Below are 225,142 nucleotides of genomic sequence, written 5' to 3'. Positions count from 1 at the left end.
CGACGACGTCGCGTACTTCCCGCGTGATCGCGTCGGCGTCGCGCACGTCGGTCCCCACTGCATCGTGGGCTGCGCTGCGATTGTCGGCGCCGACGACCCAGGCACCGCGTCCGTGCGAGGTGTGATCGAGGCTCGCCAGCTGGGTGGCGAGGAAGAACGGCTCGGTGGTGAGCGTGTGGACCGTCGGCCCCAGTCCGATCGTCGACGTCGTGGACGAGACGAACGCGGCACGAGTGCCTGCGTCGATGCGGTATTCCTCGTCGGCTTCGGGAACGAGCGCATCCCCGAACGTCACGAGGGTGAACCCGGCGCGTTCGGCGGCCGTCACCGCTTCCTTCAGTGCCCTGGGCGATTCGTTGCGGCCGTCCAGTTCGACAGCCAGAAGTAGTCCGTTTCCTGTGCTCACTGCGTGTGCACCGTCGGGACGCCGTGCTCTTTCAGTGCAGGAAACCCACCGTCCACGTGCGAGACGTTGGTGTAGCCGAGCCCCTTCAGTTCGTCGACGACGGGGCCCGAGCCCTTGACGGATCCGCAGAACACGACGATCGGCTCGTCACGATCACGGTCGGCGGCGCCGAACTCGGCCTCGACGGCAGCCTTGTCGACGACGACGGCTCCGGCGACGGTGCCGAACTCGATTCGCGACTTCTCACTTCGGACGTCGATCAATGTCGCAGTGGCGGAAGCTGCCTCGGCGGGAGAGATCAGTGATGCGTCGTTCGAGCTCATGGTCCTTCTTTCACGAAAAGGTGGCGTTACTTGCCTGAATCAACCAACTATCTTTCCCCACGGACCGGGTAGGAAAAAGGATTGGGATCAGCCTGAGTCGAATGGACACCTCAGGCCGGAGTGCGTACCAACGTCAGTTCCGAACGCTGGCGCAGCTCGAATCCGATGGACAGGTACAACCGAATGGCGTTCTCGTTCGACGCCGACGCGTGCAGAAACGGCTTCTCGCCGCGTTCCCGGATACCGTGCCCGACGGCACGCACGAGTTCGGTGGCCAGGCCACGACCGCGGTAGGCCGGATCGGTGCACACCGCGCTGATCTCGGTCCACCCCTGCGGGTGCATCCGCTCCCCCGCCATCGCGACCAGCGCACCCCCGGCGTCGGCGTCGCGGATCCCGAGGTAGGTTCCGAGCTCGAACGTCCTCGGCAGGAACGGTCCCGGCTTGGTGCGGTCGACGAGATCCAGCATCTCCGGAACGTCGGGTGCGCCGAGTACGACGGCATCCGCGTACGGCCGGGTCTCGAGATGAGTCCCGACGAGTTGGACGAGGCCGAATTGGTCGATCAGCTCCCAGCCGTCGGGAATCACGTGCCCGGTGCCGCGCAGCGACACGATCTCACCGTGTCCGAACAGTTCGACGATGTCGTTCCAATCGGACTGCTCGAGCACGGGCGGGTGGCCGAGAAACGGCGCGACCTCCGGGTCGAAGCGAAAACTGCGGCCCACCGTGCGCGCGAACCTGGCGTGCGCCCCCAGCAGTGAACTGCGAATCGGATCGTCGAGCGGGTGACCCGCCTGCTCGTCGAGGAAGTTGATGCTCACCGTGTGCCTTTCGAGAACTCTCTGACCGGATTCACATCGATCCAACGCAGCACCTGCTCCACCGATTCCTCCACCGACTGGCCTGCGGTGTCGAGGACGTGATGCGGGGATGTCCACGGCTCGTAGTCGCGGTCCTGGATGTCGGCCCACGTCGGCACCGCCAGCCCAGGAATGCCGACGTCGCGCGTCCGAACGCGTCGGCGATGCTCGTCGACGTCGGAGCAGGCCACCTCGATCAGGACGATCTCGGCTCCGGTTTCCGACGCCACCTTCCGCCATGCGTCGCGCGACGCGGCCACCGGCGACACGCTGTCGACCACAACGGGCACCCCCACGGCGAGCTGATCGGCCGCCAGCGCGTACAGCACCGAGTACCCCACCGTCCCCGGGACGATTCCCGCGGTGGTGATGCGGTGCTCGATCGTGTCGAGTCGCAGGTACGGCCACTGAAGACGGGACGCGACTTCCCGCGCCACCGTCGTCTTCCCGGTGGCCGGAAGTCCGGCGAGGACGACGAGTGTGCTCACCCCCGGTCGAGCACGGCCAGGACCTGGGCCACGAGGTCGTCGATGTCGGCGCCGGTGGTGTCGATGGTCAGGTCGGGCGACGACGGCGGCTCGTAGGGCGCGTCGATGCCGGTGAGTCCCTTGAGTTCGCCGGCGCGGGCACGCTTGTACAGACCCTTGGGGTCGCGGCGCTCGCATTCTTCGAGCGGCGTGCTGACGGCGACCTCGACGAAGGTGAGTCCTGCAGCGTCGTTGAGGGCGCGCGCGATGGCACGGTCGGATTCGAGAGGCGAGACGAGGGATGCGATGGCCACGACGCCTGCGTCGGCGAGCAGCCTCGTCAGATGCCCGACGCGTCGGATGTTCTCGGCTCGGTCGCCCGGGGTGAATCCGAGGTCGTCGGACAGTCCGTGCCGGACGTTGTCGCCGTCGAGAAGATATGCAGCGCGGCCCGATTCGACGAGCGCGCGCTCCAGTGCGACGGCGACGGTCGATTTGCCCGACGCCGGCAACCCGGTGAACCACACCGTCGCTCCGTGTTGACCGGTGGACGACCATCGGTGGGCGCGGTCGAGAGCCGACGGGTGCCATTTGATGTCGTTGCGGGTCTGTTCGCCGGGTTTGACCTCGCGGGCCTCGGAGATCGTGCCTGCGCCGACGGTGTCGTTCGACGTCTCGTCGATGAGGATGAAGGCACCGGCGTCGCGGTTGTCCGTGTACGGGTCGGCGAGGATCACCGAGGACGTTCGCAGTGTCACGGTGCCGATGTCGTTGAGCGTCAGTTCGACCGGTTGATCCTGCTCGTCGAGGGTTTCTGGATCGAGCCGGGAGTGCAGTGCCTGCACGGTCGCACGCACGGTCGACGCCGTGTGCTTGAGCGCGACGCGATCACCGGCGCGCAGCGGGGTGTCGCCGAACCAGCAGACGGTTGCCTCGATCTCGCGGGCGAGGACCGGAACGTGTGCGGCCTCGGCGCCGCTGACGACGACGTCGCCGCGACCGATGTCGATGTCGTCGGCGAGGGAGATGGACACCGAAAGCGGTGCCACCGCGGTGGAGCGGTTGTCGTCGAGTGTGTCGAGCGCGGTGACGGTACTGCGCGCTCCCGACGGCAGTGCCACCACGGCGTCACCGACCTGCAGCGTTCCGGCGGACAGGCGACCGGTGTAGCGTCGCCGCTCGTTCGCCGTGGGTCGCGACGCCCACTGGATGGGAAGGCGCAGTTCCTCCGGACGTGTTGCAGGAGCGACGAGTTCGACGGATTCGAGGTACTCGAGCAAGGTGGGGCCGGTGTACCACGGGGTGTTGGTCGATCGGTGGACGACGTTGTCGCCGTCCTTGGCCGCGAGTGGGATCACCGTCAGATCGGTGGCGCCGAGACGGCCGGCGAGCGTGTGCAGCTCGGCTTCGACGTCACGGAACTTGTCTTCCGCATAGTCGATCAGATCGATCTTGTTGACGGCGGCGACCAGGTGCCGGACGCCGAGCAGCGACGAGATCCGTGCGTGCCGTCTGGTCTGCCGCAGTACGCCTGCCCGGGCGTCGACGAGGAGAACGGCGACGTGTGCGGTCGATGCGCCGGTGAACATGTTGCGGGTGTACCGCTCGTGACCCGGTGTGTCGGCGAGGATGTAGCTGCGGTTCTCGGTGGAGAAGAACCGGTAGGCGACGTCGATGGTGATGCCTTGTTCCTGTTCGGCGCGCAATCCGTCGGACAGGGCCGCGAGGTCGGGGACACCGTCGTCGCGCGTCACTGCTTCGAGGTGATCGAGGGGCAGGCTGTCGGTGTCGAACATGAGCCGTCCGATGAGCGTGCTCTTGCCGTCGTCGACCGAGCCCGCGGTTGCCAGTCGCAGTAGTTGCCGTGTCATCAGAAGTACCCCTCGCGCTTGCGATCTTCCATCGCGGCCACCGAAGTCCGGTCGTCGGCGCGCGTCTCTCCCCGTTCGGATACCGTCGCGGCCGAGATCTCCCCGATCACTCCGGCGATGTCGGTTGCATGGCTACGGACGGCGCCGGTGATGGTGAGATCACCGACAGTGCGGTATCGAACCCATTCCGTCGCGGCCTGTTCGGTCTCGGCCGGAGATGTGAATTCCGATGTGGCGAGCAGAATTCCGTCTCGGGCGAACACCTCGCGCTCGTGCGCGAAGTAGATCGACGGGAGCTCGAGGCCTTCGAGTTCGATGTACCGCCAGATGTCGAGTTCGGTCCAGTTGCTGAGCGGGAACACGCGCACCTGCTCGCCGCGTCTGATTCGGCCGTTGTACAGCGACCACGGCTCGGGCCGCTGCGCACGAGGATCCCACTGCCCGAATGCATCTCGGAAACTCAGTACGCGCTCTTTGGCACGTGCCCGTTCCTCGTCGCGTCGCGCACCGCCGAAGGCAGCATCGAACCGGCCCGCCTCGAGGGCGTCGAGCAGCGTTCTGGTCTGCAGTCGGTTCCGCGAGCCGTTGGGGCCACCGATCTCGCTCGCACGCCCGGAGTCGATGGATTCCTGCACGGAGGCGACGATCAGTCTGTGTCCCGCCGTTTCGAGCCTGCGATCACGGAACTCGATGACCTCGGGGAAGTTGTGCCCGGTGTCCACGTGCATCACCGGGAACGGAAGCGGTGACGGACGAAACGCTTTCTCCGCCAAACGAAGGAGAACGATCGAGTCCTTGCCCGCGGAGAAGAGGAGAACAGGACGTTCGAGTTCGGCCACCACCTCGCGGATGATGTGCACGGCCTCGGCTTCGAGAACGCGGAGCTCGTCCACGTGAGTGACGTCGGGGGTCACCTCGTCGGTGGTCGTCATACTGAAATCCTTTCTGCGCGGTAACGCTCGATCCAGTCGTTCGACCTGTCGTTGCCCTGCCGCTGCAGGGCGGGCGGCGGCGCCAACTCCGGATCGAGCCCCAAGGCGACCAGCACCCTGGCGACCTGTCCGGTCGTGTCCGATGCCAGCTCGTGGTAGTCGATGTCGAGGGGTTCGACACCGGCCTCGCCGAACCATCGCGCCCACTGCCGCTCCTGATCCTCCAGAATGGCGTGGAGATGAGCGATGCCGTCGGCGTTGTACTCGGCGCGAGCGTCCACCTCCGGGTCGGCACGGCCGCGCCACACCTGGGTCTGCACGGCGCGCCACATCGACACCGCCTGCGCCACAGTGTCTTTTCGCGCGACATGCACCAGCAGAACGTCCGGGCCCAGTACGTCCTCTATGCCGGTCTTCAGGTCGCCGGCGTCCGGATCGTCGGCCTGCCGGCCTGCCAATCCGTCGGCCCATGCGGTGAGCAGCGGCGTCTGGTTCCACATGAGCTTGCCACCCCACACTCCGTTCGGGGTGCGCCCGGCATCGAGGATTCGGGCGCGCCACTCCTGCGGCGTCTCCGTGGACGGTGTTCCGGGCTTCCACGGCGCGAGCAATCTCAGGATGTTCTCGTCGTCGACGCCGGCGAACCACTCACGCGGCTGAGGCGCCAGCGACGTGCTCGGGAGGTACTGGAAGAACTCCTGTGGCTCGCCAGCCTGCCCGGTTGCACGAAGCGATTCGACGAGCAGGGTGCTTCCGCTTCGCTGTGACGCGAGGACGAGGTACGAACGCGGCTGATCGCTCATGCCGGGAATACTAGACACACGCGAAACACTTTGCACAACAGGATTTTCGATCCTGTTGCGTCAAACCATTGCCAAACCGAACTCAGTGTGCAGCGGGACCGTCCTGCGTGCCCTCCGCTATCCCGCGCTCGGACGACAGCGGAGACCGCGACGGCAGTTTCAGGCCTTTCGTGACGAGGTAGTCGTGGGTGTAGCGGTCGGAAATGCGCGACCCGACGAAGTCCGACGGAATCACGTCACGCGTGGATTCACGCCACGTGTGCAACCTCAGAGCCAGGTCCTCGGCAATGGCACGGTACTCCGAATCCTCGTGCAGATTCACTGTCTCGCCCGGGTCGCTGCGCAGATCGTAGAGCTCGTTTCGTGCACGCGGTGAGCGCACCGATTCGGCCACGGCCTGGCCCGACGGGCTCTCCTCGATGTCCCACGGCAGGTCGAGTACGGGACGTTCGGCGTAGTTCTCGATGTAGCTGAAATCCTTCGTCCGCACGGCGCGGATGGGGTCGAAGGAATCGTGGTAGGTCTTCGAGGTGAACACCTCGTCGCGCACCGGCGCGCGTCCCGACGCGAGGTTGGCTGCGTGCGAGAGCCCTTCCACCTCGTCGGGTACGGGTGCACCCAGGAGGTCGAGCAGGGTGGGCACCAGGTCGACGCCGCTGAAGAGCTCGTCGTAGACCCGGGGCGCAAGACCGCGATCGGTCGGTGGTCTGACGATCAACGCAATCCCCGTCCCTGCCTCGTACAAGGTCGACTTCGCTCGGGGAAACGCCGGACCGTGGTCGGTCATGAACACGACCCACGTCGAACGGTCGAGCCCGGTCTCGGCGAGGGTGTCGAGCAGCTCGCCCACGGCAGCGTCGGCGACGGTGATCGATCCGTGGAACTCGGCGAGGTCCTCGCGGACCTCCGGCGTGTCCGGCAGGTAGTCGGGAAGCTCCACGGCATCGGCGTCGTCCGGGGTGTACCGCTCGGCGGGGTACGGACGGTGCGTCTCGAAGAATCCCGCGGTCAGGAAGAACGGCTCGGTGCGATCCTCGCGCAACCAGGCGTCGGCCTTCTCCACGACGTACTCGCAGTACGAGTTGGAGACGTCGTAGGAATCGAAACCCAGCCGGGACGGAAACGAGGACTCGTGTTGCATGCCGAGCAGGGCCGTCTGCCAACCGGATTCACCGAGCAGCGCGGGCAAGGTCTGCACACCGGGGCGGTACTCCCACCCGTGGTGAGCCAATCCGACCAACCCGTTGCTGTGCGGATAGCGGCCGGTGAAGAGCGACCCTCGCGACGGTGAGCACAACGGCGCCGTCGCGTGCGCGTGCGTGAAGAGAAAGCCCTCCGCGGCAAGTGCGTCGACCCGCGGGCTCGATACCGAGCGGTGCCCGTATGCGCCGAGATGCCGCCCCAGATCGTGCCAGTGGATCAGCAGGACGTTCTCTTTCGTCATTCCTATTGCCTAGCACATGTCCGGCCCTCGCTCAGGGGGACAGGTGGCAGCATGGGGGTATGAGCGGTGGATGCTGTGCGCCCGATCGCGACGAGTCCAGTAGGCGTCGGGACCTTCCCGAGCGCGGCGCCGAGCCTGGCGTGCTGATCGAGGTGCCGGGTGGGACGTTCCTGATGGGATCGGAGGATCCCCTGGCGTATCCGGCCGATCTGGAGGGGCCGGTCCGCCGCGTCGAAGTCGAGGCGTTCTCGATCGCGCCGACGACGGTCACCGTTGCCGAGTTCGATGCGTTCGTCGCCGCGACCGGATACGTCACCGACGCCGAACAGTTCGGTGATTCCCTCGTCTTCGCCGGATCGCTCCCCGCCGAGGACTCGTCGCCCGCGGTCACCGCGACCCCGTGGTTCCGCGTCGTCTCCGGGGCGTCGTGGCGGCGGCCGTCGGGCCCGACGTCGTCGATCCGCCCGGTGGCCGATCACCCCGTCACCCACGTGTCCCGGCGTGACGCCGACGCGTACTGCGCGTGGGTCGGGTCGTCGTTGCCCAGCGAGGAGCAATGGGAGTACGCGGCGCGCGGCGGGTTGGAGCAGCAGCCGTTCCCCTGGGGGGCGGACGAATCGCTCGACCGGATGAACACGTGGCGCGGTGAGTTCCCCGGCGAGCACGTCGACACGGTGTTCACTGCACCCGTCCGGTCGTTCGAGCCGAACGGCTACGGCCTCTACAACATCACCGGCAACGTCTGGGAATGGACCACCGGGACGTTCGACGCCGCCCGCCGTGACATCCGGGCCGTCATCCGCGGCGGGTCGCACCTGTGCCACGCGAGCTACTGCCGGCGATACCGCACCTCGGCCCGTTCGGGCGTCACCGAGGACACCTCCAGCAGCCACATCGGGTTCAGGCTCAGCCGGTGAAGACTTTCTCGAAGGTGTTCGAGAACGGCATGGCCTCGTAGGGCGGGAAGATCGGGATGCGCGTGTAGCCGCTCTTCTCGTACAGGCGCACGGCGTCGGGCTGGCGGTCGCCGGTCTGCAGGATCAGCCGCGGCAGTCCGAGTTCGCGGGCCGCGTCCTCCGACGCGGTGAGCAACGCCCTGGACACCCCGGTTCCGCGGTGGTCCGGGTGCACGAACATGCGCTTGAGTTCCAGGTCACCGGCGTTCCATCGGACCGCTGCGTGTCCGACGGGTGTTTCTCCGGCGTAGACGACGATGGTGCGGTGCACGGTGTCCGGGTCGACGGCGTTCGCCTGCGTGCGGGCCATGTCCGCGGCCCGATCGGCGTACCGCGGCCCGACTTCTACGGCCATCGCCGCCCGCAAGGCTTCGGCATCGGCGTGGTCCCACGGGACCTCCTCCGTCCGCAGGGCCACTGTCACCAGGTCGTTCTCGACATTCACGCCGAAAAGTCCATCACCGCGGGCCGGCGCACGTCAACGGTTTCGATCACGCAGATCCTCTCGTTTTCGATCAACTCGAGCGAATATCTTCCCAAGTGCGCGTCGACGAGATTCCATGGACCGACGTCGGGACTCACCCGTCGCGCCGAAGATTTCGGGGGGGGAGAGAATGACTGTCGAAGACACCGTGGTGCTGCACATCTCCGACACGGGTACGCCCTCCCTGGAGGGCCTGTCCAGGGCGCAACTGCACGCGCTCGCGGATGCGCTGCGCCGAACCACCGAAACGTTCGCCCCGAACGCACGCATCCTGACGAGATTCGACGTGCGGTTCAACGACCGCAACTCGCCACTGGTGATCGATCTGCCTGCGCGTGACGTCGTCGTCGGCGGACAGAGTGTGTCGTTCAGTCACACCGAGTTCGAGATCTTCTCCCACCTCGTGCGCAACCCGCGGGTCGTCGTCGGACGTGACGAGCTGACCCGCAGCGGCGGCGGTCGCAGCGTGGACGTACATCTGTCGAGAGTGCGCACCAAATTGGGATCGTTCGGTCGGCTCGTGACCACGGTGCGCGGCACCGGATACCGATTCGATCCGGAACCAGGCATCCGCGTGGTGACCGAACCGGTATCCCTCCGCAGCGCGTGAACACGAGTGTCGGAGTGCGATCCACGTGCTTGGCGATGTGTTCTGGGGCGACGGTGTTCCTGGTTGCACACAAATCGGCTCGGCAGGGCACATCCGGCCCTCGCGAAGCGATCTGTGTGCACCCAGGAACATGCACGAGGGTCGAGTAACCGGGGTTCGACAAAGTCAGGAGGCCAGTTCGACCGGGCGAACGCGCCGATGGAACGCGCGTACGGCCTCGGCTACCGCCGGCCGTTCGCTCGAGGCCTGTCGGTACGTCACGCCGAGCCGTCGGGCACCGTCGATGATCGGCTGGGTGACACCGGGTTGCGATACGAGGTGCCTGAAATCGTCGGGCACGGACATCTGCGGCACGATGGTCGCACCGAATCCGTGCCCGACCATCACGGCCATCATCGCGAAACTGTTGCTGCGGTGCTGGATCCGCGGAGTGAACCCTGCTTGCCTGCAGCTGAACACCACCGACTGTACGGAGGGCGCACCGTCGGCTGCTGCGATCCAGTCGGTTTCGGCGAGCGCCGCGAGACCCATCTCCGAAATTCGCTCGTGCCACGCGGTAGGCGCCAGCACGACGAGTGGGTCGTCGAACAGGTATTCCGTCGTCATGCCGGTGGGCAGGTCGGTGGCCCCGAACGAGTAGGTGTACGTGATTGCCAGATCCACTTCTTGATTGCGTACCGCCGGAACGGAATCGACCGGCATCGACTCGATCAACCGGATACGCAGTCCCGGGTGCGCGCTCTCCAGGTCCGCGGCCACCGGCAGCGCGAGTTGCGCCATCGCTGTCTGGAAGCATGCAACGGTGAGGACGCCCGTGATGACGTCGCCGGTCGCCGCCACCGCACTCTCGGCTTCTTCCAGTGCGGCGAGAACGCGTGCTGTGTGATCCACCAGCACCCTGCCTGCGCCGGTGAGCCGCAACGTCCTACCGTCGCGCCGCGTCAGGACGGCACCGACTTCGTCTTCGAGTGTACGAAGCTGTTGCGACACAGCCGAGGTGGTGATGCCGTGCAGCTCGGCGACGGCGGACATCGTCGCGTACTCCGCGAGATCTCGCAGCAGTATCAGCCTCTTGACGTCGTACACCTCAGACCGCCGCTGCGGTGCCCGGTCCGGCTTCGTCGTCGGAGGCTGGATCTGCAACGGACATCGGAATTCTGGACAAGGACAAGCGCCGAAGCGTCATTGCGGAGATACTCCTCGAGAAGGACGACAGGGACAGCACCGGCGCTCGATGGGTCGACATGCTCGAATGAAAGGCGCTGCAGGTTCGGAGAACTCGTCCGGTCTTCGCTTTTCACTTCATGCCGATGCCCGAGTGTGGTCCGTCGCCGGACGGGAAACCACCCTTCGAATCACGATGATTTTTCCGCGCGTGGCCTCGACCAGCGCCTACAGCAGACGATTTCACCGTTCTGTTTCGAAATCGGCATTGCAGGAGAAGTATCAGCAGTCGGAAAGTTCACCAGACTGCAGAGGAGCGAAAGAACCCATGAGCGACAACATCTACCGCGTCACCGAAATCGTCGGAACCTCCACCGAAAGCACCGACGACGCCATCCGAAAGGCGATCGCGCGCGCGAACACCACCCTCAACAACCTCGACTGGTTCGAGGTACTCGAAACCCGCGGCCACATCGAAGATGGATCGATCGCTCACTTCCAGGTGACGATCAAGGTCGGGTTCAAACTGGAGTGAGATGGAGCGTCCTCACCACCCGCGCCGGGCATGCTCGGCGTGGGTGTGAAGGTACGCCCCCGGGGCGAAGTGAGTGTCGTAGAAGTCCAGGTCGATGTTCTGGGCCTGCAGATACATCAGCACGTGGACGGTGGGCACGGTTCCCGGCAGTTTGCCGAATGCGTCGTAGATGTACGACGCCTCCGCGGTCACGAGTTCCTGCACTGCGTCCGCGGGCAGGGCGGCTGCACGGACCTTGGGCGTCTCCGACCATGCCCCGGGTGTGTCCGGGTGGAACGGCCCACCCGGCCCGTACTTGCGGTCGATGTACTTGGCGACACCGTCGGCGACGGTGTTCACATGCGGCGGAGTCAATGTCTCGAACACGCCGTCCAAGCCGGTTGCATTGGGGAACGGCCAGCTCGGGTCGTTGTCGGACCGGAAGCCCAGACCTGGAGCGCGCGGATCACCGGATCCGCCCAGCACGGACAGTCGGTCGAGTCCGTCGAACATCCACCCGCCGAGACCGAGTGCCTGCAGAACCAATACGCCGTTGTGGGTTGCCGTCGCAAGCTCCGCGCTTGCCTCGGTCAGGGTGTATTGCTCGACGAACGACAGCGGAACCGGATCGTCGAAGTGAGCCAGAGCCGAGAACTTGTCGATTCCCGGAATCGGGCGGTCGTGCACGTCGTCGAAGACGACGTAGCCGTTGGCGGCGAAGAAGGACAGGTTGGCGATCAGGTGCTCGGAGAGGTCGGCAACGGGAAACGCGAGCAAGCTTCCCGGATGGTTGGCTATCCAGGTGTTGTGACCTTCCATGTAGGGCTCTTCGCGCGGAATTTCCAGTCGCGTGTCACCGAGCCGAACATACTGATCCGCAGTGTGATTCAGCCACTCCTCGATATCGAACTCGCCGGGCGACGGTGGGGTGTCACGTGTCGGGAGCAGGTACGTTCCCGAATCGTCGGTGAAGAACAGCTGACTGGTGTGAAATCCGGCGGCCGACGGAAAGGCTCTTCCCACAGCACTCCCCGAGTAGTTGGGGAACTTCGGCGCGTACCCACCGTGGCGGGTGATGCCGTAGTGCCACCCGGTGACTCCGCCGACGACCGACAGCAGAAGAGCCCGTTCGACCTCGCTGATCGGCGTGACCGGGTGAGTGCTCTCGTACGCCAGCGGACCGTCGGGGATCTTCCCACCGAGAGGGAAACGGCGTGACCGTCGACCGGCTATCGCGTCGAGCAGCGGGAATGCGGCCGCATCGGCGAGGGCGGCCCGTTGCGCGTCGGTGATCGTCAGCCTCGCCACGACGGCTCCTCCTCGTAGACGACAAGTGATGCAGCATCGGCACGTTCGAGAACGAAATCGGCGACGACGGCAGCGGTTCGACGATGCCCGGTCTCGTTCAGCACGTCGTGCCTGGCGCCGGCGATCTCACGTAGTTCGAGTTCACGAACTCGTCCCGCCCAGGTCCGGACGTTCTCGATCGGCGACACCGTGTCCGCGTCGCCGTGCACCGCGAGCGTCGGCACCCGCAGTGCGGCCAGGTCGGCGTCGAACCTGTCCCACGCCGTCCGCAGCTCGGCACCGAGCAGTCGACCCGAATCCGCACTGACGAATGCGAGCGGGTCGTTGATCAATGCGTCGAGGTAGAACGGGTCGGCCGACAGTTCACTCGGATCGAGATCGAATCGAGCGTTGTCGGGGTCCAACCACGGGATGGGTGCCAGCGTCGCACCGGAGATCACGGCGGCGACGTAGCGATCCGGCTCGTCGAGGACCGACAGCGTCGCGACGACCGAACCGAGCGAGTGCCCGATGACGACGGTAGGAACGTCGGGCACACCCACCCTGGCCAGCGAGGTGAGGGCGCCCGCGTCCGCTTGCAGGTCACGCAACGACCCGAAGTCCCCGCGGTCCCCCGACGACAGCCCGTGGCCGATCAGATCCAACGCCCACACGTCGATACCGTCGGCGCTCAGAGAATCCGCGAATCGGTGATAGAGACCGGAATGTTCCCCGTAACCGTGGAGGAACACTACGTTCGCGCGCGGAACCTCTGCGGCCCAGTGCCGGTAGTAGATCGGTCCCCGCGCCCCGTCGAAGAATGGCATCCTCGAAGTCCACCACCAGCACAGAACCTCGTCAATGGTTCGAATCGGGCAGGTTCGTAATTCCGGTGTGTCAGTGCGCGCCGAGGTGGTACTCGCCATACGTGGTGAGGCCGGCGAAAATGGTCGATCCGAACCAGATCAGGGCTGATCTGGCGATCGAGGCCAGGTCAGACAGCGACTTCGCGCTCCGCATTGGTCTTCGCCTCCTCCGAGATCTTGTCCGCCGATTCGTTCTCGCGGTCCTGCAGGTACGCCTTCAGTGAGAACACGAAGCACCCCACCCAGGCCACGACGATGGTGACGTACGCAGTGGCCTGGACGGCGCCGCTGAGCTCGAACCAACCACTCCGGAACAGGCTCCGCGTGTTGGTGAGCACGATGATGCCGCCCACCGAAGCCCCCAGCAACCGAGGCGGAACGTGACGGACCAACCAGGCCGCGAGAGGAGCCGCGACGACGCCACCGGCAAGGATCGCCAGCACCCAGCTGATGTTGATTCCTTGCGAGCCGAGGCTGAACAGGAAGCCCAGGCTCGCGGCCAGCGCGATCACGAACTCACTCGTGTCGATCGAGCCGATGACCTTCCGAGGCTCGAGCCGTCCACTGGCGAGAATGGCCGGGGTTCCCACGGGGCCCCACCCGCCTCCACCGGTGGCGTCGACGAAGCCCGCGAGCAAACCGAGCGGCGCCAGGAACCGCTTGCGCAGCGGCTTTCCGAGATTCCCCCGAGGAATCCCCTGGACGGTGAACCTGATGAGGATGTACAACCCGAGGCCCAGAAGGATCAAGGCCATGACGGGAGCTGCGGCTTCGGTGGACAGGTTGGACAGAACCGTCGCTCCGACGAACGCACCCACCGCACCGGGTAGGGCGATCCGCCGAACGACCTTCCAATCGACGTTGCCGAACTTCCAGTGCGACAGCCCGGAAATGAACGTGGTGCCGATCTCCGCCAAGTGCACGGTGGCCGACGCGGCCGCGGGATTGGTGCCGATGGCGAGCAGAAGCGTCGTCGTCGTGACGCCGTACGCCATGCCGAGTGCGCCGTCGACGAGTTGGGCCGCAAGCCCCACGATGCCGATAAGAATAATTGTTTTCACTGCGTGTGCTCCATGAGTCGAGTGAAGAATGGTCGGTGCGGGTCAGATCGACCCGCAACACCTCGGCGACAGTGCGTTCGGCATCCGCCCATGCAACCCATCGATGCGTGTTACGTCAAGGGTTGAAATCACCCCAAATCAAAGCGAATTCGTTCGGCAAACGAAGCAGCATTGGCGAAGTCGACTCGGTGCGATCCGGGCTCGTCCTTCACCGCGTTCTCGTCGAGTCCGCCATGATCGTCGACATGCCTCTTCGGCACCACCAGGTGATGCCCGAGCAACACGTCACCGCTCGGTTGCTCGGGTAGATGAAAGGCCACTGACGTCGGAGTCTCGTACACCCCACCTGGCAGCGGGATCTTCCCTTCGATCTCGAAGCAGAGCAGACAGTCCGCGTTCATGCACCCTCCGGCTTCGGGCGTTAGAGTAGGTTCCACGCACGACTGGCGAGGGTGGTTCACCACCGGGAAGTGCTGATCTTCCTGAAGCGTCGTCCGCCTGGGTGCTTCACACTACAACGGTGTGAAGGAGCAGATGTTGACTGCGCGTATTCTGGACGGCCGCCGCTCGGCCGAAGCTCTGCTGAACGAAGTACGTTCGAGCGTCTCCGCTTTGGACGTCACGCCATGTCTGGCAACCATCCTCGTCGGCGATGATCCTGCGTCCCACACCTACGTCCGAATGAAGGCGCGGCGTGCAACAGACGTGGGCATCGAATCCCGACGAATCGAGTTGCCCACCAGTACCACCACCGAAGAACTACTCGACGCTATCGACTCGTTGAACAGCGACACCGACGTACACGGCATCCTCCTTCAGCATCCAGTCCCCGCCCACATCGACGAACGGCAAGCGTTCGACGCCATCGCGCCGGGAAAGGATGTGGACGGTGTCACCTCCGCATCGTTTTCAGCTATGGCATTGCATGGAAATGGTTTTCGTTCGTGTACTCCCGGCGGGATCATCCGGTTGCTGCAGGACAACGCAATCGAACTGCGTGGAAAACACGCCGTCGTCGTCGGACGCAGCGCAATTCTCGGCTTGCCGGTCGGTATGTTGCTCCTCGCCGAGAATGCGACAGTGACGTACTGCCATTCCCATACCGAGGACCTTGCCGATCGAATCGCGGAAGCCGACATCGTCGTCGCCGCCGTCGGACGCGCGGAACTTATCCGCGGAGACTGGATCGAACCGGGCACAGTCGTCGTCGACGCCGGCTACAACGCAGGCAACGTCGGCGACGTCGAATTCGATCGCGCCTCCGAGCGAGCAGGGTGGATCACCCCCGTCCCAGGCGGAGTGGGCCCGATGACGATAGCCGTATTGCTGGCTCAAACCGTCGAGGCAGCTGCTGCACAATCGATCCTGCATCTTTCCAACAGCCAGAGCCCCGACGCGAATCGATGAGCTCGGCATTCAACCGGATATCTGCTCGTTTGCGTTGTCCTGAGCTACTTTCAGCGCCTCCTGGATGTCCCCCGCGCGCCCGGAGAAGATTTCCTTGAACGCGGAATCGAGATCGGCCGATGCTGCCTGAGCCCCCGGTACCGGATCGTTCTTCAAGACCCCGTTTTGCACTCCCGCCGGGAACAACGTGGCGTCGACGCCTTTGCTTGCCCAGAAATCGAAGTACGACTGCTGAGCTCCGGTTACTGCCGGAATCAGAGCCCCGTTGGCGCCGAGAGGTTCACTGCCTTCCTCGCTCCCGATCCAGTCGAGAACCTTCTGCGTCGCCTCCGAATTCTCCGACGCCGAGTTGCCGGCAGCGATGATGCTGTTGGTCACCGGGATCCGACCGGAAGGTCCCGCCGGGATCGGGGTTATTCCCCACTCGAAGTCGGCGCCTTCGGAGATGTTGGCGAGGTTGTATGCGCCGGACTCGAACACTGCCAGTTTTCCCTGTAAGAACTGATCTCGCGAGAAGTCGAGATTGTCGTTCGTGTCCGCGGACGACGGTGCAACATGGTCGTCATTAATGAGGTCAACGGCATACTCGATTGCGTCGACGGACGCTGGATCGTCGGCGAATACGTACTTCCCGCTGTCCTGATAGAGCCCACCGTTCGACGCGATGAAGTTTCCGACGATCGCATCGAAATCCCAAGCAGCGTTGAAGCCGTACTGCGTGACCGCACCCGGGTCGAAACCGGGCTGGTCAGCAGTCCGCCCTGCTGAGTCGACTGTGAGCTTCTTCAACGCCTGCAGGAACGTGTCTGCCTGTTCGTTACTTGGATCCCAAGTGAGATCGGCCAGGTCGACCTCCGCGTCGGAAACAAGCTTCTTGTTGTAGTACAAAACCTTTCCACCGTCGATGAGCTGTGGAACACCCCACAGGGATCCGTCACGGTTGTACTTCTCGACGGCCGAAGGCTCCCAATCCGACACCGCGTCGGGTAACAACTCGGAAATGTTCACGAGATTGCCGTTGTCGGCGTAGCTCGCGTAGTTGGGCGCGTTGACCCAGAAGATGTCGTCGCCGCCTCCTCCGGAGAGATCGGCACGAAGTTTGTCCCAGTAATTCGCCCAGGGAACCTGATTGAGCTGAACCGTGATGTCCGGGTTCTGTGCGGTGAACTCGGCGAAGGACTGCTCGTACGCAGCAGCGACCGCGTCGTCGCTCCAGATACGGAAAGTCACCGTGTTGTCGCCCCCGCCGTCTCCTGTGCCGCTGCACGCAGCCAGGCCGAGGGTGAGGCCGACCGTAACCAGCGTGCTGATGCTTCTTTTCATGGACGTCTCTTTCGGTGTCGAGGAATCTGTTTCAGTTAAAGCCCTTGATGGTCAAGGAGGACACGATGGTCTTGTGAAACGCGACGAACAATGCGAGCAGAGGGACGATCGCGATCGTCGTCGCCGTCATGACGAGCGTCCAGTTACCGTTGAACTGCGTCTGCAGATTGGCCGTCGCCACGGTGATGACCTGCCACCGACCTCCACTGGTGATGATCAGCGGCCACAGAAAGCTGTTCCAATGCGTCACCGCGGTGATGACTGCCAGCGTCGATACAACTGGCTTGCTCAGTGGCACCACCACATGCCACAGAATCCTGAGGTGTCCGGCGCCATCCAGTCGCGCCGCGCTGATCAGATCCGTCGGGAGACTCAGGAAGTGCTGCCGTAGAAGAAATATCGCGTAGGGAGATCCGAAGACGAACGGAAGTACCAGAGCCCAGAACGTATTTCGGAGGCCGGATTCACTGAGCAGTAGGTACAGCGGAATCATTGTCACAACGCCCGGAACCATCAGGGTCGACAAGTAGGCCCAGAAGAGGAAGTCACGTCCAGGAAACTCCAGGCGTGCGAAGGCGTAAGCAGCAAACACGGAGAACACCGTCTGCCCGACGACGATCACCAGGCTCACGACGGCCGTGACCAGGATCGATCTACCGAATCCGTAGTTCCCCTGGATCAAGCCCACGTAGGAGTCCGCGGTGAGAGGCGAGGGGAAGGAAGTCGCGGGTTCCGCTGCGAACTGTTTGCTCGATTTCAGAGACGTCATCGTGCTGAGAAGAAACGGCCCGAGAACCAGCAGCGACGACACCACCAGCACCGCGTACGTGATGACGTCCAGGACCAGGGTTCGTCGGCGCGGACGGATTTCCTGATCAGCACCAACGCCTGTCTTCTCGAGAGTGGCGACCATTCAGGCGACCTCGTAGGTGGTGCGGGACCTGAAGTACCGCTGCTGAAGGAAGGTGAAGACCACGAGAATCACGAAGAGTACGAGCGCCATCACCGCTGCGCGCCCGAACTGAAACGATTGGAAGGCCTCGTAATAGATTCGCCCGGTCACTACGTCGCCGGCGCGCTCCGGCCCACCATTCGGAGCGAGCGCGTACGCGGTGTCGAATACCTGAAAGGAACTGATCAGACCGGTGACCAGAACGAAGAACATCGTCGGACGCAGGAGCGGGAGGCTGATGTACCGGAAACGATGCCACCGCCCCGCGCCGTCGAGTCTGCTGGCATCGACAACGTCACTGGGTATTGCACGGAGGCCGGCTGCGAAGAACAGCGACACGTATCCGATGTTGGTCCATACGCTGACCACCACGATCGCCGGAAGAACCAACGAGGGTGTTGCGAGCCATTCGATACGTTGTCCGACAATTGCATTGAGCAATCCGTCGGTCGGGGCGAAAATCCACTTCCACACAATGCCGAGCGCGAGAGGTGCGGCCACCCACGGCAACAACAGCACCACCCGGAACACAGCCGATCCTGGTACGCGCCGTTCGAGGAACATGCCGAGTCCGAGACCCAACACGGTCTGCAGAGGCAGCGCAGCGGCCACGAAGAGTGTCGTGACGATCAGTGAATGCAGAAAACGGCCGTCCGTCAGCACAGCTCGGAAGTTGTCCAATCCGATGAACTCGGCCGGACCTATGAGATCCCACTTCTGAAAGCTCAGCCATACGACTGTCACGATGGGCACCGCAAGGAAGACCGAGATGCCGATCAGACTGGGTAGAAGAAATGCGTACGCGGACAGAATCTCTCGACGACGACGCGTCGACCGAACTACCCCAGGCAACGTGATTCCCCCGTCGAGTCGCGAACGTATGACTGCTGAAGGCTACCGGCGTGTCCGCCGAGCCGGAATCGATGGAATCAGCGAGAAATCATCGGTTGACAATCGAACCGCGATCTACAGTGACACCATGACTCCAGTAGTACGACGGCCGGGTCGAGACGAGGCCGAGGCGATCGCTCGGATGCATACCGAGGCCTGGCGCACTACCTACGGAGGATCGGTTCCGGACACCTATCTCGACGAGGGTTCGATCACACGGCGAACTCAGCACTGGCGGACAGTACTCGACCCGAACCAACAAGGCCAGAATGTTGCTGTTGCAGTGGTGGATTCCAACATCATCGGGATTGCACACTGCGGACTCGAGGACGGCCGACGAAAACTGTTTGCACTCTACGTTCTGGAAGCGTTCCACGGCACCGGCGTTGGGCAACTGCTGCTCGACACTGTCCTGACCGACGAACCGACCGAACTCTGGGTCGCCCAGACGAACCGACGTGCCATGAAGTTCTATCGACGCAACGGCTTCGAGCCCGACGGTTCAGCCCAGGACCTCCTTGGGATCGACGGTTACGTCACTATCCGAATGGTGCGCTGATCACCACAGTGTCGGTGGCGTGTGGTAGCACACAACCATCGAAAACCGTTGCACAGCAACAGCAAGACTGTTGCCAGATCACGAGCGGAGCGGTATATTCGAACATACGTTCCCATGAACCGGGGGGTTCACCATATGCCACGCACCGCACCACGCAGCACATTCGCCCGATGCGCAGGACCACAACCACAACCCGCCATCGATCCCGTACTACTGACCCAACTCGCCGACGCAGCACGCGAGGAAAACCGAGCCTGCGCCCGCAAAATCGCACTCGCCGCGCAAATCTGGGAATCCTGCGTGAACCAGACCGTCCAGATCGGCGACTTCATCACCGATGCCGGAAACTACGCCGCCTCGGAAACCGCCGCCACCCTCGGCTGCTCCAAAACCGTCGCAGACACCCTTGCCGAAGTCGGCATGGACCTACGTCTGCGCCTACCCGCCGTCGCCGCCGCATTCGCCGACGGCGACATCGACTTCGCACGCATCCGCGCCATCTACCGCACCACCGCCAGCCTCAGCGCAGACGCCGCCCACCGCATCGAAACCGAAACCCTCACCGCAGCCCGACGCCTCTCCCCCGGCCCCCTCGCCACCGAAATAAACGCCATCATCACTCGAACCGCACCCGACGAAGCCGCAACCAACCGTAAAGACGTCACCGACAAACTCACCTCACTGCGCTACCGAGACAAAGGCGTCATCGCCACCCTGGAAGCCAACCTCCCCGCAGCCCAAGCCGCCGACTGCTGGCAACTGATCACCGAAACGGCCGCCACCCTCTGCCCCCGCGACCCACGCACCCGCAGCCAACGCCTCGCCGCAGCATTAGTCGCACTCATCCACCGCGACGGCCACCTCACCTGCACCTGCACACCCGACGACGACAAACCCTGCACCGCCAACCCCCAACTTCCCGACCGCCGTACCCCACTGACCAGTATCTCTATCGACATCGACACACTCCTCGGACTCCACGACCTCCCCGCCTACCTCGCAGGCCACGGCATCATCGACCCCGAATACGCCCGAGAACTGGCCGCCAACAGCCACTTCAACGTCATCCTCACCGACGCCACCAACCTCGCCGACCACACAGGCATCACCACTGCCCCGGCACAACCGCGACCGACGCACATCAGTTTCAACCCACTCGGCCGCGGACGACGTCGCAGCGGACTCACACTCCCCACCCCACCCACTCTTCCGAACACAGCGACCGGACGTTCTACCGAAAACTACAGCGGCACCTATCAACTCATCGATGCACTCGAAACCGCCATCGAAACCAACCCCGCACTGGCAGTCCCGCTCTACCCCGACGGCCACGGCGGACTCACCACCCCACCACCCGGCGCACTGACCTACCGACCCGGCGCCTCGCTCGCAGACCTCGTCCGACACCGCGACCGCACCTGCCGCCACCCCGGATGCGACGTCCCCGCAGCCGGCTGCGAGATCGACCACGTCATCGCCTTCGACCACCACAACCCCACCCGCGGCGGCTGGACCATCCTCACCAACCTCCACTGCCTCTGCAGATACCACCACTCCCTCAAAAGCATCGGCGCCTGGACACCCACCATGCTCGCCGGAGCCGTCGAATACTGGAAGTCGAACTCCGGCACCACGGCAGTCACCCTCCCCGGAAACACCACCGGCCGAACCGACCTGGCCCCGAGCTCACTCCTACCCCACATACCGAAGAAACGACGACAACCCCACCACCGCACCGACAAACCCGAATCCGATCTCGACGACACCACTGCTCCGCCGACCTACGCAGAGGACACCGATGACCCCGCACCGTTCTGACAGGCGCAGCACAGTCGTCGAGAAAGAGACCGGTGCCGAGTACTGCGCTGTGGTGGAATGGTGGCGTGACCCGTCCGGATTCCTCGGTGTCGATTCCGCCTGTGGTGCGGCGCCACGCTGGCAGCTCCGAGATAGAGCCTGTCTGGCTGAACGAGTTGGGTGGACTGACCTTCCGTGCCGGACAGGTGTTCGTGAAATGGTGTCCGCTGGACGTGCAGATCGACCTTGCTGTCGAGGCCGACAAGTTGCGCTGGGTTTCGGCCTACACTCGGGTTCCGGAGGTTGTCGACGCCGGTTCCGACTCCGACGCGCAGTGGCTGGTAACCGTAGCGCTACCGGGGACAAACGCAGTCGACGATGCCTGGACGGCGAATCCCACCGTCGCTGCTCGCTCCATCGGCACCGGTCTACGCGCGTTTCACGACGCAGTGCCTCGCGCCACGTGCCCCTACGACTGGTCGATCGAATCCCGAGTCGAGTCCGCCGAAAAGCTGGGGTCGAATCCGTCCGTCGGTACAGCACCTCCAATAGACCCGGTGGTGTGTCACGGCGACGCGTGCGCTCCGAACACGCTGCTGGACAACGACGGCAACTGGTTCGCCCACGTCGACCTGGGTTCTCTGGGCGTCGCCGACCGATGGGCTGATCTGGCGCCTGCAATCATGAGCACGGAGTGGAACTACGGCCGTCGGTTCACGTCCGAAGTTCTCGACGGCTACGGCATCGAACTGGACCGCCGGAAACTCGACTTCTACTGCCGACTCTGGGACGAGACCTGAACGTGGAACCCCCAGAGAACGAGGGCCCCGATCAGACTGGTCGAGACTCAGCCGTGAACGGACAGATCCACCGCAGCCCGGGCACAGCCGACTCCGCATGCGGTGTGACTGTCGAACCATCGCAGGTCGAACAAGCGCCTCAGCCATGACATGTACAGCAACCTAGACCCATCGACACCGCAGCGGGACCCTTCGAATCAGCCTGATTCTTAACCTGCCCGCCGGAACTATCCGATCCAGGTGTCGAAGAACTGCAATCTGGCGGATGCTTCGAATTCCAGATCATGTACGCGTGGCCCTGCACCGATGGCCTGGGAGAGCTCGATGGTCGGGATCAACAGCCCGTTGCTCGACACCAGTTGCTGCGCGTCGGCGAGGATTTCCTTTCGCTCGGCGGGATCGGTCGTGCTCAACTGCCGCGCCAGCACATCGTCCAGTTCTGGGATGGGGCCGCGACGGTTGTTGTTGCGACCGTCGAGTGCATACGAGGTGCGCAGGATGTCGCCGTCGGCTCGAGTGCTGTTTCCGTAGGTGGAGTCGAAGTCACCGCTCGCCTGCCGCGCCAGAGCTTCCGGCGTCGAGACCAGGTCGAGGACGAGCTCGACGCCCACGTCCGCGAGTTGCTGCTGCACCAGCTCCAGAATGGCCTGGTTACCGGCGAACACCGCGCTGAACGTGACGGAGAACGACAGCCGTCGGCCGTCCTTCTCTCTGATTCCGTCGGCGCCCGGGACCCATCCGGCGGCGTCGAGGATGTCGCGTGAACGATCAGGGTCGTAGGTGACGTCGTCGAGCTTCACGTACTGCGGGGTCTTGCTCGCAAGCGTCCCGGTGGCAGGCAGGAAGTCCGGCCCGAGCACCGTGTCCACCAGTTCCTGACGGTTCAGGGCCGGGATCAACGCACGGCGTACCTCGACGTCGCCGAGAACGGGACGAGTGATGTTGGGTGTGAAGCCGAACGGAGTGCCGGGATTGGATGTCGTGAGCACACGGCCACCCGACGCCTCGATCTGCGGCGCATCCTGCGGCAGCGCGTCGCTGATTGCGTCGAGCTGGTCCGAAGCCAGGCTGCCGGTCCGCACCCCGGACTCGGGCACGATCGTGAACTCGATCGCGTCGAGGTATGCCTCCCCGTCGTGGGAGAACACGTCCGAACCCCAGGCGTAGCCGGAGCGCTTCTTCAGCGTGATCGCCTTGTCCTGCTGATAGGACTCGTAGACGAACGGGCCACTGCCGATGTTGTCGCCGAGGCACCGTTCCTCGGCAGGCTTGTCCGTGGTCGCCTTGGCCAGCAGTCCGAGCTGAGGTGTCGACGTGGCCTGCAGGAACTGCGCGTTCGGGGCGTCGAACTGCACTCGGGCCGTCAACGGATCCACGACGGTGGTGCCCGCGTAACCGGAGAGGTAACTGGCACCGAGCTGCGCTTTGGGGGCGCCGAGAACGTTCACGACCGAATCGAAGGTGGCTTTGACCGCTTCCGCGTCGACAGGAGTTCCGTCGCTGAACGTGACGCCGTCCTTCAGAACGAAGGTGAACTGCGTTGCGTCACTGCTGACTTCCCAACTCTCGGCCAACCATGGCGTGATCTCACCGGTCTCGGGGTCCTGGTCGGTCAGGGAATCGACGATCTGACGGGACACGTAGATGGTCTGGTTGGTGCCACCCTGCGCAGGATCCGAGCACGTCGGGGCCTGCGACAGCGCGTACCGGAGCGTGCCACCGGCTTGCGGCTCCCCGTCCTGCGACGTCGATTCCGCCGATCCGCCGCATGCGGCGACGAGCGTCGTCGCCGACACCGCGAGCACAACCGAAGCCGACCGTTTCATGCTTCCCCCTGGAATCGAGCGAGTGGAGGGAGTTCGAGATTCTCCCTGAATGTTTCTCCGCGATAATCGTTTCCGACGATTCCGCGGCGCCGAAGCTCCGGCAGCAATCCGTTCTCGACGAAATCGCGTGTGCGTGGATCACCGAGACCGCCGAGACTGATCACGTCGAGGACCCCGGCGTCGTACCGTTGCGCGATCGCGTCGGCCAGCTGCTCGGGTGTCCCGGACTCGGCCCAATGTCCGGTGTCCTTCGAGGCGATGATCAACTCGCGCAGCGTCTTTCCCTCCGCGGCGAGCTTGCCGAATATCTCCACTCGTCCACGACGGCGGTTGACTGTCTTCGGGTCGGGCAGCAACTCCACCGGGATCGGCTTGTCCAACGACAGCTCCGACAGGTCGATTCCGCCTCCGAGCATGTCCTCCAACCGTGCGCGTCCGGCGACGAAGTCCAGAGTGCCGATCGACTCCTCGACCCGCTGTCGGGCCTCGGCTTCCGTCGCACCGTACGTTGCGTGGAACGAACTGAAGATCAACGGAAGTTCGTCACCGCGCCCCAACTCGGCAGCGCGGGCTCGGATGGTCTTGGTGTAGGTGATGGCATCCTCGAGGGTCGCCAGCGACGTGAACACGACTTCGGCGAAACGCGCTCCGAGTTCGATTCCTCCGGCAGACTGTCCGGCCTGAAATTGAACGGGCCTGCCCTGAGGCAGCGACGGAATGTTCAGCGGCCCTTGGACGGTGTAGTACGTGCCGCGATACTCGATGGGTCGCACCAACGACGCATCCAACACCGCGCCGTCGGAACCCGGCACCAGCGCGCCCGGCTTCCAGCTGTCGAAGAGTGCGTTCACCACTTCGAGCGACTCGGTGGCACGTGCGTACCGTTCTTCGGGACTCGGCAGGTCCTGATCTCCGTAGTTCTCCTCACCCAGCGAGGACGTCACCGCGTTCCAGGCGGCGCGTCCGTTACTGACGTGATCCAGCGTCCCGAACAGTCGGGCCAGGTTGTACGGGTGATGGAACGTCGTGGTCACGGTCGCGATCAACCCGATGTCCGTGGTCACACCCGCCAGCGCCGCAAGGTAGATCAGTGGCTCCTGGGCCCCGATCGCCCCCTGTGCACCGAAACTCAACAGGTCCGCGGCGAACAACGCGTCGATCTTGTTGTTTTCGGCGATCTTCGCGATCTCGATCGACGACGCGAGGGTGGACCGCGTCGGGTCGACCGCGGCGTCGTACACGTCGAGGCCGCCGCTGACCCCGGTGACCGTCTTGAGTGTTCGACGTCTGCTCATCGGGTAAACACCATGGACAACTGCACCTCACCAACGAACGAGAACGAACAGGAAAGCCGCCGTGGACACAGCACACGCGGCAGAGCAACACACAAGTTTAAGGAGCTCCGACGGCCCTGAACAGAAATAGAATCAGCGTGATTCTGCGTTGACTCTTCAATGCGACTCCCGCAACAATCAGGCGGTACTACGAGGGTCGACGGAGGCACCAGAACTATGAGCACCACCCCCGCGCACCGTATTGCGATCGTCGGTGCGGGACCGCGCGGTACCGGTGTCCTCGAGCGACTGCTCGCCCATCTCGACGCGACGCCGGAGCGCCGCGTCACCGTTGACGTCTTCGATCCGTTTCCTGCCGGCGCCGGCAGGATCTGGCGAGGCTCGCAACCGCCGCTGCTGTGGATGAACTCGGTCGCCGCCGACGTCACCATGTTCACCGACGACACCACCGTGGTCGCCGGGCCGGTCTCGACCGGCCCGACTCTCGCCGAATGGGTCGAGAGCAACCTCGAATCCCTCCGCGACGACCCGGCGCTCACCGCCGAGCTTGCCGATTTCACACCCAGGTCGTTCGCTTCGCGGACACTGCAGAGCCGCTACCTGGAGTGGGTCTTCGCACGAGCCGTGACAAACGCTCCCGTGGATGTCACGGTGCATCGCAACACCGTCGTCGACATCGTCGACATCGTCGACATCGTCGACGACGAGCCCGTGCAGCGCCTGATTCTCGACGACGGTTCGGCGGTCGGGGTCGATGTCGTGCTGTTGTCCCAGGGCCATCCGGACGCCCTGCCGTCGTCCGCCGAGAAGTATCTGCACACGTTCGCCGGTACCCACGGACTGACGTACGTCGGGCCCGGATACACGGCCGACCTGGATCCGGACGTCGTCCCGGAGTCGGAACCCATCCTGGTGGCAGGCCTGGGGCTCGCGTTCGTCGACTGGATGGTGTTGCTCGCCGAAAGCCGCGGTGGAACGTTCTCGCGGCTACCGGACGGAACTTTGACCTACCGGCCGTCGGGCCGTGAGCCGACAATCTATGCAGGCTCGCGCCGCGGCGTGCCGTACCACTCGAAGATCGGCTACGACATCGCCGCCGCCCGGCCACCGCTCCCGAAGTACTTCACCGCCGACGGCTTCCCCGGGGACGGGTTTCTCGACTTCCGGCGCGACGTGTGGCCGACCGCAGCGAAAGAGCTTGCCGGCGCTCACTATCACGAGCTGTTCGCCTCGCACGCCGACCGCACCACCGGCACGTGGCAGGATTTCGAGATCGAGTTCGACGCTGTCGCCTGGGGTTCCAAGGAGTCGGCAGCCCTGGTCGAGCGGTTCGTACCCAAAGACGACGACCGTATCGATCTCGCTCTGATCGATCGCCCTCTCACCGGTGAGACGTACGACAGCGTCGACGACGCCACCGCGCGCATCATCGGATACATCGAATCGGACCTGGCCCGACGCGCCGATCATCACTACAGTAGCGACGCAGCGGTGTTCAATGCACTGCTGTCGGTGTACATGACCACGGGAGAATTGTTGAGACGCGGTCGAATTCCTGCCGAGTCGGTAGCGCAGGACATCGAGGGGTGGCTGCACTCGTTCTTCAGTTTCATCGCCAGCGGCCCTCCTCCACAACGTCTCGAACAGCTGCGCGCGCTCGCGTCGAGCGGGATCGTTCGGTTCCTCGGCCCCGACACCACGTTCAGTGCCGATATCAACGCCGGGGTGTTCACGGCTCGGAGCGCGTCACACGACGACACCGTCACCGCGCGAACGCTCGTCGACGCCAGACTTCCCGTCGCGTCCATCCGATCCAGCGGGGACGCACTGCTTCGCTCCCTGCACGAACGTGGGCAGATGGTGGAGGTGCGCGCCAACGAACGCAGTGCCGCCAAGATCTCCGTCGACGGACGGTCCCGAATCCTGCACTCCGACGGCAGCGTTCACCCCGCTCGATTCGCGGTCGGTCCGTGGGTCGCGGGTCACACCTGGTCCTCTGCCTTCCCGCGACCTCGAACCAACGCCGGATTCTTCCGCCACAACGATGCTCTCGCCGTCGAGCTCCTCACGTCCGGCGCCAACGAATCACGCTGATCGAAAGGGTTTTACGGCCTGCCCGACTGATACAGGCTGGGTGACATGAGGCGCAACCATGTCCTGTCGGCGTCAGCTCTCGCCGTCGCCGCCGGTCTGTTGCTGTCCGCCTGCGCGGGCGGCAGCAACACCACGAGTACGTTCGACGAGAACGCCGAGCCCGTCAGCGGCGGCACCTTCACCTTCGGTCTCAACTCGGACCTCGATTGTGTCGATCCACAGCAGACCGGCAGTTCCGTTGCCGCACTGGTGTCACGCAACGTTCTCGATTCGCTTGTGGGACATACCGAGAACAACGAGTTCACGCCGTGGCTGGCGGAGAGCTGGGAAGTGTCCGACGACGCGACGAGCTACACGTTCTCACTACGCGACGGCGTCACGTTCTCGGACGGAACGCCACTCGACGCCGACGCCGTGAAGTTCAATCTGGATCGGATATTCGATCCGGCCACCAAGTCCAACTACGCACGCTCGTTGCTGGGCCCATTGCGTGAGGTCACCGCAGTCGATCCGACCACGGTCCGCGTCGACTTCACCGCGCCCTATCCGTCGTTCCTGCAGGGCGCATCGCTACCGTTCCTGGGTATCGAATCTCCGACTCACCTGCGTGGCACCGACAATGCCGAGTGCACCACCGTCGTCGGCTCCGGTCCCTTCGTCCTCGACAGCTACACCAAGGGCGTCGGTTTCGAACTCTCCAAGCGTGACGACTACAACTGGGGACCCGGGTACGCCGATCACACCGGCGCCGCGTACCTCGACCGACTGAACTTCCGCATTCTGCCGGAGAACTCCACCCGCCTCGGGTCGCTCGAGAACGGCGAGGTCGACGCCATCGCGGCGGTGCCGTCGGCCAATGCGCCCGTGGTGGACGAGGATCCGAATCTGCAACTGATCAAGTACGAGAATCCAGGTGTCAACTACGGCATCTTCCTCAACACACAGGCGGAACCGTTCACGGACTTCAGAGTTCGGAAGGCTTTCCAGAGCGCGCTCAACTCGCCTGAGCTCGTGCAATCGGTGTTCTTCGGACAGCTCGCGGCGGCGGACAACGTTCTCGGCCCGAAGACGCCGTACTACGATTCCTCGATCGCGCAGACGTGGGGATTCGACGCCGACCAGGCCAATTCGCTTCTGGACGAGGCGGGGTGGACCGGACGCGACGCCGACGGGTACCGCACCAAGGACGGTCAGCGCCTCACCGTACGTTTCCCGTACGACTCCTCCAGCTACTTCGCCGAGAACGCGCCTCTGCTCGAAGCGTTCCAGGACCAGATCAAGCGCGACGTCGGCTTCGACCTCGTCGTCGAGCCCATCGACACCGGTACGTGGACGGACCGAGCTGCGCGGGGTGACTACGAGGCTGCGGCCATCTTCTTCGTGCGACCGGAGCCGGACATTCTCCGTACCGTCTTTCTCTCCACCAACACCCCGCCGAACGGTGGCGCCTATGCACGGAACACCGATCCCGCACTCGACGAACTCCTGACCAGGGGCGCGGCTACGGCCAACGGACCGGATCGTGAGCAGATCTACGCCGACGTGCAGCGCGAGGTCATCGACGAGGCGTACTACGTACCGGTCTACGTTCAGGCCTATCGGCTCGGGGCGTCCAACGGCGTACACGGAATCAAGTTCGCCACCAACGCATCACCACTGTTCTACGATGCCTTCCTCACAGACTGACGCCTCACGGCCGGTCGAGACAGCGCCGTTGGTCGAGACAGCGCCGGTCGACACAGCGCCGCCGTCCACCGCACACCGCCTGGCCCGTGCAGTGGGCGGTAAGGCGCTCGCCGCGGTTCTCGTGGTGTGGGGTGCGGGAACGGCGACGTTCCTGGCTCTGCACGCAATCAAAGGCGATCCGGTGGACATCATCCTGGGTAGCGACTCCGTGGTGCAGCCCGCCGAGAGGGATGCGATACGCAGCTCGTACGGGCTCGATCAGCCAGTGCTGCTCCAGTACCTGAGCTATCTGAAGCGAGTCTTCACCGGTGATCTCGGCCGGTCCTACCAGTTGCAGCGACCGGTTGCCGACGTCATCGGGGCCGAGCTGTGGCCGACGGTGTCGCTGGCGGTTCCGGCTGTCGTTCTCGCCGTCGTCATTGCGTGCGTCCTGGCGCTGACCACCGCAGGCCGTCCCAGATCACGGTCCTGGGCGTCGAGTTTCGAGCTGCTGTCCGTGTCGATCCCCACCTTCTGGATCGGAATCCTGCTGCTGTGGGTGTTCGCGTTCACCCTCGGATGGTTCCCTGCGTCGTCCTCGAAGACCGATGCTTCCCTGGTTCTTCCGGTCGTCACTCTTGCACTTCCTGTCGCAGGGCTGCTGTCGCAGGTCCTTCGAGACGGTGTCGAGGACGCCCTGGCTCAACCGTTCGTCCTCACCGCCCAGGCACGAGGTGCATCGAGGGCACGCGTCCTTCTCGTGCACGCCTTTCGGCACGCACTCCTGCCTGCCACGACACTGACGGCGTACTTCGTCGGCGCGACCCTGGGCGGGGCAGTCCTCACCGAAACCGTCTTCGCCAGGCCCGGACTCGGTCGCGTGACGCTCGCCGCCATCGGATCCAAGGACATGCCCGTCGTACTCGGCATAGTCCTGCTGTCCGCGCTGGTGTTCATCGTCGTCAACACCGTGCTCGACGCCTTGTACGTGGTCATCGACCCCCGGCTCCGCACGACCTCTCGCCGACGCCCGGGCACGGCGAAGGAGGTTCCCGCGTGACCGATGTACTCACCGCGCGGCGATCGGTTCCGCGGACCACCCGCCCCGGCCTCGCCCTGGCCGCGGTATTCGTCGTGATCGCAGCGCTCGCGGCCGCCTTTCCGACGCTGCTGGCGTCGGCCGATCCGAACCTCACCGATCCCAGCTCACCGTTCGCCGAACCCGGTGTCGACCACCTGTTCGGGACCGACAACCTGGGTCGCGACGTGTTCGCTCGGGTCGTGCACGGGGCACGGTTCTCGTTGCTGATCGGCGTGGGGGCAACTGTTCTCGCGGTCGTGATCGGCACTGCACTCGGCATCGCGGCCGCGCTCGGTCCCCGTGTCGTGCGCGCGACACTGCTACGCGGCATCGACATCGCCATGGCATTTCCCGACCTGCTGCTGACGTTGCTCGTGATCGCCGTGCTCGGACCCGGGCCGCTCAACACGCTGATCGCCGTCGCTCTTGGAATGGTTCCCCGGTTCGCCAGGGTGGTACGTGCGCAGGCGCTCCCCGTCGCCGGCGCGGGGTACGTGACGTCCGCCGTCGCACTCGGAACGCCGCGACTGCGAATAGTTCGTCTCCACATCCTCCCCAACACGGTGCGCCCGCTGCTCGCGGTGGCGACCGTGGGTGTCGGGACCGCCATAATCTCCGTCGCTGCACTGAGCTTTCTCGGCCTGGGAGTGAAGCCTCCGGACGCCGAATGGGGCGTGATGCTTGCTCAGGGCCGCGAGTTCCTGAGATTGGCGTGGTGGATCTCGATCTTTCCCGGCCTGGCCGTCGCCGCGACCGTCGTCTCCATCACCGTGCTCGGGCGGGCACTGCAGCGCAGAAACTCGGAGGTCTGACCCATGCCGGTACGACAACGCTTGGTGGACATCGAGAACCTGTCCGTGTCCTTCCCGGCGGCCGGTCGACGATCGGCGCCGGTGCGCGCCGTGCAGGACGTGTCACTGCACGTCTCCTCCGGCGAGTGCCTCGCCCTCGTCGGCGAATCGGGTTCGGGCAAGTCCGTCACAGCACGTGCCGTCATCGGCCTGGCCGGGCGACGGGCGGACGTGCGCATGTCGCGGTTCCACATCGACGGCGTCGACGCATCGTCGTTCGGCGAGAAGCAGTTCCGGCAAGTGCGTGGCACGACGGTCGGACTGGTGTTACAGGACGCTCTGGTGTCGCTGGATCCGCTGCGTACCATCGGCCGCGAGGTCGTCGAGCCCATGGCGATACACAACACCGTCCCGCGTCACGCGCGTTCACGTGCTGCCGTGGAGTTGCTCCGCTCGGTCGGTATCGACGACCCCGAGGTCAGAGCTACGCAGATCTCGCACGAGTTGTCCGGCGGCCTTCGTCAACGTGCTTTGATCGCATCGGGTCTCGCTGCAGGCCCCTCACTGTTGATCGCGGACGAGCCGACCACGGCGCTCGACGTCACGGTTCAAGCACGCATTCTCGCTCTGCTCGGTGACCTCCGAGACGACGGCACCGGTCTGCTGCTCATCAGCCACGATCTGGCCGTCGTCGCCGCACTCGCCGATCGAATAGCAGTGATGAAGGACGGTCGGATAGTCGAACAGGGTGCAGCCCAGGATATTCTGCGGGATCCGCAGCACGAGTACACACGAGCCCTGTTGAGCGCAGCCCCGAGCGGAGCGACACGAGGAACGACTCTGGTGGGCCGGACACCGATCGCTGTCCCGTCCGCCCACTCAGGCGATCCTGTGCTCGTCGTCGACGCGGTGAGCAAGTCCTTCGATCGGCGTGACGGCTCACGGCACCGGGCGGTCGATTCGGTCTCGCTCACGCTCCGTCAGGGTGAGATCCACGGTCTCGTCGGCGAATCCGGTTCGGGGAAGTCCACTCTCGCGTCGATAGCCCTCGGACTCGTCGAACCGGATACCGGGACGGTGCGTCTGACCCCACCCGGTGGGCCGAGCCTGAACTGGAACTCACCCAGCGGCCCGGGAGAACGGGGCAGGCGTGCGCACCGGTCGCGGATACAACCGATCTGGCAGGATCCACTGAGCTCGTTCGACCCCAGATTCACGGTCGCCAACGTAATCGATCGTGCACTGGTCGAGACCGGAACACTCGATGCCGACGCGCGCAAGGCTCGGACGATCGAACTGCTCCACCAGGTGGGCCTGGACCCTGATCACCTCGCTCGCACACCGCGCCGGCTGTCCGGTGGCCAGCGTCAGCGCGTGGCGATCGCCCGGGCACTGGCAACCGAGCCGGACATCCTGATCTGCGACGAGCCGGTCTCGGCACTCGACGTGTCCATCCAGGCCCAGGTACTCGATCTGTTGCTCGACCTCCGGGCACGAACCGGTGTGTCGATGATCTTCATCTCCCACGACCTGGGTGTGATCAGCCATGTCAGCGACACCGTGTCGGTCATGAAGGACGGGGCGATCGTCGAACGAGGCAGAGCCGAGCAGATTTTCGAGGACCCACAGCACAGCTACACCGTCGAGCTCCTCGATTCGGTCCCGTCGCTTCCGTATCCGGTACCCGTCGACGGCTGAGAAGTCGGGGCGCTCGGACCGACCTGCACATACTTATATTCACGGAAACGTAAACTGTTGTCGGCGCTTCGCTGCCGATGTTGGCTGTGCGGATGCGAACATTCCTGGCAAGCCGAAGATCGACGCGGCGGACAGCAATTGCCCTCACCTCACTTGTCCTCGCGGTCGGAATGGCCGCCGGCTGCGCCGGCAGCGACACTCCGGAGAACGCACTTGCGTCGGATGCGGCACTTCCGACCGAGATCCCGGCCGGCACCACGCTTGTCATCGCCGACCAGTCCGAGTTCCAGCAATCCGTCCTCCGCGCCTCGGGTGAGCTGGACAAGCTGCCGTTCGAGTACGAGTTCGCGAACTTCGTCGGTGGCCCGGCCATTCTCGAAGCGTTCCGGGCAGGCGCAGCCGATACCGCGAGAGTGGGCGACACCCCACCGATCCAAGCGCTCATCGCCGGCCAGGACGTCCCGATCATCCACGCCACTCAATCCGAGCCGAACAACACTCGGTTGGCCGTAGCTGCGGATCGGGACATCACGACACTGGCCGATCTGAAGGGCAAGAAGATCGCCTACGCCGAGGGCACCGCGCAGCAGGCCATCGTATTGCGCGCACTCGCCAAGGCCGATCTGAGCACCGACGACGTCGAACTGGTCCGTCTGCAACTCTCGGAGTTTCCCGACGCCATCAGAACCGGACAGGTGGACGTCGCTCCGTTGAACGAGCCGAACCTGACTCGTTTTCTGAACAATCCGGGGACCACACTGATCGACACGTCGGAGTCCGGGGGCACGTCCACGGGCCTGTCCTACCTCTACGCCCGTCGTGAGGCCATTCAGGATCCCGCCAAAGCCGCTGCGCTGCAGGCATACATCGCCAGCTTCACGCGTGCCGTCCAGTGGGCCAACGAGCATCCCGACGAGTGGCTGCAGAAGTACTACGTCGAGGGGCAGGGGTTGACGCCCGAGGACGGCCGGCGCATCGTCGACTCGCTCGGCGCGTACGCATTTCCCAAGTTGGACAGTCTCGTGGAGCAGCAGCAGTCGACCATCGACGTCATCGACGACGCCGGTGAGCTACCCAAGTCCGTTCAGGCCTCGGACGGATTCGACCTCCGGTTCGGCGACGTCGGCGCCCGCACCGTCGAAGAAGTCGGCGGATCGTTCACCAGGAGTGAGAGCTGATGGCAATCGCAACCCCGGTAGGAGACAAGAGAAAATCCAGGACCACCAGTACCTCGAAGAACACGGCGTCGTCGACGGTTCTACGACCCCGGAAGATCGCGCGTCGCAGGCTGGGGCCTGGTAAGGCCATTCCGTACGGTCTCGCGATCGGTCCGCTCATCCTGGTCGTGGCATGGATAGCCTCCTCGGCGGCAGGGATACTCGATCCTCAGACCCTGCCCGCACCGCTGACCATCGTCGAGGCCGCGCGAGACCTGATCGACGACGGTCGACTCCAGAGCAACCTGCTCACGTCGCTGCAGCGGGCAGTGATCTCGCTCGTTCTCGGTGTGGCGATCGGTGTCGTACTCGCACTCGTGTCGGGTCTGTCGAGGCTCGGAGAATCGATCATCGACGGCCCGGTCCAGATCAAACGAGCGATCCCGACGCTTGCGCTCATTCCTCTGTTCATCGTGTGGTTCGGCATCGGCGAGTCGATGAAGATCATCGTCATCACCACCAGCGTGCTGATCCCGGTCTACATCAACACCCATGCACAGTTGCGCAGTGTCGACAATCGTTACGTCGAGCTCGCCGAGACGGTCGGTCTGTCCAGGTGGCAGTTCGTCCGGCGAATCGCCCTCCCGGGCGCGTTGCCCGGCTTCTTCACCGGACTTCGCATGGCCGTGACCATTTCGTGGCTCGCCCTCGTCGTCGTCGAGCAGGTCAACGCCACCAGCGGCATCGGTTACCTGATGACCCAGGCGCGAACGTACGGACAGATCGACATCATCGTCGTCGGCCTGGTCGTCTACGCCATCTTCGGACTCGTGGGCGACTTCCTGGTCAGGCGAGTGGAAAGGAGAGCATTGTCATGGCGCCAGACACTGGGCGGGTAGGAACGGGCGGGGATCAGGCCGGCCGGGTGGTGAGTGCGAGGTCGTTGAGCCGGGGGTTCGGTGATCGGGTGGTGCTCGATGCCATCGATCTCGATATCGCACGGGGTGAGTTCGTGGCGCTGCTGGGACGCAGTGGGTCCGGCAAGAGCACGTTGCTGCGTGCGCTGGCGGAGTTGGACTACGACGTACTCGGTTCGGGTGAACTCCAGGTGCCGGCGAATCGGTCCGTGGTGTTCCAGGATTCACGCCTGCTTCCGTGGTCCCGAGTGCTGGACAACGTGATCCTCGGTCTTCCCGGCCGCGATGCGGCGGAGCGAGGCCAGGCTGCATTGGCCGAAGTCGGGTTGGCCGGCCGCGAGAAGGCCTGGCCCAAAGAGCTTTCCGGTGGCGAGCAGCAGCGCGTTGCACTGGCACGTTCGTTGGTGCGTGAGCCCGAACTCCTGTTGGCGGACGAGCCGTTCGGTGCCCTCGATGCACTCACTCGAATCCGCATGCACGCTCTGTTGCGCGAGTTGTGCGCCAAGCACACGCCTGCAGTTCTGTTCATCACCCACGACGTCGACGAGGCTCTTCTGCTCGCAGATCGTGTACTCGTCCTTCAGGACGGTCGCATCGTCTCCGATCGGACAGTCGAACTCGACACGCCCCGTACACACAGTGATCCGAAGTTCGCCGCTCAGCGTGAAGATCTGCTGACCGCGCTCGGCGCTTTCGAGAAAGTGACGGCATGACAAGGCAATTGCACTTCAACGCTTTTCTGATGACGACCGGGCATCACGAGTCGTCCTGGCGTCTACCTCAGTCCGACCCGCTCGCCGGTGTCGACATCAAGCATTACCAGCGGCTCGCGCAGATCGCGGAACGGGGGAAGTTCGATTCGATCTTCTTCGCCGACAGCCCCCAGCTCGTCGCCGACGTCGGTCGTCGGCCGTCGGGATATCTCGAACCTCTTCAGATCCTGACCGCGGTGTCGACGGTCACCGAGCGAATCGGCCTCGTAGCCACGGCGACGACGAGCTACAACGAGCCGTACAACCTGGCCCGAGCGTTCGCGTCGCTCGATCACATCTCCGGTGGCCGCGCGGGATGGAACATCGTCACCACAGCGGGGCTCGATGCGGCCCAGAACTTCAATCTCGACGCGTTACCTGCGCACGGCGATCGGTATGCCCGAGCGGCCGAGTTCGTCGACGTCGCCCAGAAACTCTGGGACAGTTGGGACGACGACGCCGTCCTCGCGGACAAGGATTCCGGAGTGTGGGGTGACAACGACCGGGTTCGCACCGTCGACCATCGAGGTGACTACTTCACCGTGCGCGGCCCGTTGAACGTTCCGCGTCCGGTACAGGGGTATCCGCTTCTGGTTCAGGCGGGTTCGTCCGACGACGGCAAGGTCCTCGCGTCGAAGTACGCCGAGGCGGTGTTCACCGCGCAGCAGACCATCGAGGACGCGAGGGCGTTCTACTCGGACCTCAAAGCGCGCACCATCGCCGTCGGCCGGGACCCGGACCACATCAAGATTCTGCCCGGCATCGTTCCGGTGATCGGTTCCACCGAGGCCGAGGCTCGGGCTCTCGACGCCGAGCTGGACCGCCTCATCGTTCCGGAATACGCACTGCTGCAGCTCGCGAAGACATTGAAGGTGGACCCGTCGGCGCTGTCGCTCGACGAGCAGCTACCGGAGAATCTGTTGGCGGAAGACGACATCGAGGAAGCCAAGAGTCGCTACACGCTGATCGTCGAGCTTGCGCGACGGGAGTCGCTCACCGTGCGCGAACTCATCGGCAGACTCGGCGGCGGCCGCGGACACCACACGTTCACCGGCACGCCCGAGCAAGTCGCCGACGCCATCGAAGAATGGTTCCTCGGCGGTGCAGCCGACGGCTTCAACATCATGCCGCCGGCGTTGCCGTCGGGACTCGAGATCTTCGTCGACGAAGTGGTGCCCATTCTGCGGGCCCGTGGGCTGTTCCGCAGCGAGTACACCGGGACCACGCTGCGCGAGCACTACGGTCTTCCGCGTCCGGCCAACCGGTTCACAGCGGTACCCGTGTAGCGCTACGCACCGATCTCGATCAGCAGAACGCCGCCGATGATCAGGGCGATACCTGCGCCCATGACCCAGGTCAACGGTTCTCGGAACAGGTAGCGGCCGGCGATGGCCGTCAAGGCCACGCCGCTCGCTGCCCACACGCCGTACGCGACACCGACAGCCATCCCGGCCGAGAGTGTCAGGGCCAGCAGAGTGAACGCGGCTCCGTAGCCTGCGACGACGGGGACGAGCCACCACTTCTTGCGTCCTCCCTCGGATGCGCGCAAGGACAGCGTGGCCATGACCTCGGTGACGATTGCTCCGGCAAGTAACCACCACATCAGGCGTGCGCCCTGCCCGCGCCGAATTCCACCAACACCACTCCCCCGATGACCAGCACGATGCCGGCCAGCATCGTCGGCGTCAGCGGTTCACCGAACACCGCGGTACCCAGTACGGCGGTCAACGCGATTCCCGACGCAGCCCAGATCCCGTAGGTCTTCCCGATGGGCGAGCCCATCCGCAGGATCAGCGACAGCAGTACGAACGATGCGCCGTACCCGGCCACCACGACGCCGTACCAGGCCGGCGTGTTCAGCGCAGCTTTCAACGACAGCGATGCCGCTACTTCCGACACGATGGCCGACGCCAGCAGCGCCCAGTATCTGTTGCTCACCGTTCGACGAACCATCGGCGATCGAGATTGATTCCACACCTCGCACAGGAGTTACGGGATCAACACGAACTTCCCGCGCGGGTGTTCGGCTTTCAGTTCCTCGTGTGCCGTGGCCGCCTCCGCGAGAGGGAACGTCTTGGCGACTGTCACGATGAAATCGCCTGCACCGGCCGAGTTCACCAGGTCGAGTCGAGCTGCCTTGCGGCGCTTCGCACTCTCCGGGTTGCCACCGCCCACGGAAGGGAACCCTTCCTCGGCCGCGCGTCCGAATGCGGCGATCGTGACGATGCGATCCTTGTCCGAGACGAGAGCAAGCGAGACGTCCACGGCCTCGTCGGTACCGACCGTGTCGATCGCGACATCTATTCCGTCGGGAGCGAGTTCCTGCACGCGCTCCAGCAATCCGTCACCGTACTCGACGGGCTCGGCGCCCAGTTCACGCAGTGCGTCGTGGTTGACGGGCCGAGCGGTGCCGATGACCCGCGCGCCTCGTGCCTTGGCCTGTTGAACGACGATCGACCCGACGCCTCCCGCTGCGCCGTGTACCAGCACCGTGTCGCCCTCGGCGACGTTCGTGACCTCGAGGGCGTCGTACGACGTCCCGGCGACGACGAGCAGTCCTGCTGCGGCCTCCCAGCCGAGCGACGCAGGCTTGGGAAGCACAGCATCCGCCGGAACCAGCAGCTTCTCCGCGTACGCTCCCTTCGCCCCGGAGACGATGACCTCGTCGCCGACAGAGATCTGCCCGCCCGGACCACTGGTCGAATTGCCAACGGCGACAACGACACCGCTGGCCTCACTTCCGAGATGAAGCGGGAGAGTGGAGGGGTCCGAGCCGAACGCTCCGCTGTAGAGCTTGTAGTCGATCGGGTTCACGCCGATGGCCTTGACCTCGATCGAGACCTGGCCGGCCGCCGGGGCGGCCAAGGCCTCGTCGACGATGCGCACCACCTCGGGTCCACCGAATGCCGTTGCTACCGCTACTCGTGTCATGGAACTTTTCAACTCCTCGCTGTCACGGATTGTTCCTGCAGCAGATTACGCCGCGTCATCTCTGCCACTATCGCACTTCCGACGGCTCCCACCGCGGCCAGAACCACGAAAGGCAGTGCACGCCAGCTTGGTTCTGTGATGTCGAGGGCTCGGCCAACGACGGAACCGACAACGAGCGATGCCACGGCCGACACCAGGTAGAACCATCCGTAGTAGGTACCGGACAGCCGATCTTCGCCCACCACTCCCAGCAGTTCCATGATGTAGGGATTCGCCAACGCGATTCCGATGCTGAACACCGCCGTCGTGAGAATCACCGGCCACAACAGGGTGAGCCATCCTGCGATCGGCCTCGACTCAGCAGCCGTGTCGAGAATCGGCGCACTGACCGCGAGCGGGACGAACGCGGCACCCATCAGTCCCACGCCGAGACCCGCCGCGCTGCCCGGTCGCAGCAGCCGTCGTGCCACCGCCGTGACGGGCATCTGCAACCCGATCCCGAGCACCGTGGACACCACGAACACAACGCTGACCGACTGCGGGTTGCCCGTCACGCGTTCGGCTTCGATCGGCAATGCCAGATACAGCTGGTTGAACAGCGCGAAATACGCGCACCCTCCGAGCGTGAAGATCAGAAACCGCCTGTTGCGCAATACCAGTCCCCAGCTGCCGACGACGCTGTCATGGTGCTCGATCCGTGGCTGACGCGGCAACGCGATCAATTGCGCAGCGGTCAACACCGCGAACACCGCGGCGGCGATCGCGGCGATCAACCGAAAGTCCACACTCAACAGAGCGGCACCCAGCAGCGGGCCCACCAAGGCACCGGCGTTGCCGAACACGTTGTACACCGAGAACACTTCGGCACGATCGGTGTCCGACTCACGCATCAGGTAGGTACGGACCGCCGGGCTGAATATTGCACCAGCAACGCCGATCGCCACCGTCGCCGTCACAACTCCGACCGCACTGTCGGTGGTCGCGTAGAGCCCGAACGCCACGATCCTGAGGGCACATCCGGTGATGATCGTCGCTCGCGGTCCCCATCGGTCCGCCAGGGTACCTCCGACGAGGAACAGACCTTGCTGACTGAACGTCCTCAGTCCCAGCACGATCCCGACGAAGGCGACGCTGAAACCCAGGTCACCTCGCAGATAGGTCGCCAGAAACGGCAGCACCATGTAGAAACCGAGACTGATACCGAAGTTGTTGATCATCAACAGCTTCGACGCTGTCGGCAGCACAGCGTACGACGATCGCAGCGAACCTACACGCGCAGCCGTGGCAGTCCCCATTCCTTCCCGAGCAGTTCGAAGGACCGCAGCCGGTCTCCGTGTCCGTGCGTCGCGGTGGTCACGACGAGTTCGTTGGCTCCCGTGGCTCGTTGCAGACCGTCGAGCTTCTCCGCCACCGTGACGGCGGAACCGACGAACTGAGTGGCGACTCGGTCCGACACCAACTCCGCCTGCTCCGCGGTCAGCGGCGCCGCCGTCTTGGGATCCGGATACGCGATGGCACCGTGCCCACTACGGATGCTGTGGACCCACTGGCCGAACGACGACGCCAGGTACTGCGCGTCCGCATCCGTGTCTGCTACGACGACGTCCGCCGACACGACGACGTACGGCTCCTTCACGGTGTCCGAGGGCACGAACGCCGCACGGTAGGCCTCGACGGCGTCGAGCGTCGTACCGGGACTGACATGGTAGTTGGCGACGAAGGGCAATCCTCGTGCTCCGGCGACCTGTGCGCTCTGGCCACCGCTGCTACCGAAGAGCCAGACTTCGACCTGCGCACCGAGTCCGGGTGTGGCCGTCAGTTCCACACCACCGGACGTGGAGAATCGCCCACCGAGGAAGTCGAGGACGTCCTGCAGTTGGGTGTCGAAATCCGGGGCGACTGCATGTGGTTGCTGCAGCACCTCACCCGATGCGAGCACCCGCTCGGAGAGAACGAGCTTGCCGGAACGGAACGGCTTCGGGAACAGAATGCCGTCGACGACCCGTTCCTCGTGCTCGGGCTCCGGAACGTCCTTACCCGCCAGCGCTTCCTGCCTGCGCTGACCCGATCGTCCGATACCCAGGTCGATACGACCGGGATACACGGCGTCGACGGTGCCGAACGATTCCACGACCGACGCAGCCGTGTGATGACCGATCTGTACGGCCGCCGACCCGACGCGAATCCTGTTGGTGGCGGCCGCGATCAACCCGACGAGCACGGCCGGGGACGAACTGGCGGCCGCGACGAAGTGATGCTCGGCGACCCAGTAGCGCTCGTACCCCCATTCCTCTGCCTGACGCGCCAGGTCGAGAGTGTTGCGCAATGCCTCGGCGGCGGTGGAACCTTCGCTGATCGGCGACAGATCCAGTACCGACAGCGGAACCCTGCTCACGACGCGCTGCCGAACGGACGCGGATTCTTCTCGCCCGCCTCGACCGCAACGGCGAGCTTGTTCTCCGCCGGCGCCACGGGGCACGTCGCGTAATCGGTGAACGAGCACGGCAGGTTCGACGCACGGTTGAAGTCCAGGATCACCTCGCCGCTGTCGGTCGAATCGGTCACCACGAGCGTCCTCGCGGCCGGGTACGTCGTCACACCCGACGTCGCATCGGTGAACATCACCCGCAGCCCACCGTCCTTGCCGCCGAAAGCTACGAACTGCTGCTTGTCTCCGCCCAGTTCGAAGTCGATGACACCGACCGCGGTGTAGTGGTGCTCCAGTCCCTCGACGACGGCACCGGTGGTGACGATCTTCGCCTCGGGGTACGGCGTGAACGTCCCGGCGACGGACCATTTCTCGTCGGGATCGTAGGTCGGAATTCCGGAGAACTCCTGAAGGTGAGGTGATGCGGGGTCGTGCACTCGCAGCGCCACCGAACCGGTACGACGGATGACCTCGATGCGTCGGTCACCGTCCTCGACCAGAATGCCCGGTGCGCCCTCGACCGGTTCGAGCGTGGTGACCGACAATCCGTCGACATGAACGACATCCTCGTCGGCGCGCCAGCGGCCGGGAAGATCTCCGACGGTCTCGAATTCGTCCGTCAGCCAGTACAGCCCGGTGAGCGACACCCATCCGAGTGGGTCGCTGTAGTAGCTCTCACGCTCGCTGTGCCACTGGTTCCACGATGCTTCGAACGTCTCGTTCACGGTGGCGGTCATGATGCTCGCACTCCTTCTCGCTCGGTGTCCGGATGGTTCAGCGCGGCGGAATCGGATCCGAAGAGGTGGCTGCGCAGCGTCGTACCGGAGTATTCGGTACGGAAGCTGCCGCGGTCCTGCAGAATCGGAACCACCTTGTCCACGAACTCGTCCAGCCCCGCCGGGGTGATGTGCGGGACGAGGATGAACCCGTCGCTCGCGTCGTTCTGTACGTAACTGTCGATCTCCTCGGCCACCTGTGCAGGCGTGCCGACGAACTGCTGACGCGTGGTGACCTCGATGATCAGTTCGCGGATGCTCAGACCCTTCGACTCGGCCCGCTCACGCCAGTCGCGCGCAACCTGCACCGGATCGGCGTGGCGGACCCGGCCTCGGGTGATGTTGACGTCGTCCGTCGGGTCTTCGTCGGGAAGAGGACCGTCGGGATCGTATTCCGACAGGTCACGCCCCCACACCTGCTCCAGGAACGAAATCGCTGTCTGCGGCCCGACCTGCTGGTGGCGGATGGCGTCGGCTCGCTCCTCCGCGTCCTCGGCGGTGTCGCCGAGGACGAACGTCGCGGCGGGAAGGACCTTCAGATCGTCACGCTCCCGGCCGTACTTCGCCAGCCTGCCCTTGACGTCGGAGTAGAACGCCTGCCCCGCCTCGAGCGTGCCGTGGACGGTGAAGATGGCGTCGGCCTTCGCGGCACCGAACTCGCGTCCCTCGTCGGAATCGCCCGCCTGCAGAAGCACCGGGTGACCCTGCGGGCTACGTGGCACCGTGAACGCCGCATCGATGTCGAACTGCGGTCCGGTGTGGCGGACCTGTGCGATGTGCTCGCGACGTGCGAACACCCCGTTCTCTCGATCGACGACGAGCGCGTCGGGTGACCAGCTGTCCCAGAGCTCTCGGGCCGTGTCGATGATCTCGCGAGCACGGACGTACCGATCCGCTCGGTCCAGATATCCACCGCGGCGGAAGTTCTCGCCGGTGAACGCATCCGACGAGGTCACCATGTTCCACGCCGCGCGGCCACCGGACAGGTGATCGAGCGTCGCGAACTGCTTCGCCAGCTCGAACGGCTCGTTGAACGTCGTGTTGATGGTGCCGGCCAGCCCGAGATGCGTGGTGACGGAGGCCAACGCGTTGAGCACGATCAACGTGTCGGGACGACCGACGACGTCCAGGTCGTGGATACGGCCTCGGTGCTCGCGCAGCCGCAACCCTTCGGCCAGGAAGAAGAAGTCGAACAACCCGCGCTCCGCGGTCTCCGCGAGGTGGACGAACGAGTCGAACTCGATCTGGCTCTTCGATTCCGGGTCCTGCCACACCGTCGTGTTGTTGACACCCGGGAAGTGCGCTCCCAGATGGATTTGCTTCTTGATCGCGCTCATTTCGACGCTCCCTGTGCTGCCTGACGGCGTACTGCGTATCGGTTCTCCGGTCGTGCAAGGCCGAGCCTGCTGCGCAGCAGCGGACCGGGGCGCAGACGGGGCGTTGCACCATCGTGCCAGGCCAAGCCGGGTACGACATCGGTCGTGATGGCCTCGACCGACTGGGCGAGCGCCAACGGTCGCAGGGTCACGCCGTCGACGACGCCGGATGCGGCGAGGCCGTCGAGCAACTCCTGCAGTTCCGCGGCGTTCCCCCGGAAGCTCACCGAGTCCGGCACGTACGGCGACCAGCTGTTCAGCTGATCGACGTCGGCCGCCGCGGTATCCGAGACGTGCACTTCGAGATCGAGCACCACGTGAACCTCGGCAGGGTCACGTCCCTCGGCCACGACGGCACGACGCAGCCGCGCGGCCACGACGGCTGCGTCGTCGATCGTCGGCGCGGAGATTCGCACGATGTCCGCGCGCTTGGCGGCAACGGCCGTGGACGGGTCGTCCTCGGCCCGGACGACGACGATCGGCTGCCCCTGCGGCGGGCGCGGCGTGATGGACGGGCCCTTCACCGAGAAGAAGTCACCCTCGAAGTCGATGTAGTGCAGTTTGTCTCGGTCGATGAAGCGTCCGGTGGACGCGTCGCGAATCTCCGCGTCGTCCTCCCAGCTGTCCCACAACCGGGTGACGACCTCCGCGGCGTCGTCGGCCTCATTCCAGAGTTCGTCGACGGTCTGCGGGCCCTTGCGCCCGAACAGCGTCGCTTCGTCGGCGTTCTGCGAGACAGCGACTTCCCAGCCTGCGCGACCCGACGATGCGTAGTCGATGCTCGCGATCTGCTTCGACACGTGGAACGGCTCGGTGTGCGTGACGGTCACCGTCGGGACGAGGCCGATCGAACGGGTGCCCGCGGCAGCCCGTGCGGCGATCGCCGCCGCCTCGATCCTGCCCAGTTCGACGCCGTCACCGCTCTGAAGCGCGAAGGCGTCGGGGAGGAACGCGATGTCGATCCCTGCGCGGTCGGCCGCCTCGATGTGATCGGTCCAGTACTGCGCGGTGAACAGTTCCTCGGCGCGAGAATCCTCCCGCCGCCAGGCATGCGGGTGAATTCCGGCTCCGCGCAGTTCGACGGCGATCAAGAACTTATCGGGCACCTGCGGTCTCCTTGTCGTGACTTCTCGGGCGCGAGTTGCCGGGAATGGCCGCCAGCAACTCACGGGTGTACTCACGCTGTGGCGAATCGAATATCTGTGCCGTCGGCCCGTATTCGACGATCGTCCCGGATTGCATCACCGCGACGGTGTCGCTGATCTGCCGCACGACGGCGAGGTCGTGCGAGATGAACAGGTAGCTCAGGTCCAGTCCGGTCTGCAACTCGTCGAGAAGGTCCAGAATCTGAGCCTGCACCGAGACGTCGAGTGCGGACACCGGTTCGTCCAGAACCACCAGGTCCGGCCTGAGTGCCAGCGCTCGCGCGATCGCAACGCGCTGGCGTTGCCCGCCGGACAGTTCCGCGGGTTTGCGCCGGGAGTAGTCGGCAGGCAACGCGACTCGATTCAACAGCTCCGCGGTCCGCGCCGAACGCTCGGCACTCGTCCCGACCTTGAACGCGTCGAGTGGTTCCTCGATGATCTGCTCGACGGTCAGTTTCGGGTTGAGCGAGGCGTAGGGGTTCTGGTACACGATCTGAACGCGTCGGCGAAGATCACGAAGCCGCGAGCCACGCAAGCCCGTCACCTCGGTCCCGTCGAACTCGACGCGCCCGGACGTCGGCTTCTCCAACCCGATGGTGATGCGCGCCAACGTCGACTTGCCGGATCCGGACTCCCCCACGAGCGACAGTGTCCGCCCACGTTCGACCGTCAACGACGCAGCCTTCACCGCATCGAGGTGCACACCGCCTTTCGGGTCGTTCCGCAGGCTCCACTCCTGCCGTCCGATTCGGAACGTCTTGGACACCTCGGTGGCCGTCAGAATCGGTGTCGTCGACGGCCTGGCCGGCCGTAGTGCCGTCCCCAGGCTGGGTGCGGCTGCCAGCAGCGACCTCGTGTACTCGTGCTTCGGGTTCGCGAGAACTTCGGAGGTACGGCCGGTCTCGACGATGTCACCCTTGCTCATGACGACGAGCCGGTCGGCGCGGTCGGCAGCGACCCCGAGGTCGTGCGTGATGAGCAGAACGGCCGTCCCCGTCTCGGCGATACGGGCGTCCAGGTGGTCGAGGATGCGGCGCTGCACGGTGACGTCGAGCGCGGACGTGGGCTCGTCGGCGATCACGAGCTCGGGCGTGCATGCCAGTGCGATGCCGATGAGAACGCGTTGACGCTGACCGCCCGAGAGATCCTGCGGGTACTGCTGGGCCCGCACCTCGGGGTTGTCGATCCCGGCCTCGGTGAGGATCCTGATCGCTTCGAGCTTCGCCGACCGCTTGGTGGCCAGCCCGTGCACGCGGAGCACCTCGGCCACCTGCTCACCGACTCGGATGACCGGGTTGAGCGACGTCGTCGGGTCCTGGGGAACCAGACCGATGTGAGCCCCGCGCAGGCGGTCCAGCACCTTCTCGGAGGCATCGTCGATCCGCTTGCCGTCGAAGCGGACTTCGCCGGACGTGATGCGACCCGCGCCGGGAAGCAGACCGATGATCGCGTGTGCCGTCGTCGATTTGCCCGATCCGGACTCACCCACCACCGCCACCACTTCGCCGCGCTCGACTGTCAGCGACACTCCTCGGACCGCGGCACCGTTGCCGTAGTCCACCTGGAGGTTCTCGACTTCCAGAATGGGGCTCATCGTGTGCCTCCCTCGATTGCGTGGCCGACGCGGTGGGCCGACAGGACGACGGCCACGATCACCAGGCCGGGCAGTGTGGTCATCCACCATGCGGTGGCCAGGAAACTCCGGCCCTCGGAGATCAACGATCCCCACTCGGGTGTCGGTGGAACAGCGCCGAATCCGAGGAAACTGAGGGCGGACACCGCCAGCACCGCCTGGCCGAATTCCACTGCGGCGAGGGCGATGACCGGTCCGTAGGAGTTGCGGAGGATGTGGCGCCCGAACACGTCGTACCACCGGACGCCGGAGGCGTAGGCGGCTTCGACGTACAGCGACTGCCGCACCCGCAGCACTTCGGAGCGCATGACGCGCGCGAAGTTCGCGACGAGGGAGACACCGACAGCGATGGCGACGTTGCGTGTACCGAACCCGAGCGCCGTGACCAGCGCCAGCGAGAGCAGAAGTGCGGGAATCGACAGCAGCACGTCGACGATGCGCATCAGGATCGCGTCGACGACGCCGCCGACGGCGCCTGCGAGCAGACCGATCAGCGATCCGGCCACGAGTGCAATCGCGACCGCGAACAACGTTGCGGTGAGCGACAACCCGGCACCGTGGACGACGCGGGTGTAGAGGTCACGTCCGATGTTGTCGGTTCCGAACCAGTGCGCCGCGCTCGGCCCTTGCAATTTGTCCGCAGGCGTTCCCTTCAGAGGGTCCCCACTGGCGAAGAGCGAGGGAAACAATGCGAAGCCGACGGCGAGAACCAGTACGACGACCGACAGCGCCAGCCAGATGTTCTTCACCAGTGACCGCACACGCGGTCTACGACGAACAGGGTTTGGCTTCGGGACGACGGGTTCAGCGGTGGCGACCGTCTCGACGCGGGTCAGGATGTCAGACATGTGCCTTCTCCTTCGCGGGAGCGGACTGCTTGTACTCGGACACGATCCGAGGGTCTATCAACGGATAGAACAGGTCGACCAGCAGGTTGACCAGAACGAACACCAGCGACGTCAGAACGACGATGCCCTGCACCACGGGAATGTCCTGCGCCAGAACGGACGTCTGAGTCAACCTGCCGACACCGGCCCTGGAGAAGACCGTCTCCACGACGACCGATCCGGCGAGCAGGTTGCCGACGAGTACACCGGCGATGGTGAAGGCCGGAATCGAGGACAGCCGCACGACGTGCTTGGTCTGTACTCGCAGACGTGACACTCCCTTGGCACGGGCAGATTCGACGAACGGTTGCTTCCACGTCGTGGTCATCGACGTGGCGAGAACCTGAGCGATCACGGCACCCGTCGGCAACGCGAGCGTGATCGCAGGCAGCACGAGCGACGACGCTCCCTGGTCACCGAACGCGGGGAAGATCCTGAGTTGGAACGAGAACACCTGCAGCAGAAGCAGCCCGACCCAGAAGGTCGGCACCGCGACGCCCAACGGCGGGATGGAGAACAGAAGGGTACGCAGCCACTGGACACGCGTGTAGGTGGCCAGGAAGGCAACCGATCCGCCGAAGATCAGCGACAGCACCAGCGCGGTCGTCGCCAACGCCAGGGTGCTCGGCAGTGCGTCGAGGATGGCCGTCGTGACCTTCTGACCGGTGGCGATGGAAAACCCGAAGTCACCTCGCACTGCACCGCTCAGAGAGTTCCAGTACTGCACCCACACCGGCTGATCCAGTCCGTATCGCGCCTGCAACTCGGCGATGGCCGCCGCGTCGACGGGCGTACCGGACCCCGCCGAGTCGGCGGCGATGCTGACGGGGTCCGACGGCAGAAGGAACAGCACGATGAACGAGATCGTGAACGCCGCCCAGAGAACGAGGACGGCCTGCACGACGCGCAGTGTGAGATAACGAATCATGGTTATTGTCCGCTCAGCCAGGTGTCGAAGAACTGCAGCCGGGCCGACGCCTCGAACTTCAGGTCCTGCACGTTCGGTCCGGCACCGATGGCCTGCGACAGTTCGATCGTCGGAATCCACAGTCCGTTGTCGAGAACCTGCTGCTGCGCGGTAGCGATGATCTCGTTCCTGGCAGCGGTGTCGGTGGTGGCCAACTCATCGTCGAGCGAGGCGTCGAGGTCGGGAATCGGTCCGCGGGCGTTGAGGTTTCGCCCGTCCACGGCGAAGGACGTACGCAGGATGTCGCCGTCGGCGCGGGTGCTGTTGTAGTACGTCGAGTCGTAGTCCTTCGTCCCCTGACGCGCCGTGGCCTCGGAATTGGAAACGAGCTCGAGCTGCAGATCCACTCCGACGTCGCGAAGCTGCTGCTGCGTCAGTTCGAGGATCGCCTGATTACCGGCGAACACCGCGCTGAACATGACCTTGAACGAGAGCTTCTGGCCGTCCTTCTCGCGGATTCCGTCGGCACCGGGCACCCAGCCTGCTGCGTCGAGAATCGATTTCGCCTTCTCCGGGTCGTACGTGACGTCCGCCAACTCCGTGTAACCGGGGGTCTTGCTGGCCAGCGTGCTCGTCGCGACCTTGAAGTCGGGTCCGAGAATGGTGTCGATCAGTTCCTGACGGTTGATCGCCGGCACCAGCGCCTTACGGACCTCAGGATCCTGCAGCACCCCGCGAGTGACGTTGGGTTGGAAGCCGAACGGTGTGCCCGGGTTGGACGTCGTCAGAATCTGCCCTCCGGTGGCCTCGATCTGCGGCGCGTCCTGAGGAAGCGCGTCGGAGATGGCGTCGAGCTGGTTGGAGGACAAGCTGCCGGTACGCACACCCGACTCGGGTACGACGGTGAACTCGATCGTGTCGAGGTATGCCTCGCCCTCGTGTCCGAACACGTCCGAGCCCCAGTCGTACCCGGTGCGCTTGGCCAACGTGACCGACTTGTCCTGCTGATAATCGGCGTAGGTGAACGGCCCGCTGCCGACGTTGGAGCCGTCGCACCGTTCCTCGGCAGGCTTGGCGACGGTGGACAGCGCCTGAAGGCCCAACTGCGCCGTCGACGTCGCCTGCAGGAACTGTGCGTTCGGGCCGTCGAAGTCGACCTGCGCAGTGAGCGGGTCGACGACGGTGGTGCCCTGGTAACCCGACAGGTAGCTACCACCGAGCGGCGACTTGGCCGTGGTCAGGATGTTCACGATCGAGTCGAAATTGGCCTTCACCGCCTCCGCGTCGACCGGTGTGCCGTCGCTGAAGGTGACACCGTCCTTCAGCTTGAACGTGAACGACGACGCGTCGGGTGCCACCTCCCAGCTCTCCGCGAGCCACGGAGTGATCTCCCCCGTCTCCGAATCCTGATCCGTCAGCGAGTCGACGACTTGCCTGACGACGTAGATGGTCTGGTTGGTCCCGGACTGAGCGGGGTCCGAGCAGGTGGGAGCACCCGACAATCCGTAGCGCAGAGTGCCGCCGGCAGTGGGCTCTCCGGCATCGGCCGAGGTGGTTGCCCCGCCACCTCCGCAGGCTGTGAGCACGACACTCAGGGCAGCGACAGCGCTGACACCTGCAAAAACGGAACGTGAAGACACCGAGATACTCCGGATCTTGATAGGACGCCGTCGACGCGCACGCAGGCGCGCCGAGTCAGGCGGAGAGGGATGGAGAGAACAGCAGACCGAGTGAGAACTCAGCCGCGACAGATCGAACCGGTCAACCGGCACAGATCCACGTGAATACGGCCCCAGGCCGTGACGAAGCCCTCGCTGAGCTGCGTGGTGGTCATCGTTCCTCCATCGGTCCCGGCGGTAGCACCCTCACCCGCGTGTTTCACCCCGCGGGGGGTTGCTGCGACGTCGTAGAGCCAGGTCTCTCGGTCGCTCTGGATGGTGTTTCGCCGACGAGTCTACGACGACGCGGTCGGGCTGCGCCAATTGGGTCGGTTTCCTACCGACAAACTAGGTGAAGTTCTTGCGCAGTACTTCCCCGAAGTGCTCGGCCTCCTCGAGGTGCGGATAGCCGGAGAAGATGAACTCCTCGATCCCGACGTCGACGTACTCGCGGATTCGCTCGGCCACCTCGTCGTGGCTCCCGACGAGGGCCGTGCCCGCTCCGCCGCGAACGAGCCCGAATCCGGCCCACAGATTGGGTCCGACCACAAGCTTCGTTCGATCCCCACCGTGCAGATCCAGCATTCGACGCTGCCCTTCGGACCCGATACTGCGCAACGCTTTCTGGCGCCGCGCAACAAGTTCGTCGTCGACACCCGAGATCAGATTCTCCGCGACCTGCCACGCCTCCTCACTGGTTTCCCTCGTCACCACGTGCAGGCGAATCCCGCCGCGAATGCTCCGCCCCTTCTCCCTCGCGGCGGCCTTGACCGCGGCGAGCTTGTCCGCGACCTGCGCGGGCGGTTCTCCCCAGGTGAGAAACACGTCCGCCTCGGAGGCTGCGACGTCGATCGCCTCCGGCGAGGACCCGCCCAGGTACACCTCGGGCAGCGGAGTAGGTGCGTACCCGCCGAATCCACCTGCAGGCCGGTCCACCTCGTAGAACTCACTGTGCACCGAGACTGCCTCGCCGTCGCCCACGGCTCTCGCGATCTGGAGGAACTCCTGCGCTCGACGGTACCGCGACTGCTTGTCCAGCGCGTCGCCGTATGCCCGCTGCTCGGCGTCGTCTCCACCGACGACGACATTCAACAACGCGCGTCCGGCCGACAATCGTTGGAAGGTACTCACCATCTGCGCGGACAGAACGGGCGCCACGGCACCGGGACGAAAAGCCACCAGGAACTTCAGATTCTTCGTCGCCGAAATCAGCGCCGACGTCACCAGCCACGCGTCCTCGCAATGCGCTCCCGTCGGCGTCAGAACCGCGTGAAAACCCAGCCGATCGACGGTCTGCGCGACCTGCGTGAGGTAGTCGAGCGACGCCTCCCGGTGGCCGGTGTCCGCAACGACGACTCCGGTGGCCCCGATGCCGACTCCGTGCGACGCGCCACCCAGACGTTCGTCGTCACCGCCCGTCGGGAGAAACCACGAGAACTTCGGTGTCACCGAGGCCTTCTGGCTCACTTCTGTTCGTGTCGCTTCTGTTCGTGTCACTGCTGTCTCCGATCAGCTCTACGCCTGCTGTCCGTCACTGCACATACGAGAGACCCGATCAGCATCATGCCACTGACCCCGAGTCCGAGGCCTGCCGCACGCCCGAAGTCGGTGTCGTCGGCCGCGAGCACCCCCAGGTAGATGCCCGGCACCGCGGCGAGGGAAATGGTTGCCGAAAGTCGTTGGGACAGTTGCAGAAATCCGGCCGCGACGCCGTTGGCCTGGGGAGGCGAGTACTCGAGCGTCATCGCGCGATTCGGTGCGTCCACGAATCCACTTGCCACGCCGGACAACACCGCGAGCACGACGAACGCCGGTACCGTCGCACCCCGGGGCAGGTATGCGATCACGCCGATATAGCCGGCCACCACGAACAGTTCGAGCACGATCGCACCGACCACGGCACTGCGGCCGAACTTCGCTACGACCCTCCATCCGAACGCAGACGTCACCGCCATCAGAATCGAACTGCCGACCATGATCAGAGCGGCCTGCAGCGCGGGGTATCCCAGGCCCTCGATGAGGTAGAGACTCAGCACCGCCTGCAGCGCCAGCACGGCGCCGAACCAGAACATCGCAACGGCCGTCCCCAGCGTGTATCCCTTGGCGGCCAGCAGTGCAGGCAGGAGAACGGGTGTGCCGCCCCTCGACGCGAAACGCTTCTCCCAGAACCAGAAGCCCACCAGCAGTCCCACCGATCCGACCACCGACAGGGTCGAGAACACCGCGCCGAGCGAAGACACCATGGGCAGCAACAGCAGCAGCGTCGCGACACCGAGAGCGAGGAGGCCGAGCACGTCGATGCTGGCGCCGGAGCGTCTACTGGAATCCCTGCGTAGCCACAGGGAACCCGCGATCAGGGTCGCTACGGCGAACGGGACGTTGAGCAGCAACAGCAGGCGCCAGCCGACGTCTGGATCGGCAACGCCGAGAAGCGTTCCGCCGAGGATCGGACCACAGAGGCCTGCCAGGCCGCCCGCCGTGCTGTAGACACCGAGTGCCTTCGCGCGTTCGCGGCCACTGTACCGATCGGTGATGATGCCCAGAACCTGCGAGCTGACGGTGCCGGCACCTATCCCCTGTCCCAGCCGCGCTGCGACGATCATCCACGGCTCGGCCGCACCTGCCCCGATCAGGCCCATGACGGAGAACACACCGAGTCCTGCGAGGAACAACCGTCGTCGCCCGATGACGTCGCCCAGCCTGCCCGCCGGTACCAGCGCGAGACCGAACGTCAGGGAGTAACTCGCCAGAATCCACTGCACCTCGGACGTGCCCGCATCCAGTGACGACCGGATCGCGGGCACGCCGATACTCAGAACCGCGGAGTCCAGAAGGGTGGTGAACCCCGCTGCCGCGCAGACGTATACGTCCTTTCGCGAGACACCGGTTCGTTGCTGCTCGAGATCAGCCTGCAGCGCTGCTATCGGTCTCACCGGTCTTTCTCCACGTCAACGGTTCGCGAAGACCGAGATGGCCACGCAACGTGGTCTCCGTGTACTCGGTCCGGTACGCACCGCGCTCCTGCAGTTCCGGAACCAGCCAGTCGACGATCTCGTCGAGGCCACCGGGGACGATGTACGGCGAGATGTTGAATCCGTCCGTCGCTCCTTCGCGGACCCATTTCGTGAGCTCGTCGGCGACCTGCCCTGGCGTACCGGCGAACCCGGAGCGCGCCGTCGTCTCGATGGCGACCTCGCGTAGCGAGAGGTTCTTGGCCTCGGCCAATGCGCGCCACTCCTTGGCGATCGCGTTGGGATCCTTGCCGTCTCGGAACGCACCCCGGGTTCCGGAGATCGGCGCCGATACTGGATCCTCGGAGGGCAACGGCCCGTCCGGGTCGCGATCGGACAGATCCTTGCCCCAGACGAGGCCGACGAGCGACAGCGCGGTCGGACCGGTGAACTGTCCCTCCCGAACCCACCGCTCCTTCTCCTCCACCTCGGACGCGTTCTCCGCCAACACGATCTGAGTACCGGGAAGAATCTTGATGTCGTCCTCCGGACGACCCGCGGTGCGAAGCCGGGCGCGGATGTCGTCGGCGAAAGTCAGTGCCTCGTCGAAATCGGTTCCGTGTCGAGAGAAGATGACGTCGGCGTTCGCAGCAGCGAAATCGCGACCGGTCGACGAGTCACCGGCTTGGAAGATGACGGGATGCCCCTGCGCGCTGCGTGGCAGAGTCGCATCGATCTCGAGGTCGAACTGGGACGTCGTTCTCGACACCCGCTGGACGGCGTTCTTCTCGGCCCAGTACTGGCTGTCACGCGAGGTCGCGAGTGCGTTGTCCGACCAGGAATCCCAGATGGCACGGGCAGTCCGGATGAACTGTCCGGCTCGCTCGTAACGCAGTTCGTGGTCGAGAAAGCCGCCGCGCCGGAAGTTCTCACCCGTCCACGCATTGTCGGTGGTGACGGCATTCCATCCCGCCCGGCCGTCGGACAGAACATCCAGGCCGGCCAGACGACGCGCGAGATCACCCGGCTCGTTGTACGTCGTGTTCTGAGTCGCGACCAGGCCGATCCGAGACGTGATGCCGGCCAACGCGGACAATTGCGCGATCGCGTCGGGACGGCCCGCGATGTCCAGGTCGAGTATCTTGCCTTCCTGCTCGCGCAGGCGCAGGCCTTCACCGAGGAAGAACGCGTCGAACAGTCCCCGTTCCGCGGTCGTGATCATCCGGCGGAACGTCTCGAAGTCGATCTGCGAACCGCTGGCCGAATCCGACCAGATGGTGGTGTGATTGACGCCTTGGAAGAAGACACCGAAGTGAACCTGGGCGTCGGGGCGGTACGGGCTCATGTCAGACCCTTTCGTAGCGGTTGGCGGGCCGAGTCAGTCCGAGGTTGGCGCGCAACGTCGATCCGGGTACGGGTCGATGTGCAACACCTGACTTCAACAGCGGCGGTAGAACGTAGCGCGCGAGGGCCGGAAGGTCCTCGTCGACGACGGTCGGAAACAGGCGAACGCCGTCGTATCGCGTTGCGATGTCGGTCAGAAGGTTCACCAATCCGGCCGCGTCACCGACGTATTCAAGCCGTCCGCTCGTCGGCGCACTCCCCTGCGAATTCAACAGCTCCGTACGTTCGGACGCCGTGACGCCGGACGCGTCGAGCGTGACGTCCAGTTCGAGGAACGTGAGCCCGTCGCCGCGGTGTGTGCTCTCGTTCGACTCGAGCACGACGTCGACCTGATCCCGGTCGTCTTCGGTACCGAAGACGACCAACTGCCCCTGCGGCGGCCTCGGCACGATCGCCGGGCCCTTCACCGAGAAGCTCTCGCCCTCGAAGTCCACGTAGTGCAGCTTGTCTCGGTCCAGGAAGCGTCCGGTCGCGACGTCACGCACAACGGCATCGTCCTCCCACGAATCCCACAACTGCCGTACGACGGTGATGGTGTCCGCCTGTTCGCGGTCCAGGTCCACCGCAGATTCGACGAGTGGACGGCCCCACGCCCGCGCCGCAGCAGCGTCGTCGACCCGCACCGGAATCCATCCGCCGCGGCCACGGGACGCGTAGTCCAGCGTGGCGAGCTGCGAGGCGGTGTGGAACGGCTCGGCGTAGGTGGTCCCGACGACGGGAACCAACCCGATCGTCGACGTGGTCGCAGCAACGAACGACGCGCGGTTGACGGCGTCGACCCGGGCGCTCACGTCCCCGGTGGGAGCCACGATGGAGTCGTCGAACGTCGCGAACGTGAATCCTGCGTTCTCCGCGGCAGCGACGCGGCGGCCGAGCACTCGACCGGACAGGGATTCGCTCGGTGCATGCGCCGCCCGACGCCATGCCGCTGGATGCGTTCCCTCCCCGTCCAGCTCGATACCGAGGGCGAAAATGCTCATACCAGAACCTCTTTCGGAGAACTTTCGGAAACCAGCGGCCGGCTGGGAATGCGGTGGCGCAGAACGGGAGCCACGTCGGACTGAAAAAGTTCCAGACTGCGGCGCTGTTGAGATGCGGTCACACCGTCGGCATCGGCGCTGAGGTGGATCACCTCGTGGCCGAACCGTTCGTGGTAGCGGCCGACCTTGTCGATCACCTGCTCAGGACTGCCGATCAACGCCGAGCTGCGCTCCACCAGGTCCTCCAACGTGTCGAAGACGACGGGCAGACCGGCTTTACGCTGCGCCGCGAGGCGTGCCTCGAAGGTGAAGCGGTACGCAGCGAGAGCTTCCTGCGAGGTCGGCGCCACGTGGAAGCCTGCTGTGCCTGCGCCGACGAGTGCGTCCTGTGGAGCACGCCCGTAGTGCTCCCACCTCTCGCGGTAGTAGCGTATGAGCTCGGCGTACGGCTGAACAGGGTTGCTGACGTTCGCCGAGAACAGCGGATCACCATAGCGCGCAGCAAGATCCACGGACTCGGTGCTGGTTGCGCTACCGTGCCAGATTCTGATGCGCTCCTGCAGCGGACGCGGGAGCGCCTTGGCGTTGTTCAACGACGGGCGGAACCGACCGGACCACGTCACGGTCTCGCTCTCCCAGAGCATGCGGAACAACTCGTAACCTTCGCGGTTACGGTCCCACTGATCGTCCGGGGTGACATGGTACAGATCTGCCTGCGCGCTACCGTTCCCCTTGCCGATGATCAGTTCGAGCCTGCCACCCGACAGGTTGTCCAGCGTCGAGTAATCCTCGAACGCTCGAACCGGATCCAACAGACTCAGCGTCGTGACGGCGGTGAACAACCCGATCCGCGACGTACGAGCCGCGATGTTGCTGAGCACCACCGGCGGCGACGACGAGATGAACGGGTCCTCGTGACGTTCACCGACCGCGAATCCGTCGAAACCCAGTTCTTCTGCGAGAACTGCAGTCTCGACCACATCCGTGAACCTCTCCGCAGGACTCTTCTTCTCCTGCGAGATCGGATCCGGTCGGTGGGCGATGAGGCTCATCAGCAGAAACTTCATTCTGCGCCCTCACAGCTCAAGGACTTCTCGAACGGGTGAACGCCGACTTCCGCCGAGGGCAGCGACCGATCGTAGAGCGCTGTGTACCCGGTGGACAGGTACAGCGCAACAGCCTCGGGCTGATTCCATCCGGTGGTCAGGTAGACACGGCGGTAACCCCGCTCGGACGCGATACGCTCGAGTTCGGCAACGACGAGCTTTCCGTAACCCCTCTTACGGTGCGAGGCCGACGTCCAGATGCGTTTCAATTCCGCAGTGGTGGCGTCGTACTGACGAAAAGCTCCCCCGGCCACCGGAACACCTTCGGCGATCGCCACCACCAGCGCACCGCCCGGTGGCTCGAACTCGTCAGCCGGATACGACGTCAACTCGCTGTACATCTGCCCCGGCGTGGTGTCGTACCGGCTCGAATACTCGAGTGCCAGCTCCTCGATCAGCGGCGCCGCCAGCGGATCGGTCTGGTGGACGGCAACGAACTGCAGTGCTGTGGTTCCCAGCGAGGTTGTCATGTTTCTCCTCCATCGGTCCTGGCGGGAGCACCCGCACGCACACGGCGTGATGGTTGCTGCGACGTCGTCGAGCCAAGGTCTCTCGGTCGCTCTGGATGGTCTGGATCGTCTGGATCGTCTGGATGGTGTTTTCAGTTGTACGAACCGGGACCGGTGCTGTTCCATTCCCGATTGCTAGGAAATCTGTCGAGCTCCCAGCCGGAACAAGGGTGTCTCGGACGTCCCACCGTCGACCAGGTCCGCGACGAGCTCGCCGATCGCAGGCGCGAATTTGAAGCCGTGTCCGGAGAATCCACCGGCGACGGTCAGGTTCCCGACACGGTCGACGACGAAATTGGAGTCGGGCGTTGTGGTGTACAGGCAGGTCAGAGGGTCGGCTGATGCGGCGTCGACGCCGGGCAGCCAGGTGCGGGCATACGTCTGCAGTCGGTCGACACCGTCCTCGCGAGCGACGAAATTTCGCGTGTCGGGATCGACGATCGGTCCGGTTCCGTGTTCGCCGATCTTGACGCCCTCTTCGCCCTGCAGACCGTAGATCCCCTCACCGTCGAGTTCGGCGCCGGGGTGGTGGATGAAGCTCGGCCAGTCGGCCGAGGTGGTCGGTAGGAAGTGTGCGGGTTGTTCCTGTGTGGTGACCAGTTCGGGCAGGGTGACGTGCGAGTCGACTACCTTCGACGTCCAGGCACCTGCGGCGACCACGATGTGGTCGGCCACGTAGGTGTGCGCGTCGGTGGACACCTCGCTCGCGGAGATGCTGCGCACCGGACTGCCGTACTCGATTCTCGCCCCGAGGGCGGCAGCCGCAGCGGTGAACGCGGCCACACTACGGTCGGCGTGCAACCGCCCGGCGTCCGGGTGATAAAGCACTGTTGTGTCGAATTTCAGCCCTGCCCAACGCTTCTGTGCCTCACGCGGTTCGAGGACCTCGCTCGCCAGCCCGGCCTTCGCGAGCGCCTCGACGCGCGGAGTCACGATGACGGGTGCACCGTGATCGACGGCGCCCGTGAGCGTCAGTAGCTCTGTAGCGGTCTCGTTTTCGAGCTTTCGCCACAGTGTGTACGCACGCGCGGCGAGGTCGACGTAGTAGTCGTCGGCGTAGGCATGACGGAAGATGCGGGAAGTTCCGTGTGACGCGCCGTTACGATGGCCCGGCGCGAATTGTTCCAGCAGGGTGACGCTGTGGCCACGCCGTGCGAGCACCCAGGCGGACGCCGCACCGATCACTCCGCCACCGACGACTACTACGTTCATGTACCGATTATCCAGCCTTGCGCGGCAGACCCGGCGGGTTGACGACCGATTCGGTGACTGCCTCGTCCTTCAGGCCCCACCGGTCGATGACCTTCTGGTAATCACCGGTCTCGATCGCATGGTCGATCGCCTCCTGCACGGCCTCGATGAGCCCGTTGTCCTTCTTCGTCGTCACGGCGATCTCACCCTGCAAAGCGTCGCCTGCTCCGGAGACCGTGCCGATGATCTTGCTCTCGCCACTGGTGGCAGCGTGATAGACAGCGCTCGGGTTCGGCCCGACGTAGCCGTCGATGCGACCGGATGACAGTGCGAGGTAATAGTCGGACGTGTTCTGGTAGTAGGCGATCTCGGCCGGAGCCAACCCGTCGGCGATGTTGGCCTCGTTCCACTCCACCAGCAGCTGCTCCTGGTTGGTACCCGATCCGACACCGATCTTCTTGCCCGCGATGTCCTCTCGCTTGTCGACAGTCCAGTCCGTGTCCTTCTGCGTCTCGAACGCGAGGTTGTCCAGACGGTACGTCGCGAAGTCGTACTTGTCCTTGCGCTCCTCGGTGACCGTGACGTTCGAGATGAAGACGTCGTTCTCGCCCGAGTCGATCTTGACGAAGTTCTGCGCCCAGTCGGCGACGGTGATCTCGGGCTTCAATCCCAGGATGTCGGCAATGAGGATGCCGAAGTCGACCTCGGATCCGACGACGGTGGTGTCGTCGGTGGCGTAGAAGCGCAGCGGCGGGGCAGTTCCGGATGTTCCGGCGATGGTCAGCACGCCGCTGTCACGGATCGCCTGCGGAACCTTGGCTGCGATGTCGTCCACCTTGTCGGCGTGGACGCGGCCTTCCTGCTCCGGCGAGAGATCGAAGGTCTGACCTGTCTCGGTCACCACCTCGGATTCCGCCGCCGGCTCGCTGCATGCGGTGAGGGTCAGGGCCGCAGCAGAGAGTGCAGACGCGAGGACAAGAAGTCCCCGGTTGAATCTGGGCATGGTTGTTCCTTGTGTTGTGTGGGTGTGGAGGTCTAGAGAACGTGCGCGAGAAAAGCTTTGGTGCGCGGTTCCTGTGGATTGTCGAGCAGTTCGGAAGGAGTGCCTCGTTCGACGACCTGTCCGGCATCCATGAAGACGACGGTGTCGGCGATTTCCTTGGCGAATCCGACCTCGTGGGTCACGATCACCAGGGTCGCGCCTTCACGGGCCAGTCCTCGGATGACTTCGAGTACCTCTCCGACCAGCTCGGGGTCGAGGGCCGACGTCGGTTCGTCGAACAGAATCACTTTGGGACGCAGAGCAAGTGCGCGTGCGATCGCCACACGCTGCTGCTGCCCGCCCGACAGGCGTCGTGGATAGTCGTGTGCCTTGTCCTTCAACCCGACGCGCTCGAGAAGCGCGAGCGCCTCGGGCTCCACGTCGGCACGCTTGCGCTTCTGCGCGGACACCGGAGCTTCGAGCACGTTCTCGAGAACGGTCAGGTGCGGAAACAGATTGAAGTTCTGGAACACGAAACCGATCTGCGAGCGCTGCTTCAGGATGTCCTTGTTGCTGAGCTCGTGCAGTTTGTTGCCCCGACGACGGTATCCGACGAGGTCGCCGTCGACACGGACCGTTCCCTGATCGACCTTCTCGAGGTGGTTGAGGCTGCGTAACAGCGTCGACTTGCCCGATCCGGACGGACCGATGATCACCGTCACCTCACCGGGCCGGACGACGAGGTCGACACCCTTGAGGACCTCGAGTGGTCCGTAGGACTTGTGCACGCCCCGGACCTCGACGGCGTACTTGCTGTTCTCGGTGGGCGTGGTGGCGTCGAGCGTCGTCATCGCGTTGCTCCTCCGCGCGGCGGTGCGGTGATCTCGGCAACCCGCTTGCGAATCTTCTGGATCGGCGTCAGGGGAATGGTCCGCACCGCGCCTTTGGCGTAGTGCCGTTCGACGTAGAACTGGACGACGGACAGAACCGAGGTCAAGATGATGTACCAGACCGTCGCGACCATGAGCAGCGGAACGACGCGGCCGTTACGGCCGTAGATGACCTGCACCTGGTAGAACAGCTCGGCGATCGCCATGACGGACACGATCGAGGTCCCCTTGAAGAGGCTGATCACCTCGTTGGCGGCATTCGGCAGGATGCCCCGCATCGCCTGTGGCAGAACGATCTTGAAGAACTCGCGCCGCTTCGGGATACCCAGCGCGGCAGCGGCTTCGAGTTGACCCTGGTCCACCGAGATGATGCCGGCACGGACGATCTCGGCCGAGTATGCCGCCTGATGAAGAGCAAGACCGATGATCGCGGCCGTCGATCCACTGATGACGTTGTTGACGTTGAACTCGAAGAACGCAGGACCGAAAGGAATTCCGAGCGTCAATGTCTGATACAGGTACGCGATGTTGAACCAGAACAGCAGCTGCACGATCAGCGGAATGGACCTGAACGCCCAGATGTAGAACCACGAAATGACCTGCAGAACAGGGTTGTTGGACAACCGAGCGACAGCAAGACCGATACCGATCGCGAACCCGATCAGCGTGCCCCAGAACGTCAGCTGGATCGTCAACCACAGCGCGGACATGACCGACGCCGCCGTGAAGTACTGAGCGAACGTCGTCCAATCCCAGCCCGGGTTGGTGGCCAGACCGTGGACGAACTGCGCCACGAGTACGAGAACCACCACGCTGACGATCCAGCGCCACGGGTGCCATTTCTTGGCGACGATCAGATCTTCGTCGTCGACGGTCGGTTCTGCGGCGGCGGGCCGCGCGTCCAATTGAGTCACCGGATCCACCGGGTGTGAGCATGCATGATCGAAGCCTTTGCCGAGGTAAGTAGAGCGAGGGGTGGTGCGATGCGGGTAGCGCGCTAGCTACAGCAGTACGTCGCGATACGGCACAGGTCGACGTGCAGACGACGCCACTCGGTCCGGTACAGCGGTGCGCTGTTCATGTGTCCTCCATCGGTCCTGGCGGTAGCACCCACACCTACCGTGAGGCAGGGGGTTGCTGCGACGTCGTAGAGCCAAGGTCTCTCGGTCGCTCTGGATGGTGACAGGAATGTATTCGCTCGATAGTGCAACCGTCAAGTCAGCGCAACCGATTTGTGCAGCGGCGCTTGACGTTAGGGTTCGAATCACCCTGATTTCAAACCTTGCCTTCAGGAAAACGGATTGTTCGGAGTGCGTTGGAATCGAACACTTGTTCGAGTACCTTCGAAGCCATGGGGAAGCCGGGGGGCATCGAAGAGCGGGTACGGAGCGAGGCCGACGCGGCTGCGCATATCCTCGACGGCCTTGCAGAGTCACGCAGGGCCGAAAACCGAGCTTCGGCCGAACTGATCCGCGGCCTGTACGCACTCGGAGAGTTCAGGCTGGCCACCGAGGCGGATATCCACAGCCAGGGCGGCGAAGCGGACGTGACACTCGCGCAGCGAGCCGTCGAATGCGAGGCCTCGGTGACTCTTGCTCTGTCGCGCACAGCGACTCGCGAGAGACTGATCGTGGGCAGGGAATTGGAGGAGCGACTCCCGGCCATCCTCGACGCATTCAGAGCGGGCGACCTCGACTATCAACGGGTTCGCACCATCGCGCTCGTGCTGTCGAAAGCGAGCGACAACACCGTCCGCGGGATCGAAGCAGATGTTCTGGCCTCTGCACGTCGGTGCAGTATCCGTCGATTGCGCGAGCGCATCTGGGCGCACTGGTTCGACTACAACGAGGCCGAAGCACTGGCGGCACGCAAGGCAACAGAATCGGAAGAACCATGCGCATCGATCAAGCACGGCGCCGACGGAATGGCCACTCTGTTCGCAAAGATGACCGCTCTCGAAGGCGTGGAATGCAATTCGGTTCTCGACGAGATCGCAGGCACGGTGATGGTTCCGGGCAACGGTGTACCCGCGCGCAAGAACAAACGCACACGCACACCCCGACCGACCACCCCCACCGGCGATCCACCCGACGAGCTGTATGCACCCACGTGGTGGGAAACGTACATCGGTGAGTACAGCGAATACGGCGACGTGGCCGACACCGATCGGGCTGCCTACGTGCCGTCGCTCGGTGACATCGCGCGACTGACAGACCCCACGGCACGTGCCGACGCGATTTTCCTCCGAGAACGATTCCTCGAACATCGCGCAGTCGTGACCGCGCGTGAACGCTACCGGCCGCCGCCGTTCTGACGAACAGGCGGCACGACCGAATTCAACGCTGCGAGCGCAACCGAGGTGAACGCTCGCACCCCGACGTCGATGGCGACGTCGGGGTCGGGCGCGTACCAGGGGCTGTGACCGTTCGGCACCGGAACCCTGCTCGCCACTTCTTCCGCCAGACCGGTGCCGAAGTACCAATAGACAGACGGGACACCGAAACTGGTGCCGTATTCGCCGAAGTCCTCCGAACCGGTGACCGGATCGACCACGGTGAAGCCGTGCTCGCCGAACTCGGTTTCGAGCGCCGATCGAACGGTCTCGAATGCGGCGACGTCGTTGACGTTCAGCGGGAAGTGCACCGTGTGCTCGAATTCGGGTTCTGCCTGGAGGCCGCTGGCCTGGGCTTCGGCAACGACGATTCGACGCACGGATCGCTCGATCAGAGACCGCACCTCCTCGGTGAACGACCGAGCGTTGACGGTGAACGTCAATTCGTCGGGAAGGATGTTGCTGACGGTGCCCGCATGAATCGTGCCCACCGATACCACCGCAGTCTCGTTCGGCGGAACCTCCCTGGACACGATGGTCTGCAAACGCAGGATCATCGACGCCGCCAGCACGACGAGATCGACGGTCTTGTGCGGACCGGCCGCATGCCCACCGTCGCCGCGCAGAGTTATCTGCCAGGTATCGGCAGCGGCTTGCAACACCGCGGGCCGTGACCCGACGGTGCCCGGAGCAAGTGCGCCGCTGGCATGCTGCCCGAGCACGATGTGCGGGGTCGGATGATCGTCGAAGATTCCCGACGCCAACTGCGCGCGTGCCCCCGATCCGACCTCCTCCGCAGGCTGGAAGATCGCGACGACGGTGCCCGACCACCGGTCCCGTACCGCCAGGAGCCTGTCGATCGTGCCGATCAGCGACGTGATGTGAACATCGTGGCCACAGGCATGCATCGCACCGGTAGTGCTCGCGTACGGAACGCCCGTCTGCTCCGCGATGGGCAGCGCATCTATGTCCGCGCGAAGGCCGACCACCGGCCCCGGCCCGTTCTCCAGCGTCGCGACGAGACCGGTCACGGTGTCCGACGTGGACACGTGAAGTCCGCGGCCGCGTAACTCGTCGGCGATCACGGCCGTAGTCCGTCTCTCCTGGAACGCCACCTCCGGCCAACGGTGGAAATCCTCGTACAGTTCGCGCAGTCGAGATGGCCGCACCGCCGCCAACGTCGTCATCCAGATCTCCCGTCGAGTGAAGACACTTCGGTCAGGAGGTTAGTTCCCGTACCTTCACATCTCCCTGAATTCGACGACAAGAGAAGTGTACAAGTGCATCGAAGGCCCACGAAGACAATGCTTTTCGCGCACTCGGTAAACTCAGAATCAGGCTGATTCTATTGCCGGTCTCGGTAGAGGCGCTGTCACCACTGAACACCGTTGCCCTACGCGGTCACCAGATGTTCACTCCATCATTAGACGCTCGATGATTCGAAACCTTCTCCGTGGTCTGCAGGAACGCCATCATCGGTTCATGGCCCCAACGACAACAGCATGGCAGTGGCAGTTGGACGCGGTTTGCCGTGGGCACGGCACCACCGAAGACTCCGCAGGCCCCGATCCGATCTCCGATGTGTTCTTCTCCCCGTCGGGCGAAGGCAGGACCGCACGGCGCCAGCGCGAGAACAGGGCGAAGGTGTTGTGCGAACAATGCCCGGTCATCGTTCAGTGCCGTCAGTTCGCCCTCGCGACCAACGAGCCGTTCGGAGTGTGGGGTGGAATGACCGCCCGCGAACGGGCCCTGCGGCGCACGGCACTGAAGAAAGCCGGCTAGATCGCACTTCCCGCGAGTGGAAAACGTCGCGAGTGGAAGACTGTAGGGGTGAGCGACAAGGACGAGCCCCAGCGTTGGACCTACCTGATGGACATGGACGGTGTGCTCGTCCACGAGGATCACCTCATACCCGGCGCCGACGCGTTCGTCGCGGAGCTGCAGGCGAACGAGATTCCGTTCATCGTGCTCACCAACAACTCGATCCGCACACCCCGCGACCTGCGCGCGAGGCTCGAACGCACCGGCCTGAACATCCCCGAGAAGTCCATCTGGACGTCGGCACTGGCGACGGCCAACTTCCTGGGGAACCAACGTCCCCGCGGCAGCGCGTACGTCGTCGGCGAATCAGGTCTGACGACGGCGCTGCACGACATCGGATACGTGCTCACCGACTCCAACCCGGACTACGTCGTGCTCGGTGAGACCCGCACCTACTCGTTCGAGGCCATCACCACCGCCATTCGCCTCGTCGAGAAGGGCGCTCGGTTCATCGCCACCAATCCCGACGCCACCGGGCCGTCGCGAGAAGGCTCCCTGCCCGCGACGGGGTCCGTCGCAGCCCTCATCACCAAGGCAACCGGCAAAGAGCCATACTACGTCGGGAAGCCGAACGCGCTGATGATGCGCTCGGCGCTGCGCGCCATCGGCGGTCACTCCGAAAGCACGCTGATGATCGGTGACCGCATGGACACCGACGTTCTCTCCGGACTCGAAGCAGGCCTGCAGACCATCCTGGTACTCACCGGAATCTCCACGAAGACGTCCGTCGAGAACTACCCGTTCCGCCCGACGAAGGTGATCAACTCGGTCGCCGATCTCGTCGGCCGGACCCAGTCGCCGTTCTGATGGCGCCCTCGCCCACCGGTACACCGACCTTCGTTCTGTCACGCAGCACCTACAACGTCGAAGCAGACGGAGTGGAGAACGCGTACGCGTCGACGGACGACGCCGTCGCAGCCGTCCGCAGTGGAACGCCCGTCGTCGGTGCCCTGCCGTTCGACGACGCCGACCCGGTGGCCCTGACACACCCGACATCACTGCATCGAACCGACGGTCCCTGGCGAGCGTTCACGACTGCGCTGCCCCGGGTCCGCGTCGGAGAACAGATCCCTTCTGCGGAGGAACACGTCGCGCGCGTGCGCGCACTGGTGAACAGCATGCGCGACGGGTCGGTGCAGAAAGTGGTGCTGGCGCGATCGCTCCGATTGTTTGCCGACTCCCCGATCGACCCCATGGCCCTGCTCGGCACCCTCGTCGAGAAGGACGTCCTGGGAAACGGCTATGCCGTCGACCTCTCCGCAGCGGGGGCAGAGCATGCGGGCTCGTACCTCGTCGGGTCGAGCCCGGAGCTGTTGATTCGGCGCCACGGCCGCGCCGTGACATGCCATCCATTCGCCGGAACCGCGGCGCGCAGCGACATCCCCGACGAGGACGCCGCCATCGCCGCTCGCCTCGCAGCCAGCGCCAAGGACCAAGCCGAACACCGATTCGTCGTCGACGAGATCAGGTCCGCACTGGAACCGCTGTGCAGCGACCTCGACATCCCGCCGGAACCGCAGCTCAGCAGCACCCCGCAACTGTGGCACCTCAGCACACCCATCACCGGGACTCTGCGCGACGCGGCGACGACCTCGCTCGATCTGGCGATCGCCCTGCATCCCACACCTGCCGTCGCGGGCGTACCGCGCCGGGCGGCGATGGACGCGATCAAGCGGATCGAAGGACCACGGGGCTTCTACGCAGGCGCAGTCGGATGGGCCGACGCCGTGGGTGACGGTGAATGGATGGTGGCCATCCGAGGCCTCGAACTCGCCGCCGACGGCCGCTCGGCCCTCGCCACCGCCGGCGGCGGGATCGTCGCCCAATCCGACCCCGACGCCGAACTCGCCGAAACGACAGCCAAGTTCCGAACGGTACTGGCCGCCTTCGGCGTCTGAGCTCAGCCGAGCGCCTGCTTCAGGTCCGCGATGAGATCCTCGGTGTCCTCCAGGCCGATCGAGATACGAACGACCCCGTCGGAAAGACCCACTGCAGCACGGCCTTCCGGCCCCATGGCGCGATGCGTCGTGGTCGCAGGGTGCGTGATGAGAGTCTTCGAGTCGCCGAGGTTGTTGGAGATGTCGACGACACGCAGAGCGTCGAGCAACTCGAACGCACGCTTCTTGCCTTCACCCTCGGGAGCAGCGAGCTCGAAAGTGACGACGGTTCCGCCGCCCGTCATCTGACTCTTCGCCAGCTCGTGCTGCGGATGTGACTCCAGGAACGGGTATTTCACCCACGACACCGCAGGATGGGATTCGAGGAACGTCGCGATCTCGAGCGCCGACTGCGTCGAATGACGCACCCGAACCGGCATGGTCTCGAGACCCTTGAGCAGCGTCCACGCGTTGAACGGGCTCAGCGCAGGGCCGGTATGACGCATCAACGTCTGCACCGGGCCCTCGATGTACTCCTTGCTACCGAGAATCGCACCACCGAGGACACGTCCCTGGCCGTCGATGTGCTTGGTGCCGGAATACACCACCACATCCGCACCCAGTTCCAAGCTCTTCTGCAGCAACGGCGTCGCGAACACGTTGTCCAACACCACCGTTGCGCCCGCCGCGTGAGCAAGCTCGGACACACGCCTGACGTCCACCAGCGACTGCATCGGGTTCGACGGCGTCTCGAAGAACACCGCAGTCGTCGGTACCGACAGCGCCTCTTCCCACTGCGCGTTGTCTTCACCGTCGACGAACACGGTCTCGACGCCCCACCGCGGGAGGATCTCGTTGCACACCACGAAGCACGAACCGAACAAGCTGCGCGCAGCCACCAGACGGTCACCCGCCTTCAACAGCGCACCGAGGGCCGTGAACACCGCAGACATACCGCTGGAGGTACCGAAGCACGCCTCGGCGCCCTCGATCAACCGCAGTCGCTCCTCGAACATCTTGACCGTCGGATTGCCGTACCGCGAGTAGACGAAATGATCGATCTCCCCGGTGAACGCCTGCTCGGCCGCACCTGCGCTCTCGTAGACGAAGCCCGACGACAGATACAACGCTTCCGCATTCTCGTCGAACCCGGACCTCATCAACCCGCCGCGAACACCCAGCGTTCCCTGCCCCACACCGTCAGGCAGCTTCTTGTCGAAGCCTCCGCCTTTGGGCAGGCCCGGAATCCTCTGCTCGCTCACTGCTGCCTCCACGGAAGTCCCACTGCACGCCACCCGACGACGCCGCGGTGACCGTCGGCGTCGGTTGCACCCTCGAAACCGTCGAGCACGTTGTAGGACGGGCCGATACCCGCGGCCGTCGCGGCCTCCGCCGCACCGATGGAACGCTGCCCCGAGCGGCACAGGAACACCACCGGGCGCTCCCCGTCGACACCGGCTTCCTTCAGCTGATCGACGAAGTTCTCGTTCCGCGCGCCGTTCGGGTAGCTCACCCACTCGATCAGGTGAGTGGGCCGCTCGATCGACGACGTGTCCGGGACGCCGACGTACTGCCACTCGGCGTGCGTGCGGACGTCGACCAGAACTGCCTCGGGATTGTCACGAAGCAGCTCCCAGGCCGCCTCCGGGGTTATGTCACCTGCGTAAGTCACGGATCAAGCCTTTCATACGTTGCACACCAGCCATTTGTCGTCGACGCGGACGAACTTCCACACCTCGCTCGACGTAGCCCCGGTCTTCTCGAACTTCGTCGGCACCGTGACGACCCCGCGGTCACCGTTGATCTCGTACTCACTGGGAGCCCCGTCGACCACAAGTTTGCCGTTCTCCTCCACATCGGCAACCCGAGCGTCGGTGTAGTCCTGATCGGACCCGGTGACGAGGCTGCTCACCTGCTCGTCACAGGTGACGGCGCGCAGAGCGTCGGCGTCGCCCTCGTTCTGGGCGTCGACGAACTCGGTGATGCTGTCGGTGAGCAACTGAGCCTGAGTGACGTTGTCCTCGGCGGGAGCGAACCGAGCCGCGAGAAAGATTCCGGCGAGCAGCACGACGACGATGCCGACGGCGATCAGAAACGGCCACGCGTTCGGCGGGCGGCGTTCACCCGACGCGGCAGCTGCTGCAGACGCGTTGTTCTGCGCTTCCTCACGACTGTCGACCCACTGTTGCCTACGTTCACGCCACGACGCCATGGCGACAATCTTCCCCGCCCGGCAAACCTCTAGTGCTGCTGGGGTCCGACTGGAATGTCGCCGCGCAGGGTGATGCGGTGCATCTTGCGGTGCTCGGTGCCGTAATCACGGTTGGCGTAGTGCGAGGTGCTCCGGTTGTCCCACAGCACAAGGTCACCGAGACGCCAGCGGTGACGCACCACGTGCTCCGGCTTGGTCAGATGCGCGTACAGGAAGTCGAGGATGCCCCGACTCTCCGCCTCGGAGACACCGACGATGTGCGACGTGAAACCAGGGTTGACGAAAATGCCCTTGCGACCGGTCTCCGGGTGCACCCGAACAACCGGATGCTCGACGGGTACCAGCGCAGTCACCTCTTTGCCGTCCCAGACGTTGCCCTTGCCTCCTCGCTTCTGCGCGAGGTAGTAGCCGAACTCGCGGTTACCGTCGTGCACCGCGGTCAGCTGGTCGATCATCTGCCGCACCGGCGCAGCCAACGACTCGTAGGCGAGCTGACTGTCCGCCCAGTTGGTGTCACCCCCGTGCGGAGGGAGGACGACGGGCCGCAGAATCGACCCCATCGGCGGACGCTCCATGAACGTCACGTCCGTGTGCCAGATGTCCGCGAACCCGTTGTCCTGACTGTCGAGGGCATAGACCTCGGCAGCGACATGACCACTGTCGTGCACCGGATGCCCCGCCGTCAGCTCGCCGAGCCGTCGACCGAAATCGATCTGCCCCGCATCGTCGAGGGACTGCCCGCGCAGCACCAGAACCTTGTGCTCGACCAGTGCGTCGCGCACCGCTCGAATCTGCGCATCGGACGCCGACGCCACATCGAGCCCGATCACCTCGGCACCGAAACTCGGGCCGAACTTGTCGAGCGTGAGTGAAACCGTGGTTTCCACAGTGGTCATGTCTGTCCTCCTTGTCGATAACTACGCTGCTGTACTTACGCTGCTGCAGCGGATTTGACTGCGTGCCCGACCTCGGCGCGCAACGCTGCGAATTCGGGCGAGCCGCGAAGCTCGTCGGCGTCTATCCCACTGCGCGGGAGATCGACCGGTATGTCGAGAGCCACCTGGCCCGGACGTTTGGTCAACACGACGATGCGAGACCCTAGGAACGCCGCCTCGTCCGCGCTGTGAGTGACGAAGACGCTCGTGCGTCCGGACTCCGCGCTGACCTGCCGCAAGTCCTCCTGCAACCGCTCACGGGTCAGCGCGTCGAGTGCAGCGAACGGCTCGTCCAGCAGAAGCAGCGACGTCTCCGCCGCCAACGCCCGTGCAATCGCCACACGCTGCTGCTGGCCGCCCGAGATCTCCCAGATGTTGCGATCCGCCGTGCCCTCGAGACCCACTCGCTCTAGCAGCTCGTCGCGACGCTTCTTTCTCGCGCCCTTCGAGACACCCGCGTACTTCAACGCGAGTTCGACGTTGCCGCCCACGCTCTTCCATGGGAACAACCGCGGCTGCTGGAACACGACACCGGAGGTCAGCCCCGGCGTGGGGCGGGTGCCCGACACGAGAACATCTCCGTCCGTCGCCGATTCGAACCCGGCGATGAGGCGCAGCAGCGTGCTCTTACCGCAGCCCGACGCCCCGACGAGGACCAGAAACTCACCAGGCGGAACAGTCAGATCCATGGGTCCGAGTGCTGTGACGGCGTCACGTCCACTGCCGTAGATGTGCGAGACGTTGTCGATGCGGATGCTTCCGTCACCGGTGACGGCATGGGTCGACGCTTCGGCTCTCGAAGCCGTGTCAGTTCTGAAGGACACCGGGCAATCCCTTCGTGTAGATCGCGTTCTCGAACGTCTCGAGCGGTGCGGCCTCGGGGATCTGGTTCTGCGACGCGAGGAACTGCGACGCGCTCTGCAGGTTCGCCGCAATGTTGCCGACGGCTCCATCGGTCCCGAGCCACTCCGGCGACGTCAATTCCTCCGGCGTGAGAAAAACGCCCTGACCGAGCTGGTTCGCAGCCTCGTCCTCGGTGATTCCGATCTCCGCCGCGACAGCTTTCGCGGCCGCGTCCGGGTCGTCGGCGATCGTGTTCAGTGCACGCGTTTCGACCTGACGCCACACATCGACCGCATCGGAGTGCTCGTCGGCGAACGCGGTGGACACGACGCCGAGGTCCAACGTGGGTTTACCCGCGGTGGCGAGTTCACGGCTCGCGATGAGCGTCGTACCCGTCTTCCGGAGTTCGTCGAGCGTCGGTAGCCAGGTGTACACGGCATCGACGTCGCCACGTTCCCACGCAGCGAGAGAAGCCTGAGGCTGCAGATCGATCAGGTCCACGTCCGACGCGGACAGGCCCGCCTGCTCCAGTGCGGCGAGGAGGCTGTAATGCGCGGTCGACGCGAAGGCGGTGCCGATGCGCTTGCCCCGCAGGCCCGCGACGTCCGTGATTCCCGATTCGTTGCGCGCGACGAGCGCCTCGTTGTCGCCTGCCACGTCCAGCACGAACGCGACCTGGTACGGAATGTTCAGCGGCGCAGACAGTCCACGTGCGACCGGGCTGGATCCAATTGCCCCGAAGTCGAGTTCACCCGCGATGAACGCGGTGTTGATGTCGGCGCCGGAATCGAACTTCGTCCACTTGATGTTGTAGTCCGGCAGCGCTTCTTCGAGCCATCCGTTGTTCTTGACGACGAGATCGCCGCTGGGGAACGACTGGTACGCGATACGAATCGTGGGCTTGCTGTCGTCGGTCGTCGAGTTGTCCACCGAGCACGCTGAAAGCGCGAGCGCTCCGACAGCAAGAGCGACAACAGCTTTGGCGATTTTCATATCTTTCCCCTCCAGGGAACTACGCGGCGCTCCAGCGCACGCAACAAGCCATCGATGACGAGACCCGAGATGCCGATGGCGAAGATGCCGACGAGCACTACGGGGGTGTTGTTGTAGTTACTGGCATCTTTGACTGCGCCGCCGATGCCGGGAATGCCGTTGAACAGTTCCGCCGCAACAACGGAGGAGTACGCAATACCGACGGAAAGCCTCATGCCGGTGAATGTTTCGGGAAGCGCCGATGGAACTACGACATCCCTGATGACATCCTTCTTACTCGCCCCCAGAGCACGAGCCGCCTCGACGAGCCCGACCGGAGCCGCGAGAACCGCAGCGGTCGTCGCAACGGCCGCGGGCGGGAGCGCTGCGAGCGCAAGTAGTGTGACCTTCGGTGCCTCGTCGATTCCCAGCCAGATGACCAGCAGGAAGAAGTACGCGAGAGGCGGCAGCGCGCGCAGGAACGTCAGCCACGGTTCGAGCACCGCCCGCACCCACTTGACCGTGCCCATGGCCAGACCGAGGGCGACGCCCAGCGCGATGCCGATGACGACGCCGGCAAGGACGCGTCGGAGAGTCATGTAGAGGTGCTCCCAGAGCAGGTAACCCTGGTAGCCGCGCACACCGTCGTGCGTGGTCGAGAAGTCGACGAACGCCTTCCAGACCGTGCTGGGGTAGGGCACGAACGTCTCGTTCCAGACGCCGCTGGATGCAGCGACCTGCCAGACCCCGATGAACACGACAAGTGAGACGATCGGAAGACCGATGGAGGTCAGGTAGCCGTTCCCGCGTCGGGCTGAAGCCCTGGGCAGCGAGCGGCGCACGGGGTCGTCGGGAACGACCTCGACGGAAGTGGACATGGTGTCACTTTCGAGGGATGGAGCAGCCCGGGGCACGGCGCGACAGGGCTGTGGAGAAGTGAGAAGAAAGAACGGGCCTCAGAGGGCCCGGTGCGCGGGAGAGATCACCGACAACACATGGTGGTGCAGGTACGACAAAGGTCCAGGGCGATTCGCCGGACCAGGAATGTCGTCTGCATGATGCAATTCCTACCTGAAACCGGGAAATAGCTCAAGTCCGGATGCCTTGGAGTGTGCCCGGAGTGCGACGTAGCCTTGAGTGACGACCACCAGCCCAGATCAGGTAACACTTAATTTATGCTGGGGTGTCCGTACATGCCCTCGACGAAGGTAGTTCGCTGCACATGACCGATCAGACTCGTCCACTCCGCGTCGCCATCGTCGGCGCCGGACCCGCAGGCATCTACGCCGCCGACGCACTCATGAAGTCCGACACAGATGTCAGTATCGACCTGTTCGAGCGCATGCCCGCACCCTTCGGCCTCATCCGCTACGGCGTCGCACCGGACCACCCCCGCATCAAAGGCATCATCACCGCCCTGCACAAGGTCCTCGACAAGCCCCAGGTCCGCCTGCTCGGCAACATCGACTACGGCACCGACATCACCCTCGACGACCTGCGCCGCTTCTACGACGCCGTCATCTTCTCCACCGGCGCCAACGCCGACCGCGCACTGAACATCCCCGGCATCGACCTCGACGGCAGCTACGGCGCCGCCGACTTCGTCTCCTGGTACGACGGCCACCCCGACGTCCCCCGCACCTGGCCCCTCGACGCCGAGAAAGTCGCCGTCCTCGGCGTCGGCAACGTCGCCCTCGACGTCGCCCGCGTCCTCGCCAAGACCGGCGACGAACTCCTCCCCACCGAAATCCCCGCCAACGTCTACGAAGGCCTCAAAGCCAACAAGGCCCTCGAAGTCCACGTCTTCGGACGCCGCGGACCCGCGCAAGCCAAGTTCACCCCCCTCGAACTCCGCGAACTCGACCACTCCCCCAACATCGAGGTCATCGTCGCCCCCGAGGACATCGACTACGACGAAGGCTCCGAAGCCGCCCGCCGCGGATCCAAGCAGGTCGACATGGTCGCCAACACCCTGCAGGACTGGGCCATCCGCGACGTCGGCAACCGCCCCCACAAACTGTTCCTGCACTTCTTCGAATCCCCCACCGAAATCCTCGGCGAGAACGGCAAGGTCGTCGGACTACGCACCGAACGCACCGAACTCGACGGCACCGGCAACGTCCGCGGCACCGGCACCTACAACGACTGGGACGTCCAAGCGGTCTACCGCGCCGTCGGCTACCTCTCCCAGAACATCGCCCAACTCCCCTTCGACGACCAAGCCGGCACCATCCCCAACGAAGCAGGCCGCGTCGTGGAGTCCCCGTCCTCGACCACCCCGGTCCCGGCCACCTACGTCACCGGCTGGATCAAGCGTGGACCCGTCGGCCTGATCGGTCACACCAAGGGCGACGCCAACGAAACCGTCGCCAACCTCCTCGAGGACGCACCCGGCTTCACCGGCGCCACCGACCCCGATCTCGACGCGGTCACCACGTTCCTCGAAGACAAGAAGGTTCCCTTCACCACCTGGGACGGCTGGTACCGCCTCGACGCCCACGAACGCTCCCTCGGCGAGCCCGAAGGCCGCGAACGCGTCAAAGTCGTCGAACGCGAGGACATGCTCCGCGCTTCCGAGCCCGACAAGGCTTGATTCACGCGTGAGTAGGAAACGCACAGAGCGCTGTGCGTTTCCTACTCACGGCGGCTAGACCCGCACCGCCAGAAGTTTCCCCTCCGTCTCGACCTTGCGCTGGTGCTCGTTGAAGTCCGGAGCCGCACAGACGTACAGCGTTCGGCCGTCGTCACCACCGAGGCCGCACGCGAACACCCCGGTGTCGAATTCGAGCTGATCGACGATTCCCTTGCCCGGGACCACGTGCACAATTCGCTGACCCAGCGCGTCGGCCACCCACAACGATCCGTCGGTATCCATCGCGCAGCCGTCGGAAGCCACGGACAGCTGCCCCAGCGCGGACTCCATCGACGTCACGTCCGGCACCTCCGCGAACTTCACCCAGTCGCGCCGCTCCCCCAACGAACCGTCCGGGTGCACCGCGAAGACACTGATGCGGTTGCCGACCGTCTCGTCGACCACCAGCTCCCCGTCGGGCGTCAGACCCATCCCGTTCGGGAAATAGAGATCCTTCGCCACGACGTGCACCGAACCGTCGGGATCGACGCGCAGTAGATCGGCCGTGTCCGGCGTCGCCAGGTTCATCAGATCGAACCCGAAATTGCCGACGTAGGCGCGTCCTCGGTCGTCGACGAGCATGTCGTTGAGGTTCGCCTTCACGTACGACGACAGATCTGCGTGCACGACGAGCGAACCGTCGTCCTCACGCCGGAGCAACTTCTGATCTCGCATCGAGACGACGAGCAATCGGCCGTCCGGCAACCACCCGAGTCCCGACGGTTGCTGCGGCACCTCGGCCTCGACGCGAACGTCCGACCCGTCACCGCGAGCGGACACCACCCGCTGGCTGTAGAAGTCGGACACCCAGATTCGGCCGTCTCGCCAGCGCGGACACTCGAGGAAGGTGTACCCGTCGAGGACGATTTCTGCTTCAGCTCTCATGTTTCGCATTCAAACACCGGCGCGGGTCCCCGGGTGCCGAAATCGCATTGCTGGCATGCTGTCCCTTGTGTTCGACGCCCACCGATACATCCTCGACCCGCGATTCCCGCTGGTCGAGAATCAGGGGTACCCACCGGAGCCGTACACCATCGAGGATTACGACCGCGACACCGACGGCCTCGGAATCACCGGCGGCGCGGTCATCAGTTCGTCGTTCCACACCACCGACCAGGCGTACCTGGTGGCCGCGTTGGACGCGCTCGGGCCCAGCTGGGTAGGCGTCGCGCAGCTCGATCCCGATACGTCCGACGACGAGATCGTCGAACTCGATCGAGCCGGCGTCCGCGCCATCAGGCTCAACTTCAAACGAGGCGCGACGGACGTCCAGACGCTCACCGCCCAAGCCCGCAGAGCCCACGAACTGGTCGGCTGGCACGCGGAACTGTACGTCGAAGCCTCGATGCTGCTCTCGCTCGAACCGATCCTGTCCAAGCTTCCCGCGGTGAGCATCGACCATCTCGGCATGTCCGCGCAGGGCCTGCCCTACCTGCTCGACCTCGTCGAGCGTGGCGTCCGCGTGAAAGCCTCCGCCTTCGGCCGAGTCGACATGGACATCGTCGATGCCATGAGGAAAATCCACGCCGTCGACCCTGCCGCCCTGATGTTCGGGACCGATCTACCGGGCACCCGAGCGCCCCGACGGTTCCTGGAAACCGATATCGATCTCGTCGCCGAAGCCGTGGGAGGCGACCTTCCCGCGGTCCTCGGCGGCAACGCCCGGGCCTGGTACCGGGTCAAATGAAGATCGCCGCTCCGAGCCACACACCGGTCGCGAGGAGTGCACCGAACAGTTCGACGAGGATGGACAGCCCCGCAGCCTTGGTGGCATGGACCGTGGATCTCCACGCCTGACCGTGATTGCGGTGCCGGGGAAGTTCCGCGACATAAGTGCCGAGGACGAACCCGACGAACAAGCCGACGACGGGGATGACGAAGAACCCCACGATGCCCACGAGACCGCCGACCACCAGCGAACGCGTCGGGATGCCTGCGTCCTTCATCTTTCGCCCCGGCCAGGTGTACTTCACGACGCCGCTGGCGACCAGCAGAACCGTCGCGATTCCCAGGACCACCCAGGCCGCGGCGCCACCGGTCACGAACGCCCACACCGCAATTGCCGCGAAGATCAGAATCACGCCGGGCAGAATCGGCACGACGATCCCGACCAACCCCACGAGGATCGCCAGAGCGACCAGCACCTCCCCCCAGGCACTCACGTGACGGGACGAATCTTGCCTGCAGCCTCGGTTGCCCGCGCGCGAGCCGAATCGATGTCGGACGCCGTCGACACCGCAACGCCCATCCGTCGACGCACGAAGCTCTCCGGCTTGCCGAACAACCGAACATCGGTCTCCGGTACGGCCAAGGCGTCGGCGACACCCTCGAAGGCGATGCCCTCCGCGTCGACGCCGCCGTAGACGACCGCCGACGCACCCGGCGAGACGAGCGTGGTGTCCACCGGGAGTCCGAGGATGGCACGGGCGTGCAGTTCGAACTCCGAGAACCGTTGCGTACGAAGCGTGACCAACCCTGTGTCGTGTGGACGGGGGCTGACCTCGGAGAAGTAGACGTTGTCGCCCTGAACGAACAGTTCGACGCCGAACAGGCCTCGCCCTCCGAGAGCAGTGGTGATCTTGTCCGCCACGTCCTTCGCCGCAGCGAGCGCACCGTCCGACATCGGTTGCGGCTGCCACGATTCGACGTAGTCACCGGATTCCTGACGGTGCCCGATGGGCTCGCAGAAATCCGTTCCCGCCGTCGACCTGATGGTGAGAAGTGTTATCTCGTAATCGAAGTCGACGAATCCCTCGACGATGACACGACCGAGGTCGACGCGTCCGCCCTTCAACGCGTAGTCCCATGCCGCCGCGACGTCCTCAGGTCCGCGGACCACCGACTGTCCCTTGCCCGACGAGGACATCACCGGCTTGATGACGGCTGGATAGCCGATGGAGTCCAGGGAGCTGTGAACGTCCTCGAGCGAGTCGGCGAACGCGTAGGGCGACGTCGGAAGGCCCAACTCCTCGGCCGCGAGCCGCCTGATCCCCTCGCGATTCATGGTCAGCTGCGTCGCCCGGGCCGTCGGAATGACGACACTCCTGCCTCGACTCTCGACCTCGGCGAGCGCGTCGGTCGCGATGGCCTCGATCTCGGGAACGACGAAGTCCGGTTGCTGAGCGTCGATCAATGCCAGGAGCTGTTCGGGGTCGCTCATGTCGATCGTGAAGGCGTGATGAGCAACTTGATGGCCCGGCGCGTTGTCGTATCTGTCGACGGCGATGACCTCGACGCCCAAGCGCTGGAACGCGATGATCACCTCCTTGCCCAACTCGCCCGCGCCGAGGAGCATCACTCGCGTGGCTCCCGGGGTCAGAGGTGTGCCGATCCGGACTGCTTCGTCTCCTGCGCTCACGCCGCTCATTATCCACGGCCTCGGGGTTCCCTCGCGCCTCCAGTCACGCTAAGTTAACCTCGATTCGCTTATTTCATACTGATCGGAACGAGGAATACGTGTCGAGTACCGGTGGACCGCTGACAGGACTTCGAGTCGTCGAACTTGCAGGAATCGGGCCCGGCCCCCATGCCGCCCTGCTGCTGGCCGACCTGGGAGCCGAGGTCGTGCGCGTTCAGCGCGCCGGCCAGATCTCGGAGCACGATCAGCAGCTGCGCAGCCGCACCCTCGTCGAGGCCAACCTCAAGGACCCGGCCGACGTCGAGAGAATTCTGGGACTGATCGAACGTGCGGACGTCCTCATCGAAGGATTCCGACCGGGCGTGACCGAGCGCCTCGGACTCGGCCCAGACGTCGCGCTGGAACGCAACCCCAAGCTCGTCTACGGCCGCATGACCGGATGGGGACAGGACGGACCGTGGGCGTCTGCGGCGGGCCACGACATCAACTACATCTCCGTGACGGGCGTACTGCACGCCATCGGACGCAAGGGTGAGCGTCCAGTACCACCGCTGAATATGGTCGGCGATTTCGGCGGCGGATCGATGTTCCTGATCTTCGGCATCCTCGCCGCACTGTTCGAGCGTCAGACCTCGGGCAAGGGCCAGGTGGTCGACGCCGCGATGGTCGACGGGACAGCAGCGCTGTCGCACATGATCTGGGGCCTACGCGGTGTCGGCGCCTGGTCGGACGAGCGCGGCGTCAACATGCTCGACACCGGCTGGCCCTACTACGACACCTACGAAACCGCCGACGGTAAGCACATGGCCGTCGGCGCACTCGAGCCGCAGTTCTTCGCCGAGCTGCTCCGTCTGCTCGAACTCGACCCAGCCACCACACCGGGCCAGGGCGACCGCGACCGCTGGCCCGAGATGCGTGAGATCTTCACGCGGGTGTTCAAGACCAAGACGCGCGACGAGTGGGCCGCCATCTTCGACGGCACCGACGCCTGCGTCTCGCCGATCCTCACGTTCGGCGAAGCATCGGACCACAAGCATCTGGCCGCGCGCGAAACTCTGATCGAGGTCGACGGCATCACCCAGCACCGGCCGGCGCCCCGCTTCTCCCGCACTCCCAACGGCATCCCCACCGCACCCGCATCGACTGCGGTCGATCCGGACACCCTCTGGCCGTGAGTACTCATGTAGGCCAGGGCCTACATGAGTACTCACATCAGAAGACGAGCGCGGGCTCTCGGTCGTCCGCGCTCGGCGCCAGGGCAGCGTAAGCACCGGCGGTCGCGACGACGGCCGCGGTGATCTCCGCGGGCTCCCGGGTGTACGGCAGACGGAGGAACCGCTCGAACGCACCCTCCACTCCGAACCGGGGGCCCGCCGCGAGGACGGCGCCGAACGTCGGCGCCGTCGCGGCGAGTGCACTCGACACGGGCGTCGGGATCTGCAGCCACAACGACATCCCGCCCGTCGACCGTCGGTACGTCCAGTCCGGAAGGTGCTCCGCAAGAGCGGATTCCAGCACACCCCGACGCTCGCGTAATTGCTCACGTCGCGTGTCGAGAATCGCATCCGCGTCCTGCAACAGGAACCCGGCGGCAAGCTGATCCATGACGGACGTGCCCAGGTCGTGCGCAGCTCGCGATCCAGCAAGCCTGCTGATCAACGACGGATTGGCTCGGATCCATCCGATACGCAGCCCACCCCAGTACGATTTCGACGCCGAACCGATCGTCACCACATCCGTGCCCGACACACGCCCGAACGACGCGACGGGCGGCGGCGGAGGCGCATCCAGCCACAGATCGACCATGGTCTCGTCGACTATCAACGTCATCGACGTGTCCCTGGCGATCTTGGCGAGCTCGGCGCGACCGTCGGCGGGAAGGCAACGGCCCGTCGGATTGTGGAAGTCCGGAATCATGTATGCAACCTTGGATGCGGTCTGCCTTGCAGCACTGCGGATTCCGTCGAGATCCCAGGGCTCCCCGTCCGGCCTGATCGGAACCGGGACCGGGCGAGCGCCGACGCGCCTGATCGCCTCCAGCGCATTGGGGTATGTCGGGTGATCGATCAGTACCCGATCCCCCGGTGACGTGAGAGTGCCCAGCAACAACCGAACTGCCTGCTGCGCACCGGAAGTGACCATGATCTGATCCGGGGTCGTCGGCAACCCGCGCTCGACGAACCGTCGGGCAATGGATTCACGCAGCACCGCAAGCCCGATCGGTTCCATACCGTGGTTGGACAGATAGGCCGGAAGTGCCTGCAGCGCAGAGTTGTACGCGTGCAGCATGGCGTCCGTCGGCGCTGCCATCGCCGCATGGGACATATCGATGACCGGCCCGGTCGAGCGAGACTGCACCAACAACCCGTTGGGCTTGGCCATGTCCGGCAGTGCGACTGTGCTGCGGGCACCCTGCTTGCTGATCAGATAGCCCTCTTCACGCAGCACGGCATAGGACGACGTGATCGTCGTACGGCTCAGGTCGAGCGCGGACGACAGATCGCGCTCGCTCGGCAACCCCACTCCCAGCGGAATCCGGCCGTCGTGGATGAGCAGCCTGATCCCGTCGGCCAAGGCCCGGTACGTGGGGCGGGACGTGCGCTTGCGACCGGACGCGTCCTCGGCTTCGGTTCGCCACCGTCCCAGATCGCGCGCCATCGAAGTTGCGTTGAGTACCCGTATCGCCATTTCCCGATCCTACTGGCCTTTGGATCGAAGTCCAGTTCGAACGCAGTCCATACTGGACGCATGCCGTACTCGCTGTTCGACACGTCCCTCGGACGGTGCGGCCTGGCCTGGAACGCCGACGGCGTCACCGCCGTCGCCCTGCCCGAGTCCGAGGACCGCTTGATCGACTACCTGACCGGCTTCGACGCCCTCCCCGGCGACCCGGACGGCGTCGCCACCGTAGCCATCGAGGGCATCATGGCACTGCTCGACGGCGGGGACCCCGCCCTGTCGGCCATTCCGGTCGTTCTCGACGTCTCCGACTTCGACAACGCCGTCTACGACGTCACCCGCGCGATCCCCCGAGGTTCCACAATGACGTACGGCGCTGTTGCTGCGCGGCTAGGCCATCCGGGCGCTGCGCAGGCAGTTGGCGGTGCGCTCGGCCGCAACCCGGTGCCGGTGATCATCCCGTGCCACCGAGTCCTCGGCGCAGGCCGAGAGGTCGGCGGCTTCTCGGCTCCCGGAGGACCGTCGACGAAGCAAAGAATCCTTGCCATCGAAGGCATTCCCGGCTTCGGGGAGCCGACGCTGTTCTAGTCGACGACGCGCGAGAGATGAATGCGAAACTAATTCACTCGAGTGAATTATCCATTTGTCAGTACATTATACGAATGGTCGCCGAGTGAAATAAAAGCAATAGTCGCCTGCCGAAACAAACCGTAATTCCAGTTTATGTGCGCCTATTCCGACGTGCGGTATTTCAAGCGGAAATTGGTTCGGTCCCGGAAGGTACCTCGACCGCGGACACGCTCTCCGCCTCGGGTCCGGGAACCCTGACGTCGTCTTCACGCGTGCCACCGATGGTGAAAGCTCCCGTCTCCGGCATCCACCCGATGGAGCCACGCTCGAACAAGCTGTAGCGACCGTAGCCGGTAGGGGTCGGCTTCTCGTTGCTGATCGGGTACCCCAGAGCACCGTACGGACCCCCGTGCGCCAGGTACCACGCGAGAATCTCGCCGTGAACCTCGTGCGCCCCACCCTCCGGAAGTGCGAACACCGTGGCCTTGGCGAACTCCATCATGCCCCCGCCGCTCGGTCCGAGCATGAATTCCCCGACGGCCTCGCCGATCCACGGATGTTCATAGGCGAAGCGGTCGAATTGGTACCCGAAGACATCTAGACCATTGTACGAAGTGGACATCGACCGACCTTCCGTCGCTTTACCTGGCGCCCATTGTCCGCCCACTTCGCTGATAAAGCACGTCAATTAGCAAATATATGTTTCGACTCTTTTCCGGCGTCAGTTCAACAGAGCCGAAATCTCGGCCGGAACTTCTCCCGACGCCGGATCGACGACAGTGCGGCTCCACCCTCCGCCGGTTCCGTCCAGTCGAACCAACTGGCTCGGTCCGAGGAGCCACAGCTGGTCACCCGACGCCCAGGCCACTCCATAGCCGTACTCCGAGCTCGACGAGATGGGACCGCTGTACTGGATGTCGCCTGACGAGTCCGTGATCTGCAACGTCGGCGAGCCGTCGACACTCACCACCGTCGCCACCGCCGAGCCCGACGGGGAGGACTGGGGTGAGATCAGGTCAGCCGGGGGTGCCGCGGTGGTCGTCGTTGTCGTCACCGGGGCAGGTGGGGGTTCCACAGCTGCCGGTGGCGGTTCCGTCGTTGTCGTGGTGGGTGGCGTCGTTGTAGTGGCGGGTGGCGTCGTCGTCGTGGCGGGCGGGGTTGTCGTGGTGGCTTGCTGCTCCGTCGTGGTCGCAGGCGCCGTCGTCGACGCCGGGGCAGGTGTTGTTGTCGTGGGCGCAGCCTGGGGCGCGAGCCTGGGAGCTGCACCGGCGGGACCGACCGCGACGCACGCGGTGAGCAAGGCTGTGATGTAGTTGATTCCTCTGCTACCAGTCGGCGCTGACCGGACGCCGTTGTAGGTTGCCCTGAGAGTAAAGGTGCGGGTGCCGATCATCAGCAGCGACAGGAGTTGCGCGGCGCTCCACGTTCGTGTGGTTCCGGGGGCGGGAGGCAGGACGACAGGGTTTGTCACACCGGCCGGCGCAGGCGTGAAACTCAGTTCATAGCCAAGGGCCGGATTGTTCTGCCAGCTGAGTTGAGCACCACCCGAGTCATCGCACCTGAATCCTGTCGGTATCGGAACAACGGATTGGAAATTCCCACTCGTTGCGATCGAAGTATCGGTCAACGGAGCAGCCAGTGCCACAGGAGGATTCGTCGACGACAAAGCCACGGCCCCGAGCGTTGCGAGGACCACCAGTCCCGATGTCGGCAGTCGACTGTGCCGCCCATGCGGCTCCTCATCGGTTTCCGACGGAGATACCCGACGCGGCCGAAACGCGACCATCAACAGAACGCCGACAAGAACACCGCCTGCAAAGACCGCAACAGGTCCGCTCAGCCACGTCACCGCGTAGCCGAGCTTGGGGACGCTGAAAAGGACCCGTCCCGCTTCCGACACGACGTAGGGCTCGGCGTCGGGTTCCGCGTTGTCGTCGCCCTTCAAATAGAGCTCGACGCTGTCGCTTCCGACGGCTCCGATTTCGATGACTCGGTGCGTGATTCCGTTGCCCGCCGCGTTGGTCACGTTGACGATGTCACCCACTTGAATGTCGACCGCGGGCGTGGTCTTACTCAGCGCGAGTGCACCCGTCTCGATGGCCGGTGACATCGAGCCGGATCGGAAGACCAGCGGCGTAATCCCGAACACAGCCGCAGCCAGCGCAACCAAAACACACAGCAACCCGGCCAGTGCGCCGACGGTCAGCGCGATCTCGCGCACCCACCTTCGATTCGAGTGCGCGCGTGAACGTACTGCGTTGGTACTCATCTAGGTCGACGTCGCCACGAGTGAGTAGGTGATGGTTCCGGTCGCGGGAGTCGCCGGGGCCGTGGCGGTCGACGGCATTGTCACCCTGATGCAGAGTTGGTCGGTTCCACCGGCTGGGATGGGCCGATTCACGCCGGGGAAAGGCTTCGACGGAAACAACCCGGACACCGTACTGACCGCGGGCCCAGAGCAGTCCGAGTTCCCGTACACGAAACTTTCCAGCAAACCGCCCAGACCTGTGTTGGTCGCTGCCACGGAAAGCGTGTAGTTGAACGGCACCGTCCCGGAGTTCCGCACGAGTAGCGGCGCGGTGACTGTATTGCCCGGGGCAATCGCGGTATTGGTGAGGGCTGTTGCGAATGCAGGTGGATTGTTGTCGACCGCAGGGTTGCCGATCTTGATGTCGATCGTGCCTGTCGTGAACGTCCCCGAGGTAGCTGTCGACGTATCCGACCATGCCGCAAGGGTTCCTACGGCACCCAGCCCGAGAACGATACCGATGGACATGATGGCGCGAGCCCGAGCGCTGATCAGCGCCGAGACGATCCGGCGAAGGACCCCCAGGTTCTGCTTGTGACTCGCCATCACGAGTACGCCCCTTCCTGATTCTCCGAAACACAAATCACGCTGTCTCCGTTGTCCCACCGCACCACCAGGTCGACAAGCGCTCGGGAATTCTGGGTCGCATTGCCCGCGTTCACTGCCATGTCGACAGTGGCACCGATCCGACGCTTTTCGTGTGCGCCGATCAGTACGGATCCGCAACCCGATCGGTACTCCGACCCATCGATCGACACCGTCAGCGATTCGCCGAACTCTCTGCTGTCGGCGACGAGCTTCAGTTGGATTCGACCATCGTCGTCGGTGTCGTTGAAGACATGGAATACAGCATCGCGACTGTCACCGGGGACCCATCGAATCTCGTTGTCGAAGAGCGGACTCGGCAACGTCGGTCCCCACGTCTCGCCGTCGTAGCTGTACCCGACGGTCTGCACTGGCCGCGCGGAACCTGTTCCGAGCAACACTACGATTGCCAGTCCCGTCACCAGGACAGCGCACGGAACGGCGACGTTCGAATTCACGACGCCTCCCTCCGCTTCTTCCGGTGATCGAGACCCGCGCCGACGAACATGAACACTGCATAACCTGCGAGCCCGATCACTATGACGGTCACCGTTATTCGGCGCTGTTCACCGTTCAGCCAATTGTTGACGTACCCCATGTAGGGCACGGAATACCAGACCTTGCCTCGTATCTGGCCGAACTGCACGGGGTTCTCGTCATCGGACCCGTTGTTGTCTCCACGCGTGATGTACGTCGTGACACCGCCACCGGACTGCTGAGTCGCCACGATTCTGTGCGTCACCACATCGGGTTCATTGGAACGGATTTGGTACGTGATTGCCGTTCCGACAGCGAGCTCGGAACGGTCGACAGGCTTGATCACGACCAATGACCCCGGCGGATACGTGGGTTTCATCGATGTCGTGAGGATGGTGTACGGCGTCGCCCCCGACACACGCGGAACGACCACGGTGACAGCCAGAACGAACAGCATCGCGGCCAGCAACGTGTACGACACGATTCGACTCACCCACCACCACACCCCGGTGCGCTCGTCCCCGTTCCTCTCGGGCGGGACAACGGGAATCACGTCGGTGTCTTCGGTGCTCATGTCTGATCCGCTCGGAACGAGAATTTCACGGTCGAGGACTGACTCTTCGGCGGGTCTATACCTACGGACACCCGAAAACACCAGACCTCCGCCGCTCCGGGGGCGAGCAAACGTGCGGCGGGTGCCGTCGGAGCCTGCGCCCCAGCGGCATTGCCGGTGTACAGCTGAGTGGCGCCGGTTGGAGCGGTCGTCGGCGGGCAATCCGCCGCCGCCCCGACCAGGCTTGCCGTCAACGTCAGCGGCACCGTTCCGGTGACCGTTGTGCTCTGGAGTCGGTAGTCGAAGGGAACGTTTCCCGCATTCTTGATCGACAACGATGCCTGCGAAAACCCGTTCGGACCGAGATTCGTCCCGCCGAGTGCGGCGAGCACATAATCGTTCACCTCTGCCCCTGCGGGTCCGACCTTGATGTCCAAGGTCCCGGAGTTGATGGTTCCACCGCTCACGATGGCGTCGTCACGCCACAGCGCGCCCGTCGTCTGTGCTGATCCGAAAACCACCACAACGACGGACGCGGCTGCGAGTGCCCAGTATCGGCCGTGCTTGATCACTTCGCAGAGATCAGGGACGTACCTGGTCGAGCGTCAGCGTGAAGGAATCCAGGTCGACCGACTCGTTCTGCGCAACCAAACCAGCCGTGTCTGGGTCGAATTCGATCCGAACCTCGACGCTGATGGTCTGTGGCGACGCCGTCAGCGGCAGCGGAACGGCCGATCCATTGGGTAGGTCGGTGCCACCATTGACCGAGACGGTCGCGCCGGCCAGTGCGGCGGCGAGAGCGGGATCACCGGTCACTTCCGTGAAGTCCGCAGTAATCGTCGCCCGGAGGTTGGGTCCTGCCCAGTTCACCACGTAGTCCGAGGAGTATTCCAGAACGTCACCCGGCACGATCAAGAACCCAGCTGGGCTAGGCCCGATGACGACGTTGGGTGTTACCGACGTCTCGGTCCACAGAGCAGTCCCCGCGACCGGTTCGAAGTTCAGTTCACCAGAGTTGATTTCTCCACCCGCGACTTCGGCATCGTCCTGCCACAGTGCGAAGGATCCCAAACCGCCGAGCAGCAGGACAGCTGCCGCCCCCGCGGCTATGGCGCCTTTGGTTGCCTTGTTCATTCGTTTCTCTCTTCGTGTGGGCCCAATGGAAGGCCAGTGAGGGACCCGGCGTTCTTCGGGTCGAGTCGGCCGGTGCCGGCCCGCGCACCTGGTGCGACGTCCATTGTTTCGCAAGGACCACGCGGTCTGTTACCCCTGCGAATGTAAAAGTCCGAAGGTCTTTTTACTGGACTTTTACCTAACCGACAGTTACACCGACACGGTCGATGTAAAGCGTCGATTCATTCGATCGCAGCACAGAAAGAGCCGAGGCAGTCAGCTAAGAGGGTCAGACGGAGGATCTACGGTCGCGTATACGCAAAGATAACGACCGACAAGTATCTTTCGATACGCGTCGGCCGAAACCAGGCCACGAGACGAGAAAGGCCCCGCAACGCGAACGCTACGGGGCCTTTGTCGAACGAATCAGGAGTTCAGAATGTCCCGACGAACGATGGTCTGGTCACGGCCGGGGCCGACGCCGATGCAGGACATGTGGGCGCCGGAGAGCTCTTCTAGCCTGAGCACGTAGTTCTGTGCGTTCACCGGAAGGTCCTCGAAGGTGCGCGCTCCGGAGATGTCCTCCCACCAGCCTGGCATCTCTTCGTAGATCGGCTGGGCGTGGTGGAATCCGGTCTGCGTCATCGGCATCTCGTCGTGACGGACTCCGTCGACGTCGTAGGCGACGCAGATCGGGACGGTATCGAGGCTGGAGAGCACGTCGAGTTTGGTGAGGAAGTAATCGGTGATGCCGTTGACACGGGTCGCGTAGCGGGCGATGACCGCGTCGAACCACCCTGTCCGACGCGCACGCCCGGTGGTGACGCCGACCTCGCCGCCTTGCTTCGCGAGGTATTCGCCGGAGTTGTCGAAAAGCTCGGTCGGGAAGGGACCCGACCCGACGCGCGTCGTGTAGGCCTTGAGGATGCCGAGGACGGTGGTGATCTTGTTGGGTCCGATGCCGGAGCCGACTGCCGCGCCGCCCGCCGTCGGGTTGGACGACGTCACGTACGGGTAGGTGCCGTGGTCGACGTCGAGCAGAGTGCCCTGCGATCCCTCCAGAAGCACAGTCTCGCCGCGTTCGAGAGCGAGGTTCAGCTCGAGCCGCGTGTCCGCGATGCGGTGCTTGAACTTCTCCGCCTGCCCGAGGACCTCGTCGACGACCTGCTGCGGGTCGAGAGCGCGTCGGTTGTAGATCTTGGAGAGCACCTGGTTCTTGAATTCCAGTGCAGCTTCGACCTTCTGGGTCAGGATCTTCTCGTCCAGCACATCCGCTGCACGGACGCCGACGCGTGCGAACTTGTCCTGGTAGCAGGGTCCGATTCCGCGACCGGTGGTGCCGATCTTCTTGGCTCCGAGGAAGCGTTCGGTGACCTTGTCGATGGCCACGTGGTACGGCATGATCAGGTGCGCATCGGCGCTGAGCAGCAGGCCTGACGTGTCCACGTTGCGCTCCTCGAGCCCGGCCAGCTCGGTCAGCAGAACGCCCGGGTCGACGACGACGCCGTTTCCGATGATGTTCTTGACTCCCGGAGTCAGAATGCCCGACGGGATCAGGTGGAGCGCGAACTTGTCCCCGTTGGGGAGCACGACGGTGTGGCCCGCATTGTTGCCACCCTGGTACCGAACCACCCACTGGAGTTGTTCGCCGAACAGATCGGTTGCTTTGCCTTTGCCCTCGTCGCCCCACTGGGCGCCGATCAGGACTATCGCCGGCATGTGCTCTCCTGGTGTCTCTTCTGTGCAAAAACTAGCTGTGTAATTGACGTGCGGGAGGTTGCTTCCAGGTGTGGAGGCAGGCCGGGGGGTCAGTCTAGCCGAGGCAGTGTGGCACCGGTCATGGCGCTACGGTGGAGACCGAGCACCAGGCCACAACCACAGAACTGCACGGGAGCACAGTGACACCGTTCGTCCTGCACTGCGGAAACCCTCCGCTGCCGATCTCGCTGACGGATGTGCCACTGACGTCGGCGTCGGAGATTCCCACCAACGACGAGTGCGACGCCCTCCTGGCCGACGCCGCCGGGTCACCTGGCCCGCGGGTCATCGTCCTCGGCGGCGACGCGTCCCTCGCGGCCGTGTTGACGAGGTTGATGCGTACCGATCGCCTCGACGTCGAAGTCGCGTTCGTTCCCGAGTCGGCGACGGCCGCGGGGCATGTCTACCGCCTCGGAACGGGGTCGCGGGCCGCGAAGGTTGCCATGACGGGCACGGCGTCGCCGACCCCGCTGATCCGTGACGACGCAGGCAAGGCCGTGGTCGGCCGGGCCGTCGTACACGGTACTTCCGGGCGTTCGCTCGAAGGTGAGGCCTACGTCGACGACACGAAGTTGTTCTCCGGCACGGCGCATGCCGTCGAGATCGTCCCGACGCCGAACATGCCCGGGCTCAAGGCCCGCGTCACCGGGGGCCGACGCCTGCTTCCGCATCGGTGGGCCCACGGCCGCGCCATGCAGCTCGGAGCGTACGCGGCGAGTCTGACTCGCGACGGCGTGCCCGGCGACCGAGAAGTGAAGCGATCGACGTTCTATCGCCATCACGTGGAGTGGTTGCTGGTCCGGTGAGCATCCCCCTGCGGCGTCGACGCGTACGCCCGAGCCCGGTCTTCCTGGCCGTGGTGGCTGCTGCGGTGGTCGGCGGTGTCGTTGCGTGGACTGCACAATCGCCAGCCGACGTCTCGGCACGGATAGGGGTGTTCGTCCTCGTCCTGGCCGGGTGGATCGTGACGGTGTGCCTGCACGAGTTCGGTCACGCCTACACCGCGTTCCGGGCCGGTGATCGCGAGGTCGAGCTGCGCGGTTACCTGACGTTGAACCCGCTGAAGTACAGCCATCCGCTGCTGTCGATCGTGCTGCCGGTGGTGTTCATCGCGATCGGCGGAATCGGTCTTCCCGGCGGCGCGGTGTATCTCCGCACCGGAATGTTCGAGCCGAGGATCCAGCGCAGGATCGCTCTTGCCGGGCCCTGTGCGAATCTTGTGTCCGCCGTGGTTCTGCTGGTCGTGATTCGCGTCTGGGGAACGGGTTCGGATCATCGCGCGTTCTGGTGGGGCTTGAGCTTCTTGGCGTTTCTGCAGGTCATGGCCACGGTGCTGAATCTTCTTCCGGTTCCCGGTCTCGACGGCTACGCCGCGATCGAGAACAACCTGTCCCACGACACCCGCCGAGCGCTGGCCAACTTCAAGCCGTACGGCATTCTGATCCTCGTCGCATTCCTGTTCGTGCCCCAGGTCAACATCGTGTTCTTCGACGCCATCTACTGGATGTTCGGACTTTCCGGAGTCCCCGACATCTATGCGCAGTACGGCAACTACCTCATGCGGTTCTGGCTCTGACTTCCAGATCGTCCGCAGCCACCGCCCGTCCGTCGGTGCTCCTGACCTCCACCTGAACCCGGCCGTTGCCGTCCGTCACCACCAACGGTCCACGGCCGGACTGCAGGTGTTTGTCTCCCCACTGCATCAGTCCGAGCACGACGGGCAGCAGATCGTCACCCATTTCGGTCAGCAGGTACTCGTACCGTGTCCGCTGGCCCGGATCTCGGTAGGGCGACTTCACGAACAGTCCGGCCTCCGTCAGTTCTTTCAACCTCGCCGACGCCACCGCCTCGGTGATCCCGACGCGTGAAGCGAACTGATCGAATCGTGTTGCCCCGTAATACGCCTCACGCAGAATGAGAACGGCCGAGCGTGTGCCCACGACACCCATTGCCTTGTCGATCGAGCAGTGATTCGCCGTCCACGAATCACGGTCGGCGAGGGGGCCCGACAATGTCATCGCTGTCATGCCCCGAGACTACCCTGACTTCGGTCGAATGCAGTCAGGAGTTTCGCGACGCCATCTCCGACGCCACCCGGTGCAGCGCCCGCCGCAACGCCACCGGTTCCAGCACTTCGACGCCACCTCCCAGCGTCGTCAACTGCCCCAGGGCGACGTCGAACGTCTCGAGCCGCAGATCGACGGTCGTCCACCCGTCGACGTCGGCGCCAGGGAGTGCCGGAGTTGCTTCACGACCGACGACAGCAGGGAGAATGCGAACAGCATTCGCGGACAACCTGACTCGACAATCGAAGGTCAGCAGTACCCGATCGAACTTCGACGCCGATTCCGCCCACCATCGAGCGAGATCGAAGCCGTCGGGCCTGGCCACCGGTTCCGTCCGCGTCCGAGCACCCTCGGCTCGGTCGACACGATACGACAGGACGGCGTCTCCCCGGGCGGCGACGAGGTACCAGACGCCCGCCTTGGCCACCAGTCCCAGCGGGGCGACGGTGCGCGTCGAGCCCCGATAGTCGAGATCGAGCTGCCGACCCGCCAACACAGCCGCGCTGATCACCTTCAGATGCGGCGACGGTTCGACGTCGGTGAACCAGCCCGGGGCGTCGACGTGCAACCGCTCACGCCATATCTGGGCGCCGGCGCGCAACGGCAATGGGAGCGCACCCAGCAGCTTGGTCTCGGCCGCAGCCGTGACGTCGGCCAGCCCCAGATCTGCAGCCACGGACGGCACGCCGAGCAACATCAACGCCGAGGTCTCGACACCGGACATGCCGGACAGCTTCGACTGCCATCCGTCCAGGAGCCGCACTCCCCCACCCGGTCCGGACTCGGTCCAGAGCGGGACCCCGGCGTCGAGCAACGCGGTTATATCGCGGTAGATGGTGCGCACCGACACTCCTGCTTCGTCGGCCAGCGCCTGTGCGGTCGTCGCACGGCCGTGCTGGAGGGACAGCATCAACTGCAACAGCCGCGAGGAACGCACACCGCCGATATTACTGACAGAAGGTGTCAGTGATGTGTCCGCATACTGCTGCCATGACGACATGGAAAGACTTCGAGTCCGCGGCACCCGCCCTGGCGAACGGGGTGGCGGCACGGTTCTCCGCCAACAAGCACCATGTGCTCGCAACGCTTCGACAGGACGGGTCTCCGCGGGTCAGCGGGACAGAAGTGGAATTCGCCGACGGCGGCGTGCTGCGCCTGGGGTCGATGCTCAACGCACTCAAAGCCAGAGATCTGCAACGGGATCCACGCTTCGCCCTGCACAGCAACCCCGGCCACCATTCGATGGAAGGCGGCGACGCGAAAATCGCGGGCACAGCCGTCGAACTCACCGACCCCGATGCACTGCAGAAGATCTTCGACGCAGCACCACCGGAACTGACGCCCTACAACGTCTTCGATCTCGACATCACCGAGGTGGTGCTGACCTCACTCGTCGACGATCACATGCAGATCGAGCTGTGGCGACCGGGAAGCCCGGTGAAGACGTTCACCAAGTGAGTTCGTTCTTGCACGCAGATCCCTGGGAGGACGGCTCGACCTGCACGGTCGCGTGGTCCAGACCGTAGGCCGCGAGCACCGTTTTGGCGCGATCCAGCAGAACCGGGCCGGAGCCGTCGCATTCGAGGTGCACGGTCGCGACGTCCATACCCGTGGTGAGGGTCCAGACGTGCAGATCGTGCACACCGACCACGCCGGGTAGGGCAGCAAGATCGGCTTCGACGGCCTCGACGTCGACGTGACCCGGGCTCGCCTGAGTCAGGATGCGCAGCGCGGAGCCCGCCAGCTTGATGGCCCGCGGAATCACCCACAGCGAAATCAGGACACCGACCACGATGTCCGCCCACGTCCATCCGAACACCACCATCACCAGGCCTGCGACGAGGACACCGACGCTGCCCACAGCGTCGGCGAGCACCTCCATGTAGGCACCGCGCACGGCGATGCTGTCCTTCGCGTCGCCGCGAATCAGCACCATGACGACCAGATTGGCGACCAGACCTGCGGCCGCGGTGACGATCAGCGCAAGACCGGGGATCTCCGGCGCGTCGCCGATTCGATCGATCGCCTCGTACATGATGAACGCGGCGACACCGAGGAGCAGAACAGCATTGGCGATGGCCGTCAGGACTTCCGCACGATGCCAGCCGAACGTGCGTGCAGCGGCGGCACTTCCCTTACGGGCCAGAAGGAGGGCCACGAGACCCATCGACATTCCGAGAACATCGGTGAGCATGTGGCCGGCGTCGGCCAGCAAGCCCAGGGAGTCGATGATCAACGCGACCGTCGCCTCGAGGATCAAGAAGACCACGAGAATGGCCAGTGCAATCACCATGTTGCGGATCCGCTTGGTGGACGGTCCGGCCGTTCCACCTGAGGCCGGTATGCCGTGACTGTGCCCGTGCCCCGCGCCCATCACTTCCCCTTCCGTCGATGCCGACCTCACCATATGCGTACATACGCATATGTGCAATGGTCTCGACAGGGTCAGAACAGGTCCGGCGTGACCTCCGGTTTCGCGACGGTAGGCGGAAGCGTCGCCAGCGCAGAAATACGTTTCAGACCCGCAACCTGGAGGAAATCGACGATGATCGACCGCAACTGCGCGAGCACCACCGTTGCCGACAGGCCCGCATCGGAGATCAACTCGGGCTTCGCGCCTGCAGCCACCGCGCGCAGAACCCTCGCCGCTTCCGCGGCATCCGGCTGACGGCCCGGATCTGCCAGCACCATCCGGCGCAACACATCCGTTGCCTGAGCCAGCTTCTCCACCTCGTCGACGACCCGAGGATCGAGAATCTCGTCGTCCCGCACCAGCGTCAACGAGCGACGCGCCAACACACGAATGTTGCGAATCGCGTTGTCGATCGGATCGGCCGTCTTCTCCAGACCCGCCAACCTGTTCCGATGACCCCAATACAACGGAGAGATCCGCGCGATCTCCCGACCACCCTTCAGGTTCGTGCGCAACGCATCGATGTCCGACTGGGTGGCGCGAGCCTTCTTCAAAGCCTCCTCGATGGGCTTCGGATCGTTGGCCACCAACCCGTCGGCCACCTTCTGCAACACATCCGACGCGATACCGAGCACCCGCGCCGCGTCCTTACGCGCCCGCCACACCGGATGCGTCGGAATGAGCGCCACGATCGCGATGCCCACCAGACCACCGGTCAATGCGTCGACCATTCGGTCGATCCCACCCGAATCGCCAGGAGGAATGAGCGTCGCGACCAACACAGCCGACGAACCCGCCTGCATCGCGATGATCGGACCACCGTCGAGGAACACCGCCGTCGACATCGCGAGCGCAACCACCAGCGCGATCTGCCACGGCCCACTGCCGATCGCCGAAATGATCAGGTCACCGACACCGATCCCGACCGTGACACCGACCACCAACTCAGCGGACCGGCGCATTCGCGCGCCCAACGACACACCGAGCGACACGACAGCAGCGATCGGCGCGAAGAACGGATGAGCATGACCGACGATGTCCGTCGCGACGAACCACGCGACACCCGCCGCCAGCGCACACTGAACGATCGGCAACAACGACAGCTGCAACCTCGCCCGGCCCGCCCTCACACGGGCCCTACCCCGCCGAGCCGTCGGACGCAGCGTCGTTACAGCAGGATCAGCCGAGCCCGAGAGCTTCCGCAGCCTTGGGATCACTGTCTTCGAGGAGGTCGAGGCACCGCGCGTACTCGTCGTTCTCGCCGATCTCACGCGCAGCCTTCGCGAGAACAGCGACGCAGCGGAGGAATCCTCGGTTGGGCTCATGGCTGTACGGGACCGGCCCGAATCCCTTCCATCCGTTGCGGCGGAGCTGATCGAGCCCGCGGTGATACCCCGTGCGCGCATAGGCGTACGCAGTGATGGTCTGACCCGCGTCCAACGACGCCTCGGCCAAATATGCCCAGGCGATCGACGCCGTCGGATTCTCCGCCGCGACCTTCGCCGGATCCTCGTGGTTGAGCAGTGCGGACTCTGCCTCGTCGTCGCCGGGCAGAAGCGTCGGCTGCGGTCCGAGCAAGTCACCGAATGAAGTCATGGGGACCATTGTGCCCTCCACGCAATGCTCCTGTGCCCTCCACCCGGTGGTCCCGCGTCCAGCGCTCTCGAGCCCGACACTCGCCTCGCCTGCAACCGGCCACCCACCCTCGGCCACTAGGCTTTCGTTTTCGAAAGAGTCGAAGAATGAAGTAGGGAGCACCAGGTGTCGGAGAAGGACGAAACGAAGTCGGAACCCGACACGTCGGACAGCACACCCACCCCGCCGAAACTCCCCGACGCCACGCCTCAGGACAAGGACGCCACGCCTCAGGACAAGAAAGACGCCGAGGCTTCCCAACCCGACGCGTCGGAGGCCGAGACGACCGCGATTCCTACCGTCGAGCCACCTGTCAGGCCTGCGCCGCGACCCCACGCTGTACCGCAGCGCATTCCGGCTCGCGGGGAGGTTCCCCGTCCGGCTCAACAAACCGCCGGACCGTCGACGGCGCGTCCGACGCCCCAGCCCGTACCTCAGCAGACCGGTCCTCGTCCGCAGCCTTCTGGTCGCTCCGCAGGCTCCGCTCCGGCGCGGAAGACGAGCAAGCGCTGGCTGGGCGCCCTGGCCGCTGCCGTCGTCGTGATCGTCGCAGTCGGTGCCGCCGCGTTCTTCTATCTGGCGCGTGACGGCGGCGAGAATTCGCCGGAGGCGCAGATCAGAACATCGGTCACGTCGTTCACCGAGGCGTTGGCGAGCGGGGACCTTGCGACGCTGAGATCGTCGTCGTGCGGGGACCTGGCGACGTATTACCGGGACATCCCGGATGCGGAGTTCGCGGACGTGCACCGCGTCGCCGTCGAACAGGGGAACGTGCCGGTGATGGAAGGCATCGATGCCGTTCAGATCACCGGAGACACTGCAATCGCGCAGATCATCGCGTACACCGAAGCGAATCCGAACGAGCGGTCACCTCGGACGTTCGATCTGCGGCTGGAAGACGAAACCTGGAAGGTCTGCTGACCCTCGTGGGAGTGGAGACAGACCCTGGCCTACCGGGAGCGGAGCCTGCGGAGTGATCCGCGGGCTCCGCTCCACTCGCGTGGGTCAGCCAGCGCTTACGCTGCGACCTGCGGATTTGAGGTCGTTGCACGCCTCGATGACACGGGCGGTCATACCGGCCTCGGCCTTCTTGAGGTAGCTACGCGGGTCGTAGGCCTTCTTGTTGCCGACCTCGCCGTCGACCTTCAGCACACCGTCGTAGTTGCTGAAGAAGTGTCCTGCGATGGGGCGGCTGAATGCGTACTGGGTGTCGGTGTCCACGTTCATCTTCACGACGCCGTAGTCCAGAGCCTCTTCGATCTCGCTTTTCGCCGAGCCCGATCCACCGTGGAACACGAAGTCGAACGGCTTGGAACCGGCAGCGAGGCCGAGCTTCTCCGACGCCACACGCTGGCCGTCGGCAAGGACGGACGGCTTCAGCTTCACGTTGCCGGGCTTGTACACGCCGTGCACGTTGCCGAACGTCGCGGCGAGCAGGTAGCGCGAACCCGCGTCGCCCGCACCGAGTGCCTCGACGGTCTTCAGGAAGTCCTCGTTGGAGGTGTAGAGCTTGTCGTTGATCTCGGCCTCGACGCCGTCCTCTTCACCGCCGACGACACCGATCTCGATTTCCAGGATGATGCGGGCAGCTGCTGCCTTGGCGAGCAGGTCCTTGGCGATCTCGAGGTTCTCGTCGATCGGGACTGCGGAACCGTCCCACATGTGCGACTGGAACAGCGGGTTGCGGCCTGCGTCGACGCGCTCCTGCGAGATGGCCAGCAGCGGACGGACGTAGGTGTCCAACTTGTCCTTGGGGCAGTGGTCGGTGTGCAGCGCGATCGTGACGTCGTACTTGGCTGCGACGACGTGAGCGAACTCGGCCAGCGCTACTGCACCGGTGACCATGTCCTTGACGCCGAGGCCGGAGCCGAACTCGGCACCACCGGTCGAGAACTGAATGATGCCGTCGCTTCCAGCGTCGGCGAAACCCTTGATTGCGGCGTTGATGGACTCGGAACCAACGCAGTTGATCGCTGGAAAGGCGAACTGGTGTTCCTTGGCCCGGCCAAGCATCTCGGCATAGACCTCGGGAGTTGCGATCGGCACGGCGTCATTCCTCCATGTGAAGAGATTGATTGTCCGTTGCAGTATGGCAAGCCTCCGGTGCGCCTGTCGCGGTACCCACCTGATCACTCCCGGCCCGAACGTGACTAATCGGACATCACACCGGTGGCAATTCACCAGCTGTTGTTCAGGTCGGCCCAGGTTCGGCCGGTATGGTGGGCGCCGTGAGTCTTCTTGCCGCCTCGGAATCTGTGACGACGAACCTGGCGCTCCTGCCGGGGTTTCTCGATCCAGTGAATTTGCTCAACTCGTTCGGCACCTGGGTGCTGGTCGGGTTGCTGCTCGTCGTCTTCATCGAATCGGGGCTGCTGTTTCCGCTACTCCCGGGTGACTCTCTCCTCTTCACCGCCGGCCTCATCGCCGCATCGAAGTCCGACGAGATCCCGCCGTTCGCGCCCATCGGCGTCCTTCTGATCACGATCCCGATCGCCGCCATCGCGGGCGACCAGGTCGGATACTTCATCGGACGCAAGGGTGGAGCTGCGCTGTTCAAGTCGAACGACGCGAAGTTCTTCAAGAAGAAGTACATCGACGAGTCGCACGCGTTCTTCGAGAAGCACGGCCCGATCACGATCATCCTGGCGCGCTTCGTCCCGATCGTGCGTACGTTCGCGCCGGTGGTCGCAGGCGCCTCGCACATGAAGTACTCGATCTTCGTGACGTACAACGTCGTCGGCGGCATCCTGTGGGGCTCAGGCGTCACCATGCTCGGCTACCTGCTCGGACAGATCCAGTTCATCCGCGACAACGTCGACTACATCTTCCTGCTGATCGTCTTCGTCTCGGTTCTGCCCATCGTCATCGAGGTCGGCAAGCGCATGGTCCGAGCCCGCAAGACACCGCTCTCGGAGGCCGCAGACGCCATCGAGACCCAGCAGGACCGTCCGAGCGCTTAAAGTGCGGGTGTTGCAACCGTGATCGAGGCAATGGGTCAGTTCGGCCCACTGGAAACCGCAGGCCCGCTCGTGGTGTGGCTCGTGGTGGTGACCTTCGTCTTCATCGAATGCGCCGTCATCATCGGCTTGTTCCTTCCCGGTGACTCCATGCTCATCACCGCCGGAATCGTCATGGCCACCCATGCATCGGGCACCGGCCACATATGGGCGTTGTCCGTCGGCGCGATGATCGCGGCCATCGCAGGCAACCAGGTGGGGTACGTCATCGGGCACCGCACCGGTTCCACACTCGTCGCGCGCAAGAACGGCAAGTACCTCAACACCAAGAACCTGCACAAGGTGAACCTGCTGCTGGAGAAGCACGGTTTCTGGGCCGTGCTCGTCGCCCGCTGGATTCCCTGGGTGCGGACGCTCTGCCCGATGGTCGCGGGCGCAGCCAAGATGAACCATCGCCGCTACACGATCGCCAGCACGCTCGGCGCGATCATCTGGGCGCCGGTTCTACTGCTGGCAGGGTTCTACTTCGGTAGCTTCCTCGACATGGTGCCGTGGCTGCTGCCCGCGGTTCTGATCGGGATGATCGTGCTTCTGGTCTTCGGCACCGGCGTCGGCATCTGGCAGTACCGCAAGGAAATGTCGAAGCCTTCCGAGACCATCGAGGTCGAAGAAGTCCTCGAATAACTCAGTCCTTACGGGCGACGACGAAGATGCGTCGGAACGGAAACAGCGTTCCCGACGCGGTCGACGGGTACGCGTCGCGCAGGAGGTCTCGATACTGTTCGACGAACACCGGCCGGGTCTCGTCGTCGAGTGCATCCAGGACGGGCCGCAGGCCCGTTCCCGTCACCCACCGCAGCACCGGGTCCTCGCCCTGCAGAACGTGGACGTAGCTGGTCTCCCACGCGTCGACGGTCAATCCCGCGTCGAGCATCGCCGACGCGTACTGCTCGGCGGGGTCGACGCTGCCACCTCCGCGTAGAACGCCGCTCAGAGTCGACGCCCACTCGTCGGATTCCGCGAGGCGACGCATCAGGACGTGAGAGGGAGCGTCGAAGTTGCCCGGAACCTGGAAGGCAAGGGTGCTGGACGCGCCCAGTTGCGATGCCCACGTCGCCAGGAGCTCTCGGTGGTGAGGCACCCACTGCAGGGCCGCATTGGACACGACGACGTCCACGCCGGTCGCGTCGAAATCGGAGATGTCTCCTTGCCGGATGGTCACGCCGGCGGGCAGATCCGACGGTTGGTCGGCCACCATCTCGGCCGACGAGTCGAGTCCGGTGATGTGGGCCGTCGGCCACCGCTGTGCCAGCGTGGCGGTCTGTACACCGGTGCCGCATCCGAGGTCGACGACGGTATCGGGTGATTCGTGTCTGATCCGAGCGACCAGTTCGTAGTACGGACGAGTCCGCTCGTCCGCGTAGTGCCCGTATATCGTCGGATTCCACGAAGTCCCCATAGCCAGTACCTTAGCTAACGAAAGCCTGCGTCCGCCACGGTGTACGCGGCCTCCATCAACATCCAGCCGCTCAGCTGCACCGCGAAATCGCGCTCGGGCACCGCCGACGAACGCACCGTTCCGCCGCTGAACTTCGCCACCGAATGCCCGGGCCCGGGAAGCGTGGCCTGCGATTCCCACGCTGCACCGAAGAGTGGATGATCCTCGACTTCCAGGCGGTTCTCCCATGCCGCCTCCGCCGACGCGAGCACGATCGACGCGGCCAGTGCGCGGGTGGACCGATCGTCGTCGCTGTCGCCGGGCAACGTCGTCGCAACCAACGCCAGGTAGCGGGCCAGGATGCCGTCGAACAAACCGCCGTCGCCGCCTCCCCCTCCAACGATCACCAGGTCACGACACAGCCGATCGTCCACCGCCGTCACCAGCGCGTGCACCCGGGCACGATGACGCGGACCCCCCAGCCGCACCGCAAGTTCCGTTTCGATGCCCAGCACCACACCCTGGCAGTAGCTGTAGATCGCACGATCGAGCACGTCACCGGTACGAATGCCGTCGAAGATCAGACCCGTCTCGGGATCCTTGAGCGTGACGTCCATCCAATCGGCCATGGCTTGCGCTCGCCACAACCGGCCCGTCCGGGCCAGCAGAATCGAGGCGGGTCCGTTGGCCGGGGCGTTGTAGAAATCGTCGCCCCTGCGCCAGGGGATGCCGCCTCCTGCCTGCGGAGACCATGCGTCGAAGAGCTCCATCTCGATCTTCTGGATCCCGACGCGGTTGCCGACGGCATGCAGCCGCTGGGCCCGTTCGAGAGCAAGCCCGAGCCAGGCCATGTCGTCGTAATAGTTGTTGGTCCAGCCGGTGATGTTTCGAATGCGGTGCGCACGAGCAATTTTGGTCACTCGGCGGCGCCGCTTGGCGGTGGGCTCGCGGCTCGCTGCATCGACCGCACAATCGAGCAGGTGCGCCTGCCACCAGTAATGCCACTTCAGGAACAGTCGCTCCCGCCGAACAGGCGGCCACGCCACGACGCCGAGCGCCGTACCGGGCAAGCCCCACAATCGACGCACGTGTCGCGCGACGACGGCCCCCTCCGCAGCGTCCGCGCGCTGCGCCCATAGCTCCTGCATGATCGGCAATCCTGCCACTTGCCCGGGGGCGAAGCACAAACAGTCAGGGCCAGGCTTGTGACAAGTCGGCATGACGCCGGATCCACGAGTGCATGGCGATTCCGGCGGCGACGCCCGCGTTGATGCTGCGAGTGGACCCGAACTGCGCGATGGACACCGTCATCGACGCGCCGTTGCGTGCATCCTCGGTCACCCCAGGCCCCTCCTGCCCGAACAGCAGCAGGCAATCCCTCGGAAGTTCCGCGGTCTCGATCGGCACCGAACCCGGCGTGTTGTCGACCGCGACGACCGTCAGACCCTCGGCGGCGGCGTAGGCGAGGAGGTCGTCGACGGTGTCGTGGTGGTGGATGTGCTGGTATCGATCGGTGACCATCGCGCCGCGCCTGTTCCAGCGGCGCCGCCCGACGATGTGAACCGCCTGCGCGGCAAACGCATTGGCGGTGCGCACGACCGTCCCGATGTTCGCGTCGTTGGCGAAGTTCTCGATTGCGACGTGCAGCGAATGACGCCTCGTGTCGATGTCGGCGACGATGGCCTCCCGCGTCCAGTAGCGGTAGGCGTCGACGACATTGCGCCGGTCACCGGCGTCGAGCAGCTCGGGATCGAACTGCGGTCCCGTCGGCCGGGGTTCGTCGTGGTGCTGTTCCCACGGTCCGACGCCGTTGGGGTTGTCTCCCCACTCGGTCGGACCTGGTACATCGATGTCGCTCAATAGATTTCGTTGCTGTCGGCGGCGATGCGGAAGCCGTGACCGGTCTCGTCGTTGGTGCACGAGATGCCGCCGGCCGTCGACTCGCAGGAGTACCCATCGGCGTTGATGACCTGCCCGACTGCGAGCGGAGGATCGATCGTTTCGCCGCCCGAGGTGTACACCGCACCACCGGAACACATGAACTCGGCCTCACCCTCGTTGGTGACCCGAATGCCGTTGCCCCAGCTGATCATGCAGTCCTCGGGCCGCGGAGGAACCGGCGACGTCGTGCCCTGGCAGCCCGCTTCGGTACGGCTGGCCAGCGTGACGATCCCGCACTGGAACAACCCGTCCGGCGAGGAGAAGTAGTACGCACCGTCGAGTGCCGCGTACGTCGTCTGCGGCGGCGCGGGCTCGGGTGCGGGTTCCGGCGGGGGCGGCGGCGGGGCTTCGGTGGACGGCGGCGGCAACACCGGTTCCACCGTCATCGTCGGCGGCGCGACGGTTGTCGTCGTGGTAGCCGGTGCGGACGTCGCATCCGCACCGGATTCGCTACCGCACGCGGACAGTACGGCCACGATCGCCACCGATGCTGCCAGTACCGAACGCTTCTTCAAGCGCGCTCTCGCCATGAAAGAACCCGACCCCACTTTCGCTCATCATGTTGCAGAGCGACCCTACCGGCGAACCGAAACCCGTGCCGTTCGGTGGTGCGTGGCAGGGGTCGATGGGTCGAGCAGGATCAGGTGTGGCTCAGGCGGCGGTTGACTTCGCGGGTGAGCCAGGCCGGCGAGAACCTGGATCCGAGCGACAACGCCTTGGACTGCAATCCGACCGGGAAGTGAACCTTGCGCAGTGCCTTGTTCCGCCGCAGTCCCTTCGCGGGGCGGGTGGCGTCGAAGATCGCCTGGGATACATCGTCGGCGGTGAGTTTGATGCCGAGCGAGTTGGTCGTTCCGGTGGAGACGCCCTGAGTCATCGCGGTCTGAACGAAGAGCGGCCACATGGCCTTGACGGAAATGTCGTACTTGGCCCACTCGAGATCGAGCGCCTCGGTGACACCGCGTACGGCGAACTTCGTCGCGCCGTAGGTGACCAGCTCCGGCTGACCATAGATGGCCGACGCCGAGCACAGGTTCACGACCTGGGCGTTTCTGGTTGCCTTGAGGTAGGGGAACGCAGCGAGAGTGCCGTACACGACGCCGTTGAAGTTGATGTCGATCTGACGCTTGTGCACCTCGAGCGGCATGTCCTCGAACTGGCCCGCGACGAGGATGCCTGCGTTGTTGACGAGGACGTCGAGCCGGCTGTGGGCCTCGGCGTCGAACTCCTTCAACCGAGCCTCCCACTGCTTGGGGTCGGTGACGTCCAGGGTTCCCGTCACGACGCGTCCGCCGGCGGAGGTGATCTCCTTACCGAGCGACGCCAACCCGGTTTCGTCGATGTCGTAGGCCCCGACGAGGTATCCGGAGCGAGCGAACTTCAGAGCAGTGGATCGTCCGATCCCGGCAGCAGCGCCGGTGATGAACACAGTTGGTGTAGACACCTCGACAGAATAGGCGTTACCAGGGTTATCGGTAAGACCTCCGACAACTTTTCAGGGCTATTCTGGACGTGGCCTGTAGGAGATGTGGGTGAATCACAAACGAACTTTGCGCGCGATAGTAGTCGTCACAGTAGGCTACGTCGCCGTCCTGGCGGTGTGGGCGCTGTGGTTCCGACCGTCGGCGCCCCCGGGAACCCTGCCTTACCAACTTGCCGCTCTGATCGCCGGTTTCGGAGCTGCGCTCGGCCTGTCCATGCTGGTGGCGAACCGACGGACCGCCGAACAGCGACAGATCGCCCGCAACGGCGTCGAAGGTTGGGCCACCATCGAGGAAGTGCACCCACTCGACGACACCCGAAGCGAACTTCAACTGCAGTTCACCGTGCCCGGCTCGGAGTCGTTCTCCGGCCGCATCGTCTACGCCATCCCTCGCTCGGAGATCTCGAGGTTCGCCGAAGGCGCAGTCGTGCCGATCATGGTCGATCCGGACGACCACCACCGCGTTCTACTTCTTCCGAGACAGACCTTCGACGAGGAATAGCTGAGCCACCGCGTAGGTCGCGAGAATCACTCCCTCCGCCGCTCGCCGATGCGACTCCGTGGTCAACAGCAGCCGCCGAGCCACGATCAACGCGTCGGACACCGTGAAGAGCACACCGCCGAGAGCGATTCTCGACGCCGGATCCGCACCGGGAACGACGACGCCGGCCGCCGTTCTCGCGCCGGGCACGAGCGTCGGGTCCGCGGCAAGCGTCGACATCGATGCCAGCGTCAGTCCGTACGCGCCGAGGCCGGGTGCGACGTCGGGCGAACGCGTTGCCATCGACACGACCGCGAGAAGCCAGCCCGCCGCTCGCGGCGCCGCCGCCGATACGGTGACGCGTGCACCTCGAGCGCGAAGAAGCCCGCAGTAGCACCCCTGCATCACAGCGAACGAGGCCGCGCCGTGCAGGATCCGCGAATCGTCGTCCGGGTCGAGTAGAAGAACGTCGCCGACGGTTGCTGCGGTGAGCGCCAGACCCAGCGTCGACGCAGGCTTGGGCAACCCCGCCATCAGCGATGGAGCGATCAACGGCTTCGCGAAGCGATGCAGTCTGTCTGCGCCGAGGACCGCTCCGAGCACCGTGGCTGCCGACGCCGAGGCGAACGCCGTTCTGGACAACGTCGAGCGGTTCATCGAGGCACTCCGAGTTCGTCGACCAGACCATTCGTTGAACTAACCAATTGTGTGATGCTGGCCCCTTCGCCTTGATTCAGGGCTGTACACCTTGTCATCGTTGGAAGGTAAACACACGATTCGACACGTTGGGACGACAATGCGCAGGAAACACACCGATGATCGTAGGGCGACCATGGAAGGTCTCGCCTACGCTTCGAACCCGCTGCTCCGTCGCTCCGACCGCATCCAGGCACGGCTGAAGACCATCCTCACCACCCTGACGATTCTGATGCTTCCCGTTGCTGCGTGGCTCGCGATGACGACGCTGTCGTTCCAGAACGAGCAGGTCTCCGCGCAGCAGTACACCCGGCACGCCGTCACCGCCGAGACCGTGTCCGTCACTCCCCCCTCGCCGCTCGTTCAGTCCGACTTCAGCTCGCAGAGCAGCTCCACCGTCGACGCCACCTGGACGTACCAGGGCGTCGAGCACACCGGCCAGGTGTCCGTCGTGAGCGGCTCGCCGGTGGGTACCGAAGTGGATATCTGGGTCGACGACAACGGCATCCGAGCATCACAGCCACTGTCGAATTCCGACGCCATCGCCGCCGCCGCCTTCACGGGCATCGGCAGCCTGTTCCTGGCCGGACTCCTTTTCTACGGCATTTACTCCGCCACCCGGTTCCGCCTCGACAACAAGCGCGACGCGGACTGGGACCTCGCCATCAAGAACTTCATGGACGAGAACAGCCTGAGCTGAACGTCGTACCTACGTGAAAGTCCCGGCCACACGGCCGGGACTTTTTCGTTTCCATCGCCGGTTTGCAAATATAGTTAGCTTATGTAAGCTTATGGGAGTGCAGCAACCGTCTTCCGATCAGCATCTCCGCGACCTGCTCTCCGAGCTGGTCACGGGATCGTCCCGGTTCGTTCGCCTCGCCGCGCACTTCGGCTCCGACGAGTGGCCCAAGGCCTGGATGCGAGCGCTGTCCCTCCTCGAGGAATACCAACCCCTACGAGTCAGCGACTTCGCTCGCCTCGATCGCTGCTCGCAGCCGTCGGCGACGTCGCTGCTGGGAAAGCTCGCCGCAGCCGGGCTCGTCGAACGCACGACCGACCCGAGCGACTCGCGCGCGGTCGTCGCCCGGATGTCCGACGCCGGCGCCGAATGGCTGGCCGCCGGACGACGCCAGATCGCCGACGGCCTGCTGCCGTACCTGTCCGAACTGGACCCGGAGCAACTACAGAAACTGACCGACGGACTGAGCGAGCTTCGCAGCGTGCTCAAATCGTCGATCACGGATTGAAAGGAACCTCGTCGTGGGGAACTCAGCCGTGAGTACGAACACCGAGAGCTTGCTGAAACAGCCGAAGGCCGTGTGGGCAGTCGCTTTTGCGAGTGTCATCGCCTTCATGGGTATCGGCTTGGTCGATCCCATCCTCAAACCCATCGGCGAACAACTCGATGCGTCACCGTCCCAGGTGTCGTTGCTGTTCACCAGCTACATGCTGGTCACCGGCGTCGCGATGCTCATCACCGGCGTAGTGTCCAGCCGCTTCGGCCCGAAACGGACACTGCTGGCCGGTCTTGCCATCATCGTCGTATTCGCTGCTCTCGCAGGAGTTTCCGGATCAGTCGGTGAGATCATCGGGTTCCGCGCCGGCTGGGGTCTCGGAAACGCGTTGTTCATCGCAACTGCGTTGTCGACGATCGTCGGTGCCGCATCGGGAGGCGTCGCGCGCGCGATCATCCTGTACGAAGCAGCGCTGGGTATCGGCATCGCAACGGGACCGCTCGTCGGTGGTGTGCTCGGCGGATTCTCCTGGCGTGGACCGTTCTTCGGCGTTGCGGCGCTGATGGCCGTCGCGTTCATTCTGTTGATCGTCATGCTGCCGGACACTCCCAAGCCCGCTCACACGACGTCGATACTCGATCCGTTCCGTGCACTTCGCCACCGCGGACTGCTCACCGTCGGCATCACCGCACTTCTGTACAACTACGGTTTCTTCACCCTCCTCGCCTACACCCCGTTTCCGCTCGACATGGGCACGTACAGCATCGGTTTCATCTTCTTCGGCTGGGGCCTGTGCCTCGCCGTGGCATCGGTGTTCCTCGCCCCGAAGTTGCAGCGCGCGTACGGAACTCTGAACATGATGATGCTTTCGCTGCTCCTCTTTGCCGTCGACCTCGGAGTGATGGCCCTGTTCACCGAGAACAAGACGGTACTGATCGTCGGCACCGTCGTCGCCGGACTGTTCCTCGGCGTGAACAACACGCTCATCACCGAAACCGTGATGATCTCCGCACCCGTGGAGCGCTCGACCGCCTCGGCGGCCTACAGCTTCGTCCGCTTCGTGGGCGGCGCGGCAGCACCGTACCTCGCGGGCAAGCTGGGCGAGAGCAACGCTCATGTCCCGTTCTGGGTCGGCGCGGTCTGCACCCTGCTGGCGATCGTCGTCCTGTCGACCGGCCGCAAGGTCCTCGCCCACGTCGACGATCACGACCCCGCACCTCACAGTGTCGACGAGGCCCGGGCAGTCACCGTCGGCGACTGAGATTTCTCCCGCTGGTGTTTACTTTCGTCACACCAACACCATCAGTAACAGTTGCATAACCAATTCCTTGGTAAACCCTGAGAGACCTTTCGGTCCGTTACGGTCCATGAAGCACAAGTACGTGTGCCTCACTAAAAGCATTTCCGGATCGGGACGGAGGTGTCGGTGGCTCCGGCCACCAGGACCGAAGGGCTTGAACATCCATGTCACAGAAGTCGATCGCCCGTTCGCGGAGGACTCGCATCGCCGCCGCCGGAGCCGCCGTCGCACTCTCCTTCGCACTGGCTGCACCAGGAATTGCCGCAGCACAGGAGGAGACTCCGCCACCGTCGAACAGCGTCGCCGAGCAGGCACCTACCGATCCGCCGGCCGACGAGCAGGCGCCCACCGGGGAAGCAACCACGCCGTCGGGAGATGCACTCGTGCAACCGCCTGCGGATGTTCCTGCACCCGGCGCAGGTGATGCGTCGGCAGCAGCGGTGCCTGCCCCCGAAGCACCGTCGACCGATCGACCTCTCCCCCAGGTAACGGGCGGGGTCGTGTTCAACGACGACGGCACGGCGACGATCAACGTCGACATCGTCCCGCAGCTCAGCGACGCCGAGAAGCAAGCGCTCGCGGACGCCGAGGCCAAGAGCAAAGCCGCTGCGGAGGCATCCACCGCGGCGCAGGCTCGTCTCGATGCAGCCGTCGCCGCAGATGCCGCGGCAAGTACCGCGGTCACCAAGGCAGAGCTCGCTGCGGCGGACGCGGTGGTGAAGGCCAAGAAGGCCGACGCCGACGCAACAGCCGCCGAACTGGACCGCATCGCTGCCGTCGGAGCGGTGAACAAGGCCAAGGCCGACACCGCAGCTCTCGAAGCAGCGAATACTGCGGCTGCACAGGCCAAGACCGACGCCGACACTGCCGCAGCCACAGCCCTCGCCGAGGCAGACCGGTTGGAAGCCGAAGCGGCCGGTGCCGGTGACCCGGAAGCGGTGGAGGCCGCAGCGGCAGCACGTGCCGACGCGACCGCCAAGGCCGAGCTTGCTGCCACCGCGTCTGCCGATGCCGAAGCAGCTGCCACGGCGCTGCAGGATTCGATCGTCGCAGTGCAGGATTCGTTCAAGACTCTCAACCTCGCCAAGGTGAGTGCCGCTGTCCGCGCGGCGGCGGCCAGAGCAGCCGAATCGCTGTCGGCGGCCATTGCCGCACGCACAGCGCTGGACGTCTCCGCGGCAGCCGAGGCCAATGCACGGGATCTCGAAGCGGCAGCGGCGACGTCGACGGAGGCAGCAACCGCCGCGAACAAAGCTGCTGCCGACGCACGGACCGCTGCGACTGCAGCCCAGGAGAAGGCCACCGCGGCTGCGGCCGCGGCAACGCAAGCGCAGGCCGACCTCGACGCAGCGCCGTCGGATGCGGATATCGCAGCGCTCGAAAAGGCCGCCGCCGATGCAGAGGCCGCGGTCGAGGAAGCCAATGCGGCACTGGCCACCGCGGAAGCCGACGTGACGCGGACCGAAGCCGATCTGACGGCAGCTCAGGCCGCGTCCGACACCGCAGCAGCGGACGTGAAGGCTGCGCAGACCGCAGCGGCCGAGGCCAAGACGGCAGCCGATGCAGCGACCAAGGCCGAAGCCGATCTGAAGGCCAAGGCAGCTGAATTGGCAGCGAGCGGACCGAAATTCAGCTGGACCATCAACATCGGCGGGACGACGAAGGACGACGTCCCCGTGACCCAGGTCGATGACACCACGGTGGTCGTCGACGAGACCGGTGTGGAACTGGTGGGCGTGTCCAACGAGGACGGATCGTTCACGGTCGCGGACTACTTCACCACCGACGACGACGGTGTCACCGTCCTTGCCGGAGAACTGCCCGCTGTCGATCTGGCACTGGGCGATTCGTCCACCGAAGCGTCGGGCGATTCGGACAGCTCGTCCGCGACACCGGCAATCTTGGCCGGCGTCGGCGTCGTCGCTGTTGCCGCGGTGGGTGGCGGGCTCTACCTGCGTCGTCGCAACTCGACCGATGCATCTGCGTAAGTTCGCAGTCGCGATCGCTCTGGGTGTCACACTGACCGGCTGTGCGCAGTCGGAGCCGGCCAGTGTGACACCGCCCGATCGGTCGGCGGTGGAGGCGCAGATTTCTGCGGCTCCACCGTCTCCGGTTGCTCCCGCGCAACCGGAGTGGATCGAGCTACGATCCGCCGAGTCGCAGACCTACATGAGCAGCACGGTCAATCCCGACGGCCTGTACCGCGACTCGTCGCAAGTACTCAACCCCGTGGACGAGCGACCCGCGTGGTGGGCCGAGAGCGGGCTACCCGGAACCGACACTGAGCAGACAGTGGTCGTGGTGGGCCACAACTACTCGACGCGGGACGCACCGTTTCGGTCACTCGGAGTGGCGCAGGTCGGCGACATCGTCGTAGTGCGCACAGCGACCGGCACTCTCGAATACGGCGTCGAATCGGTCGGGCCCCTGCCGAAGGGCTCCCTCCTGGCCGACAACGACCTGCGAGCGCAGGTCCCCGGCCGACTGATCCTCGCCAACTGCGACGTACGCAATGGCGAACCGACGGGAGACAACTTCTTCGTCGTGGCGCAGCTGGCTGGCTGAACAAATGGGTGTTGCATCTATGCGCATGATAACTACGATTAGGGGATGAACGAAACAAGACCTCTCCGCGTCGCCATCGTCGGCGCCGGACCCGCAGGCATCTACGCCGCCGACGCACTCATGAAGTCCGACACAGATGTCAGTATCGACCTGTTCGAGCGCATGCCCGCACCCTTCGGCCTCATCCGCTACGGCGTCGCACCGGACCACCCCCGCATCAAAGGCATCATCACCGCCCTGCACAAGGTCCTCGACAAGCCCCAGGTCCGCCTGCTCGGCAACATCGACTACGGCACCGACATCACCCTCGACGACCTGCGCCGCTTCTACGACGCCGTCATCTTCTCCACCGGCGCCAACGCCGACCGCGCACTGAACATCCCCGGCATCGACCTCGACGGCAGCTACGGCGCCGCCGACTTCGTCTCCTGGTACGACGGCCACCCCGACGTCCCCCGCACCTGGCCCCTCGACGCCGAGAAAGTCGCCGTCCTCGGCGTCGGCAACGTCGCCCTCGACGTCGCCCGCGTCCTCGCCAAGACCGGCGACGAACTCCTCCCCACCGAAATCCCCGCCAACGTCTACGAAGGCCTCAAAGCCAACAAGGCCCTCGAAGTCCACGTCTTCGGACGCCGCGGACCCGCGCAAGCCAAGTTCACCCCCCTCGAACTCCGCGAACTCGACCACTCCCCCAACATCGAGGTCATCGTCGCCCCCGAGGACATCGACTACGACGAAGGCTCCGAAGCCGCCCGCCGCGGATCCAAGCAGGTCGACATGGTCGCCAACACCCTGCAGGACTGGGCCATCCGCGACGTCGGCAACCGCCCCCACAAACTGTTCCTGCACTTCTTCGAATCCCCCACCGAAATCCTCGGCGAGAACGGCAAGGTCGTCGGACTACGCACCGAACGCACCGAACTCGACGGCACCGGCAACGTCCGCGGCACCGGCACCTACAACGACTGGGACGTCCAAGCGGTCTACCGCGCCGTCGGCTACCTCTCCCAGAACATCGCCCAACTCCCCTTCGACGACCAAGCCGGCACCATCCCCAACGAAGCAGGCCGCGTCGTGGAGTCCCCGTCCTCGACCACCCCGGTCCCGGCCACCTACGTCACCGGCTGGATCAAGCGTGGACCCGTCGGCCTGATCGGTCACACCAAGGGCGACGCCAACGAAACCGTCGCCAACCTCCTCGAGGACGCACCCGGCTTCACCGGCGCCACCGACCCCGATCTCGACGCGGTCACCACGTTCCTCGAAGACAAGAAGGTTCCCTTCACCACCTGGGACGGCTGGTACCGCCTCGACGCCCACGAACGCTCCCTCGGCGAACCCGAAGGCCGCGAACGCGTCAAAGTCGTCGAACGTGAAGAGATGGTCGCCGCGTCGAAGGAATGAGCACGTTGCGTTCCCGTGGGTAGTTCTGCACAGCACTTGTGTAGAGCCACTCACGGGCACATCAACGAAGAACGAACCCTGAGTAGCCTTTCTCGGCGACCTCGTTGCACTTCTTCTCGTATTCGACACACCCTCCGACGTACGGCATGAAAATTTGCGGTTTGCCCGGAATGTTGGCACCCATGTACCACGAGGCGGCCTTTGGAAACACCGTGTACGACGCCATCTCGTTGACGTGCGCCACCCAGCCTTCCTCGGCCTCAGGGGTGGGCTCGATGGTGTCGTATCCGTGAGAGCTCATGTACCCCAGTAGTTCCGCTGTCCATTCGACGTGTTGCTCGATGGCGGTGACCATGTTGGCCAACACGGACGGACTGCCCGATCCCGCGATGAGAAGCAGGTTGGGGAAGCCTGCGACGCCGAGCCCCAGGTAAGTGGTCGGTCCGTGCTGCCACTTGTTCTTCAGCCTCTCGCCGCCGACGCCGGTGATATCGATGCGGTCGAGAGCACCGGTCATGGCGTCGAATCCGGTTGCGAGGCAGAGTACGTCGAACTCATGGTCCGCATCTCCGGTACGCGCTCCCGTGGGAGTGATCGATTCCAGTGGAGATTTCCGTAGGTCCACCAGGGTGACATTGTCTCGGTTGTACGTTTCGAAATAGTTCGTGTCGACGCAGATCCGCTTGGCGCCGAGCGGGTATCCCCGCGGGATCAACGATTCGGCAGTATCGGGATCCTCGACCGTCGCCCGGATCTTGTCGCGAACGTAGTCGGCGACCGTGTCGTTCGCCTCGTCGGTCAGCATCAGATCCTGATATGCACCCAGTAAAGCAAAGCCACCCTTGCCCCATCGCCCGTCGAACTCTTTCACTCGATCTTCGTGGGCCACATCCAGCGCGTTCTGCTCGTTGTCTCCGCGCTCGACACCGGCCGACGACGCCCGCGCCCGACGCCTACGCTCGGGATAGTTCGCCTTCACCTCGCGCTCGAACTCGGGGTCGAGTGGCCCGTTGAGCGCCGGCACCGAGAAACTCGCCGTACGTTGCAGCACGGTCAGGTGTTCGGCTACCTTCGCGACCTCGGGAATGAGCTGAATGCCCGACGACCCCGTGCCGATCACCGCGACGCGCTTGTCGGTGAAATCGACCCCCTCCTTGGGCCAGTCTCCAGTGTGGTAGGTCTTGCCCGCAAAGCTTTCAAGCCCAGCAATGTTCGGCGTCTGAGGAACCGACAGACACCCAGTTGCCATGATCAGAAATTGCGTCGTGACCTCAGCCCCGTCGGCGTGTACCGCCCAGGTCCGCGTGTCCTCGTCGTACTGCGACGACTGCACTCGCGTGTGCAGCGAGATGTCGCGTCGGAGATCGAATCGATCTGCAACGTGCTGTAGGTATTCGAGGATCTCGGGTTGCGCAGGGTAGCGCTCCTTCCATCGCCACTCCTGCTGTAATTCTTCATCGAACGAGAACGAGTAGTCGACGCTCTCGACGTCGCATCGCGCACCTGGATACCGGTTCCAGAACCACGTTCCTCCTACGTCCTCGCCCGCTTCGAAGAGATGGACGTTCAGGCCTTGGCCTCTGAGCTTCCACAGCAGGTAGAGGCCGGAGAACCCTGCTCCGACGATCACCGCGTCGAACGAATCTTCTCTATTAGTGCGCATGATTAGCACGGTATTGGGGTAGCCTGGTTGTGTCAACGGTCACAATCACGCGGAGGGAGCACCCATGGCAGATCAGTCACGTTGCCCAATAGCCCATTTCGATCACAATTCACCCGAGCACTCCGCAGACCCGATCGGCTCGTACCGAGAGTTTCGATCCAAGCACGACGTCGCATGGAGTGAGGCCAACGGAGGCTACTGGGTTCTCGCCGGATACGACGCAGTCTTCGAGGCCGCTCGCGACGACGACATCTTCACCTCGCGCAGAACCCCCTCCGGTGGCGACGGACTGTCGGTGGTCATCCCCAAGACCCCTATGCATCAGCACATCCCGATCGAGCTCGATCCGCCGGAGTTCCGGAAGTATCGAAAGATCGTCAATCTGATCACCGCGCCCGCGGCCGTCGGCCGGATGACGGACATGATCGCGCACTACACGACCTGGTTCATCGACGAAGTGATCGAAGCGGGCGAGTGCGACTTCTCGGACATCATCGGGGTGCCGTCGATCGTCACGATCGACTGGCTTGGTATCCCCACCGACGAGTGGCGCCGGTACTCCTCCGCGCACCGAGCAACTCTTGCATCTCCCCAGGACAGCGCGGAGTTCAAGCAGGCAGTGGAGGTGGACCTTCCTGCGTGTTCCGCGCAGATGCGAGAGATCATCGCAGCTCGCCGCGAGAACCCGACCGACGACGCCATCAGCTTCCTCGTTCAGCAGTCGATCGACGACCGTCCCATCACCGACGACGAGGTCTTCTCCATCGTCGAGTTGCTCATCTCCGGCGGTGTCGGAACGACCGCATCGTTGGTCAGCCAGGCTCTCGTCTGGCTGCATCAACATCACGACGCTCGGCAGAAGCTGATCGACGATCCATCCCTGCTGGACCATGCGGTCGAGGAGTTTCTTCGGTACTTCTCGCCCACTCAGGCCCTGGCCCGTACCGTCACTCAGGACATCGAGTTCAAGGGATGCCCGATGCGTGAGGGCGACCGAGTTCTGTTGTCCTGGGCGTCGGCGAACCGCGACGAGGCCGCCGGCTTCGAGAATCCCGACGAGCTGGACATCGAGCGCTGGCCCAACCGTCACACGGCCTTCGGGGTGGGAGTACATCGTTGCGCCGGTTCCCATCTCGGCCGGGCCATGGCGCGTTCACTCATCGGCCAGATCCTCGAACGGATGCCGGACTTCGCCATCGACGAGTCCAAGATGCAGCGCTACATCAGGCAGGGCGTCAACGTGGGCTTCCGTTCGCTCCCAGCAACGTTCACGCCAGGCGTTCGTCGCTCGGTATCCGCGTGAAGGGTAGAACCGCACTGGTCACCGGTGCAGGCGCCGGGATGGGCAACGCAACGGCCCTCGCCTTCGCGAGGGAAGGCGCAGATGTCGTCGCCGCCGACCTCGATGAGACTGCTGGGAAGACTACGGTTGCCGAGATCGAAGCACTCGGTGCACGAGCCGAGTTCGTACAGGTAGACGTCGCCGACTCCGGGCAGATTCACAATATGGTCGACGCCACCATCAGCAGCTTCGGCCGCCTCGATTTCGCCGTCAACAATGCAGCCATCGCTCCCGATCGTCATTGCATCGTCGATGTCGACGAGGCCGAGTTCGCCCGAATGCTGACGGTCAATCTCACCTCGGTCCTGCTGTGCATGAAGTTCCAGATCAGAGCAATGCTCGACGCCGATCGCGGTGGTTCCATCGTCAATATCGGTTCGGTCAGATCGCTTCGAGCGCTGGCAGGTTCACCAGGGTACACCGCAACCAAGCACGCCGTAGTTGGCCTGAGCAACACCGCGGCACTCGAGTACGCCTCTGCCGGAATCCGCGTCAACACGGTCTGTCCTGGTCCGATCGACACTCCGATGCTGCGGCAGGCGCGCGCACGACGCGGGGAAACCGCTGAGTCCGACACCAAGACTCGCACGCCGCTGGGCCGGCTCGGAGCCCCGGACGAGGTCGCTCGAACCTCACTGTGGCTGTGCTCGGACGCAGCCTCGTTCGTCACCGGACAAACCATCGCCGTCGACGGCGGATTCTTGACACCATAGAGATCGACACGAAAAGGATTGGAACAATGACCAGCACTACCGACATCAGCACCATCGTCACCGACCGGGCATTCCTGGAATGCCCGCGCTGGCACGACGGACGAATCTGGATCTCGGATCTCTATGCTCACGAGGTACTTTCGATCGGTGACGAGGGTGATGTTCGCGTCGAGGCGACCCTGACCGACCGCCCCTCCGGTCTCGGCTGGCTACCCGACGGCCGTCTGCTGATCGTCTCGATGGTCGATGGGCTCGTGCTACGACGCGAGAACGATGGCAGCCTCGTCACCCACGCCGACGTGGCCCACCTTGCCACCGGCAAGTTGAACGACATGGTCGTCGACGAACGCGGGCATGCCTACATCAGCACGTTCGGATTCGAGTTTCGCAGCAGGTCGTACGTCGAATCTGCAGTACTCATCCATGTGGCTCCCAATGGAGACGCCGACATCGCGGCCGGAGATCTGCTGTTCCCCAACGGATCCGTCATCACGAAGGACCGAACCCTGGTCGTCGCCGAGTCCATGGGCAACCGGTTGACCGCCTTCGACATCGCCGACGATGGTGGCTTGTCGAACCGGCGCACCTGGGCGGCGTTCGGCGCCGAGGTTCCCCGCACCACGGTCAAGGACGCGATGCGCGCAGCACAGGTCGCACCGGACGGCATCGGGCTCGACTCCGAAGGTGCAATCTGGGTTGCCGATGCCCTCCATCAGAAGTTGATTCGTGTCATGGAAGGCGGGGAGATCGTCGAAGAGAAAGTCTTCCCGACAGGTGTTTTCGCCTGCATGCTCGGCGGGCAGGACGGACGGACGCTGTTCGCGTGTGCTGCACCGTCCTCCTCGGAGCATGCACGCCAGGACACCCGAGATGCGAGCCTACTTTCGGTCAGAGTCGACGTACCGGCGTAATCCTGAGAAAAGGGCCCCTCTCGAGAGAGGGGCCCTTTTCGTGGGGCAGGCTAGTTCGCGAACTGAATCAGCTTGGTCTCGAGGAACGAACTCAAGCCTTCGACATTGCCTTCGCGCCCCAAACCGGACTGCTTGTATCCACCGAACGGCTGCGTGACGCACATGTCCCAGCCGTTGATCGAGATCTGTCCGGTGCGGACGCGTCGGGCAACGCTTTCCGCGAGCGCGGCGTCCTCGGCGTAGACGGCTCCGGAGAGTCCGTAATCGGAATCGTTGGCGATGGCGACGGCCTCCTCGACATCGTCGAACGGGATCACCACGACGACCGGACCGAAGATTTCCTCCTGCGCAATGCGCATGTCGTTGGTGACGTCGGCGAACAGCGTCGGCTCGACGTACCAGCCCTTGTCCAGTCCGGCCGGGCGTCCACCACCGGTCACGAGCCTGGCACCTTCGGCCTTGCCGACCTCGATGTAGTCGAGCACGCGGGTGCGCTGTCGCTCGGCGGCGAGTGGTCCGATGACGGTGCTGTCCTCACGTGGGTCGCCGACGGACACCGACTCGAAGATCGTCTTGATGGTCTCCACCACCTCGTCCTGACGGTGACGCGGGACGACGATGCGGGTGATGGCAGCGCAGACCTGCCCGCTGTGGCCGATACCTGCGAACGCAAGGCCGGGGAACACCTTGTCGAGAGCGATGTCGTCGGCGATGATGCCGGCAGACTTTCCACCCAGTTCCAGGGTGACCCGTGCGATGCGCTCGCCGCAGATGCTCATGATCTTTCGTCCGGCGATGGTCGATCCGGTGAACGAAATCTTGTCGACGTCTTTGTGCCGCACCAGGTACTCGCCGGTCTCGCGGCCGCCCGGTAGCAGCGAGATGACGCCCTCGGGCAGACCTGCTGCTTCGAGTGCCTCGGCGAGCAGCATGGTACTGACCGGACCTTCGGGTGCAGGCTTGAGCACGACCGTACAACCGGCAGCGAGAGCAGGCGCGATCTTCAGCGAGGCCGTGGCGACCGGGCCGTTCCACGGGATGATCGTTGCAACGACGCCGATCGGCTCGCGGACGAGTTTGCCGTGGCCTTCGGGCCAGCTGCGCTCTTCCTCGAATTCGAATCGTTCGTGGAGGGTGGAGGCGTCACCCCACATCTTGAGGGCGTTGTTGTGGAATGCGACGCTCGCGCCCGCGGGTGCGCCGATCTCGGCGGTGAACGCGGTTGCCATGGCGTCGAATCGTTTCTCCACCTCTTCTTGGATGCGGATGAGGTACTTCGCCCGTTCGGCGGCGGTGAGACGCGGCCATGGGCCTTCGTCGAACGCTTTCCGTGCGGCAGCGACGGCCTTGTCGATGTCGGCGGGCTGCGCTTCGGGGACCGTCGCGAGCAGTTCCTCGGTGATCGGGGAGACGACGTCGATCACCTTGTCGCTGGACGGCTCCACCCACTTTCCACCGATGAACAGTTTGTCGTAGCTCTTCAGGGTCGTGGCGGTGGGGACTGTAGCGGTCATCGGTACATCACTCCTGTTGTTGCCGAACGGATTTAGCTGAGCGGTCGGTCGATATCGCGAAGCGCCGTTGCATCGGGCCGTGCGCCTGCGGAAATAGCAGCGCGTGCGCCGATCATGAGCTTTGGCGTGTCGATACTGAGATGTGCTGTGAGCAGCCCTGTGTCGTCGATCCACGCCGCTGCCCATCTCCCGTCCACGCCGTCACGAACGACGACTGTGTCGGTGGCTGCGTGGTGACCGACGTACTGGAGCTTGTGACCGAATTGATCACTCCAGAAGTACGGGACCGGATCGTGAGCGACGGGTTCGCCGCCCGTCAGGGTCTGGGCGATCGCGTCGGGACCGGTTCTTGCGTCGTCCCAATGCTCGACGAGCAAAGACGTGCTCGAACGTGGAGACCAGCGCACCGCGACGTCACCGACTGCGAATACGTGGGGATCGGACGTTCGCAGGTTCTCGTCGACGACGACCCCGCGATCGATGTCGAGTCCCGATCCTTCCAACCACGCCACATCCGGCCTGACGCCGACTCCGGCGACGACGACATCGGCTGGAATCTCCTCGCCGGTGGTCAGCGTGACGCCGGTGTCGGTGACTTCGCGAACGCCGACCCCGAGACGCAGGTCCACCTCCGACCACCAGTCGACGAATCGCTTGCCGACTTCCTCACCCAGTGCATTCCCGAGCGGCGCGGGACCATACTCGATGCAGGTTACCTCGGCGCCGGCAGCAAGAGCCGCCGTCGCGACCTCCGCGCCGATCCAACTTGCGCCGACGAGAACGATTTTCGCTCCGGGAACGAGCTTCTCGCGGAGCGCATGGGAATCGTCGACGGTGCGCACGGCCGTCTGCCGATCGCTACCAGGCACGCGGATGGGTGCGGCGCCCGTCGCAATGATCAAGGCGTCGTACTCGATCGGCCCGCCTGCTGTGTGGACCTGCCTGGCCGAAGTGTCGAGTCCTGTTGCGGCGCTACCGATACGGACATCGACGTTCAAGTCGTCGTAGTCGGTGCGCAACTGTGTGTTCAGCTCGCCCTTCAACGCAGCCTTGGTGAGAGGGGGACGGTCGTACGGTAGGTGCTTCTCGGCAGCAAGAAGCACGATCTCCCCTTCGAAACCGCGCGCACGCAACGTTTCACAGGACCGTGCTCCGGCGAGACCGCCCCCGACGATGACAACTTTCATCAGTACATCGGGGCTGCGGGTGCGGTGGCGGCGGCGAGCGCCTCGCCGTCGGCCAGGATTCGTTTTCCGGGTGTGAAGTGCGCCGGAATCCGCTGCCAGCCCATGTTGGTGCCCTGGTGCGGGTAACGCTCCAGCTTGTCGCGCTCGATCGTGTAATCCGGCATACGGTCGAGGATCTGCGTCAACAGCGTCTTGGCCATCAGACGACCGAGGTGCGAACCGGAGCATCGATGCACCCCGATTCCGAATGCGGTGTGGCGGTTGGGCCAGCGGTCGATGTCGATCTCGTCGGGGTTCTCGAACAGCTCTTCGTCGCGGTTCGCCGACGCCCAGGACAGAAGCACACGGTCGCCCTTCTTCATCGGGCATCCCTTGAATTCGACGTCGTCGGTGACCGTGCGGGCGAGCGCCTGCGTCGGCGAGAAGAACCGGAGGAATTCTTCGACGGCGTGGTCCATGAGCGACGGGTCGTCGATGAGCCGCTTCCGTACGTCGGTATGGTCGGCAAGCCAGACGAGGGTCTGGCTGACCAGTGAGGCCGTCGTTCCCGTGCCGCCCGCGACCAACAGCTCGACCATCGCGAACACCTCGAAGTCGTCGAGGACGCGGCCGTCGACCTCCTGCTGCACGAGATAGCTGATGACATCGTCGGTCGGGTTCTCGCGTCGATCGGCAATGACCGAGCGCATCTTGGCAGACAGATACGGGAAGTCGACTTTCATCGCATGCTCGTAGTGCGGAGTTCCCGGTACCCCAGCGAGAGCCTCGTGGTGCGCGGCCGCGTAGGTCTTCCAGTCTTCGATGCCGAGGCCGAGCCAGTCGACCGTGACGATGGCCGGAACGCCGATGACGGAGGTGAAGTCGCATTCGCCCGCCTCGATGACGCTGTCGATGAAGGCGGTGGTGTGGTGCTCGACCAGATCCTTCATCTTTTCGACGGCAGCTGGAGAAGTGATGGGGTTGACGATCTTGCGGTACTTACGAAACTCCGGCGGATCCAACTCGATCGGGATGTGAAAGTGCATGGGCGTTTTGGGAATGACCACCGACAAGCCCTCGCCGCCGTATTCGTTACGCGCCGAGGAGAACGTGTCGTCGTCGCGAGACGCGTCGAAGACAGCGTCGTAATCGGAGAGAACCCAGTAGCCGCCGTGCGCTTCGGACCAACCGCGCTTCTCCGCGTTCCTGAGCTTGCGGTAGGAGCCGACAGGGTCAGCGGAGTGTTCCTGCGAGTTGTGGTCGAAGTGGATGACCGGGCAACGGCCGCTTTCCGTCATGTCTGTGTTTCCTCCTGCAAGCGAAATCTGGCGCAACCATTCGGGCCTTGTTCTGATAATGGTTATACTAGATTACAATGTTGTCAACATCACAACGGTGACCAGCTTATAGTTCAAGTCACTGGAGTGGCTGTAAACAAAGAGCGCTTCGAAGGAGGAGTCGTGAACGTATCGGTCGACGAGTTCCAGTGCCAGGGGCACGGCCTGTGCCAAATGACGTCACCGCAGGTCTTCGCCCTGCGCGACGAGGACGGACATGCCTACGTGCTGCCCGAAGGGCAAGAACCCGACCACCTCGGGGAGGCCAGGGCAGGCGCGGACAGCTGCCCGGAGCGGGCCATCACTGTCGGTTGAGCGCAGTGCAGCAGCGGGGATGGTCGGGCGCTCTCCTGGCGGCCCGACCATACCCGCCAGCACAGGCCACCAGCAGCGTTACAGAGCCCGATCCCACTGAATGACCGAGCCCATGACGTCGGGGAACTTCCGCTCGGCGTACCGAACGTACTCGTTGATGTGCTGCGCCATCCGGTCCTGCGAGAGGCCTGGATCGTGCGCGAGGAGAGAGTCGTAGATCGATTGATGAGCTGTCAGGATCGCGGCGCGACGAGGCGCCGGATAGTCGATGCCGATGATCGTGCCGTCCATGATCCCGAGCAGCGAGTCCACGAGGTAGCCGAACAGCGGATTACCCGACGACCAGGCGATGATGTCGTGGAACTGCTTGTTGGCCTCGAGGAAGATGTACTGATCGTCGAGGGAATCGCGCATCGCTTCGATGGTGCCGTTGAGCTGGCCAAGAGACTCGTCGGTGATGCGTTCGGCGGCCAACCTACTGATCATCGGCTCCATCGCCACGCGCGCTTCGGCGATGGCCTTGAACGGCGCGTTCTTGAGCTGCATGAGCAGGATGACGGTGCTGGCCAAATGCGAGGCGTCGGGGTCGAGCAGGACCGGACCACCTTTGGGTCCCGGCTTGAGCGCAATGACTCCCTGAAACTCGAGCAGGCGAAGCGCCTCACGCAGCGTTCCTCGGCCGATCTGATACTTCTCGAGCATCGCCTTCTCGGGCGGAAGAAGATTGCCGACGGTGAGGCCCTGGCGCAGCGTGTCACGGATGATCTGTTGAGCGATCACCATCGCCGCCTTGGGAGCGCGATTGGTCACGGTCATGAGTGTGTCCTCCCAGCTTCGCGCGGACGACAACGCTGCCCGCGGACGCCCCGTAAATCAAGGCGATTGATTATAACAATAAAGCCCGAGCTGGTCTTCGACCACAAAACCGCAGTTCCCCGCTTTACAACTTCTTCAACCCCCACGCCGACGAACAGGAACGTTCATGCCTGACGTAATCATCGAAAGTACACCGGCCACGCTCTGGATCCGCCTCAACAGGCCCGAGCGGCGCAATGCATTCGACCCCGAGATGTCGGCCGCGATTGCCGACGCACTCGACGACGCCTCCGGCTATCGCTCGGTCGTCATCACCGGATCGGGAGGCAGCTTCTGCGCGGGCGGGTCATTGGCCAAGCTCAGCGAGCCGACGCCGAAGGAGATGCGCAGGCTGTACCGGGGCTCGTTGCGTCTGTTCGACTCCATCCGCAACTGCCCACGGCCGGTGATCGCCGCCGTCAACGGCGCCGCCGCAGGCGGTGGGAACGAGCTGATCGTCGCGTGCGACCTGGCTGTTGCTGCCCGCTCGGCAACCTTCGGCCAGACCGGCCCGCGCGTCGGAAGCTCCCCGGTCACCGGAGCCACCAACGTGATGGGCGTTCAGATCGGCGAGAAGCGCGCCAAGGAGATGGCCATGCTCTGCCGACGCTATTCCGCACAGCAGGCGTTGGATCTGGGTCTGGTCAACGAGGTGGTCGACGACGACAAGCTGGAGGAGACGGTCCGGGGATGGTGCGACGAGATTTCTGCGTTGAGTCCCCGCTACCTCGAGATCACCAAGATCAGCTCCAACGTGTGGTGGAACGCAGCACGCGACTCGTTCTCGACAGGACTCGGCATGCTCAACCAGGCGGTCGGCAGCCCTGACATGATCGAGGGTGCGACGGCCTTCCTTCAGAAGAGGAAGGCCGTCTTCCCGGACCCGGAGTGAACGGCTACTTCTCGGACAGCAGAACTTCCTCGGTGCCGTTCCACTGCACGACCGCGCCTTTGACTCGCATGTCGTTGCCCTCGAAGGTGACGTCACCTTCTGCGCCGGTGAAGCCCTCGGCCACGACCTGCTGCAAACCGTTCTGGATGTCCTCGCGCGACGCACCACCGGACTTCTCGATGGCGTGGGCGATCATCCACGCAGCGTCGTACCCCTCGGCTGCATAGTTGTTCGGGTTCTCGCCGTTGTACTTGGCGCGGTAGGCGGCGACGAACTCCTGCGTCGCGGGATTGGTGCCGTGGTAGGTGAAATCGGTGGGCCAGGTCATGCCCGCGCCTGCCGGCCCCGCGGGCGTGAGATTACCTGCACCGGAACCAGTGTGCGTGACCAGAGTTCCGTCGTAACCGGCTTGACGCAATTGCGAGACCGCGGTGGCGTTCTGGGCGCCGTTCATCATGATCGCGATCCCGTCGGGGTTGTCGGCGAGGATCTTCGCGATCGGAGCAGTGAAATCCTGGGTGGTGTTCTGCACCGAGGACGTCGACGCCACGGTGTAGCCGAACCGGTCGGCCATCTCCGGAATGGTCTTCTCCGACAACTGCGTCAAGGTCGGGTTGGCGCTGTTGTACAGAATGCCGAGGGTCTTCACGCCCTCCTGCTGGAGGTACTCACCCGCCTGGTCGTAGTAGGTCGCCATGGGAGCGGTTGCACGGTAGGTGTATTCGCCGACGAGTGTGCCTTCGCTGCCGGACTGGGTGAACACGATGGGCACCTTGGCCGCTTGCGCAAGAGGCGCGATGGCGATCGACTGCGCGCTGGTCACTGTGCCGAGGATCGCGGCGACATTGGGATTTACGGTCGCTTCGGTGACCTGACTCGCGGCGGTCTGCGCTTCTCCTGCGGTGTCGCGGCTTTCCAGCTTGACCGTCGACTCCCCCAGGTACTTCTGGTCGTTGATCTCATCGATCGCCAGCTCGATTCCCTTGAGTTGGTTGGACCCGGCATAGGACAACGTTCCGGTCTTGTCCGTGACGGAGAAAAGCGTGATTTCCGACGGCATTTCCCCCGACGCGGTGCTTCCGCCGCTTCCGCCGCTACATCCGGCGATGCCGAGTACCGCAGCCGCGGCCAACGCCGGGACAGCAAACCTTTTCATCGTTGCTCTCATTTCCTGGTAATCATGCGCATATAATGGATGGAGTTCATGATGGGTCGTCCGTGACGTCCTGTCCAGGAAATACCGGAATCGGAAGAAGATCAGCGCGATGCCCACCTCCGACGTCGAAACACGCCTCGAGCGAATCGAATCACGCACTGCCATCGGCGAACTCCCTATTCTCTACTGCCTCGCCATGGACGAACGGAACGCCGCCGGGATCAGAGCCCTGTTCACCGCCGATGCGACCATGCGGTCCGCCGACGGTGTGTTCTCGGCGTCGGGCATCGACGCCATCGTCGACGTCTTTCAGGGCAGATTCGACGCGCTCGGGCCGACGAATCACGTCACACACGGCCATGTGATCCGATTCGACGACGGTGATCACGACCGCGCCGTCGGGATTGCCGTCGGCCATGCGGAGTTGGTGCGCAACGACGTACCCATGGTGACAGCGTTGCGATATCGCGACCTCTACCGACGCGTCGACGGCACCTGGAGGATTCAGGATCGGTTGATGTCCTACATGTACTACCTACCCACGAGCGAGTACTCGGACGGGCTCGGTGATCCGAACAGCATGCGCGCCTACGGAGATCGGCGGCCGGCGGACTGGCCGGAGTCACTGCACGCGGGTGACGCTTCCTGGTTGGAGCAGTTCTGGTCCTAGCGGCTCGGCGGGTGCTTCCCATCGGCGGTGGCCGAGCAGAGCAACAACTGAACACAGCACCACGAAAACCACTCCTGCCGTTGCCATCCCCGTCGCGCTCCCCCATGCAGTCGACACCGCACCGGTGACCAGCGCCAGCACGGCAGTCAACCCGTAACAGAACGAGGCGAATCGTGAGGCGATACGCCCCTGCTCGACGGCAGATGCGCCGCGCGTCAAGATCCGGAGCCCGCATGCGTACGCGAACCCTTGCCCGAGCCCCCAGCAGACACAGCCGGCCAGAACGAGAATCAAGCTCGACGAGAGCACCCCGGCCGCGCACAGGATGGCCCCGGCAGCGATGAGAATCAACGACTGGATCGGCCGCAGCGCCGTCCGTAGAGCGGTGAAGACGAAGGGCGAGAGCCACGCGATCGACAGCAACACAACCGGTGCGAGGGCGCCGACGATCAGCGACGAACTTTCCGTCTGCTCACGAACAGCCGTCGGCAAGATTCCGACGGCGATTCCGCCGATCGCCCATCCAGCGAGGCCGATTCCGTAACCCGCGGCGCGAGCGCGGGTGTCGCGCTCGGTGTCGAACGCCTCGGCATCGACAGATTCAGGTTCGACGAGAGCAGCGCGCAGGATGTCTCGCGCGCGATAGAGAGCGAAGACAAGAACGGCCACCACCGTCACGAGCAGGCCCGTGTGGATCACGTAGACAGTCGTCGTCGGGCCCGGAAGGTACTCGGCTGTGACAGCTCCGAGGATCAGACCGACGAACGACCCGAATATTGCCCCCGAGGCCGCGATGGTGCGTCCCTTCTCACCACGCGCCGCTACGGCGATGGTTGCAGCCGCACCCGTGGCCACCCCGACACACGTGCCGGTCAGATACCTGCCGACGAAGAGTGCGACGACGGAATCGCCGCCCATCATCAGTGCGACATCGGCGACGATCCCGCCGGCCACGGACCCCGGCAACAGCAGCCACGCATAGCGAGTGAGATGCGTGCGTGCCATCACGGTGAACGTCACGACCAATGCCACGAGATAGGTGGCGAACAGCGCAGACACCGTGAACGTCGAGAGTGCCATCCGGTCTGCATACATCGGAAGCAGCGGCCCGGGCACGTTCGATCCGACGACGAGTGCAGCAAACGCTGTTGCTGTCGCGGCGCCCAGCATTCGCCGCCGGTGGGCAACACCTGCGATATCGGCTCCGGTCTGTGCCGTCACGGACGGCCGAGAGAGGAGAGCGCGTCGCGCAGGGCGTCGGGAATCGGAGCTTTGAGTCCGTCGGGTCCTCGCACGGCGTACTTGATCTTGCCGTAGGCGACGCGCTCGCCGACGCGCGTGAACGGGAATCCGACGATGTAGGACGTGGTCCCGAGGTGATCGAGTTCCATGCCGCAATCGATCTCGTCGAACACACGGCACGACGTGAGATAGGTGCACTCGGAACCGAATCCGACCGTACCGACCCCGATGGCATCCATCATCGTGTGGCTGTCGAGACCGTAGGAATGCAGCCACACGCTGTAGGTGCGTTCCATCCAGGGGTAGTTCATCGCGAAGTACGAGATACCGATGGCATCGCAGTCTCCGTAGGCGAGTGTGAAGGTCTGGCTAGTCGGATGGTCGACCATCTGCGGCACCTCTTTCTGTACTCACTTTCTAACATCCCACCCTTTACACTAATCATTATCATGGTTATGGTGACAGGAGTCACATGTAAAGGTGCGCATCAATCGAACGCCGCACGTGGACAGCATCGTTCGGTCTCATCGAAGGAGCATGAAGTGAAAACCATCGGAGCCTTGATCTGGGAGCCCGGCACGCGGTCGGGCTGGAGTGTGGAAGAGATCGAGATCGATCCGCCCAAGAGCCGTGAAGTGCGCATCAAGCTCGCAGCCTCGGGAATCTGCCACAGCGACGACCACGTCGACACCGGCGACATCCCGCTCGACTGGGCACCCATCATCGGTGGTCACGAGGGTGCAGGTGTCATCGAGGAGCTCGGTCCCGACGTCACCGGCTTCGAGGTCGGCGACCACGTCGTGCTGTCGTTTCTTCCGTCGTGCGGGCACTGTCAGATGTGCACCATCGGCCGCTCGAACATGTGCGAGATGGGCGCAGGGGTGCTCGCCGGCTTCGCACCCGACGGAACCCATCGCGTGCATGCTCGCGGTCAGGGCGTCGGACCCTTCTCGTTCCTCGGAACCTTCTCGCCGTACGTCGTCGTCAACATCGATTCGTGCGTGAAGATCGGGAAGGACATTCCCCTCGACAAGGCTGCGTTGATCGGCTGCGGTGTCCCCACCGGCTGGGGATCCTCCGTCTACGCGGCCGAGGTTGCTCTCGGTGAAACCGTCGTCGTCATCGGTACCGGCGGCGTCGGCATGAACGCCGTCCAGGGCGCTCGCCACAAGGGCGCGAAGAACATCGTCGCCGTCGATCCCGTCGAGTACAAGCGCGACCAGGCGAAGCTCTTCGGTGCAACGCACACCGTCGAAAACCTGGATCAGGCCAAGGAACTCGTCGACACGCTCTCCAACGGCCAGGGCGCAGACAAGGTGCTCATCACCGTCGACATCGCCTACGGTCACCTCCTCAACCCAGCACAGGAAATGACGCGACGCGGCGGCACCCTGGTGCTCACCTCTGCGGCCCCGGTCACCCAGCGCGACGTGCCATTCGATCTGTTCACCTTCGCGATGTCCGGAAAGCGCCTGCAAGGCACGTTGTACGGAACCACGACGGCCCGCCGCGACATCCCGTTGATCGCCGACATGTACCGCCGCGGCGAATTCATGCTCGACGAGCTGGTCACCAAGACCTACAAGCTCGAACAGATCAACGAGGCCATCCAGGACATGCGCGACGGCAAGAACATCCGCGGCGTCATCATGTACGACGAGTAGGAGGCTCGAATGAGTGTCAGTGAGATCATTTCCGCAACACATACCTACGCGTTGGGATTGGACAAGTTCGATCCCAAACTGGCTCTGAGTGCGTTCGCCGTCGACGCCGTGTGGGATGCGACGCCGGTGGGCCTGGCGAAGTACGAAGGGCACGAGGCAATCCTCGACTTCTTCGAGCGCGATGCCGAGCAAGTGAAGGATCAGTTCCACATCATCACCAACCACATCGTGCACTTCGATTCCGATACCGCCGCGCACGGTACCAACTACGTGTTCTCCGAGGGCCACACCAACGGCGGTGGGGCGTTCAAAGCGATTGCGCTGAACGAGGACACGTACGTCCGCACCGACGACGGGTGGAAAATCGCCTCCCGCGTCATCTCGCCCCTCACCCCGCCTCAGATGGAGGGGTTCGAGGCCTGACAGCTTCTCGATCAGCGGCGTGTGTGCGAGAGCTGCGTACACACGCCGCTGACGGGCGTGGGAAGGAGACTCATGGACCGACTCGACGTACTGATCGCCAAGGACGCGATCCGCGACCTGGCAGGCGCCTACTCGATGGCGGTGGACGACCACGACATCGATGCGGTCCTCGGGATGTACACGCCCGACGCCACATTCGCAGTGGCCGGCAGTACGCTGCGTGGCCACGACGAGCTCCGAGAGTTCTACATCGGCAGCATGGACCGCTACACCACCATGCTGCACACTCCGGAGATTCACCTCATCACCGTCGAGAGCCCAACCACTGCAACGGGCCGAATGACCGGACACGCCGAACTCGCCGTGCGAGACACGTTGATGCTGACTGCTTTTCGCTACGCGGACCGATACGTCCTGGAGGGTGAGTGGCGATTCCAGCACCGCGAGGTCACCTTCATGTATGCGGTGCCGTTCGAAGCCATGAGTGCGAGCTTCCGCACGAACAAGCGGATCAGGTGGCCGCAAACTCGGTACGCCGAAGCGGATTATCCCGAGTCCGCGCCCACCTGGAGCACCTACCGCCCCTGATCAAGAACTGGTTCGACCACCTCGCCCGTCACCGGGCATCTTCGTCGAATCGTGGCTGACGGCGATGCGAACAGGCTCGACTTCGAGAACGACGCGCTCAGGGCTGTCCAGCAGTCGCGCGAAGGCGTCGGGATCTCCTGGCGCGAGATGCCGCGAGAATTCCGGATAGAACCATGCTTTCACCGCAGCGTCCTCGTGCACAGTGGCCCTGCCTCGAATCGAGACCATCCGGCGGCCCGGCAACGACGTGCCGGCATTGGAGATCACCAAGCTCACGCGAGAGTCGCGCACCGCTGCGCGAACGTGCGCCCGGCCTGCGGCCGCCGTCAACCAGAACCTGTCCCTGGTGAACAGGTAACTCATGACGACGCCCGCGGGCCAGCCTGCTTCGGTGGTGAACGCGAAGGTGCACTCGGTCTGGGTCGCGATCAACTCCGAGCGCCCCTCGATCGATGCGCGCACCGACGAAAGATTCTCGTTGTCGTCGATTCCCACCCGACTCACGAGTCGGAGGACCCGTACGGCACGAACGCTGCGGTCGACGTCGGCAGCGCCATGACTCTGTCGACGAAGATTCGCTTGTGCTTGATCTTGAGATCTCCGTCGACCTCGACCAACGAGTCGGAGTAGCGACCGAAGATCCGGGACGTGCTGCCTGGGTCGAACAAGGTCGCCTCGAAGTAGGCGTCGATGCGGACGCCGTCGTCCTCTACCGTCACCAGAGTGTTGGTGACGACGTGGCGTGACACCTCGGTCTCGGACGCCGCGAACGCACGGTAGATGTCGAGGAAGTTCTCTATCCCGCGCTTCTCCTGGGTGGTCTGTGTGACGGCTATGTCCTCGACCGCCAGATCGCGCAGTGTATCGAGATCACCGGAGTCGGCTGCCCAGGCATAGGCCGTCAACGTCGTCTGCGCGCGGTAGGCGAGGTCTTGGTCGACGAGAGATGTTGTCATGATGGTCCTTTCACTTGACGTATGCGCCCGCATCCACGGGCAGAGTGACACCGGTGACGTATCTGCCTTCGTCACTGGAGAGATAGAGCACGGCATTGCTGATATCGACAGGGTCGATCCACGGCACCGGCAGGGTGTTGAGAGACATGAACCCAGCCATGGCCTTGTCCTGGGTCGGCTCCGGATCTCCCGGCGCGAACATCGAGTACGTCCCCGGGTTCTGGATCATGATGGTGTCGACGTTGGTGGGATGCACGGTGTTGACGCGAATCTTGTACTGACCGAGCTCGTTGGCCATCGTCCGCATCAATCCGACGATGCCGTGCTTCGCAGCAACGTAATGGGCTACGTGCTGAATGCCTTTGAGCCCGCCGATCGAGCTGGTGAACACGATGGATCCGCCGTTTCCGGCTTCGATCAGCGAAGGAATGGCGACCTTGGCGGTGTGAAAGACACCGGTGAGATTGACGTCGATCATGTCCTTCCACTGCTGCGATGTCAGTTCCCAGGACAACCCGTACGTCGCGATCCCCGCGTTGGCGACAACGATGTCGACGCGCCCCAACTCCGCGACACCCTCGTCGAACACTGCCTGCAACTGATCGAGGTCGCGGACATCGGCTCGACGGGCGAAGATGCGACGATCGAGGGCCTCGACCTGCGCAGCCGTCTCGGCCAGTTCATCCTCGGTGGCAAGTGGGTAGAACGGGGTGACCGTATCGATGTTCTCGCAGATGTCCACGGCGATGATGTCGGCGCCTTCCTGCGCCAATCTGACTGCATGCGAGCGCCCTTGGCCGCGTGCCGCGCCGGTGATGAATGCTACTTTACCTTCGAGCCTTCCGGTCATACGGAGTCCTTCGGTAGTAGTACGGTGCCGGTTCCGGTAAGGACCTCGGCGCCGCCCATGACGGTCAGGGACAGTGAACAGTCGACTTGCAGTCCGTCGGGCCTTTCGGCCACCGCCGTCACGCTGCCCGATGCCTCGAGCCTGTCGCCCTCGAACACGTTGCCCAGGAATCGGAATCGATAGTGAGTGATGCGATCGGAGCCCCCGGCCCACTGGCCGAGCATCGACAGCACGTACGCCATGTTGCTCGGGCCTTGGTTGACGGTCTTGTCACCCATGCCCAGCTCGGCGACGGCCGCGCGATCGAAATGAATCGGGTTGGGGTCACGCATCAGCGCCGACAGAAGCTTCATCTTCTCCGGATCGACGCTCTCGATGATGCGGCCCGGGATAGACTGACCCACTTCGATACTCACGTGACCTCCCCTCGGCGCGGGAAGACGATGGAGTTGGTCGTCGACGCGACGAGCTCGGCCTGCGCGTCGAGCACGTCCAAGCGGTAGCCGACGATGTCGAACACTCCTGTCTTCTTACCTGTCTTGCGCGCCGCCGAGACGATTTCGCCACGGACCGTGTAGGACTCCCCTGTCTTCAACGGGGTGCGGACAGTCGTATCGGTCTCGCCGAACATCGGACCGTCTGCTTCGGTTGCGGCGAAGACGTCGAACAGTTCGTTCCACGTCCAGCCCATCGATCCGGTAGCGACGAGGAACACGAACGTAGGATGCGAGGCCCCGTCGTCCGGCGCGCAGTCCATGGCGTCGAGCACCAGGGTGACCCACCAGTTCTCCAACGTCCTGGTACCGCCCGGCATTCGGGTTCCGACGAGGGCCGTCAGTTCGTCCTCGGTCATACGCTGCGGCCCGCCGCCTCCCAGTAGGGTGCCCGCAAGTCGCGTTTCATGATCTTGCCGGTAGGCGCCTTGGGCAGCGCCGAGACGAAGTCCACCGACCGCGGCTTCTGGTACGACGCCAGGTTCTTCTTGGCTACGTCGATGATGTCCTGTTCGGTGGCCGTCGTTCCAGGTTTGAGCACGACGACGGCTTTGACGGCCTCACCCCATTCGTCGTCGGGGATACCGATCACAGCGCATTCGAGCACGGACGGGTGTGCGCCGATAGCTTCTTCGACCTGAACGCTGAAGATGTTCTCGCCGCCGGAGATGATCATGTCCTTGGCTCGGTCGACAATGTAGATGTAGCGATCCTCGTCCCAGGTGGCTATGTCGCCGGTCCACATCCATCCGTCGCGCAGCGTGTCCTTGGTCAGTTCCGGCCGATTGAGGTAGCCGATCATGTTCGATTCCGATCGGACGACGATCTCACCGGGGGTCTTGCCGTCCCGTGGGACTTCCTCACCGAAAGCATCGACGATGCGAATGGTGGTGACGAAACCTTCGCGGCCGCAGGACTTCAGACGATGCACATCGTGACCCTTGACCGCGGCGAGGTGATCTTCCTGGGACAGGAATGACATCGTCGTGCCCTCGGTCTGCCCGTATCCCTGAATCAGCGTGCAGGGGAACGACTCGAGTGCCGCACGCACGATGGTCGACGGCATGGGCCCGCCACCGTATTGGATGTTGCGGAGGCTGCTCAAGTCGTAGGACGCGAAGTTCGGGACGGCCATCATCCAGTTGAGCATCGTGGTGATGCCAAGGAATGCAGAGACCTTCTCGGCCTCGATGATCTCGAGTGCTTGCTGCGCTTCGAAGTTGACCAGCACCACCGGACAACCGTGCTTCATGTAGTTCATCGAGAGAACAACGGGAATGTGGTACATCTGGCCGGTGAGCATGTACACATCGGTGGGCACGACGCGTTCTGCCACAGTCTGATTGAGCATCCCGTTGGCGGCACTGGTGTGCGTGTGGATCGCACCTTTGGATTCGCCGGTGGTCCCGCCCGTGTAGAGGATGAAGAACGGATCGTCGCCGCCGATCGACGGCGTCCAGATGGGTTCGGCCGCGCTCGAGCGAGCGAGAAGTTCGTCGTAGGAACCGTCGGAGTCGGCGCCGAACTCGAGCCAGTTGTCGACGTTCACCGAGCGTTGCAGCTCCCGCTTGGTCTCGGACCATTCCGCGGCGGTGATGATCACTTTCGGCGCCGCATCGGAAATCAATCCGATGAGCTGCTTGATCCCGAGACGCCAATTCAGTGGCTGCAGAACCAGTCCTGCCCGTCCGGCAGCGAAGTACAGCTCCTGAAACTCGACACTGTTGCGGGTCAGGACTGCGACGCGATCGCCTTTGTTCAGGCCCAAGCCTCGCAGTCCGTTGGCAAGCCGTCGGACACGTTCGTCCAGTTCGGAGAAGGTGATGCGACGATCGTTCGGGACGTCGAACACGGCCTGACGGTTCGGCGTCAGCGCAGCCCACTTCGCGGGGATCAATCCCTGATTCAGCATGTCAGTGCCTTCAGTACGGGAGGTCGAGTGCGATGTGACGCTTGGAGATCAACCAGGTTCCGTCGACTTCGGTGAACTCGTCCTCGTACTTGCCGCTGGACAGAACGGTCAGTTTCCCTTCGGCCACCGAGATGATCACCAGATAGGCAACGACTTTCGCGTGCGTGGCATCGATATCGTCGATCAGAATGTTCGTTGTCAGATGGCGGCGCTGATCCGACTGCGAATGCGCCGAGCCGTTCATCAGCTCCATGATCGCGTCGAGTCCGTCGAACGGCCCGATGAGGTCGCCATCGGCGATCTTCATCGTCAGAACGGCATCCTTGGTGAACGACGCTTCGATCATCTCCGGATGATGATCGTCGTAGCCGAGCGCATAGCGGCTGAGAGTGTTCTCGATACCTGAACGGGACGACATGGCGGGCTCCTCGAGATGGTCGTGACGGTGGTCACATCAAGGCCAATCATAATCATCAATCACGTTGCGTCAAGGGCGATTTCGTGACATGCGTAGGATTGTGGACATGCCTGTGCCCGCCCGAGTACGGAGCATTCTCGGACGGGCGCACCGGGCTGGTACTACAGCAAATCGCCCTTGATCAATTGTTTGGCAAGCGAATCCAGAATCACTTCGGTAGAGCCCTCGTAGATCCGCATCGGACGAGCTTCCCGGTACAAGCGTTCGATGACGCTGCCGCGGGTGATGCCGTAACGGCCCATCACCTGAACGGCGCGATCGACCACTCGGCCGGCCACCTCGGTGGCCGCAACCTTGGCCATCGAGGACAGGTGCAGATTCGCCCTGGCGTCGCGCGCCGACGCCGCGGCGGCTCGGTACGTCAGCGAGCGTGCCATCTCGATATCGGTCCAGCACGTCGCCAGATGCTCGGGCACCGAGCCGAGCCTGGACAGACTGACGCCGAACTGTTCACGATTGTTTGCATGGCGTACAGCCTCTTTCAGCGCCGCATCGGCCAGGCCTACGGCTGCGCCCGCGACCGACACACGGAACGTGGCGAGCGTAGCGAGCACGAGCGAGAAACCCTTGCCCGGTTCGCCGATGCGATGATCGAGCGGCACACGAACGTCGTTCAAGATCACGTCGGAGAGCACGTGCGGCGCAATGATCTGATGCGGACGCTCGGTGGTGACTCCCGCTGCATCGGCCGGAATCAGCACCAACGAGTACCCGTCGCCCTCACGACCGAGAATGCTGTAGAAGTCCGCGTCTCCGCCGTTGGTGATGAAGGACTTGTGCCCGTTGACCACGAGCTGGCCGTCGACTTCCTCGATCGACGTCGTCAGCGCCTTGAGGTCCGATCCGACGTGCGGCTCGGTGAGTCCGAGCGCGGCGATGGCATCGAGGTTGGCCACCCGCGGCAGCCAGTGCTCCTGCATCGCGGGCGTGCCGCCGACCGACAGGCCGTAGCTGCCGATGCCCTGCATCGCGAAGAGGGAGTCGAGGTGTGCGCATTCGGCAGCGAGACGCTCGCGTACGACGGTCACCGCGAGCGAATCGACCTTCTCGAACCGGCCTCCGAACTGCTTCGGCACCGTCACCCCTGCGAGACCAGTGGCCTGCAGACGCTTGCGCACGTCCACATCGATGCTGTCCGACTCGTCGGCCCGTTCTGCAATATCGCGGACAGACTCTGCAAGCGCCCGCGCTTCTACCTGGAGTTCGACATACTTACTTGGGAGCTCGAACAGTCCCGCTGATTCTGACACCATGTCTCCATTCGTCAATCTATGATTACCATACTAAGGAATTGCCTACAGCGGTCCAGATCCAGGAGAAAACGATGCCCCAGTTCGACGCCCCCTCTCGTTTCGACCTCTCGGGCCGCGTCGCCCTGATCACCGGCGGCAGCCGAGGCCTCGGCAAAGCAATGGCGTTCGGGCTGGCCCAGGCAGGTGCTGACGTCATCATCGCGAGTCGCGATTTCGAGTCGTGCCAGGTGACGGCCAAGGAGATCGAGGACGCGACCGGGCGTCGGGCATTCCCGATCGCCGCCCACGTCGGGAAATGGGACGCACTCGACGAGCTGGTCGACACGTCCTACGAGCACTTCGGCAAGGTTGATGTGCTGATCAACAACGCAGGCATGTCGCCGCTGTACGACTCGGTGGACTCGATCTCCGAGACACTCTTCGACAAGGTCCTCGGCGTGAACTTGAAAGGTCCATTCCGCCTCGCAGCCCTGATCGGAACCAGAATGGCGCAGGGCGACGGAGGATCCATCATCAACATCTCGAGTGCGGCGTCGACCAAGCCACGGCCGGATGTGCTGCCGTACGCTGCCGCGAAGGCCGGCCTGAACGCCATCACCGTCGGACTGGCCAAGACCTTCGGGCCCACCGTGCGCACGAACGCGATCATGGCGGGCACCTTCCTCACCGACGTCTCCAACGCCTGGGACATGGAGGCTTTCAGCAAGCGCGCAGAGACCTTCGCAGCCAAACGCGGAGGCGACCCCAACGAAATCGTCGGGGCCGCCTTGTATCTCGCCAGCGATGCCTCCAGCTACACCACGGGGTCCATCATCACCGTGGACGGCGGGATGTAGGGCGGCTCCCAGTGTGTTCGGGGCGGCTCCGCCGCTCGAGCTGCACTACCTAGGACCGCAGACCCCGCCAGGCCATGGTGCCGCCGTCGACGGGGACATTGGTGCCCGTCATGAACGACGCCGCGTCCGAGGCGAGGAAGCACGCAACCCGGGCGACCTCGACGGGATCGCCGAGTCGCGGGATCAGGTGTGCGCCGCTCATGAAGCGTTCCTGCACAACCGGGTCTTCGGCTGCGTCGATATGCTTCTGCGCCATCGTGGTTCGAAAGCTGCCCGGCGAGAAGCTGTTGCACCGGACCTCGTTCGCCAGTGAGATCGCCGTTGTGCGGGTCAGCTGGATCACCGCGGCCTTGCTGACGGAGTACGCAGGCGTCTTGTACCCCATCATCCCGGACACCGAGGCTGCGTTGACGATGGATGGCCCTCGATCGGACGCGCGCAGATACGGCGCAGCGTATTTCGTTGCCAACCACATAGATTTGACGTTGATGTTCATGACCGAGTCCCACACGTCCTCGGGGAGGTCGACGATGTTGGCCTGCTCCCCCGACACGAAACCGGTGTCGATGACGCCCACGTTGTTGACGAGCGTGTCCAGCCCGCCGGCCGCGGAAACGGCGTCGTCGATCATCTGCCGGACCTGTGCACCGTCGGACACGTCCACCCGCAGCGCGACGCTCTTGGCACCAGCCGCTGCGATCAGCGTCTCGGTCTCGGCCAGAAGCTCGGGAGAGATATCCGCGACGATCACAGTCTCGGCCCCTTGGGCAGCGGCCTCGACGGCGATGGCCCGGCCGATTCCCGAGCCACCGCCCGTCACCAATACGCGCTTGTCTCGCATGTGTCAGCCTTCCTTCACGAGTGGTGGGTAACCAGTCACCGGCTCCGCCACCATGTCCATCGGCGCAGTTTCGTCGCGGGTGTGCTTCCACAGTGCGTAAGTTGCCAATGCACCGACCACCATCGGAACTGCGGCGAAGTAGTACAGCGTCTGCGGAGCGAACACTGCCAGCGCGTAGCCGACGGCGATCGGCGCCGAGATGGAGAACAACCGGCCGATACCCAGCATCCACCCGATGGCGGTCGAGCGTGCCCGAACGGGGTACAGCGGAGGGACGACAGCAGCAGCCGCGGTGATCGCGATATAGGTGAACAGTCCCACCGCGACGGTGAGCGCAATGGCAATCCCCGGGTGGCCGAAGAACGCCGCGAACGCAAGGATAGAGACTGCGGCAATCGCCATTGCCGTCCACAGCAACCGGCCCGCAGAGATCTTCAATGTCCACACACCGAACACCAGTGCTCCGACGAGTCCGCCGAGGCTGAGGATCAGGCCGGCGGTGGTTCCGAGTTCTGCGCTACCACTGGACTCTTTCACCAACTGCGGGGTCCAGGTGTTCGCGAAGTAGAACGCCGACATCAAGCACGAGTACATCAGCCACGTCAGCAGCGTCCGGTAGTACATGCCGTTCGCGAACAAGCCGCGAACCGAGGTGTTGTCCTCGACGACGGGGGCTACTGCGGGTCGGGCGTTCGGGTCGATGGCGGGGTTGTTCAGTTTGACGATGAAGCGGTGGATCTCGGCGTCGGCTTCCGGTGTGTTCTTGCTGATCAGGAAGTCGATCGACTCGGGAATCATGGCCAATGTGACCGCGACTGCCCCGGCAGTGATAACAGCGCCGAAGATGAACATGACCTGCCATGCGCCGTCGAAGGCAGCCACGAGCAGCGCTCCGATTCCGCCGCCGACGAGGCTGCCGAGTGGGAAGCCGATCGAGTACACACCCATGATGGTGTTTCGGCGCTTCTCCGGTGACAACTCCTGGACCAGTACGATGAGGCTGGCGGCCATTCCGCCGATACCGATGCCGGTGAGGAAGCGGGCGGCGATGAGTGCCTCGACGTTCGGCGACATCGCCGACGCAGCCAGGCCGATCAGGTTGAGGACGAGGCCCCACAGGATGAGGCGTCGACGTCCGATCCTGTCGGCAAGGGGTGCAAGGAATATCGATCCTGCCGCCATGCCGGCCAGGCCCGCGCTGAGAAGGTAGCCTTTCTCGGCGGTGCTGTCGAAGAATCCGTCGGGTAGGTGTGGGAGCACGAATCCCATCACGAACACGTCGAATCCGTCGATGGTGATGACCAGCAGACAGGCGGCCAACACTTTGTACTGGTAGCGGGAGATCGGCGATGTCTTGATCGCGGTCGAAACGTCCATCGTTGGTTCCATTCCGAAAGGTAAGGGGTTCAGTCGAGTACGAAGACGGGCACGTATTCGTACTCGTCGGCATCGCCGGATTTGTGGAATTCGGCGTGGACGGACGCGCCGGTCACAGGTTCGCGATCTTCTACGACCAGACGGGTCCACCACCAGGGGCCTTCGTCGAGTTCGACGACGGCAAGAATGTGCTGTGGAACAACGGTGCCTTCGGCATTGCGGCCGTACACGGTGGTCCACGAGATGATTCGGCCGCGGCCGCTGGCAGGTGTCCAGCGGTAGTCGGCGTCGTCCGGAACTGCGGTCTGTGGCGCGAGAAGTTCTCCGGTGCCGATCTTCTCGCGCAACAGGAACTCGCCGCGCGCAGTGCCGTCGAAGAAGTCGGCAGTCTGGGCGTCACGGCGGACAGGCGCAAGCGGGATGGACAGGATTGCAGTCATCGGCCGGCTCCCAACAGAAGGGTGGAATGGTGATCGAGGACGCCGCCGTTGCCGGAGACGAGCGCTGTGTCGTGCTTGTCGACCTGACGCTCCCCCGCCTGCCCGCGAAGCTGGATGACTGCTTCGGACAGCGGAGTCATTCCCCACATGTAATACGACGACAGCTGTCCGCCGCCGGTATTGACCTTCAGCGAGCCGCCCGGTCCGAGAAGACCTGGCGTCCCGACGAAGTCGCCGCCGGACCCCTTGTCGCAGAACCCGTAGTCCTCCAGCGAGATCAGCAGCGTGTAGGTATAGCAGTCGTAGAGTTCGACCAGGTCGATGTCCGTTGGAGAGAGCCCAGCGGCAGCGAACGCCTTCGGCCCGGATTGTGCTGCTCCGCTCACCAATCCGAAGTCGTCGTTGCGGCGCATGTAGTGCCCGGGATGCGACTGTGCCGACGCGAGAATGTCGACGGGTGGCTGCGCCAGATCTCTGGCGCGCTCGGCGCTCGTCACGATGACGGCGACGCCGCCGTTGGAGACGAGGCAGCAGTCCAGCAGATGGAACGGTGAGCTGATCATCCGCGAATCCTGGTGGTCGGCGAGGGTGATCGGATCACGCATCTGCGCAAGAGGATTCAATGCAGCCCAGGCCCGCTGCGCGACGGCCACCGACCCGAGCTGCTCGGAGGTGGTGCCGTAGGTCTGCATGTGCCGGTTGGCTGCCAGTGCGTACAGCGAGTTGGCACTGTTGACACCGGTTGATCCAAGAATCCCTTCCCAACCGACCCCGCCCGAGTTGGCCTGTGCATAGGACGCCCCGGTCGCGACGCGCTCTTTCAACGGCGCGTCCGCGAATACACAGGCCACCGCGGTGGCCTGTCCGGATTCGATGGCCGATGCCGCGAACTGAACCATCGCTCCGGCGGTCGAGCCGTAGGACTGCATCACCGACAGCAGCGACAGGTCTTCGAGACCGAGTTCTTGCGCGAGCGGCAAGCCGAGTTCGCCAGTGACTCCGCCGCTGATGAGAAGACCGTCGATCTCGCTCAGCTCGAGGTGCGCATCGGCCGCTGCCCGACGGACCGCGTCGGCGCCGAAGTTCGTCGCCGTCTTGCCATAGATCCGGCCCATCTCGGTCACACCGAGACCGGCGATCGAGGCTTTCATACCAGAGCTTTCTGGAGAGGCAGTTCGATTTCCATCGTTCCGGGTCCAACCGTGACGACGCCTTCGTTACGGCTGACCAGTTCGACCGCCACGATGCCTTTGTCGCCTCGAATCTCCTTGCCGACGACGGTGCCGTGCACGGTCGTGGTGGTACCGACGAGGTTGAACTTCTTCATTGCGAAGCCCTTCACCGATCCGATGACACCGGTCGGTCCTGCCCAGTCGCGAACTGCCCGCTCCCACATGCCCATCAGGAACAGCACGTTGGCGTAGGCCTCGGGTGCGCCGGAATCCTTGGCGTACTCGGAGTTGTGGTGGATTGAGTTGAAGTCGCGGTTCGACCCCGCCGCCATCACGAGTCGGTACATCGACAGCGGGTATTCGGGCACCGGGAGCTGCTCGCCCTCGGTGACGTCTTCGAAAAATCTCATGATTCGGAGTCCTCGGTCACGGGGTTGTAGGCGTAGACGACGTTGCGTACTCGCGCGACGACGTCGCCGCGGTCGCTGACGATGTCGTTCTCCCAGGACAGGAACGCCCCTCGGCCCAGCGAGGTCTGCTTGGGACTGCACGAGATCAGTCGTCGACCTCGGTTTCCGAGTCGTTCGCCGAGCAGGACCGGTCTGACGAAGTCGAGTTCCATGCTGGCCGTGAGGAACCCACTCGTCTCCGGTCCTGGATACGGGTCTTCGTTGTTGATCGGGCTTCGCGTCGGCTGCGCGTCGCGATCGGCACTGCCGTACAGCGTCTCCTCACCGGGGTTGCGCATCGCTGCGATCGCCCAGGACAGCAGGCCAGTGGACGGCGCAATCACACCGTCGAACCCAGCGCCGCGGGCAGCATCCTCGTCGTAGTGAATAGCACTGTCGAGCTCGAGCGGTTCAAGATACCGGCGGACAGTTCCGGACTCGACCGGATCACCGCCCCAGCGAATACTGCCGTCGGAGAAGTCCTCGCCTACCCGGACGACGAGTTCGTCCCAGTCCGCCACCCAGGACGGCCTGACGTCCGTCAGTTCTGTCGTCATGTCAGTGCACCTTCACTTTCCAATGTTTCGATCTGCTCGGCGGTGAGGCCGAGGATGTCACCGAGTACGTATGTGTTGTCCTGGCCGCACACCGGGGCCGCTCGGTCGACGGACAATGGCGTGTCGCTGAGCTGGTACCTAGGGCCTTCGATCGTCACTCGTCCGTGCAGAGGGTGGTCGAGTTCTACCAGATGCCCTCGGTGTCTCAGCTGTGGGTCCTCGCAGAAAGCCTGGCTGTCGGCCGAGACGTGTGCGGCAATACCGACGCGTTGCAGAAGATCTTCGAGGTCCTGCGAACGATGCCGCACGGTCCATCCAGCAACGAGATCGTCGAGTTCGTCGCTGTGCCGCAGTCGGACGTCGAGCGTGCGGAAATTGGTTGAGGCGTCGGGAAGATTCATGACCGTGGCGAGCATCCGCCACTGGTCGTCGTCGCCGACGGTGATGGCCACGAACCGTCCGTCGACGCAGGGGTAGACGCCGTTGGGAGCGAACGCTGCGTCGCTGTTGCCACGCCGCGCGACGACCGTTCCCTCGGCCGAATACTGGGCCAGATAGGGCGATTGCAGGAAGGCACCGCACTCGACCTGCGAGATGTCGATGTACGCACCGACGCCGCTCTGCTCACGCTCGAGCAGGGCAGCGAGCAACGCCGCCAGGCCGAACCGCGGAGCCACGTAGTCGGTGTACGGGCCGAACGGTCCGAGCGGAAGCCGATCCTCCCATCCCACCGCAGATTGGAATCCCGACAGGGCGGCACCGACATTTCCGTAACCGGCGAGGCCGCTGTAGGGCCCGTCCTGTCCGTTGATGGAACTGCTCACCATGATCAGGCCCGGATTCGTCGCGCTCAGGCTCTCGTAGTCGAGCCCCCACTTCTTCATTCGCCCGGGTGCGTACGACTCGAGGACGATGTCGGCCCAGTCGGCAAGAGATCTGGCGACGGCACGTGCGGCCGGGAGCCGAAGATCCAACGACACACCGAGTTTGCCTGCATTCACATTTCCGTACAGCGCCGAATTCTCATGTCCTGCAACACCACCCTCGAAGGGAGGCATCAGGCGCGCGGTCTCGACCTTGGTGCCGGATTCCACGCGCACGACGGTTGCGCCTGCGTCGGCAAGGGCTCGCCCGACGAGTGGGCCGGCTACCACCCAGGACATGTCGAGGACCTTCACTCCGTCGAGTGGCTTGCTCATGACGCGTTCTCCATGACGCGCGTGCCTACCCAGTCGGTGAGAACTTCCTCGGTGTGTTGTCCCAACGACGGTGCGGGTGTGCGTACTTCGAGAGGCTCGCCGGCGACCTTCGCAAACGCACCGGGCATCCTGATCTCGCGACCTGCATCGTCGACGACGGTCGAGTAGAAGCTCCGTGCGTCGAGTTGTGGGCTCGCAGCAACGTCCCCGGTGTCGTAGATCGGCACGCACAGCAGACGGTGTTCGCGTGCCGCTTCCAGCACAGCGTTCTTCGTCTTGCCGGCCAAGAACTCGGCGACGGCGCCGCGGGCCTCGTCGAATCGAGCGTCGTCGAATTCCCCGCGTGCCACCATGTCCGGAATTTCGCGCCAATCGATCGACGCGAATCGCTCGTAGTCCGAATTCTCCGACGCCATCCACCCGAAGAACGCGGTGGTGAACGCACCGGAGGCGCGTCCGACAGTGAGATGGAATTCGATGAGACCGTCGGCGCAGCGCCATTTCTTCTTGGCGGGATCGGTACCGGAACCGCTACCGGACTGATCGATCTTCTTCACCGGACCATCTACGAGTTTTTCCCACTCCGGGGCTACATCACCTGCGGTGTGGGCGAGAACCCTTCCCAGCGTCGCTGTTCCGAGACATGCCTGCGCGGAGACATCGACATGCTGACCGCGACCGGTGCGTGTCCGTGCCAGCAACGCGAACAATGCGCCGTCGGCGGCATCGGCGGCGGCATGGAGAAAAGCCTGCGGAATCGAGATCCTGACCGGTGGCCGATCTGCCTCCCGATGCGGGTCGAGCGGTCCTCCCGCAGCCCAGACCACGAGGTCACTGGCCGCGTATCGCGCCTTCGGCCCGGTGGATCCGAACGCCGAAATCGAGACGTAGACCAGGCGCGGGTACAGGGTGTGCAACTTTTCGAATCCGAGCCCCAGGCTGTCCATCACGCTGGGTCCGGCCGATTCGATCACGACGTCGGCCTGAGCGATCAAGTCATGGAGTCCCGCTGGATCCTCGAAGTCGATCGCGATGCCGCGCTTGTTGGCCGCATAGGTGTCCCAGAAATACGATCCACGAGGTCCGAGTGGCTCGGCTGTCCGCGCCGAGGATCCACCGAGCGGCTCGACCTGGACCACGTCGGCTCCGAGATCGGCAAGCATTCGGCCTGCGAGCAAGCCACGCTCATCAGTGAAGTCGAGCACGCGGTACCGCTCCAACAGCGCCATTGCGCCCACCAATCATGAAAAGGGAGAACACCTTCCGAATCAGCAGGAAGGCGGAACGTTTCTGAACGTTCTTCGTCCGTAACTAGGAAAGTACACTCTCCCCTGACACGAATCAATGGTTTTCAGTGGTTCAGGTCACAAATCTTTCGAACGAGAAGGAGACGGCTGTGCCGGACACCTCCAAGACGGGGCGCCCACGCGACCCCGACCTGGAACGACGCGTGTTCGATGCCGCCGTCGACATCTTCGGAACCCAGGGATGGGCCAAGTTCTCCATCGAAGCCGTCGCGCGTCAGGCCTCCGTCGGAAAGGCGTCGATCTACCTTCGGTGGCCGAACAAGAACACCCTGCTGCAGGACGCCATCGAGGACCGCATCACCGTCGTCGCCACTCAGGATTCCGGTGACATCAAAGCCGACCTCCTCGAACTCGCACGCCAGACCATGCGGCTCTACCTCGGCGGAGCAGGACGAGCGATTTTTCGCATGGCCATCGAGGGGGATTCCATCCCCGGCGTCACCGACCAATTCGCGCTCTTCCGCGACTCGCAAACCCTCGCCGCACGCGAGATGGTCCGCAAAGCCATCGCCCGCGGTCAGCTCCCCGCCGGCACCTCGGTGACGCTGCTGCTCGAAACCTTGCTCGGCGCAATCATTCTGCACACCCTCAGCACACCGAAGAAGCTGGACGACGCAGTGCGGGCGCACTCCGAAGAGTACGCCCGCACCTTGGTCGACCATGTACTGCGAACTACGCGCTGACGATCCCGCGCGTGGCGAGGTCGCTGAGTTCAACTGCACTCAAGGACAACTCCGCCGTAAGAATCTCGGCTGTGTGCTCCCCGACCCCAGGCACCCCGTCGTACACCGGACCGTCGTAGCTCTTCATGTGCAGGACCGGACCCGGCATCAGAACTTTGCCGAGTACGTCGTTGCCCGTGATCTCCACCAACGTGCGTTCCAGGAAATGCGGATCCTCCACCACGTCCGATGCGTCGTTGACCGGTGCGCTCACCACCTCGAACTTCTCGAGCACCTCGAGCACCTCGGTGCGCGGCATGCTCTTGCACCAGTCGATGACCATCTGCTGCACGTCGTCGTTGTTCCGCAGGCGATCGGCATTGGTCGCGTAGCGAGGATCGTCGATGACCTCCGCTTTGCCCATCGCCGCGAACAATCGCTTGGCGATAGCCTGATTGGACGCGGCGATGGACAGGAACTTCCCGTCGGCCGCCTCGTAGATGCCGCGAGGTGACGCGGCTCCGGTCGAATTACCGATGCGCTGCTGAATCTCGCCCGTCGCGGTGTACTTCAGGAACATGTCTCCGACGATGAACATCAGCGGCTCGTACAGCGCGACATCGACTTCCTCACCGAGACCGGTCTTTTCCCGCTTGAACAACGACATCGCCACGCCCATCGCTGCGGACAGGCCCGCGATGGAGTCGGCGAAACCGAACGGCGGCGAGGTGGGAGGCGAGTCCGGCCAACCGTTGACGTTGGCGAATCCACTGGCCGTCTCGGCGACGGTGCCGAATCCCGGCAGCAGGCGGTTCGGCCCGGTCTGGCCGAAGCCGGACACGCGAGCCAGAACGAGCCCGGGGTTGTCCTTCGACAGTTCCTCGAAGCCGAGTCCCCACGATTCGAGACGCCCTGGCCTGAACGACTCGATGACTACGTCGGCGCCGGCAATGAGACGCTTGACCAGCGCACGACCTTCGGCATCGCGCAGATCGATTCCCACCGACCGCTTTCCTGCGTTGAGCCGCGAGAACCCGAGAGACAAGCCCTTCTTCTGCGGAATCCACTGCCGTGCATAGTCACCCGAGGCTGGGTCCTCGACCTTGATGACCTCCGCGCCGAAGTCACGCAGCATGCGCCCTGCCGTCGGCGCGGCGTACATCGTGCCGAGCTCGACGACCTTGATGCCCGCGAGCGGACCGGTGGCGCCCATCAGATCCTCCACTGGATGTGCTTGACCTCGAGGTATTCCTTCATGCCCCACTCGCCGAGCTCACGGCCGACTCCGGACTTGCCGTAACCGCCGAACGGTGCGTCGGGGCGCATCGAGCCACCTCCGTTGATCCACACCGTTCCGGCCCGGACCTGCTCCGCGACCCGCCTGGCCTCGATCGGATCGTCGCACCAGACGTTCGCCGCGAGACCGTAGTCGGTGTCGTTGGCGAGACGGATCGCTTCCTCGGTGTTCTTGAACGGCACGATCACCGCGACGGGTCCGAAGATCTCCTGTTGCACTGCCCGTGCGCTGTGCGGAAGTCCGCCCAGCAGAACCGGATTGACGAACCATCCCTTCTCCGGCAGCGGCTTGGTGACTTGGAGCAGCTTCGTGCCGCCCTCGGCGACCGATCCGTCGATGAAACCGTTGACGCGGGCCTGATGGTCGGGCCGGATCATCGGTCCGATGTTCGTCGCGGGATCCCATGGGTCGCCGACGACCATCTGATCGAACGCCGATGCGCCGGCTTCCAGGAACTCGTCGTACACGCTGTCGTGCACGAGAAGCCGTGCGAGCGCTGCACATCCCTGGCCGCCGTTACGTGCCCAGCGAAGGTGCATCTCGACCGCGATCTTCTTGACGTCGACACCCTCGAGCACGATGTTCGGGGACTTGCCGCCGAGTTCGAGCGTCACACCCGTCAGGTTGGCCGACGCCTGCTCCATGATCTTCGCGCCGACGCCGTCGGACCCGGTGAACGAGACGCGATCCACGCCACGATGCGACGAGAGTTGTTGTCCCACATCGGCACCGCCGATGATGACGTTCATGACGCCCGGCGGCAGGCCGGATTCCTTGATGAGGTCGCCGAGGAACAGGGTGGTGAGCGGGGTTCGCGGCGACGGAAGCAGCACGACGGTGCAGCCCGCCGCCAGCGCGGCGCCGAACTTGAAGATCGCGAGATTGAGCGGATAGTTGTATCCGGTGATGGCGGCGACCACGCCGACGGGCTGGTGGACCACGTCGCTCATCGTCGGAACCGGCTTGTCGTATTCGCCGAGATGGATCGTACGATCGGTCTTCGCAGCCTCGGCGGCCCAGCGCAGGTGCTCGTCGACGGCCATCTTCACCTGCAGGTACGAGGCCAGCGACACCGGGCACCCCACCTCGTTGACGATCGAGGGTAGCAACCGGTCCGCGGCCTTCTCCAGCGCGTCGGCGAAGCGGTGGATGTGCTTCGAGCGCTCTTCTCCACTCAGTGCGGACCACGCCGGAAATGCCCTCCGCGCTGCGGCGACTGCGTCATCGACCTGGCTGCTCGACGCTCCCCCGACGGTCGCGATGACCTCTTCGGTGGCGGGGTTGTAGACGTTCCACGTCTCACCCTGCGGCTGGGCATCGGTATCGCCGATCAGCAGAGTCCTGGTGTCCGGTACCCACGTCTGATCTATCTCCGCCACGGCAGTCATCTCACGCACCTTCTTTCTGTAGTTCTGCAGGCAGCTTGGCCATCAAGCCGACGCGCTCGAGTACGCAGACGATCTCGTCGCGCTGGTTGTAGCCGATGTGCTCGAACCACACGATGCCGGAGTCGTCGCGGCTCTTGGATTCGCGCTTGTTCTTGATGGTGGTCTCGGCACGCAGAGTGTCACCGTGAAACACCGGATTGGGAAAGGTGATCTTCTCGTAGCCGAGATTGCCGAGGGTGGTTCCCATGGTCAGTTCGGGTACGTGGAACGCACCGATCAACGCAACGGTGAAGAGACTGTTGAACAGTCGCTGACCGTGAATCGTGCCCTTGCAGAACTCCGCATCGAGGTGTAGCGGCTGAATGTTCATCGTCAGCGAGGTGAACATGACGTTGTCCATCTCGGTCACAGTGCGGGTCATCGCATGCTTGTAGTGCTTACCGACCTCGAACTCTTCGAAATACAAGCCTCGCATTTACTTCTCGCCTCTCTTGGTGATCGCTTCGGCGCGCTCCAGCCACTGAACTGCTTTGTCGTAGTGCGCCTTGTCGATGTGCAGACCTCGGTACCGCAGTGCACCGGTCCCCTGCACCTCTGCCTTTTCGTATGCTTCGGCCAACCCTCGGTAGAACTCGATGTCCTGCTCGGACGGGCTGAACACATCGTTGACGGTCTCGACGTGCGACGGGTGGATCGCGATCATGCCGCGGAATCCGAGCTGACGACCTTTGACCGCGAATTCCCGAAGACCATCGAGATTTTCAAGGTCCTCCCACAATCCGGTCAGCGCGTGGATCTTCGCTTCTCGGCACGCGAGGAGAACCCGGCTACGCAGATAGAGGGTTTCGAGCCCCTCGGGCGTCCATTCGTATCCCACCTCGCGGGCGATATCGGCGTGCTCGGCCGACGGGCCGATCATCGCGCCCACGCGCGGCGATGCCGTCGCTACCTCGAGGGAGTTGTGGATCGCCTTCACGGTCTCGACCGGCACGATGTACTCGAGGCCGTCGACACCGTTGCGTGCCTCGAAGTGGTCGAGCAACGTGTCGTACTGCAGCACGTCGACGGCCTTTTCGATCTTCGGCGCGAACACTCCGGTCAGCCCGGGGACGACGACGGCTTCCAGATCGGCGCCGGTGAGCCGAGTCGCGAGCGGGTTCACTCGAACGAACAGTCCCACATCGGGATTGGTCTCGCGCACTCGTGCGATGGATTCTGCGACGGTGCCGCGCGCAGCCTCTTTCTCCGCCAGGGGCACCGAGTCCTCCAGGTCGAGTACGACGCAGTCGGCGCCGGACGCGACGGCCTTGTCCACCCACCGCGGCCGGTGACCGGGAACGAACAGGATCGAACGATACGGCTGCATGTCAGAAGTCCTCTCAGTAGCTGCGCGGCAAACCGAGAACGTGCTCGGCGGTGTAGTTGAGGACCATTTCCTGGCTGATCGGCGCGATCCGCATCAGACGGGATTCGCGGAAGTACCGTTCCACGTGGAACTCCTTGCCGAACCCGAATCCGCCGTGCACCTGAAGCGCTGCGTCGGCGGCGAAGAAGCCTGCCTCGGCGCACAAGTACTTGGCGGCGTTTGCTTCTCGGCCGCACGGCAGACCGGCGTCGACCATCCACGCGGCCTTGTCGACCACAGCGGTCGCAGCGTCGAGTCGGATGCGCGCTTCGGCGAGTTGGAATGCGATGCCCTGGTTCTTTCCGATGGGCCGGCCGAACACTTCGCGTTCCTTCGCGTACTGGGTGCCGCGGCGCAGCGCCGCCTCACCGATGCCGAGGGCGGCATTGGCCGAGATCACGCGCTCGGCATTCAGACCGCCCAGGATGGTGCGGAACCCATGACCGACCTCGCCGACGACATCCTCGTCCGCGACGAACAGCTCGTCGATGAACAGTTCGTTGGTGTCGACGGCGTTGCGTCCCATCTTCGGAATCGGGCGGATCTGTACTTTGCTGCGGTCCATGTCGGCGAACAGCAACGTCATTCCCGCGGTGCGCTTCTCACCGTCGATACGCGGACTCGTTCGGCACAGCAGCAGCATCTTCTCCGCTTCCTGCGCCTTCGTGATCCAGACCTTCTTGCCCGACACTTCGAATCCACCGTCGACCTTTTTCGCGAAGGTCTTGATGTTGGTGGTGTCGGTGCCTGCATCGGGCTCGGTGACGGCGAACGAGGTGTGCAGCTCGCCGGTGACGACGCGAGGAAGGTACTTCTTCTTCATCGCCTCGCTACCGTGGTGGATGATCGGCTCGAATCCGAAGATGCCGATGTGCACGGCGCTGCAACCGCCCATACCTGCTCCGGATGCCGAGATCTCACGTTCGACGATCGCGGCCTCGGTGACACCGAGTCCCCCGCCGCCGTATTCCTCGGGGACCGTCAGGCCGAGCCAACCGCCCTCGGCCACAGCGTTGTAGAAGTCCCACGGAAATTCGTGGCTGTCGTCGTGCTCCATCCAGTAGTCGTCGGGGAACGCCTTGCAGAGCGTCTTGACCGCGGCGCGGATGTCGTCGTGCGTGGGGTCGGAAGAGTAGTCCATGTGTATCTCCTGCGCTATGCGACCGGCACCGCAGTGCGATCGAACGTGTCGGCGGTGACGCCCTCGTCGCGCAGTACTGCCTTGCGGACCTTCTCGGACGGTGTCTTGGGAAGTGCGTCCAGGAAACGGACGTAGCGAGGTGTGGCGAAGGCCGGGATTCGTCCTTTGCACCAATCGAGAATCTCGGCAGGATCGGCCTTTTCGCTGACGACCACGGCAGCGAGCACCTCGTCCTCGCCGGCCTCGACGTCGGCGGGTACCCCGATGACAGCGCATTCGACGACCGCCGGGTGTGCCAGTACGGCCTGTTCGACCTCGTAGGAGCTGATGTTCTCCCCGCGCCTACGCAGCGCGTCCTTGTAGCGGTCGACGAAGTAGAACCAGCCGTCCTCGTCCTTCCGCAGTGCGTCACCGGTGTGGAACCAGAGATTGCGCCACGCTTCGAGGGTCTTCTCCGGCATGCCGTAGTAGCCCATGCTGCAGGTCCACGGCTGGACCGGGCGTACGACGAGCTCTCCGACCTCGCCGACGGGTACTTCGCGGTCGGTCTCGGGGTCGACAAGCCTGATGTCGAACCAGTCCGACGCCACCTTGCCTGCCGCGCCGGGCGGGATCTTCTCGCCGTACGGAGTGAGGATCGGCGCGCACGTCTCGGTGAGACCGAATGCGTTGACGAAAGCCTCTATGCCGTAACGATCTTTGAACTGCTCGACGACGGTGTCCGCGATCGGGGCTGCGTACACGGCGCGCAACCGGTTGTCGCGATCGTTCTCCCGTGGCGCCTGTTTCCACGCGAAGTCCATCATGACGCCGACGAAATTGGTGACGGTGACACCGGAGTCACGGACCATGTCGATCCATCGACTTGCACTGAACTTGGGGTGCACCACGGCACTGGCGCCCGCCACGAGCGCTGGATAGACGGCCATGAACTGGGCGTTGCCGTGGAATAGCGGCGTCGTCGTCATGTAGCGATCCGAGGGAGTGAGCCGCGTGAGCGAGACGACTTCCTGCGCGAAGAAGTACAGCTGCGAGTGCGGCATCGCGACACCCTTGGACGGCCCCGTGGTGCCCGAGGTGAAGAAGATCGCCCCGAGGTCCTGCGCCCGCGGCGCAGGAACGGTGACGGGCGTACCTTTCTCCAGCTCGTCCCAGGCTTCGGCCTGCCAACCGTGCTCGCGCAGCAGGGCGATCGCCTTGTCCGCGGTTCCGGTGTCGATGACCCAGAACTCCTCGATGCCGCGGCTGTGCTCGGCGATGGCGACGAAGCGCTCGGCGAACGTGTCGTCGATGACGGCCCAGCGGGCTCCGACCGTGACGATCTGGTGGCGGAGGAATTCGCCTTCGTAGTTGGTGTTGATCGGCACTTCGACGGTTCCGCCGACGGCGGCAGCGAACCAACTACGCACCAGCCGGGAGGAATTCATCGCCATGATGACGACGCGGTCACCCTGCTGCGCGCCTGCGGCATGCCATGAGCCGGCGATACGTTCTGCGGAGCCGAGAATCTCGGAGTAGGTGAACTCCAGCTTCTCCTCGGGCGTCACCAGGAAGGTGGCGTCGGGCGTGGCTGCGGCGTGGGTCCGCAGAACGTTGCTGAGCGTCCACCCCTCGGGGTCTGTGAAATTGGGGTGCAGATCGGTGTATGTCTGGCTCACTTGAAATCCCGGAACGGTTCGAGGGCCAGCATCGACGGAACGACATCCTTGCCCAGGCGCTCGATCGCGGCGATGGTCTCGTCGCCGTCCATCGTCGGCCACTGGGGGCGCAGAAGCAGTGGATCGACCGGGAGGGTGGTCACGAGGTCGGTGAGCTTGCCGACGACGTCGTCCGGAGTTCCGACGATGACGTGGTCGGACACCGACTCGGCGAACTGGTTCGCCAGGTCGCGGCCCGCCATGACGTCGAGACCCTTGGCGGCGTAGGTGAGATACCGGCCCTGAGCGACACGGGCGTACTCGACCATCGCCTCTTCCTTGCTGTCCGCTACGAGGACGTTGCGGCGAAGCGGCTGAAGGCCGAATTCCTTGCCGCGTGCCTCGAACAGATCTTTCACGACGCGGTAGCGCTCCTCGACCTCGTGCTTCGGGGTCTCGGGCGGCACGGCGTAGGCGTCGCCGTACTTTCCTGCTCGGCGCACACCGCCCATGGCGTGAGCGCCGATCCAGATCGGAACGTGCGGCTGCTGGACCGGATGCAAGTGCGGCTTGACACCGTCGAGCTGGAAGTACTTGCCCTCGAAGGTGACCTCGTCCTGGGTCCACAGCTGCTTCATCACTTGGAGGGATTCGTCGAACCGCCCGGCTCGCTCCTTGTACGGAACCTGAAGGTAGTCGAATTCCTCGGGGCGGTAGCCCAATCCGGCACCGAAGATCAACCTGCCCTCGGTGACGACGTCGAGAGTCGCGATCTCCTCGGCGAGCATGACCGGGTGATACAGCGGTGCGATCATGATCTGCGTGACGAGCTTGGTCGTCGGCGCGACGTGCGCGGCAAGGCGAGCGAGCAGCGGCACCGGCTGGAGCCAGCGAAGATCGCCGTAGAGGAAGTGCTGACCGATGGCGATGTAGTTGAAACCGTTGTCCTCCGCGGTCTCGACGATGCGGAGGATGTCCTTGAACTGCTGCGCCGGCGTCACCGACTTCGGCACGTCGCTGAGCAGTAAGCCGACCTGAACCATGAGAGTCCCTTCTGATCTGGCGCGCTTATTGCGCGGTGAGGCCGCCGTCGACGGGGATGGTGACGCCGGTGATGTAGCTGGCGTCGTCGCTGTTGAGGAATGCGATGACCGACGCGATCTCCTCGGGCTCGGCGCCGCGGCCGAGTGGGATAGTCGCGACGAAGTCAGCGGTGAGAGCAGAGACGTCGGATCCTGGCTCGCGTCCGAAGAACTGAGCGAGCATCGGCGTCTTGACCTGCCCGGGGCAGATGACGTTGACGCGGATTCCATCCTTGGCGCCGTTGAGTGCGAGAGCGCGACCGAACGGTACGAGCGCACCCTTCGTCATCGAATAGATGGGACTGAACGGCGAACCGATGAGCGCCGACGTCGACGAGGTCAGCGTCACCGAGCCCTTGCCGCCCGCCTTCTTGAGTAGTTCGAACCCGAGCGTCGTGGAGTAGTAGGCGCTCTTGACGTTGACGTCGATGTTCTTGTCCCACGTCGCATCGTCGACCTCGAGCCCACCCGGACCCGGCATGCCGACCTGGGCGTGCAGCGCATGAAGTACACCCTTCTCGGCGTCGATCTTGGCAAAGAGCGACTTCAGGTCGTCGTTGTTCGTCGCGTCGACCGTCACGGCCGTCGCCCGACCGCCCTCGGCCTCGATCTCCGCGGCAACCTTGCGCGCGGCTTCCTCACTGAGGTCGGTGACGTAGACGAACGCGCCTTCCGAGGCGAGACGATGGCTGATGGCACGGCCCATGCCGGATCCTCCGCCGATGACGGCGGCGATGCGGCCTTCATATCGCTGCATTTCTTGTACTCCTTCTCAAGTTACTTCGTTATTCAAGCGCGTTGGTCGAACGAACGTCCCAGTAATTCGGAAACTATTCGGGTTCTCTGCATGGTCGGCGTCCCGCCGGCGAGCGCCCAGCCGTGCGCGTCACGGTGCATGCGCTCGATGCCGAACTCCTCGGTGTAACCGTTGCCGCCGTGAAGCTGCATCGCCAGGTCGGTGACCTTCTTGGCCATCTCGTTAGCGGTGCACTTGGCAAGGGAGACGTGCAGCGAGTTGGGGAGCTGTTCCCCGTCGATCACCGATGCAGCTGCGCGCTGCAGCAGCAGCCTGGCGGCATCGACCTGAAGCGCCATGTCCGCGATCGTCATCTGTACGGCCTGGAACTCGATCAACGGCTTGCCGAACTGCGTTCGCTCCTGGACGTAGCGGATCGACTGGTCGAGCGCCGCCTGACCAAGCGCAAGGCTCATCGTCGAATTGCCGAGTCGCTCGATCGAGAACGCGGTGAAGAGCGTGCGGAAGCCACCGGGTTCGACGACGATGTTCTCCTTCGGAACGGCGACATCGTCGAAGTAGATGTCGGCCGACGGGATCCCGCGGAAGCCCATGAGCTTTTCGCGTGCGCCGTAGCTGACACCCTCGCGATTGGCTTCGACGAGAACAGCGCCGATCCCCTTCGCGCCCTGGGCATCGCTCATGCGCGAATAGACGAGGTAGACGTCGGCCTCGGAGCCATTGGAGATCCAGCGCTTGTTTCCGCTGACTCGAACCGTGTCGCCGTCTACCGTTGCTTTGGTGGTCAGATCCGTGGCAGCAGAGCCCGCGTCGGGTTCGGAGATCGCCACGGCCATCGTCAGGTCGCCGGCGATGATTCCAGGCAGGAACCGCTCTCGCTGCTCCTCGGTTCCGATCCGGGCGATCACCTGGGCTGGGCCGGTGTTCGCCTCGAAGATCTGGAATGCGGCGGGCCTGCAGTGGTAGGCGAACTCCTCGATGACGTTGAGCGCCTGTTGAAGCGGCGCACCTCCTCCGCCGAAACGCTCGGGAAGGGCGATCCCGAGGAAGCCGAGCGATCCGAGGAATTTGCGTTCTTCGAGCGGGAACGCAGTTCTCTCCGCATCCCACTGCGCAGCCTTGGGGGCGTACCGCTCAGAGGCGACCTTGGCGGCCACCTCTTTGATGGCGCGCTCGTCGTCGGTGAGTGTGCTGGCAGACATGGCCACCTCTTTCATGCTCATGATTATACTAATCCGGTGTGACCTACGGTACAAGATCTCACTCGTCGGCCACTAGGTTCATGCTAAACATAATCATGAATAGTTCGCGAGCTTTCCAGAAACCTGCTTCAGGAGGGTTTTCATGACACGAGCAGTCATCGTCGACGCCGTACGTTCGCCCATGGGCAAGGGCAAAATCGGAGGTGGACTGTCACACCTTCACCCCGCCGACCTTCTCGGTCAGGTATTGAGGCAGTTGGCGGACAGATCCTCGCTCGACGCGGGCTTGCTGGACGACGTCATCATCGGCTGCGTCGGCGGCAACGGTGAGCAGTCTGGAACGCCAGGCCGTCAGGCTGTGCTGTCCGCGGGTTTCCCGGCCCACGTGCCGTCGGTGACGGTCGAACGCAAATGCGGCTCCGGCCAGCAGGCACTGGATTTCGCCGTCCACGGCGTCGTGGCCGGTGCGTACGAGATCGCGATCGCAGGCGGGGTCGAATCGATGAGCCGGGTCCCCATGGGCAGTGCACGCGGCGACGCCGATCCGTTCGGCGAGGGTGTTCGAGAGCGGTTCCCAGTGCTGGTGCCGCAGGGAGTCGCCGCGGAACTCGTCGCACAGAAGTGGGGAATCTCCAGGTCGGAACTCGACGAATACTCCGCTCGCTCCCACGCACGAGCCTCGGAGGCGGACTTTGCCGGCGAGATCGTGCCGGTCGGTGGCCTCGTCGCCGACGAAACCATCCGAACGGGCACAACGGCCGAGAAGCTCGGCGGACTGAAAGCCGTGTTCGGCACCGACGAGCGTCGAGCGCAGTTCCCTGACCTCGACTGGACCGTCACCGCCGGGAACGCGTCGCAGATCACCGATGGTGCGGCGGCCCTGTTGGTGATGAGCGAGGAGCGGGCCTCGCAGTTGGGTCTGCGGCCCCGGGCCAGAATCGTCGCCTCCGCGGTGATCGGCGACGATCCTCTACTGATGCTCACCGGCCCGATCCCGGCGACCGAAAAGGTGTTGAAAATGGCGGGTTTGACGCTGGCCGACATCTCCGCTTTCGAGGTCAACGAAGCATTTGCCTCGGTACCGCTGGCATGGGCGAAGGAACTCGGCGTCGATCAGGACGTGCTGAATCCCGTCGGTGGCGCCATTGCACTAGGGCATCCATTGGGTGCGTCGGGCGCCCGCATCATGACCACGTTGATCAATCACCTCGAACGTACCGGTGGCCGTTACGGATTGCAGACCATGTGTGAAGCAGGCGGAATGGCCAACGCAACCATCATCGAGATACTGAAGTAAGGAGTCGGTTCATGGATCTCACCAATTCTTCCGCGGTCGTCACGGGCGGGGCGTCCGGCCTCGGACTCGCGACGGTCAAGCGGTTCGTCGCCGCAGGCGTCAACACTGTCATCGTCGATCTGCCGCAGTCCGCCGGCAAGGACGTGGCGCAGGAGCTCGGCGACTTCGTGCAGTTCGGTCCCGCCGACGTCGCCGATCCCGACGCCGTCGATGCGGCGTTGGATCTCGCCGAAGCGCGGGCTCCCATTCGGTCCGTTGTGCACTGCGCGGGTCGCGGCGGAACCGTCCGCGTCGTCGAAAAGGACGGCACACCGGGCTCTCTGGAGCTCTATACCTCGCTGATCCAGACGAACCTGATCGGCAGCTTCAATGTTCTCCGGCTCGCGGCCGCTCGCATGGTCCGCAACGAACCGGTCGACGGTGAGCGTGGCGTCGTCATCATGACGGCATCCGTCGCAGCGTGGGAAGGTCAGATCGGCCAGATTCCGTATGCGTCGGCCAAAGCGGGTGTTGTAGGTATGACCTTGGTTGCAGCTCGCGATCTGTCGCGAAAGCTGATTCGCGTCAACAGCATTGCTCCTGGAATCTTCGACACACCGATTCTGTCCCGATTCTCGCAGGAAATTCGCGACGGCTTGGCCGCCCAGATTCCACACCCGGCCCGGTTGGGTGACGCCGACGAATACGCCAAGCTTGCATTGCACATCGTCGACAACGCCATGATCAACGGTGAGGTCATTCGGCTCGACGGCGCGATCCGGATGCAGCCACGATGAGTGCTCTGGTCAGGGTCGAGCAGATCGAGGGTGTACAGGTCGTCACGATCACCCGTCCCGAGGTCCGCAACGCGATCAACACTGCCACTGCGCAGGCCATCGCCGACGCCATGGACGAACTGGATGCCCGCGACGACCTCGTCGCGGGTGTCATTGCCGGCGAGGGCAAAAGTTTTTGCACCGGAATGGATTTGAAGGCCTTCCTTGCCGGTGAGAAGCCGTCGATTCCGGGGCGGGGATTCGCGGGCGTCGCCGAGACTCCCCCGGCGAAACCGCTGATCGCCGCTGTCGAGGGCCACGCCATCGCGGGCGGATTCGAGATTGTGCTTGCCTGTGATCTGGTGGTGGCGTCCGAGACGGCAGTGTTCGGACTCCCCGAAGTCAAGCGCGGGTTGCTCGCCGGTGGTGGCGGATTGCTCCGGCTGCCCGACCGGGTCCCGCGCGCGTTGGCCGTCGAGTGGTGCCTCACCGGTGACTTCATCAGTGCGCAGGAAGCCAAGGACGCCGGCCTGATCAACCGGCTCACCCCAGCGGGAGAGGCGCTGGAGGTCGCGTTGGAGCTGGCGAAGAAGATCGCGAAGAACGGCCCGATGGCCGTGCGGGCGACCAAAGAGATCATCACCAAGGCCCGCGACTGGTCCAACGACGAGCAATTCGCGGAGATGTGGAAGATCTACGAGCCGGTCAGAAGCTCGGAAGACGCCCGCGAGGGGGCGTCGGCGTTCAAGGAGAAACGGACTCCGGTCTGGAAGGGGCGCTGAGGTGGTTGCGATCGTCACCGGCGCCGGAAGCGGGATAGGCAGAGCTGTATGTCTCGAACTCGCGCAGGCAGGTACGCAGGTACTCGCCGTCGACATCGATCTCGCCGGCGCCGAAGAGACCAGTCGGATGTCGGCCGGCACCGTCGTCGCGCACCGAGCTGACGTCTCGAATCCCGCTGAGGTCGAGGACTACGTAGCCGCTGCGGTCGACACACTCGGCATTCCGGATCAGTTCTTCAACAATGCCGGGATAGCAGGAGTCAACCGAGCGATCGTGGACATGTCTCCGGCCGAGTGGTCGACCACGATGTCGGTCAACCTGAACAGCATGTTCTACGGACTGAAGTATGTTCTTCCACACATGATCACGACGGGCAAGGGGCAGATCGTCAACACAGGATCCATCGCGAGCCTGCAAGGAGCAGCCAAGCGCGCGGATTACGTTGCCGCGAAACACGCAATTCTCGGGCTGACGAGAACTGCTGCGGCCGAGGTACGCGAGCACGGGATAGCTGTGAACTGTATCTGTCCTGGTTCGACCGACACACCCATCATCGGTAAGTTCAGGGCACTTCTCGCTCGCGACGGTCAAGCGATCCCGGCCCAGGGTGTCGGTGGTCGCGGTATGGCCAGTGCCGAAGAAGTCGCGCGCACAGCAGTTTTCCTTCTCCGAGAAGATGTCCCGTTCCTCACAGGGTCGGCCATCTCCGTCGATGGTGGCGCATCGGGCCAGTACTGAATGTCCGATTCTATTGCTTCGCATCATTCGTATAGATAGAGTTGTTTGCATCACACTCTTTCGAGCGGAGCACCTGTTTTGACGAATCCTGTAGGCAATCGCCTGTTCACGCTGGTCGAGATACCTGCGGTCGTAGGGCTCCTCGCCATGATGGTGCATACCGTCGCAAACGCGTTCTCTCGCACTGTGTTCGGGGAGCCCATAACCGGCACCCTCGAACGAGTCCAGTACTGGTACATGCCCTTGGTCGTCCTACTGGGCTTCGTGATCGCGATGCATCGCGGCGAACACGTGTGGGCCGATATGTTCTACACACGGTTCCCTGCGGCCGCCAAGCGGTACGTTGCCGCAGGCTCGAGCATCGTGTGCGCAGCGGTCTGCCTGGTTACCGTCGCCTACTCGTTCGATCATGCGCAACACAATCGCGACATCGAGCTGACGGCCGGACTGACCGATATCGCAGCGTGGCCACTGACGTACCTCGTCCCGATCACGTTCGCACTCTTCGCCGTACAGTACGTACGTCTCGGATGGAAACAATTACACGACGAAGACATCGACGATTCCGGATCCTCTTTTGCTGTCTCTCCCGAATCCGACCACGCGGCCGACACAGAGAAGGCACGATGACCGCCGTAGCCACGCGCGAACCCTCCAAACCAATGCCCGGTCGAGTTCGAGCAGGCCGATTCCCGAGCGGAAGCATCACCCTTGCAGTATTCGTCGCGGCAGCCGTCGGGTCCACCGTCGGTACGTTCCTCGGCGGATCGAAGGAGACCATCGGCGTCCTGTCGATCGTCCTGCTACTGAGCCTGATCTTCCTGCGGATGCACATCGGTTTCGCGCTTTTGGTGTCCGCGCTGATGGGAATGTGGGCACTGCGCGACTTCGGTGTCGTCACCAGCACCGTCAGCAAATTGCCGTATCACAATGTTGCACAATGGACGTTGAGTGTCGTTCCGATGTTCGTATTCATGGGTCTGCTGCTGTGGCGATCCGGAGTGACCGAGAAGCTCTACGATGTCGCACGGACTTGGCTGGGGTGGATGCCCGGCGGCCTGGCAGTCGGCACCAACCTCGCGGGAGCTGGGCTCGCCTCGGTCAGCGGTTCGACAGTCGGGACTACCTATGCGTTGGCACGTATCGGCATCCCCGAGATGCTCCGAGCGGGTTACGACAAGCGTCTGGCCATCGGATCCGTCATGGCCGCCGGACTGCCCGGCCAGCTCATACCACCCTCGATCACTCTTGTCGTGTTCGCCGGGATCGCGGAAGTCCCTGTTGGAGAGCAACTCTTGGCCGGAGTCGGCCCCGGTGTGGCAGTGGCGGTCTTGTTCAGCATCGCGCTGATGATCGCGGCATCGATTGTCAAACCGAAGACACCGGAGAAGGTGGACGTCGCTCCGGAATCCACGGGTGCCAAGTGGCGTGCACTCGTTTCGGTGTGGCCGGTTCCGGTCCTCGTGCTGGTGGTCGTGGTTGGCATGTTCTCCGGCGTTTTCACCGCTACCGAGGCCGGCGGCGCTGCGGCGATGGTTGCGCTGTTCGTCGCACTGTTCGCACGTCGCCGCGACCGCCCATTTGCCGCAGTCAGCGAGGCTGCTGTGAGTGCCGTAGCAAGCACCGGATCGATCTTCCTGATGCTTCTCGGCGCAACCGCATTGTCCAGAATGCTTCCCTTGACCGGATTGACGACCGGGTTCACCGATTGGACAACCAACCTTGGCTTGACGGCGTGGCAGTTCCTCGCGTTGATGACCGTGGTCTACCTCGTGATGGGGATGTTCCTCGACGCCCTCGCGATGATGCTCCTGACGGTACCACTGCTCATCCCTACGCTCGCTTACCTCGACATCTCGCTGCTGTGGTTCGGTGTCTTCGTCGTCTTCATGGGCGAGCTCGCCGTCATCACTCCGCCCGTCGGCATCCTGTCCTACATCATTCACGGCGTAGCGCAGGACCCAGAAGTGAACCTCGGCAACAAGATCAGTCTGCGCGACGTATTCGCCAGCGTTGCATGGGTGATGCCGATCGCGCTCGTCTTCGTCGTCCTGCTGATCGCGTTCCCGCAAGTCGCAACGTTTCTTCCAAGCCAGATGGGTGGATAAAGGTTGAACGTGTTCGGTTTCCCCAAAGCACTGTCCTGCATGGTCATTGCCGCGACCGTGGTCGTGGCGACCTCCTGCACCACAACGACCGAATCGAACAGTGGTGGACCCGGCATCGAGTACGGCGCCACCCTGGACCAGTACCGGGCCGCCTTCGACGATGTCGAACCTGTTCACCTGTACGCACAGACCCCCGGACCTCAGGGCTCGTTCGTCAGCGACAAGATGGAGATCTACTACGACGCGGTCACCGAGTGGTCGGGCGGGAAGGTGACCTTCGATATCTTCTACGCCAACGCCATCGCAGGTGCCAGTGAGATCGACGACGCACTGGGCGACGGACGAACGGACATCGACGGCTTCGCTGTCGCCAACCAACCAGCCGAGTATCCGGCGGTCAACACGTTGATCAACGCGTCCTTCCTCGGCGATATGTCTCCTATCGCAGGCATTCTGCAATCGCACGCGTGGTTGCTCGAGTCTGCGTACGCAACAGAAGAAGTCGCGCAGGAATTCGCGGACAACGACATGCATCTGTTGATGCCGTCGTACAACGGGGGCGGCATGGCGCTACTGTGCGCCGAGGAGGCGCAGACCCTCGACCAACTACGAGGACGTCAGATTTCCGCTGCAGGCCGGACTCAAGGCGCACAGATCAGCGGGTTGGGCGCCATACCGGTGAGTGCGTCGTATTCGGAGCTGTACGAAAGCCTGCAACGCGGCGTGGTCGACTGCACCGCGACCTCGGTGCAGAACGCAGTGCTGGGCGGGTACCTCGGTCTGACACCGGAAGTGATCATCGATCCGTCCGCTGGCTTCGCTTTGACCTTCGGGTCCGTAGCGCTCAACCAGAACCGTTGGGACAGCATGCCGCTGCTCGTTCAGCAATTGCTGTTCGATCGACTCGACGTCTTCCTCGAAACCAATATCCGCACCTCGTGGGACGCGATGGTGCAGGGAGTGCACGACATCCAGGACGCAGGCGGAACAATCACCGAATTCGCACCGGATGCACGAGAGCGACTACAGAGCGTCAACAACCAACAACTCGAACTGCTGAAACAGTCCCCAGCGCTGGAAGACGCAGCCACCTCGATGACCGAATGGGCCGCAACCGCCTCGCGGTGGAGCACCCTCGTCCGAGATCTCGGTTACGACGAGACGATGACCTACCCGGAGTTCGCCGACTTCTACGACACCGACGCCATCGATCTCGGGCCCTACGTCGACGCCGTGTTCGACGAGGTTCTACTCGACCACCGCCCGACCTCGCCGGACACGGAAGCATGAACAATCCTGTTGCCATCACCGTCGGCGCGGAGCCGGTGACTCGCGAGGCGATCCGACGGTTCGTCGAGGCGCACGAGATGGCCGACCCACGCTTCGTCGACCCAGTCGACCCCATCGCTCCATGGGCAATGCTGTCCTCGTTCTCCATGCCTGCGTACTGGACGCCAGGAGACCCGTCATTGAGCGACGGCGCCCTCCCTCCGTTGCCCTGGGATGCGTGCGGCGTGCCCGCTGCCGAATCCGTCACCAACAGGATGGAATTCGAGTACTTTCACCCACTGCGGCCCGGAGACGTGATCACTACCGAATACCGGGTCACTGGCGTGACGCCGAAACGAACAAGTGTGGGCGACGGCAGCTTCGTGGATTTCGAGCTGACCTTCCTACGCCAGGATGGCACTGTTATCGCACGCGAGCGGTGCAGCGTCTATCGGTACTTCCCGTTCGAGTCCCGACGATGAACGCACCTCTACCGGAGATCCGGCTGCCTCTGACGTTCCAACGGCTCGTGATGTCTGCCGCTGCCAGTCGAGATTTCGCTCCGGCACACATCGACCACGAGGCTGCACGGGCCGGCGGTGCGCCTGGCGCCTACGCAGACGTCATGTTTGTGCTCGCGATGTTCGAACGGTGCGTCGGCGAGTGGGCTGGTACGCGCGCCTCGCTCGAATCGTTGCGGGCCATCGCCCTGCACGATTTCGTGCTTACCGGCCAGGATGCCGTCGTACGCGGCGTCATCACCGACGAGTCCGATACATCGGTAACCGTCGACCTGATTCTGCTGCAGGACAACGACCGCCGAGCTGCCACTGCAACGGCAATCATGGTCCGGGATGGTATGAGATGACTACCGCGAATGCGCTGACCGAATCGATGAGCGGCCTCACGGCGACCCGCTTCCGCGACACTGCACTGGTCCGTGCGCTCCGGCTCGCCCGGGACGAGTCCCCCTTCCACCGATGGTTCTACGGAGACCATGCCGTCGATGTCGATTCCGTAGTCGACCAGCGGTCCTTCGCCCTTCACATCCCGGTTGCCCGCAAGGCCGACTATCTCCGCTACCAGAAACTGCATCCTGGCACTGTGCGGGACGACGTTCGCCAATTACACCTGACCAGCGGGACCAGCGGGGTGGGCAGGGAGGTACATCCTCGAACGGCACACGACCTCGCCGCTCTGGGTACCGGCGGCGCCTATCAGTACTTCTGGGCCGGTCTTGCCGCAGGCGAGAAGATCATGCTCACCATTCCGTACTCGCAGACCATGGCCGGGCCGTACTTCCAGGCATCCGCTCTCGCTGCCGGTCTCGTTCCGACCAACGCATTCACGGGATCAACGGCCGAGCGCATCGACATGCTGCAACGTTTCGGCTGCGCCGGCATGTCCATCACGCCCTCCTACCTACACCGCATGACAGCCGAGGCCAAGCGTCTCGGGATCGAGCCGAAGCGCTCTGGTTCTGCGCTACGAGCAATCTTTCTCTCCGGTGAGCCTTACGGGATCGAGTGGGCGGAGTCGATGCAGGAGTTCTGGAGCGCCACAGTCCACGAAGGGTGGGGTGCAACTCAGACCCTCGGAGTGGTGATGGCGACCAAAACCGGTGCGATCGAGGAACACGGACGCGGCGTCCTCCACGGCATCGGACACCGTTGTCTCATCGAGGTGCTCAATCCAGACGGGGTCGCCGTAGCTCCTGGTGAGCGCGGCGAGATAGTGGTCACGACCCTTCGGACCCGCGGGTTGCCGAGCATACGGTTCGGGATGGGCGACAGCATCCGGTTGCTGCGCGACGGCTTCTTTCCGGAGTTCGAGGCGGGATCGATCGGTCGCATCGACGACATGATCAAGATCAGGGGTATGAATATCTGGCCGAGCGCTGTGGATGCGGCGGTGCTCCGTGTGCCCGTACTCGACTACAGAGCGATTGTTCACACTGCCGATAACGGCAGCGAGTCCGTCGACTTGCAGCTGGAGATCGACGCGGCTGCCGACGTCGACCCGAACCTGATGGCGGATATCGCGGAGACGATCAAGCGCACTGTCGGAATCTCGATGTCGATCTCTGTGCTACCCACCGGGACACTGGACGAACAGCACTTCAAGTCCCGACGCTGGACCGACCGAAGGGCAGTGCGATGACCGACTCGATCGAGCAAGAATTGGGCCGTGCCCGGGCTCATCTCGACGCCGTAACGCAGTTGGTGGCCGAACTTCCAGAATCACCGTTGCTTATCCAGTTCTGCGAACGAATCGACGCGCTGGTCGACGAGTTCACTTGGGAACTGGGCGCACAACCCTGACTCTGCCACTATTTGATGAGGACTCCCGCATCGACGGGGATGGAAATACCGGTTACGTAGCGTGATTCGTCGCCCGCCAGGAAGAGCACCGCGTTGCTGACATCGTCCGGCTCGACATACGGAATGTCGAGTACGTGCATGTCGTGCAGGAGCGGAACCACCTGTTCCCGAGTGGGTGCTTCCTCGTCGGGAAGGAACAGCCTGTAGATCGCGTCGTTCAACAGCATCCGAGTCTCGACGTTGGTCGGGTTCACCGTGTTGACACGGATGTTCTGCGGGCCGAGCTCGTTCGCGAGGCTCTTCATCAACCCGAGGACACCGTGCTTGGCTGCGGTGTAATGGGCGTTGTACGGCAGACCTTTCGTTCCCGCGACGGAGCTGATGAGCACCATCGAACCGCCCTCGCCGCCTTTCAGGATGTGCGGAGTGGCGACCGTCGTCGTGTTCCACACGCCGGTCAGGTTGGTGTCGATCATGTTGTGCCAATTCTCGGCGGACAACTCGTGCGTCACACCGCTACCCGCAATTCCCGCATTGGCTACCACTACGTCGAGTCGGCCGAGTTCGCCTACTGCGGAATCGACGGCTGCACGTAGCGCCTCGAGGTCGCGGACATTCGTCTTCGACGCCACGATCCGACGGTCGAGCTTCTCGACCGCCCCGCACCGTCTCCGCCAGGTCGTCCTCCGTCGCAAGGTCGTATCCGACGGTGTCGACGTCCTCGCATGCGTCCACTGCGATGATGTCGGCGCCTTCGGCGGCGAAACGCAGTGCGTGGTTACGACCTTGTCCGCGGGCAGCACCGGTGATGAGGACTACTTTGCCGCTGAACCTGCTCATGCGCCCAAAGCCGCTTCACCCAGGAACGCCAGCACCACCGAGGAGTGCGAGCGGGCTTCCTCGGCACCACCGGAGTACACGGAGTCGCCACGATTGACCACGACGACATCGTCGGCAACCCTGAGCCCCGCTTCGGCGTTCTGCTCGACCATCAGCACACCGAGCCCGCGGTCGGCGATCTCGCGGACACTTGCCATGACGGTGTCGACCACGGCGGGCGCAAGACCCATCGACGGCTCGTCCATCATGATGTACTTCGGATCGGACATCAGTCCACGTCCGAAGGCAAGCATCTGCTGCTCACCACCGCTCAACAGTCCTGCAGGCCCGTCCTTTCGCTCACGAAGAATCGGAAACAGTTCATACGCGAGTTCGGTGTTCTTCTCGCGCTTCTCCCTGGTCGAGGTGTATCCACCGATACGCAGGTTCTCCGCCACGGACAACGACGCGAAGACTTGACGACCCTCCGGTACGAGTGAGATCCCGCGTCGCACCACTTTGTGGGCCTTGAGTCCGACGAGGGAAACATCATCGAGAACGATGGTGCCCGACATCGGTTCCACCAAGCCGGCGATGGTTCGCAGCGTCGTACTCTTACCTGCTCCGTTCGCCCCGAGAACCAGCGTAATTCGGCCGGGTTCGACCGTCAGGCCGATGTTCGTGACCGCGCTGACCTTGCCGTACTGGACGTGGAGATCACTGACTACGAGCATCCTGCGCTCCTCGCTTCCCGAGATATGCTTCCTGGACACTTGGTTCGCGCACGACGTCCTGCGGCTTCCCTTGCGCGATCAGTACGCCGAAATTCATTGCGATCAGCGTGTCGCAGGTATCGACCATCATCTGCACGTCGTGTTCGACGAGAAGTTGCGTCAGGCCTTCTTCGCGCAACTTCTTCAACAGCTCCGATACATCCTCGCGTTCGGTCTTGTTCATGCCCGCTGTCGGCTCATCGAGCAGAAGAAGTGTGGGCGACATGGCAATTGCGCGGGCGATCTCCACCCGGCGCTGCAACCCATAGGACAGCTCCCCTGGCCTGATGTCCTCCAAGCCCGAGAGCCCAGTCCGCTCCAGCGCCTCCGCGACCGCATCTTTCGAGCGCTTCAGCAAGGCCTTGCGCCCGAGCAACAACTCGCGAAGGCCACCTTCCTCGGAGCCGAGGTCCGCCCCCAGAGCGACGTTCTCGCGAACGGTCAGGTCCGGCAGTAGTCGTACCGTCTGAAATGTGCGGGCAATGCCGAGCTTGGCGACCTTCTGCGAAGACACCTTCGCAAACGGTTCGCCTTCGAACGTCAAGGCACCGCGTGTCAGGGGCGTCAATCGAGTGATCGCCGCCAACAGGGTGCTCTTGCCGGATCCGTTCGGTCCGAGGATGCCGAATATCTTTCCTCGGGTGATGTCGAAGGAAATACCGTCGACAGCCTTGATGCCGCCGTAGTGGACTGCGACGTCGTCTATTCCGAGCACCACCTCGGTTGTGGCGTGGCGAGCGACAGTCTCTCGTGACACTGCGTCGGTAGTCACGGTTTATCCCCTATCTCGGCTAGAGCGAGTTCCTCGACCGTGTCGTCGGGTTCCTTCTTACGAGCAACCCCTGCGAGTCTTTTGGCCTTGGACTTCCGAACCAGATCAAGGGCGGTTCCGTAGATCCCGCCCGGTACGTAGACGGCAGCGATCGCGACGATGATGCCGTAGACGATGGCCTGGTACTGCCCGACGATCTCGAGGTAGTACGGCAGCCATGTGAAGATGATCGCGCCGAGGACGATGCCGAGCCACGAGCGCCCGCCGCCGACGATGATGATCGTCAACCCGAGAACCACCAAGGGGAATCCGATGCTCTCCGGCGCCACGGTCGTGCGCAGTAATACGTTGATCGCGCCACCAAGTGCGCCGATCAATCCACTGATCACGAAGGAGCTGATTCGATAGCGAGAAACGTTGACACCCATGGATGCGGCCAATTCCGGATCTTCACGGACCGCGTCGATTCTACGACCGAGACGACCTCGTTCGCTCAGCGCCAGAAGCGCGACGACGAGCACCGTGATCGCGATGATGTGCCCGATGGTCAACTGAGGGAACGCCAGTGCGCCGAACAGTCCGACCGACGCGCCGGTGAGCGAGCCACCGTTGTGCGCGACGACCGTGATGATCAGATCGAAGGAGACCGTGGCCATCGCCAGGTAGAGACCGTTGAGACGCTGAACCAGCAATGCCAGCAGAAACCCGATCACTCCGCAGACGATCATGATGGCAGCAATCGCGGCGAACGAGCTGAACCCGTACCGGATCACGAAGATCGCGGCGCCGTAGGAACCGAGACCGTAGAACCCGGCGCCTGCGAACGAGAACACGCCCATGCGAAGCTGGACCTGGATGCTCAGAGCCAGAAGAAGAACGGTGAACGTGCTCTGGAACAGAACGATATGCGTGAAATAGAACTGACTCATACCCTTCGCACCTCCTTGCGGCCGAAGAGACCCTGCGGGCGAAGCAGCAGGACGAGGAAGATCATGCCGAAGCACACGGCGTCGACCCAGCCACCACCGGTGAATCGCAACACCAGAGTCTCCGACAACGCCAGAATGTAGGCGCCGGCAGCGACACCGGCCGTGCTCCCGACGCCACCGAGGATGATGACCGCAAATGCCTTGATCAGCAGTGTCTCACCGCTTTCCGGAGTGATGGCGCCGAGATTGAACGTGAGCAAGGCGCCCGCGAGACCGGCAAGACCACCGGCAAAGGCCATTGTGGACAGGGAGAGCTTTCGACGGTCGACTCCCATCAACGCTGCCGTTTCGGCATCGACACCGATGGCACGGAGCGCAAGTCCTGCCATGGACTTGCGCAGCCATATCGCCATCCCGACCGTGAGAATCACGGCGGACAGCACGATGATCAAACCGGTGTTCGAGATGCGAAGACCGAAGAGCGAGAACACCTTCACTGCATACGAACTGTTGGAGAATCCGAACGGTTCGGACTTGGTGACGTACTGGGCGATCGCGAGCGGGATGGCAGCAACGCCGATGCCGCCGATCAGAATTTGCAGCTCTGCGATCCGATGAGTCTTTGCCCTCCGCAGAATCGGTTGGAAAGCAAGCACTTCGATGGCTGTGGACAACAACGCACCCACGAACACCGACACCGCAATGACGCCGATCATCGGCAGCTGTTGGTCCTTGACCACCAGGTATCCGACGAACCCCGCGAACATGAAGATCGCGCCGTGCGCGAAGTTGAGGATGCCGACGGTGCCCCACACGAGGGACATGCCGAGACAGAACAGTACGTAGATCGATCCGAGTATCGCCGCATCGATGAGTGTCTGGCCCATGGTTTCAGATCACCTCTTCCGTGAACGTTCGGTGACCGTCATTCCGCCAGCAACCCTTCTGCGGTCCCGTCCCACTCGACGACAACTCCCGCCACTCGCTGGTCGTTGCCTTCGAACGTCACCGGTCCGACGGCGCCGTCGAATCCGGCCGTGGCCACGGCGTCGAGACCGTTCTTGATGTCCTCACGCGAGGCGCCGCCCGATTCCTTGATGGCCCTGGCGATCATCCATGCCGCGTCGTAGCCTTCGGCTGCGTAGTTGAGCGGGTTCTTGCCGTATTTGGCGCTGTAAGCCTCGACGAAGGAGACCGAAGACGGTGCGGTCTGAAGGTAGTTGAAGTCCGTCGCCCAGAACATTCCCGCGCCTGCAGGCCCTGCGGGCGCGAGGTTTCCGGCGCCTGCGGCGGGATTTCCGACGGCTGGGCCGTCGAAGCCTGCTTGGCGCAGCTGCGACATCGCGGTGGAATTCTGCGCACCGACGAGGAGGAACACCACGGCATCCGGCTTTTCGCCGACGATCTTGGTGATGGTCGACGCGAAGTCCTGGGTGGTCGACTGCACGCTGGTGCTCGAGAGGATCTCGAGATCCTCACTCTCCTGCAACGCGGGGAGTTGATTCTCGGCGATCTCCGCCAGTGTCGGCTGGCCTGCGTTGTAGAGCACGCTGATTCGCTTGGCGCCGAGGGTCTTCAGATGATCGATCGCCTTGGGGAAGTATGTCTCCTGGGGTGCGGTCGATCGGAACGTGTAGTCGCCGATGACGACACCGGCACTACCGGACTGGGTGAACACGACAGGAGTCTTCGACGACTCTGCTATCGGCGCCACCGCCACGGACTGCGCACCGGACACGGTGCCGAGGATGGCGGCGACGTTCGGGTTCGCGATCCCTTCGGTCACCTGACTCGCGGCTGTCTGGGCGTCGCCTGCGGTGTCGCGACTGTCGAGCTTCAGCGTGGAGTCGCCGAGGAACTTCTGCTCGTTGATCTCTTGGACGGCGAGTTCGATACCTTCGAGCTGGGAACCTCCGACGTACGCGAGCGTTCCGGTCTTGTCCGTCGTGGAGAGCACGGTGATCTCGGCGGGCATCTCCCCCGAGGCTGTTGCACCGGATGGGCCTGACCCACTACATGCTGCCATCGACAGCATGGCTCCGGTCAGCCCGAACAGGACCAGCCTGCCGGGACCCGTGGTGAACTTCATGGCTCCTCCTATTTCATGGCAATGATGCGCATGAACTCGTGATCGCTGTCACAGTAGAACCAAAACGTCCAGTTGTCCAGATCACATTTGAGGACAAAGTCGCAGCAGAAAAAGCCGTGACAACAGATGGTTGCGGCGAATGATTATCAGCGTTTAGAGTGAGGTGTATCACCTGAACGGATGCCGTCCGTAATTAGAACACTCCGAAGGAGTCCTGTCATGGCACTCGACGACGCCACCGCCGCGTTCCTCGCCCAAGCCGCCGAAGGAGGCGGTAAAGCGCTCCACGAGATGACCCCCGACGAGGTCCGCTCGATGAACGACACATTCATCGACCTCTACGGTCCAGGGCCCGAGATGGCGTCGGTCGAGAACCTGACGGTGGAGGCGGCGGATGGACATGCAATTCCGGTTCGCGTCCTGACACCTGACGACAGCCCACGCGGGGTGTTCGTCTACTTCCATGGCGGTGGCTGGGTCGTCGGCACACCGGATCAGTTCGACACACTTGCCAGACGCCTCGCGGTCGAGACCGGGTGCACCGTAGTGCTTCCCGACTACCGACTCGCTCCCGAAAACATCTACCCGACTGCAGCCGACGACGCATGGGATGTTCTGCAGTGGACCGCTTCTCGCTCCGATTCTGCGTTGCCGCTACTGGTCGGCGGCGACAGTTCCGGCGGCAACCTTGCAGCCGTCGTCGCGCAGCGAGCAGTGCGAGAGAACGGCCCGGCCGTCTCGCTACAGGTGTTGGTCTACCCCGTCACCGACCACGATTTCGACAACAGCTCGTACGCCGACCCCGCCAACCAGTTGATGCTCGACAAGACGTCGATGATCTGGTTCTGGGATCTCTACACACCCGATGCCGGAGTACGCCGCAACTGGGACGTGTCACCCTTGCACGCAGAGGACCTGTCAGGAGTGGCACCAGCAGTGGTGTTGCTGGCCGAACACGATGTTCTACGCGACGAAGGTCAAGCCTATGCCGAGAAACTCACCGCCGCGGGCGTACCCGTGGAGGTGAGAGTGTTCGACGGACAGATGCATGGCTTCTTCCAGTTCGTCAACATCCTCCCCGGAGCCGACGCCGGTATCGCGTACGTCGGCGAATCCGTTCGCGCCCATCTCACATCCGTTGTCGCCTGAAAGGAGTGTTCCGTGAGCACAAGCGATTTCGATGCCGTCGTCATCGGCGCCGGCTTCTCCGGCGTCTACATGACGCACAAGCTCGAGTCTCTCGGCCTGTCGGTCCGTGGATACGAGGCCGCAGAAACCGTCGGTGGTACGTGGTTCTGGAACACGTATCCCGGCGCACGATGCGACTGCATCAGCATGGAATACGCGTTCACGTTCTCCCAGGACATCATCGACGAGTGGGAGTGGACAGAACGCTATCCTGCTCAGCCGGAGATCCTGCGTTACATCGACTTCGTCGCCGAGAAACTCGATGTCAAGAAGCACTTTCGTTTCGGAGTACGTGTCGAATCAGCGGTCTGGGACGAGGAGGCGTTACGGTGGACGGTCGGCACCGACACCGGTGAATACGTCACCGCCAAGTACCTGATCACCGCCGCGGGATGCCTCTCGACGTCATCGACACCCGACTTCGCGGGTCTCGACGCCTACGAGGGCGAGACGATCCATACCAGCGCGTGGCCGCGCGACGGGTTCGACTTCACCGGCAAACGGGTCGGCGTCATCGGCACCGGATCTTCTGGTGTTCAGGTGATCCCGAAGATCGCCGAGCAGGCCGAACATCTGACGGTTTTCCAGCGCACACCTGCCTTCAGCCTCGACTGCGGCAATCGCCCATTGACCGAGGACGAGAAGCAGTCCTTTCGAGCCGACATCGAGAACTTCAAGGTCGCATCGAAGGCGTCCGGGGGCGGCCAGCCCGTGGACACATTGTCAGTCAACACATTCGACCACTCCGAGGAAGAGCGATTGGCGGTGTTCGAGGAACGATGGAGTCGCCATCGGGCCATCGATCTCATCGCTGCCTACCCGGACCTGCTCAGCAATCGGCAGGCCAACGACACCATCGCCGAGTTCTTCCGCGGCAAGATCCGATCCGTCGTCGAGGACCCTGAACTTGCCGAGGCACTCTCACCTCGCGAGCATCCCTTGGGGGCCAAGCGAATCACACTCGATACCAACTACTTTCAGACCTATAATCGCGACAACGTATCGCTCGTGAGCGTGAAGGATGCGCCGATCGAAGGATTGACTCCGACCGGGTTGAAGACCGCCCACGACGAATACCCGCTCGACGTCATAGTCTTCGCCACCGGTTTCGACGCCATCACCGGCCCCCTGCTGAAGATCGACATCCGTGGACGCAACGGGAAGTCACTGCAGGACAAGTGGACCGACGGTCCCACCACATATCTGGGTATCGCCGTCGACGAGTTCCCCAATCTGTTCACCTTGACCGGCCCCGGTAGCCCCAACGTGTTGACCAACGTGGTCTGCGCCATCGAACAGCACGTCGAGTGGACAGCGGACACCGTCGCACATCTGGAGTCGATCGGCGCCAGGACATTCGAGGCCGACGAGACCGCAGCAAAGGAATGGACCACGCAAGCAATCGAACTCGCCGACACCACGCTTTACCCCGAGGGCAACTCCTGGTACACCGGCGCCAACATCCCAGGCAAACCTCGCATGATCATGTCCTACGTCGGCGGACTCAACGTCTACCGCGACATCTGCGACGACGTCGCATCCAAGGGTTACGAAGGCTTCACGATCACCCACTAGAAGGAGCTCGAATGTTTCGCATCAGCATCGCCTACAACCACCCCGAGAACCCCGATGCGTTCTTGGCACACTACCGAAGCGTGCATGCGCCACTGACCGCGAAGATGCCCGGCATCATCTCGTTCGAGTGGGGTGTGTCAGAAACACTGGACGGATCCCAGCCTGCACACTTCGTCGTCGGCAACCTGAACTTCCCGTCCAAGGACGACGCCATTGCAGCCCTCGGATCCGAGGAGGGCAAGGCCGGTGCCGACGACATGCCCAACTTCGCCGGAGCGGGCTTCGTCATGGATATGCATGAGGTCGAGGTGGCCTGAGGCGCTCCGCGCCTGGTGGTGTGGTTGGGTGCCCCCTGGGGCGCCTAACCACACCACCAGCGGCGAAGCCGCTACAGACCCAGATCGGCCAAGCCGAGCAGCGAGCGGTATTCGAGCCCCTCGGCAGCGATGACGTCGTCGGCTCCGGTTGCCCGGTCGACTACCGTCGCAACTCCGACGACGACTGCTCCCGCGTCGCGGAGCGCCTTCACCGCAGTCAGCGGTGAGTTCCCGGTCGTGGTCGTGTCCTCCACGACCAACACCCGCTTGCCGACGATGTCGGGTCCTTCGATCTGCCTCTGCATGCCGTGGGCCTTGGCGGCCTTGCGCACGACGAATCCGTCGATCGGGCGGCCTTCCGCGTGGACGATGGACAGCGCGACGGGATCGGCTCCCATCGTCAGGCCGCCGACGGAGTCGAAGTCCCAGTCGGCCACCAATTCGCGCATCAGCGTTCCGATCAACGCGCTCGCGCGGTGATGCAGCGTTGCGCGTCTGAGGTCGACGTAGTAGTCGGCTTCCTTGCCGGATGACAACGTCACCTTGCCGTGGACTACGGCCAGTTCACGAACCAGCTCGGCCAGTTCGGCACGCTGGGCACTGTCGGCCATGTGAGGTTCCCTTCGGTCGATTCAGTCGATGAATCTACCGGCCGGAATCCCACAGGCTCAGGCGGGCACGTCCTCCGGCTTTTCGTCGGCGACGAGGTCGACGTGCTCGACGAACGGCTCGGGCGGAACAACCTTCAGTACCGTGGCCATGGGCTTGGTCGCGAACGAACTACGCAGCTGCGCCAACGCGTACGCATTGTCGTTGTAGACGCGCACTGCGCCGGCGATGCGCTTCTCCGTTGTTTCCAGGTCGCCGGCGGGGCCTTGGAAAGCCCAGTTGGATCGCAACTTGGGGTGGGTGTCGGACTCGGACAGCACTGCGTGCACCGCCGCCGACAGCGCGTTCTCGGCGGCTGCCTGTGCCTGTAGACCGAGGTTCTTGTCTCGTACCGCCTTGGACCACGACCTCGCGCCGACGAGCTGACGAACCAGATCCTGGTCCAGGCCGGACGATTCGACGGCCGCGATGAACGGATCCAGCTGAACGTAGCGACGCTCGAGCTCCACGGTCACCAGCTGCCTGCTCGCGGCCGTGTTCGACCGATAACGCCGCACCCGACGCTCGACGCTCGCCGCGTAGGCGAGAACTGCAAGTACGAGGATCGCCACGATCACGAAAACAGTCACAAGGTCTGAATTTAACGGTGATACTCGAATCGCGCTCGGAGGCTCGCCCATACGCGCCGAAGTCGCCTAGGTTCGGCCGCGACCTCGACCGACCAGATTCGTCAGCTTCCGCACAGCACTCTTGGGGACCTTGGTGCCGAGCGCCGTCAGGACCTTGTACTGCGCGCCCGGCACACTGATGACTTTGCCCTTGCCCAGATCACGCATGGATTCACGCACGACCTGTTCCACGTTCAGCCACATGAACTTCGGGATGCTGGACATCTCGATGCCCGCGCGCTGGTGGAACTCGGTGCGCACGAACCCGGGGCACAGTGCCTGCACCTGGACACCCGTGCCGGCGAGGCCACCGGACAGTCCTTCGGAGAACGAGATGACGTACGCCTTGGACGCCGAGTACGTCGATCCGCGGCCGGACAGAATGCCCGCAACACTCGCCACGTTGACCACGGTGCCTTTCGCGGCAGCAACCATCGACGGCAGCGCTGCTCGGGTCAACTGCATCACCGCGGTGACGTTGACGTCGAGCTGCGCCTGCAGCAGCTCGGGTTCCGCTGTCCAGAACTCACCCGAAGTTCCGAAACCTGCGTTGTTGACGAGAAATTCGACGCCCCGGCTCAGCCGCTCGGCGACGACGTCCCGTCCCGCCTGGGTGGCCAGATCCGCCGGGATGATCTCCGAGTCGGCTCCGAAGCGGACGCGCAGGTCGTCCGCGAGCGAACGCAGCCCCACCTCGTTCCTGGCAACGAGCACGAGGTCGTAGCCGCGAGCAGCGAGGTGAGTGGCGAATCCTGCGCCGAGACCGGACGTCGGTCCGGTGACGAGGGCAACCGGGCGCACGGTGAGGGGGGACGCTGGTTCGATCGGTTCGGCGGTCATGAAACTGAAGGCTACGGTGCGATCGACGTGTTGTGGAGTCCCACACCGCCGAATGTCCGGTCCTGCGGATCAGTCCTGGCGGCGGCGGTCCGAGTCGCGAGTGATGGGTGTCGGACGGCTCGGTGGCCGGGGTCCGGACGGTTGGATGACGGGACCGGAACGCAGCGGCGGCCTGGGCTCGGGACGCCGCACCTCGGGGCGCGCCTGCCGGGGTTCCGGATTCTGGCGGGGTTCCGGGCTCCGACGAGGCTCGGAGCTCTGCCTGGGTGCTGGGCTCTGCCTGGGCGCTGGGCTCTGCCTAGCTTCTGGGTTCTGCCTGGGTTCTGGGCTCTGGCGCCCGACGGTGGTTTCGGGTCGACTGCGCTGCGGAGGGCTGGTTCGAGCGGGACCGGATGGACGTCGGTTGTTGACGGGCGGGAGTACGTGCAGCATCCCGGACAGTCGCGCCACTGCGTCGATGGCGGCGTCCCAGTCGCGTCCGGTGCTGCCGAGCGGCAACGATCCGAGTGTCCAGTCGTTCTCGCTCCACAGCAGGTTCAGGCCGGCCGGAACGGATTCGGTGAACGCAGCCATGCGTTGATCGCACACGCGGCGCGCCACTTCGACGTTCGTCGCGAACACGACACGGGGGCCGATAGACCCGAGCAGCTCCATATCCGAGTCGCGCGGAGGCGGCGTCGACTTCAACCGAAGGTCGATGTCCACGTCGGATCCGACGGGTCGTTGGACTGCAACGATCGTCGACGTCTCCTCGACGTCGAACAGTACGAACTTCTCGCCACGTCGAACTCCGCTCACGAGGTCCACCGCAGTGGTCTGCTCGGGCTTGGCGAGTGCAGCACGCCGGAACTGCAACACGATGTCGTCGTCGGACGCCTCGTACGTGTATCCCTGCGCCTTGGCCCACATCTGCCGTACCCGGCCTACCTGGTCCCGGCGCGAACGGTCGATGTACAGAAGGGCGACCGCACCCAGGAGGGCGATCGCTGCAAGTCCGAACCACATAGCCGTCATCGAGGGTCAGCTTATAGCGTCCAGCGGTTCGGCCTCGTGATGGCTCACCCGCCCAGGTCGGGGGTTTCCACGATGATGTCCGCCGTGATGGCACCGTTCTCCATGGGGCTGCCGTTCACGACGACGAGCGACCCGACCTTCAGCGAGGAGGCGTCGAAGCCGGACAGGGACAGGACCTGCGTCTGCGGGGTGACGAGAACCGTGACGGGGGCGCCGTCGATGCCCTGGATCGTCAGAGTCGGACCGTCGATGGCGGTGATGTTTCCGATCGCCGCGCCGGAGTTCCCCAGAATTTCCGGGATACCTCCCGGGACGAGTCCACCGGGAGCCGACGGTGGCGCGAGGGGCGCCTGGCTCGGCGGGAGCGTGGGGATCGGGGCCAGGCTGGTCGGTGGCCGAACCGCGACGTCTTCGGTGTCGGATCGTTGATTGGTCAACACGAGAATTCCTGCCAGCACGACGACCGCCAGTGCGGCCAGGGCGACCAGCGCGAACATCCACCGCCGCGGCCCCTTCGGCTCGGGCGGAGCCTGATACTCGCCGTACTCGGGCGGAGCCTGGTGTTGCCTCGGGTCGTACGCCGGAAACACCTGGGTCGGGTTGGGCTGCTGGGCTGGGTACTGCTGCTGCGGCGAGTACTGCTGGGGATATCCGTACTGCTGCGTCGGCTGGTCCTGGTAGGGCTGCGCCTGTGGATAGGGCTGTGCCTGCTGATAGGGCTGTGCCTGCTGATAGGGCTGTGCCTGCTGATAGGGCTGGGAATCCGGGTACGGCTGGGAATCCGGGTACGGCTGGGTGTCCGGATATGCTTGCCAGCCGTCGGCGACGTAATCGGGTTCGGGACGATCCGGAGGCGGATTCGCGGTGCCGTCTTCCCACGGCCGGTCGTGGGGTCCTTCCGCGGGCTCCACTCTCGCGCGCTGATCGTCCGGATAACTCATGACACCGAGGGTACGTCCGGCACCTCGCGGGTGACGAACGTCCAGGCGTGCACAGAGCTCCACTCTTGCGCGATATTCACGGAATCCCGCAAATATCGCGCAAGAGTGGAGCGAAATACTCGGTCTAACCCAGTACGAGTGCGTCGCCGTCTGCCGATACGTTCACCGGCACGACGTCACCGTCGCGGACGTCTCCTGCGAGCAGCAGCTTTGCCAACTGATCGCCGATCGCCTGCTGGATCAGCCTGCGCAGCGGACGAGCGCCGTACAGCGGGTCGTAGCCCCGAGCTGCCAGCCACAGCTTCGCCGGCGACGTCACGTCGAGCGTCAGTCTGCGTGCTGCAAGGCGCTTGGCCAGGAAGCCGAGCTGGATGTCGACGATCGATTCCAGCTGATCTTCGGACAGGGCGTCGAACACCACCACGTCGTCGAGGCGGTTGACGAACTCCGGTTTGAACGCGCGCCTGACCGCATCCATGACCTGGTCCTTCGATCCCCCGGCACCGAGGTTCGACGTCAGGATCAAGATGGTGTTCCTGAAGTCGACCGTGCGTCCCTGCCCGTCGGTCAGCCTGCCTTCGTCGAGCACGGCCAACAGGATGTCGAAGACATCGGGGTGAGCCTTCTCGACCTCGTCGAACAGGATGACACTGTACGGACGCCTGCGGACGGCTTCGGTGAGTTGACCGCCTGCCTCGTAGCCGACGTAGCCGGGAGGCGCGCCGACGAGTCGAGCTACGGCGTGCTTCTCGCTGTACTCGCTCATGTCGATGCGGACCATGGCGCGCTCGTCGTCGAACAGGAAGTCCGCCAACGCTTTCGCGAGTTCGGTCTTGCCGACACCGGTCGGACCGAGGAACAGGAACGAGCCCGTCGGACGGTTCGGATCGGCGACGCCGGCGCGAGCACGACGGACGGCGTCGGACACCGCTTGCACGGCGTCCTTCTGCCCGACGACGCGCTTGCCCAACTCGTCTTCCATCCGCAGCAGCTTCGCGGTTTCACCCTCGAGCATGCGGCCTGCAGGAATGCCGGTCCAGGCTGCGACGACGTCGGCGACATCGTCCGGACCGACCTCTTCCTTGAGCATGACGTCGTCCTGCGCCGGAGTTGCCTGTGTCTTCTCGGCAAGCTCCTTCTCGAGCGTCGGGATGCGGCCGTACCGAAGTTCGGCTGCCTTTCCCAGATCTCCGTCGCGTTCGGCACGCTCGGATTCACCGCGCAGGTTCTCGAGTTCTTCCTTGAGGACGCGAACCGAATCGATGGCGTTCTTCTCGTTCTGCCAGCGGGTGCTCAACTGGTTGAGCTTTTCCTGGCCGTCGGCCAGTTCCGCGCGCAGCTTCTCGAGACGAGCCTTCGACGCATCGTCGGTCTCCTTCTCGAGCGCCATCTCCTCGATCTCGAGTCGCCGGACGGCTCGTTCGACCTCGTCGATTTCGACGGGACGCGAGTCGATCTCCATGCGGAGACGCGACGCGGCCTCGTCGACCAGGTCGATTGCCTTGTCCGGCAGGAACCTCGACGTGATGTAGCGGTCGGACAGTGTGGCGGCGGAGACGAGCGCGGAGTCCGTGATGCGCACACCGTGGTGCACCTCGTAGCGCTCCTTGAGCCCACGCAGGATGCCGACGGTGTCCTCGACGGACGGTTCGCCGACGTAGACCTGCTGGAATCGACGCTCGAGCGCTGCGTCCTTCTCGATGTACTTGCGGTACTCCTCCAACGTGGTCGCACCGACGAGCCGCAGTTCACCGCGCGCGAGCATCGGTTTGATCATGTTGCCCGCGTCCATCGCGGACTCACCGGTCGCGCCAGCTCCGACGATGGTGTGGAGCTCGTCGATGAAGGTGATGACCTGGCCGGCCGAGTTCTTGATGTCGTCGAGCACGGCCTTGAGCCGCTCCTCGAATTCACCGCGATACTTCGCACCGGCGACCATCGAGCCGAGGTCGAGCGAGACGACGGTCTTGCCGCGCAAGCTTTCCGGCACGTCGCCGGCGATGATGCGCTGCGCGAGACCTTCGACGATGGCGGTCTTGCCGACGCCGGGCTCACCGATGAGAACCGGGTTGTTCTTGGTGCGGCGGGACAGTACCTGTACGACACGACGAATTTCGGTGTCGCGGCCGATGACCGGATCGAGCTGACCTTCGCGGGCCCGGGCGGTCAGGTCGGTGCTGTACTTCTCGAGCGCCTGGTAGGTGCTCTCGGGATCGGCACTGGTGACGCGCGCGCTGCCGCGGACAGTCTGGAAGGCGTCGCGCAGGTCGTTCGGTCCGGCGCCGTGGCCGGTCAGGAGCTTGGCGACATCGCTGTCACCCGTCGCGAGTCCGACCATGAGGTGCTCGGTGGAGACGTACTCGTCGTCGAGTTCGGTAGCGAGGTTCTGCGCAGCCGTGATGGCCGCCAGCGCTTCGCGACCGAGTTGCGGAGTCGTTGTCGATCCGGTTGCCGACGGGAGTCGATCGACCAGGGTGCGAGCTTCACCGCGCACAGTCGCAGGATCGACGCCGACAGCCTTCAACAGGGGGGAGGCGATGCCGTCGGTCTGATCGAGCAACGCCACCAACAAATGCGCCGGACGGATGTCCGGGTTTCCGGCCGCGGATGCGGCCTGCAGAGCGGCACTGAGTGCGGCCTGCGTTTTCGTGGTGGGGGTGAAACTGTCCACCGGTCACCTGCTTTCTGCTGGGAGAAAATTTGATGTCGGTGGGTACAACGTACCAAGACTTGAGCCTGTTCCGCTCAAGTCTGATTTTCTCAGTTTTCTTCTGTGGCCAGTGGTGTGTAATCGGGATACCCTCGGGCGGTCTACTTTGGAACCGTCTAGCTGCGGCGGAGGTTGATCGATGCTCGATGCACGGGCGATCTCCCTGGTTCGTGCCGGTTTCAAGTCCGTTCTGGCCGCTGAGAACGGTCCGGCACTTCTCGCACGGTCCTTCTACGCCCAGCTGTTCGTCGACCATCCGGAGTTCCGGGCGTTCTTTCCGGCGTCGATGGACCAGCAACGCGACCATTTCGTCCGTGCGCTGGCCTACATCTTCGACAATCTCGACAAGAACGAGCGCGTCGAGTCGTTCCTCCAGCAACTTGGCCGAGACCACCGCAAGCACGGCGTCGACGGCACCCACTTCCGAGCGGGTGCCTCGGCCCTGATCTCGGCGTTCCGCAACTTCGTCGGCAACGAGGTGTGGACGGACGAAGTCGAGGACGCCTGGCATCGGACGCTAGCGCTCGTCACCGACAACATGGCCGTTGCGGCGGACTCGGACGAATTGCCCCCGTACTGGGGCGCCACGATCGTCGAGCATCAACGGGTGCTCGACGATCTGGCGATCATTCGCCTCCAACTGGACGAGGGCATTCACTACTACCCGGGTCAGTACGTGAGCGTGCAGATTCCGCAACGCCCCAAACTCTGGCGGTACCTGTCGCCGGCAATTCCGTGTAATCCGCAGGGCGAGATCGAGTTTCACGTTCGGCGGGTGTCCGGCGGTTGGGTGTCCCCCGCCATGGTGACCGAGTCGGTCGTCGGCGATCGATGGGCCGTCAGCCCTCCTTTGGGTGGATTGCAGATCGACCGAGGAATCGCCGAGGACGTGCTGATGATCGCAGGCGGCACCGGCCTGGCGCCGCTCCGTGCTCAGGTGATGGACATGGCTCGACGCAGCCACAACCCGCGAGTGCACCTGTTCGTCGGGGGCACGTATCCCCGGGATCTGTACGACGCCGAGACCCTGTGGCAGCTATCGCTGTCCAACCCGTGGTTGACGGTGGTTCCGGTGACCGAGGAGGACGAGAATCCGTGGTGGCATTCCGGTCCGACGCCGGAACTGCCGTGGGGCATGCATCATCGGCTGCACGGGTCCATCGGGAAGGTCGTCACGCAGTTCGGCTCGTGGGCGGACCGGCAGATCCAGATTTGTGGTTCGCCGTCGATGGTGCGGACGACGCTCTACGCATTGCGGAAGGTCGGCACCCCGATGGAACACGTGCAGCACGATCCGCTGTGAGCAGTTAACGCTTGGCAAACGGCCTGCGCTCGAACCCGTGCCTCGTCGATCGTTCGAATGACGTGGTCGATGGCGGGGCCGCGCCGGGCTCCGCATTTCTCCGGTCGTCCGATCCGAAAGCAACACGTTCTACCGTTCGTCGCGCCGAAACAGCCAGTCGGCCTGGAATGTGGTTACCTACTCGTTATCGTTTCCGGGCCGCGTCGAAGACGGCCCGGTCATACCGAGAAGGGTGAGAGTAGATCCCGATGCCTGCAGACTTCGCGGCACGGTTGAACAGTCTGTTCAACACGGTGCATCCACCTGGCCGTAAGCCCCACACCAATGCAGAAGTCGCCGATGCGCTCGCCGAGCACGGCCACCAGATCTCCAAGCCGTACATCTCGCAGCTGCGTTCCGGTCAGCGGACGAATCCGTCGAACGACACCGTTGCTGCACTCGCCCGGTTCTTCAAGGTGAAGCCGGATTACTTCTTCAACGACATCTACGCGCGCAAGATCGATCACGACCTCGAGTTGGTGACTCAGCTCGAAGGCTATGGCCTCAAGCGTCTGTCGGCGCGTGCGTTCGATCTGTCCGAGGAGTCACAGAATCTACTGAGCTCGATGGCCGAAAAATTGCGTGCCAGTGAGGGGCTTCCGGAGATTCCTCCGGACAGCACGCGTTGAGTCGGCCGATAACCGGGCAGTAACTGCAGCCAGACGATCAGGGGGATGACACGCGGTGATCTTGATTCTCTTCGCGGGAGGAACAGCTCTCGCGGTGTCGATTCTGCTCACCCCGATGCTGATCCGGCAGTTCTCGAAGCAGGGCTTCGGCCAAGAGATTCGGCTGGAAGGACCGGCGAGCCATCAGTCGAAGCGCGGAACACCGACGATGGGCGGCGTCGCGATCCTCGTCGCGCTGTGGGTCGGATACGGCGGGGCGCACGTGGTCGGCATCGCATACGACGGCGGGGGCCCTTCGGCGTCGGCCTTGCTCGTCCTGGGTCTGACGACGGCCCTCGGCATCGTCGGTTTCGTCGACGACTACACGAGCCTGCGAAACAAGAGGAACCTCGGACTCACCGCGCGCGCCAAGTACGTCGGCCAGATCGGCGCTGCGGTCGTGTTCGCGCTTCTCGTCCTTCGCTTTCCGGACAGCAACGCAGTGACGCCCGGCAGCCGAAACCTGTCCTATGTCCGCGACTTCGCCATCGTGTACATGCCGACCCTGTTGTTCGTCGGCTTCATTTGTGTCCTGGTCGTGGCCTGGTCGAATGCGGTGAATCTGACCGACGGGCTCGACGGCCTCGCCGCGGGATCGATGGCGCTGGCCCTGGGGGCCTACACCGTCGTCACGTTCTGGCAGTACCGGCAGTCCTGCAGCACCGACCCACGCGTCGGGTGTTACGACGTGCGGGATCCTCTCGATCTCGCGATCGTCTGTGCCGCCGCGGCCGGTGCGTGCATCGGCTTCCTGTGGTGGAACGCCGCGCCCGCGAAGATCTTCATGGGTGACACGGGATCGCTCGCTCTCGGCGGTCTGCTCGCGGGTCTGTCCGTGGTCACCAAGACCGAGCTGCTCGCCGTTGCGATCGGCGCGTTGTTCGTCGTCGAGGCTGCGTCCGTCGTCATCCAGGTCGCGATCTTCCGCACCAACGGTGTTCGGGTCTTCCGTATGGCACCGATCCATCATCACTTCGAGCTCGCGAGTTGGCCGGAGACCACCGTCATCATCCGGCTGTGGTTGATGGCAGCCATCGCCTCGGCACTCGGTATGGGTCTGTTCTACAGCGAGTACCTCTCGGCGGTCGGCTGATATCGATCAGCCGGCGGCTTTCGCTGCGATCCGCGCCTGAACTTCCGGGCGACGCAGCGGCGGAACCGTCGGTGGCGGCTGGCGACGCTCGGGAAGCGCGTCGAGCAGTCTGTGAGTGGTCGCGGTGACCTCGGCAACTGCGAGCTCGAATGCATCGCGGGTGGCGTCGGACGTTTTCTGAACGCCACTGACCTTACGGACGTACTGCCGGGCCGCAGCCTCGATCTCCTCGTCCGTCGCGTGCGGTTCCAGCCCGCGCAGGGTGGTGATGTTTCGGCACATACCAGCCACGATAGACTTTTCCGCCGGTCTTCACGTCCTGAGCAGCCCGTCGAGTGCACGCAGGCACAGCGCCTTGACCTCGTCCTCGCTGATGGATCGGCGATCGAGCCAGTCCATGCAGACCGCACGCACGAACGACACCCAACCACGCAGTGCCGTCCGGGTGATCTCGTCCTCGCGAATCTCGGCGGGCAGCGCGGCCAGAATCCGCTGCTGCTGCACTTCCAGTTCGTCGGCGAGGATGGCCTGGATTTCCGCGTCACCCAGCATGGCACCGCGGTTGATGGCCCGGACGCCGTGTTCGTGCTCGACGGTGTAGCGAATGTAGGCGTCGAGGCCGGCCGCGACCTGATCCGCCACCGGCAGTGACGTGTCCGGCGCGGTCGTGTCGAGGATGCGCGCGGACTCGACCTTCAAGATCTCCGCGAAGAAATCTCGCTTCGACGCGAAGTAGTGGTACATCAGGCCCCGGGATACTCCGGCGAGGTCGGCGACCTCCTCGATCCACACCTCGTCGTAGGGCCTGTCGGCGAACAGCTTCGACCCGATGTCGAGTAGTTGCGCGCGCCGCAGGTCAGGGGAGAGTCGTTTTCGAACGCCGTTCATCACCCAGGATGCTACTTGACACGAGTTCAGTAGCGAGTACGTTCACTGTTGTATCCGAGTTCAGTAACGAGCGAAGAGGTCGCACATGGTCGTCGACGTCGGAGTACGCAGCGCAGCGCTCCCCCACCCGCCCCGACGCCTGCCCGTCCTGGGCGACGTCGTCGGCGCCCACGCGTCGAGGCCGGTCCAGGACTCGATGGCACTCGCCGCACGGCTCGGCCCGATCTTCGAGCGGGTCGTCCTCGGTCGCCGCTACGTGCTCGTCTCCGGCGCCGACCTCGCGGGGGAACTGTGCGACGAGTCCAGATTCGTCAAGCACGTGTCCCCCGCGATCGAAGGTCTCAGATCAGTCGGCGGTGACGGACTGTTCACTGCCTATTCTCACGAACCGAACTGGCAGAAGGCACACGACCTCCTGCGCCCCGCGTTCGCTCAGAGCGCCATGCGCGGATACCACGACATCATGCTCGCCGTTGCGTCCGAGCTTGCGGCACACTGGCGTTCGCAGACCTCCGTCGACGTCTCCTCGGACATGACGAAGCTGACGCTGGACACCATCGGACGCACCGGGTTCAGCTACGGTTTCGATTCCTTCAGCCGAAGCAAACCCCACCCCTTCGTCGACGCGATGGTCGGCGTGCTCTCGCACAATCAGCGTCGCGAGATCGTTCCCATCCCCTGGTTGGCGAACCTCGTCTTCAAGAAAGCCGACCGGCGCAACCTCGCGAATCAGCGTTACCTCGAACAGGTCCTCGACGACATCGTGCGCACCCGCCGCGACGAACGTTCCGACCCGGGCGCCCATGCAGATCTGCTCGAGATCATGCTGGACGCCGCGCGGGATTCCGGGAACCCGAATGCGCTGAGCGAAGTGAACATTCGCCAGCAGATACTGACCTTTCTGATCGCAGGCCACGAGACCACCTCGGGGGCATTGTCGTTCGCCCTCTACTACCTCGCGAACAATCCGCACGTACTGGACGCCGCACGCGCGGAGGTCGACGAAGTCTGGGGCGGTGAAGCACCGTCGTTCGAGCAGGTACCCAAGCTGCGCTACGTCCGGCGAGTACTGGACGAGACCCCGCGGCTGTGGCCGACAGCACCTGCCTTCGCGCGGGAAGCCCGGGAGGACACCGTCATCGGCGGTGTACACGAGATGAAGCAGGGCGATTGGGCGTTCGTGCTGATTCCCGGGTTGCATCGCGACCCGGTCTGGGGTGAGAACCCCGAAGTGTTCGATCCAGATCGCTTCGTCTCGGCCGAGGTGCGCTCACGCCCGGGCCACGTCTACAAGCCCTGGGGCACCGGCGAACGTGCCTGCATCGGAAGACAGTTCGCGATCCACGAGGCCGTCCTCGTACTCGGTACGTTGCTGCAGCACTTCGATTTCCAGGCAGATCCGACGTATCGCCTGAAGGTCGAGGAGCGGCTGACGCTGATGCCGAAGGATTTCCGGCTGACGGTGTCAATCCGGAAGTAGCGGCACGGACAGTCCGGAGTCGCGGCCCAGCAACACCCCGCGGGTCAGTGCCTTCTTCCCGAATTTGCTGTGCACACCGTCGAGAGCGATGTCCAACGCCGATGCGCTCGGTGCGCCCTGCACCCCGCTGCGCGGTGGCGCATCGAACTGCAGCTCGAGCTGCTCGGCGCCCGTGCGCTCGATGTTCGCGACGGTCACCCCGACCAGCGTGATGCCCTGATCGGCGATCAGAGGCGCAGCCTCACGCAGCAACGCGAGGGCGGCATCGAGAATGTCCCGAGTGTCCGCTGTTGCCCGGTTCAGTGTGTGCGAGCGCGTGATCTTGGTGAAGTCCGCGAACCGGAGCCGCAGAACGACCGTGCGGCCGGTCCGCTCGGCGGCACGCATCCGCTGCGTCACGCGGTCCACCAGAGCGATGAGCGAGGCCTCGACGTCCTTCGGTGACGTCGGACCACGCCCGAGTGCATGCTGGGCGCCGATCGAGCTGCGTCCACGGTAGGTCTGCACGCGTCGGGGATCGCGGTTGTTGGCCAACGAGTACAGGTGATGCCCCGCGCCCTTCCCCAGAATCGACACGATCGATGCCTCGGACTGCGCGGCGATGTCACCGACGGTCACGATGTCGAAGGCATGCAGCTTCTCCGCCGTCACCTTCCCCACGCCCCACAACCGCTCGATCTTCAGAGGGTGCAGGAACTCGAGCTCACGTCCCGGCTCGACGAGCAGGAGGCCGTCGGGCTTGCCGACTGCGCTGGCGACCTTCGCGAGGAACTTGGTGCTCGCGATGCCGACCGTGATGGGCAGCCCTACCTTCTCCTTGACCTCGCGTCTGAGCCGCTGCGCCACCTGCACCGGAGTGCCGCGGATCTTTCCCAGACCGGTGACGTCGAGAAACGCCTCGTCCACCGAGATCCCCTCGACGAGCGGGGTGGTGTCGCGGAAGATCTCGAAGACGGCCTTGCTCGCCTCGATGTAGGCGTCCATCCGGGGAGGAACGACGACGGCGTCGCGGCACAGTGCCCTGGCCTGCGACCCACTCATCGGGGTACGCACTCCGAAGGCCTTCGCCTCGTAGCTTGCCGCGAGCACGACACCGCCGCCCACGAGGACTGGTCGTCCTCTCAGGCGCGGGTCGTCCCTCTGCTCGACCGACGCGTAGAACGAGTCGAGATCGGCATGCATGATCACGAACATATGTTCGCACGCCGGTCCGACAAGTGCGGATTTTCTCAGGCGGTGACGTGGTGGATGTAGCACCAGCGCCAGTTCTCGCCTGGTTCGGCGGACTCCATGACGGGGTGCGTCGTGGCATGGAAGTGCGCCGTCGCATGTCGCTTGGGCGACGAGTCGCAGCAGGCGACGTTGCCGCATTCGAGGCATTGCCGAAGGGCGACCCATTCCGTCCCCTCGCGGATGCATTCATGGCACGTACCGTCGGACACGTTCTCCGCCACCGGGTATCGGTCCAGTTCCTCGCACCCCGCCCCGGGATGGACGCGCCGCGCATTGGACACCTTGATCTCGCTGCGGTCCTCACCCGCGATGTCGATCATCGACTCCTCGACGTCGAGCATGGCGAGAACCTCGCCGACCACCTCGGACGGGACGGTGCCGGTGCTTCTGATCTCCAGGATCCGCGCGCGCTCGGCCTCGATCATCGTCAGGCGAACCCGCGCGTACAGCTCGCTCGGGGTCTCCTGTTCGGCGGTGGTACCCAGCCGTTCCCACGCCGAGAAATTCCGCTGCTCGACGCGTTGGCGGACCAGGGCTTCCACTCCGTGCGGGTCGTCGTACTCGAGATCGTCCAGTGCCTTCTCCCCGGCCTTCGACGCCTGCTGCAGCAGGGTCGCCCGCGCCAACGCGTCGTCCATCGGGTCCGGCGACGGCACCTTCAACAGACGAGCGAGGACCGGCAACGTGAGGCCCTGCACGAACAGGGTTCCTGCCACCACGGTGAATGCGATCAACAGCAGGATTTCGCGGTACTCGGTCCCCAACGGGATCACGAACGCGGCGGCCAGCGTCACCACTCCGCGCATGCCGGCCCACCCGATCAGAAGCGTGTAGCGCCACGACGGGACCACACCGGTCGACGCGTCGGCGCCGGGGTGAATCAGCGCGAAACGCGCGACGAACACCCACACCATGCGGATCGCGATGACGCCGACGAGTGTCGCGGCGCAGACGGCAATGATCGTCGTCGCGGGCAGAGCACTGGTCCCGACGTCGCGGAGCAGCCACGACGCTTGCAGACCGATCAACAGGAAGACGGCGTTCTCGAGGATGTAGGCGATGGTTCGCCAGTTGATTCGCTCGGCGATTCGAGACTGCGCGGACTGCAGAATGGGCGCCTTGTGCCCCAGCAGAAGCCCGGCGACGACGACGGCGAGCACACCCGACGCGTGCACCTCCTCGGCGAGAAGGTACGCGGCGAACGGGACGATGAACGAAATGGCGGTGTCGAGAACAGGATTGGTCAATCGCCGACGCAGTTTCGCGACGATCACGAAGGTCACCAGACCGATGGCCACGCCCCCGCCTGCGGCCACGAGGAAGTCCAGTCCGACCCGACCGACGTGGACCGAATGTCCGAGGGCGAAGATCGCCGTGCTCAGCGCGACCAACGCGGTGGCGTCGTTGAGCAGGGACTCCCCTTCGAGAATGGTGACGACGCGACGAGGCAGTCCGATGCGGCGGCCGATCGCAGTGGCTGCGACGGCGTCCGGAGGCGCGACGACGGCACCGATCGCCAACGCCGCCGGCCACGAGATGCCGGGGAGGAGTGCATGTACGACGGCACCGATGCCGAAGGTCGTCGCGATCACCAGAACGATCGACAGCAGCAGGATCGACCGTCGGTTGGCATTGAAGTCGACCAACGACGATTGAATTGCCGTGGCGTACAGCAGCGGCGGCAGCAGTCCGAGAAGCACCACCTCCGGTTCGAGGTGGATCTCGGGGACTCCGGGAACGTACGACGCCGCAGCCCCCACGAGAATCAGCAGCAGGGGCGCCGGGACGTCGAGTCGTTCGGCGAGTGCCGCGACCGCGAGGACACCGATCGCGAGCACGACGAGCAGGACAGCAATCTCCATGAGGAGATTGTGCTCCCGGCGTCGTCGTCCGTCAGACGCGGTCCAGGCGCTGCACGTAGTGCAGTGGTGGGTCGATCGGATTGTCCGCGTCCAGCTGCGCTTCGCCGATACGGCGAAACCCGGCCTTCTCCAACGCTCGCCACGACTGACGGTTGCCCGCGACGACCGGAACGATGATGCTGTTCGACGAGGGATAGGCCCGGAAGGTGTCCTCCGCGAACGCCGCGATCAGTCGCGTTCCTCGGCCTCGATGGATCTCGGACACCTCACCGATGAGGTAGTCGATCGTGGTGGCCTCGGGCGGCATGTCGATGTACGCGGCGATCGCCGCGAGGTCTTCGGGGTAGTCGGCCCATCTGCAGCGTTGAACCAGCGCGAACGGCGCGCCGTCCTCGAAGGCCAGCAGATCCTGCGCAGGCTCCTCGCCGCGCGCCACGGGACCGAAGTCTCGTTCCACCGCGGCGACGGAGGAGTCCTGATTCCACCACCGCGCAACGTGGGGATGCGACAGCCACTGCCCGATCAGCGGGAAGTCCGCGTCGACGACGCGTCGGAACGTGATCACGAACCGTGACGGTAATCCGAACTCGTCGCCGACGCCATGGATTGTGCGTCCGCAGGTTCAGGTGAGCTTGTTCGCGCGCTCGATGGACCCCGCCAGCTGCCGGAGCCAGTCGGCGTACTCGGCGTAGGTGTTGGGGCGCTTGTCGTCCCAGTCGAGGACCTGGCCGGCCGCTACTGCGGGCAGAGACCGGTAGATCACCGAGTCGGCGAGGATCGGTTTGCTCGCCGGGTATTCGAGGACGATGTCGGCCGGGTACTGCGGCACGTTCTCCCAGCTCACCGTCGACCACGGGCCGTCGGCTTCCGGGCCGGCGAGGGTCAGACCGAGCTCGCGCAGCAGTTTCAGTACGACGAGGTTCTCGGTGCCGATGTAGATACCGTCGGTGTCGACGTTCAGGGGCATGACCGTCAGCCCCGGCTCGGCCGACACTGCGTCCTTCACCCGCTGCTTCGCTGCCTCGAAGTCCTCACGGTCCGCCGCGATCTCGGGGCTGTCGACGTCGGCGCCGAGAGCCTCGGCGATGGATCGGTACTGGTCGAGCGACTCGTCGATCGACAGACTGACGTCGACTCCGAGAAACGGTGCCACAGCGGCGATCTGCTCGGCCTGTGCGGCGTCCCACCACGTCCAGGACTGCGGCGCAGTCTTCTTCGCGTACCCGATGATCACGTCGGGATCCAGCGCTGCAGCTGCTTCGGTGTCGAACACCGAGTCGGTGCCGATGACGGTCATCCGATCGGCTTCGGCAGTGCCGAGCGCGGATCCGTCGGCCAGTCCGAATCCGAACACACCGTCCGGGCGGATGCCGTAGTCCCATAGCGCGGCAGCACTGTACGCGTCGACGACGATCGTGTCCGGCGGTGAATCCGCCGTCACGGTGTTGCCGAATGCGGTTGTGTAGTTCCAGGATTCGGTGGATTTCGGTTCGTCCCCGGAAGTGGTCGAACAACCGGCGGCGAGGGCGAGTACTGCCACAGCGGAGGTGGCGCGAACGATAGCTTTGTTGAACACGCAAGCAAAGCTAACCCAGCTAAGCCTTACCTAGCAAAACGGCCCGCTCGCGCCTGCCGGTCTTGCCAACCGACGAGCGCCCGGTCGCCTAGAGTGAATCACGTCGGCCGAGCGCAGGTACAGGACGCAGGGAAGGACGCACCCTGGTGAAATGGTGGCTGTTCCCCGCGTTCGGCATCGTCGCCTGCGCCGTGTACCTGTACATGCCGGCGGGCACTCCCTCGAACACGCTCTTCGTGGCCGTCTCCGTCGCGTCCGTCGCCGCAGTCGTCGTCGGCGTTGCAGTGAACCGGCCCGCATCGATGTCCGGGTGGATTCTGATCGCGATCGGGAGCGGACTCTGGGCCCTGGGTGACGCGACGGCGTTCGTTCTGGCGACGGCGGACTCGCCCCCCGCCATCACCGTCGTCGACATCATCTATCTCGCCGGATACCCCGTTCTCGCATCGGGGCTCTACCTTCTGGTCCACCGGGGCTGGCGTCGAGGCCAACTCGGTCACGTGGCCAACAGTGCCATCGTGATGATCGCGTTCGGTCTGTTGCTGTGGGTGTTCGTCGTACGTCCCGATTCGGTCGACGTGTCCACCGCCGAAGGAGTGCTGGCCGTCGCCTATCCGGCGATGGATGTGTACCTGCTCGGTCTGCTCGTTCACTTCGTCGGCGCACCGCAGTGGCGGAGCGCCTCCTATCGTCTGCTCACCGTCGCCGTACTCGTCGTGCTGGCAGCCGATCTCGCCGCCGAAGCGACCTCCACTTCGTTCGTCGGAATAGGTACGGGCGTGACCGACGCCGGGTATCTCGCCTTCTACCTCCTGGTCGGAACGGCCGCTCTGCACCCGTCGGTGTGCACTCTCGCGTCGCCGAAACCGCGACGAGGCCCGGCGGACACAGCGGCTGCCTCGTTCAGCTTCCCCACCGTCGTGGTCGTCACTGCCGCTACTCTCACCGCGCCCGCAGCCATGGCCATCCTCTTGATCCGCGGCGAACCGGTGGCGGAATGGGGCTGGGGCGTCGTGGCATGCGCCACCGTTCTCGTCGTCCTCGTGTTCATCCGCGTGTCCGAGCTGCTCCTGCTTCTGGCACGACAGACGCGTGCACTGCGCAGCGTCGCCGAGACGGACCAACTCACCGGCTTGTCCAATCGCATCGGCGTCGAGAAATGGATGTCCCACGACAGTCGCCGCGACACACCACTGGCGTTCCTGATCATCGACGTCGACCGGTTCCACGAGATCAACGACACCTTCGGCCACGGTATCGGTGACGACGTGCTGCGCGCGGTTGCGATTCGGCTCGGCGCTTCGATCGGTCGAGTCGGCGTGATCGGTCGAGTCGGGGCCGACGAGTTCGCCGTGGTCCTGCACGCCGAACGATCGGACGCCGTCAGTGTCGCCGGGCGCCTGCATGCGTCACTGAATCAGCCCGTTACCGTCGGCCCGGCCACGCTGCTCGTGGAAGTCAGCATCGGCATTGCCCTGTCGGCGAACAGGACTCGATCCGACGTCTCGGCCACCACCGAAGGATTGGCCAAACAGGCCTATCGCGCAACACAATACGCAAAAACAGTGCAGCCACGTATTGCCGTGTACGACAGTTCGATGGACCGCGACAACAGCGCCCAGCTGTCACTGCTCAGCGAGCTGGGAAACGCCATCGAGCAACGACATCTCGCTATTTACTATCAAGTGCAGGTCGACCTGACGACGATGAGGGCGATCGGTGTCGAAGCCCTCCTGCGATGGAACCATCCGGAACGCGGTCTCGTCGAACCCGCGGCATTCCTTCCCGTGGCGGAGCGCACCGGCCTGATCAGACCGCTACTCGACTACGTGCTCACCGAGGTCGCCACCCAACGGCACGCATGGAGCGAAGACGGCATCGACCTGACCGTGTCGGTCAACATCTCGACCCGAAACCTGTTGGACACCACACTCGTCGAGCAGGTTGCGCGAGTACTGGACACCTCGCACCTCGACCCGTCGACACTCGCGATCGAGATCACCGAGACGTCGTCGATGACGGACCCGCCAGGGGCGATCGAAACCCTGAACCAGCTGCGTGATCTCGGCGTCACGCTCGTCATCGACGATTACGGCACCGGGTACAGCTCGCTCGCGTACCTGCAGACCCTGCCCGTGCAGCAACTGAAAATCGACAAGGTCTTCGTCGCCGACATGACATCGGTCGTCGCACACCAGGTCATCGTTCGTTCCACGATCGACCTCGCCCGGACACTCGGGCTCACCGTCGTAGCCGAGGGGGTCGAGGACGAGCAGACGCTCCTGGCGTTGAAGGAACTTCGCTGCGACCACGCTCAGGGCTTCCATCTGGGCCGTCCCGTGCCGGCCGCCGACATACCCGCGGTGGTCGCTGCACTCGAACAGAGAATCGGTGGAGAGGTGCAAACATCATGACTTTCGGCAACGGCGCCGGGGAACACATGTCCGTTCACACGGCCATCCGGTCGAGGCGTGACGTCCGCGCCGAGTTCGACGGAACGTGCATCGACGACGCCATGCTGCACCGAATTCTCGATGCCGCCCACCATGCGCCCAGCGTGGGCAACACTCAGCCGTGGGACTTCGTGATCGTGCAGTCACCGGACACCCTTGCCGCGTTCGAGAGGCACGTTGCCGCCGAACGAGTGGCGTTCGCCGAATCGCTGCCTGCGGACAGGCGCGCGACGTTCGACCCGATCCGCATCGAGGGAATCGAATCGAGCCGCACAGGGGTCGTCGTCACCTACGACCCGGAGCGCGGCGGCACACACATCCTCGGGCGCGCAACCGTCGACGACACCGGATTGTTCTCCGCGGTACTCGCCATCCAGAACCTCTGGCTCGCAGCGGTGTCGGAAAGAATTGGAGTCGGCTGGGTCTCGTTCTACCAGGAGCAGTTCCTCACCGAACTACTCGACATACCGTCCCCGGTGCGGCCCATAGCGTGGCTGTGCGTGGGACCGGTCACCGAATTCCAGGAGGTCCCCGACCTCGAGCGCTTCGGCTGGCGCCATCGCCGTCCCCTGTCCGACGCCGTTCACCACGAGCGGTTCCGGCGGCAGTAGTTCACCAGCCCCAGCTGCCCGGAATCCCCTTGAACGGGCCGACGACATCGCTGGTGATCCAGCCTTCGTAGAACCCACCTTCCTGCGGGGTGGCGCGTTCACCGTCGACCTCGCACTCCAAGCGACTGGGCGAGAACGCGAGATGCCCTGTGATGGGCAGAAATTGCTCGGTCGGAGTCTCGTAGCTCCACGCCGCGCCTTCGCTGACCGCGTCACCACAGACGACATCCCAGTACGTCGCCGCGCCCTTCCATTCGCAGTGGGTGGACAGTGCCGCCGACGGCCTCAGGGCATCTGCGGCGACGTCGTCGCGCGGGATGTACCACGTCGGGGGATGGCTCGTTTCGAGGACTCGCCACGCCTCCCTGGTCTCGGCGACGAGGATTCCCCCGAACCTGACGGTGATCAATCGGTTCGAATACTCCAGACGCGGAGGGCGAGGGTAGTCCCACACCGACTCCTGCCCGGGGCCTGGCTGTAGCGGCGTCACGTCGGTCATCCTCTCGATGGTGCCACGGACTGCGCCGGTCCATCGGTGCTCACTGCCTCGTGCCTGCTCAGGGCGCATCGACCGGGTAGAGATCCTCGACGCGGTCGTCGTCGAGAACCCATCGGTCCACGTCGACGAGCGGATCGACGTCTGTGGTCTCCGGCTGTACTCGTTGCGCGGGCCGAACGGACGGCTTGTCCGGAACGGTCTCGACGATAGGTCCGGTCGGCCGGGTGATCTCGCGAGGGTCTTCGATGCCGGCACCGGTTTCGACGGCCTCGGGTGTGGGGGCGTCGGGTGTGGGGGCGTCGGGAATCTGGTCGACCGTCACCACGGTGCCCGACGGCACCCTGACCAGAATGCCCAGGCCGTGGGTGGCGGCGAGCAAGCTGACCGGCGCAACGGTGGCGATGGTCGCCGACAGCGCCGGATGCAATGTGCCTGCACCGGAAATGAAGGCGTGCATGGCGTTTGCCCCGATGCTGACGAGAGCGGCCGTGACCAACACCGCCCAGAAGAAGCGTCGACCACTGCGTTGATCCTCGAACTGGGCGAGAGCGATCACCGAAATGGTGGCCTGCAGAATCGTGCCGTCCACGATGACGGGCCACAGCCAGGACAGGCTCCGTGGAACACCCGCCATGGTCGCCAGGTCCCACAGCGCAGCGAAACTGAGAACGAACGACGCAATACCGATGACGGTGGTGATGACGACCGCACTAGCCAGCGTCGCCCGCAGGACCTTGTTCATGACTCGACATCCGCACCTGCCCACCGACAGAAAGCCTCGCCCCTCAAGCTCCGACGGCCGCTGCGTATCCGACGACGCCCGCCATACAGGTGAGCATGCACACGACGAGGGTGCCGACGGCGAACGGCCACGCAGTGCGTCCGCGAGCCAGGCGAACGAGAGTCGTCACCAGGCCCGCGACGCCGACGAGCCCCGCCGCCCCCAGTGTTGCTCCGACGGCGGTGACCGCCCCGTCGGCACTGCACGTCTCCGGAGGGCAGTGATCGAGAAACGCCAGCGAGAACACCCCGCCCAGCAATGCCACCCCGCCGAGCATCACCGTGAACACGAGAGCAGTCACCGAGACGGCGACGTCCCATCCCTTCACCCGAGGCGGCAACGGAGTTCGATCCACGTCGGTGAGACTAGGCCACCAGGAGTGGAGCCTGCAGGAACGACCCGTCAGACCAGGAGTGGAGCCTGCAGGAACGACCAGATCAGACCAGGAGTGGAGCCTGCAGGAACGACCCGCTAGGCGAAGCGAGCTTCGGCGCGGTAGTAGTCGGCACGATCGTGCGCGGACATTCCGCCCCACACTCCGTACGGTTCGTTCACCGACAGCGCGTGCGTGCGGCATCGGAGGAGCACCGGACACGTCGAGCAGATGTCCTTCGCCTTGCGCTCGCGTTGCGCGCGAGCGCGTCCACGCTCCCCCTCCGGGTGGTAGAACACCGACGAGTCGTACCCACGACACCGACCGTGCAACTGCCACTCCCACACATCTGCGGTCGGTACCGGCAACTCCACCGGCCTGGACGGCGCACCTCTCACCATCGGTGTCTCCTCTTCGGACGCTCGTGCGACAAGGCTCGTGACCTGTCCGCGCGGATGATGTAGTCGTGAACTAGTTCACTTTCTCGCATTCACCATATTTTTGGCAAGAAAGTCGTTCATTCGTATGCTTAAAAACCAGCACCGCTGCTTCATACCTCGCCCTCCGCCGAACCGAACGTGACGTTCGGTCACTTGAAGTGAGCGAATGTGCCGTTCGGTCACTTGGAGTGACCGAACGGTTCATTCGGTCCGAAGGTAGGTCTCGAGTTCGGCGATGATGGAGGCGGCGATGTCGGCGGGTGGTGGGCCGACGTCGATGACGATGGCCGGTTCGTCGGGGTCGATGGGTTCGAGGGTGGACATCTGGGTGTCGAGGAGGCCGCTGGGCATGAAGTGGTTCATGCGGGCGTTGAGTCTGCCGCTGATGCGTTCGCGGGAGCCTGCGAGGTGGACGAAGACGACGTTGCCCTCCGAACCTTTCCGCAGGACGTCACGGTAGCTGCGTTTGAGTGCCGAGCACGTGACGATTCCTGGCTCACCTGCTTCTGTGTGCGCTCGGATCCAGTCCGCGATGGTCTCGAGCCACGGCCATCGGTCTTCGTCGGTGAGTGGGTGGCCCGAGGCCATTTTAGCGACGTTGGCGTCGGGGTGCAGGTCGTCGCCCTCCTGCAGGTCCCATTTGAGTGCTCCGGCGAGAATGCCTGCGACGGTGGACTTTCCGGATCCGGATACGCCCATGATCACCAGTACCGGGTGCGTTGTCATGTCAGATCACCACACTCAACGCCAGGACACCGGCCAGGCCTGTCACCGAGATCACGCACTCCATCACGCTCCATGTCTTCAGATTCTGCACGACGGAGGTACCCAGATATTCCTTGACCAACCAGAATCCGGCGTCGTTGACGTGCGACAGGAAGAGTGAGCCTGCGCCGATGGCCAGGACCATCAGGGAGACGTGGGTCGAGGACAGTTCTGCTGCAACAGGAGCCAGGATTCCCGACGCGGTCACCGTGGCCACGGTTGCCGAACCGGTCGCGACGCGAATCAGTACCGCGACCAACCAGGCGAGGAAGAGAACGGGGAGGCTGCTGGATTTGATGGCGTCGGCGATGACGTCGGCGATTCCGGTGTCGATGAGTACTTGCTTGAAACCGCCTCCGGCGCCGACGATCAGGAGGATTCCGGCGATCGGGGGCAGTGAGCTCTCGAGGGATTTCGCGATCGCGGGCCGGTCCATTCCACCTCCGCGGCCGAGGAGGAAGATTCCGGCGAGGACGGCGATTCCCAGCGCGACCACGGGTGTGCCGAGGAAGTCGAGCAGACCCTTCAGTGGTGAACTCGATTCTGCGGCAATGACATCGGCCGCTGCCTTGCCGAGCATGAGGACCACGGGCAGCAGGATCGCAGCAAGGGTCGCCGCGAATGTCGGGCGTCGGCGCGATTCCTCGTTCTCGGATGTTTCGAACAGGGCGGGAACCGGCACGTCGACCCACTTGGACGCGAGCTTGCCGAACAGCGGTCCGGCGACGACGACCGTCGGGATCGCGACGATCACTCCGAGACCGAGCGTGAGTCCGAGGTTGGCGTCCAGCGCGGAGACGGCGACGAGCGGGCCCGGGTGCGGCGGCACGAGACCGTGCATCGCGGACAGTCCTGCCAGCGTCGGGATGGCGATTCGAATCAGAGGCTGACCGGACCGCCGGGCCACCAGGATGATCACCGGCATCAGCAGGACGAGGCCGATCTCGAAGAACATCGGAAGCCCGATCACGGCGCCGACGAGCGCCATCGTCCACGGAAGGAGCGCGGGCGAGGATTTCCCGACGAGTGTGTCGACCACGCGGTCCGCTCCGCCGGAATCGGCGAGCAGTTTTCCGAACATCGCGCCGAAGCCGATGAGGATGCCGACGCTGCCCATCGTCGATCCGAAGCCCTCGACGAACGCTGCGACCGAATCGGCTGCACCGAGTTCGGCGGCGATTCCGACTCCGACGGCTCCGATGGTCAGGGAGACGAACGGGTGGAGTTTGAGCCAGGTGATGAGACCGATGATGACCGCGACGCCGACGATCGCGGACAGGATGAGTCGAGCGTCCGACGCGGTGGCGCCGTCGGCGGCCTGAGCAAGTGTCGTGAGCATGGGCATTTACCTTTTCGGTGAGGTGGTCGGCACCTCCCCCGGGAGGTGACTCGGCTCACTATGCCCAAAAGTACGACGAATGACAAGACCTCGGCCGATTTGTACTACAAATAGCTAGACGGGCACCACTCGCTGCAGGAACGCGATCTGATCCGCGACGACGCGCTCGAAGGCGTCGCCGACGTAGATGGCAAAGTGCCCGTCGGGATAGCTCATGACCTCGCCGCGCGGCGCGCGTGCAGCGTGCCGGAGAGTTGCTTTCGCCGGGGCGACGGTGTCCGTCTCGCACACCGTGAACAGGATCGGACACGTGACGTTCGACGCATGACGCCCCGGTCGTCGCAGTGGGATGTCCAGCCCGACCCTGGCGAGAACCTCGTTGCGGAACGGCGCCCCGCTGGGAAGGAGCGCCAGGTAACCGTCGAGCGCATCCTCGGACGACATCAGCGCCGTCGCGCCCGGCTTGCCGGCGAGCGGGATCGTTCGGGGTGCTCGGCCGAGCGCAGAACCGAGCTTGTCGCGCAGAGCGCGAGCAGTAACACGCACCGCGACCAGTGGATTCGTCGCAAGCGCCGATGCAATGCCGTCGGTGAAGGGGCACTGGGAGATCACCGCATCGACGTGACCGTCCCGCGCCGCCGCGACGATCACGTGCCCGCCGCCGAACGACGTGCCCCAGAGCACGATCTTCTCGGCCCGGGTGCGGGCGAACGCGATGGCGGCTGCCCAGTCTTCCAACTGTTCGTCGATGTCGAGCAGCTGACGCGGCTCGCCGTCGCTGCCGCCGAAGTGCCGGTAGTCGAACACCAGGCACGAATATCCCTGGGCCGCGAACTTCTCCGCGAAGGCGTCGAGTCTCATCTCCTTGACGCCGCCGAGGCCGTGCCCCATGACCACCACCGGTGCACCGGCAGCCCCCTGGTAGAACCAGGCGGCGCACTCGATACCCCCGGACGGAAAACGCACGTCGACTCTGTCTGCAGTCATTGGACATCCCTCCCGCCCGTCACAGTAGCGGGAAGAGAACCCGGCGCACACGTGGCACGATCGAGAAGTGGTAGCCGAATCCTTGCAGTTGCACGTCACCGTCCTGGAGAAACTGGGACGCGACATCGTCGACGGAACGATCGTCCCGGGTACCCGGATTTCCGCCGACGACGTGGCTGCCCGCTTCGAGGTCTCGCGGACCGTGGTGCGCGAGGTCGTCCGCGTGCTGGAGTCGCTCGGGCTCCTGACCGTCAGACGCAAGGTAGGCATCACCGTGCAGGAGTCGACGGCGTGGAACGCACTCGATCCGCTGGTGATCCGGTGGCAACTGGCGGGCCCCGATCGCGCGAAGCAGCTGATCGTTCTCAGTGAACTTCGTTCCGGCATAGAGCCTTTGGCTGCTCGCCTGGCCGCTGATCGTGCGACCCCGCAGCAGTGCGGCCAGTTGACCGCGGCGGTGATCGGCATGTCGGCCACCTCTCGCGCCGCGAATTCCGACGCCTATCTCGCTCACGACTCCGATTTTCACCGCACGTTGCTCGCGGCGTCGGGCAATCCGATGTTGCGCTCGATGTCGGAGATCGTCGTCGAGGTACTCGCCGGTCGGACACGGCACGCGTTGATGCCGCACCAGGCCGATCCGGAAGCGATTCGTCTCCACGGCGTCGTCGCGTCGTCGATCCAGGCCGGGGACGCGGCCGCCGCGGAGCAGGCCATGCTCGAGATCGTCACCGAGTCCGCCGCCGCGATGTCCGCGACTGCACGGGGTGAGTGACACGATGCCCACTGCTCGACGCACCGGCCAGGGCCGTGACGAGTCACCGCGATCCGCGGGCGCCCTGGTGGACGAGGTCCTCGGTTCCGAGGCGCAGCGTGAACGTCGCCGACGAATCCTGGACTCGACTCTCGCGCTGGCATCGAAGGGCGGGTACGACGCGGTGCAGATGCGTGCGGTCGCCGAACGTGCCGACGTGGCTGTCGGAACGTTGTACCGCTATTTCCCGTCGAAAGTGCACCTGCTCGTGTCCGCGCTTGCCCGCGAGTTCGAGAAGATCGCCGCGAAACGCACGTTCCCGTCCGGCCGGACCCCGCGGGAACGCATGCATCTGGTCCTGAGTCAGATCACACGTGCGATGCAGCGTGATCCGTTGCTCACCGAAGCCATGACCCGAGCATTCATGTCGGCCGACGCCTCCGCGGCCGCCGAGGTCGATCATGTGGGTCGATTGATGGACCGAATGTTCGCCGAGGCGATGAGCGACGGTGAGCCGACACAGTTGCAGCTCAACATCGCTCGTGTCGTCAGCGACGTCTGGTTGTCCAATCTGGTGGCGTGGTTGACGCGACGATCGTCGGCGAACGATGTTGCGATGAGGCTGGAATTGACCGTCGACCTGCTCCTCGGAAACGCCGAAGCGTCGATGTGACGTGAGGGGACCGGTGAGCCGGTTCCGCGGCTATCGCATAGATTCATTCGAGTGACTGCTCTGGAACTGCCACTGGAACTCCGACGCGCTCTCATCGGCGTCGCCCGGACCCCTCGCCTCCTCGTCACCTCGGACTACGACGGCACGATGGCTCCCATCGTGTCCGATCCGCTGAAGGCGTTTCCCCACGCAGAGGCCGTCAGCGCCATGCGCGGGCTCGCGACGCTCGCCGGTACCACCGCGGCGGTCATCTCCGGCCGCGCACTACGTGACCTGGCAACACTGTCCCGGTTGCCCGCCGAAGTTCAGCTCGTCGGAAGCCACGGCAGTGAGTTCGACATCGGTTTCATCCACGCGATCGACGACAAGGCCAAGAAGCTGCTCGGTGACATCTCCGCCGAGATGGAGTCGATCGCCGGCCGATTCCCCGGCGTCGGAGTGGAGGTCAAGCCGGCGAGCGCTGCGCTGCACGTACGCAACGCCGAGCCCGTCGACGCGGAACGGGCGTTGAACGCCGTGCGCGAGGGCGTCGCCCGCCGTGACGGAGTGCAGGTCACCGAAGGCAAGTCGGTGATCGAACTCGCTGTCATCGTCACCGACAAGGGCGTCGCCCTGGACATCCTCCGGCACCAGGAAGGCGCGACCGCAGCGGTCTTCTTCGGCGACGACGTCACCGACGAGAAGGCCTTCGCTCGCCTCCACGGTCCGGACATCGGCGTCAAGGTCGGTGCAGGCGACAGTTCGGCCGAGTTCCGGATCGACTCCACGCAGCAGGTTGCGCTGGCCTTGGCGTTCTTGCTCGAGGAACGACGCCAGTGGCTCTCGGGAGCCGACGCGCCTCGTATCGAACGGCTGACGATGCTGGCCAGCCCCAATGCCGTCGCCCTGGTGACTCCCGACGCGGACCTCACCTGGCTGTGCCATCCGGAGCCCGATGCCGCTGCCGTCTTCGCGCACCTTCTCGGCGGCGACGAAGCGGGCCATTTCAGCGTCGGCCCGACGCGTACGGCTCTACCGCTGAGCCAGCAGTACGTCGACGGCACGATGACCGTGCAGACCAAGTGGTCGAGCCTCCAGGTCACCGACTACCTTCCGCACGACGTGCCCACCGGTCAGACGTGTGTGACACGCGTGATCACCGGAAAAGCCGCGGCGGTCGTGACGTTTGCGCCTCGCCCCGAGTTCGGCAAGGTCCGAGTGCAACTCGAACCCGAAGCCGACGGCCTCCGCATTCACGGCACGGCCGACCCGATGGTCTTGCGAAGCCCCGGAGTGCGGTGGAACGTCGTGTCCGACGGCACCCAGCAAACCGCTCATGCCGAGGTGGATCCGTCGAGCGGCCCGGTCGTTCTCGAATTGCGTTTGGGAACAGAGGATCTCGGACCGTCGGAAGTACCCGAGGTCGAGCGACGTCGGCAGGCCGAGGCGTACTGGAAGGAGTGGGTCGACGGACTGGCTCTTCCGCCGCTCAAACGAGATCTGATGAAGCGATCCGCCCTGACACTGCGCGGCCTCGTTCACGCGGAGTCGGGTTCCATCATGGCGGCCGCCACCACGTCACTGCCCGAGGAAATCGGCGGCGTCAGGAACTGGGACTACCGCTACTGCTGGCTACGCGACGCCGCCCTCACCGCCTCGGCGCTGGTCAACGTCGGTTCCACCGCCGAGGCGGAAAGCTACCTGTCTTGGATTCACGGTGTGCTGCAATCGGTTCCGGGACCGGAACGTCTGCATCCGCTGTACACCATCTGGGGTCTGGGACTCCCACCGGAAGCCGTCATCGACGAACTACCCGGGTACGCCGGCTCGCGGCCGGTGCGCGTCGGAAACGCCGCGAACCAGCAGGTTCAGCTCGACGTCTTCGGGCCGATCGTCGACCTCATCTCGTCGCTCGCGCACGCGCGTCAGGCGACAGGGCTGGAAGGGAAAGAGGCCCTGTCCGAGGACGATTGGTCGCTGGTCCGGTCCATGGTGGAGGCCGTGATGCGGCGGTGGACCGAACCCGATCACGGTATCTGGGAGATCCGCGGCAATCCTCGCCACCACGTCTACTCGAAAGTCATGGGCTGGTTGACGGTGGACCGGGCGCTGACCCTCGCCGCGAGCTTCGGCCGCACTGCCGAACCAACTTGGGAGACACTGCGTTCGACGATTCGCGCCGAGGTTCTCGAGCAGGGGTGGAACGACGAGGTCCAGTCCTACACCGCGGCGTACGACGGCACGGACCTCGACGCCGCCACGCTGCACATCGGCCTGTCCGGCCTGATCGATCCCTCGGACCCGCGGTTCGCCGCAACCGTCACCGCTACCGAAGCCGAACTGCGCAGTGGATCGACCGTCTACCGGTACCACCACGACGACGGTTTGCCCGGCGGCGAAGGCGGGTTCCACCTCTGTGCAGCCTGGCTCGTCGAGGCTTACCTGCTCGTCGGGCAGCGCGCCGAAGCGGAAGCCCTGTTCGCGCAGCTGGTCAGCGCGGCAGGACCCACCGGACTGCTCAGCGAGGAATACGATCCCGTCGCGGAGCGGTCACTGGGTAACCACCCGCAGGCCTACAGCCACCTCGGACTGCTCAGGTGCGCGGCGTTGCTCAGCTGAACACCCCCGCCGCTCACGCGGTGGGGGGAGCACCCGCAGTACGTCCCTTGACCAATTCGGTCGGCAGGAATTCGGCGGTCACGACGCCGGAGCGCGCGGTCGACGTCAGCAATGTGCCTGCGCGTCGACCCTTCTCCTCGGCGTCCTGACGAACCGTCGTCACGTTCTCTCGGATGGCGTCCTCGACGCCGTCGAATCCGGTGACGGTGAGTTCGCCGGGGACGTCGATGCCGGTGACCTTCGCGAAGTTCAGCGCTCCCAGTGCAAGGACGTCGGTGGTGCACAGCAGCGCGGTGGTGTCTCGATTCGCTTGCAGCGCTTGGGCTGCCGCCGAGTGGCCGGACCGTCGTGTGTGCTCGAAACGTTCGACGACGGTCAGAGCGTCCGGGTCGAGTCCGGCTTCCCGCATCGCGTCCTGGACTCCGGCGATACGCTCACGCTGGACGTGGAAGTGACTGTTGGCCAGCCGCACCGGGGGTACGACGCCGTCGCGTCGGTCCCGTCCGAGGCGCATGCACAGCACCGCGATGTGCTTGTGCCCGAGGGCGATGACCTGGTCGGCGATGAGTTTCATCGCGGCGCGGTCGTCGATGGCGACCAGTGCGGCTTCGGGGACGCCTCGTGGTTGGTCGCAGATGACGATGGGCAGGTGCCGTTCGCGGACGGCCAGGAGATAGGGGTCGTCGTCGGCGACGGAGTAGACGACGAAGGCGTCGACCCCTGCCTGTTGGACGACAGCCGCGGCGGCGGTGTCGTCTCGGTCCGGGCCTGCGGGAATCAGCAGCAGGCCTTGCCCGGCGGCTTCGCACGATTCCGCGAGGCCGGCGAGGAACGCCATGGCGGCCGGGTCGCGGAACGAGTAGCTCAGCGCCTCGGTAAGAACCAGACCGACAGCCCCGGCTTTCCGGGTACGCAGCGACCGTGCTACGGGATCGGGCCCGGCGTATCCGCGACGTTTGGCTGCCATCAGCACGCGTTCCCGCAGCTCAGGTGACAGTTGATCGGGGCGGTTGTAGGCGTTCGACACCGTGGTGCGTGACACCTTCAGTTCGGCGGCGATGGACGCCAATGTGGCCGGGCGACGCGGCTCCCTCGACCTGGACATACTCGGACGTTAGTCGCATACCGGGTCGCAGCGAAAATCGGGCCGTGTTTGCCCGATTCGATCGCTGACGTGCGCGAAGCTAGAATACAACGGTAACCGTTTCCAATTGCATCTGATTCTTCACTCCGAAGGAGTGCCCCCATGCGTCGCACCGCCACCACCCTCGTCGGCCTGTCCTGTGCAGCGGCCCTCGCGCTCAGCGCCTGCAGCTCCGACACGCAGTCCACCGCCTCCACCGACTCCGCCCCCGCGACCGCCGTCGACGGCCCCGTCACCATCGTGGCGTCGACCAACGTGTGGGGCAGCGTCGCCGAAGCCGTCGCAGGCGACCTCGCCACCGTCGACTCCATCATCGCGGACCCATCGGCCGATCCCCACTCCTACGAGGCGTCCCCCGGTGACGCAGCCAAGGTCGCCGAGGCCTCCCTGGTCGTCTACAACGGCGGCGGATACGACGAATTCATCGACGACATCCTGTCCTCCGAGGGCAAGAACGTCCCGAGCGTCAACGCCTTCGACCTCCTCGGAGAAGAACACGGTCACGAAGGCGAGGGCACCCACGAGGACGAGCCCGCCGCCGGAGAGGCTGCCACCGAGGACGAGCACGGCCACAGCCACGGCGAGGTCAACGAGCACGTCTGGTACAACGCCGAAGTTGCCGCTGCCACAGCAGAATCCATCGCCGAGAAGCTCGGACAGCTGGATCCGGACAACGCGGCGCAGTACACCGCGAACGCCGAGTCGTTCCACGAGCAGGTCCACGCCATCACCGACGTGACCGCGAAGATCGCGGCCGATCACCCCAATGCACCTGTCGCACAGACCGAACCGATCGCGCACTACCTGATCGAGGAGTCGAGCCTCGACGATCGCACACCGGAGGACTTCAAGGACGCCATCGAGGAGGGCAACGACCCGTCCCCCGCGTCCATCGCCGCGACACGTGACCTCTTCACCTCGAACAGCGTCGACGTTCTGATCTACAACATCCAGACCCAGGACGCAGTCACCCAGGACATCCGTTCCACGGCCGAGGCCGCGAACATTCCTGTCGTCGAGGTCACCGAGACCTTGCCGGAAGGCCAGACGTACATCCAGTGGCAGACCAAGGCTGCCGAGGATCTGCAAGCCGCACTCAGTGCATCCTGAGTGGGCCTGACCACCCAGGTGCTGGAAAGCTGTAACCCATGTCTGCTGTAGAACTGCGCGACGCCGGGCTGTCGTTCGGTGACCGCACGTTGTGGCAGAACCTCGACCTCGAGGTCGAGCCAGGAGAATTCGTGGCGATCCTCGGCCCCAACGGGTCGGGGAAAACCTCCCTGCTCAAGGTGTTGCTAGGCCAGAACCAGCTGACGTCGGGCACGGCGACCATCGGCGGCTCACCCGTCCGGCGGGGCCAGTCCGGCGTCGGATACGTCCCCCAGCAACGCAGCATCGACGACGGCCTGCCGCTCCGCGGACGCGACCTCGTCGGCCTCGGATGGGACGGGCACCGGTGGGGCCTCGGCTTCCGCGGAATGCGTGAGCGCAAGCGCATCGTCCAGGCCGCCATCGACCAGGTCGACGCGAACGCGTTCGCCGGAGCACCCGTCGGAACGATGTCCGGTGGCGAGCAGCAACGGCTCCGCATCGCGCAGGCACTCGTCGGCGATCCGTCGGTGCTGCTGTGCGACGAGCCACTGCTCAGCCTCGACCTTGCCAACCAACGCCTCGTGTCCGAACTGATCGATCGCCGACGCCGCGAGCACGACACCGCCGTCCTGTTCGTCACCCACGAGATCAACCCGATCCTCCCCCTCGTCGATCGAATCGTTTACATCGTCGACGGCAAGTTCCGCATCGGATCGCCGTCGACGGTCATGACCACCGAAGTTCTCTCCGAGCTCTACGGGACCGAGGTCGAGGTCCTCCGAGTCCGCGGACGCCTCGTCGTGGTCGGAACCGGCGACTCCATCGACGCACTCGGCACCGCAGGTGCGCACCACCCCCCGACCGAGGACGTCTCATGAACGAGAAAGTCGTCGACGCCTTCTCCAAGATGCTCGATTTCAGTTCCACCGCCAACCTGCTCGGATACGACTTCGTCCAGCAAGCGCTCATCGCCGCCGCGATCCTCGGACTCCTCGCCGGAGCACTGGGACCACTCATCGTCAGCAGGCAATGGGCGTTCGCAGTCCACGGCTCGAGCGAACTGTCCTTGACGGGCGCATCGGCGGCACTGCTGGTGGGCATCACCGTCGGGCTCGGTGCCATCGTGGGATCCGTCGTCGCCGCCGTGATGTTCGCGCTACTGGGATCCAAGGCACGCGACCGCGACTCCGTCATCGGCGTCATCATGTCCTTCGGTCTCGGATTGTCGGTCCTCTTCATCTGGCTCTACCCAGGACGAACCGGAACGAGCTTCTCGCTCCTCATCGGCCAGATCGTCGGCGTCGGGCAGAGCGGCCTGCAGTTGCTGCTGATCTGCGCCGTCGTCGTGCTGATCGTGTTGGCCGTCGTCTATCGCCCGTTGCTGTTCGCCAGCACCGACCCGGAGGTCGCCCTGGCCCGTGGCGTCCCGGTGCGCGCACTGTCGGTCGTGTTCGCGGTGCTCGTCGGTGTTGCCTGTGCTCTGGGCGTCCAGATCGTCGGAGCACTCCTGGTGCTGTCGCTGCTGATCACGCCCGCCGCCGCCGCTGCCCGCGTCACCGCGAGCCCGTTGAAGGCGACGATCCTGTCGATCGTGTTCGCCGAGACCGCAGCGGTGGGCGGAATCCTGCTGTCGCTCGCTCCCGGCGTTCCCGTCTCGACGTTCGTCACCACCATCTCGTTCGTCATCTACCTCGTCTGCCGGGCCGTCGGTTCGCGGAGGAAGTCCAACTCGGGGCGTGTGCTCGTCTGATCCGGTTTCACCGGTCCTGAGTGCACACGAATCGCCTCCTGGGGTCACATCCGGCCCTGCGGACCCGACTTGTGTGCACTGGGGTCGCCCGCGCACCTCGGAGCGAATGTGCCGTTCGGTCACCTCGGGCCGCATAGAATCGTCGACGATGCCTTCCATCGATTTGAATTCCGACCTCGGCGAAAGCTTCGGCACGTGGAAGCTCGGCGACGACGACGCCATGCTGACCCTCGTCACGAGCGCGAATGTCGCGTGCGGGTTTCACGCGGGTGATCCGACGACGATTCTGGCGACGTGCCGGGCTGCTGTCGACAATGCAGTTCGTATCGGCGCTCAGGTCGGGTATCGCGATCTCGCGGGCTTCGGCAGGCGTTTCGTCGACATGGAACCGGCCGACCTGACTGCGGACGTGCTGTATCAGATCGGCGCCCTGGACGGTCTCGCTCGTGCCGCGGGTTCCGCTGTCTCGTACGTCAAGCCGCACGGTGCGCTGTACAACGCGATCGTCGGCCATCGCGAGCAGGCCCGCGCCGTCGTCGATGCCGTCCGCACCTACGATCCCGCGCTTCCGGTTCTGGGGCTTCCCGGCTCGGTGTTCCTCGAGGAAGCGAGCCAGGCCGGCCTTCGTACGGTGAGCGAAGCGTTCGCGGACCGCGCCTACACACCGTCGGGAGAACTGGTGTCCCGGCGGGAAGCCGATGCGGTCCTGTCCGATCCCACCGAGGTGGCGAGGCGAGTTCTGCGCCTGGTGCAGGAGGGCACGATCGAAGCGATCGACGGGTCGACCGTACGGATCGACGCGGAATCGGTGTGCGTCCACGGGGACTCTCCCGGCGCCGTCGAGATGGCCGTGGCCGTACAGAACATACTGTCCGACAACGACATCGACATCACCGCGTTCGTCTGATGTTCGTCCGCTACGCCGGAGACCGGGCAGTGCTCGTCGAATACGCAGATCTCGCCGACGCCATGGCGAACTACCGGTCGTTGGCGGCATCGCGGATCGACTCGGTGGTCGACCTCGTCCCGGCCACACGGACAGTTCTGGTTCGGCACAACGGAAATCGAGACGCCGTACTCGCCTGGGTTCGCAGCACCGAACCGTCCGCGCAGGAAGTCGAGGACGACACCGACACCGTCGTCGTAGCCGTCACCTACGACGGTGAGGACCTGAGCGACGTCGCCGAGGCCACCGGCCTGACGGTCGCCGAGGTCGTCCGGGCGCACACCGAGCAGACGTGGACGGTCGCATTCGGCGGCTTCGCACCGGGATTCGGCTATCTCGTCGGTCAGGACGACCGCTTGACCGTGCCACGGAGAACAACACCGCGTACGACGGTGCCCGCCGGGTCCGTCGGGCTCGCCGGTGAATTCTCCGGAGTGTATCCACGCAGTTCACCGGGTGGTTGGCAGCTCATCGGCCGGACCGATGCCGTGCTGTGGGACGTGGAACGTGATCCACCGGCACTGCTCCGGCCGGGCGTCACAGTTCGGTTCGAACAACGATGAAATCCCTCGAGGTTCTCACCCCGGGCCCCCTGTGCACCGTCCAGGACCGCGGTCGTCCCGGGCATTCCGGGATCGGCGTCGGTTGGTCGGGCGCCGCGGACCGGGCTGCACACGACGCCGCGAATCGACTCGTCGGAAACACCGTCGACGCCGCAACCCTCGAAGCGACCTTCGGTGGCCTCCGCGTTCGGGCGCGTGGACAGGTGGTCGTCGCCGTCGTCGGTGCGGAGTGCCCGGTGACGGTCGGCGGCATCGCCGACGGCATGGAGTGCACGCTGATTCTGAACGACGGCGACGAATTGAGCCTGGGCACACCGACGTCGGGCCTTCGAACCTATCTGGCCGTGCGCGGCGGCGTCGACGTCCCGAAGGTTCTGGGCAGCCGGTCGACGGACACGATGTCCGGCCTGGGACCCCCGCCGCTCGAGGCAGGCACCATCCTCGCGGTCGGCGACGACGTATCCGATTGGCCCGCAACAGAACTGGCGCCGCAAGTCACATCATCCGGGCCGATCGGGATCGTGCCGGGTCCACGTGCGGACTGGTTCGACAATCCGTCGGCACTGTTCGAGCAGGAATGGACCGTCACCGCCGACGCCGATCGTGTCGGCGTACGCCTCGAAAGCGCCACCGCACTGGTGCGCACCGACTCCACTGAACTGCCCAGCGAGGGAATGGTGATCGGAGCTCTACAGGTGCCTCCGGACGGCAAACCCGTCGTCTTCCTGGCCGACCACCCCGTCACCGGCGGTTACCCGGTGATCGGCGTGGTGCGCGACGCCGACCTATCGCGGCTGGGGCAGCTACGGCCGGGCGACTCGGTGCGCTTCGGTCCTCGATAGATGCCTCGGCCTGCGCGTCACTTCGACGCAGCAGCCGCCAACTCTGGGACGAGCGCGTCGATCGCGAACGGCAGACTCAGGACGCTGCCCCATGTGAGGGCGCCGGAGACGATGGGGTCGTCGACGAAAACGTCCCGTCCGTCCTTGGCCACGTTCAGCACCTGATACGTGGGTGTCGCTCTGATTCGGTCGCTCGTGCCTTCGGTGCCCCCGGTGTTCCACACCAGAACGTCGAGGTCGAGCATCCCGAGTTGTTCCGTGCTGATCTCGAATGCATCGAGATCCCCTGCAAGGTCCGTGATCTGCTGCGGGATGACGAATCCGAGCGAAGTGAGCAGGCGGGACCGCTGATCGTTGGGTGACCGCACCCAGAACGAACCGGGCTCACCCGATTCGACCACCGCTACTGTCTTTCCTTCGAATTCGGGGTGGGCCTCGCGCTGCTCGCCGAGTTCGGCGTCGACGCTCTGGACGAGCTCTGCAGCTCTGTCGGCCTCGCCCAGCGTGTCGCCGACGAGACGCACGCTTTCCTGCCACGGCATACCGAAATCCGGATAGTCGGGCGAACCCGTCACCGTAGGTGCGATCTCCGAAAGCCTGGCGTACGCGTCGGTGCTCACGTCGATGTACTGCGCCATGATCAGGTCCGGTTCGAGCTTCGCTATGCCCTCGAAATCGATGTTGGCCGCACCGGTGAACTGGCCCCGGTTCAACACCTCGGGGTGGGCGTCGCCGAGGGCATCCTGCGCCCACGGCCACGTCGCGTCCGGATAGTCGCCGTACCAGTCGGTGACGCCGACCGGGACCTCACCGAACGCGAGCAGGGTGTCCTGATCGGAGTACCCGACCGTGACGATGCGCTCCGGGTCCACGGGTACCTCGGTGGTACCCAGCTTGTGGACGACGGATCTGGTGTCGCTCGCCGTATCGGGAGCGGACTCCGACGAACATGCGACCGATCCGAGCAACAGTCCGGCCGTCGCGACACCGGCGTACAGCCGTGACTTCTTCGACATCATTCGACACACCCTCTCTAAGGTGTGCCTAACCTACCAGCTGATTCGGAGCCGTGTGGTCAGAGCCTGCGCTGCCGTGCGATGTCGGCCAGCACGACTCCGGCCGCGACGGAGGCGTTCAAGGACTCCACCGGTCCGGCCATCGGAATGGACAGGATGGAATCGCACGTCTCGCGGACGAGACGGGACAGGCCCTTGCCCTCGGAGCCGACGACGATGGCGACGGGGCCACTGGCGTCGAAGTTGTCGAGCGTGGTGTCACCCTCGGCGTCGAGGCCGACAATGGTGACGCCCTTGGTCTGCCAGTCCTTGAGCGTTCGCGTCAGGTTGGTTGCGCGGGCGACGGGTAGGCGAGCGGCGGCACCGGCGCTGGTGCGCCACGCGACGGCGGACACGCTTGCACTTCGGCGCTGCGGAATGACGACGCCGTGGCCTCCGAACGCGGCAACGGACCGGACGACAGCACCGAGGTTTCGCGGGTCGGTGATGTTGTCGAGGGCAACCAGCAGTGCGGGCTCCTGCTGAGCGCGAGCGTTGCCGATGAGGTCGTCGGGGTGTGCGTAGCGGTACGGCGGCACCTGCAGGGCCAGACCCTGATGCAGACCGTTGGCGCTCAGCTTGTCCAGGTCCGACCGCGGCACCTCGAGGATGGAGATGCCGGCGTCGGCTGCACGCTGAACGCTTTCCTTCAGTCGTTCGTCGCTGTCCGTTCCGACGGCCACCCACAGTGCTGTGGCGGGGACGCCGGCGCGGAGGCATTCGACGACGGGGTTGCGACCGAGAACGACCTCGGGACCGTCGTCGTTCTTGCGACTGGCGACGCGTCCACCACCCTGGCGAGTGCCGCCGTTCCTGCCGCCGCTGTTCTGGGCGGCTTTGTCCGCCAGCTTCGCCCTGCGCGACGCCGGATGTTTGGTCCTGGCCTCGGCCGGAGGGGTCGCGCCACGCCCTTCGAGGCCCCGGCGACGGTTGCCACCGGATCCGGCGACCTGCCCCTTCTTGGTGCCTGACTTGCGTACTGCGCCGCGCCTACTGGAATTGCCTGCCATCACTGCCCTGCTTCGTCGTTACTGCTCGTGTCCCCGACGGTCCATTCCGGCCCGCTCGGGGTATCTGTCACATCTATGCCGGCCTTGGCAAGGCGGTCGCGTATCGCGTCCGCCGTCGGCCAGTCCTTGTCGATCTTCGCCTGCGCGCGACGCTGCAACTCTGCGTCGACGAGCACACCGAGCGCACCGACGACAGCGTCGTTGTCGCTTGCCTCCGACGACCAGTGTGCGTCGAGCGGGTCCACGCCGAGAATCGACAGCATGGCCCGCACTTTCGAGGCCTGCTCGACGGCGCCCAGGAGGTCGCCGCTTTCGAGGGCGCTGTTGCCTGCCTTGACCGTCGCATGGACGGCGGCCAAAGCCTTGGGTACGCCGAGGTCGTCGTTCAGTGCCGCGGCGAAGTCCTCGGTCCACGTCCCGAGTGGAACATCGCCCGCGCGTTCGACGGTCCGTTTGACGAATCCTTCGATGCCTCGGTACGTGACCGCCGCTGTCTGCAAGGCGTTGTCCGAGTACTCGAGCATCGAGCGGTAGTGCGCGCTGCCGAGGTAGTACCGAAGCTCTTGCGGCCGAACACTTTTGAGCACGTTGGGTACCGACAGCACGTTGCCGAGCGATTTGGACATCTTCTCGCCGCCCATCGTCACCCACCCGTTGTGCAGCCAGTACCGACTGAAGCCGTCACCGGCGGCTTTGCTCTGGGCACGCTCGTTCTCGTGGTGTGGGAACACCAGATCCAGACCGCCGCAATGGATGTCGAAATCGGATCCGAGGTACGCCTCGCACATCGCGGAGCATTCGAGGTGCCAACCGGGGCGACCGCGGCCCCACGGCGTCGGCCACGACGGCTCACCGGGTTTGGCGGCCTTCCACAGCGTGAAATCGCGAGGATCCCGCTTGCCTGCGCCGACGCTTTCGCCCTGGTGGACGTCGTCGAGCTTGTGGCCGGACAGCGCGCCGTAGTCGGGGAAGCTGACGACGTCGAAGTAGACGTCACCGTCGGCAGCGTAAGCGTGACCGGATGCGATCAGTCGCTCGATCAGTTCCACCATCTGCGTGATGTGCCCGGTCGCGCGCGGTTCCGCCGACGGCGGAAGCACACCCAGTTTGTCGTACGCCCACGTGAAGGACCGCTCGAACGTCGCGGCCCACTCCCACCACGGGCGCCCCGCGTCGCGTGCCTTGTTCAGAATCTTGTCGTCGATGTCGGTGACGTTGCGAATGAAAGCGACGTCGTAGTCGTGCGCCGACAGCCAGCGACGCAGGACGTCGAACGCGACGCCGCTACGAACGTGGCCGATGTGCGGTTCACCCTGAACCGTTGCCCCACACAGGTACACCGAAGCATGGCCAGGGACCAAGGGGGAGAATTCCCGCAGGGCCCTCGTCTCGGTGTCGTATAGGTGAAGGGTCACGACCAGCAATCCTACCGGTGCATTTACTCGCTCACGACAAGTGCGGTCGCGACGGCGGCGATTCCCTCGCCGCGGCCGGTCAATCCCAAACCGTCGGTGGTGGTCGCCGATACCGACACGGGCGCCCCCAGCACCGCGGACAACACTTCCTGTGCCTCCGCGCGCCGCGGGCCGATCTTGGGCCTGTTGCCGATGATCTGTACGGCAGCGTTACCGATGGAGAACCCGTTCTCCGTCAGCAATCGTCGGACCTCGGTCAGCATCGCAGCCCCGCTGACGCCGTCCCATTCCGGGCGGCCGGTGCCGAACACCGAACCCAGGTCACCGAGTCCAGCCGCGGACAGCAGTGCATCGCACAGCGCGTGCGATGCGACGTCACCGTCGGAGTGCCCGTCCAGACCGTCGGCATCGGCGAATTCGAGGCCCGCCAGCCAGCACGGTCGGCCTTTCGCGATGGGGTGGACGTCGGTACCGATCCCGACTCTCATGAGTTCTCCCGCCCGACGATGGCTTCCGCAAGAAGAAGGTCGTGCGGAGTGGTGATCTTGAAGGCAAGTGCGTCGCCGACGATGGTGTGGACGGTTTCGCCCAGACGTTCCACCAGGCCTGCGTCGTCGGTGGCGATGCTCGAAACTTCCGCGTAGGCGCGGTGCAGAAGGTCGGCGCGGAATCCCTGCGGCGTCTGTATCGCGCGCAACCCGCTGCGTTCGGGGGTGCCCAGAACCGCGCCCATGAGGTCGACGGTCTTGATGGTGTCGGCTACCGGCAGTGCGGGTACGACGGCGCCCCGGCCGGCTCGGACTTCCGCCACGACGCGCGCGATCAGCGACGCAGGGGTCAGTGCGCGGGCCGCGTCGTGGACGAGAACGATGTCCGCGCCCTCGGCTGCTTTCAGTCCGACGGCGACGGTGTCGGTTCGTTCTGCTGCACCGGCAACGACGGTGACGTCGGCGAACAGGTCACGTGTGTGCTCGACGAGTTCCTCCGGCACCATCACGACGATTCGGTCGACGGATCCCGATGCGATCAGGCCGTCGACCGAGCGTCGAAGAAGTGTGGTGCCACCGACTGTCACGAAGGCTTTGGGCAGACCCTGCTGAAGACGCAGGCCCTGCCCCGCCGCCGGAACGAGTGCGACGACGGAACCCGAGGTGGATCCTGTCACCGTGGTGTCGCTGGTGATCAGGATGCTGCGGCGAGTACTTCGTCCAGCATGGTGTCCGCCTTGGCCTGGTCGGTTCCCTCGGCCAGAGCCAATTCTCCGACGAGGATCTGACGGGCCTTGGCCAGCATGCGCTTCTCGCCTGCGGACAATCCACGGTCCTGCTCACGCCGCCAGAGGTCGCGAACTACCTCGGCAACCTTGTTGACGTCGCCCGAAGCAAGCTTCTCGAGGTTCGCCTTGTATCGACGGGACCAGTTGGTGGGCTCTTCGGTGTGCGGCGCACGAAGAACCTGGAACACCTTGTCCAGTCCTTCTTGTCCTACTACGTCGCGAACGCCGACATATTCGGCGTTGTCTGCAGGAACTCGAACGGTGAGATCGCCCTGAGCTACTTTGAGAACTAGGTACTCTTTCGGTTCACCCTTGATGGTGCGGGTTTCTATCGCTTCGATCAGCGCCGCTCCGTGATGGGGGTAAACGACGGTGTCTCCGACCTTGAAAATCATGTGTCCCGTGCCCCTTTCGATTTTCCCAGTTTACCACGCGCCCGGATCAACGGCGCAGGTCAGGGGCACGGAGCCGACGCGGCAGGGGTTGACATGGGCGCCTGGACGTGCAGTGCCGACCTCTCGAGTCGCCCCGCGGGCTCCGGTCTCGACCCCCGATTCGCATCCCTCCTCCGTGTGGCGCAGACGACACGGAGCAGCGCTTTCTCACCCCTCCGAGCATGCAATCGACACCCCGCCGACACGCCGAGAAGTCGGCAATCGGACAGCGTGTTCGCGCCCCAGCGATCCATCGCCGCGGGCTGACTACTACTCTGCCTAGTGGACCGACGAATCGGCTGAACGACGCAGCCGCCTCGCCCGCGCCATCGACACCGGCCACACCTGGAGGACGACGAAGTGACTGCGTTCATTGCTGCGACCGCGAACCCGAAGACCAGTACCAGCCTGGAGCCTGCGGTACGCCCCGGAAAGCGACTGGCAGCCGTTGTCGCCCTCGCAGCCGGCGGTGTACTCGCACTGTCCGCGTGCGGCGCAGGCCAGATCTCGCAGACGGCGACGCAGGTGTCCGCCGTCAACGGAAACTCCGCCGACATCGGTGACATCTCGCTGCGCAACGTCCACGTCGTCTACCCGCAGACCGAGGAGTACTCGATCGAGGCAGGCGGCAAGGTGGAGCTCGGATTCATCGCCGTCAACAACAGCCCCGCAAACGCAGACACTCTGACGCGCATCTCCACGACAGCGGCGTCGTCGATCACCGTCGGCGAAGAGCCGGGTGGAACCGAGATCGCACCGCTGACTGCACTCGGCGCCGGTACGCCCGTGGACAACGAGGCCACCAACCCCGACATTCCGCTCCAGTTCATCGTCGTCGAGCTCAACGGCATCGGCGAGGAAGTTCGTCCGGGCTTGACCGTTCCGATCACCTTCACCTTCGAAGACGCGGGCGACGTGGAGCTTCTCGTTCCCGTCGACGCCGGTCAGGTCCTCGAGCGCAACATCTCCGAGAAGTCCCCCGTCGAGGCGGAGCTGCACGGCGAAGCTGCGGAAGCCGAGCAGAGCGTCGTCGAGACCGAGGTCGAAGAAGGCGCGGACGGGAACAACTGATCTTCGACGCATTCGATGTCGGTGGTCACCTCTAGTCTTCTCCCGTGGCCAAACTGAAGTCCAACTACCGCTGTTCGGCCTGCCATCACACCGTCGCCAAATGGGTGGGGCGCTGCCCGGAGTGCGGTAGCTGGGGTTCGATGGACGAGGCCACGGTCCTCGCACCCGTCGCCACCCGAGCAGGCGCGTCCGGCCTCGGGGCCGGGAACACACGGTCGACGCTCGCGCCGATGATCCCGACGTCGCCCGCTGCCGCGATCACCCAGATCAGCAGCACGACGTCCCAGGCCAATTCCACCGGCATCAGCGAGTTCGACCGGGTTCTCGGTGGCGGCCTGGTCCCCGGATCCGTCGTACTTCTCGCGGGCGAGCCGGGCGTCGGAAAATCGACGCTGCTCCTCGAGGTCGTCCATCGGTGGGCACGGACGGGTGAGGACAGACGCGCTCTGTACGTCACGGGTGAGGAGTCCGCCGGGCAGGTACGTCTGCGTGCCGACCGCACCGGGGCTGTCCACGAGCGTGTGTTCCTCGCCGCCGAATCGGACCTTGCCACGGTGTTCGGGCACGTGGAGCAGGTCAAGCCCAGCCTGCTCATCGTCGACTCGGTGCAGACGATGCTCGCCGCCGACGTCGACGGAGTCATCGGCGGCGTCACCCAGGTACGCGCCATCACCAGTGCACTGACCTCGCTCGCCAAGACGACCGGAGTCGCGGTACTGCTCATCGGTCACGTCACGAAGGACGGCGCGGTGGCCGGACCGAGGTCCCTCGAACACCTCGTCGACGTCGTCCTCCACTTCGAAGGCGACAAACACTCCACCCTGCGGATGATCCGAGGCGTCAAGAACAGATTCGGCGCATCCGACGAGGTCGGCTGTTTCGAACTGCGCGAGACGGGCATCGTCGGCATCTCCGACCCATCCGGGCTGTTCCTGCACCACCGGACGGAATCCGTCGCAGGCACGGCGGTCACCGTCACCATGGACGGCAAGCGCCCCCTGCTCGCCGAACTGCAGGCACTCGTCGTCGAGACACACATGCCGTCACCGAGACGGGCCGTCAGCGGCCTCGACTCCGCCCGCGTCGCAATGATCCTCGCGGTCCTCGAGAAACACTGCGGCCTCAAGATCGCCAAGTGCGAGGTCTACGCCGCCACCGTCGGAGGTATGAAAACCACCGAACCCGCCGTGGACCTGGCCCTCGCCGCCGCCGTCGCATCCGGCGTCAACAACGTGCCACTCGATCCCGGCCTCGTCATCCTGGGCGAAGTCGGCCTCGCAGGCGAGATCCGCCGCGTGTCCGGCCTCGGCAGAAGACTCGCCGAAGCGGCACGCCTCGGCTTCACCCACGCCATCACCCCTCCACACGACGACCCGATGCCCGCCGGAATGAAAGTCAGAACAGTCACCAACCTCGCCGACGCCCTGACCTCCGTCCGTCCCCGCTCTCGCTAGTCAGCACGCAAATTCGGGTCATTCCGCGGGCTCCACTCCCGCATAATCGGGTCATTCCGCGGGCTCCACTCCCGCTCACGTAACCTCTTTCCTGCAGGACACGCACCACCCCTGCATCCGTGAACGCCGACATCGACGAGGGGATGAGCATGACCGACTCGACACGCGGCGAGCCGACGTCCCCTGTTCTCCGGGAGACCATTGCCCGCCTTGCCCCCGGCACTGCTCTCCGTGACGGGCTCGAGCGCATCCTGCGAGGCCGTACCGGCGGGTTGATCGTGCTCGGCTACGACGACGAAGTGGAAGCCATCTGCGACGGCGGATTCGAGCTGGACGTCGAGTTCGCCCCGACGAGACTGCGAGAACTGTCGAAGATGGACGGCGCCGTCGTGTTGTCGACCGACGGCAAGCGGATCGTGCGGTCCAACGTTCAGCTGGTGCCCGACCACAAGATCCCCACCGTGGAATCCGGTACGCGGCACCGCGCAGCGGAACGGACCGCGATGCAGACCGGCTACCCGGTCGTCTCCGTCAGCCAGTCGATGAGCATCGTCAGCGTCTACGTCGCCGGTATCCGGCATGTCGTCGAAGGTTCCGCGACGATTCAATCGCGCGCCAACCAGGCCGTCGCGACTCTCGAACGCTACAAAGCGCGTCTCGACGACAACACCCGGCAACTGTCGGTCGTCGAGATCGAGGATTTCGTGACCCTGCGGGACGCGTTGACCGTCGCGCAGCGGCTCGAGATGGTGCGACGCGTGTCGGTGGAGATCGAACAGAACGTTCTCGAACTCGGCACGGACGGAAGGCAATTGGCGCTGCAGCTGGAGGAGCTGCTCGGCGACAACGACATCGACCGTCAACTCGTCGTCCGGGACTACCTGGCAGGCACGGAACCTGCGGGCACGGCAGCGGTCGAGCGTGCGCTCGGCGCTCTGGACAAGCTGACCGACGTCGACCTTCTCGACCTGACGACGTTGGCGCGTGCGTTCGGCTATCCCGCGACGATCGAGGCCCTCGACACTCCGATGAGCCCGCGCGGCTACCGGGTACTGACGCGGGTACCGCGTCTGCAGTTCAGCCAGATCCACCGTCTGGTCGCATCCTTCGGCACTCTGCAGGGGCTTCTCGCGGCCACCGCCGCCGACCTGCAATCGGTCGAGGGCATCGGCGGCCTCTGGGCCCGGCACATCCGAGAAGGCCTGTCGCGCCTGGCCGAATCGTCCATCGCGGGGCCGTTCGACTGACGTCTAGGTGGTGATGTTGAACGGTTCCGGCGAGCTGCGCAGTTCACCGAGCTGGGCGATCACCTTGTAGGAACCGGCGCCGACGGGGACGCGTTCTTCACCGCAACCGGGAACCGAGTTGGTTCCCGACCACTTGACCGTGAACCCTGCCTGCTCACCCGGCTTGAAGGACCGCAGGTCCGACTGGGCGTCCGGGAAGCAGTCGGTGTTGGACCAGATTCGCTGATCGTCGAGGGTGAACACCAGAGCCTGCTGCAGACCGGCACCGACGTCACGTTGGCATTCCGTCGAGCTGATGTTGGTGATGACGACGGTGAATCCTGGCTCTTCGCCGACTCGGTACGTCGCCTTGTCCGGCGTCGCCTTGATCGCGAGACTCTGATCCGCGCACTGGTTGGAGGCCACCGGGAGATCCGCAGCGGGAGCAGCGGAGGTTCCCGAGGCTCCCGACGACGCGGGAGCGCCGCCGCCGGAGCCACCGGATCCTCCCGAACCGCCGGACCCACCCGAGCCGCCGTCCGATGCGGACGCCTGCTGCTGAGAACTCGTCGACGACGGGGCCGTGGTCGAGGGGCTTGCGCTCGACACGACGCCCGCCGGTTGGGTCTGCTGATCGTCCTCACCGCCACCGAGCGAGCTGATGAACCACACGATCAAACCGAGCACGACGACGGCAGCACCGATGGCGAGTGCGCGACGACGCCAATAGATTTCGGGAGGCAGCGGCCCGGTTGGTTGCAACACAGAACTACCGTAATTGGCGGTAGCTCAGCCATCCCGCAAGCACATACGGCGTGTCGCGTCGGACCTGGGTATTTACGTCAGGGCTTCTCGCCGATGTCGCCGATGACCTCTCGCAATCGCGCACTTCCCTCGGACAACTTGTAGGTCAATCCGACGATGGCGGCATCACCCGATTCGACTTTCTCCGCGATGATTCGGGAGCGCTGCATGAGCAGGTTGCCCGTTTCCTCGACGTGGCGGGCCATGAAATCGTCGACGTCGGTGTAGCCGTCGCGCCTGGCCGACAGGACCGACGGGGTGACGCGTTCGACGACGTCGCGGATGTAGCCGCCGGGGATGTCGCCGGAATCGAGTGCGTCCGTGGTGGCCCTGACGGCGCCGCACTTGTCGTGTCCGAGGACGACGATGAGGTGCGCACCGAGCACGGCTACGCCGTATTCGATCGAGCCGAGCACGGACGAGTCGACGGTGTGGCCGGCGGTGCGCACGACGAACATGTCCCCGAGGCCCTGATCGAAGATGATCTCGGCGGCGACGCGAGAGTCCGCGCAACCGAACAGAATTGCGCGGGGGCTCTGGCCGTCGGCGAGTCTGGTGCGGTCCTCGATACCCTGACTGGGATGCAGGGGGGCGCCGGCGACGAAACGCTGGTTACCCTCTTTGAGAGACTTCCATGCTGATGCTGGGTTGGAGGCAGGCATGTAAGTCATTGTGCATGGGTCGACGATTACCGGCGAGTCAGGTTCCCTCGCCGGTCCCGGACGGCCACCGGACCGTCGCGCGGACGAAAGGCTGTTGAGGACACGTGCCCATCGATACGGCAGCGTTGCTGAGCTGGTTCGATGCCGAGGAGCGGGATCTGCCGTGGCGTCGGCCCGGAGTGACTGCCTGGCAGATACTGATGAGCGAGATCATGCTCCAGCAGACACCGGTCTCTCGCGTGGCTCCGATCTGGGAGGAGTGGGTTCGGAAGTGGCCCGTTCCGTCGAAGATGGCGGCGTCGTCGCAGGCCGAGGTTCTGCGGGCCTGGGGCAAGCTCGGCTATCCGCGTCGGGCTCTGCGGTTACACGAATGCGCGTCGGTCCTGGCGTCCGAGCACGGTGACGTGGTGCCCGACGACGTCGACACTCTCCTGGGATTGCCCGGTATCGGCGCGTACACCGCGCGTGCGGTGGCCTGCTTCGCCTACGGTCGGCGAGTTCCGGTCGTCGACACCAATGTTCGTCGTGTCGTCGCCCGTGCTGTGCACGGCGAGGCGGAGCCGGGTAATCCGTCGACGACGCGTGATCTCGCGGACGTGGACGCCCTGCTCCCCCGCCCGAAGGCTCGCGCGGCGCGGTACTCGGCGGCTCTGATGGAACTCGGCGCGTTGATCTGCACGGCGAAGAACCCGGCCTGCCTGCTGTGTCCGCTGCCGAAGTGCTCGTGGATCGACGCGGGGAGACCGGCGTACACAGGTCCGGCCAAGAAGGTGCAGAAGTTCGCCGGCACCGATCGACAGGTGCGCGGAAAGCTGATGTCCGTGCTGCGGGAGAGTCCCGGCCCGGTGGAACGGGCGCAGTTGGACATCGTGTGGCTCACCGATCCCGGTCAGCGCGACAGGGCGCTGGATTCGCTGCTGCTCGACGGTCTGGTCGAGCAGACCGAGTCCGGTCTGTTCTGTCTGGCGGGCGAGGGCTGATCAGCGCAGGAAGTCCGCCAGAACCTTGTTGACGACGTCGGGTCGTTCGAGGTAGCCGAAATGCCCGGTGTCCGGGATCTCCTCGTAGCGTGCTCCCGGAATTGCCTGGGCGACTTCACGGCTGAGGTGCGCCGGGATCAATCGGTCGTCGGCGAATCCGATGACCAGCGACTTCGCGGTGATCTTGCGATACGCCGTCAGCCGCTCGGTGCCCGCGCGCATCTCCAGACCGATCTGTGCGCGTCGGCCCGCAGTCGGCTGCCCACCCGAGAATTCCAGCACGGCAAGCCAATCCGCGATCGCTTGCTCGTTCCGCAGCGTTGCGGGCGAGAAGTTGTTCATCGCGGTCATCGCCGCACGGTAGGACGCGGGGAGCGTGATCCCGGCGTCGTACAGATCGCGTTCGGCCTGCGACCACGCCTTCTGCATCGTCGACGACCGCCCGTACGTCGCCATCATCACGGCGTGGGAGACGAGGTCGGGTCGGGCGAGCGCGAGTTCCTGCGTGACGCGCGCCCCCATCGACGTACCGACGACGCGTGCTCGCATGCCACCGAGATGCTCGATCAGCGCGGCCGTGTCGGCGACGAGGTCGTCGAGCATCATGGACCGGCCGGCCTCGAACGACGGCGAAACACCCCGGTTGTCGAACGTGACGACCCGAAAACCGGCCGTCACCAGCGCGGGCACCTGATGCGCCTTCCACACTCGTCCCGGGCTGCCGGTTCCCATCACCAGGACCACGAGGGGGCCGGAGCCCGTGACCTCGTAGTCGATTTCGATTCCGTTGAGCTTCGCCGACGACATTCGCGTCATCGTAGTGCGGTCAGGAAGCTCGTCACCGCCTCCTGGTAGATCTGCGGGGACTCGTCGTGGATCAGATGGGCCGCGCCGGGCACGAACACGTACTCGGACTTCGGGTTCCGCGCGTGCATCTCCGCCATCTGCCCGTCGGGTGTGATCCCGAACTCACCTTCGAGAAGCAACGACGGCACGTCGACGGCTTCCCATTCCGCCCAGAAGTCCCGCCTTCCCCATTCCGACGAGATGGCCTCGAACGTCGAAACCTCACCGTGCAGGTACCACCCGTCCTCCCGTCGGGTGAACGAATCCAGGAAGTATCGGCCCGCCACCTCCCCGAAGTAGTCGAGGACGGCGGCCTCCGTCGGAAACGGCTGCGGCCAGTTCCTGATCATCGCGGCCCAGGCGTCGGCCGTCCTGCCACGGAAGTCCGGCGCGATGTCCTCGACGACGAGGGCCGTCACCAGTTCCGGACGGGCAGCGGCCAGGCACCATCCGTGCAGGGAGCCCATCGAGTGGCCGATCACCGCCGCCCCGCCCAGCGTCTCGGCATGCGCCGCCAGATCCTCGACGAAGGCTTCGGTGGTCAATGTCGAGGGCGGCGGACGCCGGTGGCCCGGAGCGTCGTACGTATGGACGTGGCCGAGGGTGCGCAGCCAGGGAAGGGCGCGCCGCCACGTCCCGGAGCTGCCCATGAGCCCGTGCAGCAGCAGGATCGGCGGGCCGTCTCCACCCTCGTCGTGCAGCATCGAGGACGATGGTAGCCGCGCAGGTAATCTGGCGTCATGGCTGTCGTCAAGATCAACGCAATCGAGGTTCCCGAGGGCGCTGGCCCCGAGCTGGAGAAGCGCTTCGCTGCACGAGCAGGTGCCGTCGAGGGTTCACCCGGCTTCCTCGGTTTCCAACTTCTCCGCCCCACCAAAGGCGAGGACCGCTACTTCGTCGTCACGCAGTGGGAGACCGAAGAGGCCTTCCAGCAGTGGGCGTCGGGACCTGCCAGGGCCGCTCATTCCGGTGAACGCGCGAAGCCGGTCGCCTCGGGGGCGTCACTGCTCGAATTCGAGGTCGTGCTGGATGTGACTCCGGGGCGCTGACCCGTGCCGCGGGTCCGAGTGTCCGTGCACCGCGTACCCCGTCGTTCGTGATTTCTTCGCGGTGTACATCGCCGAGTCGGCGCGCCGGAACAGGTCGTCGGCATCGGCGGTGTAGTTCTCGTCCACCGCGATGCCGATGCTGGCCGCGACGGTGATGTCGAAGCCGTCGATTCCGAACGACACTGCGAGTCCCTCGAGAATGCGCATCGCCACACCCACAGGATCGGGTCCAAGGTGCAGGACGACGAACTCGTCGCCGCCGAACCGCGACACGATGTCGCCCTGGTCGACGGCATCTGCCAGGAGAGTCGCCACGAACTGGAGCGCCCGGTCACCCACCGCGTGACCGAGGGTGTCGTTGATCATCTTGAAGTTGTCCAGATCGACCACCAGAACCGCTATCGGACAAGGGTTCCCGTGGACCCTCACGTCTGCGATGCGCTGACGCACCAGCACCCTGTTGGCCAGACCGGTCAACGGATCGTGCGCTATCCGACGACGCAGTTCCGTCTCCAGGTCCTGCCTGCGCATCGCCGCGGACACCACACCTGCGACCGTCTGCAGGTAGGCCAGCTCTCCGTCGCTGAATTCCCCTGACTCCGCGCTGTACACCGCGAGCACTCCCCACGGCTCATCCGATCCTTCGATGACCACGGCGGCGCCGCTGCGCACGCCTCGTGCCACCATGAAATCCGTCGGGAATCTCGTTTCGGTGTCCCGGTCCGCGCACGTGACCGGAGCGTCGGAGCGCAACGCGAGTCCAGCATGCGACAAGCGCGACAACGGAATTGCGGACGGCGGGGCGCTGGGACCGGAGTAGGACACGGCCAACAGTTCGGAGCGATCCGGAGCGCTCGGCTCGAAGACGACGGCACAGTCCATCCCGGCGAGCGCCGCAGCAGCGTCGGTCGCCTCGGCGAGAATACGAGACCGACCGGCAGTCAACGCAGTTCGACTCAGGTCGGCGACCGTCCGCTGCTCACGCGCGTGGGCAGCGGCGTCCGCGACGGCTTCGCGCAGGCGGCACTCGACGTCGAACCGTCCGCGAAGGTCGCGTGCGACGACGGCCACGACAGGCGTGCGAGCATGTCGTCCCGTGACGACGAACGCCGATACCCAGACAGGGATGTCGGCGCCCGAACGCACGTGCCGCAGGACACTGTCTCCGGTCCAGACGCCACCTGCACCGAGTGCCCGCAGGACTGGGTCGACATCTCCTGCGACACGCAGCGATTCCCTGAACTCGATGCCGGCCGCCCCGGCCCCGACGAGCCCCTGGGCGGCCGAATTGGCGTACGCCACATGACCGTCCGCGCCCCGCAGGTACATCGCGTCGGGCGAACGTTCGGCAATCGCGGCGAATTCTGCCACCCAGTCCGCGACCTGTGGCTCCTCGATGTTCAGTTTCGATTCGCTGCCGATCCGACGGCTTTCGCACCATGAGAAGCCGATGACGAGGGCAGTGACGGGTGCGATTCGGGGCTCGGTCGGCCGGCCCCGACGAGGCTCTCGATTCGATCGATCGAGGTCTCCAGTTCTTCCTCGGGGACCGGATGACCGATGTGGAACCCTTGTGCACCGTCACACCCGAGTGCGCGCAGGCGTTCGAGAGTCTTGGCGTCCTCGACGCCCTCCGCGACGACGGTCATGCCCAGGCTCCGGCCGAGATCGATGGTCGACCGCACGATCGACGCATTGGTCGGTTGACTGTTCATGGCCGTGACGAACGACTTGTCGATCTTCAGGGTCTGGACCGGCAAGGATCTCAGGTAGGCCAACGAGCTGTAGCCGGTGCCGTAATCGTCGATGGCGAGCGAGACGCCCAGATCCCGGAGCGCGACGAGCGAATCGACGGAACGACGGGGGTCGGTCATGGCCGTGGTCTCGGTGACCTCGAACTGCACCGCCGATGCAGGGACACGGTGGGATTGCAGGGCGGTGGCCACGTTCTCCACCAAGGTGGCGTCCAGCAGGTTGCGGACCGAGAGGTTGACGGACACGCGGAAGTCCGACCGATTTCGGCGGAGGGTGCTGCAGCATTCCAGCGCATCGTCGAGGACGTAGGCGGTGATCGAAGGGAGCAGACCCGAGCGTTCCGCGTCGGGGAGGAACGACCAGGGCGAAATGAGGCCCTCGCGTGGATGCTGCCACCGCAACAGTGCTTCGACTCCCGAGATCCGGCCCGTCTTCAGATCCATGCACGGCTGGAAGAACACCCGCAGTTGCCGTTCGCGGATGGCGGTTTCGAGTTCCCCGAGCAGTCGCATCTGATCGTGGCGGTCGGAGTCCATAGCCGGGCTGTACAGCGACGAGCGTTCGTGGCCGTGCTTGGCGAAGGTGAGCGCGACGTGGGCGTGCTGCAGGAGGGCCTCGGCGTCGACGACGGCAAGCTTCGAGGACTCCACGACGCCGACCGTCGCGTCCAGAGCCACATTGATGTCGCGGACGAACATGGTCTCGCTGACTGCGCTGCGAAAATGATCCGCAGCTACCGACGTGGAGACGACCAACCGGTCCGCGGCCAGGGACACCACGAACTGGTCACCGCCGAGACGCCCGACGACGGAATCGCTCGCCGCTGCCGCCGACAACCTCTGCCCGATCTCACGGAGCACGCGATCCCCGACCGGATAGCCGAAGGTCTCGTTGATCTGCGCGAAGCGGTCGACGTCGACGACGAACACGACGACACCACAGGCACCGGCGTCGGCGAGGGAGCGGTCGAGAAGTTCTTCGAGGTGGCGTCGGTTGGCCAGCCCCGTCACCGGGTCCGACACCGCGGCGATGGACAACGCTTCGGCCTGTCGGCGCAGCGCCGCCAGGAAACATGCCATCCGCGCCGCGACCAGTACGACGGCAAGAACCGACGACCCGAACACGACCCAGCCCCATTCGGAGACCGGCACGCCGCGTACGAGTTCGATGCCCATCACGACGGGAGACAGCAGAATGCCTGCACTGAGCCCAGCGAGCCGAGTGCGTTCGACGACCCGTCTCGGCTTCTCGTCGGGCACGGTCCAGAGTTTTTGTGGCGGATACAGGGTCGCCGCCGTCAGAAGGATGTAGCCGATGAGCCATCCCGCGCTGACCACGCTCGTGTCGCGGAATTCGAACCGCTCGACGGCGAGGAAATTGATCCACGCCGACACCGCGAACGTCACGAAACCCGCCGCCGTCATCGTGAACGGCAATGTTCGTGCACGCTTGGACAACAGGAGGATGACGAGCAACGAGACGACGAAGCCGTCTGCGGTGGTGTAGACCACCACAGGCCAGTACTCGGAGAACGCATCGAACCCGAGGGAGATGTCCGGGCGGCTGCCGACGACGAAGATCCACGCAGCCAGCCCGACGCCGGTGGCAACGATCGAGCCCTCCAGTGCGTCCTCCAACCGGAGAACGCGATGGCCGTTGTCGTCGTGGATCAGGAGCACACCGACGATGAACGCAGCGTGCCCGAGAAGGTAGGCGGCGTCGGCCGGCGAGACCATCGGCACGGTTGTGTCGCCCAGTAGATACACCGCGGTGATCAGATCGCCGAGGCCCCACGCCACGAGGCCCATCAGCAGGAAGAACCACGTGGGTCGGTTGGCGAGGCTCCGGTGCTTGCTGACGCAGGCGAACGTCACGACGCAGGCGGCGGTGATCAGCGCGTACACCGAGATCCTGGGCAATCCGCTCGGCAGCCACAAGTAGACGCCGGTACCCACCAGCCCTACCGACAGGAAGCTCGACCACCTCATGCCCCGAGTGAGTCCTTTCCGGGTCCCAACCACCGTCGTGTCCGTTTGTTCGAATCGCGTCAGGCGTACGAACTGCATTCGATGCCGTTTGCCGTTCGGATTGCTCGACTTGTCCAGGATCTCAGACACGACGGTTGGAAGGTTATCTAGCCTCCCTCACTTCTTCAGTGACAGGTCACAATTTCGGGCGATCAGCCCGTTTTCTTCGATGGTCGGCCGTCAGGACTCGAGCGCTGCGTCGAGGGTGATCTCCACACCGGTGAGAGCCTTGCTGACCGGGCATGTCTCCTTCGCGGCCTGCGCTGCCTTCGCGAAGCCCTCGGCGTCGAGGCCGTCGACCTCACCGCGAACGGTCAGCGCGATCCCCGTCAGCTTGAACCCTGGGTCGTCCGGTCCGAGAGAGACCTCGGCCTTGACCTCGAGACTCTGCGGCGTGCCACCTGCCTCCGCGATGAGGGCGGACAGCTGCATCGCGTAGCACGACGAGTGCGCCGCAGCGATCAGCTCTTCCGGACTGGTGGTGCCGTCGGCGTTCTCGGCAGCACGCTTGGGAAACGAGACGTCGAACGTTGCTGCGCCGGAACTGGTGAGTTCCACCTGACCCGAACCGGCTTCCAGAGTTCCGTTCCATGCAGTGCGCGATGTACGTGTGGGCATAGCGTCTGACTCCTCTCGACATGCGCCCGGCCGGACGACAGGGCCGCATACTCGAAGGCTAGCGATTCAATCCGGCAGACTCCTGCTGTCCTGGGAATGATAGTGCGCCAGAAGCCTTTTCTCCTCGTCATGACGAGGGAATGCGAAGAACACGAGGACTGCTCCGACGACCACCACCGCGATCGCGGCCGCATACGACCGTTGATCACCGTCGAGAAACGCCTGCCTCGCGGCGTCGATGATCTGATCGCCGTACTGCGGATACCGCTCGGCCATGTCGGCCGCGGACGAAAAGGACTTCGTCAGGATCGACTGAGTCTCGGTACCGACCTGGCTCGCCTGCGGCGAATTCGCGATCGCGGACGTCAACGACGCTGCATATCCCGCCGTCAGCAGGGCCCCGAGCGTCGACTGCATGATCGCGCCGCCCAGATCGCGCTGCAGATCCGCCGTTCCCGACGCCATTCCTGCCCGATCGACGGGCACCGACCCCGTCAACGAGCGCGACGCCGGGGTACCGGCGAACCCGACGCCGATTCCGAGCAGCACGTAGCTCAGGGCGACGAACAGGTAGGAGACGTTCTCCTTCCAGGTAGCCCACGCGACGACGAGACCGAGAACGATGAACAAGTAGCCGAGCAGCAGCGTGAACCTCGACCCCTTCGACTCGACCAACTTCGCCGACTGCGGTGCGACGAGAACCATGGCGGCAGCCGCGGGAAGCGTCGACGCCCCGGCTTGCAGAGTGGAGTACTCGAGCACGTTCTGCAGGAATTGCTGACCGACGAAGATGACGCCCATCAGCGAACCGAAGACGATGATGCCCGCGAGCGCCGCCGCCCAGAAGGTCTTGCGGCGAGCGATGGACAGGTCGTACAGCGGGAACTCGGCACGTGCCTGCCGCAGCACGAACACCGCACCCGCCGCCAGGGCAATCGCCCCGAGTCCGATCGCGAGTGTCCCTTTGCCGTCGACCGGTGCGAAGTTGATGCTCAGCACGAGCGCCGCGATGAACACCACGGACACCATGCCGCCGAGGTTGTCCACCGGGTCGGTGGTCTCGTTGACGTGGGACGGTACGAGCACGGCAGCCAGCAGCAACGCCAGTCCGGCCAGCGGAAGCGTCACGAGAAACACTGCACCCCAGTGAAACTTCTCGAGCAGCGCCCCCGACAGCAGCGGTCCCAGTGCGGACAGGGCACCGCCCAGCGCAGACCACAGTGCAATGGCCTTGGTCCGCGCCGGCCCCGACCACAGCGCCGTGATCAACGCCAGCGTCGTCGGATACGCCAGGCCCGCCGACACACCTCCCAGTAGTCGTGCGCCGAACAGCACCTCGAAGTTCGGCGCGAATCCGGCGATCACACATGCCGGCACCGACAACGCCATGCCCAGCACCAGAAGCATCTTGCGGCCGTACCGGTCACCGAGCGCGCCCAGATACAGCACCGACGCCGCCAACCCGAGCGAATAGGCAACGGCGATCAGGTTGAGCTGCGTCTGGCTCGCGTCGAAGTCCCGGCCGATCTCCGGCAGCGCCACGTTCGCTACGGCAAGGTTCAGATTCGCCACCGCAGCGACCAGGATCAGAACGAACAACACCAGTCCGGCGCGGGCCGGCTTCGAGTCGAGGGGCACGACCGTCAGTCAAGCGCATCGCCCGCACACTGCGCCTCACCTGTTGGGTGCGAAGTTCTGCCGCCCCCTCTCGCTCGCAAGAGTGGGCGCGTCGTTGGCCTGCGACCCCGGTCTGTCCGCACTACGGTGACGGCTGTGACTCGAATCCGGTGCACGGTGCTCATCGCCCTCGTCGTGGCCTCGTTGGGAGCGGCACCTGCTCAGGCCGATCCGCTCACCGACTTCTACTCCGCACCCGTACCCGACATCGACGCGCGAGCAGACGGCGATGTCGTGCGATCGATCCGCGTCGGACCACCTCTCGGCGACGGACTCGGGCTGGACATCGACCGAATTCTTTACCGCACCACGAACACTCAGGGCGACCCGACGGTAGTCTCCGGCTACACGATGACACCGACCGCACCCTGGCCGGGGCCAGGCCCGAGGCCCGTCATCGCCTACGCCCCGGGAACATCCGGGATGGCCGACCGATGCGCCGGTTCGGCAGTGCTGGGAACCGTCGGGTCTTCCCCCGCTGTCCTACCACTCCTCCTCGCCGGATACTCCGTCGCCGCCACCGACTACGTGGGCCTCGGAACCCCGGGCGGGCACACCTACCTCGAACGAGTCGACGCAGCTCACGCCCTGCTCGACGTCGCACGCGTCGGCGCCGGGGACTCGGACGCACCTGTCGTCCTGTTCGGCTACTCCGAAGGCGGCCACGCCGCGGGGGCCGCGGCAGAACTGGCGGCGTCGTACGCACCGGAACTCGACGTCCGCGGCTCGTACATCGGCGCGCCACCGGCCGATCCGACGCTCAACATCGACAACCTCGACAACACGCCGCTTGCTCCTGCACTGCTCTACGCTGTCGGCGGGCTGATCAACGCGCACCCTGACGACGCCGAACGACTTCGCTCACAATTCAATTCGAACGGTCAGGCCCTGCTCGACGAGTCACAGAACTGGTGCTCGACCGATATAGCCGCCAACCGGCTCCTGCGATCGACCGACCTCACCTCCGACGGCCGATCCCTCGCAGCACGGCTCGCCGAGGAGCCCGCGGCATCGCTGATGCGCGCGAACACCGTCGGATACGGAATGCCGAGCGCCCCGGTTCTTCTGTCGCAATCCGTCGCCGACGACACCGTGCCGATCCAGCAGAGCCGGACACTCCGAGATCGCTGGACAGCAGCCGGATTCACCGACCTCACCTACATCGAGTACCCGATCCCCCGCGTCCCGGTTCCCGGCGTCAACCACGCCCCCGGTGGATTGATCGCCTATGGCGACGTCATGCCCTGGATTGCGGGCCTCCTCGCGCGCTGATCCCGGCCCACCCCCGGCCCAGCCCGGCCCACCCCCGGCATCGATGCCGGGGGTGGGCCGGGCTGGGCCGGGGGTGGGCCGGGATCAGCGCGCGAGGAGGCCCGCAATCCAGGGCATGACGTCGCCATAGGCGATCAATCCACCGGGGGCGTGGTTGACGCCGGGAACCGGGACGCGGGGGATCGGGTACTCGATGTAGGTGAGGTCGGTGAATCCGGCTGCTGTCCAGCGATCTCGGAGTGTCCGGCTCTGCTGGATCGGCACGGTGTCGTCGGCGACGGATTGCGACAGAAGAACCGGGGCGCTCGGCATTCCGTATCCGACGGTGTTCGCGCGCATCAGCGATGCCGCGGGCTCCTCGGCGAGCCGTGCTGCGAGGGATCGGCCGTCGGAGGTGAGGTCGGTCGATCGCAGGAGCCGGTTGGCGGCTATATCGGTCGAGCACCAGTTCTGTGACTCGTCGAGCAGGGCCTGACCGTTCGAATTGAATTGTGAGCGAAGTCGTTCGGCGTCGTCAGGGTGCGCGTTGATCAGCCCGCCGACAGCGTAGAGCAGTGCAGGAGCAAGCGGCGTGTTGTCGAGGTTGTCGATGTTGAGCGTCGGATCGGCCGGTGGCGCGCCGATGTACGAGCCGCGGACGTCGAGTTCCGGTGCGTACGACGCCGCCAGTTCTGCCGCGGCCCCCGCGGCGTGGCCGCCTTCGGAGTAGCCGAACAGGACGACAGGTGCGTCCGAGTCCCCGGCGCCGACGCGTGCGACGTCGAGCAGGGCGTGAGCTGCGTCGACTCGTTCGAGGTAGGTGTGCCCGCCCGGGGTTCCGAGGCCCACGTAGTCGGTGGCGGCGACGGAGTATCCGGCGAGGAGGAGTGGTAGGACAGCGGGGGAAGACCCGACGGTTCCCAGCACTGCCGAACCGGCGCATCGGTCGGCCATCCCGGATGTTCCCGGGGCGTAGGCGATGACGGGCCTCGGGCCTGGCCCCGGCCAGGGTGCGGTCGGTGTCATCGTGTAGCCGGAGACTACCGTCGGGTCGCCCTGAGTGTTCGTGGTGCGGTAAAGAATTCGGTCGATGTCCAGCCCGAGTCCGTCGCCGAGAGGTGGTCCGACGCGGATCGATCGCACGACATCGCCGTCTGCTCGCGCGTCGATGTCGGGTACGGGTGCGGAGTAGAAGTCGGTGAGCGGATCGGCCTGAGCAGGTGCCGCTCCCAACGAGGCCACGACGAGGGCGATGAGCACCGTGCACCGGATTCGAGTCACAGCCGTCACCGTAGTGCGGACAGACCGGGGTCGCAGGCCAACGACGCGCCCACTCTTGCGAGCGAGAGGGGGCGGCAGAACTTCGCACCCAACAGGTGAGGCGCAGTGTGCGGGCGATGCGCTTGACTGACGGTCGTGCCCCTCGACTCGAAGCCGGCCCGCGCCGGACTGGTGTTGTTCGTTCTGATCCTGGTCGCTGCGGTGGCGAATCTGAACCTTGCCGTAGCGAACGTGGCGCTGCCGGAGATCGGCCGGGACTTCGACGCGAGCCAGACGCAGCTCAACCTGATCGCCGTTGCCTATTCGCTCGGGTTGGCGGCGTCGGTGCTGTATCTGGGCGCGCTCGGTGACCGGTACGGCCGCAAGATGCTTCTGGTGCTGGGCATGGCGTTGTCGGTGCCGGCATGTGTGATCGCCGGATTCGCGCCGAACTTCGAGGTGCTGTTCGGCGCACGACTACTGGGAGGTGTGTCGGCGGGCCTGGCGTATCCGACGACGCTGGCGTTGATCACGGCGCTGTGGTCGGGGCCGGCGCGGACCAAGGCCATTGCACTGTGGTCTGCGCTGGGCGGTGCCCTGTCCGCACTGGGACCGCTGCTGTCGGGGGCGCTGCTCGAGAAGTTTCACTGGGGTGCAGTGTTTCTCGTGACGCTTCCGCTGGCCGGACTGGCGTTGCTGCTGGCTGCCGTGCTCGTACCGTCCCACGTCAACGAGACCACCGACCCGGTGGACAACCTCGGCGGCATGGTGTCCGTGGTGTTCATCGCGGCGCTCGTGCTGAGCATCAACTTCGCACCGGTCGACGGCAAAGGGACACTCGCGATCGGACTCGGGGCGATTGCCCTGGCGGCGGGTGCGGTGTTCGTGCTGCGGCAGGCACGTGCCGAGTTCCCGCTGTACGACCTGTCCATCGCTCGCCGCAAGACCTTCTGGGCGGCGGCGCTCGCGGGCATCATCGTCTTCGGTTCGCTGATGGGCGTCATCTTCGTCGGTCAGCAATTCCTGCAGAACGTGCTCGAGTACTCCACTCTGCAAGCCGGGGCGTCGACGCTTCCCGCGGCTGCCGCCATGGTTCTCGTCGCACCGCAGTCGGCGAAGTTGGTCGAGTCGAAGGGGTCGAGGTTCACGCTGCTGCTCGGCTACTTGTTCATCGTTCTCGGTCTCGTCGTCGCGTGGGCTACCTGGAAGGAGAACGTCTCCTACCTGTTCGTCGCCCTGAGCTACGTGCTGCTCGGAATCGGCGTCGGGTTCGCCGGTACCCCGGCGTCGCGCTCGTTGACGGGGTCGGTGCCCGTCGATCGGGCAGGAATGGCGTCGGGAACGGCGGATCTGCAGCGCGATCTGGGCGGCGCGATCATGCAGTCGACGCTCGGGGCCCTGCTGACGGCGGGA

The 225,142-nt window shown here is 64.5% G+C and carries 232 protein-coding genes, 1 pseudogene and 4 riboswitches (2 of these 237 cut by a window edge); of the genes and pseudogenes, 85 read left to right on the top strand and 148 right to left on the bottom strand.

Translation table 11 applies throughout. From position 1 onward, the window contains the following. The 8 genes from CH290_RS04855 to CH290_RS04820 all read right to left on the bottom strand — a co-directional run. Positions 1-406, bottom strand: the start of a protein-coding gene (locus CH290_RS04855) for an LLM class flavin-dependent oxidoreductase (RefSeq protein ID WP_033188698.1). 491 nt of this gene lie to the left of the window's left edge; the window shows 406 of its 897 coding nt (coding positions 1-406); it begins with the start codon at positions 404-406; its stop codon lies off the left edge, out of view. Beyond that, positions 403-729 carry a rhodanese-like domain-containing protein gene (locus CH290_RS04850; protein WP_020110804.1) on the bottom strand — a complete coding sequence of 109 codons (327 nt, stop codon included), beginning with the start codon at positions 727-729 and terminating at the stop codon, positions 403-405. Before CH290_RS04850 ends, CH290_RS04855 begins: the two co-directional genes overlap by 4 nt. Positions 730-839: 110 nt before the next feature. After that, complete coding sequence (locus tag CH290_RS04845) at positions 840-1,553, bottom strand: GNAT family N-acetyltransferase (RefSeq protein ID WP_019663261.1); 714 nt, start codon at positions 1,551-1,553, stop codon at positions 840-842. Continuing rightward, on the bottom strand, positions 1,550-2,080 hold the full coding sequence (locus CH290_RS04840; RefSeq protein ID WP_020110806.1) for a P-loop nucleotide/nucleoside kinase family protein: 531 nt from the start codon (positions 2,078-2,080) through the stop codon (positions 1,550-1,552). Before CH290_RS04840 ends, CH290_RS04845 begins: the two co-directional genes overlap by 4 nt. Then, positions 2,077-3,930: an adenylyl-sulfate kinase gene (gene cysC / locus CH290_RS04835; RefSeq protein WP_033188699.1), complete on the bottom strand. Its 1,854-nt coding sequence runs from the start codon at positions 3,928-3,930 to the stop codon at positions 2,077-2,079. Before cysC ends, CH290_RS04840 begins: the two co-directional genes overlap by 4 nt. Then, positions 3,930-4,862 (bottom strand): sulfate adenylyltransferase subunit CysD, encoded by a 933-nt coding sequence (gene cysD / locus CH290_RS04830; RefSeq protein WP_019663258.1) that lies wholly within the window; start codon positions 4,860-4,862, stop codon positions 3,930-3,932. Before cysD ends, cysC begins: the two co-directional genes overlap by 1 nt. After that, positions 4,859-5,665, bottom strand: coding sequence for a trehalose 2-sulfotransferase (gene stf0, locus CH290_RS04825; protein WP_033188716.1), 807 nt, complete (start codon positions 5,663-5,665; stop codon positions 4,859-4,861). The genes cysD and stf0 overlap by 4 nt, the downstream gene beginning before the upstream one ends. Before the next feature lie 82 nt (positions 5,666-5,747). After that, positions 5,748-7,109 carry a sulfatase family protein gene (locus tag CH290_RS04820; RefSeq protein WP_033188700.1) on the bottom strand — a complete coding sequence of 454 codons (1,362 nt, stop codon included), beginning with the start codon at positions 7,107-7,109 and terminating at the stop codon, positions 5,748-5,750. 59 nt (positions 7,110-7,168) lie between these two features. On the opposite strand from CH290_RS04820, the gene CH290_RS04815 reads away from it, so the two are divergent. Further along, a complete protein-coding gene (locus CH290_RS04815) occupies positions 7,169-8,026 on the top strand; it encodes a formylglycine-generating enzyme family protein (RefSeq protein WP_033188701.1) in 858 nt (285 codons plus the stop codon). Here the strand turns inward: CH290_RS04815 and CH290_RS04810 are convergent. Then, entirely contained in the window at positions 8,016-8,510 is a 495-nt protein-coding gene (locus CH290_RS04810) for a GNAT family N-acetyltransferase (RefSeq protein WP_033188702.1), read from the bottom strand. The genes CH290_RS04815 and CH290_RS04810 overlap by 11 nt on opposite strands. A 169-nt stretch (positions 8,511-8,679) precedes the next feature. Here CH290_RS04810 and CH290_RS04805 point away from each other — a divergent pair, with 169 nt between their 5' ends. Further along, positions 8,680-9,159 (top strand): winged helix-turn-helix domain-containing protein, encoded by a 480-nt coding sequence (locus CH290_RS04805; RefSeq protein WP_033188703.1) that lies wholly within the window; start codon positions 8,680-8,682, stop codon positions 9,157-9,159. Between the two features lie 165 nt (positions 9,160-9,324). Here CH290_RS04805 and CH290_RS04800 read toward each other — a convergent pair whose 3' ends face one another. Further along, on the bottom strand, positions 9,325-10,245 hold the full coding sequence (locus CH290_RS04800) for a LysR substrate-binding domain-containing protein (RefSeq protein ID WP_033188704.1): 921 nt from the start codon (positions 10,243-10,245) through the stop codon (positions 9,325-9,327). Positions 10,246-10,262: 17 nt separating this feature from the next. Here CH290_RS04800 and CH290_RS30150 point away from each other — a divergent pair, with 17 nt between their 5' ends. Both CH290_RS30150 and CH290_RS30145 read left to right on the top strand, forming a co-directional pair. Continuing rightward, on the top strand, positions 10,263-10,415 hold the full coding sequence (locus CH290_RS30150; RefSeq protein ID WP_019663247.1) for a hypothetical protein: 153 nt from the start codon (positions 10,263-10,265) through the stop codon (positions 10,413-10,415). A 236-nt stretch (positions 10,416-10,651) separates the two neighbouring features. Then, positions 10,652-10,858 carry a dodecin gene (locus CH290_RS30145; RefSeq protein ID WP_033188717.1) on the top strand — a complete coding sequence of 69 codons (207 nt, stop codon included), beginning with the start codon at positions 10,652-10,654 and terminating at the stop codon, positions 10,856-10,858. Positions 10,859-10,870: 12 nt separating this feature from the next. On the opposite strand, the gene CH290_RS04790 is transcribed toward CH290_RS30145, so the two are convergent. The 4 genes from CH290_RS04790 to CH290_RS04775 all read right to left on the bottom strand — a co-directional run bounded on the left by CH290_RS04790 (position 10,871) and on the right by CH290_RS04775 (position 14,452). Next, complete coding sequence (locus CH290_RS04790; RefSeq protein WP_033188705.1) at positions 10,871-12,145, bottom strand: hypothetical protein; 1,275 nt, start codon at positions 12,143-12,145, stop codon at positions 10,871-10,873. After that, positions 12,133-12,951 (bottom strand): alpha/beta fold hydrolase, encoded by an 819-nt coding sequence (locus CH290_RS04785; protein ID WP_033188706.1) that lies wholly within the window; start codon positions 12,949-12,951, stop codon positions 12,133-12,135. Before CH290_RS04785 ends, CH290_RS04790 begins: the two co-directional genes overlap by 13 nt. 167 nt (positions 12,952-13,118) lie before the next feature. Then, positions 13,119-14,051, bottom strand: a complete 933-nt coding sequence (locus tag CH290_RS04780; RefSeq protein WP_033188707.1) for a sulfite exporter TauE/SafE family protein — start codon at positions 14,049-14,051, stop codon at positions 13,119-13,121. A gap of 128 nt (positions 14,052-14,179) precedes the next feature. Continuing rightward, positions 14,180-14,452 carry an HIT family protein gene (locus tag CH290_RS04775; protein WP_033188708.1) on the bottom strand — a complete coding sequence of 91 codons (273 nt, stop codon included), beginning with the start codon at positions 14,450-14,452 and terminating at the stop codon, positions 14,180-14,182. 28 nt (positions 14,453-14,480) lie between these two features. Continuing rightward, positions 14,481-14,562: riboswitch (ZMP/ZTP riboswitch) on the top strand. Between the two features lie 11 nt (positions 14,563-14,573). Between CH290_RS04775 and CH290_RS04770 the strand changes: the two genes are divergently transcribed. Then, positions 14,574-15,458: a bifunctional 5,10-methylenetetrahydrofolate dehydrogenase/5,10-methenyltetrahydrofolate cyclohydrolase gene (locus CH290_RS04770; RefSeq protein WP_020110819.1), complete on the top strand. Its 885-nt coding sequence runs from the start codon at positions 14,574-14,576 to the stop codon at positions 15,456-15,458. Positions 15,459-15,467: 9 nt separating this feature from the next. Here CH290_RS04770 and CH290_RS04765 read toward each other — a convergent pair whose 3' ends face one another. From CH290_RS04765 to CH290_RS04755, 3 genes are read right to left on the bottom strand one after another with little or no spacing between them, the layout of a single operon-like run. Further along, positions 15,468-16,781 carry an ABC transporter substrate-binding protein gene (locus CH290_RS04765; RefSeq protein WP_033188709.1) on the bottom strand — a complete coding sequence of 438 codons (1,314 nt, stop codon included), beginning with the start codon at positions 16,779-16,781 and terminating at the stop codon, positions 15,468-15,470. 31 nt (positions 16,782-16,812) lie between these two features. Continuing rightward, entirely contained in the window at positions 16,813-17,694 is an 882-nt protein-coding gene (locus CH290_RS04760; protein ID WP_033188710.1) for a carbohydrate ABC transporter permease, read from the bottom strand. Beyond that, positions 17,695-18,585 carry a carbohydrate ABC transporter permease gene (locus CH290_RS04755; protein WP_033188711.1) on the bottom strand — a complete coding sequence of 297 codons (891 nt, stop codon included), beginning with the start codon at positions 18,583-18,585 and terminating at the stop codon, positions 17,695-17,697. Between the two features lie 127 nt (positions 18,586-18,712). Here CH290_RS04755 and CH290_RS04750 point away from each other — a divergent pair, with 127 nt between their 5' ends. From CH290_RS04750 to CH290_RS04740, 3 genes are all read left to right on the top strand, one after another. Then, complete coding sequence (locus CH290_RS04750; protein ID WP_230620905.1) at positions 18,713-19,183, top strand: GNAT family N-acetyltransferase; 471 nt, start codon at positions 18,713-18,715, stop codon at positions 19,181-19,183. A 114-nt stretch (positions 19,184-19,297) separates the two neighbouring features. Next, complete coding sequence (locus CH290_RS04745) at positions 19,298-21,001, top strand: HNH endonuclease signature motif containing protein (RefSeq protein WP_349290593.1); 1,704 nt, start codon at positions 19,298-19,300, stop codon at positions 20,999-21,001. Between the two features lie 65 nt (positions 21,002-21,066). Beyond that, the gene (locus tag CH290_RS04740; protein ID WP_033190184.1) at positions 21,067-21,780 is read left to right on the top strand and encodes an aminoglycoside 3'-phosphotransferase; all 714 of its coding nucleotides are present in this window, start codon (positions 21,067-21,069) and stop codon (positions 21,778-21,780) included. Between the two features lie 227 nt (positions 21,781-22,007). On the opposite strand, the gene CH290_RS04735 is transcribed toward CH290_RS04740, so the two are convergent. Beyond that, positions 22,008-23,606: an ABC transporter substrate-binding protein gene (locus CH290_RS04735; RefSeq protein ID WP_019663234.1), complete on the bottom strand. Its 1,599-nt coding sequence runs from the start codon at positions 23,604-23,606 to the stop codon at positions 22,008-22,010. After that, a complete protein-coding gene (locus CH290_RS04730; protein ID WP_033190183.1) occupies positions 23,603-24,901 on the bottom strand; it encodes an NtaA/DmoA family FMN-dependent monooxygenase in 1,299 nt (432 codons plus the stop codon). The genes CH290_RS04735 and CH290_RS04730 overlap by 4 nt, the downstream gene beginning before the upstream one ends. A 216-nt stretch (positions 24,902-25,117) precedes the next feature. On the opposite strand from CH290_RS04730, the gene CH290_RS04725 reads away from it, so the two are divergent. The 9 genes from CH290_RS04725 (at position 25,118) to CH290_RS04685 (ending at position 36,342) form a co-directional block, all read left to right on the top strand. Next, complete coding sequence (locus CH290_RS04725) at positions 25,118-26,995, top strand: FAD/NAD(P)-binding protein (protein WP_033190182.1); 1,878 nt, start codon at positions 25,118-25,120, stop codon at positions 26,993-26,995. A 45-nt stretch (positions 26,996-27,040) separates the two neighbouring features. Next, entirely contained in the window at positions 27,041-28,681 is a 1,641-nt protein-coding gene (locus tag CH290_RS04720) for an ABC transporter substrate-binding protein (RefSeq protein ID WP_033190181.1), read from the top strand. Next, positions 28,662-29,720, top strand: coding sequence for an ABC transporter permease (locus CH290_RS04715; protein ID WP_230621066.1), 1,059 nt, complete (start codon positions 28,662-28,664; stop codon positions 29,718-29,720). The genes CH290_RS04720 and CH290_RS04715 overlap by 20 nt, the downstream gene beginning before the upstream one ends. Then, positions 29,717-30,553 carry an ABC transporter permease gene (locus CH290_RS04710; RefSeq protein ID WP_020110831.1) on the top strand — a complete coding sequence of 279 codons (837 nt, stop codon included), beginning with the start codon at positions 29,717-29,719 and terminating at the stop codon, positions 30,551-30,553. Before CH290_RS04715 ends, CH290_RS04710 begins: the two co-directional genes overlap by 4 nt. A gap of 3 nt (positions 30,554-30,556) precedes the next feature. Then, the gene (locus CH290_RS04705) at positions 30,557-32,230 is read left to right on the top strand and encodes a dipeptide ABC transporter ATP-binding protein (RefSeq protein ID WP_230621065.1); all 1,674 of its coding nucleotides are present in this window, start codon (positions 30,557-30,559) and stop codon (positions 32,228-32,230) included. Positions 32,231-32,400: 170 nt separating this feature from the next. Then, positions 32,401-33,408 carry an ABC transporter substrate-binding protein gene (locus tag CH290_RS04700; RefSeq protein WP_020110833.1) on the top strand — a complete coding sequence of 336 codons (1,008 nt, stop codon included), beginning with the start codon at positions 32,401-32,403 and terminating at the stop codon, positions 33,406-33,408. Then, a complete protein-coding gene (locus tag CH290_RS04695; protein WP_033190179.1) occupies positions 33,408-34,286 on the top strand; it encodes an ABC transporter permease in 879 nt (292 codons plus the stop codon). The genes CH290_RS04700 and CH290_RS04695 overlap by 1 nt, the downstream gene beginning before the upstream one ends. Beyond that, positions 34,262-35,017, top strand: a complete 756-nt coding sequence (locus tag CH290_RS04690) for an ABC transporter ATP-binding protein (RefSeq protein ID WP_230621063.1) — start codon at positions 34,262-34,264, stop codon at positions 35,015-35,017. Before CH290_RS04695 ends, CH290_RS04690 begins: the two co-directional genes overlap by 25 nt. Next, positions 35,014-36,342 carry an LLM class flavin-dependent oxidoreductase gene (locus tag CH290_RS04685; protein WP_020110834.1) on the top strand — a complete coding sequence of 443 codons (1,329 nt, stop codon included), beginning with the start codon at positions 35,014-35,016 and terminating at the stop codon, positions 36,340-36,342. The genes CH290_RS04690 and CH290_RS04685 overlap by 4 nt, the downstream gene beginning before the upstream one ends. Positions 36,343-36,344: 2 nt before the next feature. On the opposite strand, the gene CH290_RS04680 is transcribed toward CH290_RS04685, so the two are convergent. The 23 genes from CH290_RS04680 to CH290_RS04575 all read right to left on the bottom strand — a co-directional run bounded on the left by CH290_RS04680 (position 36,345) and on the right by CH290_RS04575 (position 59,733). Further along, a complete protein-coding gene (locus CH290_RS04680) occupies positions 36,345-36,659 on the bottom strand; it encodes a DMT family transporter (protein ID WP_020110835.1) in 315 nt (104 codons plus the stop codon). Next, entirely contained in the window at positions 36,659-37,009 is a 351-nt protein-coding gene (locus CH290_RS04675) for a DMT family transporter (protein ID WP_019663222.1), read from the bottom strand. Before CH290_RS04675 ends, CH290_RS04680 begins: the two co-directional genes overlap by 1 nt. 36 nt (positions 37,010-37,045) lie before the next feature. Beyond that, the gene (locus tag CH290_RS04670; protein ID WP_027498643.1) at positions 37,046-37,987 is read right to left on the bottom strand and encodes an NADP-dependent oxidoreductase; all 942 of its coding nucleotides are present in this window, start codon (positions 37,985-37,987) and stop codon (positions 37,046-37,048) included. Positions 37,988-37,995: 8 nt separating this feature from the next. After that, entirely contained in the window at positions 37,996-39,231 is a 1,236-nt protein-coding gene (locus CH290_RS04665) for an MFS transporter (RefSeq protein WP_170947537.1), read from the bottom strand. Between the two features lie 23 nt (positions 39,232-39,254). Beyond that, positions 39,255-40,382 (bottom strand): LLM class flavin-dependent oxidoreductase, encoded by a 1,128-nt coding sequence (locus CH290_RS04660; protein ID WP_020110838.1) that lies wholly within the window; start codon positions 40,380-40,382, stop codon positions 39,255-39,257. Further along, complete coding sequence (locus CH290_RS04655) at positions 40,379-41,152, bottom strand: DUF1684 domain-containing protein (protein WP_033190178.1); 774 nt, start codon at positions 41,150-41,152, stop codon at positions 40,379-40,381. Before CH290_RS04655 ends, CH290_RS04660 begins: the two co-directional genes overlap by 4 nt. After that, positions 41,149-42,528, bottom strand: coding sequence for an NtaA/DmoA family FMN-dependent monooxygenase (locus tag CH290_RS04650; RefSeq protein WP_019663217.1), 1,380 nt, complete (start codon positions 42,526-42,528; stop codon positions 41,149-41,151). Before CH290_RS04650 ends, CH290_RS04655 begins: the two co-directional genes overlap by 4 nt. Then, entirely contained in the window at positions 42,525-43,673 is a 1,149-nt protein-coding gene (locus CH290_RS04645; protein WP_033190177.1) for an LLM class flavin-dependent oxidoreductase, read from the bottom strand. Before CH290_RS04645 ends, CH290_RS04650 begins: the two co-directional genes overlap by 4 nt. Continuing rightward, a complete protein-coding gene (locus CH290_RS04640) occupies positions 43,663-45,306 on the bottom strand; it encodes a dipeptide ABC transporter ATP-binding protein (protein WP_033190176.1) in 1,644 nt (547 codons plus the stop codon). Before CH290_RS04640 ends, CH290_RS04645 begins: the two co-directional genes overlap by 11 nt. Continuing rightward, positions 45,303-46,193: an ABC transporter permease gene (locus CH290_RS04635; RefSeq protein ID WP_033190175.1), complete on the bottom strand. Its 891-nt coding sequence runs from the start codon at positions 46,191-46,193 to the stop codon at positions 45,303-45,305. The genes CH290_RS04640 and CH290_RS04635 overlap by 4 nt, the downstream gene beginning before the upstream one ends. Next, positions 46,186-47,160: an ABC transporter permease gene (locus CH290_RS04630; RefSeq protein ID WP_033190174.1), complete on the bottom strand. Its 975-nt coding sequence runs from the start codon at positions 47,158-47,160 to the stop codon at positions 46,186-46,188. The genes CH290_RS04635 and CH290_RS04630 overlap by 8 nt, the downstream gene beginning before the upstream one ends. Before the next feature lie 2 nt (positions 47,161-47,162). After that, positions 47,163-48,779, bottom strand: a complete 1,617-nt coding sequence (locus CH290_RS04625; protein ID WP_033190173.1) for an ABC transporter substrate-binding protein — start codon at positions 48,777-48,779, stop codon at positions 47,163-47,165. Between the two features lie 98 nt (positions 48,780-48,877). Continuing rightward, positions 48,878-48,973, bottom strand: coding sequence for a putative leader peptide (locus tag CH290_RS31030; RefSeq protein ID WP_329955143.1), 96 nt, complete (start codon positions 48,971-48,973; stop codon positions 48,878-48,880). A 4-nt stretch (positions 48,974-48,977) separates the two neighbouring features. Beyond that, positions 48,978-49,080, bottom strand: a riboswitch (SAM riboswitch). Positions 49,081-49,145: 65 nt separating this feature from the next. Next, positions 49,146-50,246, bottom strand: coding sequence for an LLM class flavin-dependent oxidoreductase (locus CH290_RS04620; RefSeq protein WP_033190237.1), 1,101 nt, complete (start codon positions 50,244-50,246; stop codon positions 49,146-49,148). A gap of 44 nt (positions 50,247-50,290) precedes the next feature. Next, the gene (locus CH290_RS04615) at positions 50,291-51,730 is read right to left on the bottom strand and encodes an MFS transporter (protein WP_033190172.1); all 1,440 of its coding nucleotides are present in this window, start codon (positions 51,728-51,730) and stop codon (positions 50,291-50,293) included. Next, on the bottom strand, positions 51,702-53,093 hold the full coding sequence (locus CH290_RS04610; RefSeq protein ID WP_020110847.1) for an NtaA/DmoA family FMN-dependent monooxygenase: 1,392 nt from the start codon (positions 53,091-53,093) through the stop codon (positions 51,702-51,704). Before CH290_RS04610 ends, CH290_RS04615 begins: the two co-directional genes overlap by 29 nt. Position 53,094: 1 nt before the next feature. Further along, positions 53,095-54,132: an LLM class flavin-dependent oxidoreductase gene (locus tag CH290_RS04605; RefSeq protein ID WP_020110848.1), complete on the bottom strand. Its 1,038-nt coding sequence runs from the start codon at positions 54,130-54,132 to the stop codon at positions 53,095-53,097. Then, complete coding sequence (locus CH290_RS04600) at positions 54,129-55,199, bottom strand: LLM class flavin-dependent oxidoreductase (protein WP_033190171.1); 1,071 nt, start codon at positions 55,197-55,199, stop codon at positions 54,129-54,131. Before CH290_RS04600 ends, CH290_RS04605 begins: the two co-directional genes overlap by 4 nt. Further along, a complete protein-coding gene (locus CH290_RS04595) occupies positions 55,196-55,708 on the bottom strand; it encodes a GNAT family N-acetyltransferase (RefSeq protein WP_033190170.1) in 513 nt (170 codons plus the stop codon). Before CH290_RS04595 ends, CH290_RS04600 begins: the two co-directional genes overlap by 4 nt. A gap of 6 nt (positions 55,709-55,714) precedes the next feature. Continuing rightward, positions 55,715-55,810, bottom strand: a riboswitch (SAM riboswitch). A gap of 72 nt (positions 55,811-55,882) precedes the next feature. Further along, positions 55,883-56,959 carry an FAD-dependent oxidoreductase gene (locus CH290_RS04590; RefSeq protein ID WP_020110851.1) on the bottom strand — a complete coding sequence of 359 codons (1,077 nt, stop codon included), beginning with the start codon at positions 56,957-56,959 and terminating at the stop codon, positions 55,883-55,885. 7 nt (positions 56,960-56,966) lie between these two features. Further along, positions 56,967-57,941, bottom strand: a complete 975-nt coding sequence (locus CH290_RS04585; RefSeq protein ID WP_033190169.1) for an ABC transporter substrate-binding protein — start codon at positions 57,939-57,941, stop codon at positions 56,967-56,969. Positions 57,942-57,973: 32 nt separating this feature from the next. Next, positions 57,974-58,771, bottom strand: a complete 798-nt coding sequence (locus CH290_RS04580) for an amino acid ABC transporter ATP-binding protein (RefSeq protein ID WP_033190168.1) — start codon at positions 58,769-58,771, stop codon at positions 57,974-57,976. Further along, the gene (locus tag CH290_RS04575) at positions 58,768-59,733 is read right to left on the bottom strand and encodes an amino acid ABC transporter permease (protein ID WP_019663201.1); all 966 of its coding nucleotides are present in this window, start codon (positions 59,731-59,733) and stop codon (positions 58,768-58,770) included. Before CH290_RS04575 ends, CH290_RS04580 begins: the two co-directional genes overlap by 4 nt. Before the next feature lie 162 nt (positions 59,734-59,895). Continuing rightward, positions 59,896-59,993, bottom strand: a riboswitch (SAM riboswitch). A 168-nt stretch (positions 59,994-60,161) separates the two neighbouring features. Here CH290_RS04575 and CH290_RS04570 point away from each other — a divergent pair. Next, a complete protein-coding gene (locus CH290_RS04570) occupies positions 60,162-61,124 on the top strand; it encodes a DUF222 domain-containing protein (RefSeq protein WP_033190167.1) in 963 nt (320 codons plus the stop codon). Here the strand turns inward: CH290_RS04570 and CH290_RS04565 are convergent. Next, positions 61,103-62,329 carry an amidohydrolase gene (locus CH290_RS04565; RefSeq protein WP_033190166.1) on the bottom strand — a complete coding sequence of 409 codons (1,227 nt, stop codon included), beginning with the start codon at positions 62,327-62,329 and terminating at the stop codon, positions 61,103-61,105. The genes CH290_RS04570 and CH290_RS04565 overlap by 22 nt on opposite strands. Positions 62,330-62,624: 295 nt before the next feature. Between CH290_RS04565 and CH290_RS04560 the strand changes: the two genes are divergently transcribed. From CH290_RS04560 to CH290_RS04550, 3 genes are all read left to right on the top strand, one after another. Continuing rightward, positions 62,625-62,924, top strand: coding sequence for a WhiB family transcriptional regulator (locus CH290_RS04560; protein ID WP_026347446.1), 300 nt, complete (start codon positions 62,625-62,627; stop codon positions 62,922-62,924). Positions 62,925-63,011: 87 nt separating this feature from the next. Beyond that, complete coding sequence (locus tag CH290_RS04555; RefSeq protein ID WP_371828087.1) at positions 63,012-63,770, top strand: HAD-IIA family hydrolase; 759 nt, start codon at positions 63,012-63,014, stop codon at positions 63,768-63,770. Next, positions 63,770-64,861 carry an isochorismate synthase gene (locus tag CH290_RS04550; RefSeq protein ID WP_033190165.1) on the top strand — a complete coding sequence of 364 codons (1,092 nt, stop codon included), beginning with the start codon at positions 63,770-63,772 and terminating at the stop codon, positions 64,859-64,861. Before CH290_RS04555 ends, CH290_RS04550 begins: the two co-directional genes overlap by 1 nt. Positions 64,862-64,863: 2 nt before the next feature. Here the strand turns inward: CH290_RS04550 and CH290_RS04545 are convergent, their stop codons facing one another. The 7 genes from CH290_RS04545 to CH290_RS04515 are packed head-to-tail and all read right to left on the bottom strand — an operon-like array spanning position 64,864 to position 70,680. Then, positions 64,864-66,087, bottom strand: a complete 1,224-nt coding sequence (locus tag CH290_RS04545; protein WP_026347444.1) for an O-succinylhomoserine sulfhydrylase — start codon at positions 66,085-66,087, stop codon at positions 64,864-64,866. An 11-nt stretch (positions 66,088-66,098) separates the two neighbouring features. Then, positions 66,099-66,512 carry a rhodanese-like domain-containing protein gene (locus CH290_RS04540; protein ID WP_019663194.1) on the bottom strand — a complete coding sequence of 138 codons (414 nt, stop codon included), beginning with the start codon at positions 66,510-66,512 and terminating at the stop codon, positions 66,099-66,101. 12 nt (positions 66,513-66,524) lie between these two features. After that, positions 66,525-67,052 (bottom strand): Rv0361 family membrane protein, encoded by a 528-nt coding sequence (locus tag CH290_RS04535; protein ID WP_019663193.1) that lies wholly within the window; start codon positions 67,050-67,052, stop codon positions 66,525-66,527. A 29-nt stretch (positions 67,053-67,081) separates the two neighbouring features. Beyond that, positions 67,082-67,948: a TauD/TfdA dioxygenase family protein gene (locus tag CH290_RS04530; RefSeq protein WP_033190164.1), complete on the bottom strand. Its 867-nt coding sequence runs from the start codon at positions 67,946-67,948 to the stop codon at positions 67,082-67,084. A gap of 35 nt (positions 67,949-67,983) precedes the next feature. Next, complete coding sequence (locus tag CH290_RS04525; protein ID WP_052083230.1) at positions 67,984-68,811, bottom strand: ABC transporter ATP-binding protein; 828 nt, start codon at positions 68,809-68,811, stop codon at positions 67,984-67,986. Beyond that, on the bottom strand, positions 68,795-69,823 hold the full coding sequence (locus CH290_RS04520) for a taurine ABC transporter substrate-binding protein (RefSeq protein ID WP_033190163.1): 1,029 nt from the start codon (positions 69,821-69,823) through the stop codon (positions 68,795-68,797). The genes CH290_RS04525 and CH290_RS04520 overlap by 17 nt, the downstream gene beginning before the upstream one ends. Continuing rightward, the gene (locus tag CH290_RS04515) at positions 69,820-70,680 is read right to left on the bottom strand and encodes an ABC transporter permease (RefSeq protein ID WP_033190162.1); all 861 of its coding nucleotides are present in this window, start codon (positions 70,678-70,680) and stop codon (positions 69,820-69,822) included. Before CH290_RS04515 ends, CH290_RS04520 begins: the two co-directional genes overlap by 4 nt. A gap of 344 nt (positions 70,681-71,024) precedes the next feature. On the opposite strand from CH290_RS04515, the gene CH290_RS04510 reads away from it, so the two are divergent. Continuing rightward, the gene (locus CH290_RS04510) at positions 71,025-72,395 is read left to right on the top strand and encodes an FAD-dependent oxidoreductase (protein WP_037143485.1); all 1,371 of its coding nucleotides are present in this window, start codon (positions 71,025-71,027) and stop codon (positions 72,393-72,395) included. Positions 72,396-72,449: 54 nt separating this feature from the next. On the opposite strand, the gene CH290_RS04505 is transcribed toward CH290_RS04510, so the two are convergent. After that, the gene (locus CH290_RS04505; RefSeq protein ID WP_033188609.1) at positions 72,450-73,328 is read right to left on the bottom strand and encodes an SMP-30/gluconolactonase/LRE family protein; all 879 of its coding nucleotides are present in this window, start codon (positions 73,326-73,328) and stop codon (positions 72,450-72,452) included. Positions 73,329-73,374: 46 nt separating this feature from the next. Between CH290_RS04505 and CH290_RS04500 the strand changes: the two genes are divergently transcribed. Next, positions 73,375-74,121 (top strand): amidohydrolase family protein, encoded by a 747-nt coding sequence (locus CH290_RS04500; RefSeq protein WP_019667926.1) that lies wholly within the window; start codon positions 73,375-73,377, stop codon positions 74,119-74,121. On the opposite strand, the gene CH290_RS04495 is transcribed toward CH290_RS04500, so the two are convergent. After that, entirely contained in the window at positions 74,114-74,596 is a 483-nt protein-coding gene (locus CH290_RS04495; RefSeq protein ID WP_037182970.1) for a DUF456 domain-containing protein, read from the bottom strand. The genes CH290_RS04500 and CH290_RS04495 overlap by 8 nt on opposite strands. After that, positions 74,593-75,801, bottom strand: coding sequence for a formate-dependent phosphoribosylglycinamide formyltransferase (gene purT, locus CH290_RS04490; protein ID WP_033188610.1), 1,209 nt, complete (start codon positions 75,799-75,801; stop codon positions 74,593-74,595). Before purT ends, CH290_RS04495 begins: the two co-directional genes overlap by 4 nt. 89 nt (positions 75,802-75,890) lie before the next feature. Between purT and CH290_RS04485 the strand changes: the two genes are divergently transcribed. Further along, entirely contained in the window at positions 75,891-76,967 is a 1,077-nt protein-coding gene (locus CH290_RS04485) for a CaiB/BaiF CoA transferase family protein (protein ID WP_033188611.1), read from the top strand. A 37-nt stretch (positions 76,968-77,004) separates the two neighbouring features. On the opposite strand, the gene yczR is transcribed toward CH290_RS04485, so the two are convergent. After that, positions 77,005-78,480 carry a MocR-like transcription factor YczR gene (yczR, locus tag CH290_RS04480; protein ID WP_020113363.1) on the bottom strand — a complete coding sequence of 492 codons (1,476 nt, stop codon included), beginning with the start codon at positions 78,478-78,480 and terminating at the stop codon, positions 77,005-77,007. Positions 78,481-78,540: 60 nt separating this feature from the next. Here yczR and CH290_RS04475 point away from each other — a divergent pair, with 60 nt between their 5' ends. Next, positions 78,541-79,059 (top strand): methylated-DNA--[protein]-cysteine S-methyltransferase, encoded by a 519-nt coding sequence (locus CH290_RS04475; RefSeq protein ID WP_033188612.1) that lies wholly within the window; start codon positions 78,541-78,543, stop codon positions 79,057-79,059. Positions 79,060-79,222: 163 nt separating this feature from the next. Here CH290_RS04475 and CH290_RS04470 read toward each other — a convergent pair whose 3' ends face one another. From CH290_RS04470 to CH290_RS04435, 8 genes are all read right to left on the bottom strand, one after another. Continuing rightward, the gene (locus CH290_RS04470) at positions 79,223-79,663 is read right to left on the bottom strand and encodes an LGFP repeat-containing protein (protein WP_019667920.1); all 441 of its coding nucleotides are present in this window, start codon (positions 79,661-79,663) and stop codon (positions 79,223-79,225) included. 99 nt (positions 79,664-79,762) lie between these two features. Continuing rightward, a complete protein-coding gene (locus CH290_RS04465; RefSeq protein WP_230620898.1) occupies positions 79,763-81,310 on the bottom strand; it encodes a signal peptidase I in 1,548 nt (515 codons plus the stop codon). After that, positions 81,311-81,895, bottom strand: coding sequence for a SipW-dependent-type signal peptide-containing protein (locus CH290_RS04460; RefSeq protein WP_020113360.1), 585 nt, complete (start codon positions 81,893-81,895; stop codon positions 81,311-81,313). Continuing rightward, positions 81,895-82,392 carry a hypothetical protein gene (locus CH290_RS04455; RefSeq protein ID WP_033188614.1) on the bottom strand — a complete coding sequence of 166 codons (498 nt, stop codon included), beginning with the start codon at positions 82,390-82,392 and terminating at the stop codon, positions 81,895-81,897. Before CH290_RS04455 ends, CH290_RS04460 begins: the two co-directional genes overlap by 1 nt. Next, positions 82,389-82,985 carry a signal peptidase I gene (locus CH290_RS04450; RefSeq protein ID WP_019667916.1) on the bottom strand — a complete coding sequence of 199 codons (597 nt, stop codon included), beginning with the start codon at positions 82,983-82,985 and terminating at the stop codon, positions 82,389-82,391. The genes CH290_RS04455 and CH290_RS04450 overlap by 4 nt, the downstream gene beginning before the upstream one ends. Next, the gene (locus CH290_RS04445) at positions 82,982-83,536 is read right to left on the bottom strand and encodes a hypothetical protein (protein WP_019667915.1); all 555 of its coding nucleotides are present in this window, start codon (positions 83,534-83,536) and stop codon (positions 82,982-82,984) included. Before CH290_RS04445 ends, CH290_RS04450 begins: the two co-directional genes overlap by 4 nt. A gap of 10 nt (positions 83,537-83,546) precedes the next feature. Continuing rightward, positions 83,547-84,098 (bottom strand): alternate-type signal peptide domain-containing protein, encoded by a 552-nt coding sequence (locus CH290_RS04440; RefSeq protein ID WP_020113358.1) that lies wholly within the window; start codon positions 84,096-84,098, stop codon positions 83,547-83,549. Positions 84,099-84,503: 405 nt separating this feature from the next. Then, positions 84,504-85,796 (bottom strand): adenylosuccinate synthase, encoded by a 1,293-nt coding sequence (locus tag CH290_RS04435; RefSeq protein WP_033188615.1) that lies wholly within the window; start codon positions 85,794-85,796, stop codon positions 84,504-84,506. A 179-nt stretch (positions 85,797-85,975) separates the two neighbouring features. On the opposite strand from CH290_RS04435, the gene CH290_RS04430 reads away from it, so the two are divergent. Both CH290_RS04430 and CH290_RS04425 read left to right on the top strand, forming a co-directional pair. After that, positions 85,976-86,641, top strand: a complete 666-nt coding sequence (locus CH290_RS04430; RefSeq protein WP_026348269.1) for a hypothetical protein — start codon at positions 85,976-85,978, stop codon at positions 86,639-86,641. Next, positions 86,638-87,411, top strand: coding sequence for a site-2 protease family protein (locus CH290_RS04425; RefSeq protein WP_026348268.1), 774 nt, complete (start codon positions 86,638-86,640; stop codon positions 87,409-87,411). The genes CH290_RS04430 and CH290_RS04425 overlap by 4 nt, the downstream gene beginning before the upstream one ends. On the opposite strand, the gene CH290_RS04420 is transcribed toward CH290_RS04425, so the two are convergent. Then, the gene (locus tag CH290_RS04420) at positions 87,392-87,862 is read right to left on the bottom strand and encodes a winged helix-turn-helix transcriptional regulator (protein WP_019667910.1); all 471 of its coding nucleotides are present in this window, start codon (positions 87,860-87,862) and stop codon (positions 87,392-87,394) included. The genes CH290_RS04425 and CH290_RS04420 overlap by 20 nt on opposite strands. Before the next feature lie 34 nt (positions 87,863-87,896). Further along, a complete protein-coding gene (locus tag CH290_RS04415) occupies positions 87,897-88,838 on the bottom strand; it encodes a helix-turn-helix transcriptional regulator (protein WP_019667909.1) in 942 nt (313 codons plus the stop codon). Positions 88,839-88,891: 53 nt separating this feature from the next. Here CH290_RS04415 and CH290_RS04410 point away from each other — a divergent pair, with 53 nt between their 5' ends. Beyond that, positions 88,892-89,359: a pyridoxamine 5'-phosphate oxidase family protein gene (locus CH290_RS04410; protein WP_026348267.1), complete on the top strand. Its 468-nt coding sequence runs from the start codon at positions 88,892-88,894 to the stop codon at positions 89,357-89,359. Here CH290_RS04410 and CH290_RS04405 read toward each other — a convergent pair. The 3 genes from CH290_RS04405 to CH290_RS04395 all read right to left on the bottom strand — a co-directional run bounded on the left by CH290_RS04405 (position 89,349) and on the right by CH290_RS04395 (position 91,910). After that, positions 89,349-90,275 carry a cation diffusion facilitator family transporter gene (locus CH290_RS04405; protein WP_019667907.1) on the bottom strand — a complete coding sequence of 309 codons (927 nt, stop codon included), beginning with the start codon at positions 90,273-90,275 and terminating at the stop codon, positions 89,349-89,351. The genes CH290_RS04410 and CH290_RS04405 overlap by 11 nt on opposite strands. A gap of 71 nt (positions 90,276-90,346) precedes the next feature. After that, positions 90,347-91,444 (bottom strand): FUSC family protein, encoded by a 1,098-nt coding sequence (locus CH290_RS04400; RefSeq protein ID WP_019667906.1) that lies wholly within the window; start codon positions 91,442-91,444, stop codon positions 90,347-90,349. A 49-nt stretch (positions 91,445-91,493) separates the two neighbouring features. After that, complete coding sequence (locus CH290_RS04395; RefSeq protein WP_026348265.1) at positions 91,494-91,910, bottom strand: DUF3151 domain-containing protein; 417 nt, start codon at positions 91,908-91,910, stop codon at positions 91,494-91,496. A gap of 165 nt (positions 91,911-92,075) precedes the next feature. Here CH290_RS04395 and CH290_RS04390 point away from each other — a divergent pair, with 165 nt between their 5' ends. Next, entirely contained in the window at positions 92,076-92,870 is a 795-nt protein-coding gene (locus tag CH290_RS04390) for an Rv0361 family membrane protein (protein WP_019667904.1), read from the top strand. Positions 92,871-92,954: 84 nt separating this feature from the next. Here the strand turns inward: CH290_RS04390 and fbaA are convergent, their stop codons facing one another. After that, on the bottom strand, positions 92,955-93,995 hold the full coding sequence (gene fbaA, locus CH290_RS04385; RefSeq protein ID WP_019667903.1) for a class II fructose-bisphosphate aldolase: 1,041 nt from the start codon (positions 93,993-93,995) through the stop codon (positions 92,955-92,957). Positions 93,996-94,165: 170 nt separating this feature from the next. Between fbaA and CH290_RS04380 the strand changes: the two genes are divergently transcribed. Together CH290_RS04380 and CH290_RS04375 are read left to right on the top strand one after the other, a co-directional pair. After that, complete coding sequence (locus tag CH290_RS04380; RefSeq protein ID WP_019667902.1) at positions 94,166-94,909, top strand: VTT domain-containing protein; 744 nt, start codon at positions 94,166-94,168, stop codon at positions 94,907-94,909. A 30-nt stretch (positions 94,910-94,939) separates the two neighbouring features. Beyond that, positions 94,940-95,590, top strand: a complete 651-nt coding sequence (locus CH290_RS04375) for a DedA family protein (RefSeq protein WP_033188616.1) — start codon at positions 94,940-94,942, stop codon at positions 95,588-95,590. A 1-nt stretch (position 95,591) separates the two neighbouring features. On the opposite strand, the gene CH290_RS04370 is transcribed toward CH290_RS04375, so the two are convergent. The 5 genes from CH290_RS04370 to CH290_RS04345 all read right to left on the bottom strand — a co-directional run bounded on the left by CH290_RS04370 (position 95,592) and on the right by CH290_RS04345 (position 99,729). Beyond that, positions 95,592-96,365 carry a trans-aconitate 2-methyltransferase gene (locus CH290_RS04370; protein WP_019667900.1) on the bottom strand — a complete coding sequence of 258 codons (774 nt, stop codon included), beginning with the start codon at positions 96,363-96,365 and terminating at the stop codon, positions 95,592-95,594. A 14-nt stretch (positions 96,366-96,379) separates the two neighbouring features. Then, complete coding sequence (locus CH290_RS04365) at positions 96,380-97,492, bottom strand: glycoside hydrolase family 76 protein (RefSeq protein WP_033188619.1); 1,113 nt, start codon at positions 97,490-97,492, stop codon at positions 96,380-96,382. 43 nt (positions 97,493-97,535) lie between these two features. Beyond that, the gene (locus CH290_RS04360; RefSeq protein WP_020113349.1) at positions 97,536-98,204 is read right to left on the bottom strand and encodes a TrmH family RNA methyltransferase; all 669 of its coding nucleotides are present in this window, start codon (positions 98,202-98,204) and stop codon (positions 97,536-97,538) included. Continuing rightward, positions 98,201-98,815, bottom strand: coding sequence for a DUF6636 domain-containing protein (locus tag CH290_RS04355; protein ID WP_230620899.1), 615 nt, complete (start codon positions 98,813-98,815; stop codon positions 98,201-98,203). The genes CH290_RS04360 and CH290_RS04355 overlap by 4 nt, the downstream gene beginning before the upstream one ends. A gap of 110 nt (positions 98,816-98,925) precedes the next feature. Beyond that, on the bottom strand, positions 98,926-99,729 hold the full coding sequence (locus CH290_RS04345; RefSeq protein ID WP_033188617.1) for an SDR family oxidoreductase: 804 nt from the start codon (positions 99,727-99,729) through the stop codon (positions 98,926-98,928). An 88-nt stretch (positions 99,730-99,817) separates the two neighbouring features. On the opposite strand from CH290_RS04345, the gene CH290_RS04340 reads away from it, so the two are divergent. Then, complete coding sequence (locus CH290_RS04340) at positions 99,818-100,270, top strand: hypothetical protein (protein WP_027499101.1); 453 nt, start codon at positions 99,818-99,820, stop codon at positions 100,268-100,270. Here the strand turns inward: CH290_RS04340 and CH290_RS04335 are convergent. Beyond that, positions 100,235-100,906 (bottom strand): lysoplasmalogenase family protein, encoded by a 672-nt coding sequence (locus tag CH290_RS04335; RefSeq protein ID WP_019667893.1) that lies wholly within the window; start codon positions 100,904-100,906, stop codon positions 100,235-100,237. The two genes, CH290_RS04340 and CH290_RS04335, sit on opposite strands and share 36 nt — an antisense overlap. Positions 100,907-101,081: 175 nt before the next feature. On the opposite strand from CH290_RS04335, the gene CH290_RS04330 reads away from it, so the two are divergent. From CH290_RS04330 to CH290_RS04305, 6 genes are all read left to right on the top strand, one after another. Beyond that, positions 101,082-101,645 (top strand): Rv1733c family protein, encoded by a 564-nt coding sequence (locus CH290_RS04330; RefSeq protein ID WP_019667892.1) that lies wholly within the window; start codon positions 101,082-101,084, stop codon positions 101,643-101,645. Positions 101,646-101,736: 91 nt separating this feature from the next. Continuing rightward, entirely contained in the window at positions 101,737-102,192 is a 456-nt protein-coding gene (locus CH290_RS04325) for a MarR family winged helix-turn-helix transcriptional regulator (protein WP_020113344.1), read from the top strand. A gap of 13 nt (positions 102,193-102,205) precedes the next feature. Further along, positions 102,206-103,441, top strand: coding sequence for an MFS transporter (locus CH290_RS04320; RefSeq protein ID WP_019667890.1), 1,236 nt, complete (start codon positions 102,206-102,208; stop codon positions 103,439-103,441). Between the two features lie 203 nt (positions 103,442-103,644). Further along, positions 103,645-105,468: a hypothetical protein gene (locus CH290_RS04315; RefSeq protein WP_020113342.1), complete on the top strand. Its 1,824-nt coding sequence runs from the start codon at positions 103,645-103,647 to the stop codon at positions 105,466-105,468. Continuing rightward, positions 105,455-106,045, top strand: a complete 591-nt coding sequence (locus CH290_RS04310) for a class F sortase (RefSeq protein WP_020113341.1) — start codon at positions 105,455-105,457, stop codon at positions 106,043-106,045. Before CH290_RS04315 ends, CH290_RS04310 begins: the two co-directional genes overlap by 14 nt. A gap of 45 nt (positions 106,046-106,090) precedes the next feature. Beyond that, positions 106,091-107,449, top strand: a complete 1,359-nt coding sequence (locus CH290_RS04305) for an FAD-dependent oxidoreductase (RefSeq protein ID WP_094620700.1) — start codon at positions 106,091-106,093, stop codon at positions 107,447-107,449. A gap of 61 nt (positions 107,450-107,510) precedes the next feature. Here CH290_RS04305 and CH290_RS04300 read toward each other — a convergent pair whose 3' ends face one another. Continuing rightward, positions 107,511-109,112, bottom strand: coding sequence for a flavin-containing monooxygenase (locus CH290_RS04300; protein WP_027498646.1), 1,602 nt, complete (start codon positions 109,110-109,112; stop codon positions 107,511-107,513). A 64-nt stretch (positions 109,113-109,176) separates the two neighbouring features. On the opposite strand from CH290_RS04300, the gene CH290_RS04295 reads away from it, so the two are divergent. Genes CH290_RS04295 through CH290_RS04285 form a run of 3 tightly spaced genes read left to right on the top strand, consistent with a single transcriptional unit; the run spans position 109,177 to position 112,078 of the window. Further along, on the top strand, positions 109,177-110,415 hold the full coding sequence (locus CH290_RS04295) for a cytochrome P450 (protein ID WP_020110858.1): 1,239 nt from the start codon (positions 109,177-109,179) through the stop codon (positions 110,413-110,415). Then, on the top strand, positions 110,412-111,167 hold the full coding sequence (locus CH290_RS04290; protein ID WP_020110859.1) for an SDR family NAD(P)-dependent oxidoreductase: 756 nt from the start codon (positions 110,412-110,414) through the stop codon (positions 111,165-111,167). Before CH290_RS04295 ends, CH290_RS04290 begins: the two co-directional genes overlap by 4 nt. A gap of 26 nt (positions 111,168-111,193) precedes the next feature. Further along, entirely contained in the window at positions 111,194-112,078 is an 885-nt protein-coding gene (locus CH290_RS04285; RefSeq protein ID WP_019663184.1) for an SMP-30/gluconolactonase/LRE family protein, read from the top strand. 50 nt (positions 112,079-112,128) lie between these two features. On the opposite strand, the gene CH290_RS04280 is transcribed toward CH290_RS04285, so the two are convergent. The 3 genes from CH290_RS04280 to CH290_RS04270 are packed head-to-tail and all read right to left on the bottom strand — an operon-like array spanning position 112,129 to position 116,056. Next, entirely contained in the window at positions 112,129-113,592 is a 1,464-nt protein-coding gene (locus CH290_RS04280; protein WP_019663183.1) for an aldehyde dehydrogenase, read from the bottom strand. Between the two features lie 32 nt (positions 113,593-113,624). Next, entirely contained in the window at positions 113,625-114,779 is a 1,155-nt protein-coding gene (locus tag CH290_RS04275; protein ID WP_020110860.1) for an NAD(P)/FAD-dependent oxidoreductase, read from the bottom strand. Further along, a complete protein-coding gene (locus CH290_RS04270) occupies positions 114,779-116,056 on the bottom strand; it encodes a cytochrome P450 (protein ID WP_020110861.1) in 1,278 nt (425 codons plus the stop codon). Before CH290_RS04270 ends, CH290_RS04275 begins: the two co-directional genes overlap by 1 nt. A 162-nt stretch (positions 116,057-116,218) precedes the next feature. Between CH290_RS04270 and CH290_RS04265 the strand changes: the two genes are divergently transcribed. Continuing rightward, positions 116,219-116,410 carry a ferredoxin gene (locus tag CH290_RS04265; RefSeq protein WP_019663180.1) on the top strand — a complete coding sequence of 64 codons (192 nt, stop codon included), beginning with the start codon at positions 116,219-116,221 and terminating at the stop codon, positions 116,408-116,410. A gap of 78 nt (positions 116,411-116,488) precedes the next feature. Here the strand turns inward: CH290_RS04265 and CH290_RS04260 are convergent, their stop codons facing one another. Next, positions 116,489-117,226, bottom strand: coding sequence for a FadR/GntR family transcriptional regulator (locus tag CH290_RS04260; RefSeq protein WP_019663179.1), 738 nt, complete (start codon positions 117,224-117,226; stop codon positions 116,489-116,491). Between the two features lie 166 nt (positions 117,227-117,392). On the opposite strand from CH290_RS04260, the gene CH290_RS04255 reads away from it, so the two are divergent. Continuing rightward, positions 117,393-118,157, top strand: coding sequence for an enoyl-CoA hydratase/isomerase family protein (locus tag CH290_RS04255; RefSeq protein ID WP_020110862.1), 765 nt, complete (start codon positions 117,393-117,395; stop codon positions 118,155-118,157). 4 nt (positions 118,158-118,161) lie between these two features. On the opposite strand, the gene CH290_RS04250 is transcribed toward CH290_RS04255, so the two are convergent. Next, on the bottom strand, positions 118,162-119,313 hold the full coding sequence (locus CH290_RS04250) for an ABC transporter substrate-binding protein (RefSeq protein WP_027498647.1): 1,152 nt from the start codon (positions 119,311-119,313) through the stop codon (positions 118,162-118,164). A 109-nt stretch (positions 119,314-119,422) separates the two neighbouring features. On the opposite strand from CH290_RS04250, the gene CH290_RS04245 reads away from it, so the two are divergent. Further along, entirely contained in the window at positions 119,423-119,983 is a 561-nt protein-coding gene (locus CH290_RS04245; RefSeq protein ID WP_033190161.1) for a nuclear transport factor 2 family protein, read from the top strand. On the opposite strand, the gene CH290_RS04240 is transcribed toward CH290_RS04245, so the two are convergent. Together CH290_RS04240 and CH290_RS04235 are read right to left on the bottom strand one after the other, a co-directional pair. Further along, positions 119,936-121,204, bottom strand: coding sequence for an MFS transporter (locus CH290_RS04240; RefSeq protein WP_230621061.1), 1,269 nt, complete (start codon positions 121,202-121,204; stop codon positions 119,936-119,938). The two genes, CH290_RS04245 and CH290_RS04240, sit on opposite strands and share 48 nt — an antisense overlap. Continuing rightward, a complete protein-coding gene (locus tag CH290_RS04235; RefSeq protein ID WP_020110866.1) occupies positions 121,201-121,614 on the bottom strand; it encodes an acyl-CoA thioesterase in 414 nt (137 codons plus the stop codon). Before CH290_RS04235 ends, CH290_RS04240 begins: the two co-directional genes overlap by 4 nt. 153 nt (positions 121,615-121,767) lie before the next feature. On the opposite strand from CH290_RS04235, the gene CH290_RS04230 reads away from it, so the two are divergent. The 3 genes from CH290_RS04230 (at position 121,768) to CH290_RS04220 (ending at position 123,900) form a co-directional block, all read left to right on the top strand. Then, on the top strand, positions 121,768-122,889 hold the full coding sequence (locus CH290_RS04230) for an NDMA-dependent alcohol dehydrogenase (RefSeq protein ID WP_020110867.1): 1,122 nt from the start codon (positions 121,768-121,770) through the stop codon (positions 122,887-122,889). 9 nt (positions 122,890-122,898) lie between these two features. Then, positions 122,899-123,312 (top strand): nuclear transport factor 2 family protein, encoded by a 414-nt coding sequence (locus tag CH290_RS04225; RefSeq protein WP_020110868.1) that lies wholly within the window; start codon positions 122,899-122,901, stop codon positions 123,310-123,312. 72 nt (positions 123,313-123,384) lie between these two features. After that, on the top strand, positions 123,385-123,900 hold the full coding sequence (locus tag CH290_RS04220) for a nuclear transport factor 2 family protein (RefSeq protein WP_033190160.1): 516 nt from the start codon (positions 123,385-123,387) through the stop codon (positions 123,898-123,900). Here the strand turns inward: CH290_RS04220 and CH290_RS04215 are convergent, their stop codons facing one another. The 8 genes from CH290_RS04215 to CH290_RS04180 all read right to left on the bottom strand — a co-directional run bounded on the left by CH290_RS04215 (position 123,901) and on the right by CH290_RS04180 (position 129,843). After that, positions 123,901-124,404: a pyridoxamine 5'-phosphate oxidase family protein gene (locus CH290_RS04215; protein WP_019663170.1), complete on the bottom strand. Its 504-nt coding sequence runs from the start codon at positions 124,402-124,404 to the stop codon at positions 123,901-123,903. Then, the gene (locus tag CH290_RS04210; RefSeq protein ID WP_019663169.1) at positions 124,401-124,856 is read right to left on the bottom strand and encodes a nuclear transport factor 2 family protein; all 456 of its coding nucleotides are present in this window, start codon (positions 124,854-124,856) and stop codon (positions 124,401-124,403) included. Before CH290_RS04210 ends, CH290_RS04215 begins: the two co-directional genes overlap by 4 nt. A 10-nt stretch (positions 124,857-124,866) precedes the next feature. Next, complete coding sequence (locus CH290_RS04205; protein ID WP_033190159.1) at positions 124,867-125,706, bottom strand: mycofactocin-coupled SDR family oxidoreductase; 840 nt, start codon at positions 125,704-125,706, stop codon at positions 124,867-124,869. Further along, the gene (locus CH290_RS04200; RefSeq protein ID WP_020110871.1) at positions 125,703-126,122 is read right to left on the bottom strand and encodes a MaoC family dehydratase; all 420 of its coding nucleotides are present in this window, start codon (positions 126,120-126,122) and stop codon (positions 125,703-125,705) included. The genes CH290_RS04205 and CH290_RS04200 overlap by 4 nt, the downstream gene beginning before the upstream one ends. Further along, positions 126,119-126,559, bottom strand: coding sequence for a hypothetical protein (locus tag CH290_RS04195; RefSeq protein WP_019663166.1), 441 nt, complete (start codon positions 126,557-126,559; stop codon positions 126,119-126,121). Before CH290_RS04195 ends, CH290_RS04200 begins: the two co-directional genes overlap by 4 nt. Next, entirely contained in the window at positions 126,556-128,112 is a 1,557-nt protein-coding gene (locus CH290_RS04190) for a class I adenylate-forming enzyme family protein (protein ID WP_020110872.1), read from the bottom strand. Before CH290_RS04190 ends, CH290_RS04195 begins: the two co-directional genes overlap by 4 nt. A 10-nt stretch (positions 128,113-128,122) precedes the next feature. Further along, entirely contained in the window at positions 128,123-128,530 is a 408-nt protein-coding gene (locus CH290_RS04185) for a nuclear transport factor 2 family protein (RefSeq protein ID WP_020110873.1), read from the bottom strand. A gap of 161 nt (positions 128,531-128,691) precedes the next feature. After that, on the bottom strand, positions 128,692-129,843 hold the full coding sequence (locus tag CH290_RS04180) for an acyl-CoA dehydrogenase family protein (RefSeq protein WP_080748779.1): 1,152 nt from the start codon (positions 129,841-129,843) through the stop codon (positions 128,692-128,694). A 71-nt stretch (positions 129,844-129,914) separates the two neighbouring features. Here CH290_RS04180 and CH290_RS04175 point away from each other — a divergent pair, with 71 nt between their 5' ends. Further along, positions 129,915-130,679, top strand: a complete 765-nt coding sequence (locus tag CH290_RS04175; RefSeq protein ID WP_027498649.1) for an SDR family NAD(P)-dependent oxidoreductase — start codon at positions 129,915-129,917, stop codon at positions 130,677-130,679. A gap of 49 nt (positions 130,680-130,728) precedes the next feature. Here the strand turns inward: CH290_RS04175 and CH290_RS04170 are convergent, their stop codons facing one another. From CH290_RS04170 to CH290_RS04135, 8 genes are read right to left on the bottom strand one after another with little or no spacing between them, the layout of a single operon-like run. Then, positions 130,729-131,520, bottom strand: coding sequence for an SDR family NAD(P)-dependent oxidoreductase (locus CH290_RS04170; protein WP_020110876.1), 792 nt, complete (start codon positions 131,518-131,520; stop codon positions 130,729-130,731). 3 nt (positions 131,521-131,523) lie between these two features. Continuing rightward, a complete protein-coding gene (locus CH290_RS04165) occupies positions 131,524-132,897 on the bottom strand; it encodes an MFS transporter (protein ID WP_020110877.1) in 1,374 nt (457 codons plus the stop codon). Between the two features lie 29 nt (positions 132,898-132,926). Further along, positions 132,927-133,337, bottom strand: a complete 411-nt coding sequence (locus CH290_RS04160; protein WP_033190158.1) for a Zn-ribbon domain-containing OB-fold protein — start codon at positions 133,335-133,337, stop codon at positions 132,927-132,929. After that, a complete protein-coding gene (locus tag CH290_RS04155) occupies positions 133,334-134,488 on the bottom strand; it encodes a thiolase family protein (RefSeq protein ID WP_020110879.1) in 1,155 nt (384 codons plus the stop codon). The genes CH290_RS04160 and CH290_RS04155 overlap by 4 nt, the downstream gene beginning before the upstream one ends. Next, positions 134,485-134,919 (bottom strand): hotdog family protein, encoded by a 435-nt coding sequence (locus CH290_RS04150; RefSeq protein WP_020110880.1) that lies wholly within the window; start codon positions 134,917-134,919, stop codon positions 134,485-134,487. The genes CH290_RS04155 and CH290_RS04150 overlap by 4 nt, the downstream gene beginning before the upstream one ends. Continuing rightward, positions 134,916-135,515 (bottom strand): FAS1-like dehydratase domain-containing protein, encoded by a 600-nt coding sequence (locus CH290_RS04145; protein WP_033190157.1) that lies wholly within the window; start codon positions 135,513-135,515, stop codon positions 134,916-134,918. The genes CH290_RS04150 and CH290_RS04145 overlap by 4 nt, the downstream gene beginning before the upstream one ends. Continuing rightward, the gene (locus CH290_RS04140) at positions 135,512-136,714 is read right to left on the bottom strand and encodes a CaiB/BaiF CoA transferase family protein (protein WP_020110882.1); all 1,203 of its coding nucleotides are present in this window, start codon (positions 136,712-136,714) and stop codon (positions 135,512-135,514) included. Before CH290_RS04140 ends, CH290_RS04145 begins: the two co-directional genes overlap by 4 nt. After that, complete coding sequence (locus CH290_RS04135) at positions 136,711-137,943, bottom strand: CaiB/BaiF CoA transferase family protein (protein WP_020110883.1); 1,233 nt, start codon at positions 137,941-137,943, stop codon at positions 136,711-136,713. The genes CH290_RS04140 and CH290_RS04135 overlap by 4 nt, the downstream gene beginning before the upstream one ends. Positions 137,944-138,110: 167 nt before the next feature. On the opposite strand from CH290_RS04135, the gene CH290_RS04130 reads away from it, so the two are divergent. Beyond that, the gene (locus CH290_RS04130) at positions 138,111-138,704 is read left to right on the top strand and encodes a TetR/AcrR family transcriptional regulator (RefSeq protein ID WP_020110884.1); all 594 of its coding nucleotides are present in this window, start codon (positions 138,111-138,113) and stop codon (positions 138,702-138,704) included. On the opposite strand, the gene CH290_RS04125 is transcribed toward CH290_RS04130, so the two are convergent. Genes CH290_RS04125 through CH290_RS04085 form a run of 9 tightly spaced genes read right to left on the bottom strand, consistent with a single transcriptional unit; the run spans position 138,694 to position 148,613 of the window. After that, positions 138,694-139,896: a CaiB/BaiF CoA transferase family protein gene (locus tag CH290_RS04125; protein WP_027498651.1), complete on the bottom strand. Its 1,203-nt coding sequence runs from the start codon at positions 139,894-139,896 to the stop codon at positions 138,694-138,696. The two genes, CH290_RS04130 and CH290_RS04125, sit on opposite strands and share 11 nt — an antisense overlap. Next, entirely contained in the window at positions 139,896-141,368 is a 1,473-nt protein-coding gene (locus CH290_RS04120; RefSeq protein WP_026347434.1) for an aldehyde dehydrogenase family protein, read from the bottom strand. Before CH290_RS04120 ends, CH290_RS04125 begins: the two co-directional genes overlap by 1 nt. 1 nt (position 141,369) lies before the next feature. Beyond that, on the bottom strand, positions 141,370-141,843 hold the full coding sequence (locus tag CH290_RS04115) for a MaoC family dehydratase (protein WP_019663150.1): 474 nt from the start codon (positions 141,841-141,843) through the stop codon (positions 141,370-141,372). Continuing rightward, the gene (locus CH290_RS04110; RefSeq protein WP_019663149.1) at positions 141,844-142,734 is read right to left on the bottom strand and encodes an HpcH/HpaI aldolase/citrate lyase family protein; all 891 of its coding nucleotides are present in this window, start codon (positions 142,732-142,734) and stop codon (positions 141,844-141,846) included. 13 nt (positions 142,735-142,747) lie between these two features. Continuing rightward, positions 142,748-143,914, bottom strand: a complete 1,167-nt coding sequence (locus tag CH290_RS04105; RefSeq protein WP_019663148.1) for an acyl-CoA dehydrogenase family protein — start codon at positions 143,912-143,914, stop codon at positions 142,748-142,750. 14 nt (positions 143,915-143,928) lie between these two features. Next, entirely contained in the window at positions 143,929-145,572 is a 1,644-nt protein-coding gene (locus CH290_RS04100; protein WP_019663147.1) for an AMP-binding protein, read from the bottom strand. Further along, positions 145,569-146,594: an LLM class flavin-dependent oxidoreductase gene (locus tag CH290_RS04095; protein WP_019663146.1), complete on the bottom strand. Its 1,026-nt coding sequence runs from the start codon at positions 146,592-146,594 to the stop codon at positions 145,569-145,571. Before CH290_RS04095 ends, CH290_RS04100 begins: the two co-directional genes overlap by 4 nt. Positions 146,595-146,619: 25 nt before the next feature. Further along, a complete protein-coding gene (locus CH290_RS04090; protein WP_019663145.1) occupies positions 146,620-147,390 on the bottom strand; it encodes an SDR family NAD(P)-dependent oxidoreductase in 771 nt (256 codons plus the stop codon). Positions 147,391-147,422: 32 nt separating this feature from the next. After that, entirely contained in the window at positions 147,423-148,613 is a 1,191-nt protein-coding gene (locus tag CH290_RS04085; protein WP_019663144.1) for an acyl-CoA dehydrogenase family protein, read from the bottom strand. Positions 148,614-148,734: 121 nt separating this feature from the next. On the opposite strand from CH290_RS04085, the gene CH290_RS04080 reads away from it, so the two are divergent. The 11 genes from CH290_RS04080 to CH290_RS30140 all read left to right on the top strand — a co-directional run bounded on the left by CH290_RS04080 (position 148,735) and on the right by CH290_RS30140 (position 157,863). Continuing rightward, entirely contained in the window at positions 148,735-149,889 is a 1,155-nt protein-coding gene (locus CH290_RS04080) for a thiolase family protein (RefSeq protein WP_027498652.1), read from the top strand. 11 nt (positions 149,890-149,900) lie between these two features. Beyond that, positions 149,901-150,665: an SDR family NAD(P)-dependent oxidoreductase gene (locus CH290_RS04075; RefSeq protein WP_019663142.1), complete on the top strand. Its 765-nt coding sequence runs from the start codon at positions 149,901-149,903 to the stop codon at positions 150,663-150,665. Further along, the gene (locus CH290_RS04070; RefSeq protein WP_019663141.1) at positions 150,662-151,426 is read left to right on the top strand and encodes a crotonase/enoyl-CoA hydratase family protein; all 765 of its coding nucleotides are present in this window, start codon (positions 150,662-150,664) and stop codon (positions 151,424-151,426) included. The genes CH290_RS04075 and CH290_RS04070 overlap by 4 nt, the downstream gene beginning before the upstream one ends. Before the next feature lies 1 nt (position 151,427). Beyond that, on the top strand, positions 151,428-152,165 hold the full coding sequence (locus CH290_RS04065) for an SDR family NAD(P)-dependent oxidoreductase (RefSeq protein WP_019663140.1): 738 nt from the start codon (positions 151,428-151,430) through the stop codon (positions 152,163-152,165). A gap of 78 nt (positions 152,166-152,243) precedes the next feature. Beyond that, a complete protein-coding gene (locus CH290_RS04060; protein ID WP_019663139.1) occupies positions 152,244-152,795 on the top strand; it encodes a TRAP transporter small permease in 552 nt (183 codons plus the stop codon). 32 nt (positions 152,796-152,827) lie between these two features. Continuing rightward, a complete protein-coding gene (locus tag CH290_RS04055; RefSeq protein ID WP_020110888.1) occupies positions 152,828-154,273 on the top strand; it encodes a TRAP transporter large permease in 1,446 nt (481 codons plus the stop codon). A gap of 9 nt (positions 154,274-154,282) precedes the next feature. Next, positions 154,283-155,563 (top strand): TRAP transporter substrate-binding protein DctP, encoded by a 1,281-nt coding sequence (gene dctP, locus CH290_RS04050; RefSeq protein WP_230621060.1) that lies wholly within the window; start codon positions 154,283-154,285, stop codon positions 155,561-155,563. Further along, entirely contained in the window at positions 155,560-156,024 is a 465-nt protein-coding gene (locus tag CH290_RS04045) for an FAS1-like dehydratase domain-containing protein (RefSeq protein ID WP_019663136.1), read from the top strand. The genes dctP and CH290_RS04045 overlap by 4 nt, the downstream gene beginning before the upstream one ends. After that, entirely contained in the window at positions 156,021-156,410 is a 390-nt protein-coding gene (locus CH290_RS04040; protein WP_019663135.1) for a MaoC/PaaZ C-terminal domain-containing protein, read from the top strand. Before CH290_RS04045 ends, CH290_RS04040 begins: the two co-directional genes overlap by 4 nt. Then, positions 156,407-157,702, top strand: a complete 1,296-nt coding sequence (locus tag CH290_RS04035; protein ID WP_033190156.1) for a phenylacetate--CoA ligase family protein — start codon at positions 156,407-156,409, stop codon at positions 157,700-157,702. Before CH290_RS04040 ends, CH290_RS04035 begins: the two co-directional genes overlap by 4 nt. Further along, positions 157,699-157,863 carry a hypothetical protein gene (locus CH290_RS30140; RefSeq protein WP_019663133.1) on the top strand — a complete coding sequence of 55 codons (165 nt, stop codon included), beginning with the start codon at positions 157,699-157,701 and terminating at the stop codon, positions 157,861-157,863. The genes CH290_RS04035 and CH290_RS30140 overlap by 4 nt, the downstream gene beginning before the upstream one ends. An 8-nt stretch (positions 157,864-157,871) precedes the next feature. Here CH290_RS30140 and CH290_RS04030 read toward each other — a convergent pair. The 6 genes and pseudogenes from CH290_RS04030 to CH290_RS04005 form a co-directional block, all read right to left on the bottom strand. Further along, positions 157,872-158,703: pseudogene (locus tag CH290_RS04030) on the bottom strand (mycofactocin-coupled SDR family oxidoreductase). Beyond that, positions 158,700-159,416 (bottom strand): ABC transporter ATP-binding protein, encoded by a 717-nt coding sequence (locus tag CH290_RS04025; protein WP_020110889.1) that lies wholly within the window; start codon positions 159,414-159,416, stop codon positions 158,700-158,702. Before CH290_RS04025 ends, CH290_RS04030 begins: the two are co-directional and overlap by 4 nt. After that, on the bottom strand, positions 159,400-160,227 hold the full coding sequence (locus tag CH290_RS04020) for an ABC transporter ATP-binding protein (RefSeq protein WP_019663130.1): 828 nt from the start codon (positions 160,225-160,227) through the stop codon (positions 159,400-159,402). Before CH290_RS04020 ends, CH290_RS04025 begins: the two co-directional genes overlap by 17 nt. Next, on the bottom strand, positions 160,224-161,156 hold the full coding sequence (locus CH290_RS04015; protein ID WP_019663129.1) for a branched-chain amino acid ABC transporter permease: 933 nt from the start codon (positions 161,154-161,156) through the stop codon (positions 160,224-160,226). The genes CH290_RS04020 and CH290_RS04015 overlap by 4 nt, the downstream gene beginning before the upstream one ends. Then, positions 161,153-162,043 carry a branched-chain amino acid ABC transporter permease gene (locus CH290_RS04010; RefSeq protein WP_019663128.1) on the bottom strand — a complete coding sequence of 297 codons (891 nt, stop codon included), beginning with the start codon at positions 162,041-162,043 and terminating at the stop codon, positions 161,153-161,155. The genes CH290_RS04015 and CH290_RS04010 overlap by 4 nt, the downstream gene beginning before the upstream one ends. Before the next feature lie 38 nt (positions 162,044-162,081). Beyond that, complete coding sequence (locus CH290_RS04005) at positions 162,082-163,245, bottom strand: ABC transporter substrate-binding protein (protein WP_019663127.1); 1,164 nt, start codon at positions 163,243-163,245, stop codon at positions 162,082-162,084. Positions 163,246-163,464: 219 nt separating this feature from the next. Here CH290_RS04005 and CH290_RS04000 point away from each other — a divergent pair, with 219 nt between their 5' ends. The 3 genes from CH290_RS04000 to CH290_RS03990 are packed head-to-tail and all read left to right on the top strand — an operon-like array spanning position 163,465 to position 166,325. After that, positions 163,465-164,394, top strand: coding sequence for an alpha/beta hydrolase (locus CH290_RS04000; protein ID WP_019663126.1), 930 nt, complete (start codon positions 163,465-163,467; stop codon positions 164,392-164,394). 12 nt (positions 164,395-164,406) lie between these two features. Continuing rightward, positions 164,407-166,008 carry a flavin-containing monooxygenase gene (locus CH290_RS03995; protein ID WP_019663125.1) on the top strand — a complete coding sequence of 534 codons (1,602 nt, stop codon included), beginning with the start codon at positions 164,407-164,409 and terminating at the stop codon, positions 166,006-166,008. A gap of 11 nt (positions 166,009-166,019) precedes the next feature. Then, complete coding sequence (locus CH290_RS03990; protein ID WP_019663124.1) at positions 166,020-166,325, top strand: EthD family reductase; 306 nt, start codon at positions 166,020-166,022, stop codon at positions 166,323-166,325. A gap of 71 nt (positions 166,326-166,396) precedes the next feature. Here the strand turns inward: CH290_RS03990 and pyrE are convergent, their stop codons facing one another. The 6 genes from pyrE to clpB form a co-directional block, all read right to left on the bottom strand. After that, complete coding sequence (pyrE, locus tag CH290_RS03985) at positions 166,397-166,936, bottom strand: orotate phosphoribosyltransferase (RefSeq protein WP_019663123.1); 540 nt, start codon at positions 166,934-166,936, stop codon at positions 166,397-166,399. Positions 166,937-166,993: 57 nt separating this feature from the next. Further along, entirely contained in the window at positions 166,994-167,563 is a 570-nt protein-coding gene (locus CH290_RS03980; protein ID WP_020110890.1) for a LemA family protein, read from the bottom strand. A gap of 66 nt (positions 167,564-167,629) precedes the next feature. After that, positions 167,630-168,442: an SDR family NAD(P)-dependent oxidoreductase gene (locus CH290_RS03975; protein ID WP_019663121.1), complete on the bottom strand. Its 813-nt coding sequence runs from the start codon at positions 168,440-168,442 to the stop codon at positions 167,630-167,632. Positions 168,443-168,511: 69 nt separating this feature from the next. Continuing rightward, complete coding sequence (locus CH290_RS03970) at positions 168,512-169,447, bottom strand: TtfA family protein (RefSeq protein ID WP_020110891.1); 936 nt, start codon at positions 169,445-169,447, stop codon at positions 168,512-168,514. Positions 169,448-169,500: 53 nt separating this feature from the next. After that, positions 169,501-170,397: a DUF5666 domain-containing protein gene (locus tag CH290_RS03965; RefSeq protein WP_230621059.1), complete on the bottom strand. Its 897-nt coding sequence runs from the start codon at positions 170,395-170,397 to the stop codon at positions 169,501-169,503. A gap of 124 nt (positions 170,398-170,521) precedes the next feature. Next, a complete protein-coding gene (gene clpB / locus CH290_RS03960) occupies positions 170,522-173,068 on the bottom strand; it encodes an ATP-dependent chaperone ClpB (protein WP_020110893.1) in 2,547 nt (848 codons plus the stop codon). Positions 173,069-173,246: 178 nt separating this feature from the next. Between clpB and CH290_RS03955 the strand changes: the two genes are divergently transcribed. The 3 genes from CH290_RS03955 (at position 173,247) to mraY (ending at position 176,210) form a co-directional block, all read left to right on the top strand. Further along, entirely contained in the window at positions 173,247-174,410 is a 1,164-nt protein-coding gene (locus CH290_RS03955) for a globin domain-containing protein (protein ID WP_019663117.1), read from the top strand. A 248-nt stretch (positions 174,411-174,658) separates the two neighbouring features. Beyond that, positions 174,659-175,078: a helix-turn-helix domain-containing protein gene (locus tag CH290_RS03950; protein ID WP_019663116.1), complete on the top strand. Its 420-nt coding sequence runs from the start codon at positions 174,659-174,661 to the stop codon at positions 175,076-175,078. Positions 175,079-175,133: 55 nt separating this feature from the next. Next, positions 175,134-176,210 carry a phospho-N-acetylmuramoyl-pentapeptide-transferase gene (gene mraY / locus CH290_RS03945; protein WP_019663115.1) on the top strand — a complete coding sequence of 359 codons (1,077 nt, stop codon included), beginning with the start codon at positions 175,134-175,136 and terminating at the stop codon, positions 176,208-176,210. A 6-nt stretch (positions 176,211-176,216) separates the two neighbouring features. Here mraY and CH290_RS03940 read toward each other — a convergent pair whose 3' ends face one another. Then, positions 176,217-176,492 carry a DUF2277 domain-containing protein gene (locus CH290_RS03940; protein ID WP_019663114.1) on the bottom strand — a complete coding sequence of 92 codons (276 nt, stop codon included), beginning with the start codon at positions 176,490-176,492 and terminating at the stop codon, positions 176,217-176,219. A gap of 30 nt (positions 176,493-176,522) precedes the next feature. After that, positions 176,523-177,098 (bottom strand): TetR/AcrR family transcriptional regulator, encoded by a 576-nt coding sequence (locus CH290_RS03935; protein WP_019663113.1) that lies wholly within the window; start codon positions 177,096-177,098, stop codon positions 176,523-176,525. An 85-nt stretch (positions 177,099-177,183) separates the two neighbouring features. Between CH290_RS03935 and CH290_RS03930 the strand changes: the two genes are divergently transcribed. Beyond that, the gene (locus CH290_RS03930; protein WP_094695943.1) at positions 177,184-178,578 is read left to right on the top strand and encodes a cytochrome P450; all 1,395 of its coding nucleotides are present in this window, start codon (positions 177,184-177,186) and stop codon (positions 178,576-178,578) included. On the opposite strand, the gene dinB is transcribed toward CH290_RS03930, so the two are convergent. The 4 genes from dinB to CH290_RS03910 are packed head-to-tail and all read right to left on the bottom strand — an operon-like array spanning position 178,564 to position 183,249. Beyond that, a complete protein-coding gene (gene dinB, locus CH290_RS03925) occupies positions 178,564-179,772 on the bottom strand; it encodes a DNA polymerase IV (RefSeq protein ID WP_019663111.1) in 1,209 nt (402 codons plus the stop codon). The two genes, CH290_RS03930 and dinB, sit on opposite strands and share 15 nt — an antisense overlap. Before the next feature lie 35 nt (positions 179,773-179,807). Continuing rightward, positions 179,808-181,673 (bottom strand): Na+/H+ antiporter, encoded by a 1,866-nt coding sequence (locus CH290_RS03920; protein ID WP_020110895.1) that lies wholly within the window; start codon positions 181,671-181,673, stop codon positions 179,808-179,810. A 31-nt stretch (positions 181,674-181,704) separates the two neighbouring features. Next, positions 181,705-182,238, bottom strand: coding sequence for a GNAT family N-acetyltransferase (locus CH290_RS03915; protein ID WP_019663109.1), 534 nt, complete (start codon positions 182,236-182,238; stop codon positions 181,705-181,707). Between the two features lie 57 nt (positions 182,239-182,295). Next, positions 182,296-183,249 carry an ABC transporter substrate-binding protein gene (locus CH290_RS03910; protein WP_230621058.1) on the bottom strand — a complete coding sequence of 318 codons (954 nt, stop codon included), beginning with the start codon at positions 183,247-183,249 and terminating at the stop codon, positions 182,296-182,298. 146 nt (positions 183,250-183,395) lie between these two features. On the opposite strand from CH290_RS03910, the gene CH290_RS03905 reads away from it, so the two are divergent. Continuing rightward, complete coding sequence (locus CH290_RS03905) at positions 183,396-185,663, top strand: putative bifunctional diguanylate cyclase/phosphodiesterase (protein ID WP_020110897.1); 2,268 nt, start codon at positions 183,396-183,398, stop codon at positions 185,661-185,663. Further along, entirely contained in the window at positions 185,660-186,313 is a 654-nt protein-coding gene (bluB, locus tag CH290_RS03900; RefSeq protein ID WP_033190155.1) for a 5,6-dimethylbenzimidazole synthase, read from the top strand. Before CH290_RS03905 ends, bluB begins: the two co-directional genes overlap by 4 nt. A gap of 1 nt (position 186,314) precedes the next feature. Here the strand turns inward: bluB and CH290_RS03895 are convergent, their stop codons facing one another. From CH290_RS03895 to CH290_RS03865, 7 genes are all read right to left on the bottom strand, one after another. Continuing rightward, positions 186,315-186,881, bottom strand: coding sequence for a DUF427 domain-containing protein (locus CH290_RS03895; RefSeq protein WP_033190154.1), 567 nt, complete (start codon positions 186,879-186,881; stop codon positions 186,315-186,317). Next, complete coding sequence (locus CH290_RS03890) at positions 186,871-187,554, bottom strand: DUF2637 domain-containing protein (protein ID WP_094709843.1); 684 nt, start codon at positions 187,552-187,554, stop codon at positions 186,871-186,873. Before CH290_RS03890 ends, CH290_RS03895 begins: the two co-directional genes overlap by 11 nt. Positions 187,555-187,597: 43 nt before the next feature. Further along, entirely contained in the window at positions 187,598-187,921 is a 324-nt protein-coding gene (locus tag CH290_RS03885) for a hypothetical protein (protein ID WP_020110901.1), read from the bottom strand. 143 nt (positions 187,922-188,064) lie between these two features. Next, entirely contained in the window at positions 188,065-188,367 is a 303-nt protein-coding gene (locus CH290_RS03880; protein WP_033190153.1) for a WhiB family transcriptional regulator, read from the bottom strand. A 240-nt stretch (positions 188,368-188,607) separates the two neighbouring features. Beyond that, positions 188,608-189,132, bottom strand: coding sequence for a gluconokinase (locus CH290_RS03875; RefSeq protein ID WP_020110902.1), 525 nt, complete (start codon positions 189,130-189,132; stop codon positions 188,608-188,610). A gap of 1 nt (position 189,133) precedes the next feature. Further along, the gene (locus CH290_RS03870) at positions 189,134-190,510 is read right to left on the bottom strand and encodes a GntP family permease (RefSeq protein ID WP_019663100.1); all 1,377 of its coding nucleotides are present in this window, start codon (positions 190,508-190,510) and stop codon (positions 189,134-189,136) included. Positions 190,511-190,624: 114 nt separating this feature from the next. Next, positions 190,625-191,497: an alpha/beta hydrolase gene (locus tag CH290_RS03865; RefSeq protein ID WP_020110903.1), complete on the bottom strand. Its 873-nt coding sequence runs from the start codon at positions 191,495-191,497 to the stop codon at positions 190,625-190,627. 67 nt (positions 191,498-191,564) lie between these two features. On the opposite strand from CH290_RS03865, the gene CH290_RS03860 reads away from it, so the two are divergent. The 3 genes from CH290_RS03860 to otsB are packed head-to-tail and all read left to right on the top strand — an operon-like array spanning position 191,565 to position 195,522. Then, positions 191,565-192,272, top strand: coding sequence for a FadR/GntR family transcriptional regulator (locus CH290_RS03860; RefSeq protein WP_019663098.1), 708 nt, complete (start codon positions 191,565-191,567; stop codon positions 192,270-192,272). A 4-nt stretch (positions 192,273-192,276) separates the two neighbouring features. Beyond that, positions 192,277-192,924 carry a cholesterol catabolism transcriptional regulator KstR gene (gene kstR, locus CH290_RS03855; RefSeq protein WP_026347427.1) on the top strand — a complete coding sequence of 216 codons (648 nt, stop codon included), beginning with the start codon at positions 192,277-192,279 and terminating at the stop codon, positions 192,922-192,924. A 51-nt stretch (positions 192,925-192,975) separates the two neighbouring features. Beyond that, on the top strand, positions 192,976-195,522 hold the full coding sequence (otsB, locus tag CH290_RS03850) for a trehalose-phosphatase (RefSeq protein ID WP_019663096.1): 2,547 nt from the start codon (positions 192,976-192,978) through the stop codon (positions 195,520-195,522). Between the two features lie 13 nt (positions 195,523-195,535). Here otsB and CH290_RS03845 read toward each other — a convergent pair whose 3' ends face one another. Continuing rightward, positions 195,536-196,627, bottom strand: coding sequence for a LacI family DNA-binding transcriptional regulator (locus tag CH290_RS03845; RefSeq protein WP_026347426.1), 1,092 nt, complete (start codon positions 196,625-196,627; stop codon positions 195,536-195,538). A 141-nt stretch (positions 196,628-196,768) separates the two neighbouring features. Between CH290_RS03845 and CH290_RS03840 the strand changes: the two genes are divergently transcribed. The 6 genes from CH290_RS03840 (at position 196,769) to CH290_RS03815 (ending at position 201,859) form a co-directional block, all read left to right on the top strand. Continuing rightward, a complete protein-coding gene (locus CH290_RS03840) occupies positions 196,769-197,776 on the top strand; it encodes a metal ABC transporter solute-binding protein, Zn/Mn family (protein WP_019663094.1) in 1,008 nt (335 codons plus the stop codon). Between the two features lie 38 nt (positions 197,777-197,814). Then, positions 197,815-198,636 (top strand): metal ABC transporter ATP-binding protein, encoded by an 822-nt coding sequence (locus CH290_RS03835; protein WP_019663093.1) that lies wholly within the window; start codon positions 197,815-197,817, stop codon positions 198,634-198,636. Then, positions 198,633-199,508 (top strand): metal ABC transporter permease, encoded by an 876-nt coding sequence (locus CH290_RS03830; protein ID WP_020110905.1) that lies wholly within the window; start codon positions 198,633-198,635, stop codon positions 199,506-199,508. Before CH290_RS03835 ends, CH290_RS03830 begins: the two co-directional genes overlap by 4 nt. A 148-nt stretch (positions 199,509-199,656) precedes the next feature. Then, entirely contained in the window at positions 199,657-200,415 is a 759-nt protein-coding gene (locus CH290_RS03825) for a LamB/YcsF family protein (RefSeq protein WP_019663091.1), read from the top strand. Then, the gene (locus CH290_RS03820) at positions 200,415-201,017 is read left to right on the top strand and encodes a 5-oxoprolinase subunit B family protein (RefSeq protein ID WP_033190152.1); all 603 of its coding nucleotides are present in this window, start codon (positions 200,415-200,417) and stop codon (positions 201,015-201,017) included. The genes CH290_RS03825 and CH290_RS03820 overlap by 1 nt, the downstream gene beginning before the upstream one ends. Beyond that, a complete protein-coding gene (locus CH290_RS03815) occupies positions 201,014-201,859 on the top strand; it encodes a 5-oxoprolinase subunit C family protein (protein WP_019663089.1) in 846 nt (281 codons plus the stop codon). The genes CH290_RS03820 and CH290_RS03815 overlap by 4 nt, the downstream gene beginning before the upstream one ends. 17 nt (positions 201,860-201,876) lie before the next feature. On the opposite strand, the gene CH290_RS03810 is transcribed toward CH290_RS03815, so the two are convergent. Genes CH290_RS03810 through carD form a run of 6 tightly spaced genes read right to left on the bottom strand, consistent with a single transcriptional unit; the run spans position 201,877 to position 207,010 of the window. Next, entirely contained in the window at positions 201,877-202,878 is a 1,002-nt protein-coding gene (locus CH290_RS03810) for an iron-siderophore ABC transporter substrate-binding protein (RefSeq protein ID WP_026347425.1), read from the bottom strand. Between the two features lie 56 nt (positions 202,879-202,934). After that, positions 202,935-203,924, bottom strand: coding sequence for a 23S rRNA (guanosine(2251)-2'-O)-methyltransferase RlmB (gene rlmB, locus CH290_RS03805; RefSeq protein WP_019663087.1), 990 nt, complete (start codon positions 203,922-203,924; stop codon positions 202,935-202,937). Beyond that, entirely contained in the window at positions 203,924-205,339 is a 1,416-nt protein-coding gene (gene cysS / locus CH290_RS03800) for a cysteine--tRNA ligase (RefSeq protein WP_026347424.1), read from the bottom strand. Before cysS ends, rlmB begins: the two co-directional genes overlap by 1 nt. A 23-nt stretch (positions 205,340-205,362) precedes the next feature. Beyond that, a complete protein-coding gene (ispF, locus tag CH290_RS03795; RefSeq protein ID WP_019663085.1) occupies positions 205,363-205,827 on the bottom strand; it encodes a 2-C-methyl-D-erythritol 2,4-cyclodiphosphate synthase in 465 nt (154 codons plus the stop codon). After that, on the bottom strand, positions 205,824-206,504 hold the full coding sequence (gene ispD / locus CH290_RS03790) for a 2-C-methyl-D-erythritol 4-phosphate cytidylyltransferase (protein ID WP_019663084.1): 681 nt from the start codon (positions 206,502-206,504) through the stop codon (positions 205,824-205,826). The genes ispF and ispD overlap by 4 nt, the downstream gene beginning before the upstream one ends. A gap of 17 nt (positions 206,505-206,521) precedes the next feature. Beyond that, positions 206,522-207,010, bottom strand: coding sequence for an RNA polymerase-binding transcription factor CarD (gene carD / locus CH290_RS03785; RefSeq protein ID WP_019663083.1), 489 nt, complete (start codon positions 207,008-207,010; stop codon positions 206,522-206,524). Positions 207,011-207,457: 447 nt separating this feature from the next. Between carD and CH290_RS03780 the strand changes: the two genes are divergently transcribed. The 3 genes from CH290_RS03780 to disA all read left to right on the top strand — a co-directional run bounded on the left by CH290_RS03780 (position 207,458) and on the right by disA (position 210,821). Next, complete coding sequence (locus CH290_RS03780) at positions 207,458-208,120, top strand: copper chaperone PCu(A)C domain-containing protein (RefSeq protein WP_371828088.1); 663 nt, start codon at positions 207,458-207,460, stop codon at positions 208,118-208,120. Positions 208,121-208,164: 44 nt separating this feature from the next. Then, entirely contained in the window at positions 208,165-209,574 is a 1,410-nt protein-coding gene (gene radA, locus CH290_RS03775) for a DNA repair protein RadA (protein WP_020110908.1), read from the top strand. A 149-nt stretch (positions 209,575-209,723) separates the two neighbouring features. Beyond that, complete coding sequence (disA, locus tag CH290_RS03770) at positions 209,724-210,821, top strand: DNA integrity scanning diadenylate cyclase DisA (RefSeq protein WP_019663080.1); 1,098 nt, start codon at positions 209,724-209,726, stop codon at positions 210,819-210,821. Between the two features lie 3 nt (positions 210,822-210,824). On the opposite strand, the gene CH290_RS03765 is transcribed toward disA, so the two are convergent. Both CH290_RS03765 and CH290_RS03760 read right to left on the bottom strand, forming a co-directional pair. Then, entirely contained in the window at positions 210,825-211,565 is a 741-nt protein-coding gene (locus tag CH290_RS03765; RefSeq protein WP_020110910.1) for a hypothetical protein, read from the bottom strand. A 77-nt stretch (positions 211,566-211,642) separates the two neighbouring features. After that, positions 211,643-212,266, bottom strand: coding sequence for a carbonic anhydrase (locus tag CH290_RS03760; protein ID WP_019663078.1), 624 nt, complete (start codon positions 212,264-212,266; stop codon positions 211,643-211,645). Positions 212,267-212,370: 104 nt separating this feature from the next. Between CH290_RS03760 and CH290_RS03755 the strand changes: the two genes are divergently transcribed. Then, complete coding sequence (locus tag CH290_RS03755; protein ID WP_033190151.1) at positions 212,371-213,246, top strand: HhH-GPD family protein; 876 nt, start codon at positions 212,371-212,373, stop codon at positions 213,244-213,246. On the opposite strand, the gene CH290_RS03750 is transcribed toward CH290_RS03755, so the two are convergent. Together CH290_RS03750 and CH290_RS03745 are read right to left on the bottom strand one after the other, a co-directional pair. Next, positions 213,247-214,053 (bottom strand): alpha/beta fold hydrolase, encoded by an 807-nt coding sequence (locus tag CH290_RS03750; protein ID WP_019663076.1) that lies wholly within the window; start codon positions 214,051-214,053, stop codon positions 213,247-213,249. It abuts the gene before it with no gap. A 5-nt stretch (positions 214,054-214,058) separates the two neighbouring features. Further along, positions 214,059-214,796 carry an alpha/beta fold hydrolase gene (locus tag CH290_RS03745; RefSeq protein ID WP_020110912.1) on the bottom strand — a complete coding sequence of 246 codons (738 nt, stop codon included), beginning with the start codon at positions 214,794-214,796 and terminating at the stop codon, positions 214,059-214,061. A 36-nt stretch (positions 214,797-214,832) separates the two neighbouring features. On the opposite strand from CH290_RS03745, the gene mhuD reads away from it, so the two are divergent. Then, a complete protein-coding gene (gene mhuD / locus CH290_RS03740; RefSeq protein ID WP_019663074.1) occupies positions 214,833-215,141 on the top strand; it encodes a mycobilin-forming heme oxygenase MhuD in 309 nt (102 codons plus the stop codon). Here mhuD and CH290_RS03735 read toward each other — a convergent pair. From CH290_RS03735 to CH290_RS03720, 4 genes are all read right to left on the bottom strand, one after another. Beyond that, the gene (locus CH290_RS03735) at positions 215,094-216,512 is read right to left on the bottom strand and encodes a sensor domain-containing diguanylate cyclase (protein WP_019663073.1); all 1,419 of its coding nucleotides are present in this window, start codon (positions 216,510-216,512) and stop codon (positions 215,094-215,096) included. The two genes, mhuD and CH290_RS03735, sit on opposite strands and share 48 nt — an antisense overlap. Positions 216,513-216,541: 29 nt before the next feature. Beyond that, positions 216,542-218,884 carry a putative bifunctional diguanylate cyclase/phosphodiesterase gene (locus CH290_RS03730; protein WP_230621056.1) on the bottom strand — a complete coding sequence of 781 codons (2,343 nt, stop codon included), beginning with the start codon at positions 218,882-218,884 and terminating at the stop codon, positions 216,542-216,544. A 219-nt stretch (positions 218,885-219,103) separates the two neighbouring features. After that, the gene (locus CH290_RS03725; protein ID WP_019663071.1) at positions 219,104-219,541 is read right to left on the bottom strand and encodes an OsmC family peroxiredoxin; all 438 of its coding nucleotides are present in this window, start codon (positions 219,539-219,541) and stop codon (positions 219,104-219,106) included. Positions 219,542-219,607: 66 nt separating this feature from the next. Further along, the gene (locus tag CH290_RS03720) at positions 219,608-221,179 is read right to left on the bottom strand and encodes an MFS transporter (RefSeq protein WP_019663070.1); all 1,572 of its coding nucleotides are present in this window, start codon (positions 221,177-221,179) and stop codon (positions 219,608-219,610) included. Between the two features lie 135 nt (positions 221,180-221,314). Here CH290_RS03720 and CH290_RS03715 point away from each other — a divergent pair, with 135 nt between their 5' ends. Continuing rightward, entirely contained in the window at positions 221,315-222,490 is a 1,176-nt protein-coding gene (locus CH290_RS03715; protein WP_230621055.1) for a lipase family protein, read from the top strand. Positions 222,491-222,574: 84 nt separating this feature from the next. Here the strand turns inward: CH290_RS03715 and CH290_RS03710 are convergent, their stop codons facing one another. Further along, a complete protein-coding gene (locus CH290_RS03710) occupies positions 222,575-223,750 on the bottom strand; it encodes a lipase family protein (protein WP_230621055.1) in 1,176 nt (391 codons plus the stop codon). Positions 223,751-223,885: 135 nt separating this feature from the next. On the opposite strand from CH290_RS03710, the gene CH290_RS03705 reads away from it, so the two are divergent. Then, a protein-coding gene (locus CH290_RS03705; protein ID WP_019663070.1) for an MFS transporter crosses the window boundary here: on the top strand, positions 223,886-225,142 show its 5' portion. 315 nt of this gene lie beyond the right edge of the window; 1,257 of the gene's 1,572 nt are visible here — the first part of the coding sequence; it begins with the start codon at positions 223,886-223,888; its stop codon lies beyond the right edge, outside the window.

Origin of the sequence: Rhodococcus sp. 06-156-4 (genome assembly GCF_002259345.1) — a bacterium.
GTDB lineage: Bacteria > Actinomycetota > Actinomycetes > Mycobacteriales > Mycobacteriaceae > Rhodococcoides > Rhodococcoides fascians_E.
Note: the sequence above shows the minus strand (reverse complement) of the source record. Positions and strands in the feature narration are given on the sequence as shown.

What these genes read in the sequence shown, in the direction of transcription:
- CH290_RS03820 (WP_033190152.1), top strand. Translation starts at nt 200,415, where the DNA reads ATGTTCGTCCGCTACGCCGGAGACCGGGCAGTGCTCGTCGAATACGCA.
- CH290_RS03990 (WP_019663124.1), top strand. Translation starts at nt 166,020, where the DNA reads ATGTTTCGCATCAGCATCGCCTACAACCACCCCGAGAACCCCGATGCG.
- CH290_RS04475 (WP_033188612.1), top strand. Translation starts at nt 78,541, where the DNA reads ATGCCGTACTCGCTGTTCGACACGTCCCTCGGACGGTGCGGCCTGGCC.
- CH290_RS04095 (WP_019663146.1), bottom strand. Translation starts at nt 146,594, where the DNA reads ATGGTTCAGGTCGGCTTACTGCTCAGCGACGTGCCGAAGTCGGTGACG.
- CH290_RS04185 (WP_020110873.1), bottom strand. Translation starts at nt 128,530, where the DNA reads ATGTCGTCCCGTTCAGGTATCGAGAACACTCTCAGCCGCTATGCGCTC.
- CH290_RS04765 (WP_033188709.1), bottom strand. Translation starts at nt 16,781, where the DNA reads ATGAAAAGAAGCATCAGCACGCTGGTTACGGTCGGCCTCACCCTCGGC.
- CH290_RS04725 (WP_033190182.1), top strand. Translation starts at nt 25,118, where the DNA reads ATGAGCACCACCCCCGCGCACCGTATTGCGATCGTCGGTGCGGGACCG.
- CH290_RS03845 (WP_026347426.1), bottom strand. Translation starts at nt 196,627, where the DNA reads ATGTCCAGGTCGAGGGAGCCGCGTCGCCCGGCCACATTGGCGTCCATC.
- CH290_RS04640 (WP_033190176.1), bottom strand. Translation starts at nt 45,306, where the DNA reads ATGAGCCCCATTCTGGAAGTCGAGAACCTCCAGGTGGACTACGGCAAC.
- CH290_RS04180 (WP_080748779.1), bottom strand. Translation starts at nt 129,843, where the DNA reads ATGGTGTCAGAATCAGCGGGACTGTTCGAGCTCCCAAGTAAGTATGTC.
- CH290_RS04730 (WP_033190183.1), bottom strand. Translation starts at nt 24,901, where the DNA reads ATGAGCAGACGTCGAACACTCAAGACGGTCACCGGGGTCAGCGGCGGC.
- CH290_RS04055 (WP_020110888.1), top strand. Translation starts at nt 152,828, where the DNA reads ATGCCCGGTCGAGTTCGAGCAGGCCGATTCCCGAGCGGAAGCATCACC.
- CH290_RS04785 (WP_033188706.1), bottom strand. Translation starts at nt 12,951, where the DNA reads ATGCCATTCTTCGACGGGGCGCGGGGACCGATCTACTACCGGCACTGG.
- stf0 (WP_033188716.1), bottom strand. Translation starts at nt 5,665, where the DNA reads ATGAGCGATCAGCCGCGTTCGTACCTCGTCCTCGCGTCACAGCGAAGC.
- CH290_RS03730 (WP_230621056.1), bottom strand. Translation starts at nt 218,884, where the DNA reads ATGAGGTGGTCGAGCTTCCTGTCGGTAGGGCTGGTGGGTACCGGCGTC.
- CH290_RS04420 (WP_019667910.1), bottom strand. Translation starts at nt 87,862, where the DNA reads ATGACAGCGATGACATTGTCGGGCCCCCTCGCCGACCGTGATTCGTGG.
- CH290_RS04160 (WP_033190158.1), bottom strand. Translation starts at nt 133,337, where the DNA reads ATGACTGCAATCCTGTCCATCCCGCTTGCGCCTGTCCGCCGTGACGCC.
- CH290_RS04405 (WP_019667907.1), bottom strand. Translation starts at nt 90,275, where the DNA reads ATGGGCGCGGGGCACGGGCACAGTCACGGCATACCGGCCTCAGGTGGA.
- CH290_RS04165 (WP_020110877.1), bottom strand. Translation starts at nt 132,897, where the DNA reads ATGGACGTTTCGACCGCGATCAAGACATCGCCGATCTCCCGCTACCAG.
- CH290_RS04120 (WP_026347434.1), bottom strand. Translation starts at nt 141,368, where the DNA reads ATGACTGCCGTGGCGGAGATAGATCAGACGTGGGTACCGGACACCAGG.
- CH290_RS04330 (WP_019667892.1), top strand. Translation starts at nt 101,082, where the DNA reads ATGGAAGGTCTCGCCTACGCTTCGAACCCGCTGCTCCGTCGCTCCGAC.
- CH290_RS04285 (WP_019663184.1), top strand. Translation starts at nt 111,194, where the DNA reads ATGACCAGCACTACCGACATCAGCACCATCGTCACCGACCGGGCATTC.
- pyrE (WP_019663123.1), bottom strand. Translation starts at nt 166,936, where the DNA reads ATGGCCGACAGTGCCCAGCGTGCCGAACTGGCCGAGCTGGTTCGTGAA.
- CH290_RS04370 (WP_019667900.1), bottom strand. Translation starts at nt 96,365, where the DNA reads ATGGGGACTTCGTGGAATCCGACGATATACGGGCACTACGCGGACGAG.
- CH290_RS04750 (WP_230620905.1), top strand. Translation starts at nt 18,713, where the DNA reads ATGACTCCAGTAGTACGACGGCCGGGTCGAGACGAGGCCGAGGCGATC.
- CH290_RS04745 (WP_349290593.1), top strand. Translation starts at nt 19,298, where the DNA reads ATGAACCGGGGGGTTCACCATATGCCACGCACCGCACCACGCAGCACA.
- CH290_RS03965 (WP_230621059.1), bottom strand. Translation starts at nt 170,397, where the DNA reads ATGAGTTATCCGGACGATCAGCGCGCGAGAGTGGAGCCCGCGGAAGGA.
- CH290_RS04690 (WP_230621063.1), top strand. Translation starts at nt 34,262, where the DNA reads ATGGCGCCAGACACTGGGCGGGTAGGAACGGGCGGGGATCAGGCCGGC.
- CH290_RS04550 (WP_033190165.1), top strand. Translation starts at nt 63,770, where the DNA reads ATGGCGCCCTCGCCCACCGGTACACCGACCTTCGTTCTGTCACGCAGC.
- CH290_RS04195 (WP_019663166.1), bottom strand. Translation starts at nt 126,559, where the DNA reads ATGACCGAGGACGAACTGACGGCCCTCGTCGGAACCCGAATGCCGGGC.
- CH290_RS04085 (WP_019663144.1), bottom strand. Translation starts at nt 148,613, where the DNA reads ATGAGCATGAAAGAGGTGGCCATGTCTGCCAGCACACTCACCGACGAC.
- kstR (WP_026347427.1), top strand. Translation starts at nt 192,277, where the DNA reads ATGCCCACTGCTCGACGCACCGGCCAGGGCCGTGACGAGTCACCGCGA.
- CH290_RS04440 (WP_020113358.1), bottom strand. Translation starts at nt 84,098, where the DNA reads ATGAACAAGGCAACCAAAGGCGCCATAGCCGCGGGGGCGGCAGCTGTC.
- CH290_RS04170 (WP_020110876.1), bottom strand. Translation starts at nt 131,520, where the DNA reads ATGCGAGACAAGCGCGTATTGGTGACGGGCGGTGGCTCGGGAATCGGC.
- CH290_RS04325 (WP_020113344.1), top strand. Translation starts at nt 101,737, where the DNA reads ATGGGAGTGCAGCAACCGTCTTCCGATCAGCATCTCCGCGACCTGCTC.
- CH290_RS04680 (WP_020110835.1), bottom strand. Translation starts at nt 36,659, where the DNA reads ATGTGGTGGTTACTTGCCGGAGCAATCGTCACCGAGGTCATGGCCACG.
- ispF (WP_019663085.1), bottom strand. Translation starts at nt 205,827, where the DNA reads ATGAGAGTCGGGATCGGTACCGACGTCCACCCCATCGCGAAAGGCCGA.
- CH290_RS04045 (WP_019663136.1), top strand. Translation starts at nt 155,560, where the DNA reads ATGAACAATCCTGTTGCCATCACCGTCGGCGCGGAGCCGGTGACTCGC.
- CH290_RS04010 (WP_019663128.1), bottom strand. Translation starts at nt 162,043, where the DNA reads ATGGGCCAGACACTCATCGATGCGGCGATACTCGGATCGATCTACGTA.
- CH290_RS04590 (WP_020110851.1), bottom strand. Translation starts at nt 56,959, where the DNA reads ATGAACGTAGTAGTCGTCGGTGGCGGAGTGATCGGTGCGGCGTCCGCC.
- CH290_RS04555 (WP_371828087.1), top strand. Translation starts at nt 63,012, where the DNA reads ATGGACATGGACGGTGTGCTCGTCCACGAGGATCACCTCATACCCGGC.
- CH290_RS03970 (WP_020110891.1), bottom strand. Translation starts at nt 169,447, where the DNA reads ATGTGGTTCGGACTTGCAGCGATCGCCCTCCTGGGTGCGGTCGCCCTT.
- CH290_RS04605 (WP_020110848.1), bottom strand. Translation starts at nt 54,132, where the DNA reads ATGAGCATTTTCGCCCTCGGTATCGAGCTGGACGGGGAGGGAACGCAT.
- yczR (WP_020113363.1), bottom strand. Translation starts at nt 78,480, where the DNA reads ATGGCGATACGGGTACTCAACGCAACTTCGATGGCGCGCGATCTGGGA.
- CH290_RS04500 (WP_019667926.1), top strand. Translation starts at nt 73,375, where the DNA reads ATGCTGTCCCTTGTGTTCGACGCCCACCGATACATCCTCGACCCGCGA.
- CH290_RS04715 (WP_230621066.1), top strand. Translation starts at nt 28,662, where the DNA reads ATGCCTTCCTCACAGACTGACGCCTCACGGCCGGTCGAGACAGCGCCG.
- CH290_RS04315 (WP_020113342.1), top strand. Translation starts at nt 103,645, where the DNA reads ATGTCACAGAAGTCGATCGCCCGTTCGCGGAGGACTCGCATCGCCGCC.
- CH290_RS04465 (WP_230620898.1), bottom strand. Translation starts at nt 81,310, where the DNA reads ATGAGTACCAACGCAGTACGTTCACGCGCGCACTCGAATCGAAGGTGG.
- CH290_RS04000 (WP_019663126.1), top strand. Translation starts at nt 163,465, where the DNA reads ATGGCACTCGACGACGCCACCGCCGCGTTCCTCGCCCAAGCCGCCGAA.
- CH290_RS04300 (WP_027498646.1), bottom strand. Translation starts at nt 109,112, where the DNA reads ATGCGCACTAATAGAGAAGATTCGTTCGACGCGGTGATCGTCGGAGCA.
- CH290_RS04295 (WP_020110858.1), top strand. Translation starts at nt 109,177, where the DNA reads ATGGCAGATCAGTCACGTTGCCCAATAGCCCATTTCGATCACAATTCA.
- disA (WP_019663080.1), top strand. Translation starts at nt 209,724, where the DNA reads ATGACCGACTCGACACGCGGCGAGCCGACGTCCCCTGTTCTCCGGGAG.
- CH290_RS04670 (WP_027498643.1), bottom strand. Translation starts at nt 37,987, where the DNA reads ATGACACGAGTAGCGGTAGCAACGGCATTCGGTGGACCCGAGGTGGTG.
- CH290_RS04075 (WP_019663142.1), top strand. Translation starts at nt 149,901, where the DNA reads ATGGATCTCACCAATTCTTCCGCGGTCGTCACGGGCGGGGCGTCCGGC.
- CH290_RS04435 (WP_033188615.1), bottom strand. Translation starts at nt 85,796, where the DNA reads ATGCCGGCGATAGTCCTGATCGGCGCCCAGTGGGGCGACGAGGGCAAA.
- CH290_RS31030 (WP_329955143.1), bottom strand. Translation starts at nt 48,973, where the DNA reads ATGACCACCACGCAGCTCAGCGAGGGCTTCGTCACGGCCTGGGGCCGT.
- CH290_RS04395 (WP_026348265.1), bottom strand. Translation starts at nt 91,910, where the DNA reads ATGACTTCATTCGGTGACTTGCTCGGACCGCAGCCGACGCTTCTGCCC.
- CH290_RS30140 (WP_019663133.1), top strand. Translation starts at nt 157,699, where the DNA reads ATGACCGACTCGATCGAGCAAGAATTGGGCCGTGCCCGGGCTCATCTC.
- CH290_RS04510 (WP_037143485.1), top strand. Translation starts at nt 71,025, where the DNA reads ATGACCGATCAGACTCGTCCACTCCGCGTCGCCATCGTCGGCGCCGGA.
- CH290_RS04310 (WP_020113341.1), top strand. Translation starts at nt 105,455, where the DNA reads ATGCATCTGCGTAAGTTCGCAGTCGCGATCGCTCTGGGTGTCACACTG.
- CH290_RS03815 (WP_019663089.1), top strand. Translation starts at nt 201,014, where the DNA reads ATGAAATCCCTCGAGGTTCTCACCCCGGGCCCCCTGTGCACCGTCCAG.
- CH290_RS03890 (WP_094709843.1), bottom strand. Translation starts at nt 187,554, where the DNA reads ATGAACAAGGTCCTGCGGGCGACGCTGGCTAGTGCGGTCGTCATCACC.
- dinB (WP_019663111.1), bottom strand. Translation starts at nt 179,772, where the DNA reads ATGTTCGTGATCATGCATGCCGATCTCGACTCGTTCTACGCGTCGGTC.
- CH290_RS04595 (WP_033190170.1), bottom strand. Translation starts at nt 55,708, where the DNA reads ATGACAACCTCGCTGGGAACCACAGCACTGCAGTTCGTTGCCGTCCAC.
- CH290_RS04035 (WP_033190156.1), top strand. Translation starts at nt 156,407, where the DNA reads ATGACTACCGCGAATGCGCTGACCGAATCGATGAGCGGCCTCACGGCG.
- CH290_RS04515 (WP_033190162.1), bottom strand. Translation starts at nt 70,680, where the DNA reads ATGTCCACTTCCGTCGAGGTCGTTCCCGACGACCCCGTGCGCCGCTCG.
- CH290_RS03825 (WP_019663091.1), top strand. Translation starts at nt 199,657, where the DNA reads ATGCCTTCCATCGATTTGAATTCCGACCTCGGCGAAAGCTTCGGCACG.
- CH290_RS03830 (WP_020110905.1), top strand. Translation starts at nt 198,633, where the DNA reads ATGAACGAGAAAGTCGTCGACGCCTTCTCCAAGATGCTCGATTTCAGT.
- CH290_RS04275 (WP_020110860.1), bottom strand. Translation starts at nt 114,779, where the DNA reads ATGAAAGTTGTCATCGTCGGGGGCGGTCTCGCCGGAGCACGGTCCTGT.
- CH290_RS03840 (WP_019663094.1), top strand. Translation starts at nt 196,769, where the DNA reads ATGCGTCGCACCGCCACCACCCTCGTCGGCCTGTCCTGTGCAGCGGCC.
- CH290_RS04220 (WP_033190160.1), top strand. Translation starts at nt 123,385, where the DNA reads ATGGACCGACTCGACGTACTGATCGCCAAGGACGCGATCCGCGACCTG.
- CH290_RS03750 (WP_019663076.1), bottom strand. Translation starts at nt 214,053, where the DNA reads ATGTCGTCGGCGAAGCTCAACGGAATCGAAATCGACTACGAGGTCACG.
- CH290_RS04125 (WP_027498651.1), bottom strand. Translation starts at nt 139,896, where the DNA reads ATGGGCGCCACCGGTCCGCTCGCGGGCATCAAGGTCGTCGAGCTCGGC.
- CH290_RS04720 (WP_033190181.1), top strand. Translation starts at nt 27,041, where the DNA reads ATGAGGCGCAACCATGTCCTGTCGGCGTCAGCTCTCGCCGTCGCCGCC.
- CH290_RS04205 (WP_033190159.1), bottom strand. Translation starts at nt 125,706, where the DNA reads ATGACCGGAAGGCTCGAAGGTAAAGTAGCATTCATCACCGGCGCGGCA.
- CH290_RS04175 (WP_027498649.1), top strand. Translation starts at nt 129,915, where the DNA reads ATGCCCCAGTTCGACGCCCCCTCTCGTTTCGACCTCTCGGGCCGCGTC.
- CH290_RS03935 (WP_019663113.1), bottom strand. Translation starts at nt 177,098, where the DNA reads ATGAACGGCGTTCGAAAACGACTCTCCCCTGACCTGCGGCGCGCGCAA.
- CH290_RS04535 (WP_019663193.1), bottom strand. Translation starts at nt 67,052, where the DNA reads ATGGCGTCGTGGCGTGAACGTAGGCAACAGTGGGTCGACAGTCGTGAG.
- CH290_RS04450 (WP_019667916.1), bottom strand. Translation starts at nt 82,985, where the DNA reads ATGAGCACCGAAGACACCGACGTGATTCCCGTTGTCCCGCCCGAGAGG.
- CH290_RS04105 (WP_019663148.1), bottom strand. Translation starts at nt 143,914, where the DNA reads ATGGACTACTCTTCCGACCCCACGCACGACGACATCCGCGCCGCGGTC.
- CH290_RS04380 (WP_019667902.1), top strand. Translation starts at nt 94,166, where the DNA reads ATGGTGGGCGCCGTGAGTCTTCTTGCCGCCTCGGAATCTGTGACGACG.
- CH290_RS04270 (WP_020110861.1), bottom strand. Translation starts at nt 116,056, where the DNA reads ATGACGGAAAGCGGCCGTTGCCCGGTCATCCACTTCGACCACAACTCG.
- CH290_RS04110 (WP_019663149.1), bottom strand. Translation starts at nt 142,734, where the DNA reads ATGCAGCCGTATCGTTCGATCCTGTTCGTTCCCGGTCACCGGCCGCGG.
- CH290_RS04635 (WP_033190175.1), bottom strand. Translation starts at nt 46,193, where the DNA reads ATGTCTGACATCCTGACCCGCGTCGAGACGGTCGCCACCGCTGAACCC.
- CH290_RS04140 (WP_020110882.1), bottom strand. Translation starts at nt 136,714, where the DNA reads ATGAGCAAGCCACTCGACGGAGTGAAGGTCCTCGACATGTCCTGGGTG.
- CH290_RS04520 (WP_033190163.1), bottom strand. Translation starts at nt 69,823, where the DNA reads ATGAAAATCGCCAAAGCTGTTGTCGCTCTTGCTGTCGGAGCGCTCGCG.
- CH290_RS04530 (WP_033190164.1), bottom strand. Translation starts at nt 67,948, where the DNA reads ATGACCACTGTGGAAACCACGGTTTCACTCACGCTCGACAAGTTCGGC.
- bluB (WP_033190155.1), top strand. Translation starts at nt 185,660, where the DNA reads ATGACTTTCGGCAACGGCGCCGGGGAACACATGTCCGTTCACACGGCC.
- CH290_RS04775 (WP_033188708.1), bottom strand. Translation starts at nt 14,452, where the DNA reads ATGAACGCGGACTGTCTGCTCTGCTTCGAGATCGAAGGGAAGATCCCG.
- CH290_RS04630 (WP_033190174.1), bottom strand. Translation starts at nt 47,160, where the DNA reads ATGATTCGTTATCTCACACTGCGCGTCGTGCAGGCCGTCCTCGTTCTC.
- cysD (WP_019663258.1), bottom strand. Translation starts at nt 4,862, where the DNA reads ATGACGACCACCGACGAGGTGACCCCCGACGTCACTCACGTGGACGAG.
- CH290_RS03975 (WP_019663121.1), bottom strand. Translation starts at nt 168,442, where the DNA reads ATGACCGCCGAACCGATCGAACCAGCGTCCCCCCTCACCGTGCGCCCG.
- CH290_RS04115 (WP_019663150.1), bottom strand. Translation starts at nt 141,843, where the DNA reads ATGCGAGGCTTGTATTTCGAAGAGTTCGAGGTCGGTAAGCACTACAAG.
- carD (WP_019663083.1), bottom strand. Translation starts at nt 207,010, where the DNA reads ATGATTTTCAAGGTCGGAGACACCGTCGTTTACCCCCATCACGGAGCG.
- mhuD (WP_019663074.1), top strand. Translation starts at nt 214,833, where the DNA reads ATGGCTGTCGTCAAGATCAACGCAATCGAGGTTCCCGAGGGCGCTGGC.
- CH290_RS04255 (WP_020110862.1), top strand. Translation starts at nt 117,393, where the DNA reads ATGCCTGACGTAATCATCGAAAGTACACCGGCCACGCTCTGGATCCGC.
- CH290_RS03940 (WP_019663114.1), bottom strand. Translation starts at nt 176,492, where the DNA reads ATGTGCCGAAACATCACCACCCTGCGCGGGCTGGAACCGCACGCGACG.
- CH290_RS03880 (WP_033190153.1), bottom strand. Translation starts at nt 188,367, where the DNA reads ATGGTGAGAGGTGCGCCGTCCAGGCCGGTGGAGTTGCCGGTACCGACC.
- CH290_RS04040 (WP_019663135.1), top strand. Translation starts at nt 156,021, where the DNA reads ATGAACGCACCTCTACCGGAGATCCGGCTGCCTCTGACGTTCCAACGG.
- CH290_RS04570 (WP_033190167.1), top strand. Translation starts at nt 60,162, where the DNA reads ATGGGGAAGCCGGGGGGCATCGAAGAGCGGGTACGGAGCGAGGCCGAC.
- CH290_RS04705 (WP_230621065.1), top strand. Translation starts at nt 30,557, where the DNA reads ATGCCGGTACGACAACGCTTGGTGGACATCGAGAACCTGTCCGTGTCC.
- rlmB (WP_019663087.1), bottom strand. Translation starts at nt 203,924, where the DNA reads ATGGCAGGCAATTCCAGTAGGCGCGGCGCAGTACGCAAGTCAGGCACC.
- CH290_RS04070 (WP_019663141.1), top strand. Translation starts at nt 150,662, where the DNA reads ATGAGTGCTCTGGTCAGGGTCGAGCAGATCGAGGGTGTACAGGTCGTC.
- CH290_RS03745 (WP_020110912.1), bottom strand. Translation starts at nt 214,796, where the DNA reads ATGCTGCACGACGAGGGTGGAGACGGCCCGCCGATCCTGCTGCTGCAC.
- CH290_RS04305 (WP_094620700.1), top strand. Translation starts at nt 106,091, where the DNA reads ATGAACGAAACAAGACCTCTCCGCGTCGCCATCGTCGGCGCCGGACCC.
- CH290_RS04280 (WP_019663183.1), bottom strand. Translation starts at nt 113,592, where the DNA reads ATGACCGCTACAGTCCCCACCGCCACGACCCTGAAGAGCTACGACAAA.
- CH290_RS04135 (WP_020110883.1), bottom strand. Translation starts at nt 137,943, where the DNA reads ATGGCGCTGTTGGAGCGGTACCGCGTGCTCGACTTCACTGATGAGCGT.
- CH290_RS04005 (WP_019663127.1), bottom strand. Translation starts at nt 163,245, where the DNA reads ATGAAGTTCACCACGGGTCCCGGCAGGCTGGTCCTGTTCGGGCTGACC.
- CH290_RS04080 (WP_027498652.1), top strand. Translation starts at nt 148,735, where the DNA reads ATGACACGAGCAGTCATCGTCGACGCCGTACGTTCGCCCATGGGCAAG.
- CH290_RS04245 (WP_033190161.1), top strand. Translation starts at nt 119,423, where the DNA reads ATGCCCACCTCCGACGTCGAAACACGCCTCGAGCGAATCGAATCACGC.
- CH290_RS03895 (WP_033190154.1), bottom strand. Translation starts at nt 186,881, where the DNA reads ATGCGCCCTGAGCAGGCACGAGGCAGTGAGCACCGATGGACCGGCGCA.
- CH290_RS04585 (WP_033190169.1), bottom strand. Translation starts at nt 57,941, where the DNA reads ATGCCCAGATTCAACCGGGGACTTCTTGTCCTCGCGTCTGCACTCTCT.
- CH290_RS04150 (WP_020110880.1), bottom strand. Translation starts at nt 134,919, where the DNA reads ATGAGATTTTTCGAAGACGTCACCGAGGGCGAGCAGCTCCCGGTGCCC.
- CH290_RS04155 (WP_020110879.1), bottom strand. Translation starts at nt 134,488, where the DNA reads ATGAAAGCCTCGATCGCCGGTCTCGGTGTGACCGAGATGGGCCGGATC.
- CH290_RS03920 (WP_020110895.1), bottom strand. Translation starts at nt 181,673, where the DNA reads ATGGAGATTGCTGTCCTGCTCGTCGTGCTCGCGATCGGTGTCCTCGCG.
- CH290_RS04675 (WP_019663222.1), bottom strand. Translation starts at nt 37,009, where the DNA reads ATGGTTCGTCGAACGGTGAGCAACAGATACTGGGCGCTGCTGGCGTCG.
- CH290_RS30145 (WP_033188717.1), top strand. Translation starts at nt 10,652, where the DNA reads ATGAGCGACAACATCTACCGCGTCACCGAAATCGTCGGAACCTCCACC.
- CH290_RS04805 (WP_033188703.1), top strand. Translation starts at nt 8,680, where the DNA reads ATGACTGTCGAAGACACCGTGGTGCTGCACATCTCCGACACGGGTACG.
- CH290_RS04735 (WP_019663234.1), bottom strand. Translation starts at nt 23,606, where the DNA reads ATGAAACGGTCGGCTTCGGTTGTGCTCGCGGTGTCGGCGACGACGCTC.
- CH290_RS04470 (WP_019667920.1), bottom strand. Translation starts at nt 79,663, where the DNA reads ATGTCCACTTCGTACAATGGTCTAGATGTCTTCGGGTACCAATTCGAC.
- CH290_RS03760 (WP_019663078.1), bottom strand. Translation starts at nt 212,266, where the DNA reads ATGCCTGCCTCCAACCCAGCATCAGCATGGAAGTCTCTCAAAGAGGGT.
- CH290_RS04600 (WP_033190171.1), bottom strand. Translation starts at nt 55,199, where the DNA reads ATGAAGTTTCTGCTGATGAGCCTCATCGCCCACCGACCGGATCCGATC.
- CH290_RS03725 (WP_019663071.1), bottom strand. Translation starts at nt 219,541, where the DNA reads ATGCCCACACGTACATCGCGCACTGCATGGAACGGAACTCTGGAAGCC.
- CH290_RS04505 (WP_033188609.1), bottom strand. Translation starts at nt 73,328, where the DNA reads ATGCGAAACATGAGAGCTGAAGCAGAAATCGTCCTCGACGGGTACACC.
- CH290_RS04655 (WP_033190178.1), bottom strand. Translation starts at nt 41,152, where the DNA reads ATGACCGCCACCGTGAACGAGACGTTCGAAGCATCGTGGAACCAGTGG.
- CH290_RS04235 (WP_020110866.1), bottom strand. Translation starts at nt 121,614, where the DNA reads ATGGTCGACCATCCGACTAGCCAGACCTTCACACTCGCCTACGGAGAC.
- CH290_RS04250 (WP_027498647.1), bottom strand. Translation starts at nt 119,313, where the DNA reads ATGAAAAGGTTTGCTGTCCCGGCGTTGGCCGCGGCTGCGGTACTCGGC.
- CH290_RS04190 (WP_020110872.1), bottom strand. Translation starts at nt 128,112, where the DNA reads ATGCTGAATCAGGGATTGATCCCCGCGAAGTGGGCTGCGCTGACGCCG.
- CH290_RS04090 (WP_019663145.1), bottom strand. Translation starts at nt 147,390, where the DNA reads ATGCAGCGATATGAAGGCCGCATCGCCGCCGTCATCGGCGGAGGATCC.
- CH290_RS03950 (WP_019663116.1), top strand. Translation starts at nt 174,659, where the DNA reads ATGCCTGCAGACTTCGCGGCACGGTTGAACAGTCTGTTCAACACGGTG.
- CH290_RS04145 (WP_033190157.1), bottom strand. Translation starts at nt 135,515, where the DNA reads ATGACGACAGAACTGACGGACGTCAGGCCGTCCTGGGTGGCGGACTGG.
- CH290_RS04355 (WP_230620899.1), bottom strand. Translation starts at nt 98,815, where the DNA reads ATGGCGAGAGCGCGCTTGAAGAAGCGTTCGGTACTGGCAGCATCGGTG.
- CH290_RS04410 (WP_026348267.1), top strand. Translation starts at nt 88,892, where the DNA reads ATGACGACATGGAAAGACTTCGAGTCCGCGGCACCCGCCCTGGCGAAC.
- CH290_RS03930 (WP_094695943.1), top strand. Translation starts at nt 177,184, where the DNA reads ATGGTCGTCGACGTCGGAGTACGCAGCGCAGCGCTCCCCCACCCGCCC.
- CH290_RS03870 (WP_019663100.1), bottom strand. Translation starts at nt 190,510, where the DNA reads ATGCTCACGACACTTGCTCAGGCCGCCGACGGCGCCACCGCGTCGGAC.
- CH290_RS03955 (WP_019663117.1), top strand. Translation starts at nt 173,247, where the DNA reads ATGCTCGATGCACGGGCGATCTCCCTGGTTCGTGCCGGTTTCAAGTCC.
- CH290_RS04015 (WP_019663129.1), bottom strand. Translation starts at nt 161,156, where the DNA reads ATGAGTCAGTTCTATTTCACGCATATCGTTCTGTTCCAGAGCACGTTC.
- CH290_RS04685 (WP_020110834.1), top strand. Translation starts at nt 35,014, where the DNA reads ATGACAAGGCAATTGCACTTCAACGCTTTTCTGATGACGACCGGGCAT.
- CH290_RS03835 (WP_019663093.1), top strand. Translation starts at nt 197,815, where the DNA reads ATGTCTGCTGTAGAACTGCGCGACGCCGGGCTGTCGTTCGGTGACCGC.
- CH290_RS04375 (WP_033188616.1), top strand. Translation starts at nt 94,940, where the DNA reads ATGGGTCAGTTCGGCCCACTGGAAACCGCAGGCCCGCTCGTGGTGTGG.
- CH290_RS04460 (WP_020113360.1), bottom strand. Translation starts at nt 81,895, where the DNA reads ATGGCGAGTCACAAGCAGAACCTGGGGGTCCTTCGCCGGATCGTCTCG.
- CH290_RS04815 (WP_033188701.1), top strand. Translation starts at nt 7,169, where the DNA reads ATGAGCGGTGGATGCTGTGCGCCCGATCGCGACGAGTCCAGTAGGCGT.
- CH290_RS04565 (WP_033190166.1), bottom strand. Translation starts at nt 62,329, where the DNA reads ATGACGACGTTGGCGGCGGTGCGGCCATCTCGACTGCGCGAACTGTAC.
- CH290_RS04695 (WP_033190179.1), top strand. Translation starts at nt 33,408, where the DNA reads ATGGCAATCGCAACCCCGGTAGGAGACAAGAGAAAATCCAGGACCACC.
- CH290_RS04650 (WP_019663217.1), bottom strand. Translation starts at nt 42,528, where the DNA reads ATGAGCGCGATCAAGAAGCAAATCCATCTGGGAGCGCACTTCCCGGGT.
- CH290_RS04210 (WP_019663169.1), bottom strand. Translation starts at nt 124,856, where the DNA reads ATGACAACATCTCTCGTCGACCAAGACCTCGCCTACCGCGCGCAGACG.
- cysC (WP_033188699.1), bottom strand. Translation starts at nt 3,930, where the DNA reads ATGACACGGCAACTACTGCGACTGGCAACCGCGGGCTCGGTCGACGAC.
- CH290_RS04760 (WP_033188710.1), bottom strand. Translation starts at nt 17,694, where the DNA reads ATGGTCGCCACTCTCGAGAAGACAGGCGTTGGTGCTGATCAGGAAATC.
- CH290_RS04225 (WP_020110868.1), top strand. Translation starts at nt 122,899, where the DNA reads ATGAGTGTCAGTGAGATCATTTCCGCAACACATACCTACGCGTTGGGA.
- CH290_RS04610 (WP_020110847.1), bottom strand. Translation starts at nt 53,093, where the DNA reads ATGAGCCCGTACCGCCCCGACGCCCAGGTTCACTTCGGTGTCTTCTTC.
- CH290_RS04820 (WP_033188700.1), bottom strand. Translation starts at nt 7,109, where the DNA reads ATGACGAAAGAGAACGTCCTGCTGATCCACTGGCACGATCTGGGGCGG.
- CH290_RS04365 (WP_033188619.1), bottom strand. Translation starts at nt 97,492, where the DNA reads ATGCAGGAGCTATGGGCGCAGCGCGCGGACGCTGCGGAGGGGGCCGTC.
- CH290_RS04335 (WP_019667893.1), bottom strand. Translation starts at nt 100,906, where the DNA reads ATGAACCGCTCGACGTTGTCCAGAACGGCGTTCGCCTCGGCGTCGGCA.
- CH290_RS03875 (WP_020110902.1), bottom strand. Translation starts at nt 189,132, where the DNA reads ATGACAACGCACCCGGTACTGGTGATCATGGGCGTATCCGGATCCGGA.
- CH290_RS03810 (WP_026347425.1), bottom strand. Translation starts at nt 202,878, where the DNA reads ATGATGTCGAAGAAGTCACGGCTGTACGCCGGTGTCGCGACGGCCGGA.
- CH290_RS04560 (WP_026347446.1), top strand. Translation starts at nt 62,625, where the DNA reads ATGGCCCCAACGACAACAGCATGGCAGTGGCAGTTGGACGCGGTTTGC.
- CH290_RS04025 (WP_020110889.1), bottom strand. Translation starts at nt 159,416, where the DNA reads ATGCTCGTAGTCAGTGATCTCCACGTCCAGTACGGCAAGGTCAGCGCG.
- CH290_RS03865 (WP_020110903.1), bottom strand. Translation starts at nt 191,497, where the DNA reads ATGACTGCAGACAGAGTCGACGTGCGTTTTCCGTCCGGGGGTATCGAG.
- CH290_RS04580 (WP_033190168.1), bottom strand. Translation starts at nt 58,771, where the DNA reads ATGACGACGCTCGACGCCACCACGCCCACCGAGAACAGCAAGTACGCC.
- CH290_RS04850 (WP_020110804.1), bottom strand. Translation starts at nt 729, where the DNA reads ATGAGCTCGAACGACGCATCACTGATCTCTCCCGCCGAGGCAGCTTCC.
- purT (WP_033188610.1), bottom strand. Translation starts at nt 75,801, where the DNA reads ATGAGCGGCGTGAGCGCAGGAGACGAAGCAGTCCGGATCGGCACACCT.
- CH290_RS04260 (WP_019663179.1), bottom strand. Translation starts at nt 117,226, where the DNA reads ATGACCGTGACCAATCGCGCTCCCAAGGCGGCGATGGTGATCGCTCAA.
- CH290_RS04700 (WP_020110833.1), top strand. Translation starts at nt 32,401, where the DNA reads ATGGCCGCCGGCTGCGCCGGCAGCGACACTCCGGAGAACGCACTTGCG.